Origin of the sequence: Paenibacillus sp. FSL K6-2524 (assembly GCF_038005525.1) — a bacterium.
Taxonomy (GTDB): domain Bacteria; phylum Bacillota; class Bacilli; order Paenibacillales; family Paenibacillaceae; genus Fontibacillus; species Fontibacillus anaericanus.
The window spans coordinates 975,172-1,205,857 of the sequence record NZ_JBBOSP010000001.1 but is presented as its reverse complement, the minus strand read 5'-3'; the positions used below and the strand labels follow the sequence as shown (position 1 = coordinate 1,205,857).

The following is a 230,686-nucleotide window of genomic DNA, read 5'->3' as shown; positions in this document are numbered from 1 at the left end:
GGCATTTCGGTCACCTTGCTCTCCAAAGCTTGAATCCCTTCGACTGTTGTTCTTCTAGGCATAGGGGCCTCTATATCAAGTGGCTCATCTTCTTTAGCTGGTTCCCCTCCGGGAGAATAAGCCCATGAGATGCTCTGCGCAATTATCTTACGAACACCAACAGCTAACGCCGCATCTACGAGATTACGCGTCCCTTCTTTCCGAATATTTGCATTATCTACAAAGTTACGAGCACTTAGGGCCGTCAGTTGATGAATAATAACTTCCGGTTGAATTCCCCTTATAATTTCAAATACTGCTTCACGGTCAAATATATCTACCGTTACTGGGAAGCCCCCCATATTCTTAATCACAGGAATATAATCCGGGTTTCGGATCAAGCCAGTGACTTCATGTCCGGCTTGGACTAACATAGTTACTAGTTCTCTTCCAACGATGCCGCTTGCTCCTGCGACTACGATTTTCATCCCGTTTTGGCCTCCATTTCAATCTCAGTTACTTTACGTACCCGATAATTAACCCCAATTACACCGGCAATAATTAATGCTGCACCAATGATATGATAAAACCTAAGCTGCTCGTTCATAAAGATAACTCCTGCCAATATGGAAATAAGGTTGCCCAGATTCACAAACATACTCATACTGGTGGCCTCAAGCTTAGATAACACGTAATTGGATAACAATGAAGAAACTAACGAAGACAATAACCCAATATACGCAATGGAAATGATAAACTGAGGATGGCTTAAAGGTTCAATGAATTCGTACATCGTCCCAGATATCACATGATTAGTAATCGATAATGCATTGAAGCTGACACATCCGAAGAGCATCATCACATAGCTCATTTGAAGTGCGGTAAATCCATCTCTTAGATACCTGGCAACTACACCATATAATGAAAGTAAAAATGCTGACAAGAGGAGCAGAAATATTCCTAAAGCACTCGTACCCTGTGCCGAAGCTCCGCCCATCACAATAATGTAGATCACCCCACCGACCGAGCACAACACAGACAGTTTCTGAATCCAAGTGGTTCTCTCTTTTAGAAAGAGTGCAGCAAGGATTAGAGTGAATACCGGCGATGAAGCTGAAATTATACCTCCGATAGAGGAAGTTGCATGCGTAAGACCAAAAGCTTGAACCCCGAAAAACGCTGTAGGATATACCAATCCGAGCGGCAACAAGCGTAGCCAATTGCGACCTTTCATATCTAACTTAATCCATCCTGCTAGTACAGGAATACCTAACGCTACAAACGAGATAGTAAATCGATAAGCAACGGTGTCGATGGGATCTGCGAAATTCAGGGCTATTTTCGTAAACAAGAAGGAGAAACCAATAATAAGTGCGTATAATAGAGCCAACAGATAGACCTTTTTGGGTCCCTTCATCTCTATTCCCACCTTTCTAATAACTTAGAGTTTGTCAAAGCTGGCCAGCTTGATGAACTCAAGCATAAGGTTTAAGCACTGACCTAACAATCTAAATATACACAAACTGTACCGATACAATTAATTATCAGGAGTGAAGCGCTATGAAGGAATATGCGAAAATAATGAACGATATCGAGCGAAGAATTGATGATGGAGAGATCCGCGGAGGTCAGAGGCTTCCGTCCATCCGCCAATTGGCCGAACATTACTCCTGCAGCAAAAGCACAATCATTCGTGCCTATTCCGAGCTAGAGAAACGCCATCTCGTCTATTCCATCCCACAAAGTGGATATTATGTAGTGCTGAAGAAGGTTGATTTGGAGCCTTCTGCTGGTCACTCTGTCATTGACTTTTCATCTGCAGCTCCTGACCCCAACCTATTCCCTTATTTAGATTTCCAGCATTGCCTTAACAAAGCCATCGATATGTATAGAAGTCATTTGTTTACCTACGGAACGCCACAAGGGCTTCCTTCGCTTCTTAATGTACTGAGTAAGCATCTCACTAACCACCAAGTATTCACTTCACCAGAGTATATTATGATTACTTCGGGTGTGCAGCAGGCACTAGCGATTCTATCAACGATGCCATTCCCAAGTGGCAAACGCACCGTACTTCTAGAGCAACCGAGTTATCATCTGATGATCCAATTACTTGGTAGTTATGGGATCCCAGCTAAAGGAATTGCTCGGTCAGAAAGCGGTATTGATCTAAATGAGTTGGAGCATCTATTCCGCACGGGGAATATCAAAATGTTCTATACGATTCCCCGTTTTCACAATCCCCTCGGAACGTCTTATTCTGAGAAAACCAAAAAAGCGATTGGCGAGTTAGCCAAGCGCTATGACGTATATGTCGTTGAAGACGATTATTTAGCTGACATGGAGACCGACACCAAATCCGATCCCATCTTTGCCTATGGTTCATCACATGTCATATATCTAAAAAGTTATGCGAAAATTTTATTTCCTGGCCTCAGGTTAGGTGTAGCAGTCCTACCTCCGGCTCTCCTAGACACCTTCAGTATGCATAAGCGCTTGTCCGATATTGATAGCTCCATGCTCTCGCAAGCCGCTTTGGAAATCTATATTCAGAGCGGAATGTTCGAACGTCGTAAGCAAAAAATAAAGACGACCTATTACAACCGAATGCAAAAGTTAAATCATGCGCTCGACACTTTCAATGATACCGATGATATCCATCACGCCCAGATTAGTTCAGGGGTCCACACTCATATTGTGTTACCAGAACAATTATACGTCCCTTCATTGATTAATAGATTAAGTAAAAAGGGAGTTATTTTAAAAGAGATAGAGCACTCCTATCTGCCTTCATTTGACCAGCAACAGTCCATGCTGAAGTTAAGTATAACAAAAGTGGTCGAGGATCAAATCGAGGAAGGTATTAGCGCACTTTTCGCAGAAATTAAGAAAGCACGTCGTTTGAGTTGATCTCAACAAAAAAGAGAGGGTCCTCCCCTCTCTTTGCTATATTTAAAAAGTCATATCACGCCCATGTCTTGCTAAATACTCTTCTTTCTCTTTATAATCTGGCATAATACTGCCGACACGTCTCCAAAATGATCGATCATGATTCATATGATGCAAATGACAAAGTTCATGGATGATCACATAATCAATAACTTCAATTGGTGCCATGGCTAGTCGATAATTAAAAGTTAGTTTCTTATCCGAGCTGCAACTTCCCCACTTGGTTCTAGACTCTACGATATCAATGGATTTGGGTTTTACTCTAAGTTCTATTTGATATTGAGTAACTCGTTCATTTATGATCTTCTTGCAGCTAGAGAAATAGAACTTCTTGAGTTTTATTTTAAGTTCTTCCTCATTCAAGTTCCCAATATCTATTAACTCATGAAGAGAATACTCTTTTCCAAGGTGAAGGAATTGGCCTTCGTCCTCATACTCTCTTGGCTGAGGAACCTTCCTAGCCTTCTCAATCGTTTGCAACTTCTCTAGTATCAATTTCCCATGCTGCTGTACAGCATTTATAATGATCTCTTCACTTGTGCCTTTAGGAGCTTTAACGGATATGATACCAAACGAATCTACCTGCAATGCAATCTTCTTTCTTTTCCCGTACTGGACATTAACCTCTATTATGTTATTTTCAAATTCAATTTTCATAAACACCATCGCTTCTACATGTTTTACTGAACCCCCATTCTATCATGATTTCGTTCAGACTTAGCAGGTATTTATTTGTTATCTTAAAAGGGACGTAGCACTCACATCACATCTATAATCTCAAAAAGAGCCTCATTAAACTTTTCCTTTTGGTCAAGCATCGTGATGTGGCCTGCATTTGGAATAGAATAAAATTGCTTGATGGGTGCTTCGACCGTAGAAAAATAATCTTGGGCTAGTCGATAAGGTGTCTGCCAGTCATCCTCGCCATGGATATAAAAAACAGGTGTTTCATATTTTGTACTGATTGCCGCTAAATCGAATGTTTGAATGAGATAATTCAAAATAGCAGACTGGCCCGTTTCAACCACACCAGAGCTTAGTAAATACCTTGTATCTCTTAACGTATAAAATGGGGAGCAAAATACGTTCCACACCAACTCTGCTGTAGGACCAGCAGCTAGCTTATACTTAACTTGCAGCTTGCGAAATTTTACCATCTTCTTTTTCATTTCATCATTGTAAATGGTACCCGGATATGGGCTTAGTGCAGTAAGCGCCTGATAATCCCTCTGATTTCCTGATCCTTTTATGTACTCTAGAGCTCTTTCATAACTAACATTTTCATTTCTGAACATATTAACGACCTGTCCGACGCCAATGTACCTTAACACCAAATGTGGATATTTCAACGTGAACAGGCTTCCCATTACAGAACCCCACGAGTGTCCCATAATGATAATTTTTTCTTTGTTGTATTTAGCTTTTAAGTATTCAACTATCTCATATGTATCTTGGATTACTTGATAAATCGTTGTTGTTGGGTTGACTTGTTTTGGATTATTTTTATAATAGGTTTTACCGCAGTTTCTCTGCTCCCAGTGTACAACAGTTACTTTATTCTCCCACGGTACCTGAAATTCCTGAGCAAACGGTAACATAGGAGATCCCGGGCCACCATGCAAAAACAACAGCACTGGGTTTTGAACATCTTCCCCTCGATGATGCAGATATTGCTGGATCCCTCCAATGGCTACAAATTCCCCATAGTCTACTCCATTTGCTGAAGTAATTTTTATTTCTTTCGCGCGTTTCTTTTTCAAAATGTACAGTGTGGAACAAAAACAAACCATGATAAGTACGAACACCGCCAAAACGCTCAATAAAATTTTCATATAACCTCCTCAGCCCTCTATCCCTTGTGACAAATAACCAGCAATTGAATCAACCATAATATTTAGGGCTTGTTCTTTGCTTTCTCCACCATTGTAGTTATCCTGTGAAGCAATAAACTGCAGACTATCCATCAAATAGGCAAGCACTTTGAAATCACAATGGGATTCACGAATTCTAAAGGCGGCTAGTGTCTGGCTAAAATAATCATTTGCCTTCGCTTGTTCCCATTCTTCAACAGAACTTGGGAGCTTGCGGAACAAATATTCCATATCCGATGGCTTTACATACAATGCGAGACTATCCGGTGCCAAATAAATTTCCTTTAGTACTCTTACGAGTCCTTCTTTGGCATTTCCCTTATCAAGCTGAACGGCTATTACTCTATCAAACAGTTTTTTCTCACTCTTTTTGATAACGGCATAGAGAAGTTCCTCTTTTGAATTGTAATAAGCATAAAAGGAACCTTTCGCTATATTTACAGCCCTTGCGATATCTTCAACAGTAACCCGTTTAACACCCTTTTGCTTAATTAGCTCGACTCCATTTATGTACATGGCCTCTATGTCAATAGTGATTGGGCCCTCACTCGATCAAATCCATCACATCACGTCGCATGCTTTGCGGCACTTCTTTAGTTGGTTTGCCCAAACGAACGAGCACCTGAATGGTACCTCCATCTGAAGCATAATCATGATGAATACTGTTGTAAGGTTCTTTCATCTCAGGGTATTCCTCCAGAGCCTGACTTAGTGGTTGCACAACAAATCCTAAACGGTGAGCTGTCAGTGTCAATTTACTATACAGCATGCCGCTTTGGATCTGACTAGAACGGCTATTATCCTTCGTAATAATCATGGCATAGGCGGGTGTATTATCCACCGATGTCTGGGCCGACTTAATAAACATATCCGCTGCAGCTTGCCCACTGTTCATCGATGGAAAAAGCGTAACCAAGCCCTGCATAAGATGCCGCATAAGCCCTGATGTCCCCTGCCCTTCGACAGAAAAGCCATACCGAAACTTATTCTTCTGGTATTCGTTAGCACGAAAGATGATTTCCGATTCCTTCATCACACGAGTCACGCCTGCTTCAATGGTTGCCGCCTTCATTGCATAACTGCCCAGTTTATCTACGTTTTCTTTGTCCTGAAAAATCTTTATCGCCATATTCATGTCCGTGGTGAGGTTGATCAGTTGATCTATCTGTTCAGAGGTTAACTTGGTCGATTGATAAGCCACTCGGTTTGTATCTGGCAAAAATATAGGGTCATAAAGGGGACTACTCAGAGGATTGTCTTTCGTCAGCGTGATTTTTGCAACGGGTGTAGTATTCATGCTCTCTAGCAGCTGTTGTTCGTCATAGTCACCTTGTGGAAATAGCTCCACTGTAGATTTATAACCTAATTCATCCCCGGCGATTTTGACATATTCCAAAAAGGTACCCTGCGTAACCATCATCTGCCGTGCAAATGGGTCTACCTCGTTAGTAAGACGGTCGCTGTCAGCGTATAAGTAAAATGCAAGCGGATTATCTCTGTCCAGCCTTATCTTCCACGGTTGCATGTTATGTCCGTTTGCAGCTAACAGACCGTGAGCTATAAGGCGAATTCTTGGATCTTCAAATTTTTGCGAGTACTTTTTTCCCCAGGGTTCTAGATATTTGGGCGACTGGAAAACCCCACTTATGATGAACAAGGATGCAACAGCAATGATTAATAAGAGACCTATACTCGAAATAATAATAGTCATTGTTTTCTTCCCCTTCTTCTTACTCATCTAAGACTACCTCCACTTTCAGTTTGAATTGACCTGATGATAAGTTGAAAAGCTGCTGATAACAATTCTTCCGGTTCCGTCCGGTGATAATTTTTAATATATTTTTCTTTTTTCTTTGCGATATTGAATACACCGATCATGCACGCCCATAATACTAGAGCAGTTTGTACAACATCCAATTCTCCACGGATAATCCCTTCCGCAATCCCCTTTTCCAGCGCTCCGGTCAGATGCCCCAATAGTTCTTCTCCAAGTGCATAACACTCTTCTTGTGATTGAACGGGAACCCCCTTTTGAAAGTCGAGTTCACCATTTTCATACTCCATAATGGCACTGAAATATTCTGGATGTTCCATGCTGAACCGATAAAGCGTCAAAGACATCTGTTCTAGTTCCGCAATCGCATGATTTGCATTTTCCTTTGGTGCGTCAGTCTTCAGCATAGCGATTAACAACTTATATCCCCTTGTCATAATTTCAAAATAGATCTGCTCTTTACTATTGAAGTAGACATACACTGTTCTCTTACTGAACTCCGCCTCTTTGGCTACATCATCCATCGTGGCATGATCATATCCCTTTGTGAAAAAGATTCTTTCTGCTGCATCTATGATATCGTTCCTGCGGATTTCCTTTTCCTTCTCCTTGCGATCATGGATTCCCAATCGTTACACCCCTCGGATTCACTATAGTGTTGCGAAGTAAACTCACAGTTTACTTTAATGTATGTTACGCCCCATAGTTTGTCAATATATTCCTTTATGAAGGCAAATAAAAAACAGATCCTCCTTCACTCAAGGTGGACCTGTCATATATTATGAATCATTTATCCGAGCTATTTACTCACACAATTTCTACCTTTTTTCTTCGCACGATATAAGGCGGTATCCGCCGCTTTCATGACGGCATCTGGATTTTTATACTTTTCACTTTTTTGGGAGACCCCGATACTTACGGTTATGTAAAGTTGTTTTGAAGATTTTGAACTTTTGGATCTACTCTTTGAGTTCTTTCTGGATCTACCTTTCCCCCGTAATGTGAAAGCCCGCTTTGATATTTTATCTCTTAGTTCTTCCAGATGAGGAAGTACATCATTTATACTTTTGCCTGGGAACAGAATCGTGAACTCCTCACCACCATAGCGGAAGGATTTCCCCCCACCCGTAACATCCTTTATAGTAGAAGCGACTAGCTTCAACACCTCATCCCCCGTATCATGACCATGGGTATCATTAAATTTCTTGAAATGATCAATGTCCAGCATCGCAATAACATAGTTCATGCCCAATTTCATCATATCTTGCTTAAGAGCCCTCCGGGATGGGAGACCTGTGAGTTCATCGGAAAAGGCCATGGAATACGAATCTTGAATGATTGAGGTGATAAGAATAATCCCAGAAATCCCGAAAAATATAGGATACAGTATGGGGTTATCGTTATGATGTAACACAAAAAACAGGGCAAATAATACACCTATAAAGGAAATATCCTGCGATGATCTATATGAAAATTGCCTAACGATAAGGATGATTAGAGCAGCTATAAAGGCTAAGATTGATACCTGAGATATGGAAGTTACGGTATGTAGATTCACTGGTACTATGTCTTTATTTATCAGGCTCAGGAACTCTCTTTGTCCTGGTTTGATAAGCCAATAGGAGAGTAGGACCTGAGATAGAATAAAGCCTATCCGAATAATCCCCCATAAACTTAAGATACCCCGTTCTTTAAAAAAGGAAAATATTGCAATGTTTATAGGAATCAACAAACAAATGATCGAATAGATATCAGCCACTTGCACTGATTTACCCATAGTCTCCGGCAAATATGTAATTGAAGCTAAACTTAAAGTAAGAATAAAGAGGATGAATAACTCTCTACTACGATTAAACTTCCAAGCGATGGCGCCGCCTATGAGAAATATGGCATAAGGAGAAAGTTCGATTATATCTAATTGTGGCTTTGACATGGTATTAGTCTTTGTAAAAAATATATAAGCTAGAACTATTAAAACAAAGGGTAATAAGATCAATAAAGCAGTTTTAATCATCGTCTTCAAGTTGCATAATCCCCTTCGTGCGTTTGTCATCTGTCCATTAATATTATCGGCTATAACGAGTCACTAGCTTATACTTCATGTTGGGGTTCACATAAAATCTACGTATTCTTGAATTTAATTCAACAGAAATAATCCCCATCTTGAGAAGGGGATTATCTGGCTCAACACCAACATCAGTGCTTGAAAAAAGTATAACGCAGATCAATAACCGCTCCGCGGACGGATTATCCTTACGATCGCTGTTGCCTCCGAATTTATTTGATTATATCGCTTATAGCGGTAAAAATTCGGAGGCAAAGCGTATTCTTCCGAAGTAGCTTTCCTTTGGAAAGCTTTTAGGCGACCGCTCCGCTTCTTCAGGACAATTCCGTCCTCTCCACTATGATCTACATATACTTCTTCAATTAACAAGCACTGATTACTGTTTAGAGCCGATTATCTTTTAGGATTATTCATTCATTCTTTATAATGCAAGTTCATAAACCCGTACTTCATGCAATCTATAACACAGTGGAAGTAATTCACTTTTTCTTTCGATAGGTGCTTCGAAATTGATATTTCTTATCCCGTAGATGTCCCCTACACTATCAAGATTAAGATACTTTTTAATCACATCATCTTCTTTTAAACCTTTGATATAGGCGTTTAAGTAGGCTTCTTTCATCACAAACCCTTGCTTTATGTACCATCTATTAGAAAGCTCATCATCTTGAGTCCACACCTCAATACGATTTATTCCGATTTGTAGCAGTCTCTCTTTAATAGACTCAAGCAACCTTGTTGCAACTCCCAAATGTCTATACTCTGGAAGAACTCCTAAATGCCATATTGTAGCGCCTATACCACCCTTTAAATAACAGACGTCACCTATAGATTCCTCATATTCAACATCAATGAATCCAACAATTGTTCCATTTTCTTCAGCAACGAGACAAATAGACGGTTTTTCATAAGTCTCTTTCTCTCTTCTAATATCGTCAAAATAAGAGCAATCCAAAAACGAAATAACTCTACATCTTACCCAACCTGTTTCATCCTGTTCCTCATAATCTCTAATTATCATTTTTTGCTCTCCTTAAATCAGGACGCTTATCCTCACTTATTTCTTCTTTTTCTTTTTTTCTTCAGCAAGTTTAATATTCTCGTCCACTCTGAATTTAACGATTTTACTTATTAATTCATAAGGTAGTGGCTTTTCTAACGGAAACTGCACTGACCCTTTTGCTCCCTTATATTCCGCTAGTTCTTCTCTAAAAGCATCAATTCCACTAGGGGTTGGATAAAATCCAATATGATTCTTGTAAGCAGCGAAATGCACCAGATTTCCATGCAACGCAAAAGTAGGCATTTGATAACTCATCTTTTCCTCTGCACCAGGTGCTGACTCTTTAATCACTTTTCTTAATGACTCAAGTATGGTCTGAACCTCAGGTGTAAACTTTCGAATGTACTCATCAATCGACTCACAGGTAACTTGGTTATCTTCCATGATTTTCTCCCCTCGTTATCTTCAATTATGATTCCATTTGCTCAATAAACTAACCAATTGTCTCGTTAGATATGGCGAAACGTCGCCTATTCCGGCTACTGTTTCTAGCAGTTCAAAGGTGTGTCCACCCCACGGACCTTGTGGATCAAATACTTGCCTGCCGATTCGCAATCCCGCTGGATCAATAAAACTACTTAACTGTTGTATTCCTTCATTTAGTAATTCGGTAGGTAGTGGTTTGTTCCTACGCCGGGACCATTCTACTAAGAAGGACATGCCCCGCAATATATCATATTCAAAAAATCTCGGAAAGCACGGCTTCAACCATTCCGTATCGATGATGTTGCCGCTTTGTTTGGAACATACTAAACGATGCTCGATTAAATAACGTGCGCCTTGATCCAAGAAATCGGCTTCCTGCACAGTAAATGCACGGTTCGTATAATACAGAATAGCCTCAAGCGGAGGTAATGTTGAAACGATAGAGCTCTTATTAGAATGAGTATAGGCATCCGGATCGCAGTTTAGTCCTCCATCCGACAGCTGATGTTGTAGGAACCATTCGCGAATCCACGGCAACTCTTTGTCCAAATCACAGCCATAGGCCATCAATATCATATAGAATACCGCAAGCTCACAATGACAACAATCCATCTTTATTTTATCAGTTTCACTTGTTGGATGATCGTCGGCGGATATGATAAATACCGGCCATGTTTGAGTTTCGAGTATCTTTTTTGCTTTGGCAATAGCGGACCCCGGAATTTGCTTCACTTCCCCCATCTCATAGAGAGCAGCCATATGCCACCAGGCGCCGTTCCACTTTCTGCGACTGTCTTCGCAATTTTCCATAGCTAAATCCGGAGTAGATTCAAGAAATCGTATAGACTCTTCGATTGCATGTTGAATATGATCCATGAAAATAACCCAGCCTTTAATAATATTTATTAACGTTCTGTTTCCCCTAAAACCAGCCTTTTTTACACTCTACACTATGACATAAATATTGGAATTATGATAGGAGATGTTCTATGGGAAATTCTCTATTATTCTAGCTCTTGATGTGCAGAATTTTCAGTTATAGTCCCGATAACTTATTGTTATAAAAAATAGGTACGACATGGGTTCACACCTCCAATTTAAGTGGTATAATCACTTTAATTTGTTGAATATATAGCAAAGTTTTTTTCAACAAGAGTGTAATAACAAACAGAAATCAGGTGATCAGATGTTCGAACTAAAATGGCTATGGCAAAACCTGCAGGGTGACAGAACGAGGTATATTCTGGCTCTTTGTCTCTCGGTGGTGGGCTCCGCGCTCATGATCGTGAATCCGTACATAGGTCAACGCATTGTCGATACGTTCATAGCCAACGACAACGCGGTGCAAAATTTAACACATGAGCGTGGGCTGCTCATTACGCTCTGCTTAGCCATGATTGGCTTTTCCCTACTTCGTACAGGGTTAGCCTACTTCACAACGATGCAGTACGAGCGTTCCTCCCAGAACATGCTCTATCGCGTCCGCATTTATCTGTTCAACAAGATTCAGGGGCAGGATATGCATTATTACGACCATAACCGTACCGGTGACCTGATGACCAAGATGACAGGTGATCTGGACATGGTGCGGCACTCCATGGCTTGGATCATCAAGACGATTATCGAATCACTTGCGATCTTCATCGCCGCTGTCATCTATTTCTTCACCATCGATGCGCAGTTGACGTTGTGGCTGCTGATTTTGGCACCCCCGATTTTTATCGTGGCTTATATCTTTGCGAAGCGGGTTCGCCCTATGTATACCGACCTGCGTGAGCGGCTATCGCAGCTCAACACCACAACGCAGGAGAACATCGCGGGAAACCGGGTTGTTAAGGCTTTCGCACGCGAGGAGTACGAGGTCGAGAAGTTCACGGATAAGAATATCAGTTATTCCAAAGCTAACAAGACAGCCGCACTCGTATGGCTCGATTACTTTCCTTACCTAGAGACCCTTGCGCAAGCCTTCAATGTAATCTTAATGCTGGTAGGTGGTCTGTTTGTCATGAACGGCCGGATCACCTTTGGTGAATTCGCTGCCTTCTCTTCGTTGATCTGGGCCATTTCCAACCCCATGCGCAACATCGGCATTATTATCAACGATATTCAACGCTTTTTCGCCAGCTTAACCAAGATTGTTGAAATTTACTACGCGCGTCCAAGTATCGTTAACGAGCATAACCCTGTAGACAAACGCCGTTATAAGGGCCGCATTGAGTTTGAGAATATCAGCTTCAAATACGACGGAGTCACGGTTCTGCACGATGTCAGCTTTACAGTGGAACCGGGTGAAACCGTCGCCATTATGGGTTCGACAGGTGCAGGCAAAACAACGCTCGTTAACCTGATTCCACGTTTCTATGATGTGTCTCACGGACGCGTGCTGGTCGATGGCACCGACGTACGTAAGCTGGAACTCGATGAGCTCCGTGGTAACATTGGCATTGCAACTCAGGATGTTCTGTTGTTCTCAGATACGATCGATGGAAACATCTCCTTTGGTAACCCTGAAATTCCTGAAGAGGAAACGAAAGAATATGCCCGGCTCGCTGCTGCGCACGACTTTATCACGAAAATGCCTGAAGGATATGACACGATTGTAGGGGAACGTGGTGTTGGCCTGTCTGGTGGGCAGAAGCAGCGTATCGCGCTTGCTCGCGCCTTGGCGGTGCACTGTCCGATCCTGATTCTGGACGACACCACCTCCGCCGTCGATCTGGAAACCGAGGAGCACATTCAGAAAAGTTTACGTGAACTTGACTATCCTTGTACCAAGATCATCATCGCTCAGCGCGTGTCCACTACTGCGGAGGCTGACCGTATCCTCATTCTCGAAGAAGGACGTCTCATCGAGGAAGGAACTCACGCTGAGTTACTAGCAAAGCGGGGTTATTATTACGAAGTGTTTAAGCTACAGAACGAGGGCATTGGAAGGCAGGTGACCGATCATGGCTAGAAATAAATTTGACATCGATGAAGATCTGGAGTCGCCATTTGATATTAAGCACTTTCGGCGCGCGTTAGTCTACATCAAGAGTCAGAAAAAACCGATGATTGTTGCGTTTGTGCTAAGCGCACTATCGGCAGCCATTGCGTTGTCAGCACCACTCATCATGCAACATGTTGTCGACGTGACTATCCCGGCGAAGGCGGCACTCCCCCTAGTAGGATGGTCAGGACTGATGCTGGTGACGATTGTAGTTAGTGTCTATCTGGCAACGATCCGCTCACGTATCATGACGAGCGTTGGTCAGGACATTATTTTTGATATCCGTACGGATCTGTTCAAGCATTTACAGGAACTTCCGTTCAAATATTATGATGATCGTCCACAGGGCAAAATTCTGATTAGGGTCGTTAACTATGTCAACTCGGTATCAGATGTGTTATCCAACGGTATTATCAACTTCATTCTTGAAATCGTGAATCTGATTTTTATTGCTGCTTTTATGTTTGCCGTAGATGTTCGGCTCTCGCTTGTTATTCTCGCGGGACTCCCCGTCTTCCTCGCCATCATGCTGATGATCAAAACCCGGCAACGGCGGGCATGGCAAGCGGTATCCAACAAGAGCTCCAATATGAACGCATATCTGCAAGAGAGTATTAGCGGCATCCGTGTGACGCAAATCTTCTCCCGAGAACAACGTAATGAAGGCATCTTTACTCGCCTATCTAGCAATTACCGTACAGAATGGATGCGTGCCTTGCGGTATAACGCCTTAATCCCGTTTAGCGTTGACAACTTGGCTACCATTGTCTCTGCCTCGATTTATCTGGTAGGACTACTGGCCCTTAACCCAAAAGATGTGACTTTTGGTGTCATTCTTGCGATGGGAGCCTACGCGTTTCGTTTCTGGCAGCCGATTCTGAACCTGTCGAATCTGTACAACAGCTTTATTAACGCCGTAGCTTACCTTGAACGTATTTTCGAAACGCTTGACGAACCGGTAACTGTTAGTGATGTGCCTGATGCGAAGGAACTACCTCCTATCCAGGGCAATGTGTCCTTTGATGAGGTTACCTTTGCTTATGACCCAGGTAACAACATTCTCGAGAACCTTTCCATCGACATTAAGGCGGGAGAAAGTATCGCTCTGGTAGGTCCAACAGGCGCAGGGAAAACAACAATTGTGAACCTGATCTCGCGCTTTTATAATGTGACCGATGGTATAATATCGATCGATGGCCACGACATCTCGCAGGTGACACTTAAATCTCTGCGTAGCCAAATGGGCATCATGCTCCAGGATAGCTTTATTTTCTCAGGTACGATTCTCGAAAATATTCGTTACGGTCGGCTTGATGCCACGGAAGAGGAAATTATCGCCGCCGCGAAGACCGTATGCGCCGACGACTTCATCCGTGAATTTGAACAGGGCTACCAAACAGAGGTCAACGAACGCGGCTCGAAGCTGTCACAGGGACAACGTCAGCTTATCTCGTTCGCACGGACGCTCTTGGCCGACCCGCGCATTCTCATCCTGGATGAAGCCACTTCGTCGATTGATGCCAAGACCGAGCGGCTACTTCAGCAAGGCCTGAACGAACTACTTAAAGGACGGACCTCATTCATCATCGCGCACCGTCTATCCACCGTCAAAAACTGTGATCGCATCATGTATGTGTCCGATAAAGGAATCGCGGAATGCGGATCTCACGACGAGCTAATGGCTCTTGGCGGCCTATATTACAGGTTATACTCGGCACAAAAGATGGAGATAGAAGATTAATATAGTAGACAATAAAAAAACACCTTTAAGTTGAAAATACGAGTGTTGTAAAACACTTGTATAACTTGGAGGTGTTTTTACATCGTGGCGTTCTTCGTTCAGCTACTTCTTATTCACGTAAGAAAAACCGTACTGATTCAATATGCCGCATAACGATTACCTCCTTGTATGTGTCTTATATATGAGTCGTGAGACATGCATATATAGGAAGTGAGTCGACATGTAAAGGAGTTGTGAAATTTCCAATACGGATAACCGGGACATAGGTAATTAGGTTTATAGTGTAAAAGGGTATATTTAATATTATAATGATAAAATTACACATCATAGAAAGATATCTTCTTTATTTACTAGGACTAGGAGTGGCACTATGGCAGAAGATTTGATGCTTTTACAGGAAAAAGTAACATTGCTTAGATCTGAGGGAAAATACAAGGAGACCATCGAGGCTTGTCATAATCTTCTTGAATGGGGTATGGCAGCAAATGATCATAAATCCGTGTTAGTCGCACATCTTAATAAAATAGCTTCTTATTATTGCATTGGCGATATTGAAGAGGCCTTCAACAATATTAGTACTTATAATGAACTTTGTAATATATATGGGGACGAAATAGATAAGTTAAACTTATACAATATTTTGTTTTTACTTTATGAATTTAATAAGGATTTCAACAAGGCAAAGGCGACACTCGAAGTAATTATTGATTTAGCAAAAAAGCTGAATAAGTATATCATTATCAGTAATGGATATAGCAATTACAGTCATATATACTATGCTGAAGAAAACTATGAAGCCGCTTTAGAAATGGCTCAAGAAGGACTTGATACGGCTAAATTGCTAGAACCAGCAAGTCCAATTTTAGAACTAAGAGTGAAATTAAACATAGCTAAAGCACTTATCGGGCTAGAGAACTTTGAGGCCTCGAAGTTGCTGATTGATGAGATGATTAATGATCCTATTCTAGATTCTTTTTTAAGAGAAAAATCCAATTGCTATGATCTACAAGGAAACTGGTACTCCAAACAAGCATTATATAGAGAAGCATTCGAATCTTATACAAAGGCTAAAGATCTTGTGGAAAGCTACAATGATGTCTATTTGCTAAAAACAATTCAAGCCGAAAGATGCAAATTATGTGACCTAATGAATGATGTACAGCTTGGATATTTAGTACAAAAAGAATACATATCAATCCTTAACCAAATTAGTAATAGAGAGTTGGAGCTAGTTGCTCTACGACTAAATATAAAGCACAGCATAACGGACATTGAGAAAAAGGCTAATACCGACTATCTAACCGGTTTATACAACCGGAAATATATTGAGCACATAGCAAATCAATGGTTAGAACAAGCATCTATAACAAACGACAATATAGTATGCATAGCTTTTGACATCGATAATTTCAAATCTATTAATGATACATATGGTCACCTATTTGGTGATGAAGTCATACAACAAGTGGGTAAATCTTTTTCTGAAAAATTCGGAGAACATGATTTAATCGGCCGCTATGGTGGAGATGAATTTATTATTATTTCAAAAAACATATCGCTTCAAGATGGAAAAATTAAGGCTGAACAAATAGAAGAATCCTTTAAATCCATTGAAATTATGAAGAACGGTCTCTCCATTTCGATAACAGCAAGTATTGGAGTTTCGGATAACTCAGGCGGAACTGTACTCACTTTTACAGACCTATTTCAAAAGGCTGATGTAGAACTTTATAAAGCTAAATTGCTTGGAAAAAATCAGATTAGCTGTAGGAGTTAGAGTTTCATCCCACTATCCCCAAAAGGAAAAAGAAAAAGAGAAAAGCGTAAGCTCTTCTCTTTTTTTATATCAATTGATTCTCATAATTTTTGGACATCAAGACTTTCAGGATCAATACAATACACTTGCACTTCTAGTGCATCTATAAGCCTTTTTAGATATATTCTTTCGCCATTATAAAGTTCTTTCATTTCCTTATGTTGTAACGAATCCATACTAATCAATATCGCTTTTTTAATACATGTATTTGTTCCGAATTCACTTGAATAACTATCCAAAAATTTGGATTTTGACAGAACTTGATAATACGTGGCTATCTCAAAAACACATCTTAACATGGTCTCCTTGTTTTCTTTCACTTTTAATTCGATCAAAAAAATACTTTCATCTGCTATTGAGATTATATCTATCTTAACGTCTGGAGAAGATAAATCGAATGAGGAAAGAATAAAAAAAGATGACTCCTGACGTATTCCAGGAGCCATCTTCTTTCGCCTTAGGCACTTTTTATTAAATGTCTACAACTCATTAAACTTGATGCGCCACACATTTACCAATTATTACCTAAACCCCTGATGACCGTGAAATTTGGACTCTTATCTTCGCCGTAAATCGCGCGAACCCCAGGGTTATTCACCTTTACATTCGTAAAGCTTGCTTGACCAACAACCGGCCCTTGTCCTTGCTCGGCGCTAGCAACAAGTTTGATCCCATAGCGGCTCGGGTTGTTGATGTTGACATTTTCTATGCGGATGTTCTGCATAGGGAGGTTTTCTGGCGATTTGGTCTGGAACATCAAGCCATAGTAAACTGAATTGTTAATGTCTATGTTCTTGACCAGAATGTTCTTGAGAGCTCTGTCTCCTCCGAAGAACCAAATAGCCCCAAAGTTTTGGTATTCGTTAATTTTGTCATCCGCACCCACACTGGTCCAGAAATCTCCTCCCGTTCGATCTAAGGTCACGCCGTCAAACACCGTGTCCTTGTCACCAAATCCTAACGTGTTGTATCCAAAGCTCAAACTGCTGATTGTAATTCCCGGATAAGTCAACGTATCCGCAGCATAGAGGTTTTGGAACAAGTTATCGGAACCTCCGTATGCCGCGAATGCTGCCGCTCGTCTTACGTTTGTTGCGGTCAGATTGGTGTACTTATTCCCTACATTGTAAGAGCCGCCAGCATCAATCGCGCTAAACAGGGCGAATGCATCGTCTCCGGCTCCTCTGGAATAATTGTTATCAATCACGTTATAGGACGATCCGTTTGTCATGTTAATACCGTCTGCAAAGGTATTTTTGATTCGATTGTTTTTAAAGGTATTGTTAGAAGAATTGACCCCCCAGTACAAGCAGATGAAATGCTCGACCCAAATATTCTGGACGGTTACATTCTTCATTCCGTTACCGTCGATAAATTTACCAGGTCCATCCGTTCTATAGATATAGTTCCCCCATGCTGACAAGTCTCGTATCGTTGAACCATCCGCCGTAGAGCTGATATTAAAGCCAATATCGGTATTGGTTTGATTTGTCGGAGCTACCAGCTTGGTATGCCATGGGCCGGCGCCAATAATCTCAGTCGCTCTTCCGTATAAGAAAATTTTGTTACTGAGCGTCCATTCACCGGCAGGAATGAAAATTCCTTTCTTCGTTGAGTCCTGTCTGAATTCGTTCAACGCCTGTTCAATCGATTTCGTTGCCGAAACCTCAACATATTTGCTCGGATCGGGATTGGAAGCAGGTGCTGCAACATTCTCTGTTTCAAGCATATCCAAATAGATCCACGGGACATCGCCGTTATCTTTTTGGATCTTTATCTTCGTTCCGGCAGGGAACACCTCGTCAAGTAGCAGTTGTGAGTCTTCATAGAGCCAATAAGCGGTTAACCCTGCTCCTGCCTGATTGTCATATCCCAGTCGGCCCAATGTGCTGGGGGTCGCATAGACATGAGAGAACTTGGATGTCACTGTAAAGGCACCCTTTTTCACACCGTTGGCATAGATACTAACAGTTCCCGACGTATTCTCGGCTACTGAGCTGCGAAGCACAAAGGCGTTGGCAGGTGAGGTTAGTGTATATTCTACATATTCACCCGTAGAATCAAGATATACAGCAGACCGGCCTGAAGCTTCGCCAGCATAATCACCCGGCTTGAAGTTTGGAGCTAGTATCGTTCCGTTCGTCTGGTTAGAAGTTGATTCCGCCTCAATAATTGTAAACGGCATATTAGCTCCACGCCCAATATAAACCCTGTTTGTGTTTATATTGTTTTCTTGTTTCGCCAGGATTTCGTTATCATCCGGAGTTACGGTAGCCGTCACTGTGTAGCTGCCGTTGGCAGCAGTCCATGTGCCCATAGTAACATTCGCCGATCCCCCAGCAGGTATCGCCCCGTTTAACGTACCATTTAATGAGAGAACCGTGTTTCCCTGACTGTTCTTAAGCGCAAGAGTAACGTTATGCGTGCCGCTCGTGGTAGCAATATTCCCCTGATTCTTTAGATTCACCGTATAGGTTACGGCATCTCCGGCACTAGGGTTGCCCGGGGACCAGATTGCTAATGGTACAAGATCAGCGCTCGGAACCTCACTTACAATCAAAGGGGTGGGATGAGTATAGCTGTTATTGGTCTTATCCAATTCCACAATGCCATTATTCTCATCAACTTTAGCGCTAACCGTATATGAAGCTGCGATTTTAGCGCCAATATTAACTGATACATTTTCGGAAGCGCCCTGGGCCAATTGGCCGACAGTAGTAGTTCCCGCCAAAACGTTATTTAAATAAAAGTTAACCGCTGTTGCAGGAGAAGGTGCCGTACCCATATTTCCAACCGTTGCCGATAAGGTAATAGGTGCGGTTTCATTAGGAGAAACCGGGGCCCAAGTGAGACCTGAAAACGTAAGGTCCGGATTAGGAGCAGGCGTTCCGAAGATCTGGAATTCTGCTATCTGGCCTGCTGAAGATCCGGAATTGCTCGTAAAGACGAGGCGTACTTCCGCTGCACTAGCCGTGAGCGGAATCGTCACTGTATTTCCTGTTGCAGGATTAAACGTATAAGACGTAGCCGGCACCAAATTGACGAAGCTTGAGGCGCTCTGCTCGCGACCTAACACCTGGATATTTTGCGTGCGGGTCCCCCATGAAGATGATGGATTCAGCTTGAGTACAATCGAGTTAATACTCGCATTCGCCCCAAGACTGACGGTTAAATTGTTCGGATATGCGTTGGATGCACCCTCCCAGTAGGTATTCGTGTTACCATCGTTGGCATTGATCGCAACAAAGGTATGAACAGTGGAAGATGCCGTAATCGGTTTATTCAGAGCCAGATTCGTTCCACCGACGACAACTTCACCAACACGTGTAACAGTATTACTGCGAGTGGACGAGTTACCTGCCACATCCTTGGCGATAACATAATACGTAACACTCGCACTCGGCGGCTGGTTATCGGTAAAGGTGAGCGTGGTGCCATTCAACGTGCCTTTTAGCTGATCGTTCGCATAAATTTCGTAGCTCTGCACGCCTACATTGTCCGTAGCGGCATTCCAAGTCAACAGGATCGTTCCCGTCGTAGGCTGCGCATACGCCAGGTTACTCGGTGCGGTAGGCGGTTCTATGTCTGCACCATTCGATTTGTTGAAATTGATCCAGTTGAAGTTAAATCCATTTCCACTCGCATAGACCTGAAGCGTTTGTAAGCCTGCGCTCAGCGGTACTTCCGCTGTAACCGTTTGCCAAGTTTGCCAGGCTCCTGTATTTGGTACGGAAGTCGTAGCCAACGTTGTCTGTCCCGAGCGAAGCTGGAGTTCTCCCGTATTTCCACTGCTGGCCACTCGATATTCAACGGTGTAAGTACCCGTCTCCGCGACATTTACGTAATAGTCCAGCCAATCACCTACGTCAATCCAACCAACGTTCAATCCTCCCCCTACATCGGATGTCTGCTGCGTTTGAACGCCATTCATAGCATCCCAATTTTCAGCTTCTATTTGTCCGGGGATCGGCTTGGCAGTAGGCGCAGCAGTTGTTCCATAGATCTCCACTTCGGACAGTTGGGCTGCCGCCCACCCCGTATTTGCAGTGAAAAGAACTCGCAAGATTTGCGTATGGGTCGATGGAAAGTTAATCGTTACGGTATTACCTAACGTTTGGTTAAACGTATATTCTGCAGTATCGACTATGGTTGAGAAATCTGTTCCATTTGTGCTGCCTTGGATGGACAAGGTTTGCGTTCTTGTCTCCCAATTAGTCGGAAGCTTCAGCACAACTTGATCAATAGTTTCAGAGTTTCCAAGATGAACCTGAATCCATTGCGGGAATGCATTGTTCGTACTTTCCCAATACGTTCCTTGATTCTGATCTTTAACGTTATTTGCCACGTATACATCACTATAGCCACTTGCAGTTACGTTCTTGCCGACTGCGAGGTTTGGACCACCTGCAGCAGAGACTTTAATGTTCGATCCAATACTAGAAAAGAAGGCCGAGAGAATAATGGCTACCGCTAACGAGCAAACGACAAACTTATTTCGCATCTTATTCCTTCCTCCTAACAGAGTAATGAAACAATTTCGGACATTACGACAAATACGATCATTCTTACTGTTTTTATTCTGTGACTTGCTACTCACTCTTCTGCAGCAGAACAATGATAACGCTTACAATAATCAATTGTTTATTAATTCCCTCCTTCCATGAGAGCTTGTTTTCCTGGTGTAATTTTATTTTAATGTTACATTTTGGAAATATTAAGGTGTGTTGCAACACTTAATATGTCAATTACTATGTATTTACATATTCTGTTTTTTTCCTTAACAGTAAGTGGCTCAATTAAAATAAACTAGAGGGAATATTACCCTCTAGTTTATTAGACTTATTAATCAATTTAACGGTATCGAATAAAACAAACGATTTCCATTGCTGTTGGTATACCAAATAATTTTGTTGCCACTAATGATGGGACTGCATTCTGATAATACAAAATCCTTGGTCTGAATGTCGCCGATGGCTTTCCCATTCCCATCAATCAGAACATATTTCAGGTCACCAGGATGATTATCTTTACCAAATTCCTGCCATAGCACCATCATCTTGTTGTCTGATATTTTCACCAATTTAGGTATGGAAGCGACTAGGTTCGTGCCTACATATTTAGCCAAGGTGATATGATTCACTGCAGTGCTTGTCTTTGGCAATACATTAAGAATGATATCCCTTTGATCTTTCTCCAAACCAACCATCTCATAAGACGTATACTCCTTGACAAGCGAATGGTCAATGGTATTCATTGCGACAATATAGTTGGCTGCAGACATTTCAAACCCGCCTATAGAAACTCCCGTGGTGTTCGCTCCGATTTTACCAGGGATATCAAACAAGTCTACCTCACTATAGCTGGTTCCGTTTGCTTTATTCAGCACAATCGAACGGGGATAGGCATCACCGTGATCAACCAGAACATGATTACTTCCATCAAACAATACATACTGATCAAAGGAATGACTTACATGATTCTCTTGGAATTTCCCCATATCGTTGGTTACGGTCATGGTTTTGGTATTTACGATAATGGTGAGCTGGGATTGATGATTTAATTTATCCTCCGTCGTGTATCTTGTACGTGAAGTGTGAAATACAAGCGTATCCCCAGCTTCAGCCATCCTACCTGCGCCTGCATCAAAAGGCTCTACTGTATAGCTCTCCCCACCCTTTATGGAGACACTATCGATTCTATTGAAGCTTTTATCATACCGGACGATACGAATTACTTCTTTCTTGTCATCCTCTTCTCGGTTGTCTTGTCCAAAAGCAATATAGTTATACTTCTCCCCACTGTAGAAACCACCAAACAGCGGTAGCTCGTAGGGAATACTCTTGTTTCCACTTAGTTCATACTGTTCATTATATGTTTCAATCGTAACATCCTCATTCGCCTCAATGACACTTACAGTCCCATCGTTATTATTCACAAGATATGAAGCAACTGTACTTTTCCATCTAGGAAAATAAGAAGATTCTTCGTTATTCTTGGCTTCAAAGGCCGTCTTAACACGGTAAGTGTGATCTGAGGTTTGGGAGAATAGTGATATTCGATTGGACTCATTGTCATATTCGATATCAAATGGAATCTTGCTCGCCAAATCTCTCAATTGAAAATAATTGTTTCCATCAATATTGTATGCCGTAATCAGCTGCAACTGCCCATTCACCAGAACTTTTGAGGTTGAGAGCGAGGCTGAATAATTTCTATTGCGACTATAATAGTTGCCGCCATCTGTTTCTTCAGGAGTATAGGCTTGCCCTGTTATGATCTCTATAGCGTTATTTTCTTTATTCCAAGATATATCAAATTGACTCGTAGTTCCTGTGAAATACTCCGCTAAATCACGCAGTCTAAAATAATTGTTATTCGAAATATTGAATCCATTAAGACTCTTCTGTTCTCCATTAAAATATGTACTGCTCTCTGTCACCTTAGCATTCACAGTATTGCTCGCATAGGTTGTAGAGCCCAGAACCGGTGTAATCAATAATAAAATAAGTAGCAAACTAAACATCTTTTTCATTCGTCGTTGCCTCCATCTGTTGTTAGTAATCGAAAAAAATCTTCGTATTTATCTAATGCTCCTTATATTTATCGGTAATTTGCCTTACTTCCTTAATTACTAGAGCTCTATATCCTTCGAGTAGCGACGGCCAAGACCCCTATCCGGCTTGCGGATAGGGGGGGGCTCAATGAACAGTTACTTTTTCATTTGGAATTTTGAGTTATCGGAATATTAGACTTAAACTCTTTTATTTCGAATGACCACTTACTATTAAATAACATCACTAAACTAAAAACGCTGATAACGATAATCCCAATTATAATTGAAAGGATGATGGTAACTTGTCGTTTCATTTCCCAAGAGCCCCCTTTTCAAATACGATGGCATCCTCATATGTTACGACTAATAGTCCTCTTTTAGAATACTGTATATTTCTATATCGATAATTCCTTTACCTGCCCATAGTGTTGCTTGTCTTAATGCTCCTTCTTTGATGAAGCCATTCTTCAGCAATACCTTCTTAGAAGTCTCATTTTGAGGCATTACTTCAGCCTGAATTCTGTTGACGTTGACATCCATGAACAAAAAATCGAGCAATATTTTTACCGCTTCAGTAGCTATACCTTGTCCCCAATTCGCTTCGACCAAAAAGTAGCCAATCGTCACTACGTTTACCTTTTGATTAAAGTCGACAGCTTCAATAATCCCTAGCAGCCGATTGGGTTCAGCGATTGAAAATATCCCCCACTTCACCCTAGACTTTTTATTATAATCTCTCGCAAAATGGCCGATCATATTTTTCACCGTATCTTTATTGTGTTTGGGTATAATGCCACAGTATTCAAATACTTTGTCATTATTATAGATTTCAAAAACCTCATCAAGATGAAGCTCTTCAATCTTCTTCAATACGAAATGTTCTGACGTAAGGATTGGAAATTGCTCAAAAACTGCTTCTAAGTTCATTCCGCCACCGCCCCCTATGTTCTTTTTTATCGGAATATCTCTAAACTCTAACTCCCTTAAGAATGAGTTATTTGTTATTAATTCTTTTACCCTCTCTATTGTATTAGATCGTTTGGGTACACCACCGTTTCTATTAAGCAATATCCATCTAAGACAAGCCAAAGCTTCAAAAACTTCAAGTTCTTTCTGCTCAATATCATTTTCTAATAGATAAGCTGAACGAAACACATGTGCATATCGCTCCGAAATGTATATTTTTTGTAGAGTAAGAGACCACGCAAAATCATATCTTGAATCCCCTAATTGTCCGTTCGTCCAATCGATTACGGTATATCGGTCATTTTCCTCTACTATGTTTCCCACATGGAAATCACCATGAATAATACGATCTTGCTGTATTTGAATGATTTGAACCAGAGAAATTAATGCACTATTTAAGTCATCGTGTTCCCTTACCCCAGGAAAAAAGTAATTAGTGAATTCGTACTTGGGAAGATGTATATCTCCGAGCTCTTCGACATGAATTTGATGTATTCTTGATAATATCTTCGCAATATCGATCACTTTCTTTTCATTCACTTGATGAACAGGCATTCCGTCAAAGGTTGTTAGCAACACCGTATCTTCGTTTGGATTTATCCCCCAGCCCACTGGCTTAGAGACTGATAATCCTCTTTCAGAAAGGGTATTCAATAAATGAAATTGAAAACGAACATCAGGTTTGGAACTCTTATTCCATACCTTCAATACAAAGCTCTCTTTATCTGAACTTATCTTCGTAACTTCAGCTTCAAAGCCATGATCCATTGAATGAGTGGTTAAGGTTTCTTCTTGATTTAATAAATCATCCATTTTTTCATTTTTTTCTACCCAGTCCACGATACCTATGGGGGTTCCCAGAAATCATCTTCCTTCCATACGGTTATTTATATTCTCTTCTTGATCGGTATGTATAAATCGACCTTACATTTCCCTTCCTTATCCTTCGCAGGGTCATTCATACAGAATTCGAGGCATGGTCTATCGTCAGCTTCATACTCGCTATTCGGCAACCAGAGGCTGAATACACTTTGATAGGCGAGAACAAATTTTTCTATTGTGTCGTAGTATTGATATAAAGCATACATTCCACCTTGTAGCGTTTTAAATTGTACATGCATCGTATGCTCGTGTTTCTCAAATTCACTTGGCACGGTAACACAAGCATCGTATCGACAAGCGTATTCCTCTACGAGATTCCCATCATCCAAGGAGATTCCAATAAAAAAATGAGGCTTCGAGGAAAGTCCCTGTTGGTATGCCCAACGACCTAACTTATCCCATGCAACATGGGTATCTAAATATCTCCCCACATGTCTTACATACGCCACTTCATATTCTGGAAGCTCTTTAATGGTTATCATATTCTCCCACGCTCTTTTCAAAAGTTGATTCTCTCTGTTTCTATTGTAATCATGAGGAGGAGATACCTCTCCTTGCTTATTGCTGAAGTGTGATGAGAAATTGCTATTCTTTCTGCCGCTATTTCTAACGTCACTTGGTGTTTTGCCATAGTACTTCTTAAAAAGGGCATTAAAGGTTGACACCGATTCGAAACCGCATTCATTCGATATTTGCAAAATGGGCATTGCGGTTTCCACCAACAAATACACAGCCTTTTGCACACGCACTTGATTTACAAATGCTACTGGAGTCACACCGACAATAGATGTAAATATTCTAGCAAAATGATATTTCGAAAAATTAGAAACGTCAGCCAATATATCAAGACTGAGTTTTTGATTACTATTTTCCTCTATGTATTTAATTACTCGATCCATTCTATCTTTATAGTCATTATTCATTTTTCACATTCCCCAATTACATTTTGAGTAAACTACCAAAATTATACACCGCATAAGGAACTCATGGGCGTTCACATAAAAATAATTCTGTTCTGGATTGTAACGGAACTAGGAGACGTTATTCATCATTAATTATGCATTGGAGATAAGGGCTACTGGTTCCTTTAGACTGATGTCTGAATGCGTCAATCGCTGACTATATGGTTCGGGCGTTAATTTTAATCATATATTCCAGCAGTTGGATAAAACTATCCAACATCCTACTATTCGCACGATAACATTCGCCTTTTACTATGGACATATCACTTTTCACGGATTATAATAACAAATGTCGCTTCAAAAAACGAACATTAAGTCAATTGTTGTCGACTAATATATGCATTTAACCGAACCGTAGTAGTTAAAGTGATTGGATACATGTTATGTACAAGATCGATATGATAAGTACGATGCAATAGTTCATTCAATTATAAATATAAAAACAGAAAATTCGAGGTGTGCATCTAAGTGAAAACACAAGCAGACAAGCAAGATAACGCTCAAGTGAAGCCCCAACATTTAACTGTCTTACCCGATGAGAAGATTTCATTCGCCAAATCCACCATCCTAGGTCTACAACATGTATTAGCCATGGACGTCTATGTAGTTCCTTTTCTTATTGCGATGTTAATTGGTTTAAGCCCCAATCAGTCAAGCGCATTGATTCAATCTACGTTTATTGCTGCTGGGCTTGCAACGATTGTACAAACATATTTCTGTATGAAACTACCTATGGCCCAAGGTCCTTCTTATGTTCCACTAGGTGCTATCGTCACGATTTATGCCGATAGTGGTGGTGGGGAATTAGGTTGGAGTTCGGTGTTAGGTGCCAGCTTAATTGGTGCGATCTTAGTTATTATCTTGGGCTATACTGGAATTTTCAATAAGATAGTTAAATCATTTATCCCACCTATTGTAGGGGGTACGATCATATTCATTGTAGGTCTTTCTCTATTGCCTGTTGCTATCAGAGACAATATTTATGGCGCCACTGACGCTACAATCAATCAAAACGTATTATTAGCCCTTATTTCAGGTGCTGTACTTATACTCTTCGTCATCCTAGGTTCTTTGTTCCATACTAAAGGATCGATATTCCGAATCACTTCCGTGATGATCGCATTAATTGTTGGATGTATGGCTGCAAATTTTATGGGCGTCTTAGATTTCTCAGCCGTTCAGAACGCCAAGTGGTTTAGCATGCCTCAGCTACCGTTTAAAGATTTTGGATTTTCATTCGACTTTTCTGCTATTATCACGATGGTCATTATATATATCGTACTGTTGGCCGAAACAACAGGTACTTGGTTTGCCATCAGCAACGTAATTGATAAACCGTTAACGGATAAAAATATAAACCGAGGTGTTATTGGAGAAGGGATCAGCTGTCTTATTGCTGCAATGCTTGGTTCAACTCCTGTTACAGGCTATTCAACTAATGCAGGTATTATTTCCATCACAGGTGTTGCAAGCCGCCGAGTCTTTCTTGCTGTAGGCGGATGGTTTGTCCTCTTCGGTTGTTCAAGTAAATTAGCCGCTTTAATATCTTCGATTCCAACAGCCGTAATCGGCGGCGTATTCGCCATCGTCTGCGGAATCATCGCCATTAACGGTCTGCAAGTGATGAAAGACGTAACCATTGGCGAGAAAGAAATGTATATCATTTCGATACCCATGATCTTAACGTTAGCGTTAGTGCTCATTCCTAAAGATTTCTTATACACTTTACCTACTTTCGTGCAATATTTATTGGGATCACCTATTCTAGTTGCTGCGCTGGCAGCGATATTATTGAATAAATTATTACCGAACGCAAAGTAAGTTATAAACGAAGGAATTAAATCAGAGGGTACTTCCCCCTTAAAGTCATAAGTAATCTAAACGGGGCTGACCTCAAAGGCTACAATTCATGTATCCTTTGGGGTCAGCCCCGTAGTTTATGGAATTTTATACAGCTACATTCACTTTGTCTACACGCTCAAGCACTGTTCGTAGTTAAGTAAGTGCTAATGAGGTCAACTGACGTAAGAAAAGCGCTGCGAAATGAGAAGAAGTATCCGCCGCATAATGCAAGTTATCCGTAAAACTGTTAGTTGAACCTTCCTCTTCCCCTGCAATATCGGAAACCGCCTTGATGCCTATAACCGGAATGCCGTATTGGTCAGCTGCCTGTACAATCGCCAGCCCTTCCATGTCAGACACCTTCACATCCGGAAAATCATGCTGAACCTGCTCGACTCGCTGATGGCTGCTCATAAAAGAATCCAGCGTCAGCACCAATCCGCGATCTATAGCATAGGAAAACTCGTGGCTGGCGATCGTTTGAATCACGATTTCCAACCACTTGGCTGCCATGGGATAAGCTGCCGGCATTTGAGGAACCTGTCCCTTCGCATAGCCAAAGCAGGTCGCGTCCACGTCACCATATTTAAACTCAGTTGCAACAACCACGTCGCCAACTTTCAGATTGTGATCAAAAGCTCCCGCTGATCCGATGTTAATAATCAACTCAGGACGATATCTTTCAATCAAGATAGTTGTGGCAACTGCGGCGTTTACCTTGCCAATGCCGCCTTCGACGAGTAGCAACTCCTGCCCATCCAATACAGCCTCTTCGATCACGACTTTGCCAATTTGCACTTTATTCAGCAGATCCGCCTTGGCACGCAGCGGACCTATCTCTTGCGCCATTGCGGCAATAACGGCAATCTTCATATAAATTCATAACTCCTTGCGTAAGTTGCTATTCTTATTGAAATCTTGCGATACCGTCTAATGCATTGTCATTCCGCCCGTCACATTGATCGCTTGGCCTGTCATGTAAGCAGCCAGCTTGCTCGCTAGAAACACTACAACACCCGCGACATCCTCCACTTCAGCCGTACGGCCAAGTGGAACTTGTGAACAGTCTTCTTCATAAATCTCCTCGGCTGTCATACCGCGGATGGCGCCGCCTTCAATACGTTCCCGATGCTTCATCGGCGTCTCAACGATTCCCGGGCAAACCGCATTAACCAGAATACCATCCTTGGCGAGTTCAACAGCCATCACTTTTGTAAGTCCAAGAACCGCATGCTTGGAAGCACAATACGCTCCCATCGCCCGATAGCCATTCTTGCCAGCCTGGGAAGCAATCTGAATGATGCGTCCCGGTTTTTGAGCATCGACCATGGCCTTGGCAAAATGTTTGGAGGTCAAATACAATCCAGTTGTATTGATGGAGAACACTTTTTCCCAATCAGACAGCTTGCTGTCGATCACATAATCCATCGTAGAGGTTCCAGCGCAGTTCACCACGATGTCAGGAACACCCGCCTTGTCAAACACAACCGACAGCCATCTTTCCACATCAGCCGACTGGGACAAGTCGAGTCGCGTTTCGATCAAATGTGTATGAACAAGCTGGTATTCCTGCTCAATGGTGATATCTGCAGAAATCACGTTAGCCCCTGCTATCAGCAGTTGTTCTACTACGCCTTTGCCGATTCCTGAACGACCTCCAGTCACGACAGCTAGCTGATTGGATAAATCTATGGTAATCATCGAAGCTACACAATACGCTCGAAGGCGTCGCGGCTAATACCTGCTTCTAGCACAATTCTGGCATATTCCTGTGCCGAAAACAGTGAATGATCTTTATAATTACCGCACTGCAAGGCCGTGACCGCAGGTACTTCCGTTGTCTCCAAGATACGCTTTAACGTTTTTTCAAGTGCAGAAGCAATTTCTTCCGGTTCATGCTCGTTCCACAAAATCATATAAAAACCAGTTCTACAGCCCATTGGGGAAATATCAATAACACCCGTAATTTCATCCCGCAAATAGGTGGCCAGTAAATGCTCCAAGGTATGTACCGCTGCCGTCGGCAACGCATCCTTATTCGGTTGCAGGAAACGCAAATCATACTTTTGCACCGTGCTGCCCTTCTCGTCATGTTCCAATCCCGCTACTCGAACATAAGGAGCCTTGACGATATTGTGATCCAGTTGAAAGCTTTCGATTTCTGCCATAATGAACATCTCTTTTCTGTTAGTTTATTGGGTAGTTACGGGCTGTTCCAACACAGCCAATTCTGTTACAAGACTAAGGAAATAGGCAACACCATTCTCCAATACGGCTTCATCAATTCGAAATTTAGGGTGATGAAGCGGATAAACGGCGTCCAATGCTTCATTTCTTGTCCCCACAAACACCATTGTCGCAGGCACAAGCGCCGAGATAAAGGCAAAATCCTCACCTGTCAACGATGGCTGGACAGTCGTGATGCGGTCTTTGCCAAGGTGATTCTCGATGGCGCTCGCCGCAAGACGAGTCGTTTGATAATCATTGAACAACGCCTGGGATGGTGGTTCCTCTGGCGGTAAGTCATCAGTCTCAAACCGGATGTGAAAATCTGCTCCATAAAGGGCAGTCACATGCTTTAATGTTTGAACCAGGTGCGCCTTGACCTCCTGCAACAAATTCACATCCAACGTTCGTAATGTCCCACCAAATTTCGCCTGCTGGGAGATCACATTATTGTTTCTTCCAGCGTTGAAATAGGTGACAGACATTAGTTTGGGTTGTAGCGGATCGGTTTTGCGTTCCAACAGCTGTTTCGCTGCAGTAATCGCCTGAATGGCCACGTTAATCGGATCATTTGCTTCCTCCGGCTTGGCCGCGTGTCCGCCGCTACCCAAGATTTCCACGTCAAAAGCTTCACCAGCCGCCATCAACGCGCCATAACCTATACCATATTGGCCTATTGGAATGGAAGGCGAGACATGAATGGCATAGACCTGATCGACATTCTGCAAAATACCTGTACGGATCAGTTCCCTTGCGCCACCGCCTACCTCCTCTGCGGCTTGAAACACGAAGAGGATTGTACCTTTGATCTGCTTGGCATGTTCGCCCAGAATCTTCAGAACGCCTAGCAAAATCGCAGTATGCGCGTCATGTCCGCAGGCATGCATGATGCCATCCTTGACTGATTTGAAGGCCAGATCATTGTCCTCTTGAATCGGAAGTGCATCAATATCAGCCCGCAGCAAGATAGTCGGCCCTTCTCTTGCGCCATCTAGATGGACAACAACACTTGTCGGTGTTGGCCGTGTAATCACCACAGGCAGGTTCATGTCTTCAATTTGTGCCACAATATACTGCGCAGTATCAAACTCCTTGAAAGATAATTCCGGATGCTGATGTAGATAGCGACGCCACTGAATCAACATATCGGTATGCTTCTTAATTTCCTCTGCAATACACCACTCGCTCATATGCTGTTCCTCCTATCTGTTGCTGTATGCCTGCAGATACTTGATTGGTTGCATTACTTTTGATAGTCCCATGCAGGAATTAAGCCGCCCTTATATTCATCCAGCATCGCCTTTGCAACATTGTCTTGCCGGTAAGCATTCACGATTTTTAGGTAGGTTTCATTGTCTTTGTCTTCCGATCTTGCTACAAAAATGTTGATATACGGTTTGATATTCTCGTCATTGGCATCGACTGGAATCGAATAGATCGCATCTGTGATTGGGCTCAGTCCATTATCAATCGCCATCCCGCTATTGGTAATACCAGCAGCAAGGTCAGGCAACAAGGAAGGTATCAGCGCAGGATCTGTTTCAATAATTTCCAGATTGAATTTATTCGCTGTAATGTCCTGTACGGTTGGCATATAGCCCTTGCTGGCATCCACCTCAATCAACCCGGCACGCTCCAGCACTTTCAGCGCTCGGCCCGCATTTGTCGCATTATTTGGAATAGCAATCTTGTCCCCGTCTTTGATCTGATTCACATCAGTAATTTTTTTGGAATATACGCTAAGCGGCGCTACCAACGCTTCACCAATTACGGCAAAGTCATATCCCTTGTCCGCTACTTCTTGTTCGAGAAAAGCATAATGTTGGAACAATGAGAAATCCAGTTCTTTATCCGCTAATGCCTGATTGGCAATAATTCCATCCGTAAATGAGACAAACGAAAGTTCAACTTCTACGCCTTCTGCCGCCAGATTTTCCTTCACAGCGTCCCAAATGACTTTTTGCGGTTCCCCTACAACCCCGATTTTTACAATCGAAGCTTCACCGTCCTTCTTGCCACCACATCCTGTCAAGATTACAGCAAATACTAACAATACGCTTACCCATAGTCTGAATTTCATATTCTCGTTTCCCCCTCAAGTTTGTTTAATAGTATGTAGTCTTTCGTAGAACACTTTTCCCCACCAATTCAATGATGCTTACAATAATCAACAAGGCAATGACCGAAATATAGGTCGCATCAAGCTGATTTCGCTGATAACCATACATAATCGCAAAGTTCCCAATACCACCGCCGCCAACTACCCCGACGATTGCGGACAACCCAATCAAGTTCACACTGGTAATGGTTGTGGCCCGCACAATAGCTGGAATACTCTCTTTCAAATAAACATGAATGATTAATTCATTCGCACTCATGCCCATCGCTTTTCCTGATTCTACTAATCCAGGATCGATCCCGCTCAGTGCAGATTCGATTTGACGGGAGAAGAAAGGGGTGATGCCAACCACCAGTGGGAAAATCGCACCTGTCGTGCCAATTGCCGTTCCTACCAGCAGTCGGGTTAACGGAATAAGCAAGGCAATCATAATGATAAATGGAATGGAACGCAGTACATTAATGACCTTATCCAGTAAGTAGTAGACCCATTTATTTGCCAGAATGCCATTGGGTTTGCAAACCAGCAGAACAATACCAAAAAACAAACCAAGTACAAACGAAATGCAACCTGCGATAGCAAACATTTGCAAAGTCTGAAGAACAGATTCATAAAAAACATCGGACAATTTAGACACATTCGGCAGCAATTTGTTGATCACTTGATCGAGCATCCCTGATCACCTCCACGGCAACATTTTTTTGATGTAAATAGATCAAGGTTTGATTAATGCTGGCTTGTTCGCCGCTCAGGACCGCGACAAGCCCACCGAGCAGCATATCATTTACAATCTCTATATCACTGGCAATAATATTAAAATCCACATAGAATCTTCTGGAAACCTCTGAAATCAGTGCTTCCGAGACTGTTGTTTTGGTATAGGTTAATTTCAGGATGACCTGGCCTTCCTCCAGTTGTACCAATGGAGAGTTCACACGAATCAACTCATCCACTTTGCTCAGATTAGACGTAGTTTCCAAAAAGGTCTTGGTTAACGGCTCTCTTGGATTGGAGAAGACAGAGAAAACATCGCCCTGCTCCAGAATCACACCTTGGTCAATAATCGCCACTTTGTTACAGATTTCCTTTACGACCCCCATCTCATGGGTAATCATAACGATCGTAATTCCCAATTTTCGGTTCAAGTCTTTTAAAAACTGCAAGATGGACTTGGTTGTTTGCGGATCAAGCGCACTGGTCGCTTCATCACACAACAATACCTTGGGATGATTGGCCAGAGCACGAGCAATCGCTACGCGCTGCTTCTGCCCGCCACTCAACTGCGACGGATAGGCATCGCGCTTGTCCCGAATGTCCACCAATTCAAGTAAATCCATAATACGTTCCTCTTTATGCTGTTTGCTTAATCCACTGTTTCGAAGTGCCAACGCAATGTTGCCGTAAACAGTGCGGGAAGGCATCAGATTGAATTGTTGAAAAATCATGCCCACCTGCCTACGGAAGCCTCGCAGTTCTTTGCCCGTTAGATTGCTAACAATCTGCTTATCGATGATCACTTCGCCGCTCGTCAGGCTCTCAATCCCATTAATACATCGAATCAAGGTAGATTTGCCAGCACCGCTGTAGCCAATAATGCCAAATATATCGCCCTTGTCCACCTCAAGGTTTACATCCTTCAATACTTCAATAGCAATTGTATCTTTATAGAAGCTTTTCGTTACCTGTTTCATTTGGATGAAGCTTTCTTCTCCTGACATTTCGCTGTTCCCCCCAAACTTATGCCTGTCTATGATGAAACATGGCGTATTTTAATCCATAGTTATTTGATAGAAATTATAGGCTTTAATATAGCATCGTTCATATAGCCTGTCAATGACCGTTTTTACGATGTTTGCATGCATTGTAGTGTCCTTGTTGGAACAGCTGCTATGTGCTGGCTTTACTACTGACTATGTGTTCATAGAGTTCTGGTTCATCTATTTTTCAGATATAGATTGGTTTGAGTCCTAATAGAACTGAAATAAATATGGCGAAATTTCAAAAATAATTGTGAAAAGATTCACATATGATATGATTAATGCTATACTTTTTCATGTCAAAAAGGATAGCGAGTAACCGGGGACGTAACCAAAGAAGAATGGAAGTTCGGAGAACTCGTGGCTCTCACACTCCTAAACCTCCCTATCTCCTATGTTACTTCCTCTTTTTTCGTCCATCCTAAAACTAACGAATTATAGTGGAGGGTTACCATGAAGAAGAAACTATCATCAGTCTTAGCTCTCGTTCTTTCAGCGACGCTTGTGATCGCAGGATGCGGCACTGGGAACAGCAACGAGGGCAGCAGCAACGACAGCGGTAACAGCAATGTAAAGAACACGGTCAATGAGCAAACAGAAACTGATTCTACATCGGGAGCTTCCCAAGCAAGTTATACTCCCATCGATCAACTGAAAGAACAATATGATGTCATTATTGTCGGTGCAGGTGGTGCTGGGATGACCACTGCGCTTGAAGCAAAGGCAAACGGCATGAACCCGGTTATTTTCGAAAAGATGCCGGTGGCGGGTGGAAATACATTAAAAGCATCATCAGGGATGAATGCTTCTGAAACGAAATTCCAAAAAGAGCAGGGCATAGAAGACAGTAATGATTCATTTTATGAAGAAACATTAGCAGGCGGTAAGGGCACAAACAACACAGAATTACTCCGTTACTTCGTTGATAATTCCGCTGATGCAATTGATTGGCTGGATTCCATCGGCATTAGATTGAACAATCTCACCATCACCGGAGGCATGAGCGAAAAGCGCACACATCGTCCTGAGGACGGCTCGGCGGTAGGTCAATACCTTGTAGACGGATTGCTGAAAAATGTACAAGAACAAGGAATTCCTCTTTTTGTAAATGCGAAAGTAACAGAAATTACACAAAATGATGGAAAAGTAAACGGCGTCAAAGTTGTATTCAACGAGACAGACGAAAAAAATATTACAGCTGATGCGGTTGTCGTAACCACTGGCGGTTTTGGCTCCAATATGGATCTGATTACCGAGTCTAGACCTGATTTAGAGGGCTATGTAACAACAAACCAAGAAGGCAGTACTGGTGACGGTATCAAGATGATTGAAGCACTTGGAGGTACAACGGTTGATATGGATCAAATCCAAGTTCACCCAACCGTACAACAAGAACAATCCTATCTGATCGGTGAATCCGTTCGCGGGGAAGGCGCTATCCTGATTAACAATGAAGGCGAGCGTTTCACCAACGAGTTGGATACACGTGATAATGTTACTGCAGCAATTAATGCACTTCCTGAAAAATCAGCTACGCTAGTCTTTGATTCCGGTGTGAAAAGTCGTGTAAAAGCGATTGAACAATATGAGAAAATGGGCTTTGTCATTTCGGCAGATACCATCGAGGCTTTAGCTGAAAAATTGGAGGTTCCGGCGGATAATCTGAAGGCGACACTGGATACATGGAACAGCAGCGTGAACAAAAAAGACGATGCCGAGTTCGGCAGAACAACAGGGATGGACAACGACTTGTCCACTGCAACGTACTATGCTATCAAAATCGCCCCAGGAATCCACTACACCATGGGTGGCGTAAACATCAACACGAATACAGAAGTTTTAAATAAAGACGGTGAGCCGATTACAGGCCTTTTTGCAGCGGGTGAAGTTGCAGGCGGCCTCCACGGACAAAACCGGATCGGCGGCAACTCTGTTGCCGAAATCATTATCTTCGGCCGTCAAGCGGGTATAAAATCTGCTGAATTCGTAAAAGCAAACAAATAAAGTATGGTAGCTAATAAACAACCGCTTGGACTAAAAATGGTCCAAGCGGTTGTTGTATTATGCGTAATACATAGCTATTTAGCTCATAACGTACTAAGCCGTAGTTCATAGAAGTACTGCACAATTGGATGCTTTAACTTCATCTTCTCGGACATATTTAGAATTCGTTTTTTTCCAACTCGTCTGTCCACCAATGCAAGAATATTCAATAAGATATCATTGCTCTCTAAGCTTTCCTCTATAGAAGTAGATAAAAACTTAGTAGCCACAACGATAAAATTTGATTTACTTAATGATGACTGTGCTGACAGAAGCTCTTTTGCATATTCAGATATTTTTCTACTTCTTGCAATTACTTTTAGGCGATCCTCCGGAACTACTCCCTTGGTATCTTTTCTGATCGCTTCAATTTCTTCAATGTTGATAGGAATTTGGATATCTGAATCATTCTTAATTTCCAGCTCCGTCTGATACCATCTGATTGAGGTCGTTCTATCACTCATATTGAGCATATTTTTTTTATCTACCGCAATATAACAAATCCCTGGTTTATCAGGTAAATAACGATAGCTAGAAGCGATGTATTCTACCCTTCCATATAACGCAGGACAGAGAAAACTCTCCAGTTGTTGCTTCAATTTGCTCCAGGACATGTAATTCCCCCTATGTTCTATATTTTAGTTACTTTATCTATACCGCATCGCGAAAACCTCCGCAAGCCCCAGTAGAGCGAGCGTTTGCCAACGGTGAATTCACCTGTTGTGATACGAATACAACATGGGCTATCCCAAGTCTTTATCAAAGACTCTAAGGATAGCCCATAACGTTTCCAACAATATATCTCAACAACCAACGCTATCAAACGAGTCTAAATCGTCTCAGTACTGAGCGTAAATCCTTCGATCACTGCATCTTCGTCGACCTCAATCAGGATGCATCGTCTCCCTTGATAATTCACCTGTTTCACATACTTTAAATCCTGCGGGCTTACCGAAATTGTGGCTACCTTTGTATCGATCTTAATCGATTTTGAAGTAAATTTCGGCATAACGCTGTTCGCCTTCATTTCATAGTTCTTATCATCGACGATTGTTTGGAATGCCCGTTCCACTTTTTCAGTCGTCAAGTTCTCTACGCCACTTACCGTCAGCACGCGCTCTACATCTTTATAATCGAGCTTCGGAGGTTCATCCTCATCTTCGTTGGTTTCGATTAACTGGTGGATTTCCTCGTACACCTGTGCGAGGGTAGCTACGTCGAGTTGTTCGCCCACTACTTCCTTCACGATCTCTTCGAAGATGGCTCTCTCTTCCAGTGCCGTTACGGACCTTTCGGCATTCAAGACCTGTCCGATAAAGTGCGGATCAGGAAAATTCGATTTTGCCGTACAATACAGAATGCGGTTCACATCGGAATAGTTGTCCGTCACGCTCGGGTAAAAGAAGCCTTGTTCCGGCGCGCTTAACTTGATAATCGGATCTACAATGATATTGTACTTAAATTCTCTCTCCACATAATCAAACAAGAGAGAATTCCGTGGCTTCTCCGTGGAATTCACGCTGCATAGAATGAATGGATTGGCGAACACTTCATTCTTCTCGCTCTCTTCGGCTTCATCGTTTCTGGCCTTGGTGGGCCGGAAATATTGTCCGCGAACGAATGTGACCACCGTATCCCGTTCATACTTGGTATCCGCCAACATTTTCTCCACCAACAGCAACATCAGGTCCTGCCATTCATCAGAATCACCTGTCACCAAAGCTTGGTGAAGCAGTACCTGCGTGGGTTCCTCCGCTTCCTCCTGAAACTTCAATTCGAACAACTTCTGATCTAATTCACCGGTCAGTAGCTTTTTAAAATTGGCCATGTACAGCTCCTGTTTTTCTCTGTCCACTAGTCCAAACGGCTGTCGCTCCCAATGATAGATCTCGTTACTTTCCTTCATAATATACACGTTGAGAATATCGTAAATATTCAGCAGATCGTGATCCAACTTAAATTGCTTGCGTATATGCGCGACTTCTTTCTTTATCATAATTCGTTAGACAACTCCTAGGAAGTAAATTGGCCTTATAAGTATAAACGATATAAAAGCCCTTCGCTAGAAGGGCTTTTGTGTTACTCCTCTTTACTATGTCAGATTCAATGCTCGGTACAGCATTGCGACAAACTCTGCACGTGTCACGGGTTCATTTGGATTAAATTTACCGTTATCACCTTGTACAATCCCCAGTTCTTCTAATGCAGCGATGTAAGCATAGCTCCAATGCGCCAAAGGCACGTCTTGGAAAGTACTTGTTCCACTTGGTTCTACCTTTAGGGCAAGCACCACAATTTTTGCCATCTGTGCGCGTGTCACAGGTTCATTTGGATTAAATCTACCATTTAATCCATCTATAATTCCTGCTTGTTGAAGTGACGCAATGGCTTCATAGTACGGATGGCTTGACGATACATCAGAAAAGGATACTGCCTCGTGTGTTGGTTCGAACTCGAAAGCACGCATGAATATCAGGGCCATATGTTGGCGCTGAATTGATTCATTCGGATGAAAAGAACCGTCTGGATACCCCGTAATAATACCTTGACTAGCTAATTCCTCAATCATTGCTTTTGCCCAATGTCCCGAAATATCATCAAAACTCACAACCGGAAGCTCTGGTTTCGGTCCACCTGGAGTTGGCTCAGGCCCCGGTGCTGGGGAAGTGTTTGCAATCCATTTTGCATACAATTTTATATTTTTTGTCACACGGTCCGTTAGAAGATCCCACTTTTGGGTCAGTGCAGCATCTTGATACCAGCCTCCAAATGTAAATCCTGCTTTGGTGGGGGTAGGTAGCTCTGCTAGCCTTGAATCATTCGCTACAGGTTGATTGACTATAACGTTCCCGCCATTGGTTTCAAAATATAACGTTGAATTTTGTGGTGGTGTTGGAATATAACCTCCTCCTCCATTACTTCCAGAGGAACTATTTCCAACCCACTTCGCATACAACGTCGTATTCGCTGTGACTAGATCCTTCGTGAAGATCCATTGATTTGTTAATGTCATCTCTTTATACCAACCACCAAATGTATAACCTGGTTTCGTTGGTGCACTCGGCTCGGTTATTGCTTCGTTGTATGATTTATTCTGAGTCGCTACGACACTTCCTCCATTTGATTCAAATGTCACTGTATAATGATTAACATCCCACATTGCATATAGCGTGACATTAGCTGCGCTTATATTGAATATCTCATTCGCTGCATAGCTTGTCCCATTTCCATCTGCTTCGGTATTCCAACTCTTAAATGTATACCCAGTTCTCACTAGATTTCCAGTATTATTAGCTACTGTTACACGATCACCAGTCTCATAGGTTTGACTATCTATGGGTACGATCCCTCCAGTAGCTCCATTTCCGTCATAGCTTACTCTATATTTAAAGATGCTGAATGTAATTGTAGTCGAGTTACCTGCGGCATCTGTAACAACAAGTTCATAGGAGCCTTCTGCGTCCACAGACGAGCCGCTTGCAAAAGAAATGCCATTCAATGTTGCGGTACCTTCATTAAAGGTAATGGTTCGTGAGGAATTATAGCTTTCTCCATCTGTTACACCGCTGATGATCGGAGCTGTCATATCCAGAATAATACTATCTTGAGCTGACCCAACCGTACCTGCATGATTAATAAATTGCACATAAACAGTCTTGTAACCATCTCCTGCTGGCAATGTAAATGTATATGTCTTGCTTGCAATATATGATTCATCAACTGACCATGAAAGATTGTCACTGGAGAACTTTACATACACGACATCCGTCACGCTTACCACGGGTGTGAGCGCAAGATTTACTTCACGCTCTGCTGTATAAGTATCTCCGTTATTAATAACGACAGTACCCGTTGGGACTACAGTATCTAGTGTAATGGTTGACTTGTATTCAGGAGATACATTTCCTGCTCCGTCTATAAGCTTAATAGTAATTGCTTTTTCCCCATCGATACTTCCCACATTAAGCTCAAAGCTATTTCTGTAAGGAATCGTCGTTGGCGCTGATCCATTGATTGTATATTGGATAGTAGTAATATCGGTTACACCTGTTGCTGGTGTCACTTCAACGAGTACATCCGAAAGATTCGTATAGGAATTGCCACCATTCACAACGACCGTACCTGTTGGCGCTGTTGTATCCAATATAATACTGTCTTGAATGACGGTAATATTGCCTGCTCGATCAATTAAACGTACATAAACCGTTTTATTTCCTTCTCCATCTGGTAACGTATAGCTTGTCGTTGAACGAAAGGCTTCTACACCCGACCAAGAACTATTGTTATTTGAAAATTGTACCCCTACTACATCTGTCACTCCACTATCTAACGATAGATTAAGCGTTACTTCAGGACTCGTTGTATACGCGTTTCCATTATTAATAACTACAGAGCCTGTTGGCGGTACCGTATCCAACGTTATGGTTCTTTGATATTCCGGTGATTCATTCCCTGCTCCATCAACAAGCTTAAAGTTCAATACTTTTTCTCCGTTAACAGTTCCTATACCTAGCATAAAGCTTGGTACATAAGGCATCTGTGTAAATGGAGTTCCATTAACCGAATATCGGATATGCGTAATATCATTTACACCCACATCAGGCGTTATTGAAACAGATACACCTACACTATTCGTATATTGATTGCCTTGATTTACAATTACCGTCCCTGTCGGAGGGGTTTTATCTATTCGGAATTGAATCGTTTTTGATTGGCTACCGGCTGTAACCGTTAGCGTGTATGAACCTTCAGCAGTAACCTGTGTTCCACTTGTAAATGGATTTCCATTCAAAGTTGCTGTGCCATTGTTAAATTGTGGCGTTACATTCGTGTTGTATAGACCGCCATCTTGAACTCCTGTTATCTGAATGTCGACAATTTCGGAGTATGTAATAATCAAATACGGACCCAGATTGCCGGGATGCACATTTGATTCGGTCATTTGTATAAAATGATCAACATATGCTATACCTTTTTCAGCGGCTTCTTGAGCTGTCATTCCTGAAAGAATAAAGGTTGCTCTAGGAGTAGCTTTCGTGAATTCTCCTGATATATAGCTAGTAAAATCAAAGGGAGCTAGCGTGGGTTTAAGTATTGGGACATTATTGGCTAATGTTCTTGATTGTGTAGACCCTGGACTTCGAGCTGGTGGTGACATCACAGCATCTTGAGTCCAGTTATGATTTGTGCTCGTAGAAACTTTCAGTGAGAAATCAGTTGTTCCTTGAAAAGTACCACCTGTTACAGGGATATACAGATTTGCAGTTTCAACTTCGTACCCTACAGGGATTGTTGGCAAATTAAACTTTAGTAATACTTGAACCTCTAAGGGAGCACCATATGATCCTTGATAGCCTACATCAAGATACCCGAGGTTTCCATCCTCATAAATCATTCCAGCATTAATACCCTCGTAAACGATTGTTGTATCCTCTGTTGCATAACTAGGTGACGAAATTATATTGGCAGAAGCTAAACTTTGATTATTAAGAAATACGATGAATGCAATACAAACTAGCACAACTAGCAAACTTGTAATCGAGATAATTCTCTTTCTCACCACGCACACTTCCTTCCAATACTAAGGGAATTATTGTCAAGCGGTTCCTCATCTACATTACTACGTCTTCCTACTCAGGATCATTTCACATAAATAGCGCCATATTCGGCTTTTTCTTAAACTACTATACGTAAAAATATCACCTCGTCATAGTGAGCGTTGTCATCAATTTTGTCATATGACAAAATGTATTTTTTTGTGAAATAATCCAGTACTCAGTATCAATTCATTACCTGAAAATCGGTCGACTTAGTGGCAAACTTATTTTGCTCAAGTACCTCCACTCCATCTCCCTAATGAAAAAGAGAAAAGCTTAAGCTTTCCTCTCACAAAATTCTCATAACTTTTGGAGATCCTGGCTTTGATGTTTCTAGCTACTACTCGATGTCTAATGAACCTCCAAGACTCACGTCTAGCATACGTAAAATACGGCCATTACTGTCATTAACACGATAAATCTTCGGATCGGATTTCTTTGCCTTAAAGCTGATCTTGAACTAATCATATTACACTCTCCTGTTTTTGTTTCGTAGTTTCATAGTTTCATAGTTTCATTGCATCTTGAAAATCATGCCCTTTTAGATCAAATAGAAGTATATTCTCTGTTGTAGTCACCTCCAATGAATCAATTTATATTGTCATTGCTACTCATCCAGAATTGAATAATAAAGGAAACATACCACTCCTATCTTTTTACTTTCAAGCAACTAAAGTTGTTGTTTTTGGCAAAGAAAAAAACGAAACCCGCAATAAGCGAGTTTCGTTCAATTTATCAAGATTCCACATGTGTTGAGTGTTTTTCAACAATAAGAGATATTGAAGATTAGTTAAATACTACTTACCCCAATATTGCTGGGCAATACGTTGTCCTTGTTTAATTTTCGCCCACTGTTCATCTTCCGTTAATTCATTGCCGCCATCACAGGACGCAAAACCGCATTGATGAGAAAGTAATAATCTATCTTTATCTATAATTTTCGATGCTTCATCAAGCATTCTAATTACACGTGCCTCATCATCAAGCGTATTGATTTTTGAAGACAACAATCCAAGTACAATTTCCGTTTCAGGCTTATCTTTGAAAACCGCAAGCGCCTCAAGTGAGCCTGCACGTTCATCATCCCATTCAAGGAAAAAACGATCGTATTTAAGCTGCTTCAAGAATAGATTAGCAATTTTGGCATATGAGCCACCACCCATATTACGGGAATCGTAGTTACCACGACAGTTATGAGTCCACATTTTCAAACCTAGGCTATGACCAAAATCAATTATTGTATTGTTAATGTCAATAAATTCTGTAGCTAGAGCCTGTACTTCCTCTTGATTGATATTCTGTCCAGTATATGGAGAGTTCGGGTTATCATCTGCAAATAGCTCCCATAAGCAATCGTCGAATTGAAGGATTTTCCCTCCAGCAGCAGCAAATTCCTCCACAAATTCTTTATATGCCTTAATAAGACCGTTTGCAAGCTCATGTCTATCCTTATAAACTGCATCTTTGCCACCAATGTTATCTGACCAAGATAACTCACCAAAAATATGTGATGGAGAAGGTACGCACAGCTTTGTTTCACGGTCGCCAGCAAGGGCCTGAAGTTTTTTATATACATGAATAAAGTGATGGTTCCTTCCACCTAATTCACCTGTAATGCGCAAACCAATATCTTTTCGAGTCTCATATTTTGAAGTTCCATCGGTATCTCTGAAAAAATATCCATGATCCGCTATATAGCGGTCAATCCCTTGGAAGCCCCAGACAAAGTCCAGATGCCACATAGATTTGGAATATTCTCCATCAGTAAGAATGGACAAACCATTATTAATTTCATTATCGACTACAGCCTGAATCGCATCAGATTCACACTGCTCATACCCTTGAAAACTTTGGTAAAATGGATAACTGATATCATCACGATGTTCAATTTGCTGTTTATATTCTAATAAATTCGACGGACGTAACAGGCTACCTACGATTTGAAATCTATTGCACATGAAAAATCCTCCTCATTTAACAAATCTCTTTCTGTGCTTTGATTCTAGCATGGAGGAAGACTATCTATGTAACACTTAAAAGTAATATCTGGTTATAGTTAAAAGTTATAACGAGCATCTAAGATTACCATCTAGCTATTATAGCTTTCTTATAGGCGAGCTATATATAAAAAAAACCGAACTTAGAAAAGTTCGGGTTTCATACTCTCAATACTAATATCGTACTTGTTAGCAATTACTATAACATTCCCTAGTACATCACCAAGTTCTTCTATTAACTCCTGCTTATTTTTAGCGTATGTTCCGACGGATTCATCTGGACGATCTCGACCAATTTCTAACGCTCTAATAGCACGTGCTACTTCTCCCGTTTAACGCATTTACGTCCAATTTATGTACCCCCTATTTTATTAAACGGAATTTATCTATAATTATTAGTAAATAGGATTTCGCAAATGGGGTTAATTTTATGAATAAAATAGCTATTTTTTGTGGATCTAGTAATGGATCATCTATAGCATACAAAGAAGGGGCAATAAAATTAGGTGAAGAATTAGTAAGACGTGGCATTACTTTAGTATACGGAGGGGCCAGTGTTGGCATCATGGGAACGGTAGCTGATACTGTGTTACAGGCGGGCGGTCAAGTCATTGGTGTGATTCCAAAGCTACTTGAGGAACGAGAAATATCACACAAAAACTTAACAAAATTAATTACTGTTGAGTCTATGCACGAACGAAAAAGCAAGATGATGGAGTTAGCAGATGGCTTTATTGCGCTTCCAGGTGGTCCCGGTACATTAGAAGAGTTTTTCGAAGTATTTACATGGAGCCAAATCGGTTTGCATCAAAAACCATGTGGTATATTAAATGTTAACCATTATTATGATCTGCTGCTTTCATTTTTCGACCATATGAATGAACAACAGTTTTTGCAAGATCAGTACCATCAAATGGTTTTAGTAGATCAGGAGCCAGCAGGATTATTAGAAAAGTTTGCAAGTTATGTCCCGCCTAAAGTAAAAACATATAGTAAGTAATTTATTAAATCTCTTCTCTCTCAAAGCCGCTAAACTAATTATTTGTAATGATATTATCCCCGGCAGATACCTTGTCGGGTTTTTCGTGATTCGGCGTTGCGTGAGGTATTGTCTGTGCTTCTTTAAGAAGGGAAACAGAGCGTTTATCGGAGCTGCTTACTTACGGCGATTGATCGTCGCACTCTGCCACGATCCTAGCTCTGGCTTTTATTAAAGGAAAAACCGAGTGAGATCCGGAAAATGTTACCAGGTATCTCGCTCGGTTCTTTTGACACTTTAAAGGGCTGTCTCTTTGATTTTTCATGCTCTTAATTCATGGATTTACCCTGACTTATCACGACACAAGATATTTTACGCTCTCTTAGACTTTGTAAAGCGTCCTTTGAAAATATAAGTTAACGTAATCAGGATATAAATTGCTAGGGTAATACTTGTGACGATTATAGAAGTTGTAAAGATAATTCCAATCAATATAGCACATAAAGTAATAATGGCTATCCATGTTGTATACGGAAAGAATTTTACTTTGTAGCCGCTTGTTTGTTCAGGCATATTTTCACGTGATTTCAGATGAGCAATCGCAATGATTAACCAGATAAATAAAACGGTATATCCTAAAGAACCCATTAAATAATCAAATGTTTTACTTCCTGCAAACAAAGAAATGATTACACCAATATATAAAAAAGAAGTACATATTAAAATTGCATAAACAGGAACTTTCTTTTTAGATAGACGGGAAAAGATTTGTGGTATAAGTCCATCCACAGCTTGTGTGTATAGAACGCGTGATGCACCATATAACCCTGAATTCATTGATGAAATAATTGCTAGTAAGATAACAGCGTTCATAATGTGATCTGCACCTGGAATTCCTATCATTTTAAATACCATTACAAACGGACTTTCGGCTACGCCGTTAACTTCATTCCATGGAATTAGACTTACAATGATGAGGAATGGAATGATATAGAAGGATATGATCCGGACTAATGTATTGCGAACGGCTTTGGGAACAACTTTTTCTGGATTTTTCGTTTCAGCCAACGTAACACCAATAATTTCTGTACCACCATAAGAGTAGATCACAACAAGCATCGCTGTAATAATTCCTGTTGATCCGTTGGGAAAGAAGCCACCGTGCTTTGTTAAGTTAGAAAAACCTACGGCTGTATGATTACCAAAGGTGACAAGTAATAGCAATAACCCAGCAATAATAAACACAACAATAACCGTGATTTTAATTAAAGCAAGCCAGTACTCTGTTTCAGCAAATACTTTTACTGACAATAAGTTAATGACTGTCACGATCACAGACACGGAAAGAGCGAGTATCCAAATTGGATATTCCGGTAACCAATATTGAATGAATATGGCTGCAACAACGGCTTCAGCTGCAATATTTAATACCCACATTTTCCAGTAAATCCAATCTAGAAAATAAGCGGGGTATTTTCCTAGAATCGATTCTACTAAATCTCTAAATGTTCTTGCGTGACTATTGCGAACAGCCATTTCTGCGAGACCTTGCATAACGAATAATAGAATAATTCCACCAATCAAATATGCAATAATAACGGATGGACCTGCCATATCAATGGCTGAACTACTTCCTTTAAATAATCCAGCTCCAATAGCACCACCTAAAGCCATCATCGTAATATGGCGAGAAGTCATTGTACGCTGCAATTTCTGATTGTCTTTCTCCATAACAATACCTCCAAAAAACATATTAAAATACTTACTATAAAATAGAGGCTTACTCCACCCTATTCTCATAGAAAAAAGGCATGTCGTCTCTTCCTTCATAATCAAATGAAGGAAGAGACGACATGCCTTATGCATACCGCGGTACCACTCTTGTTGGTTCATAATAAACCCAGCTTTAAGACCCTGTAACGAAGGTTACTCGTTAAAACATAGAGAATAGTTCAACTATTCTTTTTGTCTTACCACTCCTGGGCGAGTTCAGAGCATTATTGGACTGCGTCACACCACCCGCAGCTCTCTTTGCCAAATAATAGACTCTTACTACTCCCAATCATTGTGTTTGAAATGTTATATCCGAAATTTTCAATTAATAGAATGTACTATACGGATTTGCATTTAGATTGTCAATGATTAATAACACAAAAATATTATGACGCATTCATAAATGATATTAATCAACAACCTATTAATTAGTTTTTACTTACATCAGCTTAGCTGCTTCACTTTCCAAATCGGATATTTCCAGCAAAATATTGCAATAAGGCTTTAAACTGCTTTTATCACCAAATAGATGCGCTGCCGAAAAATCTTGTGGGATTAGTCGTTCCAATTCCAGAGAAAGTCTGGTAATCCGCTCATAAATGGAGGCCAGATCCGCTCTCGCGTTATCGTAAAAAAATTGAACCGCATACTGCCGATCCAAATATTGCTTGTAGTTGCACATCACATTGAGGTAAGGCTCAAAAGGGTCGTCCCAATTATAAGTCATAAGTGCATTCACAAATGCCTGATGTGCGGCAAGACCATTATATTGACCAAGCGTGAGATACTCTTCCACAATCAGCCGTTTGATCAGCTTCAAAGTTTCAGCAAAGATTTCCTCCTTGGACAGCCCCTCGCCTTTTCCCTCGATAATGAGGATTCGTCCCTTGCTGCCTTCTGCAAAAAATCCATCATGCCAATTCGATTTGCGGAAATAGCCAGTATCGTCAGGCTCCTCCTTATGATCCTCTTCTGAATACATAAAGGGATTGTATCCTAGCAGCACATCTCCATCTTGATCGTAACCGGAAATGACACAAGCATCGGAGCAATTGATTACGCCCTCAAGTGTAATAACAGGGATACCTTTATCAATACTGTCCATAATAAGCTTCTTGTCGATCGCATAAGTGCCCCGAACATGGGGAGTTACCCGATATCCGAGCATTCTAAAGATATGTTCAATGATGATCGGCGTATGTATGACATGATAATTGCCATGATTCCATAGTTCCGCTGTCGGCATGGAGAAAGAAGTGCGAAACGCGCTACCCGATACTGCACATACATCATCATAATTCAGGTTCTCGCCGATAGCGTTAAGCGTTGAAACGACACTGTTCACAAATTCGTTTTGACGCTTCGTATCCGTCCAGTCTACCTTCTGCAAATTAGGAATAATATTTCTCCGCATACTAAATCCTCCTGATATGCTGATCTGTATGGAAATTGGAGCGAATCGGAAGTTATTCAAACCGGAAATGGCAATCCGGGAGGGAGCACAGCGAAATAATCGCTTGAAAGCTTTTGAAAAAGCCTCCACCGTGTCATATCCATATTTAAAGGCAATTTCCGTTACCGTAACCCTGCCTCCTATCAATTCATCCGCTGCGCAGGACAGACGGCGAAACCGAACATATTCCATTACAGAATAGCCTGTTATAGCACTGAATAGATTTTGAAAAGAAGACGACGAGTACTTAATTGCTTTGCCGATCACCTCCGCAGAAAGTTCTTCCAGAAGATTGTTTTCAATATAATCCACAGCCTCTTGGATCTTCTCAATCCAGCTCATTGCCCCACCTCATCCTGATTCCATTATAAGCGAAATGTTAAATCGTTACTTGTCAGAATAGATGATTAATTGTCCATTTTTCAAGTCGTTCAATCATTATTACGTCAACGGCCTCGTCGGTCTGGATATTCTCAAAAGTAGTAACACAATTAACCTGGATCAGATGCAAATGTATCCATAAAATTCCAATCGCAACTAAAATAGGGACGTGAAAAAACCACGTCCCCAACCCTCTATCTAACAAAGCCACCGACTCCACATATGTGGAGTGCTTAAATTGGACAAACTTTGATGTGACAGTATTCGCTTAAACAGTAAAATAAATTATCTCAAGTTTAAATATCATCAAATTCGTAATAAAACACCTTTGATGGCTATTTTCTTATCCCTTCACTGCACCGGCTGTCATACCACTTATCATATAACGAATCAGTATGAAGTATAAAATAACAATAGGTACTGCTATAAAGACGGCGCCTGCTGCAAATCTTGAAAATTCAGTTTCGCCAAGGCTCATCAGACCTACCGCTACTGTATAGAGATTTTTTTCCTTTAATAATAGCTTTGGCAATATAAAGTCACTCCATGGGAAGGTAAAACTTGTAAGTGCGGTATAAACGATCATAGGCTGGGACAATGGCAGATGGATTTTTTGAAATATCTGAAAATTAGTTGCCCCGTCAATTTTAGCTGCTTCATCAATAGAGTAAGGAACCGTATCAAAAAAACCTTTTTGGGTTAAATAGCCCATCGGGGCGCTGGAACTGTAAATTAGGATGACACCCCATAAATTATTAATTAGTCCGAATTGTGTCATGATAATATATACAGCGATCATTCCCATAAAGGAAGGAAACATGCCAAGTATCAGAGTACCTTTCATGATCTTCTTCCTGCTCTTGAATTGGAACCTAGACATGGTATATGCCGTTAATATAACAAGAAAAGTACCAATCAAACTGCTGAATACCGCAATTTGCAACGTATTCATAAACCACTGGGGATAATTATACATGGCGGTATCCGTAAATAAGGTTTTAAAGGTATCCAGACTATATTCACTGGGGAAAAAGCCCTCATATGTGTAGATGGATCCTGATTTACTGAAAGATGCTAAAATCAACCAAAGACAAGGAAAGAGGAAAATCAATGAAACTACAATAAGTGTGGAATGTGTAATAACGCTATCTGCCGCATGAAGAAATTTGTTTTTTTTCATCGGAAAACATCCTCCTCTTTATAAGATGGCGATTTAACATAAACCAACAGTGAAATCAATGAGGTGATCAGGAATATGACTAAACTGATTGCCGCACCGATATTATAATAGTTGTTATTAATGGATAAATTAAAGAGCCAGTTAATTAGCAGGTCCGTATCACTAGCTAAGAAATAGCCATCCATATACAATCCGCCACGGAGGAAGAAAAAGATACCGAAATTATTAAAGTTTCCTATAAACTGACCAATCAATACCGGAGTCGTCGAAAACAAAACAAAAGGTAATACAATTTTTGTGAATTGCTTCCACCGTTTTGCACCGTCAATTCTAGCCGCCTCTAACTGGTCCATATCAAGGTTTGTTAATATACCTGTGGTTAATAGCATAATAGAGGGTACTGTAATCCATGCGTTGACCGATAAGCCAATAAGCCTTGCCATCCATTTAGCATCGATATCCAAAAAGCCAATGGCTTTATACCCCATATCTATTATCATTTGGTTAACAGGCCCGCCATAAGAAAACATAAAGCGGAAACCAAGCAAGGTAATAAATCCAGGCACTGCGTAGGCTAGGATAGGAAATGCCCTCCATATAATCGTACCTCTTACACACTTTTTATTAAGAAGCAGGGCGAGACCAAGTCCTGCAAAATAATTCAAAAAAGTAGAGGATACCGCCCAAAGCAGGTTCCAGTTAAGAATCTTTCCAAAGGTTGGCGCAAATTGTGAAAGGGTTGCAATCTGTATAAAATTGTTGAAACCCACCCAATCGACCAGTTTGGGAGGAACAATATTACCGCCATAATTCGTAAATGCAACCGCAATCATAAATACAATAGGCAATATACTGAATACAAATACACCTATAATCGGTAGAGACAGTGTTACCTTGTAGAATTTATCATCCAGTAACTTTCTCACATCTTCAGAGAAGGTTCTTGGCTTCCCTCCCTTCTCCACCACAACTTGAGTTTCATATGCATCTCGAACATTTGAAAGGTAGCAGCTAATAAATAGTATAATTGCCGCTATGAAAAGAATACCCATAAGCAGCATAACAACGGAGTTATCTCCTTCAATTCCAAACCATGCATCCTTTTCCTTAGTTCCTAATGTGAAAAAACCTACAAAGTCAGTAAAACCCCGAGATATCAAATAGAGAACTCCACAGGCAAGGATGGTAAGGTATAGCATACCCTTTCCAATTTGACCATACATTAACTGTCCCAGGCCCATAACACATATACTCGCTTTCACATTTTTGCCTGCATTTTTTTTAAAAAAAATTAGTTTCTCTATTTTTTGGCTAAACATATTCATATAGACACCTCTAATTAGAAAGTGTGTGGACGGCATCAAGGATTTGCTGATCTACAACCTTTAGCCCACTCTTTATCTTTTCTGTAGAAGTATATTTTTTATCGGATGTACGGAAGGCGTCTTTTGCCAAATCAGCAAAGAAGGTCTCTGTCGGTGACCACACCTGTACCATTTCAGTAACGGATGGCATGACTACAATATTATCTTCGTTTAAGTTATTAAATACAATTTCCGAGACTCCTCCCACTGCTTTAGCAGCATCGGAACGTGCAGGTATACTTCCAAGCAACTCCTGTCTCTTCATAATCATCTCATAACTTGTGGCAAATTCGACAAAAGCAAGGCTCGCATTAGGTGCTTTAGTATAAGCACTGATAGCATATCCATTTATACCGCCCATAGCCTTTTGAGGTATTAATTCTGGATTTTCTTCCGTTAAATCACCACTTGCAGGTAGCATAGGAAGTCCGGCTACAACCAGATTTTCTTCAGCTAATGCTTTGGCCTCCTCCTTACTCTTACCTTGCTTTTCATATTCCAATGTCAGTTCTTTAATAAATAAGGTATAAACATCCGGTGTTGTCATAGTAGCAAAATAAGTACCATCTGCAATTTTGCTATAGCCATTTACTGTTATGGAATCGTCTATGCACTCTTCATTCATTACAGAAGCAAGCTTTAACAACACATTTGCTCCAACCTCTGCATTACCAGCAGATAATCCCACTTCTTTTGGGTTAGTATTATGATCTCCAAAGATATAACCTCCATAGGAGAAAAGAAAACCGGAAGAAAAATATACATCAAATAATGACCGCATATAACCATATTTTCCAGTACCTGATTCAACGATTGACTTTGAATATTTATACAAATCATTCCAGTTTTCTACCATGTCCGGTACCTTATTCTTATTGTCATCCCAATTTGTTTCCCAGTCATTAGGAAGCATATCCTTACGATAAAATAACATGGAGGTCTGAACATTTACAGGAACACCCATATAATAGGATTTGCCATCTACCTCAGACTTATATGCATCCCATGCATTGTCTGGAATCAGGGAAAAGTACTCCAAAGACTCCGCAGGGATTGGATAAATATGTTTGCCCTTTACATATTTCATAATGGAATCATTCGCCTGATACAATACATCCGGTCCATACCCATAAGGTCCGTCATCTGCCAAATTACTGCGTTCATCCATATTGGCATCCACTGCAACAATTCCATACTCCTTATATTTTTCATTAAAAGCGTCAATTAATTGATTGAAGTATCCCTGTTGGATGGCAGTATCATTTTCAAGGACACGAAGTGTAACATTTCTTTCTAACTCTCCATTGTAAATTGATTTTAATGCACTTTCCTCAGCAGACGTATCCTTCTCATCCAAGGCGTCTGTTGATGTACAACCAGTCAATTGTCCAAAACTTAATAAAGCCACCAGTACAAGGCAAAGAAATCTCTTCATAATCATCCACTCCTCAATTTTGATAAATTACAAATCCATCCGTTAATAAGTTACATTCCAGCAATTTATTTTGAGCTAGTATTGTTCCAGTTTGGCTGATTCCTACTGTTTTTCCGGATTGATTCAGAATTAAATTAATTTCACTGTTTTCAAAGGTTCGAATGATATAGCATAGATTCTCATCATAGGAAATACGGATATCTCCCTTCTGGAATACAGGCTTTTGTTTTAATGACAACAGATTCTTTAGAATCTCCATAAATGGAATATCCCAGTGGGATTCCTCCCAATCAAAACACCTTCTATTATCCGGATCATATCCACCCTCAAGTGATAATTCCGTTCCATAATAAATACAAGGTGCCCCCATATACGTACACATGACAGCAATGGCTGAAAGTAAGCGGTCCTTATTCTTATTTACAGAGGTAAAAAAACGGTCCGTATCGTGGGAATCCAGAAGATTCAGCATCATAGCATTAACCTGCCCGCTATTTCTCATTAACAAATGATTTAACTTTTCAGCAAACCCCTGTGCGTTAACAGTCTGGAAAGCATAATAATCTAGGCAGGCTTTGGTAAAGGCATAGTTCATGATACTGTCATACTGATCTCCCTGTAAAAATGCATTGGCATCATGCCAATTTTCCCCGATAATTACACACTCTGGCTTAACTTTCTTAACTGCTTCTCTTAACTTTCTCCAAAAGTGATGAGAAACCTCATCAGATACATCCAAGCGCCAACCGTCAATATCATATTCCTTGATCCAGAAGAGAGCTATATCCAGTAGAAATTGTTGTACTTCGGGGTTACTGGTATTAAACTTCGGCATATATTCACAATAAGCAAATACCTCATAATTGATGTTTTCGGTATCAATTTTGTCGCCGTCAATCATAAACCAATTAAAATACTTTGATTCTTTTCCTTTTATAAGTACATCCTGGAATTGTGGCAGCAGATTACTACAGTGATTGAATACCGCATCCAATACAATCTTAATACCTCGGTTATGGGCCTCATTGACCAGTGTATAGAAATCCTCATTTGTTCCAAAATGCGAGTCAATTTTTTTATAATTGTATGTATCATATTTGTGGTTAGAAATTGACTCGAATACAGGAGTTAAGTAGATACCATTTACCCCAAGGTCTTTTAGATAATCTAACTTTTGTGTAATACCCGGAATATCTCCGCCTGTAAAGCTCTTGGGGTCTGGTACTCCGCCCCATTCCAAATTGATATAATCTGTATTTTTATCTACTAACCCTTGATTAAAGCGATCAATAAATATCTGATAAAATACTGCGCTCCGCGTCCATTCTACAACTTCATGAATATCATTTAGGTTTATATAGGGCATCTGAAAGCAATTATAATAGGACAATTTAAAATCATAGGTGGAAGTTAGTCCATCTTCTGAAAAATAGTAGCATTCCTGACCCTTCCAGATTCGAAACACATAGGTTAGTCTTACATCTTCCAACTCAAGCTCTATTTCGTAATATTTAAATAGATTATCCTTATATTTTTGTTCCATTACTGCAGTTTTTTGTTCCAGGTAGTACTTGTATTTACCACCATATACCACCTCAATTCGATCTATATCATCTTCTTTATCCATACGTAAACGTAATATTATTGCATTCTGATTTATGGGATAGCAGTATTTGGACTCAGGTATATGCAGTATTGCTTGTTTATTCATAGTATTCATTCCTTTGATGTGATTTTTATATATTCACAAAAATGCAAATAAAGTATATAACTAAGTCATGGATAAAAAAATTACAATTAGGGACATTGCTAAGCAAGCCGGTGTCTCAGTAGCCACAGTTTCATATGTTATTAACAACCGCACGGATCAACGGATCAGCGAAGAAACAAAGAGAAAGGTCATGCAAATAGTCAATCTGTTGGACTATACACCAAATTCCTCAGCGAGGTCCCTGTCTACGAGCAAAACTTATAGTATCGCTCTTTATATGATGACTGAGACTTCTCTGTTAAAACGTTCTGAGCAATTACTTTTGATTGAGACATTATCTGAGGCTTCGACTCATTACGGATATCATTTGATTATCCAAGACAATAAGGAAATTGATAAATTAAATCATGTGGATGCCATTTTATGTTTTGATACCACACTTGATTTTTTCCTTCGTATCGGGGATAAAAATCTTGTTCCTGTAATTGCCGTTGACTGCTTAATTGATATTCCCTGGTTTTTTCAAGTTTGCAGCGATTATAAGATTCTAAAGAAAAATGCTGATAAACATTTTGGAGTTGATAATTATTGCTATATATGTTTAACTCCAAACAATGAGCTATTAAAATCGTTTATCTGCAACACTTTCCGTGAAGTAAAGTTTGTAAAGGATTTAAAGGATTTTTCAGAGATTACTAATCAAAATTACGTATATAATCAGAATGCTCTGAATGATCTTATGGCAGAAAATGAAAATTCCTGCTATATTCCATATGACTTACGTTCGAAAATGGACAGGGTATATCATTGCATAGACTTAGCTATAAATCGCATTCCTGATATGGAACACACCCAATTTGTATAATCATTTTTGCAGAAGGCTGCCGTAAAAATATGTGGCAGCCTTTTTGCCTTTTGTAGAATATACGGCAGCTGTTTTCTTTTAATTTTTTTATTTTACCTTAAAGGTTAGTGTCAGTTCTTTCGTTTCCGGGTTATAGGTAAAGGTATACACTCCCGCCGCTTTTGCGATAATATTGTCACTGACACTGCCCTCAACAAATTCCAGTGAATTTTTGTCCTTAATATTACTGAATTTTACATACTCATTTCCTACATTTTCTGTGTCTCCGGTTTTGACTGTGGAAGTAAATAAAAATTCTTCTTTCTCTGCTAACTCAATTGTTAAAGCAGGCATTCCATCTATTTCTTTGAATCTGTATTTATCCTCATAAACATCATTCCAATTCGTTGTAATGGAACTCTTAATATAGTATGAGGTTGTAACATCTGCGATTGCGTCCTTTGGTTCACCGTTATATACCCACTCTATGGTGTCATAGGGGTTTGAATTAAATTTTTCTTTCGTTTCATCGGTGTAATTGCTATTCTCAGTATCATAGACATCAGCACCAGGATATGTTGTTAACTTAAGTGTATAGTTACCAGATTTAAGGGATTTAATATTCGCCCTTTTGGCTTCATTGGATTGATAATTACTGCCAGCGCCTGCAAAGTATTCAATTCCTTCCTGACTTGTCGTTGTTAAATAGCCAGCTCCCCTTTGGTTATACCATGAAGTATTAGTCGCTAACTGGAATTCGTCACCTTCATACAAATCGATACTAATGGAGTAAACGTTTTCAATAGCTTCCTTGGTTAGAATGTGACTGTCATCAATTACAGTTCCCCAGTTGGAGGTGACTAGTATCGGACTCTTACCACTTCCCACAACAGCAAAACTCCTTGTATCTTCTTTTTCTTCTAAAAAGCCTGCAAAGATTTTCGTATCAGCAGTCACTGGTGTGCTAAAGTCATATTTGTGGGTTAAAGAAGGTGTTCCATACCAGCCCATAAATATATAGTTATCTTTCTGCGGGGTATATTCTTTTGCTGATTCACTCTCCTTAACTTCTTCTTTCGATAATTCCGTATTTCCATCCATATCATAAAAAGTTACTGTATATAGAGTCTTCTCTATCGTTTCCTTTGAACTATCCGTGTTGTTTGATACACCAGGTTCCATAGTTGAGTCTGATTTTCCACAAGCAGTCAGTAAAAAAACACTTACGAAAATAGATAATAATACCATAAATATTGCTCTGCTTTTTCTCATAAATTTTACCCCCTACAAATTGATTAACCGGTTAAGCAAAAATTAAAATAAATAGCGTCTAAGCAAAAGACGCCTATTCATAGTCGCTTAACTGTTTAAGCAGATTTTACTATGCCCGTTGTTATATGTCAATCCAACAAATCCCCCGCTCACCCATTAGTGAGATGGACCTGATTTTCTCGCATTTTTTCTCAAGGAATTCCAGCTCCTTCAGACGGAACAATGTCTGATTCTCATCCATCAGCTTCGCGGTAACCCCCGCATTCAGGAATTGTTCTATAATCGCTCATCATGATCAGAACGAACATGGTGAAAGTATTACGACTGGGCATAAAGCTAGAAAAAGAAGTGCTCACATCTCCTGTAATATCCGTTCGTTAACAATAAGTGGTTCAGCCTTTTTAATTAAGACTGTCATAATTAACCCTCACACCCTTAAAAATTTGATTATCATTAACCCATTAAGCAAGAGCATAAGGTTTTTAGCGATTGCCTTATCGTCCTCAACCAAAAATATCCGTTTCATTTATTTTTACCATCCTTTACTTTACAGCTCCTATATCGTCCGTCAGCCGGTTTTTCAGCGTAAGCCGGAACAAGCCATGTATTTCCCATTTTTTTAGCTCCCTTAATCCGCCCGAAAGAGCAATGGTACACTACCATTCTGTCTGTGATTCCCCAATTTTTCGCTGCTTCTTTTGTCGTTATATAATCCACGCATAACATCTCCATAACTTTAATATATTTCTTCCGACGGAAATATACGAGCTGAGGTATAAAACAACGTCAAGACCACTGGCTTAGCCGGAGGTCTTGACGTGCAGGTATATTGTTTTGGTTTCAGCATGACTATCACTTCCTTTCTGATTTTTGCGCAAGAAAAAAGACGCTCATTGCTGAACGTCTAAATAAGAAAAAGGATTGCCATTTTCACAGTACCCCTTTAAATCTCAATTTTTATTTTCTTGTATCCCCACACTCTATATTAACTACTACTGAAACATTAATATAGTTTTTAATGACCTTATTTCTGATTTTATCACCTTCTCCAGTGAAGACGATATGTTTGAAAAAGTGCCTAAAACAAAGGATTTCTACGTATCGGCTGTTCATAATTAATAAACTCGTGCTAAAAAACAGTCATTCCCCCGATTTTTGACCCGACTTTTTTTGCCACGACTTTATTATAGTCTGAATAATGTCTTGATATAAAAACAGGGGAAAGGCTTGATGGATCTGGGTTTGCCCCGTTCTCCATTCATCCTTTCCCCGATTCTATCACGTCTTTATTCGATTTTTAGCACGAGTTTATTAGGAATAGCACGGCTTTATTGTGGGGTTACATCGGCTCGTTGTATCAACACAATAGTCTCCACATGCACAGTATGCGGGCAACCACCAACATTATTAGGGGTTCTGTTATAGTGGTGGGAAGTAGCGTGAAATAAGGATTTCTATACTTTCTTTAAGCTATCTTTCCTGCTGTTATGATAGTTTAACATCAGATTCACATCAATAAAGATTTAAATTTTCTAAAAAACAATGTATCAAATACGTTATTGTCGTTGACGGAGCTGTTGTTTAGTTTCCAAATTGTTAGTGACATATCCACGTGTCCTTAGTCCATTTACAACCTCAGAATAAATGTCATTGCCTCCAGGATCTTTTATCGTAACAATTAGTACAAATTCCTGACTAGGGACAATCAGTCCATTTCTCGGGTTCATATCAATACGAATTTTCCAGCCATCGCCTGATTGGATACCTTTATTGCTAATCTTTCTATAGTAGGATTTTATTGGGCTCCATTTAAAGCCGTTTTCGACTCTGGATTTTTCAAACTTTTCATCCCATGAGTTTTCTAATGGTACACAACCGGCAAATTTAATTTTGCCATCAGGCGCATATTTGTAAGTACCAAAACTCACATCAATATTGGTTCTACAATATTCACGACCATAACGTTGATCGAGTACAGGATTATAGGCAAGTGTCATTCCAATTTCCCCGAAACATTTCCCATCACGAATCAGCGAGTTTGGATAAGGAAAATCAAATAATTCAAGGTGCGTTCCTTGAGAAATCTTTTGTCGAAATACAAGTGTTATTTCATCTTCACTACATTGTAGAATATCCTTTGTATTTACGGACGGCATACCAAATCCATAATATTTAATGTTGTCTTGACTCTGTTCTAACAGTTCCCGTGAGGTCAATCTAGCAGAATGAATAATCATAGCTTTTGCTAACATCAGGTCTTTTTCAACCATTTCATCATATACAGAAGTAAACTTTTGAACTACTCTTGGATTAGAATAGCTGGTTCCTATCCCTTCAATTACTTCACCATTAACACCTAGTCCCTTCATACCAAGACCCGCGATACTAAATGTTGTATCTATGTTGCCTCCATAATCCACTACGTCAGGTTTTACTATGTAGTTAGCACCCGGACCTCTTCGGCTGAATGGGGATGGTTCATTGCCTTTTACAATGGAATTTTCTGAGTCAAATAACGCTAACGATCCTACTGTGATAGCTCTTACGGAATCAGCTGGAGAAATAATACGATCGCATTCCCCCATAGTGTTTTGTGGAGGCCATGTTCGTAAAGGGTTCTGATTTAGATTACCGCTTGAAACAAAAATTTGGACCTTATATTTATCTTGTATATAATCTAAGAAGATACCCAAATCAGACATAGCGCCTTGGCATATTAAACTTTCAATTCCAAGAGAAATGTTCCATACTTTTACCCTTGCAGAGTATTTGTTCATGGCATCTTCAATAATTTCCATCAACTCTTCTTCACCAACTGTGTCAGTTGGTCCAAAGTTTGTATCACTATTCGGTATGGCTACAACATCAATAAATTTGAAGCGTTTTGGATTACTCATTTCTATGTGATTCAATTTATTACCATACTGAATAGTAGACGCTATAAAGGTTGCATGACTGGGATTAAGGTAGGCTTCATTAACGTATTCCTCACGAGCAACAATGTACGGCGATAATAGAGCATTATTGGTACTTATCCCACCATCTATGATACCAATGATTATTTCACTGTCTGAATACTCATCCTCCAAGAACGCTTCCAAATCAGTTCCGACAAATTCATCTAATGGAAGTGAGTACTCTTGAAAAAAATCCACGGATTTCACGCCATTAATGGAAGCAATCTTTACAACGTCATCGTAAGAGGAGACATCCACCTTAATAAATTTTATCCCCTCTCCATAGCTAATGAATTCGTATTTGTCTGATAGCCCCATCACATTTAGTTTTTTTGTAATATATTCAACAATTTGACTATCATCGTATGCATCATCAAAGTCAAAGTACTTAATTTTTATCTTACTTTTAACATTAGCAAAGAGTCCTTGTTGTGAAAGTTGAACTAACTCCTTAGATATTTTTTCTTCTACAGTTATCGGTTTAATATCTAGAACTGCGGTCAGATTTGCACGAAACTTTTGAGATGGAGGATTTCGTATCAATTCAATTGTTTCATTGATACTTTTCTTTGTTACCTTGATATAGATTTCGTCCAAATCCTCACTACCAATAATCGGACAATTACGACAAAGATCACTAGGCTTGTGTGATTTTGCAATCGCTTCTGGTTTAACAACAATTTTTCCAACAGCAGGAATGTGTTCATTTTCAGTGAATACATCATTATAAAAATTCAAAATTTGATCAAATTTACTTATCATTTCTCCCTGCAAATTTGATGTTACCTCGCCGAAATATTTAACCTTTCCTCCACCTAGATTTTTTTGAGTATCAGATGCCTTTTGAAGAACCAACTTAATTGGTAAGTTTTTATCACTCATTATTCATCCTCCTCCGCAATTAGTTTAGATACAGATGTTTTCGATATATTTAGAATGTTTGCAATTACAGCATAGCTGAATACCTTATCACTACATTCACGTAAGAATCTCACCTTTTTCCTTTGAATTTCTCTTTCATCTTTATAATTTTGAGGAATGATTTTTTTATTTATAAATAGTTCATCATAAACGCTGGATTTTGAGAATTCATAACCGTATATAACAGAATTCCGCATTGCTTTTTTAACGATTTCCTCAACATCTGCTCCACTTAATCCAACAAAGGCAGCAGCCATTTCTCTTTTTTCCTTTATAGTGAACTGTTCGCTATTCGTAAATAAGCCTATCATTTTTTCGATTGCCTCTATATCCGGAAGTTCTATTTCCAATTTATAATCAAATCTTCTCCAAACTGCAGAATCAAGTAGGCTCTCGTGATTCGTTGCAGCTAACAGTAAGCTATCACTACTCATAGCATCTACATTCTGCAGTAAGCTGTTAACAACTCGTTTAAGTTCTCCTAATTCGTTACTATCATCACGAGCTTTCGCAATAGCATCAAATTCATCAAGGAATAAAACACATGGAGTTTTCTGCACAAATTCAAAAAGGGTGCGAATATTTTTTGCCGTTGTACCTAGGTATGACGAGATCAAGCTATCAAGCCGCGCGACAATCAATGGCAACTGTAATTCTTTCGCAATAAGATATGCACACTTCGTTTTTCCACATCCTGGGGGACCATAAAGCAACAAAGTGTTTGAAACCCCTAACCCAAGTGAGTTTAGAGTATCAGCATTTTTATAGCTTAAAATAAATGAATTTAGCTTTTCTAAATTTCCTTGGGATAATACAACTTCAATGTTATTTTCGTTTGGATAGATAACATCAGCTAAAGTAGTCCGAGATTCTCCATCAACGGGGATATTATTTTCTTTTATGGCACCCATTGCGGATAGGGTCGACTCCTGTTGCATGGTTAACAACTTGTTAAACTTATTTGCTGCACGGGCTTCATTATCTTCTTCTAGTTTAGCAACTAACTGCTTAGTATAATTCAGGACCTTGACTTGATCATGTTTCAAAGCTCCTTCAACAATCTTTCCTATTTCAATTGAATATTTCAACAAGATCCACCTCCTATTTCATTATACACGAACGATCTCCTTTTTAACAGAACGAATATACTTAAATTAGATATTTATTTCTATTTTTAATGAACGATATTGCATTTCAAGGGAACGAAAGTGTGTTCGCCTAGAGGTCTAGACAAGTCTGCATCGTCTCACCTCAAGATTTAACAGTCCCACACTTCTCATTTAGAAGCTGCGTCAATGACCTCAATTCCAGAACTCAGTTAAACACAATCACTTCAGTAGTTAGGCTCTGTTAGGCTCCCCCGAAGTGGCACAAACCACTCATATCCGAGCGCTTGGCAAGCACTCGGAGTTCTAAATAACTCTAACTCCTTTGATGATTGCTAAATTTATATAAGCCCTTTGATTGTTTTTCCAAGTGATTTTTTGAATACCCGCAACATTCCATTTATCATTAGAATAGGCTCGTTTTCGAAAAAAAAGTCAGCGATTAATTGTGGAAACCCGGAAAGGGCACATGCAAACTCTGCAGACAACATGTTATTCTCGACGATAGCACAGATACATTGTCACCCTGCCCGAAATGCTATGAAATCGAGTGACCTTAGGATAACATGTGAGCGTTCTAGTTCTGGATAAAGATAGCTCCGTAGCGCCTGCTGCAGAGTTTCTAAGTTACACTAAGAATGCATTCTTACCTATAGTTTTTTCGATCTTCGAGCTAATTACAAGCAATCATTCTTCTCTTCCTGTTTCAATATACGGTTATTTCTCATGAAAGAACTTCAACAGCACGCTGCCACGTTCAATCCAATATTTCTAAGCTTCCAGTCCCTCGTTAAGCTTCTGTAACCGTAATGCGGGTTCTTATTGAGCCCAGTACCAGTACCAGGAACATATGCACTTCTTTAGCTGTATAAAATACTTCATTGCCGGACTCCACCGTCAGAAATACTCCAGCAACCATCCCCCCTTAATCTTTCATTGTTCCTTCCTGTTTATAAGCTGATTTTCGTTAAGTAATCCCATGCTTCGTTCATAAAACGTGATGATAAAATCAAAAGGCAAGTATGCCTTAAAGACTTCCTGCGTCTTTCGACAATCAGCATATGTTATCTTTTCGCCTCTCTTACGTTCCTGGCTACCACATAGCCAATCTTTATATTGATTTCCCGAATGATGTTGGACTCAGGGAACTGCTTGATGATCTGCTCTGCAAGTCGCTTCAAGGACTTACTTGGTTCTGCATCTTGAATACCCAGTTGCTTTTTAAGATTGCGCATGCGAGTTATTTTGTCCTTCTCATCTTGCTTGCCATAAATTTGGCAAAGAGTTTCGATGGCAGCGCAAGGCGCCTCACAATCTTCACTCTTAGGGCAAACCCTGCATATCTCGTTTCCCAAGACGCCTTGGCACCTTTCAAGGAAAATAAAAAAGCACCCCGACTTTGGGTGCCCGCTTGTTACCATTCCCATTTTTCTCTATCTATTTCCCGTTGAATCAAGGCTGATTCTATATCGTCAGTCTTTAATAGCTGAGGATTTTTAATAAGATACTCTCTTGCCCATGGATTCAAGTTGTAAGGGAAACGAGCGCCCATATGACTTAAATTCGATGCTCTTTGAATGATTTTATATCCTGCTAATTCCCCAACCGTACCATCATTGTAAGCTAATAACTGTGTATTTGTCCCATTTACGAAGTAGTATAGTAATATTCTTTTCTCCATGGCATTTAACGAATGCAAACGTTCCTGATGTCTCTTAAGCCACCTTTTTGACCTGATAGATCTTATAACTTTTTTGTGAATAAAAGTAATTAAGTTTGCTACAGTAACAACCCCAGAAACAAGGAATGCCATTCCAATATACTGCTTATTTACATTGACAAACTGCAGCAAACCTAAATTATCTATGAGTGTTTTAGGTGAAAATAGTAATATAGCCGAACCTACGGCCACAATTATAAAAAACTTATTCGTATACTTCGCCACTCCTAAGATTTTAGTTATTATCGCTTCCATCCTTCCCCCTCCTAATATCATATTTCGATATAAGGAAGTATTTTCCTGCTACATAAAAAAGCCGCCTATTGGCGACCTGTAATCTCACTGTCTTCAGTTTGTAAATCTGTTAAACCTTTGGGAAACTTCTTTTTAAAAAAGGAAAAGTTATTAATCATCAAAAGAAACGGTATATAACAGCCAATTACACATGCTGTAAAACTAGACAACCAAGGTTCCTCGTTAATAGTTTTTCCAAGTACACGTATAATAAAATATAGGCTTGTCCCCATAATCACTGCCGCTATTAAAGGAATAATCCAGGTTACCAGAATCTTCTTCCAGACACTATTTTTTTTACTTGTATTAAAATAGTCTATATATCCTTTGAACTTAATTCCCTTCCTTAGCCCTCTAATTGTTCCATCTAATTTAACATCTGAGTTACTATTAGTATGCAATATTTCAATTATTACGCCATCTTTTCGGTCTAAAAAGTCAAATTCTAATATCACTTCGTTCTCTCTCGTCATATCTTTCTCTGCTGTAAATTTTGTAACCTTTCTCGATAACCCAGTAATATTGACGTCTAGAATATTTGTAGAAGCATCAAAAACTAATCTAAGATGATCTTCCTTAACTATTTTGTCTCCCATAATAGTCGAGGTTCCGCCATTCCAGATAATTATCTGTGACTTTTGTAAATTGTTTATCCTTTTTCCGGCTACTGTTACTTCAAATTCATCTGGCAAATTAAGGCCGATGTTTCCTATGATTTGGAGTTTGCTAACTTGATAATATAACTTAGATCTTGTTGTAAAAGCATATGTTGTAATTACCCCAATCAAGCCGCCAATAATAATACCTACAACCTCAGACAATAAAACTCCCCCCACCCCATTTAAGAAAAGAAATATGGCGTAATTTTACATTGTTAAGGTCCTTTTCGATAGTACTTTTGTCACGGTTTGTTTATATAAAACTAACTGCAAGTATTTAATAATTCGAATAAAAAATACTTGAAAGTACTCCATTTCATCACGAACGCCCTTACCTCTGATTCCGGAAATTCATCCAAAAGAACAATTTACGATACATCCGGTTCCATGATCTACGCCATACCTCAGCGACACTACTCATTAATCAGGGCGTACATACCAAGATCATTTCGGAACGACTTGGCCACGACAACATAACCACCACAATGAATATCTATGGACATGCTCTCTAATCTGCTGACCAGGCAGCAGCCGATAGCTTGGAATCTCTGTTTGCTCCACGCAAAGAAAGGAACGACAAAAAGACGCTCGCTAATTTGCTAAGAGCGTCTTATTTTATGTCGAATTAACACCATTTACAGGTGATTATTTAGATTTTTCACATCAAATTCACATCAACTGTTCAATCTAGCCACTGTACTAATCACTTCCATAATCCTGTATTACCTTTAAAAACCTTGATGTATGAGGGTTTGTATAGCTGTATTAATCTGTTCAAAACGAATAAACCCCTGCTAAAAAACAGCCCTCAAACCCGCATTCCACCGTTGCCCGTATAAATAAACTCTTGCTACAAAACACTCATTCCCCCAATTTTTCACCCGACTTTTTCTATCACAACTTTATTAAAATCTGAATAATGTCTTGATAAAAAAACAGGGGAAAGACTTAAAATTCGCATATCCCGCTCCCCCGCTCCCCAATCGCCCAAACCTCACGCCCAGCAAGACATCTCAGCCATTCTCTCGCCTTTTTCTTCTCCACGTCAAATAGCTAACAATCTGCCGTCAGAGCAGGAGAAACCATAGGTGAAATACTGGATATAGGAAGAAAATAATCAGAGGAAATGATCGATTAAAAAACCGAGGAAACACTTGAGATAAGATTAAAAGCTGGATGGAAAGATCCGATGAAAATCCCGGGAATGCAAGTGTGGTGCGGGACTCCTGAAGTTATGGAAGAAAAAAAAGAGAGAGAGAATACCCGAGAAAAAGGGATTAGTGGTGATAAGGCGAGGATGGGCTGAGTAAAAGAACGAGAAAAAAAGCCAAGCGAATAACGGCAGGAAATACCTGAGGTCATTCGGCTTGGCGGAATCACATGAATTTGGTTTTGCAATGTGCTACATTTAGCGATTCGATGGTTTTAACACGTCTTTATTTGATTTTTAGCACGGCTTTATTTGTAATATCACGAGTTTATTAATTCTTTACACAATCCCTCACCAACAACACTACATTCTCCACATGTGTCGTGCGGGGAATAGGAACACAATTCACCCCCTTCATTTTTCAACGGCTTTTTTGACGATTGCCCGCGCTTTTTGCCTTGAATGCTGTTCTGGAAGCCCGTTTTGTAAACAAAGGTCAGCTTGTACGGGTTAAGTTGCTCTGGATCGGCGTCCATACCGATAATGATCTTATCAACAATGCTTTCAAATACGGTGCGATCAAACGACGGCAGGAGTTCGTTCGTACGAAGCACTTTGCGAAAATGCTCCAGCCTCTTACTCGTATCGATTTCTTCTTGTGCAGATTGCTCCAACTGAGTCTTCTCTTCAAGTAATCCCGTCAAAGAGGCATCCAGTTCCGCATACTTCTGCTCGTAAGTCGGTCGGTCGATTTTTTCGTCCAGGCACAAGTCGATCAACTTACAGCGCTTCTGTTCCAACGCCTGAATGTCACTGTTCAGTTTGTTCAGCCTTCTTTGACTGTTCTGGTCGCTGAATACGGATTCCATGCGTTTAATCAGCTCATCAATAATGTCCGTATGATTGCGGCATACCAATTTGTACGATTCGACAAAAGCATCCTCAATAAGCTTTTCGTCCAAGCCCTTGCTGTGAGGGCAATACTTCTTTCCTTTTTTTGTTGAGGTGATGCACTGCCAAACAGCCTTTTCGTGTGGGGTTCCGCTATGCCAGCACCGCCGCGAGAAGCTCGTATGACAAAACGCGCATTCCAACATACTACTGAAAGCAAATTTTCTGCTATACTTGTCTCGTTTGCCTTTTGCGCCGCGGCGGCGGTTCTCGCCCCTTCGATGCAGAATAGCCTGTGCCTTATCAAATACTTCTTCACTGACAATCGGCTCGTGATGATTTTTTACATAAAACTGATCTTCCTCGCCGTAGTTCTCCAGTCTCCGCTTGGATATCGGATCGACGGTAAAGGTCTTCCCCTGCAATAGGTCGCCCTTGTACTTTTCATTCTTAATGATACCAAGGATGCTCGTGTCTTGCCATTCGATTCTTCCGTTCTTGGTTTTATGCCCCGCCTCAGTCAATTCCTTGGCGATAACGTAAGCACCCATTCCATCAACGTAACGCTGGAAAATATAACGTATGATCTCCGATTCTGCTTCGTTAATGGAAATCTTTTTCGTAGCCGGATCGTAATCGTATCCTAAGCAGCTTTGAAAGCCGACAAGCTCACCGCGTTTCATTTTCATCTTCAAACCCTTTTTGACGTTGGCGGAGATATTCTCGACTTCCTGTTGCGCTACGGAGCTTAAGATGACAAGCAGTAACTCGCCGTCCATCGTAAGCGTATTGATGTTCTCATCCTCGAAAAATACGGCAATGTTCTTTTCTTTCAGCATGCGAACGAATTTCAACGTATCGAGCGTGTTCCTAGCAAACCTCGATATGGACTTCGTAATAATCATATCAACTTTCCCGTCCATACAGTCGTTAATCATGCGCTGAAAGTCCTCGCGCTTCGTTACCTGTGTTCCTGTTACTGCTTCATCAGCATAAATATCGACAAGTACCCAATCGCTACGCTTGCTTACGAGATCAGTATAATAGGCGACTTGTGATTTGTAGCTGTTCAATTGTTCCTCGGTGTCCGTACTTACTCGGGCATACGGGGCTACGCGAAGAACATCCGATAACTTTCCGGCATTTCGATCAGATATCTTCCGGCTTGCTTTGATAACTTCTACTTCGAGTGCCATTGTTTCGCCTCCATTCTTATTAACTCGTCATCAGTATAATAAGAGCGGGAAGGACCGACAAATGTGCGAATCAAGAAGTCAGGTCCGAAATGATGCCATAATCCCGCATGGTTTTGTTCTTTATCAAATGAAATTCATGCTCAGTAATCAAGGAAAGCTCCAGCAACTGTCTCATCATCGCAATTTGCATACTATACCGGATCAGCTTTTGGTTCATAACTAACCTCCCGTTCGTTATGAAATGCCGAAAATCAGAGATGCGCACAGAATGAACGAAATACGCATCTCTGTTTCCGCCTCTGTTTTGGTTGCTTCACTTCCAATAATCCTATCCGGCGGACAGTGGTTAGCCGTCCTCATAGGCTCTACGCCTCCTCCAGGATCGCTGCAGGCCGCCCCCATTGCGATAACTGTGGCTGGACGGAAGTATCATTATCCCTACGCATGGGTCTTCGCCTTAAATGGCACCGCCATTTATTTATTTGCATGAGCAAAATCGCTCGCATTCCACCGGTTCTGTTAACAAAGCATGCAAAAACAAGAACCGGCAAAATGGTCGTGGCGCGCCTGCAAAGTGGCTATCCTTCTGGGACATGCGGGGAACGGACTGGATAAGATTGTATTTGATTATCAAAGAGCCGTTGAGAGGAACGAACATATTCCTCTACTATTCATTTCATTTTCAATACAAAATCGGACCCTTGAATTAGAAATTCACCAAGACAATAAGCGAAAGGGAAAGGGAAGAGTGCCGTAAGGAGAGGAAACGCAGCCATGTGTTATTATTCCGGATAATCCTGGCTTTGCTCTTCCAACTTGGGATGAAGCTAAAATTAGAAAATACGAGATTTGGGATCGGGAACGCCTCATTATCGACACGCCTCATCAAACGGTAGACGAAAGTTTGAGGCTGGTACTTGAACGGCTTAGCCTGAAGAGATAAATTGTGAGTATTCAAATCAGACGAAATCGATGATAAATATTTTGTTCTCAAGCGCAATAGACATTTACATTTTTTCCAAGTTCCGGCCATTATGCATTCTATAATCTGCATCAATCCTTATTACATTCAGTATGATTTGGCAAATACAATGGAGGAAATCCTTTCCTTTTGTCGAATTATTGAATAAGGAGGAGGCGATTAAAGGATGGATATAAACCACAATGATAATATCGTTTATAGACTCAGCAATTTGGCGTTGACTGACGAAGCTTTAAATGCGGTGGATCTATCTTTTCACCTTGTAAGAGTGCAAAAGGAATCTGATTCTTTTTATCAATCCTCAGGTATTCAACTTGCGCCAGATGTTATAAAGTGGGACAAGAAAAGTATCATTAAAACCTTGCAGGGGTTGAAGGAGGTTGACGATACCGGAAGTAAGGTTTTTCTAGTCGGGAACTATAACCATGAAATCAAGATAAATGACCGTATAGCTAGGTTCGAGCTATCTGAGAACCAGGGGCTTTTAGATAAAGTTAGAAAGCTGACTACAGCATTACGCACTCCCGATCCTGAGTATCTAGAAAAGCATACCAATTTTCAGTCGGTAAAGCTGACCTTAGGTGAGCAAGATGCGTATTTTTTTTATTACCGAGGGGTTAAGAAAAACAGCATGCGTTCATCAAAGAAATTGATGGTCTTCAAGAATGCTAATCAATTCGCCTTTGCCGAGGATACCATAGTCGATATAGGGGGAAACATCGACTTCTTTATTGTCGGAGATTTTATCTTGATTATAAATGTCCGGAATTTCGAGTTCGCTTTTGATTACCGAGATCATATTAATGAACAGCGAGATCGGAACTTGACTGAGATTATTTCAATGCCGTTCTTTGATGGTGAGGATTCGAACAAGGGGAAATTCGAGGAGTCCTGTAAAAAGTATATCCACTCACGGGGGCTAGCTCAAATTAAACGCGACACCTTAACGGCTATTCAGTCCAATTTTGAGGCTAGATGTACTGAACTGTCGCAAATCAAAGCGAACCTTCCTGCGGATCAAGCTGAGCAGGAACGGTATAAGAAGAAGTACAACACCATTTGGGAATTGTTCGAATACATTGATCTGGATAACCGTAAGATTATCTTTAAAGAGGATGCTTCTCCCAGGGCTTTATTACATTTCTTTGCTGATAAGATCGTAAAGTCATTCGTAACCGAAGACTTCAAGGTGGCGGTTGCTTACGAAGAATAATTCTTAGGAGGTATGTAAGTCCTCTTTGGGAGGGAGAGAAATATGTGGAGCAAGCGTGAACAGGTCATTTTATGGGCGACAGCCTACCTTCCCTTAGTCCTTATTATGATCTACAGATTTATCGACAGTAACGACTTCTTCAAGCAAACGAATTGGGCAACATGGTTGGCTAAGCATATGGATAAAACGGTCTTTGACGTAATTGTTATAGCGGGGATAATCGTCATATCACTGCTCATCTACCGCTTGGTTGCCATGCTGCTTTTCAGCGGTTATGATCGTCAATTACGGGCTAGGGAAATAGGTATGAATGTGTCAGTCAGAAAATATGAACGTTTAAGTGTGAATGACTATTCATTTTTCTTAATGACATTACTGCTACCCTTAGTCTCCATAGATCAAGCATCGGGAATAAATCTAATGGTCACCATTGCAATTGTACTGATCATCATAGCGATTTACGTGAAGACGGACTTTATTAGTGTATGTCCGGTGTTCTTCGTGTCTGGTCGACAAGTGTATAAGGCAATCATTTCGAATCAAAGTAGAGAAGCGGAAATCGCTGATCCGTCAATCCGCCAAGAGATTATTATCATAACTCGTGAGAGGTCCATGAATTTAAACAACAAGTTTCGGACTATTAAACTAATCAACAATATTTTTTATTTATCCATTAATAATAACGATGAAGATCCAGATGAATGGTAATTCCCTTTAGGGGCTCCCATTCATCTGGATCATAGTAAAGATATAGGCAATGGCTACATAACAATACCAATGCTTATTATATATTTCGAATGACTTGCTTTGTCATTGTCATGAAGGTGTTGCCTCCAAAGAGTTGGTCGTCACTCACTTTTAATCTCCCGCTCTTCAATATCAAACCCACCTTTAAGAATGAACTCCTGGAGCAAATTGTGTACTTTTATGTTGATCTTAAAGATTGGTATTTTTGAGTTTTCTAATTTCTCAATATAATCCTTTGCCTTAGCTTTTTCTACGGAAGCCTTCAAATCATCAAAACGACCGAACTCATTGATGCTTGCCTCAGTTACATTGGCAGACATCAGATTACGTAGCTTCCTTTCATCCAACCCTAAGAATCGTGAAATACGCCGGATTTGGTCATTCTTTGCTCTGAATTGATATTCAGTGACGTATTCCCTGAAAGTTTTACCACTTTCAAACTTGGCATTTCCGCTTTCTACGTCGTGAAGAAAGATATTTGCATATTTTTGTTCTTCCTGCGTCAATGTAGCGAATGACTTGTGCAAATCATCAAGTGTCTTCCGCATCTCTGCTTCATCTACATTATCTTGAGTAAGAATTTTTTGAAACTTTTCAAAACGCGAGTTCATATAATCTGAGTCGATTCTCCCTGTATCAATCTCCGTCAGGTAACCAACGATCTCGAAAGGAACATCGTCGCCGCCGCCACCACCGCCGCCGCCGAACAGTTCTTTATACCGCATAGCCAGAATCAAATAAGTATTTTCATCCAGTCTCATTTCGACTCGAGTCTTTGGCTTACCACTGCCATGGCTGAAGTTGTACTGTGACTGATTCCACTTAAAGCCTTGAATTTTTGCAGCTTCCAGATAGTCATTGAATGATTTGAAGAGAGAGGCAAATTTACCGCGCTCCGAAAGATCATCCGGAAGCTTTTCAAAGTTCAGAATCCCAGAACGAGCGAACAGTTCGCTGATATCATCAAACATTGAATTCAGCTTATTTAAGTTATACTCAAGCCGTTCTACAAATAATCCAATAGGCTTGTCGCCAGAATAGAGCTTCACAGCTTTTTCTATGTTTTGCTCCATTGTATGCGGATACCTGTAGTATCGTATCGTTCCAAAAGGCTTTTCCGGACCGAACAAACGATTGGTACGTGAAAATGCCTGTATGATATTTTCGTATTCAAGCATCTTATCCATGTATAGCGTGTTAATCCACTTGGAATCGAAGCCTGTAAGCATCTGGTTGACTACAATGAGAAGATCGAGCTGCATTTCGGGTGTTCTCTCAATAAATTGATATGGCTTTTTGTGAGCAAGTCTTGCAGCAATGTCCTTTTTCAGCTTGTCGTATCTCTTCAGACTAAATTCCTGTTTGTATCTGGCGTTATAATCCTCGATTATTTCAACAAGACCATCCTCTTTGAAAGCTACTCCGCCGTTATTGTCGATGCTCGGGTCAAACAAGCAAGTAGCCTTTAATGTGGGAATAGCATGTTTTATCATTCGATAATAACGGATCGCCTCTGGAATGCTACTTGTAGCAAAGATTGCATGAAACTTGCTATTATGGCTTAATGTCACCCAGTTATCTGCAATGTCACGAATAACCGTACTCCAATGTTCTTCCCTTTGATATTGGGAGTTTGGCAGATAGTCCTCAATACCCTTCACATACTTTCCATCATCACCAATATAGCCTGCCATTTTTATTTGAGAGGAATTCATATATTTATAAAAGACTTCGCTCTTATCAGGATCAGCTAGAGCTTCTTCAACGGTAGAGGCTTTTGCCCGCTCCAAAGCAACAGCCTGCCGAATATCCCTATCTCTGTAGGTCAACACTTTATAAGGATCAAATCCGAGAACATTCTTATCACGAATACCGTCGGCAATGCTGTACCTGTGCAACTCGTTACCGAAGATGGTTGAAGTGGTGTTCATTTTTTTTTGGTTTTCATCCTGAATCGGTGTTCCTGAAAATCCAAAGAAAACGGCAGACGGAAAAGAATCCTTTATATTTTGGAGCATATCTCCAAAGGTAGTGCGATGCGCCTCATCGACAATAATAACGATTCTCTTGGAGTTCATTATCTTAATATCATGAGCATTTAATCCGTCTTCTTCGTCCTTGATATTGCTCATTTTCTGAATAGATGTGACGATAAGCGTGTTGGCCGGGTTGTCGCTTTTGAGTTTTGAAATTAATATAATTGTATCTTCCGTTGCCTGAACGGACTCATTTTCATCTGCAAAACCGCGATACTCTTTTAAGGACTGAGTTCCGAGTTCAATTCTGTCCATTAGGAAGATGACTTTATCGGCATCTTTGGAGTTTGCAATCAATTGCGCCGACTTAAAGCTTGTCATCGTCTTGCCGGAGCCTGTGGTATGCCAAACATATCCGCCAAGCCTATCTCGACCGTCCCAGTTGGTTTTGGAAACTCGGTCAGAAATCGCATTTGCTGCATAGTATTGATAACTACGCATGACTTTCAATACGCCATCGGTGTCATCGGCAACAGTGTAAAAGCCGATAAGCCGGTGTGCCATCGGAATGGAAAGCAGTGAAGAAGCAATCGTTTTCCAATCTTTAATAGGCTCGTTATTAAAATCTGCCCAGCGAAAATAGAAATCTTTGTTGAACTTTCCGTCTATTCCGGGATTTGCGAAATAAACGGTTTCTGCCGGTTCCATAGCAACAAATATTTGAATCAGCGAAAATATTCCAGTGAAAATCCCTTCATCTGAATATTTTTCGATTTGATTATAAGCCTGGCTGACCGAAACGCCGCTGCGCTTCAGCTCGATATGTATAACCGGCATACCATTGATCAAGAGCATCAGGTCGCCACGTCGGTCATTTAATATTTTGGACTTGCTCTTATATTTGGGCTGTTGTGCGATCTGATAGCGGCTTTGTCCGGCAGCGATTTCACGGCGGTCGTAAACTTTAAGGCTGACTTCTTTTTCGAAGTGCAGCGTGTCATCGGGATTATCACGAATAATGGCTACAGTTCTTCCATTGATAAATCCGTTTAATTTTAAAGGCGTACGCAGTGTTGTGATTTGCTCCATAATCTGTTGCATCTCGCCGCTTGTCAAAGGATAATTATTCAAACGGTCAATCCCTCTATTGTTTTCAAAAAGAATATCCGCCCAGTTTTTTATCAAATCTTCTTCAGAGGGGTTCTTTAAAACTTTGGATTCCCAGCCTTTATGCGACAACACCTCAATCAAGGATTCCTCAAAATCAGATTCTTTGTTAAAGACCATTGTGCGTTCACATCTCCTACACAAACATTTTTTCGAGCATAGCTTTTTTTATATTTATTAATTTTTCTAGCTTAAGCCGATGAAGGGTGATAAGGTTTTCGAGATTTTCGAAAAATTTAGCGATTTTAATCTGCTCATCATATCCGGGAGCTTTTATTTCAATAGTACTGAATAATGGAAACTTTAAATTCCAAGTATCAGAGGTAAGACCTTGCGAGTTGATTGTAAATTTATGTTTCATTTCAGGCTTCTTAAACATATACGCAAAGAACAGAGAATAAACTCCTTCTCTTGGTATAACAACAGTATAAGCAGGGCTTAAAATGCCACTGTAAGGCGAATATCCACTTGCTCCTTGCCACATTCTCATTGAGTTATATGCGATGTCCCCAACCTCAACTCTTTTATAATTGGATTTATCATTACTCGAATTATTATACCTACCTAAGTCTGAAGCTTTAACAACACCCGAGTTCATAGTTACCGAAATTAATTCCCCTTCGCTTGAGCGTTGTGTTCTTTCATCAAAGTATTCTCCCAACCTGCATTGTTCCCAAACATCGGTAAATCCGGAAAAGCGAATCTCCGGAATGTTTGATCCATCCTTAGGAAACATTTTTTCGAGCATGGATTTTTTTATTATTACTAGCTTGTCATACTTACGCTGATGAAGAGTAATAAGTTTGTCAAGACGTGCGAAGAAGACCGTAATTCTCTCCTGCTCAAGCACAGAAGGTATGTGACACGAAACGTTAATAAATGAGTCCCAATATAGTCTTTTTCTGAAGTCGGTGACTCCATAAGAAAGATTGTTCATCTGAATAATCGATTCATCTCGGCGCAAACAATAATCCATAAACAGAGGGTAAAGCTCAGCACTAGGAATAGCAGTGATATATGCAGGGCTTACCATTCCTTCTGACTTTACGACTCCGACTGCCCCTTGCCACGCACGCATCATGTTTAGAACAAGATCACCGAAATACACATGTTTATATAGAGACTTATCTTCGCTTCTACGCACCTTTTTCCCTAGACTATTGCTGTCTAATTCTTCGTTTGAAATACCATGATGGATGGAAACGGAAAGGATCTGCAACGAATCGTCTCCTCGTTCGTTACGCTCCGTGTATATTTCTCCCAACTTCCGCTGTTCCCACGCACCGATAAATTCATTGAAACGAATATCTGGTTTTTCATCTTTTCCAGCCATAATTTCATTCACCTTTCAGTAGCTTTTGGAGCTCGCTGAGACCTTTCATATCGTACTCGTTGGCGACGAGTTCATCAATGAGTACCGAGAGAGTAGACTCCTTTTCTCTAATCTCCGTTTCAACCGCAAAGTAAGTGACAGCGTATTTCTCGGAAAGAGCTTTGACGTTGTCTACCAGAATAGAAATTACTGCATGGGGGAGCTGCTTAATACTCTCCGTAAGCGGAACAATCCATTTTTGTTCAAGCAATTCCAGCGCTTGCTCATCGGACAGCGATTCAATGACTTCCTTGGTTTTCATATGCAAGGCTACTGCATCCGCTTTTACCTGTGCTTTTAATTCCTTTTCTTCGGCCATAAGCTTACTTACTTTTATAATTTTCGCTTCAAAGGATTCTTCCGGGAAGTCAAAAACAGATTGAAGCTCCGCTATATAAGCATTTACTGCTTTTTTAGCATAGGTGCCATCATGGCTTGCTTCCATATTGGACCATACGATGCCGTTGTGTGTGCTGATAAAGGCAAGTTTATCTTCTTTCCTAGCAATTGCGGCATAGGCGTTAAGAGCCTTAATTTCCTGGGTATCGACATCAGCATAGATTTCTTTAAGTTTTTCACTGACTTCTTTTGCGATGAACGCATCACTGGAATCGGTTGTCACGCTTGAATCCTTTTCTTCTTCGGAAAGTGAGTCGAGTATTTCATCATATTCAGAGGAGATTTCGGCAAGGCGGCCCTCTTTTTGCATAACCGCTTCATATTCATCCGAAAGAAGTGTCCGCTGAACAAGTTCAAACGGAATAACATGACCGTTCCAACCATCCTGTACTTCTTCCTCTTTGCCATCCTTCTTCTTGATGACCATGTTGGGATCAACCTTCTTAACAGCGTTGAAACCCTCTGTCTGAATAACTTCAAGATCAACAGATGTTTTTGCCCATTCATCAGCAAGAAATTGATAGGCTTCATATTTGTTAATAAGCGGAATGGAGGCAAGTCGGGCAAAAATTTCAGTACACAATACAGCCTCTTCCTTTGAAATATTCAGGCTCGCCATATTGGTTATAAGCTCGCTTTTCATGAAATCTTCGAAGTCTCCGAAGGCATCCATGAAATTGGAAATAAAAGCTTTTACAGCGGGATGCTCGTTGACAGTCTGTTTAATATTGCCAACTGTCAATTCAGCGTAAGGACCAGCTTCATATATAAACAATGCCTCCTTTAATCCCGAAAAAGCACTCCAGTACGCGTCGAGTTTATCAGTTTCGCTCATGGGAATACCGCCGAACATAGAAGCATAGAGATCCCATTTCTCTGCGCCTTCGGAGGAATCAATGTATCTCGGAATATTCAAGTTATATTCATTCCGGCGAATTTCCTCACGGCTGACTTTTCTTGCGAATTTGTCAAGATTGGCTCTGGCCGTTACGGTATCAACGATCTTCTTAATATCAGACGCTCTGAGTTTATTGTTCTTGCTAGCTTTCATAAAGCCCTTGGATGCATCAACAAACAAAACGTCGGTATTCCCACGCTTTTGCTTCAACACCATGATGACTGTCGGAATACCCGTGCCAAAGAAAATATTGGCGGGGAGCCCGATGATAGCATCAATATGATTGCCTTCAATCAGATTTCTGCGAATCCCACCCTCTTCACCGCCGCGGAATAAAACACCATGAGGGAGAACGATCGTCATGATGCCATCCGGCTTAAGATGGAACAAGTCGTGGAGCAAGAAAGCATAATCGGCTTTTGATTTCGGAGCGACACCAAAACGTGCGTAGCGAGGATCTGTTTCCTTATTGCTCGGGTCCCAATGCTGAGAGTATGGAGGATTGGAAACAACCGCATCCACATAAAGTGGATTGTACGTTTCAATCGGGCTGGCTTCATCAAAGTACGGCCAATCATCTTCCAAAGTGTCACCATTGCGGGTTACGATATTATCCGGAAGGATGCCGCGCATAACTAAATTCATACGAGTCAGGTTGTATGTATTCTGTTTTAGTTCCTGTGCAAAGTATTTAATGTTGTCTTCATCATCAATATACTTTGCAACAGAACGACCGATGCTGATCAAAAGAGAGCCCGAACCGCTCGTCGGATCGTAAATGTTGATTTCCTCCCTGTCTTTCAAATGTGCTGCAACAATTTCAGACATAAGAAGGGATACTTCATACGGAGTGTAAAACTCGCCTGCCTTTTTTCCAGCATTGGCTGCAAACATGCTGATCAGATATTCATAGATGAAGCCAAGGACATCGTAGTCCTGTTTGCCGTTCATCGGAATATCCTTAATCATATGGATCAGATCGCTGATTGCTTTGGTTCGAGAAGCGGAGTTTTCACCAAGTTTGCTTAAACCGGCCTGCAAGGTATTAAATATACCCTCGAATACCATCTTATAAGAGGGATTAATTAGACGGTTAAATGCCGACAAGGCATCTGTGACATTAGACACATCGAAATCTTTGCCCATTTTGAGCCAAGTTGAGAACAAGTCCTTGTAGGCAATAAAATATCCGACACGTTCACGAACATACCTTACGGTTTCGACATCGTCTTCAACAAGCGTCTCGATGTCTTCCTGGGGAAAGCCTTCTTCTTTCAGAAGCTTTAACTCCCTGTCCGAAAGATACTTATAAAATATGAAACCTAAAATGTAATCTTTATATTCGTTGGCCTCGATTTTTGAGCGCATTTTATTAGCGGATTCCCATATTTTCGTAGCGAGTTGTTGCTTATTCATAATCTCTGTGTATCCTCTCTGCATAATTCTATGTATAATTTAAAAGCATATGTTGACTTCTGTTATTACTCAAGCTTTCTGAGGGAAGTTCTTGCCGCTTATTCCCTAAGCACGAAAGCATTCTTGAGGTGAGTGGGACACTAGGGGTGAGTCTGCTGCTACGGCTCTAAGACCAAACGTAGACACAAAACCAATGAATTCCCCTTACGTGTAACAGCAGACTCAAAAAAGCGGGGTCTGCTTATCCACGCCAACCGGCCAGTGATCATTCGGAGAAAAACCCTGTAACTCCATTCAAACTCAAGCGTACCACATAGAAGAGCACTTTCCTAGATGCCTCTAATTTACAATTCACAAGGATTCACGGCATTTCTGAGGATCAAAACTTGGTTCGAATATTACTTTGTAACACGGGAGTATGTCTAAACATATCTAATACCAAAAAGCAGGAAGCCTTTACTTGATTATTGCAAGAAGCTCTATCAGAAAAAAATCAATACACATCATAAACCTCTGAGGAGTTTTCAGACCTCAGAGGTTTATGATTCTTTCTGATTGTTAATTATCAGTCTAAGCGTAGGCTCAATCTCCTTAAGTTTAAGTGACCCTTTATCCATAGTACAAAGCATTTCAATAAACTCTCTCGGGACGCCACTCTCATTGATTATTTGCAGTTCATTTTTAAAATTATTCTGGAGTAACATCTTTATGCCTTTATTCAATAGAATAGGCTTAGGAACCGAAATTACATCATCTAAGGGTTCTTTTGATCTCATTTTGTGAATGGACATTTGCTTCATTAATGAAGTATATCTGCTCTGATCAATTATCCCTAATTCTTGAGCTCGATATAACATAGCCGCGATTGATACTTTCCAATATTTTTTCAACTCTATAAAATGAATCAACTTAGTAGAAGTAACTGTCTTTGCAAATGCCTCCGCAGGTAATAGAAAAGCTGATGCAAAGCGATTCGCCTGACGCTCAATAATCTTGAATTCCTCTCTTGAAAGTATATCCTGGTTGTGAATATGGTTGTGCATCAAGCGATGACCAATTTCATGAGCTGCATCAAATTGTCTTCTTGCAGCGGATTCCTTATCATTTCCCAAGAAAATATAAGGACGTCCCTTTCTGGATTGACAGAACGCATCTACCTTCAAGCTCTCCATATCAATTGAAAAAACAACAATACCGTTTCGTTCCATAAGATTAACTATATTATTGATAGGATTTTCTCCAAGTCCCCAAAACTGTCTGACATTCTCCGCAAGTAACTCTATTGAATCATCATCCCACTCAGTTTGATCAAATGAAGATAAATCGGGTAAGTTTAGTTCAGGAAATTCAATGTACTTTTGCAGATAATCATATATATATCCAGCAAGCCTTGATTTATTATATTGAATCTCCTTGTTTTTTTTCGTTGCTGCTGCAGATGCTCTAAAGAAAGTATTACCTATGATATGTTCTTCATAGGTTTTATAGAAAAAACTCTTGGGAAAATCCAACTCCCGAATAATCCCCATCATCGTACTGGATTTAGGCTCATTTTCCCCCAACTCATACTGAGAAATAGCTTGTTTAGAAAGGCCTACTCTAATCGCGAGTTCACCAATACTTAGCCCTCTTACTAAACGCGCCTCTTTGAGTCTAGCTGGGATAATTTTCTGCTCTTCATTAATCATATATCTTTCCTACTTTCATACTGACGGATCAAATTTCAACTTTAGAGGTATATCCTCATCAGTTTGATGTGCTGTATCTTTGAACGGTATTTTGATATCTTCACTGTCCTCATACACATTAATCGGCTTAACATTGTCTAAACCATTGCTAAGTACCCTACTCGTAGTATCCTCTAAAAATATCCAATCTGTATGATCAGGCAGTAAAGCGCCCTCTCTGATTGAACCATCATGAGGGTCATAAACAACAATTAGACCAAAAGGATAATTCTCCGCACCTAACGGGTGTATTGCCTTCTGGTATTGAATATCTATATCTGGAGAGTCCTCAGGTAATCCTTCTTCAATTAATCTGGGGATATTTGAAACAGAAAAATTCATTCTGTATGTACTAGCACTGTCAAACATGTCTTTCTTAGTGGATAATGGTAAGACAAGAACAGATATATTTCTCAGCTTTTCTCTTAAAACTATATAGGGATGGAATCCCGATTTCTTTTTTTCAATCTCAATTTGTAAGTGCGGATACTTCTTAATCGCATTAATTACTTCTGTGTTAACAAGGTCATAACGATTTTTGGGATTCGACGTATCTGTTTCGATATCTGAAAATAGCTCTAGGTATAGCTGATGTCTCTTAAATCCCGATTTAATTCCTTGACATATAACTGTCCTCTGCTCCAAGAGAAGCATACATTTTTGATATATATCTATACTCATAAATTGTCCCCCTCGTTAATGTCCTCACTACAAAGATATACCAAAACACAGTTTTTGTCTAGTTTCGTCCATTTCTATTCTAAAATCGTAAAGTTTAAAATCATATTTAAGTTAATCGTCAATTAAACTCAATACTACAATACCCGCCCTCACTTGATCGGAGTGCGAAAAATCGAGGGCCTTAATCAAATAGCCCCTCTCATTTTTGTAACACAGAGCAATCCACATGTGTTGTCCGAGAATGAGGACATGCATCACTCTTATCCGCTGCTGCCAGCTTTTTTAGTTTTTCATTCCGCTCCTGCCTAAACACCATACGATAATAGAAGGCTTCGTGTTCGGAGTCTGCGATACCCGGAAAGTCCTGGGAAGCGACATCGAGAACGTTGTGATCACCGCCATCAACGATTAGGAAAGACATCTTCCTTGCCAATTTGCAGAACAACAGCGTGAACAGAGGAAAAAGGATCAGGTGGAAAACACTGGCCGAGACGAACAGCGCAAACGAATCGCCGAAATGAGCATATTCCTGCAAAAACAGCCCACCGCCATTGCCAAATACAACGAACAATTGGTCAGACGACTGATTGAAAAGGTCACCGTCGTCTATGAAGGTAGGTTCGCCGTCGAATTTAAGTCCGGCGTGACGGTAGAGGTAGAGGCGTAGTATAGGAAACAAACAAGGCACTCTACTGGATTGGTGTAGGGTGCCTTGTTTGGAGATTCGTCATCGTTGTGCTTATTCAGAATCAGTAGAATTCTCTGAACCAGTATTCCAAAAGGCATCTCCTCGTGAAGACCTTCGCCGGGTAGTTTCAACGATGTGGTTAATGAGTCTATTTCGATCTTTCCACTTCATTGCTAGCTTTGCGGTATCCATACCGTTTTCTGCTATTACATCTTTTAGTTCTTCAATATTCAAAGCTTCAAGTGCTGTCATTAAAAAATCTGCACCTCGCTCAAGCAAAACAAACGGATTAACTTTAGCTGGTTCGCGCCGTTTACCCCTTTTTGGTTTAGTATCGGCAGTTTCATTATCGGAAGAATCCGTTGTAACTAAATTTGCTTCAAATATTAACCCCATGCGGTTTGCAAATTCATCATTATTAGTGATCTCATCTGCTATACAGGTACTGACTTTTTTCCAAAGTGCAAGAACATTCTTTCTGTCCATGCCTTATACCCCCTCGGTAAGTCTCATGAATTCTTCCGTAAACTCTACGAATGAGTTGTATTGTCCTTGGTATCCCCATTTCTGTCTAAGTGTGCTGTACGCTTGATATTCTGCAGCTTCTGCCATTTGAGCGCTCTCTGAAAAATATGCATCAAAGACCAAAGGATAATGTAACTTCGATCCTCCCATTGGTTTACCTGCATCGTTGCGCATTTTATCCAAGGTCCTTGCATGGATAGCAGCTTGCCCTCGTACTTTTGTAGCAACTATCCCAATTGGAATAATTTTGTCTTCAATTTCATCTGAAAACTCTGCCACTCGAGTAACGATCTGCGGAATACCATATGTCGACATGACATCCGGTATCGTCGGAATAATGTAGCCATCAGAGATGCGAAGACCATTAAGAGTGATGTATCCAAGATTTGGCGGGCAGTCGATTAGCACATAGTCATAATCGTCAATTATATCTTTAATACCTCTACGCAGAATATTAACCGGATTGCGTGTCTGGTATTTCCCAGCAGGCATTGTTATTAAGCGATCTTGCAAGTTAATTAAATTCAAACTAGAAGGTAACAAATCCACCGACTTTACTTCGCCGACATTTCCCACAGATTTTTGAAGGGTTTTTGAAAGATCAAAATTACTGCTATCGTCTATCGCATCTTCAAATAAAGTAGAGAGAGTATGCCCATCTTGGTTAAGGGCAAACCACTTTTCCTCTCCGATAAGCATTGTAGTGGCATTTGTCTGCGGATCTAAATCAATGACTAGTACGCGCTTATTGAAGGCTCCAGAGAGAGCCTGTGCTAGCCCAACTGTTGTCGTAGTCTTAGCCACGCCACCCTTGAGATTAATTAACGAAACTTGATTGATGTTGTTTTCTTGATATATCCAATCTACACTCTCACTGAAAAAACATTCTAGCCTGCTCTGTCGCCAATCAATGACATCAAATTCGCTCAGTATGCCGCCGATAAATCCACCCAGTCGACATGTTCCCGCGGGTAATAAAAATGGGATTTCAAAGCCACCGGATTCCAACCAGTAAACTCCAAAACCCCTTATCTACAAGGCTTTCACGCTCTCACTTCTCCACCTTAACCATCAACTACCGTCTCAACGTGTGGTCTTCCAAACAGCACTTGCTTATCCGAATCAAACAAATTGCGGTACACCACCTGTCCCCGACTTGAGGAAGCATCTACAACTTTGCCATCCCCCGCATAAATGCCAACGTGAGTTATATCCATAAACCTGCCATTACGCTCGTAGCTCCAAAATACAAGATCGCCGGGAGCCAGGCCTGCCACGCTTACTGTCAGGCCATTCTCTACGCTAAATCGGGCCTGTTCCGCAGCGGTACGCGGTAAGTTGATACCAAGCTGTTGATAAACCCATTGAACGAGATAGCTACAATCTATAAAGTCATCCTGGCCGGCCTTCGGCTGACTGTACGGATCGCCTAAACGAGTTAGCGCCAATTTGACGACTTCGCTGCCTAGTTCTCCTTCGGGCAAATGCTGCCCAACATTCACAAGCTGCCCCGGCGTCAAACCAACATCCGTTTCTTTACCGAGCATCGCAAACATGAGTGGACGAAACTCCCCAGACATCATTTCCTTCATGATGTCCATCTGTTCATTTGTAAAGTGAAAGGACTCAGCCTGTTGCTCTGCAGTTTTGCTCGTAACGGTAATATGCAAAATGCGTTCATAGCTAGTAGTCGTCTCTTCGCTGGTGCTCCCATCTTCATGCTTTACCGTAACGGTTTCCGTGTGTTCGATCGTTTCAATACGGGATTCAAGTTCATTCATATCCCAAAACACCGATTGGATGATACCGATCCTTGTTGCATCAAGTGTTGCTACATCCATTCCGTTTTCTGAGTCCATGACAGTCTTCACGGCAAAGACGGCGATAACATCCATCCAATTATCAATTCGCGTGTTGTCCGCGCTGCCGGTGTAATGCATCTCCACCCGGTCTACCTGACCGGCAGACTGCTGTATTTCTACCAGTCGGTCGGCAAATTCAACGTCCAGCTCTTGAACGATTCGGGAAAGCGGCTTTACATCGGCATCTGTATTTTCACCGGATACAAAGATGCTGAAAGGAGAGGAAATGACAGCAGCAATGGCCATTACAATGCACAACAATACAACAACCGTACTGCTGACCCCCAAAAGCGCTGCCACTCCTTTGACAAGCAAAGCGGCTGCTTTTACGACCATCTTAATGATCCGAAGATTTAATCGTGCGGCAGCTTGCGCCCTTTGAAGGGAGCGGCGGGCAGTTATCGCCATCTGTGCAGCCCGCTGCGGTGTCCTGGCACTATTGATTTTTCCTTCCGCTTGATGATCAGAACGGCTTTTAGCATGTCCTAGCCGTTGTCCCGTTTTTATAAATGGCGATAATGTCTTGAACTTCCGTTCTTTACGTTTGATCGTATAGTCTGCCCGCTTGGATATAGCGGAGGGGATTCGGGATGACGGTTGCCTGATATGCCGCTTCCTCAAGTTTTCGGACGTTAGCACTTTTGGGCGATTTCCGCGTACATTGGCAGTATGAGATGCCGCGGCGACAGATGCTCCTTTTTTCCCGGCTGGTTCTTGATGTCTGCTTCCTCGATGTAAGATTCCGTTAGGAACGCTATCTCTACGAGAAGGATGCAGAAGCCGGGCATTGACCCGGCTTCGTATAAAGCTTTGTTTTCCCGGTTGCTGGCTAGATGACAAGAGATATTTTCCATCAACCGGCTTACGAAGATGTAACCTGTGGGCAAGTCGTGATTTACTCATAACCGAAGGCTTATTATTAATGTCTACGGGGTTCTGTCTTGTGACCGTATCACCTACCTGTAGCTCCCGCTTTTTTTGAATGAGCCGAATCAATCTTTTGCCTACAACCAAACTCGTTCCAATTTTAACACGTATCGTTTTATCTATGGCCGACGCAGAATGGTGCTGCGCATATTCAACTGGAGTTTGTGAAGTCGTCTTTTCATTGTCTTTCTGCTGTTTCGTATGGGCACTTGAACGTTTTACACGATCCATCAGGTTTGGCAATCTGTCCAAACGTTTAATGTCTTTCACAACAGTCCTCGTTTTAATATCCTTCATCGTCCTATTCCACTCCCGTTGCTGATAGCCATTCAGCGAATTTGTTCGGTCAGCCGCTTGAAAATCCTCTCTTGGCTTCGGCAATAATCCGGATAACAAAGGTGAATCGCTTCAAAAAAATAAGGAGCGTAACTGCAATCGAATAATTCGTGAGGAGTGGAGTAACGTTCCCCGCCTGTTTCGGTCCAGCCATTCCACAGATTAAAAGCAAGCCTGCACACGCGAATAGAACTACCGGTTTGCCAAGGGGCCGCAAGACCTTCGGGCTTGATGCCGCCATTCGAATAATCAAACAAATCGCGGATATGAGTCCGGGTATCTCGGGAAATGCCTAATGTGTAGAATAGTGCCCGATGGTAGCCGTCGCTGCATTTCCTTTCATCCAGCAAACGATAGTAGAAATTTTCGTGTTCAGCATCTCGAAATCGAATCGGATTCATTGTTACCTGCCCCTCTCATAGAAAATGAGCGGCTGGTTATAACCAGCCGCTGTCTGAACATGGCCTTCTATACAACCGTTCATTTTGGCACGAAAACCGGACCCTTCAATGAAAAACTACATACTTTTGAGCAAGTGTTCCATTTGTCTCAAGCCTCTTTGGATAGATTTACGAACAGCCCGTTCATCGACATGCTCGGCTCTGGCAATCGCGACCTTGCTCATGCCTAGAAAAAAGTGAGCATAAATTCGTCTTGCAGATTTCTCCGGCAACTGGCACATGGCCTCATAAAGCTGCTGCCGGGAAAGCTTGCGCTCGTAAACTTCCTCCGATGAAAGTGAAAGAAAGAGAATATCCTGCTCAATACCGTCATTCCGATCAAGCGAGTAATAAGCCTGATGGCGATACGCGCGTAACCTGTATGCGTTTTCATCCAAGTCGAAGCGACGGATTTCTTGCGCAACTTCTTCATCCACATCTACCCACACATCCGTCTTAAAAAAGGGATACATATCCCGCAGGTTAATCCTTTTCATATTCGTCCCTCCATTTTGGTTTTTAGGCAAACCAAAACAGAGGGAGGAGAGCGACAGCCTAAGCTTCCTTTAAAGCGTTTATGAATAATCTCAAAAAAACAAAAAAGACTTTGCCACAGAGCATGCCAACGCTCCATTGCGGCTAAGTCTGAAAGTGTTCGTGTTAAAAACCGTAGAACAGGCACATAAAAAGATCGCGGCTTGATATTACAGACTACTGGGCTGGGGACACATAAATATCAGCTCCATCCTCACATGGCAACACCATGCGAGAAGAAAAGCCATCTGTTTATGTGGTGCTACCATCCAGAATAAAAAAGAGCGCCTCACGACTCTTCCTGATAAGGAAAAGAAGCGGCGCTCGATGCCTGATTATGAGAGAACGAGGAGGGACAAACAGACGATCCTGGTTATGTCGATCCAGAATCGGCTCGCACCAGCCCAAAACAAAAAAACAGGCTCTCCGAAACCGGATGGCCTGTTTGCCTCTCAACATACTGTTCCTGTCTTGTTCACGATACCATCTTATCATGAAAATCGTGCAAATGGGGTGCATAATTGGTGTATATTGGGTGCGATCCCATACTCTGTTCGGTGCATGTTCAGTGCAAAATGAGTGCAACAAAGTTGTTTTGAAAAAGAATTTCTAATCGGATTCCTTATCCTTCGGCTTGCGCCACTTCAACAAGTGCTCTATATGTTGGAGTAAGAAAGCCACTTCATCCTCTGGACAGAACTTTAATAATTGGTTTAACTGCTCCAACGGCTGTAAGCGAGGCGATTGGTCAAATGAAAACAATTGATGCAATTCGATCCTCAAGCCATTGGCGATCTTTTGTATATTTTCTAAGGATACATTTTTCAACCCGCGTTCGATTTGTCCGATATAATTGGGATGCAGATCCGCTCTTTCGGCAAGCTGCTCCTGCGTCAACCCCAGTTTCTCCCGTAATGCGCGAATACGTTGACCAAAAACTTCCCGTATTGATAACAACATGACCACCACCTTATGCTTTCAGCTTATAAGGTGGATTTTCACAAATGAACACACGATAAGTTCCCTATTTATAAAACCAATAGTGTCTGTTATAATGAATTCATCTACTTGGTTCTACTGGAGTTAGAAAAAAACGAACTCAGAAAGATTAGACCTACAGCTGAGGAGGCCCTTATAATAGAGGTTGGGGTTATATCTTGCATTTTCATTTTTTTTCTGTTCACCAAAAGAAGATGCGCAGTGGCATCTTCTTTTGGAATCCGATCCTTTACTTTTCATTAAACGGGTCATAATCCAATAATGCTGCACGGTTTTTAATTTTGCGGTATATCTTTTGCAATATTCGCTTCCGATGATAGAAAAATGCACGGCGCGATAATCCTAAACGATCCATGGCGGTTGAAAACGCCAGTTGATCTTGATATCGCAGTTGAACGAATCGTCTTTCCTCTGGGGTGAGAGCCGAGAAAGCGTATTCGATCAATCCGATTCTAGATTTAAGAAACGGTATTTCATGCTCGGTGATTTCCAACCGGTGAATGACTGTCCGAAGTAACGCGTCGTTGGGATGACCGTAACCATGGATCGCAACTTCATGCAATGCTTTGGTCAAGCCCGGAATATACTCGAGCTCTGTTTGAACGTACTCCAACTGTGCTTTCCAATCCACATAAGCCATTAACCAAGTCTCAACTTTTTCGTAAGGGGTTATCTGTTCGGTTGGCAACATATGTCATTCCCCCAATTCCCTATCCGGCTAATCAGACATAATTCACACTCCGTTTCTTTTCGACACATGTCGATCATCCTTTCATCCATCATTTCAGGGACAACCCAACGGTGAATGAGAAAAAAGAACTACGTTAAGTTTGTCCCCTTCGTAACACGACAGACGCTACTTGTCCATTGCACCATCCTTTAGTTGCTTCGCCACAAATCCCTCCTATTCATAGTGGGCAATTTTTCACTACTCCTACCCCACCTTATCCCTCATTGTACCCATTTCCGATGACATTCGGCAGGGTGATTTATTAATCACCCTTAGATATGCTATTTTTGTCGAATTGAATCGCATTTTGTCTCCTATATGAGCTTCGTGTTATTTATTGTCCGTAAAACCCATTAGACCAAGCCGTATTGCCTTATCTGCTGCTTCTTTGATCGATTTTGTACCGAGCTTTATCCTTATATGACGAACGTGGGTCTTCATCGTATTTGATGAAATACCCATCAACTGAATTAACTTAGGCTGGGAATGGCCTAAACTGATTAATTGAAGCACTTCTATTTCAGTCATGGTCAACTTACAACGAAGTTCTTGATGCTTCAACCGGGTGAGTTCCTCGCGCAGTACCTCCGATGCTTTCGGGTGTAAGGATGAACTGCGGTGATACGCTTCCCGAATTGCGATGACGATGTCTCGCATATCGGCATTGCTTATAAAGTTTACCGCCCCGACTGTAATTGCCTCGACGATCACTTCAGGATCTGTACTCAAGGCCGTGGCAATAATGGGAATATCTTTTTTTGCGAGAATGTCCTTTATAGCTTCTAGCCCATCCCGCCTCGACGGCTGGAGCGATGCATTCACCACAACAACATCCACATCCAGCTGTAAACCAGCTCGTACCGCCTCTTCTTTTGTGACGGAGATGTTAATGAGATGAATATCCATCGCTTTTTTGAGCAATCCTGCAAAGCGGCGGCACCATTCCTGGTCGCTATCCACTAGCACAACTCTAATATTCCCTTTACCAGCCATCATAGGCAATTTCGAATGATATTCTGCTTCGGATATCTTATTCCCCTCCAATTCTGCAAAAAACAAAAACACGACCCCATAGGCCGTGTTTGGCAAATTGGGTAACCCGGCGGTCATCACTTGAACAGTGAGAAGATCCGTGGCTTTGCGTCACTGCCTTTCGACAGTTTTGCCGTTTTCCATATTGAGTTGCCGTTCAACCGAAAATCCGATTTAAACTTAGGAACGATTTCATTTGGTTGACAGCACATAATCGCCCTTTCCCACTTTCTCAATCAAGGTGGAAATATCTACTCTTCACGTTCACGACGCGATATTTCTTAAATCGCGCGATCAGAGTATTTTTATTTAGATACAAAACTTTCATTTATCGGAGTCTTCTTCTTTTCGCTTCTTAGAATGAGTCTTATTTGTCTTTAAAATAACAAAAGAACAGATGATTAAACTAATATAAATGACACTAATCATCAAAAGTCCAAATACATTGGAATTCAAAATCGCCCCCCCCCCTCTAAATTAAAAAATTATTCGAAGGTGCATTTCACCACTTTACTCAGAGTAGTCATTCGAATTCCTTATGTTACTGGACAAGGCAACCCCACCCAACCGCTTCACATTGCATCTCCCATCTTTCACATGAATGGATAACTATTCATCATCTGGTCGATCCCATTTTTTAGAGTACGCTTTACTTGTTGCCCAGATGGTGATCCATATAATAAATGCGGCTACTCCAAAAACCGCGATATAAACGAGCAACATACTGACACCTCCAGAGAAGATTGATTAATACCATCGGTTTGACTGCAATTTGATAAATAGATACACCATAATTCCCAGTACAATAGCGGTTATAATAAAGCTGAAGATCAAAAGGACATCACAACCTTGTTTGCTGAAATAAAGGATACGATTGTTGGAACACTTTTTTATTATCCGCCCGACAATCATGGCAACCGTTTGATTTCCGATATTGTCCAGAAACCGTTTTTGTCGAAAGAATATGAATAGCCTTTGAGATACACGTGACCTTCTGACAAGTCAAACAAAAAACTTTATTCTTTAAATTGTTCATTGTCTTCTCCTCTCGCTTACATGTACGGTCTGAGTCATCCTCATTGTGTAATAAAATCAGCTTCAGTATATCCAAGAGAAAGGAACAATGGTTTCTGAAGTGTATCATTATCCAACAATATGGAAATACTTCGGGCTTTGAGTTTTTGGAAACGACGAACAAGGGAATCGACGAGTGCTCTTTCAATTTCGGAGTTTTGGTCATTCCCTTCGACTGTAATTCGGTAAAGTAGTCCTTGCTGATCCCGAATGTTCCCGATAATGACTCCAATTATTCGGTTATTCTTCTGCTCAACCACGATCAAATCGCTATCCCAATAAAGTTGTTTAGCGAAGACGGTTATCGTTTTTTCCAAGAAGACGGCCGAAAGGTTGTTTTCAAGCAAGGTCGAAACTTCCATATAATCCTGTAGTTGAAACGTACGAACAACCATATCAAACAGCTCCTTGTTTCATCTTAAAGTGGATCACTATATGCAAAAAAACCAATTCTTCTCCCCTGATACAAAATGTTTCGTTTTGGAATGTGTAGTTGTTTCGCCTTTTCCAAAGCAAATACGACGCTCTCGCAATAACCTGTACAAGATCCCAATTCATGACGAATGCCGGTCGTTTGCTTCAAAAGAATGATCGAGAACCCCTCTCCCTTTTGCTGAATATGAATTTGACTCATTTCATACACTTCCGATCTGAACCTTGCTGTTCATGAATCCTGGTATCGAGTGTGTTAATCACGCTCATTAACTGGTTATTAAACATGTTTTTGGTCATGAAAAGCAGATCACATAAAAGAGGATCTTGCACTGAATAAACGACGCGAGTTCCAGCCTTCATTCCTATTACGAGATGCTTTGCTTTTAAAACACCTAAATGTTGGGATACTGTTGAACCTTGACTTTGTAAACGCGATTGAAGCTCATTGACACCTTTCGGTCCTTCACAAAGTAACTCCAAAATCTGCAATCGCATCGGATGAGCCATAATCTTAAAAACATTTACTCTGTATTGCTGAAGTGCAAGTTGCATTGCCATTCACCTCATTTCGTCTTTGGGGCGATTTCAAGTGAGAATAGGCTATGTCCTTGCTGGATCTGGCTTTAAGCTGGTGATCAATTCTTTTTGAGATTCCTTGCTTGATAACGCTGCGCATTCACGGAAAGCGAATTGTTTACAACCTAGACATTTATTCAAATCCAGTTGCAATAGCGCAAAGTTAAGTGCCTCACCGGTATGTCCAAAAAAATGTTCAGCCCCAATCAACGTATACAACCCTGTTCTCATCAATACATCCAAAGGCTGAGCTTGAATTCCGGATACAAGAATAATCCCGCCAAACTTCTCGAAATGTTTCACCAAACTGGACAGATTCGATTCACCTGTCGTATCCATAAAAGGTACTTTTCCCATGCGCAGCAGCAATACTTTCGGCCTAAGATGAATTGTATCCATAATGGACTTTTCAAACATGTTCGCGGCGCCGAAAAAGAGAGGGCCTTCGATGGTATAGATCCCGATTTGTGGACAATCGTGGCCTTCGGTTACCATATAAGCTTTCACTTTTTCATGTTTAGCTGTTGGGTCAGGCAATACCTTGGAAACCAATAACCCGTCACTCATTCGTTTCACAAACAGTATAACAGCCAAAATTAATCCGACTTCAACGGCAGTCGTTAAATTCGTAAAGACCGTTAGCAAAAAGGTAATAAGGAGGACAACGGAATCGCTCGTTTTGGTTTTCAAGACGTGAGCGAATTCTTTTCGTTCGCTCATGTTCCAAGCAACGAGCATCAGAATCGGTGCCATACTAGCAAGTGGGATCTCCGATGCGTAAGGTGCAAACAAAATGAGCACCAGCAGCACAACAATGCCATGTATTATACCCGACAGAGGTGAGACCGCACCGTTTTTGATATTGGTTGCTGTTCGTGCAATGGCTCCTGTCGCTGGAATGCCTCCAAAAAGAGGGGTTACCATATTGGCGACGCCTTGCCCAATCAATTCCCGATTGCTGTTATGACGACTGCCGGTCATGCCGTCGGCAACAACCGCCGATAATAAAGATTCGATGCCGCCCAACATGGCAATAATAAAGGCGGGGCGAATCAAATTTTCAATGCGGTCCCAGGTTAGATCAGGGAAATGAAAATGGGGTAGGGTGCTTGGAATAGCTCCAAATGACGATCCAATCGTTGCAACTTCCCCATTAAAGGATACGGTCGCCACTATAGTGGATACGACGAGCCCTACCAAGGAACCAGGGACCTTCGGTAAAAATTTCGGTGTTAGGAGGATAACTGCCAAACAGACGACCGCTGTGATAACACTGTAGAAATTCGTAGTTGCGAGATGCATTACAATTTCCTTCATATTGGGCAGAAAATTCTCATGTTTCTCGATACCGCTCAAACCTAAAAAGTTGGCAATTTGTCCGCTGAAGATTATGACGGCAATTCCAGCGGTAAATCCGATGGTTACAGGGCGAGGAATAAATTTTATCAACGCACCGAGTTTAAATAGCCCCATGAGAACAAGAATAATTCCCGCCAAAAATCCTGCAAGCAATAAATTTTCGTATCCATATTCCATGACGATCGCGAAAAGGATCGGAATAAATGCACCGGTCGGTCCGCCAATTTGAAATTTAGAACCCCCAAACAATGAAATACAGATACCGGCAACGATGGTGGTATAAATGCCATATTCCGGTTTTACACCAGCCGCAATAGCAAACGCCATCCCTAATGGAATGGCGATAATACCAACAATGAGGCCTGAAATGAGATCCTTGCGGAATGCGGCTGCATGGTATCCTTCAAATCTTCCCGTCCATTTCATCCGAACTACCTTCTCTTCTTCATATATTTGATTATTTGAATATATGTGAAATGTTACTCCTGTCATCGAATAATGTCAATCGTAATAATCTCGTAATAATCTCGTGTCGCTCCGCATGTTTCCGGCTGCAAAACAAAAAAACAAGGTGATCCTTGATGTTGCTCATGGATACCCTTGTTTTTCAGTTCAAGATTCATTTCGAATGACCTCAAGTAATGAAATGGCATCAACGAGATGATTATCGAAGATCTGCTTTGTGACTGCGAGCAGATCTTTAATCAACGGGTCACGTAACGAATAAATGACAGAAGTACCATCTTTTAAGCCCGTCACCACATTTTTATTTCGCAATACTGCCAACTGCTGAGACACGGCTGAACCCTCTGAGCCTAAAATACTCTGTATCTCATTTACGTTTTTATCTCCTTCACTCAGAACCTCCAGGATTCGAATCCGCATGGGATGCGCCAGCGCCTTAAAAAAGTCGGCTTTAAACTGTTGGATATTTTGATTCATGGCTAACGCCTCCTTAATCACTATACTTTTGAATATATGAATATCATAACACAACTTCACCCAAAAACATTCTGGAAAGAAGGGCATACCGAGGCATGGATTGTGATTTGGTTGCAACTCCTATATAATACACATTATATTCAAGTATCTGATTATTTGATTAAAAGAACATAAGGAGTGGGTGCGAATGCCGGGCTCTACGAGTAAGGACTCATCAAGTCAAGTTTCGTCATCCTCTCGCGAATTAACTACACCTTTCATGCAGATAAGCAGACAAACCGTCATAACAATGGGGATTCATGCGTTACATGAGATCGGGTCCAATTCCATTTGTAACGTTTGTATCGCCAATGGAGGTTCCTGTTGTCAAGGGTGCCGACATCTTGTCAAAGGTATTGGATGCCAAAAACGAAATACAAGTTGTACGGCATGGTTATGCGGGTTTTTAAAATTCTTTTTGTATGAAACTGGTCTACTACGAGAATGGAATGACTTTTGGGAGCAAGTCCCGGGACAAGATTACCGTGAGGACTTTACGCCAGAGGTCTTTTATGTGACAAAGTCGTTACACCTTCCGGATCTTCGCAATTTGAGTGAGGCTCTTGCTACCGATCTTCATGAGTTGGCTAAATCTCACATTGTGAGCGGGTTTATCCTAACCCTACGGGAAAAAATCGATAAACAGATTGATCAACTCCATGAGTGTCAGCATAATCGGAAAAAGAAAACCAAATTAAAACGGAATATAAAAATGTTATCCAGTCCTTTCCAGCGTTTTCAAAAAGAACTGCATGAATATCGACAAAAATTTCCGATTTCGTAGTAATTTCAATCAGAATGAAGGGTGGGAATATTGGTGTTTCATTCGCGTATTACAGCCATTGGAACGTATGTACCCCAACGAAAACTGACAAATGATGATTTGGAAAACATGGTGGATACCAGTCATGAATGGATCGTACAGCGGACAGGCATTCATGAACGACGTATTGCTGAGCCAGACGAATTTACCAGCGATCTCTGTATAAGTGCAGTCAGGAATCTCGTCTTTCGGTATAACAAGACGATCGAGGATGTGGATTTTATTATTGTTTGCACCACTACACCAGATTTTCCTTTTCCTGCAGTATCCTGCTTAATTCAAGCCCATTTTCAAATTCAAAACGCTGGTGCGATTGATATTAGTGCCGCTTGCGCTGGATTTTCTTATGGACTCATCATGGCTCATTGCTTGGTTGCTTCTGGACTGCATAGGAAGGTTCTGGTCATTGCCGGTGAAACGTTGTCCAAAATTACAGATTATTCGGATCGTACAACCTGCGTCTTGTTTGGCGATGCCGCCGGTGCCGTTTTGGTGGAACGAGATGACCAGTTTGAGGGATTCGTCAGTCATCATGTTGGCTCCGATGGCAAAGGGGGAGCCTATATTTATCGGACAGGGCTTGCCAATAGACTTTGCGAGCAGAAGTTGTGCGACAACAATTGCAATGTCCAAAACGGAAGGGAAGTATTCCGTTGGGTGATGCGAACCATTCCCGATTCGATTCATCAATTGATTAACAAAAGTAATCAGACTATAAATGATGTGGACTGGTTTATTCCCCATAGCGCGAATATGCGACTGATTGAGCCGCTTTGTGAGAAACTGGAGTTCCCTTTAGAACGTACGTTGCATAGTCTAACTCACTTCGGTAATACATCGTCTTCAACGATCCCCCTTTCACTCGATTTAGGGATTCGGAGTGGGAAAATCCGTGCGGGAGATAAAGCCTTACTGTATGGGTTTGGGGCTGGACTCGTGCATGCGGGAGTCCTCGTAAGGTTACAGCTTGATCCTGTCGTTAACGAACCTCTTCCGTTATAAATAACGATTATAAGTAGCGGGGGCTGTCCCAAAAGTAAGTTTTCTTGATCGGTGAGACAGCTCAAATGATGAATATTCGGTAAAAATGAAGAAATGGCGATGCCAGGGGGACTATCCCTGCATCGCCATTTCTGGCTTTTGGTCCATTGCCGCCATCTTGAGCAAATTATGAGCGAGCGAAAGCCACCCGACCTCTAGGCTCACCTTTGGCAGGCCTCGAAGCAGAAAGCGCCGGAATCCCCGATTGTTCTTCATTTGTCCGAATACACTCTCCGGTTCAATCATTCTCCGAACCGACAGTGCGTATCCTTCCTCGCTTCTCAGTTTCTCGCGGGCTTGCTGCTTATAACGCAGGTACTGCATACTCACACTGATTTCCCGATTCCCTTTGGCTTTCGTACAAGCTTCTTTGAGCGGGCAACCTTCACAGCTCTCACTTCGATAATGTCGCTTTCGTATTTCATATCCGCTTTCCGTCTTTTCCTTGCTTTCATAGCGAAACAGCAACTTGCGTCCTGCCGCACACGTCCATGTGTCTTCGAACCCGTCATACTGCCAGTTGTCCAGTTTGCTGATATCTTGCTGCCACTTCTTCGAATTTTCCTTATGATACGTGCTGTATTTTACCAGTGGTTCTAGTTGTTCGCTCTCCAAGTAAGCGTAGTTTTCTTCTCCGCCGTATCCCGCATCTGCAATGATGGTTTTCGGTAGCTTTCCCAGCGCTGCTTTGACTTTCTCCAAGTGTGGCTTTAGGCAGCGTGTGTCGGTCGGCCGTTGGTGCAAGCTGTAACCGATAATGAACTGGTTTTCCGTTCCGATCTGCACATTGTAGCCCGGCTTGAGCTGGCCATTACGCATGTGATCTTCTTTCATTCGCATGAAAGTGGCGTCATGATCGGTTTTGCTAAAGCTATTCCGATCCCCGAGAATTTCTTGCTGGGTCTCGTATCTTTGCAAACGCGGCAACAAGTCTTTACGAAGTGCACGCACCGCTTTTTTTAGTGGCTTGTCTTTCGGTCGGGATTGTAGTTTTGCTTCCAATTGCTGAACGGCGGTTTCTAGTTTTTCGCTGGTCAATACAGATGCCTCGCCAAGTTCATCGAGGTCTTGCCCAGCCTGTTCATTCTCTTCTTGCTTCTCCGCCGCTTCGATCGTTGCAAACAAGGTCTGTACTTTCTCTTGCAGCTTTGCCTTCTGTTTCACGACCGCCTTGCCCCAAACAAACGTGTACCGATTGGCGTTCGCTTCAATCTTGGTGCCGTCGACAAAGTAGTGCTCGAGCTTCACATACTTTTCGTTAGCAAGAAATTGGAGTACGCCAGTGAAGACAGTCTCCAATACGTCCTTCATCCGCTCGGAGCGAAAGCGATTAATGGTACGAAAATCCGGGCGTTGTCTACCGGAAATCCACATGAACATGACGTTCTCGCGGACGGCTTTGGCTATTTGACGGGAGGAGTAGATCCGTTGTGTGTAGGCGTAAATGATGACTTTAGTGAGCATTTTGGGATGGTAGCTGTCTCGTCCTCCGCCTGGATAAGCAGCGGTGAAAATCCGTTCATCTAACCGATTGACCGCCTCGTTGACAACACGAACGAGGTGATGTGGGGGAATGTCGTCCTCTAAGTCCATTGGCAGATAAAGTTGGTCCATGGTATATTGAATGTACAAAGAAACCTCTCCTTTTGGTATGTGGTTGGGTGGTACCTCCATTTTACCAAGGAAAGGTTTCTTTTTGTTTTACAAATTGAAGAAAGGGGCGTCCCTAATCATCTTCGATGACTTTTGGGACAGCCCCTTTGTTTTAGTGGGAATAAATCTTGCGAAGGGAGGGAACAGATAAGTTAAATATTCAAAAATTCAAATATTTATTGGAGGCCGTTGTTGTGTCATTGAAGAAGTCCCGCAGCCTGCTCTGTTTGGTCGTATGGATGTGTTTGATGTCCAGCACAGGATGTCGTTCATTGAACCAGCCTGTTTTCAGCGAAAAGATAAAGCAGGAAATGAATCCTGTGCAAGCGATTCGTCTTTTGGAAGAAGGAAATCAACGATTTGTTACGGGGCATTTAGCAGAAAAACATGTGATTCGAAATCGGAAGCAGCTTATCTCCGAACAAAAACCGGTCGCTGTCATCATTAGCTGCTCCGATTCACGAGTAGCACCGGAAATTGTGTTCGATCAATTACTGGGGGATCTCTTTGTGATTCGCGTTGCTGGAAATATCGTGAATGATGATGTCATAGGAAGTGTCCAATATGCAGTGGATCATTTACACGTTCCGCTGGTGTTAGTTCTAGGGCATGAGAACTGCGGCGCGGTTATTGAAGCATTACAAAGAAGGAAGCATCCAGCTTATTTAGAATCCATTGTTAATAAGATTGAACCGGCTGCTGAAAAGGCGATATCCGCTGGCATAGCCGAAAAGAACATCATTGACTGGGCTGTAACTGAAAATGTCAAAATGGTTGAGGATGAACTACTTGAATATCCGGCATTAAACGAGAAGTTGGTGAATGGCGGTTTAAAAATAATCGGTGGCGAGTACCATTTGGAGTCAGGGAAGGTGACTTGGCTTAGATAAAATGGTGATACATATTCATCAAATAAGGTGTGTTTGAGGCGCTTGATGCCGTTATGCCGTGGGATCAGGTCGTCGCATCCGTCGAAGAAGCTAAACGACTGGCGCGGCCCGTAAATTACGACTATTTGGACTTGCTGGAAAAGATCCGGAAATACACGCCAACGCTGTTAAAATCGTTGGAGTTTCGGTCAACCAAGTCGGCAGAGCCGCTAACGAAGGCGGTCGATATCATCCGGGATATGAATGAGACCGGAAAGCGAAAGGTTCCGGAAGGCGCACCGCTGAACTTCGTTTCGAACCGCTGGCAAAAGCATGTTTATGACGATGACGGAACGATCAACCGGCATTACTACGAATTGGCTGTCCTGACAGAGCTGCGGAATTACGTTCGTTCCGGGGATGTATCCATAATCGGAAGCCGTCAGCATAAGGACTTCGAGGAATACCTTGTACCGAAATCTGATTGGAATGGTATCGATCCTAACGCTACAAAACTTGCCGTTAGCTTGTCCGCAAAGGAATATCTTGAAGAACGGACTGAATCACTTCTTCAAAGATTAAACTGGGTTTCGGACCACATCGACGAGCTGGACGGCGTTAATTTGGAGAACGGAAAATTGCACATCGAGCGATTGGAGAAAGATGTTTCCGATGAATCCCGGAATTTCAGCCTTTCCCTCTATGAGCTGCTTCCAAGAATCAAGCTAACGGATCTACTCATGGAAGTAGCCAACTGGACGCATTTCCATGAACAGTTTATTCACGCTTCCAGTAACCGCGCTCCGAACGAGGAAGAAACGACAATCCTTATGGCTACCCTTATGGCAATGGGAACGAACATTGGGCTTACAAAGATGGCTGAAGCCACGCCGAGCATTTCATATCGGCAAATGGCCAATGCAGCGCAATGGCGGCTGTACGAAGATGCAATGAATAAAGCGCAGGCTGTTCTTGTTAATTTTCATCATAAGCTGGCGCTGCCCTTATATTGGGGGAACGGCACGACATCATCATCTGATGGAATGCGCGTCCAGATCGGAGTTTCGTCGCTTCACGCAGATGCGAATCCCCACTACGGAACCGGAAAAAGGAGCTACGATTTATCGGTTCGTGAGCGACCAATTTTCCACGTTCTACATGAAAGTCATCAATACGAACGCTCGGGATGCCGTGCACGTCATCGACGGTTTGCTCCACCATGAAACGGACTTGACCATCGAGGAGCACTATACGGATACAGCCGGATACACCGATCAAGTCTTTGGTTTAACACATTTGCTTGGATTTCGTTTTGCGCCTCGCTTACGCGACTTGGCTGATTCTAAGCTCTACGCTATTGGGAAACCTTCCGATTTTCCTAAATTGGAGAAGCTGCTGCGCGGCAAGATTAATACAAAGATCATTCATGAAAACTACGATGATGTTCTCCGGCTGGCTCATTCCATCCGGGAAGGAACCGTTTCAGCATCACTCATTATGGGGAAAATCGGTTCCTATGCAAGACAAAACAGTTTGGCTACCGCGCTGCGAGAAATGGGGCGTATCGAGAAAACGATCTTCATCCTGGATTACCTTTCCAGTGAGGTGCTGCGGCGAAAAATCCATCGGGGGTTGAACAAAGGCGAAGCCATGAACGCATTGGCCAGAGCGATATTCTTCGGCAAACATGGCGAACTGCGAGAGCGTGCGCTACAAGACCAGCTCCAACGGGCAAGTGCGTTAAACATTATCATCAATGCAATTAGTGTTTGGAATACCGTCTATCTCCAGCTAGCAACAGAACACCGCAAAAAGCAAGGAAAGCTTCAGGAAGAACTACTAAACCACATTTCTCCCCTTGGATGGGAGCACATCAATTTCTTAGGCGAATACAAATTCAATTTTAGGCAGAATAAGTCTCTCAATTCATTACGACCGCTGAAACAACAGGAAGTTGAATGACCGGTGATCCGGGCTTAGAGTAAGAAAAAACGCTAAGCCGGTCACATCCGAAGGCTTAGCGTATATTTTCGTTAAAATGTTGGCGGGACCCCTTCCTTTCGTAAGGGGGGTCCGAGGGGCTGTCTAGCCCCCCGGCTGTACTTTACAAAACAAGCTGCCGGCCACTGGCTTTTAATTGCATCATGGAATCATATAACGTACTAATTTCTTCGTGCGCATCTTCCCAATCGTCCGCAATGGCCCATGTAATGGCCGCGCCGTCAAAGGAAATGACCACATTCGTTTTATAATTGCTCTCGTCCCGAAACGTAGCGTCGTAAGTATAGGACGGCACCTCCCCCGGCTCCTGCTTGATGTCGCTTTCCTCGAAATCGAACAAATTCCATTCCTGAAACGCCTTGCAAAAAAACACGTAATCCGGATACGTCACCGTTTGCATCGCTGCCCATTCCCTTCCTATTTGGATATGGGGGCCAAGGCCCCCGATTATCGGGTTGCCTTGGCTGCTATTCCTCGCCGTCCATGAAGCTGATGCCCTGCATATAGTCTGCGGCGCGCTGCGCCTTCCCTGCGGCCAGTACAATCATGCGTTGATCGTCTTTGAGCGCCCGCAGCCAGCCGTTAATATAGGCCGCGCTGTTTTCAATGGTCGTATTGTCGATGCCGCAGACGCCGCACATCATGGCCGCGCCGATCGCGGCTATCAATTCTTCTTTGCTGTAATTCTCGTCACCGAATGCGGCCAGCTCCGTAATGCCGGACCGGTTCAGCCTCTTGGTATGGCCGGTCGAATGCACCAGTTCATGAAACAAGGTACAGTAATATTCCTCGGGCTGCTTGTAATCCACCATCGGCGGAACGTTGATCATGTCATCCCCCGGCCGGTAGAACCCCCGGCCCGGCGCGAAATGAATAGGCGGCCGGTCTGCATAGCCGGTTACAAGACGTTCGGCTTCCTCAATAGGGTCATGCTCATACGCCTGTTCGCTGTTCCGTTTGCTTTCCAGTCCTTCGCATTGGGTTGCAATATTGAACACCTTGTAATAGCGCAAAAGCGGTATTTTCTCCGTCTCGCCGGTTTCCTCGTCCTTCTTCTCCAGCCACTTCCAGAAAACCACGATTTCGCCTTTTGCCCCCTTCTTGACGGTGCCGCCCGCCTAGGTGATCTGCTTGAATGTGGCATATTCCCCGGCATCCAGCAGCAGCGCGTTAATGCCCCGATACGGCTTTTGCGTCAAGCAGTTCACCGCCGCGCCGCTTCTCCATGGTCTGCGCCACGGCACGACGCCGCTTTCGAGCAGCTTGACAATGCGTTCCGTCACCATTTCGTAAATTTTTTGGCTCATGATTTGCCCTCTCCTTTATATGTGGTAGAATAGAGGGGCGAAGGGGTCCAATTCTTTGCTCTGGTCCGATTGCTCCCTAAAGCAAACGGGCCTTTTAATATTCGGAAGATAATAAAAACGTGGTCGTGCTGCGGTCGCGTTCCGTAATAATCCAGAATTTCACGCCTGCCGCCGTGTGATAAACCGACAGCAGCCGTTCCCCGATTTGCAGCGCCTCGTCATTAGCGGCCCGATCCTCGTCACAGACATCGCCCCAATCGCCGCCAATATGCCGGGTCAGCGCGGATATGCGTTCATCCTCGCTGACAACTTCTAGCGCGCCCGGCGTGGTGTACACCTGCCCGAGCGGAAATAACCCTCGAAAAACATGAACCCTCATCCCTCTCACTCTCCCTCTTTCAAAGCCCGGTTGTATTTGTTTAGCAGCTCGTCCAATTCTTGTGATTTCAAATACACTTCTTTCTCCATCGCGCCTACCTGTTTCGCAAGCGTGTTCAATTCCGCGCGTACCGCTTCGATTTTTTCGCGCAGCTCGTTTACTCCACGTATGTCCTCACCTCCTATCACGCCGCCAATATCGGCTAAAATCGCAGCGGCTGCGGCCGCATTCCCTTAGCTAAACCACCAAGTTTTTCCCTTGGCCCTGAAACCCCATCCTGGTCCCGCTTGCCGGTCGAGCCAGCGCGGAGCGTCTTCGTTCAAGGTTTGCAGCGTAGGGGCTTCCTTCGTGCTTCCTGGTCTTACGTATGGAGTTTTCAAGGAACAGGTAGATCCTGTATACCGCAGCCGTCGCAGATTTTAGAGCATAGCCGGTTCCTGGCTGGCAAGGGTTTGCCCGTCAGGGATAGTCAAAATTTTTTGAGCGCTCTTCTCAAAAAAATTTGGCTACCCTTGCCAGCCACGGTTCGGATATGCTCTCATGCGACGATTACCGGCTGCGGTGTACAGGATTTGGGCCTTGAAAAATGGAAGGAGCAAGGCCGAACGCGAAAGAATACCCTGCGCTGCCAGGCCGTTCTTGCTTCCTGGAACTCGCTTGCAAAGCTTTTGGCTTCTCCGATCTGCCCGAATCGCTTTAGGCACGATGATGAAATGGAGCGACAGCGAAATGGAATCATGGTGCCGCCCTGCCCCGTAGAGCCATGATGGGTGCGGCAGCGTAAGTGAGAGCGCCCATCATGGCTCGAGCGTTACCCGCAGAACGCTTTGGCATCCCTGCGAGGGCCGTTAAAAATCCCAATGGAACCCGGGCGTCTTTCCAGGGTCGCTTGGGATTTAGGGCCGGTGAACCGGGGGAACTGTATTCCTTCATTCGGATTTTGATGATTTTGGATCCAATGGCCACAAAAAAACGTTCGACGGCTGCAGAAGATCCATTCCGCAAAAAAGCCGAACGATCCGGTTCATGTCAAACGTGAACCGCATAAAGCTGCGGAACAAAAAAAGAGCCACAGCGCAAGGCCGAAGCTCAAAAAAGGGTAGAATAACCGGAAATGACAAACCGCCCCCCTTGGTGCGGCATTGGACGCAAAGCCTCCCATAGCGGTATGCCGGTGACCGTTAGCAAACCCTATGCGTCTACTTCAAGTCACCGGCCTTCCGGAGCGAGCTGCGATCCGTTGGCGCACGATCTATTCGTCGAAGCGTTGAACGGCCTTGTCTGGACCATCCGGATTAGTTTGATTTAGAAGGAGGCTGCGAATCTCGCCCCTCTTGTTCCCGGCGTTTGCTAAGCGTAGTAGATCATGGCCCATAAGGTAAGACGATATAACCAACAAAGCCAGAATAAACGACAGCCATACCGCCATAACCCCACAGCTCCCAGTACCAAGCTATCGGTTCCTCTTCTACTTCTATCAAAAACCGAACGCGGCCGGAGCAAAGTCCGGTAGAAGTCCCAAACATTCAGGTGTGTGAGAAAATGAAGGCGCCTTCTAATCCCAAGATGCGGAAAGTATAACACCAAAAGAACAGAATGAACCTCCGAATCCTTCCCTCCTATGATAGGGGATACCGCATCACCTAACACGGCGCACCGGGAGGCAGTAAAAACGTGGTCGCGCTGCTATCGCGTTCGGTAATAATCCAGAACGTGACGCCGGATGCCGTGTGTAGACCGACACCATCCGCGCAGAGGATTTTTTGTTACTTCTTTGATCTTGGTATGATTCCTAAATTTAAGGGAAGGAATGTATATAGATTCCAATCAAGCTTTGGAGGCATTTTAAATTTTAAGACCAAAGAAACGATGTATTCGAATTTGTTAGGGGACTATTCGTTATGCAAAATAAAACAGGTGCCGCCATTGGTACAATCCCGTTATTTTCAATCATCGCCTTAGCGGTAGGGTTAATGAACCATGTCATGGTCATTCCCTCCTTGTTGCAAGAGGCGAAAAGAGACGCATGGTTAAGTGTTTTGGCCGTGATTTTACCGTATATAATCTGGACGCTGCTTCTTTACTACATCATGAAGAAGACCAATCAGCAATCGATTGTGACCTGGTTGCACGAAAATTATGGAACGATGGTTAGCATCGCATTTCGAGCCTTTTTCATTGCCTACCTTTTAATGATTATCGTTTTAACAGTAAAGGATACAACCGTTTGGACGCATGCTTCCTACTTGCCAAGAACACCACAACTGGTTTTATCCGCTTCGTTGGTTCTTTTATGTTGTGTTGCCGCTCAATCAGGAATTCGATCAATCGCGATTACATCGGGCATTTTGCTGCCATTCGTGGTGGTATTTGGGGACTTCGTCATGAGCGCCAATCTTCCCAAGAAAAATTACTCCTTATTGACACCCGTCATGGAACATGGAGTGGAGCCCGTCCTCAAAGGATGTATGTATGTAGGAGGCGGACTTGTAGAATTAATTATAATTCTGCTATTTCAACATCGAATGAAATCGAACATTCGTCCATGGTCGTTATGTTTATTGGCCATCTTCTTGGTTATATTGGTATTTGGACCCGTTACGGGTGCAATCGCCGAATTTGGACCTTTTGAAGCAGCCAAACTGCGATACCCGGCTTATGAAGAATGGCGTCTCGTACAGGTTGGAAAATATATTCGTCATGTCGATTTCTTATCTATTTATCAGTGGCTATCAGGAGCCTTTGTCCGAATTTCCATCGCGCTCCTTTTACTTATTGATTTATTGCCAGCAAGTCAGAATAAGAACATGAGGCTTATTTGGCTAACGATACTCGGTATCGTCATGGTCTTCCTTGTTGAACTGCCCATTAGCGACATGCAGTATGCCAGTTTCTTGAAACATGTCTATTTACCTTTGTCATTAGGATTGGTTGTAGGCGTATCGCTTTTGTTGTTTATAGCTGTACTCGTGAAAAATAAAACGGGGGTGAGTCGACAATGAAATTTCGCCGGTTTTGGAAATCCCTATTGAAGAATGGAACAAAGAATACGCCGTCTTTAGAACGATCTGTCGCCATGCCCCAAAAGGACGAATGGTCACCAGAGGGGTTTCGCTCATTATTTCGTCATTGTGCGGATGTGAAGATGGATAAGTATGACTTCGGTGATGCTGAAGCTTTGCAAACGGTACACCTTATCTATTGCGAAGGTTTGGCGGATATACAGCAAATCAACGAATACGTGCTTCCGAGATTGGAAAGTATGTTGCATCATTCGAAACCCGGCATGGAGTTCGATAAAAGGCTGGAATTAACCCCAACCGATCAGACCGGGGATATGATAACACGCGTGTTTTCAGGTCAACTCCTTATTTATTTTTCAAAAAGGAATACTGTCTATGCATTGGATATTGCTTCTCCCCCTCATCGAAGCCCTTCGGAATCAAACACAGAAATATCCATAAAAGGGCCGAAAGACGGCTTCGTGGAAGAAGTAACAACCAACGTGGCCTTGATACGAAAACGCCTTCGCACCAATTCTCTTTGCTATGAACAATTTACAGTTGGAAAAAGGAGCAATAGCAAAGTCGCTTTGCTCTACATCGAAGATATCATTCAGCCTGACATTGTTAAGGAGGCGAAAAACCGGTTACAGCATATTGACATAGATGCCTTATTGGGAAGCAGCCAATTGGAAAAAATCATTTCCGATAATTCGGTTAGCTTATTTCCTTTGCTGGATTATTCCGGTCGCCCCGATTATGTGGCAGACTGTCTCATACACGGACGATTCGCCATTATTGTCGATGGGGCCCCTCATGCCGTTATTGGACCAGCCAATTTAACACTGTTATTAAAGTCACCTGAAGACGCCTATTTCCCGTTTTATTATGCTTCTTTGGGAATGTTTTTGCGTCTAACGGGTCTTGTAGTGTCATTGCTTCTGCCGGGTTTTTGGATTGCACTTTCATCTTATAATATAGAACAAATACCGTATCCGTTTGTAGCAACGATCGCGCTGTCAAGAATAGGGCTACCTATGAATGGGGCCATTGAGGCTTTTTTAATGATCTGGATGTTAGAGCTCTTCCGAGAAGCCGGAGAGAGACTGCCGAAAGCGGTTGGCCAAACGGTAGCCGTTGTTGGAGGAATTGTGGTTGGGGATGCAGCGATTCGTGCCGGTCTTGCCTCAACGACTTTACTTGTCGTAGCGGCCATAACCGTAGTTTCAAGTTTTACATTGGTCAATCAATCGCTTGTGGGTTCGGTTAGCATCATCCGATTTTTTGTATTGATTTGTTCGTCGGTGCTGGGCATGTACGGATTTATTTTGTCTACGATTGCGGTTGTTTTGTATCTTTCGCGGTTGGAGTCCTTTGGCGTACCCTACCTTGCTCCCTTATCTCCCCTAACCTGGAGGGACTTTATTGCGGCGGTTATCCGAAAACCGTGGAGCAAAATAAATCGCCGGCCTGAAATATTACATACGAAAGATTCCACGAGGAAAGGTGATTCCTAATGGCGAAATGGAAAAAACTCACTTCCCTTTTTTTGATATTCCCACTTCTTCTAACTGGCTGTTGGGATATGAAGGATATTCAAGATGTTAATTATTTAACGAGTATCGGGATCGATTATGCCAACGATCAATATACCGTTTATGGGCAATTGCTGGACTTCTCGAGCGTTGCCAAAATGGAATCCGGGAAGCCAATCCAGCCAATTCCCGTGTGGGTCGGCCAAGGCAAGGGGGAAACGACAATTAGTGCCGTTAATGATTTGTACCGCACATCGCAGATGCGCATTTTTTTCGGTCAAATTATCGCCGTTGTTGTAAGTGAAAACGTATTGAGAAAGGGATTAAAGGAGATCGATGAACTGCGGCACCGCTATTATGAAATGCGCTACACGCCATGGTTTTTTGGCACTACAGAGCCTCTAGACCAAGTTTTTGCGGTAACTCCTTTTTTTAGTCTATCACCGCTTATGTCATTGCTTCATCAACCGCAGGAGAATTACAAACAGGAATCAGTCATTTCCCCGTTAACCACTAGGGAGTTCGTGTCCGATATCCACGAACCTGGGAAGACGACCCTTTTGCCTTCTTTAGCAATTTCCGATCGGCATTGGAAAAAAGATAGAAGTCGGCATTCGATGCTTGAAATGGATGGCGTTTTCATTTTCCAGGACGGAAAATATCAAGGACGGCTAGGCATTGAAAGTATTCCTGGACTTCGTTGGGTGAACCCCAACACCCAACGCAGCCCTTTAATTATTCGAAGTAGTGGAAAGCCTCAGGTTGCATTGTCGCTCGAAAATCCAAAGATCAAAATTATTCCGCAAGTCCAGGGAAAGGGCGTTACGTATACGGTCGATGTAAAACTTTCGGGAAATGTGAGTGAGATTATCCAACCGATGTCTGAACAGCTTATGGAAGAAAAAGCGGCAGAACAAGTCAGAAAAGAAATCCAAAAAACCTTTGAGAATGGGCTTGAAATCCATTCCGATCTTTTACAACTGGAACATGCGTTGTACCGACAGCAAAATAAAGATTGGAAAAGGAGCTATTCCGAAGGTGGTTTCAACTTAACAACGGAATCCCTGCAAGAGATTAAGGTTTCGGTAAAATTGAATAATGCAGGGAAACTAAAAGCACCCTGAATGGCAAACACGGACCAAATACCGAAGACAATTGGCATTGAGGAACTGTCCTTCAGAAGTCTCAGAAAAAATAGCGAAGGAAGTTCCCCCAGTCAGGTGTAAATGTTCGACCAATTGGAAAGAATAGGAGTATCCCTAGCTATGAAGAAAGAATCGGTTACTCCAAACCACACAATATTAACGCATATAAGGAGTCAATGCAAAATGAGTTGGAGTCAAAAATGGTTATGTATATTGATTCGAATTCGTATCGCTTTAAACTGGATTATTGCGATATTCTTCGCGTTCTGTTTTGCTATAACCGGAAGAATGTATATGTCAAGCTTTCCGGTTTCCTATGTCTTTGTTATATTTACCTGTGTAGTTGAAGCAACCGTAATTTTACCTTATTTTCTCGAATCCATCAAAAATGCAGAATTTAACAAAGAAGGCGAATGAAGTTAACGGTACGGGGTAGTTCGTATCAATGGTGCCTCGATCAGGAAGTCCAGCTCAAGTTAAATAATGAGTACGTCGGAGTAATTTGACATTAGTATTACCCAAGCGTATATAAAATGTTGGCGCGAACAACAACCGCGTTCAGCTCAATAATTTAAGGTTAAATCAGCCACGTGGGATTCCACATGGCTGTTTTTGTTAAAATCCTTTATTTGCGGTTCTTCTTGCTCAATTTGGTGTACACGGGGCATAACTTGGTCGATAATATTCTGTGTCTGTTGTGCCGCATTTGTAAATAACGTCTTTGCTTCTTGATTTTGAGTACCTAATGCAAAAGTTTCAAAACTGGCTTGAGCACTTTTCATGGAAGCTACTGCTGTTTTTAATTGAGACGCTACGGTCATTCCATTTCACCCCCCCGTATACTTACTTAATATAACGAAATGGAGTAAAATTCATACAACTTTTGCGTCTTTCCTTTCGACCTTCTAAGCACTTACTTCTTGATTTAACCCGGATGCTTTTAGGACGGAGCGAAACGGAGTGGAATCATGCTTCGCCTGCTCGTTAGAACATGACGGTTAATGGAGCGCCAGCGGAAACGCCTGGACTTTCTTGGCTTGCCAAATGAATCGCAACACCTCTTCCTTCGTCATACCCATGTTACGGGCTTCAATCATTAGGTTGATCCAATCTTCAACAAGAACTTTATGGGGTCCCGCCAACATTTTAACGAAAATATACGCTCAGATCGGCTTAGCGTTTTTTCTTACTCTAGGCCCGCCTACAGTCACACTGGACCATCGGTCATTCAACTTCCTGTTCTTTCAGCAGTCGAAATCAATTGAGAGACGTGTTCTGCCTAAAATTGAATTGTATTCGCCTAAGAAATTGATATGCTCCCATCCGAGGGGAGAAATGTGGTTTAAAGTTAGTTCTTCCTGAAGTGAATATTACGGTGTGGCAGAGCCACTTGGTTAATTAGTGAGAGCCATGATGTTAACGTAATAGAGCCATCAAGTTAATAAGGAGAGCCATCAGAATATGAGGGCTCTCCCATTTACAATTCAACTATAGTCTCCGTTCGCTTAATGCTGCTACCGCCGCACACCCCGCCGCCTCCGAATCTGTCTGCCTGGAGTTTTGTTTTTGTTCAGTTCACTAAAGAACTTAATAACTTTATTTTCTTTCGCCAACAGATAATTTGCATATCGCCGCCCTTCGTGTTACGATTCTTATATCGACATATTTGCAGGTCTATAAAAGGAGGTTCACGTTCCATGTGCCCCCGTACCAAAGAACAAAATGAGCTGATACGTATGCAGCGCAGAGAACAGATCCTGGACGCCGCCGCGCACGCCTACTTCCGCACGGGTAGCAGCTCTGATATTCGCGACGTCGCCCGCGAGGCCAAACTCGGTTACGGCACGGTATACCATTATTACCCCAACCGGCATTTATTAATCGAAGATGTGCTGGGCAGCGGCTTCGAGCGATGCGAGCAAGCCCTGGCAGAATGGGCAAACATCTGCGGCGGCAGCCCAGATGACAAGCAGCTTTTGACGTATTGCAAAGCGCTGCTCCGGCTGTGGCAGTCGGATGCCCGCGCATATCTCGTCTACAAAATGGCGGCGGAACATTATGCAGGCTTGCCTGAGAAGGATCGGCCCCCCGCCAAGAGACGATTCATGGAACGGCTGTACGTTCCACTCCAATCGATCGCCCAGCACGAAGACGACAGCGTCGACCATATGCTTGCCGTGCTGGTCGGCTGCTGCGGGCTGCACTACTATGCGGGCACTTCCGACGAGCTGGACGTCGATCGAATCGCCCATCTCGCGATGCATGCTATCACGAAGGAGTCCTGATACAAACATGATCATCCTAAAAAGCAAGCATGAAATTGAGGCTATCCGCAAGGCATGCCAAGTGGTAGCCGAATGCCATCGCACGATCGCCCCGCTCATCAAACCGGGCATCACGACGAACGAGATTGAGCGCATATTCGAGGACATTATTTTGAAGCACGGCGCCAGGCCATACGAGAAGGGCTACAAGGGTTATCCATATGCGACCTGTGCCTCCGTCAACGACGTGATTGCGCATGGCTTTCCTAGCGATAAGCCACTTGAGGAAGGCGATATCGTGACGATCGACACGGTCGCGGAGCTCGACGGATGGCTCGGCGATTCGGCCTGGAGTTATGCGGTCGGGAAGATCTCGCCGACGGCCGAGAAGCTGATGCGCGTCACGAAGGAATGCCTTGACCTCGGCATCGCGCAGGCGAAGCCCGGCAATCGGCTCGGCGACGTGACGAGCGTGATCCAGCGGCATGCAGAATCGCACGGCTTCGGCGTCGTGCGCGACCTTCTCGCCCATGGCATCGGCCGGGACTTGCATGAGGAGCCGACTTATATGCATGTCGGCAAGCCCGGCAAAGGCCTCCGCATCAAGGAAGGTATGGTGTTCACGATCGAGCCCATGATCACTGAAGGCACCTACCACATGACAATCGATCCGGACGGCTGGACCGCGCGGACGCTGGACCGCAAGCTCACCGCCCAATACGAGCATACGATCGCCATCACGGCTGAAGGTCCACAAATCCTGACCGCGCAATAGAATAATTAGAGGCCAACCACGAGATGGGCGACTTCTTTTTTGCGCATTCGGATAGCATCTTTCTTCATCCGAAACATGCGTTGATCCCCTCACTTATAGAGCTCAAAGGCATTTTCCGGATATGGCTGGCTCCGATATTAAGGTAATCTATAGCTCGTTCCCATCTTCAAGCCGAAGTAGGTTCGCGGACAGCGTATCCTCAAGGATCGTGATGAGGATGCTCGCCTGGGCGCGATCATATGCCAGTACGACGAATTCATCTCCGGCGAACCGCGCGACAAAATCGGAAACGCGGGCTGACTCGGACAATAACCGGGCCAGATGACGCAATGCAAGGTCTCACACAATAATGGTCATGGGTGTCGTTTAATCGAGCAATTTTGTCCTTTATTTCGATCGCGGTTCCATTGCGTTATTGTTATTCTGCCCGCTAGTTTAGTCCCATACTGGCTCTCGCGATTAACGTAGTGGCTCTATTATATTAACAGGGTAGCTCTCATTCAATAACTCAATGGCTCTAGGGCACCGAAATATTCACTGATGCTTTCCTTGCTTTTTGCGATGTTCTGTTGCTTGCTGGAAAAAACCTGTATTCGGAACTCAATTGCATTGATGATAATGTTCAATGCGCTGGCTTGCAGAAGAAAAGAAGAAAGGGTAGACCATCGGATGTTTAACAATTCCGAGGTGTCTACCCTTTTTCTATCTTAACGGGTTACAGGTTCGAAAGCGTCAAAGCTTTGTAATTCGTAAAGATGTCTTTTTGCCACTGTCCATGCATTGGGTTTTAGTTTAGGGGGATTTAATTGCATTCTTACCGTACTTAACGAAGTCAGTGCACCATCAATGTGGGAGACTCCCTTGTCGCGTTGTTCAATGAATTTCTCAAATAATAGGGGACTACGACTCTCCATGTATTGCCTATAACAGTCCATACTTTCTCCCAACTCTTTGAAGCCTGTAGAAAAGTATACTTTGATATGCCCCAACGATGCTTTTATATCGTCTGGCAGGGTGGAGGGCACCTTTAGTTTAGCGAAGGCTAGGGAAGTCCTACCAAATGTTTGACTTGCCGATACAACAATTTTATGCAGATTTTTCACACCCAATTTCCCATCAAATTCCCCATTCAGTTCATTCAACGGTTCCATACCGGAGTCAAGAAGGTCATGGAGCTTCCTTTCAAAAGCCAAAAACACCTGCTGGTTTGAATCGTTTAGGTTTTCAGCGAAGGCATAAGAAGGTACGCAAATAATGAAAGCAGCGCAGAGCAAGAAGGCTGTGTATTTATTTAGCAAATACTGCATCGTGGAAACCTTTCTTTTGAAAACCAAATAGCCGAAAATTTATCCAGAAAATCCACAAGTTTTACTATATTGACCTCGTCCCTTCTATAGTTAGTTGATAATTATTGGCAAGGCATTTACCGTTCTGGGATAAAATCCTCATCCCTCCCGCCAGAGAGTTGTAAAATGAAATTCCCTGGGTGCTGCAACATAATTCACTTATTCGCATTTTTTTCTCTGGTGTAGATTGTGTAATTACAAATAAATTATACGGTTTTTGTATTTCGAACCGAATAAATGTGGTGGAATCTCTCCATCATAAGGAGAATTAAGAGATGTTTGGGGAGGCTAACGTAAGTGAAGAAAGTATTAATGACCATACTGGTGTTTGGATTGCTCTCCGCAGGTAATATTCAAGCTTTTGCTTTACCTAAGGCTGATTTGTTTGAGATCAAAGAAGGCAAGGCTATTCTTGAATTTGAGAATTCCGCTGTGATTCAAGATGAGGTAAAGTTATGGCTTCGATCCATCACTGGCTTTACGAATAGAACAAACATTTTGGAATTCCAAAATGGTTATTGCCTTCGAATTCCGATATCCCCTATGCAAGTGAAAAATAAATGGATTGATGCGTCGATTCAAGACGTTTTCTTAATGTTGGATCCTACCCACAAACCCGTTCTTCTTATTTTTGATGTTAATTGGCCGAAACGATATTTCGTGGATTTTTCTCATGATATCCGCCCCTTTTTGAAAAAGTTAGGTATATGGGAAACTGTGAAATCTTCGTTTCCACCACCTACAAAAACACCAAAATGATACCATAATACAAGGAGAATAGTGGCACATTTACGCTTGTATTTTTGCATGAAACAAATTAACGACTATGCAGCGCATATCAAACGGAATGGTCTCCTTATTCGAATGACCGCTATCGGACAGGGCTTGCCAATAGACTCGGCGAGCAGAAGTTGTGCGACAACAATTGCATTGTCCAAAACGGAAGGGAAGTATTCCGTTGGGTGATGCGAACCATTCCCGATTCGATTCATCAATTGATTAACAAAAGTAATCAGACTATAAATGATGTGGACTGGTTTATTCCCCATAGCGCGAATATGCGACTGATTGAGCCGCTTTGTGAGAAACTGGAGTTCCTAAAATTATTCAAATATTAATTGGAGGCCGTTGTTGTGTCAGTGAAGAAGTCCCGCAACCTGCTCTGTTTGATCGTATGGATGAGTTTGCTGTCGGGCACAGGATGTCACCCATTGAATCAGCCTACTTTCGGCGAAGAGATAAAGCAGGAAATGAACCCTGCACAAGCAATTCGACTTTTAGTAGAAGGAAATCAACGATTTGTTACGGGGCATTTAGCAGAAAAAGATGTGATTCAAGATCGGAATCAGCTTATCTCCGAAAAAAAACCAATTGCTGTCATCATTAGCTGCTCCGATTCACGGGCAGCACCAGAGATTGTGTTTGATCAATCACTGGGAGCTCTCTTTGTGATTCGAGTTGCAGGAAATATCGTGAATGATGATGTCATAGGAAGTGTCCAATATGCAGTGGATCATTTTAACGTTCCACTGGTGTTAGTTTTAGGGCATGAGAACTGCGGCGCGGTTATTGAAGCATTAAATAGAAGGAAACATCCTGCTTATTTACAATCTATTGTCAATAAGATTGAACCAGCGGCTGAAAAGGCGATATCCGCTGGATTAGCCAAAGAAGACTTGATTGATCGGGCTGTCATTGAAAATGTCAAATTGGTCGAGGAAGAATTACATGAACATTCAGCACTTAACGAGAAGTTAGCGAATGGCGATTTGAAAATAATCGGAGGTGAGTATCACCTGGCCTCAGGAAAAGTGACCTGGCTTAAATAGGGATTGCTGAATGGTTCTTCAGGAAATTCCCGGCGATGCGACGGCGAGACAGCAACGTGAAAATAAGGCAAAAAAGAACACGGAGCCTGAGCTCTAGGTTCATCACCAGCAGTTGCAGGATAATCACCGATTCGCTTGTCTAGACGAAGCGTGCGCGAATACAGCCAAGCCCATATTTGCGCTTGCCTTCTCCAAACTTGCCTTCAATCGCGTTTCGTTTGCCGGTGTCCTGCTTGAGGATGCTTTTCCTCGCTTGTCGACCCGTTCTTGGGCTTGCGTCCCAGTGCCGGGCCGCATAGCCGAATGCCCTTCTCCTTGCGGAATTGACAGTTCTCACGCGTGCGGTAGAGTAGATTTGTTCCGCTTGAAAGACAGCCGGGTAAGCAGCCCATGCGCTCACGGTAATTCCCCAGTACGTCAATCAGCGTCGTGCTCTCGTTGAAGTTGTCCCATGTTTTGTTACACTCACAACTGAAAAAGTATGAAGCCATTTCGCAAAACTGATTCCCTTTAATTACATTTACTTTGTGGATTGTGTCAGCTTCGCTGGTATTCCGCCATATAAGCCACCGAGGAACGGGCGACAGCTAGAACCGCTCATTGATTTCCTCGTATTCCTTCACTCGCCGGTAAAACGTTGTCTTTCTCATACCGATCTGACGCATAGCCTCCGTCGCGGTGGGAGTCGAACAATGTTTCGTTATCCAAGCATACGATGTCCGCGCTTTTGGCGCGGCACCTTTTCGTTGAAATCGTTCAGGGTCATAAAATAGTTTAGCCCCTTCCCTACTATACTACTCCTCGATACAAACCCTACTATCTCTTCGCAAATGTGCGAAGATCGTCGGCATCTCTTTACAAACCTCATTCGAATGGCGTCATAAGATCCTGCATGCCTTATCTCAGATGAAAACTCAGACGCTTGAAGGCATCGTGGAGGCGGACGAGACGTACGTTCTATATTCAGAAAAGGGAAAGCGTACGCTTCCGCGTAAACCCCGCAAACGCGGAGGCGCCGCAAAGAAACGCGGGATATCGGATGAACAAGCACCACGCACTCCACATGCCTTAAGTGTACCCAAAAGATGCCAGCTTTCTAATCCCTCGCGCTTTCGAGTCGTCTTAGTTTCTCAGTATCCCGGGCTGGAGATGAACCGAAGAAGCGGGAGTACTCTCGATTAAACTGTGAGGGACTCTGATAGCCAACTTGATATGCGGCACTGGCTACTGCATAGCCCTCAAATGCAATGAGGTTTCTAGCCTCCAAAAGCCTTAATTGCTTTTGAAATTGAATAGGACTTAAACCCGTTGCACGTTTAAACTGACGGTGAAAGGTGTTTATAGCCATACCAGATTTTAATGCCATCTCACCGATGTCTATTGGCCTCATAAAATTATCGCGAATCCATTTTACAATATGAGAAATCTTTGAGAAATTACTTTCCCGCAGACCAAGTTGCCTCAGGTACCATCCTTGTGGTCCCATCAGAACGCGATAAAGGATTTCGCGTTCATAAGCCGGTGCAAGAGCTGGAATATCTCTTGATGTATTCGTTAATCGTAATAAGCGCAGCCATGCCTCCATAAATTCAATGTCTATTTCACAAGCTGCGAAATGCTGAGAAGCAGTTGGTATTAGATTTTCAGGAAGATCTCTTAATAAACTCTGAAGAACATTCTGATTCAACTCAAGACCAAGGGACATGTAAGGACGGCCATCACGGTCTGGATGTACACTCGCCGTTGCGGGAACATGTACCGGTAACACGTAATACGAGGGCCCTTCCAGGGTAGTGCTACTCCCCCCGATTGAAAGAATCTTTGTTCCTTGAACCGTAAAACCAATCATCGGCTCGTAGAGCGCTGCGAGTTGATGTGCGGGAATGTCTCCCTTAATCATGCTTAGCCCCGGTACTCCGGTTTCAATTGGTCGAGTGCCTGCACTTCTCATTAGATCAATAATTTCATCTAAAACTTTATTCATACACTTATTTTATCACATGACTTTTTATGCCTCAACACAACTCTGAAATGGATCGGCATTTTTAGGATCTTCTTATAATAAAAAAAGGGAATAATCCGAGTTTCTCGAAATCATACATGGTGGTTTTAGGCAATTAAAAGGCATTATTAAATCTATATTATTTCAGCAGAAACGACTAAAATAAAAACTAGATCGAACACAAGAAGGGAAGGATCTTATGAAAATTGCAATCGTAACAGGCGGAAGCAATGGCATTGGGAAAGCGACGGCTCTTGAGTTTGGCAAGCGCGGAATTAGCGTCATTCTCACATACAATTCCTATAAGGACCGGGCAGAAGCTGTCGTCAAGGAAATTGAGAAGAATAAAGGAGTTCGGGCTGTAGCACTGAAGTTGGACCTGACTCAAATATCAACATTCGAAGGTTTCGTTCTAGAAGTAAAAAAGAGCCTCCAAGAAATTTGGGACAGAACGACTTTTGATTACTTAGTTAATAATGGCGGTGTTGGTGGGCCAATGATGTTCACTGAGATGAGCGAAGAGTACTTCGACAAAATGCTTAATACGAACTTTAAAGGACCGGTTTTTTTAACACAACACCTCGTCCAATTCATGGATGATGCTGGAGCCATCGTAAATACCACAAGTTCATCCAAGAACCAATCATTCCCAGGATACTCCGCCTACGGCTCGTTAAAAGCAGCATTCTCAACTTGGACTCGCTATATCGCCAAAGAACTTGCACCTCGCAAAATTCGGGTCAACGCAGTTTCTCCCGGTCCTACGCACAGCAATTTTGGCGATGGAGCATTCGATAAACATCCTGAATTCATCAAGCCGTTGGCTGAGCAATCTGTATTTGGCAGAATCGGCCAACCCGAAGATTCTGCGAAGGTCATTGTGAACTTATTGTCCGATGATTTCAGCTGGGTTACAGCCCAAGACATTGAAGTGTCTGGCGGACATTTGCTTTAAGAGTGTGAGGACGACATGAGAGTCGGAATCTTGAAGAAACGACGGATGCTAAACATTGATAGACACCTAACCGGCTCTCACACGTTTTTAAAAATCGGGAAGAAAGAAGATTATATTTCAAACTATAATGACCAAAGAAAAAGACGTGAGAGCTTTGTAAGCCTTCCGGCCGCAATGGCTCAAGTGTTGCAAGGACGCATGCGCGGACGCTCTGTCGTGGCAATGTCCTGATCCGAGTGAACGAAGCTACATTTCGATGAACGAGGAACGTTACCTCAATAAAACAACGACTGCCAAGATGTTATGTTCTCGTCCTCGATATCCTACCTATATCGGGTCGGTCCCAACACGCCAGTTGAGGAATCGGTTGGCACAATGGTGGGATGGGTTCAAATGGGTAACGGTCGGTTCCTCGGCCTGACCGAAGCAACACCGGATGATCCGACGGGCTGCTTCTACTGCTATCTACAACCTTTATTTTTGGCGTCACAGTAGCGTTTCAACAAACCTTACATTATAATACGAAAGGCCACCTTCCCTTTAACTCTTGAAGGTGGCCTTTCATGCCGATTTATTGCTGATTCCCATGTTTTTAAATTTACCTCGTAAAAACAGAATACCGGGTTAACATAAAGAGTGGTTTTCCGCCGTGACTTTTTTATGCGTTACTTCCGATTTCCATCTTGGATTGGAAAATAGCAATCAAAATCCCGATCACGGCCAGTACGTTGAAAACAATTCCAATCGAGAAAATGGCTACGAATCCAGAAAATAAAAGTACCGCAGCAGACGTAAGGTGGCTTGGAACATATTGTACACGTACTGAATAAATCCCGATGATTACACCAATAGCGATCAGCACCCAATATGCGGGTGCAGGGATTGCCGTAATCGTAATCGTTTTTCGTCTTGCAGAAACAGATTAAGGAACACGACGAGAGAGAGAGAGAGAATGAACAACCCGTTAAATGCGGGATGGGGCCTTTTCTCTCCTTTTTAGTTTGAATGGAAATAAAGGATGAGAGCAAAACAAGAATACAGGACGCCATCGTAAACAGCCACATCATGAACCCTTCCTTTTGTTACAATGTTAAGTATAGCATAAGATAAACCTGTCCCTGGTTTTAAATAAAGCCTGACATGTGACGATGGACATCACCATGCCGTGTATGAACGAAAGATGGTTATTCTGTAGACATGGCAACTGCTTTTGTTTCATGAACAGTACCATATGGATGCTCAGGCGGTGCATAGATCACGTAAACTTTAAGTGGTATATTTCCCGTATTGGTTACATTGTGCCATTTCCCTGCAGGTATCATAATGGCATAGTCATCATAGGCCATTGCTCGAAAATCTAAATTATCTTTGCTATTACCCATTTGAACAAGTCCCTGACCTTCTTCAATACGTATGAATTGATCCGTTGTCGGATGGACTTCTAAACCGATGTCATCTCCAACATTAATACTCATTAGGGTCACTTGAAAGTGTTTCCCTGTCCATAAAGCGGTGCGGAAAGTATTGTTTTGCTTCGTAGCTTGATCAATATTCACTACAAATGGACTTGATCCATAATCCTTTAATTTGATGTTTCTATAATAAGGATTCCGGTTGGTATTGTTCCAATTGTAATAATGGCGATTCCCATTGTTACTCCAATTGTTATTAATCCAGTAGTCATGCAAAGGATAATGCCATTGATGGGGATAGCATGAATTACGGTACATATTCATTCTCCTCTTAATGGTTTCATTTTTTATCCTATGCACTTGCCTATCTATAGGTTTGGAAAATGGGTAAGTGCCTATGATTTAGGTTGTATCAGTATAGACCCCGATTCGGAATGTCAACATTACCCGCCTCTCGCCTTCGCTGTCATGGTGGCTGTTTGGCTGCTGGACCTTAGCGGCAATAAGTGAAATCGTTGGTGTTTCTTATTCAAGTGGTATGTGCCGCAGGCTCGTCATCGCTCTGAGACTTGTGGGAAATCCGCGGATCGTTATCCTCGACGAGCCGATCACTAGGCTTGACCCGATTCGCCGCATCGAGGTTTGGAAGATTGTCCAGGGGCTTGCCGCTGGGAGGTACGACGATATTTCTCACCACGCAGTATTTGGAGGAGCTGAGCAGTTTGCCGACCAAATTTCCATTCTGCACGAGGGCAGGATTATCGCGAGCGGCGCGCTCTTGGAGCTGAAAAGCTGTTCCCGCAAGCAAAGATAGAGTAAGTTGAAAAACATCCGTCGTTAGAGGAGATTTCTTGCAATCGTCAGCAAGAAAGAGGTAATGTAAATGGAGGCGGTAAGAAACACTTTTTAGCGATATGGGCGTTATGCCTGGGCTCTCCAAGCGCCTGGTCTTGTTCGTTGTGTCTGGCGTCTATAGAACCTGTCTTGAAACGAGTGAACAGTCTGGCGGTCATGTCGAAGACAGCGACATTCCACGCGAGCATGCGGCATTGTTTCAGAAATACAAGCTCGTGATCGTGCGGCAAATCTTATTCGCCAAAGGCATTGTCCTTCATATGATCGTCAAGCCCGCGTTCTGATCCCCCGATGAAGTCTCATGGGAGATGCCGGATGCGACCTTATCGATCGAATCCGTAAAAAATCGGGCCTTTTGGCCATGCGGTCAAGGAGCGCTCCCCATCCCGCAAGGCAACAGACCCGGTCGCCAAGGCAATCCCATGATGCAACGGATCTAACCCCAGTTGCTTTTCATCTCCTGAATTCGCTTCTCCTGTTCTTCAGGCGTTAAATCTTCTATATGCGTTGCGATCCACCATAGGTTGCCGTAAGGATCCTTAACCCCGCCGTACCGTTCTCCGGCATGCTTCATATCGGTTGGAACCATGATCGACTTAGCCCCATGTTGAATTGCATTCTTATAAATGCTGTCACAATCAGGAACATATATGTAGATCGATGTGGGAAAAGATCCGTATTCTTTCATCGGCTCGCCCGCCATAATGATCGAATCCCCGACGATAACCTCAGCGTGCATCACCGAACCATCAGGTCTATCAAGCTTATATTTCAGTTTCCCGTCGAATACTACCTCTATGAATGCGATCAATTGTTCTACATGTTCCACCATCAAATAAGGGTTGACCGTTTTCATTCCTTCGGGTTGATACTTTACCTTGTTCAATCCAACCACCTCCATTAATTTCTGTTAGCAGGACTGTGCGTATCCAGTTTATTTTACCAAGGGCGACTTTAACTTTCAATTATTGGAAAAACGGTCGAGCTCGACGCCAAGGTGAACGGTCGTCACACGTTCGCCTCGGCATACGCGGCCAGAAAGTCCAAGGTTGAGCCCATGCGTAAAAATCACAGACTGCATCTCGGCCCGTTCCTGCCTGGCCTGAGAACGGAACCTTAAAAAAAGCCGAACAATCGGGGTCTATTGTTTCTCTCTGGCCTCATATTCCTTTACACGCCGGTAAAAAGTTGGCTTCGTTAGTCCGGATTGCTTCATGGCCGCCGTCGCCGTCATCCGACCTGCCCTCCATTCCTCATAAGCCCGGAGGAACTTTTCGTCAACTTGCTGCCGAGGTCTGCCGAACGTGACACCACTTGCCCGCGCAACTTCAATCCCTTCCGCCTGCCGCTGCCGGTTCTTCTTCCGCTCCTGTTCAGCTACGTAAGCTAACATGCTTAAAAATTGATCTTCCAGCAGCTTACCAATGTCACCCATCGTTTTGAACTTGCGGCTGTCAAACAAGGCTTCATTCTCCAGGCACACGATGTCCGCGTTTATTTCACGGGTAATGTGTTTCCACTCCGATATGATTCCGTCGTAAGCGCGCCCCAAGCGATCTAGCGCATCCGTATGTCTTCTACACCCAGCTCCCGAAACTTGACAAGCTGCCGTTCCGGATTTTGGTCTTTGGCCGATACCCGACCGTATGCCAGCTTCAAACGATCCACTCCCCCAAAAATCACGTTTCAAAAATCACCGAATTAATTTGATACGTTCCTAAAGCTATTTTAGTACATTTTGAAACACAGAAACAGGGGGGATTTACCGTGTTTCAAAAAGCATGCTATTCGAGACTTTGGTTTTCTATTTCCCTAGACGAAGCAGTTCTGTGTGATATTAGCAAGCTTTCGGTTTTACTTCGGGTGACACATGCCAGTATGAACTAAGAGAAAGAAAATCTGCTAAGTCTGTCTAAACAGAAGGCTTAGAGTATATTTTCGTTAAAATGTTGGCGAGCCCCCTAAATAAGGTGTGTTTGAAAAATGGTGAACAATTTCTTATTTGCCTTTATTATTCCTTTGAATATTTGGAACTTGGTTGCGGTTTATGTCAGCTTCGCTGGTACTACCCCAAGACGACACGCAAGGTGGCGCGTTCCGATTCCAATGGTATTGATTTGAAATGCATGATGAAAGCATGCTGCAATTGTGAAATGGATTGATGATGCGCCTTCAAAAGTGGTCGGTTCCCGCAAATTCCGTTAAGAATCCAATGGAACCCGGACGCTTTTGCCGGGATCGCTTGGGGCTTAAGGATTATGGTAAAATGTAAGGGACACCAAACAACTGTTAAAGGGAATGGACTTATGACCAATAAAAGGTCCCTGTTAGAGATATTGATTGCAGAAGATAACGAAGTACAAGTTCAAATCTTATTACTCCAGCTAAAGTCGTTCGGTTGTCCGATAAAAGTCGTAGGCAACGGTCTTCAGCGGTAGAGGCAGCACTTGAGAAGGATTACGATATCATTTTTATGGATATCCGAATGCCAGAAATGGACGGTGTGGAGGCCACAAAACAGATTTCACAAAATTGTTCGAACCGAAAAAAAACCTATATTGCGGCTACTACCGCGTTCGATCATTTCCACGATAGATTTTTGGAAGCAGGAATCGATGAGGTGCTATTAAAACCTTTTACTTCGGAACGATTAGGTGAGGTCCTCGCAAAAGTGGTCGCCCGCAAAGAGTCGGAAACAGAGGAAATGTTGTAAAGGAAATTTGTCCTTTATTTTCTACGATAGTCGATAAATAAACCGCAGTTTGCCTATACGGCACTGCGGTTTTGATTTCGTAAATTTGGTATGGTGGCTCCTATTGAAGTAAGCGGCTGATATCGTTAATCAGCCGCTTACCTCTTATTATTGCCGCTCGCCGGGCTTCGTCGTCATCAAGTTATACAATTTCGTGTGCCGCGGGAACTTGTCGGTAAATGGCACGAGGGAACTCCCTACCTTCATCAATCCATTACCGGCGTCTACATTCGTGATGTAGGAGAGTTGAAGATCCGAAATATTCAGCAGTTCGGCAAGTTCCATTCGGTCGGTGCTGGCTTGGTTCAGCATGACGATAAACTCGCTGTTTGCGAGCATGGTGCGGGCCGTGTGGCTTTGCAGCAGATCGTCCACATTTTGTGTAATGCCCGTGCAAAAAGCGCCATACTTTCGGACGCGCTTCCAAAGCGTGAACAGAAAGTTGGCGCTGTATTCGTGCTGGAACAGAAGGTAGATCTCATCGATAAAGATAAACGTATTCTTGCCTCTTGCACGATTTTGCGTAATCCGATTCAAGATATTGTCGAGTACGACCAGCATGCCAATAGGGAGAAGCTGCTTCCCCAGGTCAAGAATATCGTAGCAAATGAGCCGATTGTGGACGTTGACGTTGGTCGATTGGGCAAACGTATTCAGACTGCCGGAAGTAAACAATTCAATGGCCAGTGCGATGTCCTGCGCCTCCGTTTCTGCTTGCTTGAGCAGTTCTGCACGGAAATCCTGTAATGTCGGAGGCTGTCCCTTATAATTGCTCTGTAAATACTTGCGGTACACAGAAGCGGTGCAGCGGTCGATGAGCGACTTCTCCTTCGCGCCAAGCTGTTGTCCACCTATCAACTGCTCGCACAGCGACAGGATGAACTCCGATTTTAGAATGATCGGATTGGCTCCGTCGCCATAATCCCGGTTCATATCCATCGCATTGATATGGTTCGGCGAAGTCGCTGAAATATGAATCGTCTCGCCGCCCAGCGCATTTACCAGAGCAGAATACTCCCGCTCCGGGTCGATCAGGATAATATCGTCGTCGCTCGCCAGTATCTGGTTGACGATTTCTCGCTTCGCAGTGAAGCTCTTACCGGAACCGGATACACCGAGGATGAAACTATTTCCGTTGAGCAATTGCTTTCGATTGGCGACAATCATATTTTTACTGATGACGTTCTGCCCGTAATAAATACCGTCCGTGTGCATGATCTCCTGCGCTCGAAACGGGATAAAGACAGCCGTACTTTCGGTTGTGAGCGTCCGCAAAGCATGAACCTTTCGCAGCCCATACGGCAGCACCGTATTCAAACCGTCCATTTGCTGATAGGAGAGCGTGGAAAACTGGCACAGATGCTTGCGGGCCGTCGTGAGCAATGTTTCCGTGTCGCTATCAAGTTGTTCTTTGCTGTCCGCGACATGCACCATTGTAAGTAGTCCGAACATCATCCGCTGGTCGCGCGTGGTCAGGTCGCTAAGAAATTCCTTGCTCTCCTTGCGCTGCTGCTCCATATCGTAGGGGACGACGGCGGAAAAGTTGTTGTTGCGATTTTGTCGCCGCTGCCAATTCGTGATGTTCGTCTCCACGCCGAGCAGTCGATTTTCTACTTCGCGGACTGCTTCATCGGTCGGAATCGGGATGACATCGAGCGACAGCAGCAAGTTGCGGTTCAAGTCGCACAGTTCAGCTACCATACTGTCCTTGATGTAGCTGGCGTAATCGCGCAGAAAGATGACCCGACCGTAGTATTTGCCCATCCGAAAATGATCTTTGGCAAACTCGAAGGTGTCCGGGCAAATGTAATCCTTGAAATCGTGTCCTTTGCGCATCATCTCCTGCATGTCGAAGCTAAAATCTGCTTCCTCGCCAATCCGAAAGAAGTCATGCAAAATGCGTAGGCGGTCAGTCGCATCAAGTTCGGCACATTTCGAGCCGAGGCGGGAGAAATGTGCGGTCAACTCCGTACCGACCCGCGCGAAGTAATGGCGGGCTTCATCCACGTTCTTTTTCACAACGGAAATGGTGATGTATTTTTCTTGAATCGTCCCATTGGTGTTACCGTCCGTCGCTTTGCCCAGCAACATGTCGTTGTACTCCTGCCGATACGCATCCAGCTCGTCGTGTTGGAGCGGAATGAAAACGGAACGTTCCACATCTGCCTGGTTAAGCCGCCGATTGTGGATCGTAATCTTCGTCGTCGCGCCGCTGTCAAACGAATTAAGCAATTCGGAGTAAGAAAGGAACATCGTTTCCTTGTCCTCTCGCGATGCGACAGCGTAGTTGATGTCCGCGAAACGGAACGACTTCGAGAATTTGTTTCCGACAGCAAAAACCCCGTCCGGCCAGATGGCGCGGATCGGGATCGCTTGTTGTACGCTTTTGGGAATGGCAGACCGTTCCTTGTCCTGTTTCATGGTGCGCCTGAGCGTCTTAATCATTGCGCTTCATCCTTTCTTGCTCGCGCTTGTGCAGGCTTCCTTTCAGCGCTTCGTAGTACATATTGGTCGAGCGGAAAAGGAGCCGTCTTGGCATCAGAAACTCCGACTTCACATACGCCCACAATAATTGCTCTGCCGTCATACCGTGATAACGGATAAATCCAAGCGCGGCGCAGGGAGCCGCTCCCAATATGCATATCCAACTAAGCGTTTCCAGCTCGAAGTGACTGCGCAATCCGAAGTACAACCCAATTGCCGCAGCGACCGCCAGAACAGAAAAAAAGAACTGCCGCAAGGACAGTCCGAAGAACAAGCTTTCCGTATAATCCCGGATTTCCCGGTTGATTTTCACTTCCACTTTTATCCCTCCCCGATGAGCAGTTTACGCCTCAGGCTCCTTGCGTTCAGATTCGATTGGTGTGTCGTCATCAAATGGCACAGGATTGCTCAATAGTTCCACAGCAAGCTGAAAACCATCCTTCATCCCTTGTAAATATAACCACTCATTCATAATCGCTTGCATAAAATGGTGCTTGTCCTCCCAAAGATCAAATTCAGGCATGCGCTCCATATCCATACCAGCAAACAAGACTTGAAATGCTTTCTTTTCTTCAGCACGAACACGCTTTAGATCGGAATGATGTTCGATTCGTGCAGAAACGTAGTCCAATCGACCTTGAATAGCTGTTCGAAACCACATTGGAATTTCCATTGCCTGCTTCCCCCCAAATTCTTTCACCTTACCTTCTGCTTCCGCTTTGCTTTCATGTGATGATAGCGGGCTACTAACTGATCGATCTTTTGACTTTGCTCCTGAAACACTTGATTGCAGGATAAAGAAATGGATTGCTTCATTAACTCTTCACCAAGCGAATTCAGCTTTCGCCGCTCCTTTTCCAACTCTCTTAACAATTCGTTCATTCATCCTTCCTCCCGTTTTTATGGTGAGCGCCAACATTTTTGAATGAAACATGGTGTATGTTAGAAGACTACCTCAATGGTAAGTTTTAATCTCATTTATGTCAATTGTGTACTCCTCCATAATGGGAGTTATAAACTCAACCCCTGTAAAGAGGTGACGCTTGATGATTGGTTACGATAAAAAGAAGGTGGGGCAACGCATTCGGAAGCAACGAGAGGCTTTGGAAATTTCTCGTGAACAGTTGGCTGAACGAGTTGGACGGGTTCCACGATTTTGCGCCGATATTGAACGAGGTAAAGCCGGGATGTCCATTGAAACGATGTTCAGCATTTGCAATTTGCTCAAGCTTTCTCCTAACGAATTGCTCCTGGGTCAAGAGGAGAGCGCCACACCTTACGATGAAACGGCATTGATTATGGCTGCACTCAATCAATGCACAGAGAAGCAGCGCAAGGATGCTCTGGCGCTATTGAAGCTTTTTTTGACCGCAATCCGCTAACTCCCATCATTCACAAGGTGATTACAGTCCCATCATTTCGCGCACGATGCGATCTGCCATCTTCACCGTGCCGACGAGAACGAGCATATTGAAAATGAGCTCCCCGATATACGTCCACACCATCGTAACCGCGCCTGCATTAGTATCGACGGCTGGAGGAGCGGTAGCAAAGGCGGAGTAGATGATACACGCCAGTACAATAATCGCACCTTCCAGACAAGCTGCCGCGTATCCTTTCAGGAACGACTTGCCGATATTTTGGCTTGGTTCCCCGGCAAAGGTGGACAGCGGAACGGGGGCAATTGCCGTATACAAATAGATCCGGAAAAAGCGCCCGTACACTAAAAGAATCATCACAAAGGATAGCACCGTAATAAACAGACTGCCGAGAATGGTGACGATCCACAGCGGAATGCTTTGCCAGAAGCCAACGTCCTCAATTGCTTGCGTTACCGTATCTGGCAAGGCCATCGCCTCTGACGTTCCGAACCCAGAGCGTCCCATCATCGTCGAGATCATCCCCTGTACAATCGTAAAGAGAGCCATCATCAATTCCAGCCCATAGGTTACGACCGCTTTGGCCAGCACAAAGCGGATGAACAGCTTGACAGCCATCTCCGGCTTTTTCACTTCCGCAAAACTGCCGGTCGTCTTCACAACGCCAATCACAAAAAATAAGACCAGGAGTGCCAGTCCTGTAGCCTGCAACGCGCCGTGAATATCAATAATCACACGCCATACGCCACCACCCTTGAAATCTGCAGGCGATTGGGTAACAAGGCTCCAGGTTTCGGTCATTTTATCGTTCCAGGTATCCAAGGCATTTTCGAGATTGTCGATAACCCAACTGTTTTTTGCCATATTCTCACCCTTTCCGTAGAAGGGGGAACAGACGAATCACCCGTCCCCCCTTATGCAAAGCTTCAAGCTCATCCGGCAATCAGGGTAAGAATTTCCTTCGTAAACGTAATAATGACCCCTCCGGCGAGCGTCAGAAACCCGTTTGCGCGCTGGGACGGGTCATGCGACTTTAGAGACAACCCAATCTGAACAATACCAAAACCGAGTATAATCATGCCGATCGCACGGATTAAGCCGAATATGAAGGTGGATAAGTTGTTGATTGTCGTCATCGGATCTCCCTCCGCATAAGCGGTGGGGATGAATATGGTTCCTGTTAAAATCAGCATGACGTACAGGGCCAGCAGCCGTTTCATTTTGAATTTCAATTTCATCATTCCCCTCGTAAAAATAGCGACTCTACTTCTTCTTCCGACAGAAGCTCGTAATCCCCGTTTTCATGAAGCAATACGGATCGCCAATCCAAAGCGTGTTCCGTGCCGCCATGTTGGTAAGGAAGACCGCTGCCATCCGTCGTGAGCGAGACATGGGGATGCCTGAGCAAATCATATTTGTCATCCCGAACAGGATGTTCGCCGCGGATAAAGAGCAAGGCATAGCGGTTGTCGAGCAGCCGAACTTCGTCGGGCGTTAGCAGTTCACGACCTGACTGCTGATAGTTGATTGAATAGCTGCCGTTGCGTCCCTTGCTCTGGCCGTAAGTGTTGGTGTCAATCGTCTCCTTGCCGAGCAGCTCGGAGACGTATTTGTGGGTGGACTGTTCGTTACCACCCAGGTACAAAAATTCATCGCAGTTGCCCACAATCGATTCCCATGAGTCCTTGTACAGCGCCTTGAGCTGCGCTAAATTTTGCAAGATGATGGAGACGGAAATTTCCCGGCTGCGCATCGTGGAGAGCAGCTTGTCAAATTCGTCGGGGAGCGCCACATTGGCGAACTCGTCCATGACAAAGTGAACATGAATCGGGAGACGTCCGCCATGCCGATAGTCCGCCTCGTACATCAGGCATTGAAAAAGCTGCGTGTACAACATGCCTACAATGAAGTTGAAACTACTGTCGTTATCGGGAATGACGGCAAACATCGCCGTATTCTTCTCTCCCATAACGGGCAATTCCATTTCATCGACCATACTCATCCCCGCAATCGTATGCAAATTGAACTTCTCCAACCGAACGCCGAGACCAATCAATATTGATTTAGCCGTTTTCCCTGCCGCTAACTTAAAAATGTTGTACTGCTTGACGGCCAAATGCTCCGGTTCGCGCATGCCCAGCCTTTCGAACAACTCGTCGAGCGGGCTTTGGTACGTTTCGTCCTCCTCCCGCACCTCCGCAGCAGCGATCATTTCCATGACCATTGGGAAATTTTGCTCCTCGGGCGGTGCTTCATATAGAAGGTACAGCACGAGCGCTTCCAGCAAAGCGGTCTCGGAACGCTCCCAAAAGGGGTCGTTTGTATTGCTGCCCTTTGGTGTCGTATTGCGAATTAGATTGGTGACCAGCTTGAGAACATCCTTGTCGTCTTGCAAATAAGCAAAGGGGTTGTAGCCATGCGAACGGTGTGGATTGATGAGGTCCAGCACCTTGATGTCATAGCCTTTGGACTTGAGCAAATGCCCGGTATCACGCAGAATCTCGCCCTTTGGATCGAGCACGACAAAGGACGTATACGCCTGCATGATGTTCGGCTTGGCGTAAAACCGTGTTTTTCCAGACCCGGAACCGCCCACGACAAGAACATTGACATTCCGGCGATGCTTGCGGCCGTCCAAGCCGATCTGCACTCGCTGTGTCAAAATTTTGTTTTGCTCCGGCTGCTTGCTACGGTATTTTGCATGAATCTGTCTGGCTTTGCCCCATCTCGCGCTGCCGTGCTCTTCGCGCCGCCGATAGTTGCGCGGCGACGCCAAATAGATCCCGACCGAAACGGCGTAAATGAGCGTAAACAAAAACAAGCTTCGCGGCGTATCATCGACCCATTGAATCTGAAAGGGATGATAGATTGCTTCACTGAGATACAGCAGAAGTGCGGGTAATCCCTTGGACAAAGCAGGGGCGGCAAGCAGCGCCGCCCACACGACCGGAATAAAAAAAACCGCAAAGAGTAAAAGATTACTCCTTGCGGTTTCAGCGCGCCGCATGATGACTCCGGCGCTTTATCTTTTGATAGGGAGCGTCAATCGCCTTCAGCAGTAAATCGTCAACAGGATCGGTCGGCCGCTGCTGGCCGATCAGGTCGTTACGTAGCGCATTCAAGGCGTTGATGACAATGCCATGCTCATAATGATCCATTCTCAGAATACGTTCTTCCTCTCTCATCGCCCTTCCTCCCAAGAAAAAATGAGGGGTAGCTCCATGCGCCACTAACGGGCCGAATCGCTTCGACTTGGTTGCTGCTGACGCTGCCCGGCCAGCATACGGTGCATACGACGGGAAATGTCGTGCGCCGCATCCTTCATTAACGTCAGCTCGGCGCGAATTTGCTGCGGCTCCATATCCTTGAGCCGCTCGGACACCCGACCGAAGCGAAAGGAAGCCGTCTCGACGCCAAACTTTTTGCAAAGCATATACGCGGCGCAGTAAGCTTGAAAATTATATTCAGAACGGCTGTAGTTGTTATGGCCGCGATCTATCTCCGCATGCACCAGTTCCTGTGCGAGTGCTCGAAAAATATCACCGGCCCCAAGTCCACGACGTACCACGATGCTTCGCGTATCCGGCTGATACAACGCGTGTACTTCCGCAGGCAGGGCATCTCCAATCGTAATCGGCACAGGTGAGCGGTCCATCAACGCCTTTATGCGTGTGCGATCATCCGGGTAGGCTGGCGGCTCCTTTTTCTGCGCGGTTGTTTGAGCAGCGTCGAACATCTTCTTGGGGTTGTAGCTGATCCCGGTGCTCCCATCCTCCCGCTTGTATTCCTCACCTGGCTCCAAGATGTAAAAGCCGGTTTCCTTGCGACGGATATATACGCCTTGTTCCTTCCAGCTATCAAAATCGGCAATGCGGGTGGCATCCGGGCGCTGAGTCAGAATAAGCAGCGCATTAGCGACGCTGTAGAGATCAAACCGGCTTTGGACATCCAGATAATGCTGAAATTGTTCGCCGTTTTGAGCAATGGCGGCTGTGGTAGCGTCAATCGTCTCATACGTCCAATGACGCAGCTCCTGCTTTTTTTGCGCCCACGCTTCTTTGTCGAACGGCTGCTCACGCTGAGCGGAGGTAGTCGTGACTTGGGGCTGGAATAACTCGTCCAGTTCGCTCATTTCGATTTTCCTCGCTTTCGACTCCCGGTTGTCGGGACGGACGCTTTACTGCTGGACGCCGCCTTCCCGCGATCTCTGCGCTTAGGCAACGACGGCTCCTGCACCTGCTGCCGCCGTCTGGTTTCTGCCGCCCGGTTTTCCTCCCGAATTTCACGCAGCAATTGGCGGACGGACACTTTTTCCTTCGGCTTTTCAGGGTCAATCGTAACCCTTTCGTATGCCGCGCTGCGCTCGGAGGTAGGCGCGGACGGAGAGGATGGTTCCGTTGTCCTCTCCTCCTGTGTCGGCGGGAGGGGAAGCGGACGCTCCGGTTCCGTTCGCTCGACCTCCCACGCCTCGGACGCCGGATGATCGGTTCCCTGCTGCTCGTTTACCGGCTGCACCTCCTCCGCCGGCTTGGGCTTTCCCAACAGATCGTCCAAAAAATCGTCGCTCACTGCCGCTCCCTCATTTAAAGCTGGCGAATCGTTGGCTCCTTCTTCGGGTGTCCCGGCATGTTGCTCCGGTGGTTGTGCCGCCCCTTCACGCTCGACCGACTGCTTCTCGTTGCGGGATTTCACAATCTCCTGCTTGATGCTGGCTGTATCTACGGTCGCCAGCTTGAAGCGTTCAACGATTCGGTTGATTTTGGACGCATCCTCGGCCCGCACCATGACGTCGCAAAGCCCGTCCACATTTTTCTTGTCACGCAGCGCGCAATAGAGGACACCATACCGCTTCGCTTCTTTGCAAAACGTCGGCAAGTCTTCATTTCGTACTGCAAACACCTTCAGCTCCTTGCCGCTGCGCAGCAAGCTTTCCAGACGAATGCGGCCTCTTGTTCGTTTTTGCCCTTGCAGGGCGGCGAACAAGTAAACGGCCAGATGCTTCGCGCCTTCGCCGGAAATTTTCGCCATGACTTCAATGCCACGAAGACTCATGCTGACGACCTGATCGGCCGCCTCGGTTCCGCTGCTCATGGACATTGGCCTCCCTTCGTGTCGATTGGTCTTTCACGTTATGTTGCAGCTTGTTTGCCAGTTCGTCGGATCGGGCAAGAATGCCCGTACAAAGCCTCACCTCCTTTCGGAGCTTCGCAAGCTGACGGGAAAGCTCGACAATTTGCGACTTGTACGATTCGATTTGCTCGGGAAGTTGACAGCGGCGAAGTCGGTTGTACAGCATTTTGCGAGAGCCGTATCCTTGTACCAACTCCGCTTGCAGTCCATCGTGATAAGCTGTCAATTGCGCCTTGCTGGAGATCCGTTGACGACATAGCAGCTTGGTTTGCTCCGTGATGGCCGCCAGATGTCGTAAGTCTTCACGTAATAAAAAAGACGTCCGTTTGAGGGACGCTCGGGAATGGGGCAGAATCCCCATCTTGAATAAGTAACGCAGATACAAGGCTTGCAGGCCGCTAAATCTCCGTCTGACGTGTACGGTGCTGCGAACAATGACGGCTCGCCTGCGCCGCGGCAACGGCATGGGTGGTTGATGCTGCGGTAGCTGGTTTTGCAGAATACGCTCTTTTATCGCATGCTCCGTGTAATCGTCGCCAAGACTGCGCAATCGAACAAACCGCTCTTTACTCAGCGGGCGTACCGCCAAATGCTTGACGTTCGACTTCATTTCATAGCCCTGCTTTTGAAGGATCGCGAAGAATTGCGTCATCGTCATGGCAGCGGCGATAGCGGCGTCGATGTCCTCGCGAAGCAAGCCGCGCCAGGTCGGCTTGCTTTCCTGTTCCGCTCGCCACTCACCGTAATGCTTGGCCTTGCCCGGTTCCGGCTGCTCGATGACCGATAAGGCATGCTCCTGGCACAGTCGGTCAGACGTTTGCCGCATGAGAGCATAAGAGGCTTTGTTATCGTAATAGCGTTTACCATCCAGAAACGATACCGAGTTTAAGACGAAGTGATTATGCAGATGCTCCTTGTCCAAATGGGTCGATACCACGAGTTCAAAGCGCTCTCCCCACAGCTCCTGCGCCAGCTTGACGCCAATCGCATGTGCCGCCTCCGGCGTCGTTTCGCCCGGTGCAAACGCCTGATACCCGTGAAAAGCCACAATGCCATCGGTCTTTTGAAATTGTCGTTTGGTTCGCTGCATTTGCTCGTAAGCGGTAAGCGGATCGCAATTGATCCCGCTCACGTAAAGCTGTTTTTCCGTTTTAGCATCCGCGCTGGTATAAGCGAGCACCTGCTGCAAGCCCTCATTCTCGCCGCGCCTTTCATCGGTCTTTTCAGGATTAGTCGCGTAATCCAGCACACGCTTGAGACGGTCGGTAACATCCCATATTGCGGTTGTCGCCATGTGCGCTGTCCCCTTTACAGTGGATGTGCGTTAGGATTTCCTGGCGGCTCGGTTCTCGGTTCCGGTGCTGTCACGGCCTGTTGAATCAGTTGGACAGCGCGACGCAAGTGGTCTGCTTCCTGCTGAAAAGCCGCCTGATCCAAATGACCTGTCGCATGGGCCTTCGCTGCGAGTTGGTTAAGGTTGTTGCCGATAGCGTGCAGCTCACGCAGCATTGCGAAATAGTCTGGTGGCGGCATCGCCTTCGGGACATAGCCATTAATCAGGGATCGAATATAACCTTCCTGTGAAAGTCCGGATTTTTTCGCACTCGCTTGGAGTCTTGCGTTTTCATCATTGTTCACCCATGCCTGAATACGAATCGCTCGTCTTCTCATCATTTTCACTTCTTTCTTCAAAGGAAATGGTCCGAATGAAAATGCTGAATGGCTTCTGCCGTTTCTGAAAAATTCCGGTCATTGTTGAAACCTATATTCTTGATAAAACAACGTGCTGTTGAGATAGGGGTATTAGGGGCTTGCCCCTAACAAGCGAATTTGGGAGACCAAATTCAGTGCTTGCTACAACACGAGACATTCGTCTCGCGTCGCCCTTCAAGATTCCTGCCGGGAAAAAGGGGGAGGGCATCGAAACGACAAAAGACGCCGATCGCTCAGCGTCTTCATTCTATAGGCCATAAATTCTTTCATTTTTTGAAACCACAAATTTAAGTATCCGTATAAGAAATATCACAATGCTTTATCTCAGGGAGGATGTTCACCATGAAAATGAAAGGCATCTTAGCAACAACACACCTTGATGCACACGGAACAAGGTTAGCTAAAGAAGCATTGGAAGATATGGCTGCACAGATAAATAGTGACAGTGTTCCTGGAGTTGGTTCAGAGCATGATATTTTGATTCCCCCTCAAGGTAAAGTGATTTCTGCTAGCGTCGTAAGGATGCGTGATGGAGAGTACGCCCTTGAGGGAGAGCAAGAAATTATTAGCCCCTCTCGATTGAGCAGAGTAATCTTACCAAAAGGCGATATCGGGTATATAGACAGATACGATGATCGTCGGCCATTTAAGGATAAGTATGAAGAAACTCCCGAACAGAACGAAATAAGTGTAGATATGGTGAATTTCGACTCGGAAAAATCAGCTCAAGAATTCATTACAACAATAGAACAGATCGAAAATCAAAAAGCAGCATTATTGATTCGAAAAAGTTTGATTCCCGATCCAGAAATTATTTTTAGGCTTTCAGATGAAGCAATTAAATGGTTTCTGGCGACCAAGGCGGCTAAATTATTAGGAAATCGAATTTCAGATGATATCGCCGAAGATTTACATAGGTTATATAAAAATATACGTGATGCTTCTATTAACTACGCAGCACTCTGTCTACCTAAAAACCGACCAATAACACATGTGGTCGTAATATCTGGGAAGCCCACAGTAGAATGTGTCATTCGTACTACTGATCCAGTTGTATTTGCCGAAGCGGTAGAAACAAATAAACTAATTGAAGTGATCGATTCCGCAGATGAATACCACAAAAAGTTCAAGGCTCAGAAAATTCAATTTGTATATAGTGAAGATAAGAAAGCTTGGGCATTTAATTATTTATTGACTATTGAAGGTAGTGTCGTTGGATCTGAAATTGCAACAAAGAAAAGGAATAAAGTAATTCAAATGAATCGCAATAAATTAAAAAGGTAATTCCGGGTATTTTGTCTCACCTAGTAGGTATAGAACCATGTAAGACAATAATCAATATTACCGAATTCTTTCCTTCCGTCGAGCGAGACAGTTCATCAATTCCTCATTTACATCCTTACCGTTTTTAGGCGGTTCATCGGAAATAGAAAGGACAGGAGAGAGCAACTGTCTAATAGCTGCCGCCGACAATCGTCCCGGTTCATCATTATCCAAATGTAAGACCAGTCGATCAACTTGCGGGTAGGTCTGCAAATATTGGGTAAGTGCAGCCGGCGCAATATGTTCTTCCTTTCTTTCTTTAGGGGCATATATCCCAGCCAGCGATAACTGATGCGACTGTCGCCAGTCCTTCCCGGAGATAGCCGCAAGGGTGCAGTACGATAACAAGTCAATCGCGCTTTCAAACAAATGCAGCTCGGGACTGCTGTCCTCTGCCGGTATAGCGAACGAATACCGCTTATCGCTACCTGGCGCTTCACCCATATAGCGAGTGTTGGTCGTCCCGCGAATCGCTGCATAGCGCGGAGTGCCTTGCTGATCAAAACCAACAAAAATCGCGTTATGATGCATTCGGCTTTCGTACAGGCGTCCCGAGTTAAGACAAAAATCGATTATGTCGCGGGAAATGCCACGTTTGCAAAGATATGTGATGGCGCGATTCGAAGTCTCATACGGTTCGGGAAGCTCCAGCCGCGCATTTGAAGAAGCCTGCTGAATGGCTGCCACAGCCGTAGTTATAGGGACGGGCGAAATACCTTCAATTTGCAATACCGCATCGGGAAACGTTAGGCCACGCACTTTAATGAGATAATCCAGTGCCGAACGCCCGCCGATCCCTCGCGACCACCAGAACCATTTGCCATTGGAGATTTTAAGGCTATCATGGGTTCGGGTCGAGTAGGCGCTACGTGAGCAACGAACCAGTTCGTATGGCTCGAAACATTGCAAATAGGTGAGCAGGTCCAATTGCTTTGCGCGTTCGATTTGTTCCTTGCTTACATAGCTCATTGCTGTAGTTCCTCTCAGAAAAATCATCGTTCCATACTCCGCTTTTTGGGATACCGATAAGCTCTGTCTTTCTTCAATTCCTTAGCGCCATTCTTTTTCATGAATGCGTCTAAATCGCCTTCATAAACGTGACTGGTCACCCCATGCGAATCACGGATATAATAATACGTGTCGCCAAATATGTTCTTCCCTTTGGAGACCAGTTCCAATTCCGGCACGGTTTTTCCCTCCTCAGTCAGGCTGGTTCCGTAACAAAAAGGCGGTAGGATCGGGCAAAAGCATCCGCCGCCGCTTGGGATGGCATACAACATATGCGTTCCTCCCGAAATGCGAAAAGGACCCCAAAGCCGGAGTCCATTTCGTCATGTGATTGATAACTTTAACTGGTAGGGCCTGTCTTCGATCTGTGAAATGCCTCACGTCTACTACATAATTTCCCAAACAACAAAAAAGCCTGCCGCGCGATGAAGCGTAGGCAAGCTTTCTAATCAATATTGGGATGACTTTACTGATCCCTGTCCGGTTCGCGCCGTTTATCCGGTTCAAAATCAATCCCGCTGATGGCATGGTCGTACAAGAATACCTTAATCCCACTCATGTCGTTGGTGCTGTAATAAGCAGAAAGCAACTCGTTAAACCGCTCCATATTCTTTTCCGTAATGGTCAACATTCCGTTCCCGTTTTCTACGAGCAGTTTGTTGGCAATAAGAAGGGACGTCCGCTTGTTTCCGTCCCAAAACATTTGCCGTCGCGCCCCCCACAGAAAAGTCGTAATTGCTCGTTCCGTTGTGGTCATATCGGCCGCCAGCAAACTCGATAATTCCTGTTCGATCTCACTTTGTACCGGAAGCGGCGGAACATAGTCTGTACCGGAAATCCCGACATTGCCCGTTCGCAAGACGCCCCATTCCAGCGCCTCGTTCCTGGCGACAAATTCGTTAAGCTTGCAAATAAGGGGCAGTGCGATCGGTTCGTCAATCGCGTTCACCAAATAACGCCAAGCATCCCTCATATTGAGGACGGCTTGTATATCGTCAAGAGTTACGCCAGGAACATTGACCCCGTTCAAAATCGTTTGGGTTTGTGGAAACGTGATGTTGCGGTTTTCCATTTTCATTCCGCAATATATATTTTCATCCCATTTCTTTTTAGCGAGAAACAAACTTTGTTGTTTGGTCAGCGCATATTTATCCAAAAAAGGTTTCATTTCGTATCCCTCCAACTATTGTCATTATAGCTGGTTTCGGGGGCAAAATCACGTTCGGGTAATAACGAATGAGAAACGCCTATTTTCAACGTTCTCCCATTTGCTAAAGCGCGCCGAAACATACATGAGCAAGGGGGAGAACGTGAGCGTATCAGCCGGTCAGCGCTCACGAATGACAGCCTTTCGCTCCTGCAGCTCGGGTTCTTCATCCGACACGCTGTCCGCCACCTCGTTTTCCCGTTTGTCCATGTTCAGCAGGGCATTCAATTCTGCAAGCCGCGCAGACTTGGTTTGCAGTTCCTGTTCTTGTTTGAACGGAGCTTCGATCTGCTCCTTCGCCGTTACCATCTGCTGCTTGAGGGTAGATAACTGCTCATGGTAATAGGCCAGCTTCCCAGGCAAGTCCGATAACGCATTGTTGATCCGCGTAATGTTGCCGCCTGCGTCCGGCCCTAACGTTACCGTATGGCCCAATGCGCCGCGAAGCGTCACTTTGTACTCCTTCATGAAGCTATCAAAGGATAGCCATAAGGAAAAGCCCATGTAACTGCCTGCTTCCTGCGGATCGGGAGTGGTCAAGCCCTTGCAGGCTTCCAGCAGGGCTGCGCCCGCCGAAGCACGTTCCGAGTACGTGTAGTCTTTGATGGTCATACCGGGAAAACGGGAATCATCGTTGTTATCTTTTTCGGACGTTTGGGCGCGCATGAACAAGGCCACATCCTGCTCGTACCCAGTAATGCGTTCCTCCGTTGACTTGATTTGCTGCGGCAACATTTTGAGCAGCCGATCCTCCAACGCATATCGCTGGCTCAAGTGGTTGGCTTTAAGCAGCTTGAGTTTGAAGACCTGGATGTCGAGATCCATTTTCTCCTTGATGTACGGATTTCCCGTCGCAAGCGCTTTAACCTCGGCATAGGACAAAGCCGTTTCGTCAATATCCTCGGCAGATCGTACCGGAGACTTGCTGGTCATGATTTGTGAAATGAAACGTTGCTTGTTCTCCAGCGTTTGATAGAGGTAGGCGTCGAACGTGTTCTCCGTCACGTAGCGAAAAATATGAACCTCGGGGTTTTGGTTGCCTTGCCGAATAATCCGCCCGCTGCGCTGCTCCAGGTCGCGCGGACGCCACGGACAGTCTAGGTCATGAAGCGCGATCAACTTGGTCTGAACATTCGTCCCTGCGCCCATCTTGAACGTCGATCCAAGCAGTATGCGAATCTGTCCCGTCCGCACCTTGGCAAACAGTTCCCTTTTCTTTACCTCCGTGTTGGCGTCGTGAATGAAGGCGATGTCCTCAGCCGGAATGCCTTTTACTGTCAGTTTGCGCCGCAGCTCGTCGTACACATTAAAGGTTCCGTCCTGCTTAGGAATTGAAAGGTCGCAAAAGACCAGCTGCGCGAGCCGCTGCTCCTGGCTGTCGGCCCATTGCCGATAGACGTTATCCGCGCAGGCGCTTACTTTACTGCCTTCGTCATCGGGTAGCATGGCGTTTGCAAGCCGTTGATCGAGGGCCAGCTTGCGTCCGTCGTTGGTAATCTTGAGCATGTTGTCTTCGTGCGGCTCTACTCGCTTCGCTCGCACCAGTTCGGCGCGGCTGGCGAGATCCGCGACCATCTCACGCTGAAAATCGCTCGGCGGAACAGCGACGTTGTGGAAGTGGGCTTTGGGAACCGGAAGCTGGAGCATATCCGCTGTCTGAATGTCCGCCACTTCCTTAAAGACGTTCATCAGCTCCGGCAAATTATAAAAACGGGCAAACCGCGTTTTCGCGCGATAGCCCGTTCCTTCCGGTGCCAATTCGATGGCGGTAACTGTTTCGCCGAATGTTGAAGCCCACGAATCAAAGTGCTGCAAGCCTTGCCCGCGGAGCCGCTTGTATTGCAAGTAGCGCTGCATCGTGTACATTTCGGTGATGGAATTGGAGATCGGCGTACCCGTGGCAAAAATAATGCCCCGTCCTTCGGTCAATTCATCCAAATAGCGGCACTTGGCAAACATGTCCGATGACTTTTGCGCCTCCGTCTGTGACAGCCCGGCGACGTTGCGCATCTTGGTGTATAGAAACAAGTTTTTGTAGGAATCCGCCTCATCCACGAACAGCCGGTCAATGCCGAGTTCTTCAAAAGTGACCACATCATCCTTACGGCTTGTGTCGTTCAGCTTCTCCAGCTTGACCTGCAGCGTCTTCTTGGTCTTTTCCAACTGCTTGATGGCATACCGTTCGCCTTTTGCTTCTTTGAGTTCCCGAATGCCACTTGTAATTTCGGATATTTGCTCGTAAAGCTGCTGCCGCTGGCGCTCCGCCGAGATCGGAATTTTTTCAAATTGCGAGTGGCCGATAATAATCGCGTCGTAATCACCTGTGGCAATCCGTGCGCAGAACGTCTTCCGGTTCTTCGTTTCAAAATCTTTTTTGGTAGCGACCAGCACATTCGCGGATGGATAGAGCTGTAAAAACTCCGCCGCCCACTGCTCGGTCAGATGATTGGGTACGACCAGCATGCTCTTGTTGCACAGTCCCAAATGCTTGCTTTCCATCGCCGCGGCAGTCATCGCAAAGGTCTTGCCTGCACCAACGCAATGGGCGAACAAGGAATTGCCGCCGTAGAGCGTTCGGGCAACCGCATTGACCTGATGTTGCCGCAACCGAATTTCTGGGTTCATCCCGGTGAAGCGAATATGACTTCCATCATATTCGCGTGGACGGATGGAATTGAACCGATCATTGTATAGTCGCGTGAGCCGTTCTCGACGCTGCGGATCTTGCCATATCCAGTCCCGAAACGCTTCCTTCATGGCTTCCTGCTTTTGCTGTGCGATAGCCGTTTCCTGCTTGTTCAGCACTCGCTTTTCCACGCCATTTTCGATGGCCGTATCGAAAATCCGCACATCCCGCAGATTCAAAGTGTCCTCCAGAATCTTGTACGCATTGATGCGATTCGTACCGTAGGTGACATTTGCTTTAATATTGTTACTGCGATCATCGCTTTTGCCTTTGACGTTCCAGGCTGCTGTATAACCGGAATACATCACGTTGATGGATGCTTGGTACATATACGGCGTATCCACCAGTTCGAAAATGAATGCCCGAATGACTTCCGGCGGCAGCCAGGTTGCGCCCAGTCGCACATCAATCTCGGAAGCGTCCAAGTCCTTCGGCTGCACGGCTTCCAGCGCGCTAACATTTTCAACGTACCGCTCGGCGTCATAGGCCGCAAACTGTTTGGCTGCGCGCAGCTTTTCACGCACATTGCCCGATAGATACGCATCCGCTGTTTCGTATATCGGTTGTCCTTCTTCGTCCAGATTTTCAGCATTCGGGAAGATCACGCCGCGAAGCTCCTCCACAAGCCGTTCCTGCACGAGTCCGGTCAACTCTGCCATATACGGCAGATCGACGCGAGCTTTCGTGCCGATGGAAACCGCCAGCGCCTCCGAAGCCGTATCCACCTGTTTGATGTTGGCGCGTTGCCGAATGGTACGCTTTGTGAACATATCCGCCTTACGCAGCAACCGTCCTTCCTCATCGATGACTTCCAACGAACAGAGAAGGAAGTACGAGCTGTCATCCGAAAAGGCAAGGCTATTGGCGCGACTGTTAATCAGGCCGTATTGCGCTGTGAACCGTTCATATTGCGTATCCAGCTTGCGCTGCTGCTCCCTTATCGCTTCGTCGCTGTAATCCTCGGTTTGGTATTCGATCAGTTCGCGTACCGTGTCCCGAAGCTGAATCATGCCCTTGATACGGCCCGCTGCAGTTGCTGATGTTTCAACCGACCGCATCCGACTGTTTTCCCGAAAATAGATGCGGCCATCCACCAGCGCAAAGCTGAAATTACGAACGGACGGGTCGGCAGGCAAGGAGACTTCCTCCTCCTCCGGCTGTTCCTCCCGTTCCAACTCGACCCACTCCGCATGGATGTTCGCCAACGCCTCACGCAGCAGCTCGTCCAAAGGAGCGTCCGGGTAGGGACGACAGGTCGTTTCCTGTTGATTGCCATACATCCGATCATCGTAGGCCATCGTACCGAGAACCATTTCGGGGCGGGCCGCAAAGTAGCTATTCACCGGCACATCCTCTGCCGTAACGCCGAGTGAAAGCCATTCCTCGGTTTGCTCGCTGACGGCCACCATACGGTCTCGTTTTTGCAAAAACAAAATGTCGGCGGTCACCTCTGTTCCGGTATTCGCCAGGAACGCATTGCTAGGCAGACGCACCGCGCCGAGCAGCGCGGCCCGTTCCGCGATGTATTTTCTGACGGTTGGGTTTTGTTTGTCCATCGTTCCCTTCGACGTAATGAAAGCGACAATTCCGCCTGGACGAACCTTATCCAGCGTCTTCGCAAAAAAGTAGTCGTGAATCAGAAACTTGTGCTTATCGTATTTTGTGTCGGTCACGCCGTAGTTGCCGAACGGGACGTTACCAATCGCGAGGTCAAAAAAACTGTCCGGCAAGTTGGTCTGCTCGTAGCCGCTGACAGCAATCGAAACTTGCGGGTAAAGCTGCCGCGCGATGCGCCCGGTGATGCTGTCCAACTCCACGCCAAACAGCCGAGCGTCCTGAAATGACTCCGGCAATAGACCGAAAAAATTGCCGATGCCGCAAGACGGCTCCAAAATATTACCGCTGCGAAAGCCCATCCCCTCCAGGCATTTGTACATCTCCTTGATGACGGTTGGAGAGGTGTAGTGCGCATTCAGCGTGGAGGCGCGGGCGGATGCATATTCCTCCGGGTCCAGCAAATCTCGCAGCTCCGCATATTCAGTTCCCCATTGGGGATTCCCATCATCAAACGCTTGCGGAATCCCGCCCCAGCCCACATAACGGGCAAGCACGGCCTGCTCGTCCGCAGCCGCCTGACGGTTATCCTTCTCCAGTTGCTCGAGCAGCCGAATCGCTTCCACATTCCATTTGTACTTGGTTTTCGCGCCGCCATGTCCCAATTCGTTGTCGGTAATTCTGTAGTTGAAGGTCGGAGCAGAATTACGCCGGATTTCCGGCGTGGTAGCCGAAGGAGCAACGGGAGGCATCCTGTCCCCTACTGCTTGTGCTGCTTGTGCCGCTTGCTCCGGATCGTCGACCGGTTCCGTATCCCATTCCGCTTGTTCCGTATCCAATTCCTGCTGGCCGGAAATCAGATGATCGTTCAGTGGATTCTCGCGCAGCATGCGCTCAAAATCCCGGCGATTCATTTCCTGCATGAATAACGGAAATTGAACGTTCTGCAGTACAACCTTACGCGGTTCCAGTTGCGCAATTTCGTATTCATCCGCCCCGATAAAGACTTTACTGCCTTCGGCATACGCATAGTTCGCTCGAACCCGGTTGGGCGTTTGCGGCGATTCATCCGGCTGCAATTCGGATAACGGTTGAAGGTGTTCTGTTGTTTCCGATGTTCGTTGCCTGCGCTGCTCCTCCTGCTGCTCGGCATAGGCAGGCAATCGTTCTTCTTCCTGGCGGTATAGATAGCGGCCCGCTGACAGCAACTCACCGATACGCTTCTGCACCTTGATCCACGGCAACACTACTATAACGTCCGGGTTCATAATAGAACCTCGTGTCAGCGTAATCCCCTTGCTATCGTGATTTTCATGAATATCGGTGCCGATCAGGGCAGGGAGGCGTCCACCTGTGCCATATTCCCGTTTTAGAAAATCAGCGTTCTCCTGCGTCGATAACGACTGCCCAAAAAATAGCGCGATGCGAAGTTTTCCGTTCTCAAAGCCACTTCCACCTTGCAGAACAGCGTCGATGGCTCCTTGAGGAAGTGTAAAAGCAGAGGCTTTTTCGTCCTCCGCTTGCTCCATCCATAATGTCTGTTGCTGAATAGAAGGCACCGATGTACGAGCAGGATCAAACTCGTTAAGGATCATCATGCTGGCGATATGCCCGGCAATCACCGACCAATCGTAAAAGCTCTGCGCCGTCCGCAGCTCCGCCGATCCCGTCCAAAGATGCAGTACGTTTGCATACGGCTCAAACCCGGCCTTAGTGTCATCATCTAGCGTTAACTCCGTAACTCCCGAAGGGAACAGACTGCGTATATATAACGTTCGTTCGCGGCTCTCCTCATGTGCGTCGAAAAAGGCTTCGATAGCCGCCTTGCTTTCCGTAAGCGGCGCGGCGCGAAGCATATCGTTGATGATCGCCCGGTCATGAAAAAACGGAAGACTTCTGTCCTCCGTTTCCCGGTCGTACCATTTTAGTGATAGATCAGTTCCGTGAGAATCAGTTCCTCGGCCTGTTGCTTCAGACTGTTCATGTGTCCCGTCCAGCCCATCGGATCGGTCGCCTTGTCCGGGGCTGGATGCTGCCGGAGCAGATCCTGCATCGTCAGATCGATCTGCTCCCTCGCTGTCCGGTCGATGTCCGCCAGATACTGGTTCAACTGCTCCGACAGCATCAGATGAGCGTAGGTTCCTTTCCGTTGATCCTTGAGAAACGTCTTGCGCAACATCCCATATTTCCCGATGCGTATCGGTTCGAGCATCGTCAGATCTGGTAGCAGGTAATCCCCGCTCGGCGTGTAGGTCAGTTCCATGCTCCATCATCCTTTCGCGTGTTTTAGCTTCATTGTGAGGCAAGGATTCTGGCCTTGCAATGGTACGGTTTGCCTGATGCTCTTTTTTCTGCTGTTCATCGCGGCGCATCGCCCGAACGGTGGATTCAATCTCGCGCAGCATCGTTTCCGCTACATCGCTGATCGCCGCACCCAAATGAGAAAGCGAAGGAAGTGTATTGAAATAACCAACACCGGAAAGATCGTCAACACTGATGTAATGGGAGGGTTCCACACCGCAGCGTGTCAGCGCCATAAAGGTGACCGCGTGCTGTGTAGCTTCCCTAAACAGCAGTTCTACATGCGGCTCATCCAGTTCTTCCAACAGGCTGTTGTCGCGTTCGACCAACAGCATCCGCACGTAATCAGCGCTGTGGTCCTCCACCGCGTTCCGGGCAGCGGACAGCAACACTTCAACCAGGTCCATCCCCGGCCCCCGTTCACTGCCAAACGCATTTTCCAGCGTTTCGATGACGGCTTCCGTATCCGGCTCCTCCATGCGCCATAGGGAGACGGGTTGTCTGCTTCGGCTCTGCGTATCCGATACGTCGAAGACATGACGTAGCCCCAAATGACTGCCCCGATCTTCGATTAGTGCGATGCCCTTAGCGCCGCGCTTGACCCACCTGTTCAACCGCTTGTTCCAAATCTCTATGGACGCGCAGGCTGTAGCATCTGGACGCTGCGCGTAGATCAAAAGTTGATCCTGAAACGGATACTTGTAGTTCCAGGCCGCCGTCCGCAGAAAATCGGCCAAGCGCTCGGGATGATCCGAAATCACATGGGCCGTACTAGCGGCAAGCTCAGCAATTCGCTGTAACTTTGCTGTCAACGGTCACACCTCCTCATATGAAGGTAATTTGGTTCGTCAGCCGAATGCCTTCCTCGGAATATCGGGGCGAGAGCCGGATAAGTCCATTTTGCTGAAGCCGATGCAGATTGCGACGAACGGCAGAAGAGGAAAACCCCACCTCTGCCGCAAGCCGTCTGGACGATAGCAATACAGTGCCGTTTCGTCCGCCTGCACGATCCAGCAAATAACAGTACAACAGCTTCGCCGTAGGCGGAACCATTACACTGGCCAGCAGCCGATAACGGGTGAGATCATTCATAGAAGTGCCTCCTCCTATCGTTCCGGCCCCGGCTTCTTCTTAGGCGCTGTGGGCGTTGATGAATACTGCCGATGCTGCTCGGCCAGGCGCTCGGGACGGGCATAACAATACACGTAAAAGTTATAATCTCCGGCAAAGGGAAAGCAGCGCAAATAGTAACGATGTTCCTGTGTTTGCATGCAGAAACCATACACATCCTTACTCCATCCGCCTTGAATACGCGCCTCCGGGTGCTGACTGCAAAATCTGAGCATCTCTCTGCGGCTCTTGAGTACACCTTGATCCCCAATGGCTTGCATCACTTTTCCAAGTTCCGCTTCAAAATCCGGAGTTTGCAAAGTGGACCGACGGGTAAACCAGGTCATCCAAAACTCCTCGCCTGAGCGCCCGAAATCGCCGCGCAGATGGCCGATACAGCAGCGTTCCATATTCGCATCGGCAGAACCAGAATAAAAATAGGCCGCATCCTCGGGTGCGGCGCTTTGTAGCTTCTCAAACATATCCGTTCCTCCCGGCTGGTGAATTTAATGCGTTCCTCCTGTTCCGAAATCATCGTAGCTGGACAAATCGGCATGGTAAAACACAACATCACCATCCAATAGCGAGAACGATGCCCCATAAGGATCGACGAAGCTGCGTTGATAACCCTCCATCTGCCATTGATTATTAAGCGGTGCATTTTTGTACTGCAAATGCGGGTGGCCGATGTCCTTATTGCGAATGGTTTCGATGTTGAGATTGACCACGATATAGCCGTCACGCAGGAAAATCGGCGCATTGTCGTCCAGCCGGTGGGTGCGTCCATACTCGGCCAGATTCATGCCTACTGGTACTGCATAGGGAGCAGCGGGAAGGCTATACTCGCCAAACCAGCGCTGCACCGAGGCATTGGCCCGCGCAGTATCCATGCCGGACGGCACCTGCATGCTGCCGATAAACGTCCGAAGCTGCGGAGGCAGCAGCATGCCGTCGTAGCCACCCACATAAATACGCTTTTGCGCTGCGTCCTTCAAAGCCTGCTGTACATACGACGCCTGACTGCCAGACGAACCATTCAGACCCCACTGCGACCTGGCCGTATTCGTTAGCTCTTGCTGCGACACATTGCGCAGTCGGGTATCCAGCGTCACAAGCCGCTGCTCGGTATCCTCCGCAGAGCCGATCCGAATAAAACGCTTGTTTCCCGAATGATAGTACAAGTCCACCTGTTGCCGGTCCTGGCCCTTCTTGTCTACGAAATAATAGGTAGGCGTAATCTTAATACCATCGCCCGCGCCGAACATATTCCCGTTCGATTTGACTTCAAATTTGAAGTGATAGCCCGTTTTGACAGCGACGTTCTTCTTCCCACTCTCCGGGTGACTGCCCGGCCGGATTGGCAGCACGTAAGGGGCCGTATTGCCGCGCGCCGCACCGTCGATCCCTTTTGTGCCAACCCAATAGCTATTTCCGGTCGGCGTCGCGCTGCCTGTCGCCGTTCTGAATACCGTTTCCCACTGGTAGTCGGCAATATCGGTAATACGGAAGTCGAACAGACGGCCTATAACCTCGACCGCCACAACTTGTGTCGCCACATGATGGGTCAAGTCCAGATTGGCATTGCTTTGTGATGTGAATGAAGCCGGACTGTTTTCAGCAAACGTGCGGAATAGCACATCATAGTTTCCCTCATCCACCCAAACGGGCATGTAAAAAGTAGTCGTTAGCTGGCCGACAGGAATCGAAGTCCAAGTGTCCTTCGGAACTAAGGTTGCGTGGTCGGCCTTGTATACATCGAACGGGAACCTCACCTGCTTGTCGCGCACATATTTGGCATAGTCCCGGTTGCCGTAGCCCTTGATGTCCTTGTGTGCGCCGCTGGTTGGAATGGTAACAGTGAACGGTCTATCCAAAATAAGCGCGGCTCGTCCGGCTGTCGGCGTTGTCTTCTGGTTATGCGCCTGATCGTCGGATACGGATGCCTGATTGACAACGGGCGTATGCACCGTCACCGGGTTGATGCCATTGATCGGGTAGCTCTTGTTGTCACCGCCGCCAATACCTTTAATGAGTGCGTAATAGATTGTACCTGTGCTGGGTTGACTGGCTTTATTCGTTTTCCCAGCGTCAATGACATATACCGAGCCGTACAGTACATTCTGACCGATCACGCTAGGAGCCGGAATCATTCCGGGCGCTGGAGCCGTTTCCTCGACTGTCCGATTGTCCATCACCGTACTGCCGTTAAACACGAGCGAATCGTTTTTCACCTTGATTTTGCCGATGGCGTTTTCCGCATTGGACCTCCAATCCTCGTTCGGAATGGAAGGACGGCTGGAACCGCCGGATATTGTCTGACCGGAAAGCGTCACATTCGAATAAACCGGGTCGGTCACATGTGCGCTAAGCGTTGCATCGTGCGCAGCGGATACCGTTGGAGGCGAATAGCCGCTCGGCTGGAGCGTTACCGTTCCAGAAGGCAACGCGTAATTGGCGACCATCGCCTTTTGCAGACCGTACACTTCGAGGTTTTGAATCGTCCAGAAGCTGTACTTGCGTTCAATCGTGTAATCCTTCGAGACCGTCTGCGTCGCGGAACGCGGAACATAGATCGTAGTCGAGTTGCCTTTGTCATCCGGTGGGCCGGCCTGTGTCTCCGTCCACGTGAGGGTATACGTTTTGCTCACCCGAATGGGGTATTGCTTTGTACCCTTCGTTTCCGTGAATGCATGGCGGTACAAGTACGATTTGGCTAACACATTTGCGTATAGGCTCTCAGAAGTTGGAATGCCTTGTAGTACATCAAATCGTTCCGTGCCGCGCGTATCTGCTTTGATGATGGCGGAAGCGCCTGCGTCCATCGCTTCGGCTTGCTGGCTCGCGCCGGGTAACGAGGTATCGCCGTCGCCACTGTCGCCCTTGCGAACGGTGTGATCCGACGTGGAATCTCCGCTGTTACCATTAGCATCTTTCACGACGACGGTGATTTTGACGGTTACACTAGAGCCAGAGTTGAACGGGATTTTGATCGGTAGTGTTTTACTTGCCGTCAATCCACTGAGCGAGCCGGACTTATCGCTCGGCGTAACGAACGTCGCGTTCTCTATTTTGGTGATCTCATACGACTTGAGCGGCGTTGACGACATTGCCTCAAATATAAAATCCCCATTCACTGTCGTAATCGAAGCATCGACGTTGTCTGGCGCGTCGATACGGGATGTCACCGTGATCGGGGAGGGGATTTTATAGATGCCGACGAAGTTAGAGCCACCAGAGCCGACCAGGATGGAGCGTTCCCGCAGCTTCGCGTCTCCTTTTTCCTGAATGAACAGCTTCTCATCAGGCTTATTATTGTTTGTTATATAGGACCGAATGATTTCATACGTCTGGCCTCCCGAAGTAAGTTGTTGTTCGAAAGTATGATTCGCCTCATCTCCAGTCTCGTAGATGCCTTTATCGACTTCCTTGAGCTTCGTACCATCCTCCTTCTGATAGATCGCTTTTACCGGGTTATTTTCAGCGTATTCGGCGATGGCGTCCGTTCCGCCGAGCGCTACCGTAAAGCTTCGCGTTCGCACCTTCGGGTTCGTCTCAGGGCTTTCCTGCAACCAGTTTTTTTGCGATAAGTCCTTCTTTGGCGATAAGTAGGAACGGACGATGCTGTACGTTTTCCCATTCTCCTCAATGGTCGCAGAAAACTCGTGGTTGATTGTTTCGCCGACTTTGTAGTCGCCCTTATGGAAGGTGACATCCGGCTGCTGAATGACCTTTCCGCTTACCGTTTTCGCAACAATATCGACTGGAAAATTAGCGCTGCGATAGGGGACGTGAATCCCGAAGTAATCATCGAGATCATCCGGGTGCGCCCAGGGTTCAGCGTTTTTAATTTCGTTTAGCGTGTAAAATGGGCCTTTGCGCACATTTCCGTTGCCATCGACGGATACCATGATCGCGTACAAATACAGGTCGTCGTTGTCCTTGATATCGCCCATGCCCGCCTGCCACATGCCGTCAGTTACTAAATCTTCACTGACTTCGTAATAGGTCGTGAGTGGTTCTCCAGGAATTGGGGGGTTCGGATTTTGTGCAACTTGACGCACCTGTTGATTGACAAAGGATGCATGGCTGCCGTTACGTGGATCACCGCACTGTTTGGATGATGTATTCGTGCAGAGTTGGTCACGACGCACCGTCCAACCTACTGTTCTGTAGCGAATGGCCGACGTTGCAGCCGTGCTAGTGATTTCAAATTTAATCTTACCTTCATCTACTCGAACTGCCGGTGTCGCGGCATTCGTAAGAAACGGAAAGCATGACAATAAAAAAGAGCATGCCAGCAGCATACTCAACGCGATTCGTATGAATTTAGGTTTCCGCATCTAATTCGAGTCCGCCTTTCTAATGATATGATTGCGGAACAAACTTGCATTCGGATCGACCTTCAACGTACTCCCCCAATCACCACCTACATTAGTGGATAGTGAAATATCGGCGTAGCCTTCATACCAAACACCTTTCTCAAACGTTTGTTTCTTCGGGAACCATTCATCGTAGAGCAAATTATTGCTTTCTTTGAACGAGACGAACTTAACCCTGAACTTGGATCGCACAAAGTTATTTCCAAACCCATCTTTATAAATCATGGATGGCTCAGGATCAAGATAGCCTTCAATTTGGACATGGTTCTCTTTGACCCATTCTACGTAGCGGCGAATATATTTCAGTTCGGCATTGGAGCTTTGCACTTTAGTTGCAAACACCGCCTGCACCCACACATCATCAATCGTGTTAAAATCCACGTTCAGCCAAAGCGCACCGAATGTTTTCAGTCTTCCCATCCAAATATCCACGTTCTTCTTGTTGAATTCCGGCTTCGTCGAGAAGAGGACGGATGCAGCTTTGCTGTCTGTTGGATGCGAAAATGGATAGCCCATCTCGTACATTTCGTTCGGAACGTCCGCAAGAATGTATGGATAATCGCTCGCGTTCTTCGGCAAGTCGGTCATGCGAATCAAACGCCCCCATTGGTCGGTCTGCGCCGCGCTATCTTCGCTAGTCTTGATAAACACGGTATCTGTCAGATTGTCCCAATCCACCTTCGCACCTAACACCTCGCTGACGAAACGGAGCGGCACAAACGTCCGACCGCCGCTCAAGATGGCTTTCGTATCCAAAGTGACCGCTTTTCCATCTACCTGCACAACGTTTTGGTTAATTGTCAGAACGATTGCTTGATCGTCTCTCGTAATCGGAACGGTCTGCGTTTCCGATTCCCAGCCGACTTTGGCTCCGAGAGATTCGGCGACAAAGCGCACCGGGACGAGCGTTCGCCCGTTCTCATCAATAACCGACTGTGCATCAGGAAACCAGATTTTTTTTCCATCCATGACGACGCTGACAAAGGTTGGCGGTTTACTGGCCGCGCTTGCCGTCAAACTGAATATACTTCCGAAAAGTATCACAATGAGCAAGGATACTAACCTTCTTTTCAATTGCCTCACTCCCTAAAGAAAATGTGTAGGGCTGGAAAAACTTGCTGTTGCCTACATCATAGTGCCGATTCTGTTGTCTGTCCACTATCCGGCAGGTCCTTGCAAAAAGACGGTCCCTGTCCTCCGCAGGATATAGGGGCTGTTCGTTACTTCTTACACACAGCCCTTCTTCTCCGAACAACAAAGATGATGACAAGAATCAGCAGCAAGCCCCCGTAGACGTAAGATGGGCGCAAACCTAAAGAACCTTCATGAAGCGGGGCGCCAGTCTCGGCCATCTGAATCACGGTATCCGATGGCGTAGTCGCCCAATGGCTTTGACCGTCCTCCCTGGATACCTCAAAAGGCAATTCCTTCTGTTCCACACTGCTGTCCAGCGTGGTCTTGACCTCCGCCATGTAAGAACCGGGAGATAGCTGTCTGCTCAGCTCGGCCCTGTACTGTGCGACTGTGCCTGCGTAGATGGAGTCAACAGTTGAATCCCGTTCAAACAAAAGCTCGCTGGCATCGTCCTGCCGTTTGACTCGCACCACGATCTCCGGTTCGGACAAGCTTCCGCCTTCATTGACCAGCAAAATCATCAAGCTCGCTTTTCCGTTGTCTAGCGTGTACACGGCTGCGTGCGGGACAGCCTCAGGAGGCTTCGCTTCGTCCAACTTGTAGTTAAGTATGACCTGTAATCCGATTTTGTGCTCTGCCGACTCCCTCGTGCTTTTATGATCGTCGTAGACGCCGATGACGGACACGTACTGGCCAGGCTTCACACTTTCGGGGATCTGCATTTTCATTGTAAAGCTTTGCGTCTCGCCAGCCTTAAGGGTAATACCGCGATCCGGCGTTGTGTACCACGCAGCCGAGCCGATATCGGGGTCACCCGGCAAGGTGAAATCAAATTCCTTACCGCCGCCCAGCGCGGGCATGGCATCTGCCACATAGAGGAACGCTGTTATTTCCTCATCAGTGGGGTTCGTGACATGAACCGTGTACTCGCGTTTTTCGCCGGGAAAAATCTCCTCGACATAAGCGCTAAGCTCCGGATTGATCAGGTCGGTATTCCCGCTGATGACCAGTTGCTGCCCATCCATAGGGTTTGTAAATCCGGCAGCAATCCAAAAAACGATTGCCGCCAGCAGCAGTCGAAACCACATGTTTGATGAACTCCTTTGCTTATATTCCGCTTGCCATCGTCCACCTGAGCGTACAAGCATATGTCCCGGCTAGAAAGCCTAGCCGGGACAATAGAGGGGCATATATCCCTTGCGCGCGGCTGCTTGCTCGCTGGCAAACGTCTCTTCGGCCGGATAGGTGTAACCGCAGGAACTGCGGTAATACACCTTCATACTACCTTTCTTGGCCCCAATGATCGTTGGACGCTTCACGATGCGGCTCCCGCCAAGCGCATAGCTGTTGTACACCTTCGCACCCATCGGGATACCTTGTACAAAAGCCAAAACGCTCACATCATCCACCGTATTGTTCCAGTCCTCATCGGAGATCAACGGCAAGGTAAACGTGTAGGACTGGCCGCTTCGAGAGACGGTTTCGTTATATCGGATGATCTGGTATGCCAGCTCGTCCTGTATGGCCCGGACAATCGTGCTTCGTCGTACCTGCTCGAACAGCGCAGCATCCTGCAAAAGCGGAATCGTTGTCTGCTGCCAGATGTCCTGCCGCAAGCCTTCATGCCAGCTTCGGTTGGCTTCATCGTAGGCCAGCACCTGCTGGTCGAGCGTAAAGGACAGGCTGTTACCTGCTGAATCGGCATACGCATATGGCTTCTTCGTTCCCCAGGCCGATTTCATGACGGTTTTTCCGTCAGTCCCCGTCCATTCTTGCTCGGAATAGACGTAAAAGCCGTCGTATCCGACGATCACGATAGCCGGAATGTAACGATGCAAAACACCCTGCGTCACCGGATCATCAATAACACCGAAACCCGCGTCCAGCGTCCGGTAGAAGGCCGCTATCGCTTCTTCCTTGTTCAGCGCGACGCGTTTGGCCGAGCCGTATTGCGCTTCCTGCTGCTGGCTCGCGTTTACAACGAGCATGCTCGCTGCATCGTCTACCGCCGCATCCAGCGCAGCGTCATATTGCAGCTCCGTCAGCATCGTCCTCCGTAGCGTATCCGTCTCGTATCGATTGACCGTCGCGAAGGGTAGAAAGATCAACGCGCCGACGATGGCCCACTCAATCCATTTCATTGCGCACCACCCCGCCATACGGAATCACGATTTTTTCATTCGGGCTGATGGTATTGTTCAGAAAATCGAAGAACAACGTACCTGACGTCCGGTTTGTATTGCGCACAATCACCGAGAAGCTGTCGCCTGCCCGCATCCTGTAACGGCGGCTCGGGTCATCCTTTGCTGCCCGGTTATCGGGGAACAGCACCGGCAGGATCTGCGCATTGAAAAACGCATCATACTGTACTTCGTAGCTGTCCTTAAAGGTTTCGGGCCGTGTCGGATCGTCGTAAACCGGCACGTACTTCTTGCTGTCATGCTCCATCTGAACATCAAAGGTGTTGCCGGTCGCAGCAAGTGCGGTCACGAAATCGTTGTACATCGTTGGCGTGATTCCGCCTTTATCCCGAACCGCATCGACGAAGGCCGTCGTCGCGCGCAAGGCGACCAGCTCCGAAATATCGTCCTGCTGGTCAAAGGCAGCAGAGAGCGGGTAGAGATAGAGCAGCAACACAGAGATCAGTACGGCGAAAATTTTGATCAAACTGTTCATGGCAGGCTCCTGAGTAGCAGGCGCTGCAAGTGACCGGAAGCGTCCCGTTCATAGGCGGGATGATAACGCCCCGTGAGACGTATTCCTGCCGACGAAAGCTGCTCCCGTTCCAATGGCGGCGCAAACCGAACGCCGTCTACCACCACTTCTGCATCTCCTTCATCCAAGCGAGCGATGGCCTGCAACACTTCTGCACCGGATACCGAACCGTCGCCTGAGATCGGCGTATAGGTCTGGTGCAAGCTACGATCCTGCGCTTGCCCGTTCACATAAGCAAGCCTATTTAGAGAAGCGCCGTTCTGAAACAATATCAGACCGCTGCTTGCAGCCATGAGGAAAACGAGCAAGGCTGCGCTCATCTCCAGCATCGTTCTTGGCGCATGGTCCATGCATTACACCTCCTTCATGACGAAAGCGTCCGGCTTAAACCCGGACGCTTTCGTTTGCCTCATTCCGCCTTATTGCTGCTGGAATACGATCCCGCGAATGACGTTGCTGCTGTCCAGCACCAGATGAGCGCGAAATTTACCGCTCGGATTCACGTAGTTGATGTCCGCCTCGTCTACAGTCTGGCTGATCTGGCCGGGGGCGGCTCCTTCCACCATCCCATAGGTGACGCTATCCAGCGGAACTCCGGTATTAATGATCTTGCCGTACCATTGGCCCGTCGGATTTTTGCCGGTTACGATTTGAATTCCGAATTGATCCTGATCGCGGAACTTGCGCAGCGCGTTGACCACCTGGCTGCCCGAAAGTGTCGTATTGTCGTACACCGTGAACGCAGTTTGCGAAAGCTCTGTCTGAATGTTGCTGAAATTGCTTTGCGCCGCCTTGGTCGAATCCTGAGCGGAAATAAACAGCACGACTGCGAGGGTAATGAGCGCTATGGCGAGGAAGATACCTGCCGCCATGACCAGCGCTTTTTGGGCATTGGACATATTCGATTCTCTCCTTTGAAATGGGGAATAAGAAACGCCTTCCCGTTAGTAAGGGAAAGCGTTCGTACCGACTACTGGATACGTTGAAGCTGATCGTAGTAGGTGGTCATCTGCTGCAGGCTGACAACGACCAACGGGATGACCAGATACCCGAATATCAGCGTCATTAAGGGGGCAAACCCAATCCAGCGGCCCCAGCCTGCCTTTTGTTCAATTAACTGCTCATACTCCTGCTTGCGTTGCTCCCGCGCAAACGCCTGCTCCGCTTCGAGATCATCGAATGCCTGTCGGATGGTCAAATGCTGTGATGCCATCTCCAGCTTCTCCACGATCCGAACAAACGGCAGAAACGGTGCATCTTCCTTGAGCTGCGCAAGCGCATGCTCCTCGCCCTGCTCAAAGTGAAGCAGGCAGGCTTGCAGCGGTTCCCTAAACACCTGCGCAAACTGTTCCATCCATAGCAGAAGCTGTTCAACCGACATCCGATCCATCCCGGCGAGTATGGCAATGACGGCTTGCAACTGATCCACCTCATGCTTCATCTCCATCTGCCGCATACGCCGCTGGAACAGACGGATGCCAACCGGCAGCGCGTACCCGCTCCACCCTGCGGCTAAAGCTAGGAACGCTTCCCACCACGCCAGATAAGGTTGATTCAGCTTTTCCAGCTTGCCCAGAATGCGCCGCGCGGTTGCTCGAAGCTGATCCTCCTTGATCTGTGCAGCCGGGTCCTTGCGCAGCAGGTTGATGACGCTATTTTCGCTTCGCGGCCTCACCTCCTTTAATTGATCGAGCATCCTGCGATCCAGCGCGGCGGCTTCCCGCGCCTTCGTTTCCTCCTGCGGGGACAACTGCCCGAAAAGTGTTCCCGGCTTCACAGGTGCATACAGCACCTGATGCCGCTCTGCTGTATGCAATGACAAGAACAAGCCAAGCACCGCCAAAAATGCTGCGACCCCGGTCACAATCCGCTGCACGTAAAACCATTCGAGACGCAAGGGAGAAGCCGTATCCTTGAGTAGCCGGGTCATTCGTTCTGCCTCGCGCGAGCCGGGAACCGGCCCCAGCCGATGTGCCAGCCAGCGCATCCACGGCCATCCAAAAGCCCGTTTCTCCCATCTTTTTCGGCTGGTGGGTTTTGCGGTCGTATCCAACTCCGACAGGTTGCGCAGCAACGCGTAGCATAGCCACACGACGACAAGCAGGCAGAGTTTGACGGCCCAACCGAAAGCGCTGGCGTAGAAGCTATCCATTGCCGGAAAATAGTGGCTGGCCCAGGCTTCAATCGGGCGGGTAAACAGCAGTGGCAGCAGCGCAATAACGGTCAGCCCCTGTAATAAGAAACTGAGACGCTCGCGGCGCAGCAACTCCAGATTCAATTCGACGGACAGCTTTTCCAGCCCCTTGAGGTAGACAGAGCCGGTTTCGGTTTGCTGGTCGCCGTGCTCCTTGATGAGATAGGACAATCCGGCAAAGCCCTGCAAATAGCGATTCGGGGCAAGCTCCACATATTGTGCCAGTTTTTCCTCGGCGTCGCTGTCCGTCAGCAGGTCATATAGTTCCTGCCCATGCAGCGCCATTTCATACGGCGCGCTGTCCGCCGACTCGTAAATGGCTTCCTCCACCATCCCGTGACGATGATAGTGATGGCGCACATCGCTAAGGAAAAGACGAAGTTGGCGTAGTAATCGCATTTCGAGCCGATGGACACCCATATCCGAAAGGATGCCGTGGCCGACCCAAAGACCAATGCCGAGCATCGCCAGCGTGAAGGGATCGCGCACTGCCAAGACAAGTGGAACAGCGGCAAGCAGCAGGACAAGCCACATCAGCAGCACCGATTTCATCGTTTCCAGCCGCAGCTTCCATTCGTCTCCGAGCCGCAGGATAACTAGCCGCCTGCGAAGATGCTGCAAGTACACACGTAAAACGGGAACTTGTTCGCAAACGCTGTATATCTGCTGCATGAAGCTATAAACCGCCTGCTTGCGAGGGGCTTGTCCCGGCTTGCGCAGCGCTTCGTAGCGTCGGACTGCCGCCACCTCCGAATCACGACGGGACAGCCAGAGAAACGCTGCAACAGCGGCAAGAAAGAGCACGGTCGCAATACCGAGCAGAGGAGAAAGCCATTCCCGCATCATGTTTCATCCCCCCAATAGGATGCCAGAAACGCATAGAAGACGGCCTGATCGGGGCCGCTCAGGTATTCCGCAATTTCGCGGCGACTTGGCTCGGACAGGGGATGAACGGCAACGTAACGGCCGTCACGGTATTCGATGAGATTTCGGGCCGTGTACAGCGGGCGATCTGTCGAACGCCTGAAAAATTCGAGCGCCGTTTCCATAAAGGCTGCCATTCGCTCGTCCTTTGTCATTTTCCCGCGAAAGGCTTCGGGATACGCCGTCTCTTGCGGAACTGGGACGCATTCGGTGATGCGCTCAATGTAGCGCCGTCCGTCTAGGTCGCGGCGAAGGTGAATATCGAAATTGACGACGCTGACGACTTGCTGCTCTGCCACGCGCTCGTTCGTAAATACCTTTGTTTTCAATAAGGAATTGCGTAGGGACAGCACAAGGTCGCGGAATGTTTTGGCATGATGCGTGAATAAGGTGAACAGTGATGCCACCTGTGCCATCTGAACCATCCATGCGGCAACCGGATCGGTCGCCACCTCGCCCAAGATATTGACCGAGCCATCGGTTTTCTTCTGGATGTCCAGTCCTTGCTGACCGGAGATCGTCTCGGTTTCACGCAGGCTGACGATGTTGCGTTCCGGGTAGATTTTGCGTAGTTGAAGCTCAAAGCTCATTTCCTGTACCCGGATGGGCAGCACTTCTGGAATATGGCGTACCATCGCCATAAGCAGCGTTGTTTTGCCGCTACCCTGTGCGCCGGTAATCGCGGTGATCCGTGCCCCCGATACCAAGTAATGAATGAGGCCAATCGGCAGCTCGGCTCCTTCATCCTGAATCAACTGCTCCAGCGTGGCGTTTTGCACATCGAATTTGCGCACAAAAAAAGCCCACGATTCACTGAACCGAGGGCGCAGCACGACAACGCGGGAGCCGTCTGCCATTTCATTGACCTTAAACCCGTTTGCTTCTGACAACTGGCCGGGAAAATTGTGCTTGTAGATGATCTGGCAAACACGCCGCAGTTCTTGCTCGGAACCGAAGGACGAGAAGCTCAGGTGGATGGACTTTCCCTTGTAAAACAGCCATACGCTGTCGTGTGATCGGGGTAACGATTGAAGCTGGGCATTCTCCTCCAGCGACCACTCGCCCTCCCACATGAGCGGCGGCAGACCGGATACGCCCCCGGATACGCCGTCCACACGCATGTCACGCAGCTCATCCACAACGCCAAAACCTTTGTAATACTGATAAATCCGTTGGACGACAAGCTGGAGCTTATCGTCCGTCGTCAAACGCGGCGCTTCACGGGCATAGACGATACGAATATCCTCCGCCGTAATCCGGTACGTTTCAAGCTGGCCTTCCTCGCTAAGTCTTTGCTGATCCCACTCATAGGTTTGAATGAGCCGGTCGAGCGCATGAAGTCCAGCTTCCCTTTTATAAGAGTGAAGCAAAATGTCAAACTGGTCTTGCGCGGAGAGGGATTCCGGCTGATGAAAAGGCAGCAGGAGATTCAAATGCGCGTCATCCAGTTCATAGCGCTGCGTGAGCAGGTCGGCAATGATCTCCTTGACGTATGCCTTGTCCCGCAAGTCCCCGGAGGTGCAGCCCCGCAGCGCCTTTTTCAGCTCCGCCCGTTTGCTTTTTCGGCGGCGGTATTCTTCCTCCGACAGTCCAAAGTCAGCCAGGTTGCTGCTGGTTAGCTCATGAAGCGCCGTTTTCACGAAAGTTGTCATTGCTTCCAGCGTATATACCGCTGTGTCGTCTTTACGTTCCGGCAATCGTCGGCTCAGACGCAAATATAAGAAGAAGATCGCAAGCAACAAGATGGCGATCAGGATGAAAGCATTGAGCATCGACGTCATGGCGCTTCGCCCTCCTTTCCGCCGAAAAGAAGCGGATCTGCGCCTGCGCTGTCGATCACAGCCTGCGCCAATCGGCGCACCTGCTGCACAAAAAGATGATTTTCATGACTGCTTGCGATCCTCCGGTTGCGAAACCAAAAGGGGGTCGCTTCGCCGTGCTGTACCGCATCCATCCAACCTGTATGATGCACAACAGGGTAAACAGACTTTCCAATGCGGAATTGGCGCATGAGATTTTTAACGGTAAGCGTCGAATAAGGGTCGTATTGTCCGAACACGAACAACGTTCTTCGACTCTGCAGCATTGCTGCCTCTGCCGATTGAAAAAATCGCTCTAACAGCAGACGGTTTTGCGGCAGGCAGACCACCCACACGTCAGCTTGCTGCCGCAGTAATTCGTTCCAAGCCGCCCCGCTGCCGCTCCCGCCATCCAACAGCACCACATCGTAAGCGCGACGGGCAACAGCCAGCAGCGATGTGAGCCATTCCTTAGCCGTTTCGATAAACACGTCCTCCTGCTTGATGGAGCCGGGTAAAATGTCCAGACGATCCCGCAGCAAAGGAAGGGCATAGTCCCTGAGCATGACAGGCTCCAGCTTGCGGTTTTTCAGCAGACGCATGAGCGCATCAACTCCCGCATCCGGGGTATGCCTACCCTCTCTTTCGGCAGGTCGATAATAGGCGCGTTCGACAGCCGCATAGCCGCTTTGCAAATGCCCGAGCATCAGCAGTTGCGCCGAATACTCCAAGCCCATGCATGTCGCCGCAGCAATCAGATTGGTCGTAGTCCCGGCCTGACCGGATACAGGACTCCAAAATACAACGGTAATTCCCATTTGCGTTCTCCTTTCTACCACACTCGCACTTTCTTCCGAGTGATTGACCATGCCCGCCGCGCGGCCTTGCGGTCGCAACCGGTGAGCTGCTCAAGCATCGTCAGCAGCATCTCTCGAAACGCCCCCGTCAACCCTCGAAGGTCGATGCGGCCATGGTGCTGATTATCCAGATCGACGGCAGTATCGCGCTCATCCAAAGGAAAACGAAACACGGTTTCCTCCAATTGGATGTGCCGAAGCCGCATTTCGGCTCGCCACGCTGCCAACTTTCCCGGTATGGCAGGAGAGAGCAACTCAAAAAACGAGACGGGCGATTCCGTGTTTTGCAGGCCGAGACGGAGCATCAGCTCCTCGTTTTTTCCCAGCGATAACCGCTTGCCATCCCAGCACCACACCCGTTTGTCAAACTGGGACAGGTTATGACGGAAAACAAATTCTGTATGGTCCGTGTCCAACAGCATGATGTCGTATGTCGGCGTCGTCTCCGCCTGTGCCAATCCTCGTTCAAGCTGCTCGGGCGTAAGATAGCCGTAGGCCACATCCATGCCTTCAAATTCCTGTATGGCGCTGTTGGCATAAGCATGTGGCAGATAACCCCGAATTGACTGCGTGACTGTGGAATCTACCACCAGCACTTTATTCCCCAGCGCCACTAGCAAACGGCCCAGCACCAATAAGGCATGCGTTTTGTCTGCTACGCCGATAAAAATGATTTTTTTCATATCCGCACTCCTCATTGATTGAAGATGTTCTCCCACTGATCCCCGTTTGCGGGGGGAGCCTCGGTCGCCGGAGGCGTACCCGAAGGCAGCGAAGTGGAACCCGCAGGAGAAGATGGCTGCTGACTTGTTTCTGATGACGAAGAATTTGTCCCGGAGTCATTCGTTGCAGACTGCGAGCTATTCGTCGAAATTGCTGATTCTCCTAACTGCGGTGTGTTGGCTGGCTGCGCTTCGCTCATGGCATTGCCCTGCCGCATCGTCGTCCGTTCGTTTTGCAACTGCTGCTGCACGGTTACGCTACCGCTAGTGACACGGAGCTTGTCCGATTCACTGACAGCCTTCAAATTACCATCCAGCGTTTGACGCAGTGTGCGGGCAAGTTCGAATTTTGCGGTTTCGAGCAGATTGGGATCGACCGCCATCAGGTCCAATACCTTCTGATTGGCCGGATAGTTGACCACAGCAGCGTCCTGGAGGCCCGGCTCGATATATGGGAGAGCATACAGCCGCGCTCCTTGCAAATAAGCATCAATAATGGCGCTGGACGTTTGGAGGATGTCCATCTCATTCAGTTCCAACCACACGACCGTACCAGTCAACTCCTGTACCTTCTTTTTAGATAAGAGAACAAAGTCCTCGCCGGTTGGAAAGCCGATGCGAACGTCTATAAATTGGTTAGGCTTGAGGTTAGAGGGAAGCTGAATGACCTGAAACTCCTGTAAACGCAAATCCTTCGGAATGGACTGTCCCTCATACAACAGAGAGGATAGCAGCGGCGTTCCCGACGCAAGCTCGATCTTGGCGTTTTTGCCGATAATGCTTTCCCGGTCGGTGATGACACCCGGCGGAGCCAAACTGACCGGTATCGGAACGGACTTGAGGTCATCCGCTTTGATCGCAACACCTGCCGGTATCGTTTTTGCAGTCATCCAAACATTTCGGCTGTTTTGCTGTTCCTCATTTTTCAACTGCTGAATCTGCCGCTCATACTCCTCTTTCATCTGTTGCTGCTTTTGCTGCTGGTCGGTGTGCTGCATCAGCATATATAGGGCTGCTGCAATCAGCAACGCTAAGCTGACCGCGATGGTTCCCATGACCAGCACCTTACGGTGTCGATACGTCCATGACATTGTTCGTGATCTCCTTTCATTTATTGAAAAAAGTCTGTGCTTCTCTTAACGCGCTTCGCCGCGTGGGCGCGGCTTTAATGGGGCTTTCTCCGCTTGTCGTTGTGCCAGCTTCTCGGCTGCCCATGTGGGCGTATGCTCCGGCTTCAGAAAACCCATCAGATCTTCCCGGTTATAGCGGTATTCGTCACCGGAATAAAGCGTTTCCGCATAGACCGCTCGTCCACGCGAATTCCCCGAGACTCCAAACCCTCCCGTTACCCAAACAAGTTGGTTGTCTGATGTGCGAAACTCCGGCCGCAGCCATTCCTGACGGATCACAACAATTCTGCCACTAAGATCATCCTCGCTTCTGATGGGCAGGCATTGAACCGGTTGAATGGGGGGCATCGGCTCTGTGATCGCAGATCGCTCGGTCTGGAGTTTCTCGATCTCCCAATGCAATAGCTTGGTAAACTCCCGCATCGCTTCCATATAATCCGCAAATCCCTCTGCACCATAAAACTGATCGATACCGAACAAATTGTTCTGCGAACAGTAGCAAACCAGATAGGGCTTCTCGGTATTCGCCATGTCGATGCCTAAAATAACCTCGACCCTGCCAATGGGCAGCGCCTGATAAACCTCATAGTCGCCTGCCATGCGTTTCTCCCGCTCCATCTTCAGCCCTCCCGATTCGTTTTGTAGTCACGCTTCTTTTGTTCGCATTCGGCTTCTCGGGCCTGCCTGCGAAGCCGTTGTTCTTCCTCCTCGGATGGCCTGCTACGCGCAAAACCCGGCTTTTCTTTCATCAGGCGTTCGTACTGACGCCGTTTTCCTTTCGTAAAATCCATTGATTATCTCCTCCCCGAAAATGGGCATAAAAAAAGCTCTCCGTCAGGGGAGAGGGCGCATGAACAGGGACAGCATCGGTCGAATTACCGTTCGTGCTCCCGCTGTCGCTTTTTATACCAGCCTTCCAGTAATTGCACGATCAGGTCTTCTTTTTGCTTTTCGGAAAAATCTCGTGGAAAAAAGCGGTCGATCCGCTCCCGCTGAATGCTCATTTTTTCTTTCTGATTCGGCTTTTCCTCCGTAAGAATCGAAAAGATGACATCTACGTTAAGCCGTCCATCCTGACTCAGCTTTTTCATACGCTGCGCCTGCGCCTGCGAAGGGGTGCAATCCTCGGCTTGCATGGTGTCGAACAGAGCTTGCTGTTCTTTCTCGGCCAAGTAAGATAATTCAACGGCAGGATTAAAAGCAATACGTTTCTCGTCCACCATTTCGAGAATTGAGGGAGCGAGTTCGGTTAACCGGACGTATCTAAATATTTGATTTTTACTTTCCCCCATTTGCTCTGCCAGCATCTCGCTAGACTTCTTTGCGGGAGACTTGTTCCCAACTTGGGAACGAGTTAAATCAGTACGCTGCCCTTGCCTGTTCATTGCTTCCAATTTCAATTTATAAGCAAAAGCCTTTTCACTAGGTGAGATATATTCCCGTTGCAGATTACTATCCACCATGATAATAGTCGCCTGATCGTCATCCAACTCGCGAACGAGACAAGGAATTTTCTCCATGCCAGCCAGTTCGCTTGCCTTCTTGCGACGATGGCCGGATACCATTTCGTACCCACCGCCAACCTTTGGCCGAACCAGACCGGGAACAAGGACACCGTACTGCTTAACACTATCTGCCATCTCTAGCATCGCTTCATCTGCTCTTACCTTAAAGGGATGACCGGGAAAATCGCTAATGTCAGCCAATGGAATATCCATTACCTTTTCACGCCGCGAATCAGTGCGGCTTTCCTCTGTCGAGAACAGATCATCGACTTTGGTCAGCTTTATGCTGGCGAGCCGATCTTCTTTCGCTGCCAATATCCTGCACCTCCTTCGTTAAAGAAGCGTAGGCTTTGGCAACATGCCCGTTTGGATCGTGAGCATAAATGCTTTTGCCCTTGGCGCTTGTTTCAGCCGCGCGAATGGACAGGGGGATTTCGGTAGTGAATACACGCAGCTTGTCTCCGTAATCCCGGCGCAACACGAAAGAAATATCTTTGGCGAAATTGGTTCGGTTGTCTACCATCGTGAGCAGCACACCGTCCACAGCCAGCTTCGGATTAATTTGACGCCGAACGCGGGCAACCGTCTGCAAAAGCTGCGTCATGCCTTTGGCGGGCAGATAGTGCGCCTGTACCGGGATGATGACGCTATCCGCCGCTGCCAATGCGTTGATCGTCATCATGCCCAAGCTGGGCATGCAGTCGATCAGGACATAATCGTAATCTGCCTTTACGGCGTCGATGTACGAACGCATAATCGTTTCCCTGCTCATCGTATTGACGAGCGCTACTTCAACAGCCGACAATTCGATGTTTCCCGGCATCAGGTCGATACCTTCGTGATGATGCAGAATACCTTCCCTCGGTTCATACGGTTCCTCTGTCATGCTTTTCACCAGCATCGTAGCCAGTGATACAGAAAGACTGTCCGGTTCGTGAAAGCCAAGAGAGTCCGTCAGATTGCCTTGCGCATCTGCATCCAACAGCAGAACCTTCTTGCCGTCCGCCGCCAAACCAATGCCGAGGTTGACCGCTGTTGTCGTTTTGCCTACGCCACCTTTCTGATTGGCGAGGGCGATTACTTTGGACATGTTCTTTATCCCCTTTCATGCAAAAAAGCCGACTGCGCTGAACATTCAAGTTCAGACAATCGGCTTTCCTGAAAAGTATCTATATGAAAAGAGAACACCCCCGAAGTTACAGGGGCGTTCCCTTGGACATTCTTATACTATTCACAGTTAAAATGATTCATTTTTTAAAATAATATTAAATTTGATAGGACGGGTTACAACATCCTCAATCTTCAAAAGAAATGAAAACATTAATGTTGCCTCAATTTTCCCCAATTCGGATTCATAATACATGTGTCCGTTAAAATTGAATCTTTCCATATTTTCAATATGACGTTCAATATTCCCTAAAAGAATGATATATTCATTTAAAAGATAATTGGATTTTTTAATCACAACACGACATTCCTCTAACAACTGTTTTACCTCTTCTATTGTCCTATCCCGATCCTTGTTCCCTTGGCTTACACAGTAAAACAATCCTAAAAATTTCTCATTATAGTCTCCATGTTCTGTCTCCGGTATAAAAAAGCAATAGTTATAGTCGAGGCTTTTATACTTAAATTCAGAACTAAATTCTCGTAGTTCCTTCGTTGATTGATAAATTAGACCTGTGTAACCACTACTCTCCAAAAAATCGGTAAAAAACTGAGGCAAGATATACTCTTCGATCACAGTAGATCCTTCTTTTTTAGGAAAAGTAAGGACTTGGAATAAAACACTATCACCTAGGAGTTTATCTGCGTTTTGTTTTGAAAAAGTAAATGTGTAGTTGTTGTATTGAACTTGTGAACCCTGCAGAATCATGCGTCCAATAATTTGATTTAATGTAAGATCAATGGAGTTAGTGATATTATACATGCCTTTTCCCAAACTATAAAAATAACTGTAAATAGGGAAATACAGGGAATAATTTAAAGAGTCATATGGAAGACTGATCTCAGCTATGGTTGTAGGAAGCGACTTGGCCAAATATAGCATCGGCCTTCGAGCCGCACTAAACCTTTGGCTCGATATCAAATGCCGTTTAGAAAATGGAATATGAAACAGCTCATAAATATTATTAGGGTCATAATCGCCAGTAGGTCTTGCCCTGAAGAGCAAGTCAGTAAATTGCGCAGAGTTATTCGATGAATAACCCGTAGAATTCTCCCTAATGAACGAAAAAAATTTATTCTCTGCATCAGGAGATTTTGCTACTACCGCTTGATAAATATCAATTAAACTATCGAATAATTGTTCGACGTAAGTCTCCTTTGTCTGAAAATCCTTTCGTACTTCCTCACAGAACGCTACATATAGTGGGTCACATACCGTCATACTGCGGAATCCACAATCACATTCAGTAATCGGTTGCAAAGTACGGAAATGCTCCATAAATGAGTTTTTATAATGTACTAATCTCTCAACGAAGGTATCAATATTATAAGACGCTCTCTTGAGTTTTTTTTGATACGAATTATCAAAAAAACAAAGAATACAAGACATGATAGATTATTCATCTCCTCGCTATAATTCATCTTGTCCGATATGCCTTGACATTAAGACCCTTAGTTCAATTATTGGATATGTATTGATAGTATGGAGCATCCACCTATTAATCTCAACCATAAGCAATAAAAAGAACGCCCACCCAGGGACGCTCTTTAAACTTTACTACATATCTACCCACCCGACGTCCAAATCCAAGTCCAAAACGACCGAAACCTCGATTTTGTCCTTGAGCAGCTTATTTTTGAAGTCGTTGCCATCCGCCGTGAACGTCATAAATCGCGCAAAGTGTTGAAAACAAAGGATTTCTACGTATCGATTCGTTGTATTCCTATTACGCACTCCACATGTGTTGTATGCGGGAACATATCCACTGGCTGTACCTCTACCGTTCTGTACCCGCCATCCTCTAACACTCGCAAATCCCTAGCCAGGGTGGCTGGATTACAAGACACATACACAACACGCTCTGGCTTCATTTCCAGAATCGTCTCCAAGAGACGTGGGTCGCAGCCTTTGCGAGGTGGGTCGACGACGATGACATCGGCTTCGATGCCTTGCTCTTTCCAGCGAGGGATGACGTCCTCGGATGCTCCCACTTCAAATGTTACATGCTGCATGTTGTTGAGCTCCGCATTCGCACGAGCATCTTCGATCGCTTCTTTGACAATCTCGACACCGTACACTTGCTTGGCATGCTGCCCTAAGAATAAAGAGATCGTACCGATTCCACAATAAGCATCGATCACAGTCTCTGCTCCAGTTAGCCCAGCATACTCTACGGTTTTCCCGTATAACACTTCCGTCTGAACCGGATTCACTTGATAGAAAGAACGAGCCGAGATAGCGAATTTAACGTCACCAATGTAGTCGTAGATCACGTCTTTTCCCCAAAGAACGCGGGTAACATCTCCAAAAATAACGTTAGTTTGTCGCGTATTCACGTTCTGGCAGACGCTCACAACCGCAGGAACCTCTTCCTGAATTGCATTGATCCACTCATTCTCACGCGGAATTTTATTCCCGTTGGTGACGAGGACGAGCATCATCTCCCCCGTACGGAACCCAACCTTGACGACGACGTGACGCAATAGGCCTTGTCCTGTTTCTTCATCGTAGGCGGTAATGCCAACGCGGCGACCGATAGCCTTGACCCTAGCAACCACATCATCGTTGCTCTCATGCTGAATAAGACAAGTCTCCATATCTATGATGCGATGGCTACCTCGGGCATAAAATCCACCGACCAAACCACCTTCGGTAACGCCAATAGGCACCTGCGCCTTATTACGATAACGCCAAGGCTCAGACATACCCAGCGTTGGAAGAACGACGATACCACGATTGGAGCTCCCTTCGTCAGTCACATTCAGTTTACCGATCCGCTCCAATGCATCCACAACATGCTGCCGTTTCCAGGCAAGCTGACCTTCATAGCTCAAATGTTGAAGCTGGCAACCGCCACACTTATCATAGATTAAACAAGGTGCAGCGACTCGGTCGGGGCTCGCTTCTACCACTTCTAGCAACTTAGCGTATCCATATTGCTTCTTTGTCTTAAGAACTTTTACCCGGACTTGCTCCCCTGGTAAAGCTCCTCCCTGAACAAAAAGCGTATATCCATCTACTCGGCCTACTCCTTCGCCGTCATGGTTCATACCAATGATCTCAATAACCACTTCATCATTCTTCGCGACCGGTAAGCCGGCAATCTGCGTTTCGGCAGGAGTATTCATGCTTCTCCCTGCTCTCCCACCCCTTTTGCCCCCGCGGCTTGTTTGTCCTCCGCTATTTGAGCCCTTTCCGCTTCCTGTCCGTTCGTTCCGGTGACTTGTCATGACGAATGCTTCACTTCTTTCCTAAAAAATTATATACAAACATCTTACGATACTTGTCCACTTATATCCGCACAAATCCCCCGCCGATATAGGCAGGGGATTATTGATCCTAATCAAATTCCATTACTTTAATGCATTTTATACATCTATTATCCGCTAGTTTCCAATGACCAATATTTTAACTGCATAACCTACACTTAATCAGTCCAAGGTAACTCTTAATTTCATAATATGGGCGATATAACTGTATTTTTTGCATCTATTTCACTGGTTTCACTGAATTCTAGAAGAATAACTGTACTTTATACATCTAAACCTCTTCGCTACTTAGCTTAGCCACTAGTTCTTCTCTTCTTCACTTAAGCAAAAATCCGTAGGTGCTGTGGCAGAATCTCGAAGACTCCAGGTAGCTCACCGCCCAATTCCCCATCAAGGTTAAGCAATACATGGCCTGGTGAGGTTACCTCCATTCGCTTCGTCTTCAGATAGATAACGTGGGGATCATTGAAATGATCACCGCGTAGTGCCATCGATACGAGTCGGATAAACTCTGCTAGGTTACATTTCTTAACCGCAATAACATCAAGCAATCCGTCATCGATCCGTGCTTCTGGAGCTAGCTTTTCAAAGCCACCAACCGAATTACTGTTCGCAATCAGGAAGAGCATAAATTCGCCTTCCAATACTTCATAACCATCAGCGTTAATAATTAATTTCGTTGGTGACAGACTCGCCATCTTCTCGATGCCTTTCATGTAATAAGCAAGTTGGCCAATCAATGTCTTAAGACGGCTAGGTACCTCATAGGTCAATTCCGTCAAAGAACCTCCACCCGCGATATTGATAAAATAACGATCGTTTGCCTTACCGATATCAATCGGCCTCGTCTTATTCTCAATTACTAAATCGCAGTAATCCTCCCAACGCTTCGGAATACCCATAGCTCTGGCGAAATCGTTCGTTGTTCCTAGTGGGAACACGCCGAGCGGCGGCAAATTGCTCTTTCCCGCCATACCGTTAACAACTTCATTTAACGTACCGTCTCCGCCCGCAGCTATAACAATATCATAGCCCCTGCTGACAGCGTCAGCAGCCGCAAGTGTTGCGTCACCTTCACCTGTCGTTGCATGACAGGTCGTCTCAATACCAGCCCTGTCAAGCCGCTCCAGTACGTCTGGGAGCAACCGCCGCATTTCCTCCCGTCCAGAGGTTGGATTATAGATCAACCTAGCTTTTTTCATTCCATGAACGCCACCCGTTTTTCATAATTTCATTGACCTCATTATATTTAATATTTGATGTAATATCCAGCGGGACAATAAATGGTGCGGTAGCAATGCTTCCCCTGAATAAATATATTGTAATCCACTAAGGCGCGAAGGTATCGCCGTCTTTGTGAAATAACCAGCACTTAAAAATAGCGGTGCAATAATAACCTCACAACCATGATTCTCCTGCCAGTATATCACTTTACTCCGTACACTGTCGGGATTAAGTAGTGCATAATCTGAATAAGCCAATCCACTAAGCTCTGCCACTCGTGTAGAAAGCGAAGAAATTCCCTGCTCCCAACGCTGTAAGAAACCATCATGTTTACTACCATGACCAACTAGAAGCAGTACCTCTTGTGCGGGATTACGAGATAGAAACTTAACCTTATCCCAGATCATCTCAGCAATTACTGGGTCATCATCTATAGGCTCACCAAACAACACGCGGGCGGAGAGACGAAAATGTTGCAAATCAGTCTCCTTCTCCGGCGTGTTCTTCATGCCGAACGCATAAGCAATCTCATCAATATGTGTGCTCCCTGAAGATACAAACAGGGGAATAACGATGAGGTCTGTAACGCCCTGTGATTCCAATCGATCGATTCCATCCTGAATAAGACGTCCTTCCACAATTTCAAGAAAGGAAGTCTCAATCGGTATGCCCCCCGGTAATTCTGCCACAGCTTCAGCTACAGCAGAATCGACCGAGGTAACCCACTCTATGTCAGGAGAGCCATGACTAATCACTAGTACTCCTGGAATAGACATCTTATTCTCCGTTATAGCCGACCCACGATTCGCCATCGCTTCCAACGACTCACTGTTCGTCACCGGCTTCATAACTTAACGATCCAAGCGGTCTAAGGCCATCTTGTATCCGTCGTTGCCATAGTTGAGGCAGCGCTTCACCCGAGAGATCGTTGCTGTACTAGCCCCGGTCTCTGCTTCTATCTGATTGTACGTATTCCCTTTGCCAAGCATACGGGCTACTTCCAACCTTTGAGAGAGCGATTGAATTTCATTTACCGTGCATAGATCGTCGAAAAATACATAACATTCCTCGATGTCTTTCAAAGTAAGAATCGCTTCAAATAATTGATCAATACTCTTATCATTTAATTTCTTGAGTTGCACTGAATAATCATCCCCTACCGTTACTGTGAACACACCTTCATTGTACCCGAGTAACGTCCTCCTTTTCAAGCATTAACGGTTTCACGCATTACAGAAAGAACGTTAAAATCCGCATTTGCCCATAAAAGTCGGGACATTCGTCCATACGCCATAAGCTCCGGGCACATACAGTATAGTAATCAAATGCCTATATCAAGGAAAAGGAATGTGATCCTATGCCACATTATAATACTCCCCGGCGAAGTGCAACGCCCTCCTCATACCCATACTCGCAATATTACCCGGGAATCAATCCGTATGAATCAGATCTGTCACTCACGGCGGAATCTTCAGCTCTTACACCCTATACCTCGCCATCTGTCGGGGGAAATACCTTCGGTGGAGCCGCTGCAGGAGCGGGAATTGCGAAAACAGCTACTGGTGGTTTATCCATCCCCAATCTCGGCGATATAAAAGGTATCGTTGACCGACTTGGTGGTATCGAAGGAATCTTGGCCACGATGGGTAAAGTACAGAAAATGATGCAAACCTTTCAGCAATTCGCTCCTATGGCCAAAATGGTCGCAGGCCTCCTACCAGGTGGCAAGGGTGGGAAACTAAAAGGTGCAGGTGCTGATGGGATCGATGAATTCAAACCTGGCCGCCGTAGAAAAAAAGGCAAAAAAGGAAGTGCTCGCCGCCGCTCAAGCTCCGGCTCCGCAGCCAGTCGCACCAAATCAAAGAAACGCCGCCGTTAAAACGGGGGCGTCTTCTTTCATTCTTAGCTTACTTAAACCAGCCGCGCTTCTTGAACCATAGAATCATCCAAGCTCCTAATAATGCCATTATTAGGAGCACCGTTGCATAACCGTAACGCCAACCAAGCTCTGGCATATTCTGAAAATTCATACCGTAGATACCCGCAATTAAAGTAAGGGGCATAAATACCGTGGTAATTACAGTTAACGTCTTCATGATACCATTCATGCGATTAGAGTTGAGCGATATGTAAGAATCTCGCAGATCAGCAGTCATTTCTCGATCGCTCTCGATCATCTCAGACAGTTTAAGCAAATGATCGTAAATATCAGCGAAATAAGCACGATGTTCCTTCTCCCCCTGAATATGTTGGGAATTGAGAATCCGATACATCATATCCCGCATCGGTACGATGGTTCTTCGTAATTTGAGCAACCTTCCCCGCAAATCAAACACTTGATTCATCAGCACTTCAACCGACTCAGAAGCCCCTTTTTTCTCCAAGTCATCCAGCTCGTCCTCAATCGAATATACACTAGGGAAATACTGATCAACTAATTTGTCGATCACCATATAGGCCGCAGCAAACGGGTCACGCGCCCAGTTCTTTCGGTCATGGGACCGTTTCTCCATGGCCTCCCAGACCTCATCAATTTCTGTTAAAGAATGATGGTGAAAAGATACCAAGTATGTACTACCGATAAATAGATTGACCTCTACCGTTGCTAGCTTATCTGGATCTAAAGCATGTAGCACCAAAAACTGATATTCTTCGTAATAATCCACTTTAGGTCTCTGCAATACCATAAGGCAATCCTCGATTGCGAGTGGATGGAATTGAAAAAAAGTGCTAAGTTGTTCAGATTCCTCTGGTGTTGGCTCATTGAAGTCAATCCAACTCCATTTGTATTTAGCTGAATTTTTTATTTGCTCAAGTGCGATGTCTGACTCTACTTTATGATCATGCGTAACCCCTAATATCCGAATCAATTTCGTGCCCCCTATATTCCAGCAAACATTATATCTATCTAGATAAGTTGATTAATCATTGTGATTATAGGCTCCGAGAGCGAAAAGTTCTTACGATCGCTGTTGTACCCATTACCCCATTTTATCTAGACGAACCAAAAAAAGCCAATCCTCATTGAATTGGCCTTCTTACTTCTGCTAGAACAATAGTGTGTAGATGAGTCCGGCAAGTATGAACACGATCGGAATTGTTATCACCCATGCGATCACAATTCTGCCGGCGAGAGACCATTTTACAGCCGAGAAACGCTTCGCTGAGCCTACACCTAGTATTGAAGAAGTAATTGCGTGTGTTGTACTTACTGGTAATTGAATCAGTGTTGCGCCAAAAATAACCGATGCCGCAGAAATATCTGCCGCAAATCCATTAATGGGTTCGATCTTAAATATCTTTGTTCCCATGGTCTTAATAATCTTCCAACCACCGATAGAAGTACCCAGCGCCATAGCAGTTGCAGCCGATATTTTAACCCAAAGAGGAACATCCATATTATCCTGATACTTCGCAGTTACCAAAGCAAAGGTAATAATCCCCATCGCTTTCTGTGCGTCGTTCGTTCCGTGCGTAAATGATTGCAATGCTGCCGTCATAATCTGCATGGTACGAAAACCTTTATTTACGGAATGCGGGCTACGCTTAGCAAAAATCCACTTCAATATCATCATAACAATATATCCGATGGCAAAAGCAAGCAGCGGAGAAAGGAGTAATCCTTGTATAATTGTTGTAAATCCACTCCAGTTCAACTTGTCAGGACCAGCTCCAACATACACTGCCCCAGCCAAAGCCCCTATCAAAGCGTGCGATGAGGAAGATGGAATCCCAAACCACCACGTGGCCAGATTCCAAATAATTGCCGCGATTAGCGTCGCAATCAGAACCTGCAGCCCGTTGTCCAGATCGGCAGGGTTCGCAACACTGCCCCCGATCGTCTTCGCAACACCAGTAAACATCATTGCACCAAGAAAGTTCATTACTGCCGCCATCATAATTGCTGTACGGGGTTTCAATGCCCGTGTTGAAACAGCCGTTGCGATTGCGTTAGCCGTATCATGAAATCCATTAATAAAATCAAAAGCGAGCGCCAGCACGATAACAATTAATATAATTAGTATACTCGTGTCCATATCTATTTTTGCACAGATGAATTTCTCTCTCTATATTTTATCCGCGCAATTCCAACCTCCCGAATATCGATTGTAACCGAAGTTATTATTAAGAATTGCGCATGATAATGGATTCCAACATATTCGCAACATGCTCACATGCATCCGTTGTCATCTCAAGACGCTCATAAATTTCTTTTTTCTTAATTAATTCAATAGGATCTGTTACTTTTGCAAACAATTCCTTAATACAAATGCGTAGCAACTCATCTCCTTGATTCTCTAGATCATTGAGGCGAATCGTATGCTCACGGATAGCAAGTAGCTTCTTCTGAGACAGCAAATGAATTGCCTTTTGAATTTCATACGCAGAGATGCGCAAAATTTCAGCAAATTTAATAATATGCTCATCCGGTTCATTAAGGTGATACATAAAGAAACGGGATGTAGTTGCCTCCAGGCCATCAATCACATCATCCAACGTCGTAGTCAGATTCATGATGTCATCTCGTTCGATTGGCGTAATAAACGTTTTGTTTAGTTCGACGATAATCGTATGAGTATGCTCATCACAAGCAGACTCAAATTCTTTCATCTTCTTGGCAAACTCTTCCACGTTTTTAAACTCTAATACCTGCTGGGCAAAATAATCTGCTGAATGCACGATTGTATCAGCCATGTTCTCCAACGTTTGAAAAAAGATATCCTTCTTTTTCACTCGCATTTGAAATCTCCTATTCCTATAGTATGTTTGTTTATTTACACTACGCTAACATAACCTTGATTATCTTAACACAACTCCATATCTCTAGGGAATCCTGTCGCAAACATGTCACGTTAGTCTACCTATATATCCCAATAATCGGAGCAATTAACCGTATAAATAAATAATATATCCCATATATTCCTTGTATTTCATTTACTGAACTTCGATATGACTGCTAAAATCCGGACTATTCGGTACAATGTTGAAAAATGTCGTTCCAGGATAGAAGGGAACTTCTATATTATCTTTTACAAAACGAATAACATCATTCGACTTACGGATCCAACTTCCCTCAATAACTTTGCCATGTTGGAACAACAGTGCCTCTCCACCCAGTTCAAGATCGACACTAAGCCTTCCTACATCATCAAGTACCTTATGATCTGCTCCCATAACAACCACATTCGTTGTCGTTATCCCTTCACCTGTATCCAGATCCTTATGTAGTTCACCATTTACGAATCGATTGTACAGCTTAGTCTCGGGATCGTATTCGTAGGCAACTCGGTAATTCTCTAAGAGGAATTTGATCTCTACCTTATTTGCGGGATTTCCTTGCCCGGGATCATCTTCTTCGCGGAATGTATAACTAGGAACCTCAGTATCTTCAACTGCATAATTCCGCTTAGCGGCGCCTTCCATCAGTTTCTCCAAATTAGAGTACAAATTATGCGGGGCCTTACGGGTCTTGTCACGCCAGAAATAAGCGCCCGCATTCGAAATTTCATCTAGATCATCTTTATGCTGTCTTTGCAGAATTGCATATGCATCATTACTCGCACCAGCATGAACAAGGACTCCGTGATAACTCTCACCTAAATCGATCATGTAAGGCCGAATACTGCGTATAGGTCCAATCCGTGTGACTTCCTCTTTCCCCTGGTAGATAGCGATTAATCGGGTGACTCCACCTTCCGCCAATACTTCATATACGATATCCGCTCCACCAAGACCCGATTGTGGGCGGGCAGCTGGTGCATTATTAATCATGACTGCTATTGGACGACGAACTACCGGTTCCTCTAGCGGAAGTCCGGTCAGTGGGGCTATGTAGGCTGGCTTTGCTGGGGTTGGTATCAGCTCCTCTTGTATATCCTCCGTTGCAAGTGGAGTCGAAGTATCAGGTACCTCTTCCTTCGGCGATCCGCATGCGGGAATGACGAGGAGACAAAGAAACAGGATCAGGGGAACAGCATGTTTAGTAAAATTCAATATTATAATTCCTCCATAATTCCATATTTTTCTTTCAGTATACGACAAAAAACACCCTTTCGGAAAGACAAGGATGTTGTGGAGTTTACATTATCATTACAAAACTCGTGATATCTAATCAGATATCATTATCTCTTCCGCCGAATATCCAACAATTCAAGCTTAGGCTACCATACTGGTAGTCTTGGAATAGCTTACGGGCAGTGCGGTCAGTATCCCCCGCCCCCATAGCATATAGGAGTGGAACCAAATGCTCATTAGCATAAGCAGGCACAGCTTCACGAATGTGAGGGGCTCTCTTCTCGTATTGCATTAGAGAGCGCAAATCCCAGTTCACCAGTTGCTCTCCAATCCAATCATCGAATTCCACAGCCCAAGTCGCTGGACGTGCGTTCACCTCACCGAGTAGTCGTAAGTTATGAACCAAACCGCCGCTCCCTATGATCAACACATTTTGTTCTCTAAGCCCGGACAACATCTTCCCTATCGCATATTGTTCTTCGGGCGAACGTTTGGAATCTACAGATAGTGACACCACCGGTACGTCCCCGTCTGGATACATAGCTCTAAGTACAACCCAAGCCCCATGATCAAGCCCTCTTCCTGAGGACATAGCATAAGGTAAATTGTTACTCTTAAAGATAGAGCTAATCTCTTTACTTAATTCGGGGTCACCTTGGACAGGATAGTTAATATCGTACATTTCATCAGGAAATCCGTAGAAATCATGTAGTGTCTCATGACTAGCATCCTCTGTGACATATTGTACTGGAGAATCCCAATGTGCTGAGAAAATCACAACTGCGCGCGGTTTCCTCAGGATCTCTTGTCCCAATTGTCCTAGAAATGTAGTGTACGTATTGTTTTCGATAGCCAGGGTCGGAGATCCATGTGCAATAAAAAGTGCAGGCTGAGTCATCTGAGCAAACCTCCCTAAGCCAAATTGGTTATACTCCCATTGTATCCCGATAGGAAGCGATTTACCAGATGTAGTATACGGAAGATCTGCGTTATGATCATGATTTTTTGTCAGATCATCCAATTCTGCCAATCACTCTGGATGGATTCTAGACCCCCTAGCCAATTCTTCGTCTTCTGCAATAATTGATTCTGGTGTTCGCCATTCGAGTACGTATGATTTCCTTGAAAGATAATCTCCTTATCACAACGGCCCTCTGAACGAGTCCAGAATACTTTTTGATACAAGAAGCCGTAATCTACAGGAATATCGTCATCGGAAGAACCATGAACGACCAGTACGTCTCCGGCAAATTTTATCGCCTCTTGAAATGGTTGATAAGTACCTAACGAATCGAAGAAAGTAGGGGTGAAACTATATCCAAGATAGTCAGCGCTACCATGTTTAACAGATGCGTCATACACTTTGCGGCCGGTTATTTTAACGATATCATTAAATGGATACCCAACAGCGGACCATAGAACCAAATTTTTCACGCGTCGGTCTCGTACTGCTGTCAGAATTGCAATCGCTCCTCCGAGACTATGACCGATTAAAGTTACACGGGTTGGGTCAATATCGCCGACACTAAGACCATAATCCAGAACAGCCCGAGTCTGAGCGATCAAGGAATCTATGCCTTCTCTTCCGTAATCACCACTGCTCTCGCCGCATCCTATATAATCAAATCTAACAACCAGGAATCCCTCGGCAGCAAGCTCACGCGCTGTCTTCAAGAAGAGTCGATCCACACCTATCCGATTGCCTACAAAGCCATGACATATAACTACAAGCGGAACACGATCCTTGCATCGTCCTTCCTGCTTAACATTTTGCGATGGATAATGGATACTTGCTACAATTTCCTCATTCCCATGATGAATAACAATTTGACGTTCCATCCCATTTGCCTCCCCCACTCCCGCGATGCAGGACACTATATAATATTAATCCGATAAGTTTAATGTGAATTATAGAACTTATCTTAACATCGCAGTAGGGGAAGTGTCAATCAGTTCATGTTAGGTACGCCAATACATTCATATTAATCATATGACTCAAGAAAATACGACTGTGTCGTTTCTCTTCCTTCCCATTGTTTCATAAATTGTGAATTACTCCATTGCACTGTGCCCGAGGGATGCCCTACTTCATCTTCAAACTCCAAAGAATCTTCCTCTGATACAACTTCCTCCAGACTGCCTCTAGAATGACTATTCAGCAAATAGCGCCGGGTGAGTTCCGATTCATTGTTCATCACGATGTTTAGCCTCCACTCATCAGGTTATAAATACCTTATTTAGTCTTAGAGATATTGGCTCATTTTATTCTCAGGGTTATTATGTATGGAGGGAATTCTTGCGAAGTTGGCGAAGCATGCAGTATACTACTTCAGAAAATCTGTAATCCATCTTTACTTAATAGGGGTTTTAGATCAGAACATCACCAATCAGTCCAGAAGGGGAGAAAGTTCTTGAACATACGAGAAATGAAGGACGAAACAAAGAAATTAACACAACAAATGAATCCAGCTAACAAGAAATATTTTAACGAGGTGGTAAGGTATATTAGTTCCGACTCCACTACATTAACGGAAACCAAAAGCGCAGAAATTTTACGGGGATTAGCCAAACAAATCGTCAATAATCAGCAGAAGGGTATTTCGGCCCAAGATGCCTTCGGAAACGACGCTTCTGTTTATAGTAATCAGCTTGTCGAGGACGTGTTAATGCGGAAGCCACGCACTCTGAAGGATAAGATTAAATACTACACCATGATTCCATGGGTGGCGCTAACTTGGGTATTCTTTATTTATATGATTACAGGATTTATGGGTAAATGGTTTGGAGGAGCGCTCGAGTATACGCAGATTAATACGTCCTTTCTTTTACTTGTTGCTGTAATATCGATCATTTTAATCGAAGCCGTTACACGTTTCCTTGGATCAGTGCCGGCAGAGGATGAGAAAGAGAAGAACTTATCTGCTCGGAAATTTGATCTTAAAGCCTTAGGAATATATATTGGTGTGGCAGTTCTTCTAGTTGCAGTTGGCCTTATGCTTGATCAAGTCATGCCATCCTTCACTGTTTCCCCTTGGGATAGCCTCATCGTATTTATCATCGGAGTTCTCGGGCATATTCTCATCTTTGCTCGCCGAGGCAAATAGCAAAAAGCCTATACGATGTTAATGGGACTGACCCCTTAACGTGAGACAAATTAAAACACCTTCAAGAGAATTCAACCATGTCGTAAGATATGGAGACAAACTTGGAGGTGTTTTTGCGTTGGCAACAAGAGTTAGCTACCCTGTAGAAGTAAAAATGAAAGCAATTGAAATGAGATTGGCTTGCATTCCGGTAAAAGAAGTTATGGAACAACTCAACATACGAAATAAGACACAAGTGAAAACTTGGATGCGGTGGTATCGCAGTGGTGAATGGAATCGGCTAGAGCAACCCGTGGGCAAACAATACAGCTACGGCAAAGGACCCGAGTATGCATCAGAACTGGAGAAACTAAAAGCTGAGAATCGGTTTTTGAAACAACAATTAGATGTACTAAAAAAGTACAAGGAGATGCAAAGGAGGTGTCACCAAAGATTGTAGTGGAATGGATCGAGTCTATCCGAGGAGAAGTGAGCGTTACCCAAGCTTGTGAATGGTTAGGGCTCCCTCGTACAACGTACTACCGTTGGAAATCAGCGTATGACACCGAGTGCAAAGATCACGTGGTAGAGAAGGTCCGGGAACTCTGTATGCAACATAAATTTCGCTATGGATACCGAAAAGTAACCGCGTTGCTTCGACTGGAACAAACAATCAATCATAAACGTGTACAACGGATTATGCAGCATGAAGGGTTGCAGTGTCGAGTTAGGATAAAGAAACGTAAACCAACGGGACAGCCCGCGTATCTAGCAGAACATCTGTTAAAGCGTGAATTTCAAGCCCATTTACCGATGAAAAAACTTGTCACGGACATTACATATTTACCCTTCGGCGGAAAAACATTGTACCTGTCGAGTATCTTAGACTTGTTTAACGGTGAGATTGTGGCTTACAGTATAGCCGACAAGCAAAACATCGCGTTTGTATTGGATACGTTAAACCAACTGCCTCCTCTACCAGGTACGATGCTCCATAGCGATCAAGGTAGCGTTTATACATCGGAGGCTTATCAGGCGGCCGTAAAAGGAAAAGGCATTACCATGAGCATGTCCCGTAAAGGAACGCCCGCTGATAATGCCACCATCGAATCGTTTCATTCCACGCTAAAGTCTGAAACGTTTTACCTCGAAGGGCTCACTTGTACAACGACGGCAATCGTTGAACAAACCGTTCGAGACTACATTATTTACTATAACTCAGTTCGTATTCAAACAAAACTAAAAAACCAGTCACCGATTGATTTTCGGCGACTGGCAGTTTAAACTTGCAAGGTGTTTTGATCCCTGTCTCACAAACGGGGGTCAGTCCCCTAACATGTCGTATGGGCTTTTTTTGTGCTTATTCGGTTTCTATTCCGAACTTCACTTTAGAATAATCTATCGGAGTTGGTGCTTTCACCTTATCAACTACAATAACCCCGTCGTATTGCTGGTTTGGAATAAATCTCATTACATTAGGCCGAACCTCTTCCGCAGTTAAACCGTCTTCAGAAGCGTAGATATGCCTGAACATCCAAGCATTATCATCATTCTTCACCTTGTGCTGGGTAAAATCAATGAAGGTATTGGTATATCCGCTCTGCATAACCAACTGTTCAAGACTCCCCTTCGTCGCTGGCTGAATAGTAAATGGTTTGTATGAAGAAATCGTGACAGACTCACCTTGGTTCATGTATAACCCGATCACATACATTTTGTCCTGTAGCTTCTGATGGAGCAACTGCCCCATACTTGTAAAACTATATATCCAGTTGCCATCTTCCTTAACCCGAATGCCCGAGGTATTCTTGGCAAGATGATCGTTATGTGCCCACAGAATGACTTTTTTCCCCGGATATAGTGTCTTCATCACCCAGTCTAGATTATCCGCCATCAGTTGGTCGCGTGAGGAGTATGCATTCGTCACGTCATCAAGTCCGCTTTTCAAAAATTCAACATGATCACTTAAAGATTTCAGGTAGATATCACAGATAAGTGGTTGATCAGGATAAATGGCTGCCAACTTTTCTGTTAGCTCTACTCTATGCTCCTCAATAAACTTGATCACTTCTTGATATTGAGGCTCATACGTATCGATCACCTTTTGCATTTCCGTTCTGTAAGCCGGATCCTTACTACCCATCCCATATTTGTTAAGGACTTCGTAAAAGTCAGTCATCGCTTGGAGTTCAAACTGCAAAAAGTTCTTCCCTTTATCAAGGTCAAGCTTAGCGATTCCCCCGGCAATAAATTGGGTCAAATAGGAACTTGTAAACTGCATGTCATATCCCGCCAAGTAAAGTGGCTTATCGCCCTTTCCTTGTTGCTTGATATAATCGAATAGCTCCAGTGTTTCTTCTGAATGCCAGATAGGAAAGATCGATGAGGTCATCATGGCCTCGGGGCTGAGAGAGTCCCTATTCTCATAAACAGCAGCCGCATCTCCCATCCCTGATTCAAATGCAATAACGTCAAATCCTAGCTCTTCATGTAAATATTTAATCAAGCGTGTCTTGATCTCACTATATTCCGCTACACGATGGAAGTTCTCCCCTAAACTCACAACGGTCTTATCTTTGAGCAATGGCTTGAGAAAACTTAGGTCTGAGAAATCGTCCGACTTCAATGACTTGATTTCGTGAGCATTATTTTTAAGCCAATTTCCCTGGCTCTGATCCACAGCGGCAAATGAATTAGCCGGGGCAAGCAATAACGAGAAACTTGCTACCACAGTCATCATAAACATGCTTATTCGCTTATAGCTTTTCATACTCTTCATACTTTTCATAATCGCATTAACTCCTTATTCTACTTGTTTCTATTAAACTAGGCTGTACATCGCGAATAGTGATATTAATAAATTAGATGAGGCATGAAACAAACAACCTGGAATGATGGAGCCCCAGCCTTTTTCTGACTGATCCATCCCAATACCCAACCAATACCACCAGTTAGTAAAACAACCCCGATCATTCTCATTTCAAATCTACCGCTAATGGAAGACAGCATGATCGCATGTAATGAGCCAAATAAAATCGCTTGCGTAAGATTAGCTATGTTAAAGCCAAATCTCGAACAAAGCCTTTTGTTGATGAATCCACGAAATAATATTTCTTCTGAGAGTCCTGTTTGTAGGAAAGAGTAAATCAATGCGGGTATTATTGCTGAGGCACCTTGTGCTGCAAATTGAGAAGTTGCTAATTCAGTCGAGTTGGATAGCATAGGCAAAAGGTATATTATCGTAAAACAACCTACGACAACAAAGCAGACATATAACCATAGAAGCTCCGCTTTGTTGCGTATAATAGGCCTTGTCAGTCCTAGCCAAACAAAGAAATTTTCTTGTTTCCTACTCGTAAACAACCAAAAGATAAAGGGTATAAATGAAAAGAGCAGCACTTGAATCACTGCACTAATCAATAGTGAGACAGTATTCATACTTGTTCTTTACGGTTTAGTAATAATACCGTTGCGTATATAATGAGCGCGATAAAGATCAGTTCTATTGCAACGGTGCGCAAATCGATTAAAAGTAGGCTACGATCGATCTTAAGCTGACCACCACCTGTCACATACGACAGCTCAACTTCCGTTCCACGCGATATAACTAGGCCCGTCGCACCATTGGTTTCCCCCAGTAACTTTACTTCTAACCAGTTGAGAGCGCTCTGAATGGCGAAGAAACTGATAATCCCGATCCATCCGCCAAGTCTTCCTTTGATTGATGCACTAAGCGTACTCGCTAACATGATCGTTACGAAAAGGAAGGTATATGCCCAGAACAATTGAAACAGTACGACTAGCACATCTGGTACAGAACCTAATAGATCAGCTATCTGATCCGCACTTAAAATACGTTCAAAATAATTGTAAATAACAATATGCAGTACCGAAATAGCAAGAAGTACAATGAACGTGATCCATCCTAGAACCAGAACGGAGAAGATAATATGACTGGAACGTTGCGGCAATAATCTCCGACTATAGGCTTTAATATTCTTTCTGTATGTTATTGCTACTAGAATGACGCTAAACGTTCCCACGAACGAATATAACACAATAGTTAATGCGAGAATGATTTTGGGGTCCCAGCCCCTGATGTTACCCATAATCGATATAATCAGTTGCAGTGCGATTAAGATAGCACCCACACTTAGAAAAGTAGTGGCATTGCGTTTCAAGTCGTATTTAAGCAGCTTCATCATTCTGCAAACACCTCTTTGAACATGTCATCTACACTTTTACCGTGTTTGATACGAATATTCTCAACTTCATCCTGCATGACAACTTGGCCATCACGGATAAAGATCACTTCATCAAAGATACGTTCAATGTCTCTGACTAGATGAGTTGATATCAGCATACTGCTGTCTTCGCTATAGAACTCTACGATGGCATCAAGAATTTTTGTGCGTGCCACAGGATCGACTCCGCCAATAGGCTCATCAAGCAAATACAACTTAGCGTTGCGGGATAGAGCAAGCGTTAATTGTAGTCTCTCGTTCATTCCCTTGGATAGTGAACTGATCCGATCCCTGGTGCTCAAGTTCATGAAATCAAGCATCTTCCGTGCCTTAGCCTCATCGAAATCGGCATAGAAGTCGCGGGAGAATTCGAGGGCATCACTTACTTTCATCCATGATTCAGTTAGTGGACGATCAGGCATGAAGGAGACGATAGCCTTCGTACTAAGTCCCACTGGAATGCCCGCTACCGAAGCTGTCCCTTGCGAGGGGCGAATCAGCCCCGCAGCGATTTTCATTAATGTTGTTTTTCCGCTTCCGTTTGTTCCGAGTAGGCCAACTATTTTACCTGCACCTATGTCGAATGTAACGTCGCGTAACGCTTTTTTGGAACCATAGGATTTAGAAATTCCTTGAAACTGCAATAAGCTTTCTTCCATTTCCATTCTCCTTATCATTTGGAGTAACTCATCCAAGTAGTATTTAGCTCTTATTCTCCGCTTCGACTGCTTCAGCCACGATGACTGCAATATCCTGATTGGAAAAACCGAGCTCTTGCATGCCATGAATAAAGCTATCCAGCAGATCTCCTGCCATTTCTTTTTTTATGGTCATAATTTTCGCTTCCTCACTTGTCACATATCTTCCTAACCCGCGTCTTGTCTCGACTACATCTTCCCGTTCCAGTTCTTGAAACGTTCGTTGTATCGTGTTTGGATTAATTTGCAATTCTGCTGCAAGCTCGCGAACGGAGGGGATTTTATCTCCAGCCTTTAATTTACCGGTTACAATCTCTCTCTTGATCCTATTCATAATCTGCAAATAAATCGGTAAGTTATTATCGAATTCCATACTCACAATGTGAATTGCTCCTTTCCGCCGTTATGCCTGTTTTAGAGCATAGCTCTATGCGACATCCCGTTTTTTAAACGTAACAAAGCTTGCTCCAAGAAACAATACCATATATACAGCAATTACTATAAGTGAGAAATTCATCGTCATCCCTTTAAATGGCGCACCACCGTTACTGTATACCGACAGGTCCGCATTTGTAAAAATTATATATTTAACCACGGCGTATTTAGATAGCAACATCGTAACCAAACCCTCAAGTAGAACTATAAACATGCCTACTCCGATCGTTGCACCTGTTGATTTTGTTAGCACACCCACCATAAATGTGATCGTAACATACACGAGCGTGTATATTAGACTGTATAGGCCTCCCGTAAAGACATCGTTCCAGCCTATCTCAGATCCACTAAAGCCAAATGCAATTCCTCCGGTGATCATAGCAACAATTCCTGTGCAAAGAAATAGAGATAATGTATACAGCACTGCTGTCACATACTTCGAAGCAAGAATTTTATTCCTACTTTGGGAGCGTATGAGTAGCAGCTTGATCGTCCCTAGACTGTACTCCTTGGTCACGATCCCCGCTGAGGCAATAATAGCCAAGAAGGTGATAAACTGTCCCATGCCACTGTGAGACATGGCATTTTGAATAAAGTCCAAGGTAGATACAAATTTTCCTTCTGAACCCATTCCCCCTGTCGACTCATATACTTTAGCTAAATAACCGAACAATCCTACATAACCGATCAAGACCGCATAAGGGATAAAGAAACTCCGTTTCTTCGACAATTTCAACCATTCGTTAACAACCAGATTTCCAAAACTACGCAATGCGGTTCCCCTCCGTCCATTTCAAGAATTCATCTTCTAGTGACTCGCGGTTCTCCTGAATCCGATAAATCGCTATCCCTTCCGTACCTAAAGCATTCACCACACGTGGGATATAGCTATCACGGACTGCCACTCTAACTTCATTCATTTCCAGAACGCAATCCAGAACTTGTATCTCCTCCATACGTTCCAGTCTTTCTTTAGCCCGCAATGCGTCATCTACACGGAAAGTAACATTCACCTTTTCAGCCGCATCAACCGGCATACTGAGTGATCTCATCGTGACTAGCTTACCTTCTTGGATGACAACAACTCGGCTACACATCTGTTCCATCTCCGACAACAAATGGCTCGAGACTAGAATCGCTATTCCTTCTTGGCTGGCGATTTGCTTCAAGTAGTCCCGCATTTCCCTTATACCTGCGGGATCCAATCCATTAGTTGGTTCGTCTAATATTAAGATCGAAGGTTCATGTAGCAAGGCTTGTGCAATCCCTAGACGTTGCCGCATCCCAAGCGAGTAGGCCTTAACTTTCTTATTCATCGCTTCCTCTAATCCAACAAGCTTCGTCACCGCGTGAATTCGTTCCTCTGTTATCCCCTTCGTCATCCGTTGGTATTGCTTCAAGTTGTCATAGCCGGTCATATAGGGGTAAAACTCGGGATTCTCAATAATTCCACCAATATGGGAGATCGCTTCGGAAAAATTACTTCGAATACTTTGCCCTTTGACGAGCACATCCCCTTCTGTCATCCCAATCAAACCAACAATCATACGAATTGTAGTTGTTTTACCTGCCCCATTCGGGCCGAGTAATCCCACAACTTCCCCTTGCCGCATATCAAATGAAAGTTGATCTACGATCACATGCTTTCCGATCTTCTTGGTTACCTTGTTCACTGAAAGAACGACTTCATGCTTCTCTTGCTTAAGTCCGTTCATAACGCACCTCTTTTGTATTAGTGTTATAGTTGAATAGTACACTAGTAACATGACATTGTAAAGAGCTTTTTTTGGGAAAATAATACTTTCGGGGTGCCTAAATTCAAACTCTGCAGATCATTATAAAAAGATGCTCACTCAATTAACTGAGGAGCACCTTAACATATCCATTCATAAAACTATGATTTTCGAATTCTTCTACGCTTAAATCAACAAGTTAAACAAATTTATATCATGATTTAGCTCTTTGTATTCGATACCACTTTTATCCATCCTGCTAATTAGCCCGTCATAGTCAGCTTTGTCACTCAGCTCGATACCAACCAACGCCGGGCCGTTCTCCTTATTATGTTTCTTCGTATATTCAAACCGCGCAATATCGTCTTTGGGACCCAGTACTTGCTCCAGAAATTCACGGAGAGCACCGCTGCGCTGCGGAAAGTTAACAACGAAATAATGCTTCAATCCCTCATAAATGAGCGAGCGCTCTTTCATTTCCTGCATCCGATCGATATCGTTATTCCCACCGCTTATAATACACACAACCGTTTTCCCACGGATTTGATCTCGATACATATCTAGCGCAGACACAGGTAGCGCACCTGCAGGCTCAACCACAATTGCACTATCGTTATACAACTCAAGTATAGTCGTACAAGCTTTACCCTCCGGCACTTGAACAATATCATCAATTAAATCAGTACAGATCTTATAGTTCAGATCTCCTACACGTTTAACAGCTGCACCGTCAACGAATTTATCTATGCTCTCAAGCGTGACCACCTTGCCTTGCTTTAAGGCTTCAGTCATGGATGCCGCACCTGATGGTTCTACTCCGATTAATTTCGTTGTAGGACTTACCGTTTTAATATATGTACCTACCCCAGAGACCAATCCTCCGCCGCCAATCGTAACAAAGATATAGTCAGCAGGTGCATCAAGAACCTCCATAATCTCCATTCCGATCGTTCCGTTACCAGCTACGATCTTCTGATCGTCAAACGGATGAATGAAGGTTCTTCCTCCTTCAGTACAAGCCTTCATAGCTTCAGCATAAGCGTCATCATAAGTGTCACCTGTAAGAATAATCTCCACATGTGAGCCACCAAAACGTTTCACCTGCTTCACCTTTTGGTTTGGTGTCGTACTCGGCATATAGATTTGTCCTTGAATACTAAGTGCATTGCATGAAAATGCTACACCCTGAGCGTGATTACCTGCACTTGCGCATACAATTCCCTTCTTCATATCTTCCGGTCCAAGACTACGAATCCTATTATAGGCTCCTCTTATTTTGAAGGAACGTACGATCTGTAGATCCTCACGCTTTAAGTACACATTACATTCATATTTTGCCGATAAAGTAGGATCTAATTGCAGCGGAGTGCGTCTAACAACTTCCTTAAGAACATGATGTGCTCGTACGATATCTTCCATTCCCACCACTTGCCGTTCTCCCTTGCTCATCTCTTTCTCCTCGATTCGTATGCTTTATATAATTAATTATAAGTGCTATGTCTTAATCTAACGCCCGCACTACAAAAGGTTTCAACTTCTTCTCAATGACCGCACGCTGCGACTCAAGCTGCTCCGGTAGATCAAGTCTCCCACCTAAATCCTTTATTCTCTGATCACATTGAAATCCAGGAAGGTCTGTTGCGATCTGAAAAAGAATATTCCCAGGTTCACGGAAATACATAGCCTTGTAGAATTGTCGATCGACAATTTTGGCAGACTGCATTTCACTAGTTCCAATAAGAGAACCCCATGCTTCCAGTTCCGCGTAATCCTTGGCTCTCCAAGCGATATGATGCACCGTTCCTGCACCACCTTCACCTACTGGGATATTCTCAGCATTCAAATCTATCACATTGCCGAGCTCGCCGTCTGCCTTAAAGCGGATTAAGCCCTCTTCTGCAGCAATCTTGCGAAGTCCAAGTAAGTTCACAAGCACCCGTTCCGTACTTTTACTATTAGAGCTGAATAGAAGCGCACCAGCAAATCCTTTTATCGCAAACTCCACCGGCACTGAACTTAATGACCACCAGCTATTAGGTCCCTGCTCTCGCTCTACTAATTCAATAATTAGTCCAGAATTATCGGTAAAAGTAATATATTTTTCATCAAAACGAGTTGCTTCCATCACTTCAATTTGAAAATGCTTAAGTCTTTTTCGCCAAAAAATCAGGCTATCCTTCGGGACAGCATACACAGTAATACCGACTTGTCCGCCTCCAAGCGTCCCTTGACGGGCATCTTCTTGTGGAAAAAAACTAATGATTGTCCCTGGACTTCCGGATTCATTACCAAAATATAAATGGTGTATCTCCGGGGCATCGAAATTAACACTCTGCTTCACGAGTCTCAGTCCGAGAACCCCCGCATAAAAATCGACTGTAGCCTGCACGTCGTTGACAAATGCGGTTATATGATGAATTCCCGTTGTTACTGGCACGGTCTTTCCCCCTGAACTTTGATAATCGTTACTTGTCGTCCTATTACATTCCCTATTCACCAATCCCAATCCGGGCATCTTGTCCAAAAGAGAACTGTACCCCCTATTATAATGGAAATCACCGTGGAATTTAAAGCGCTAAAGTTCTATATTCGATTTATTCAAACCTTCATCTACAAATTGCATCTAAGTTGTGACACTATAACAATCAGGGCGCCTCTCCAGTTAAAGCCCGAAAGCTCAAATGGAGTGACGCCCTAATTGGTTTAATCTTTCTTTGGAATAAGCCGTTCGTCTGTCTTACCTTCATGATGATTGTCATAAACCAATTCTGTTAGTTCCCACTCCGTCGTTCCGAGCACCAGATCAGCAGGGAATTCCTCGCCCCTTTTTAGACATTCCTCGTGCCCTACTTCGTTAGTATATACGCCATCCACATCCACGATTTCACGGGATATTGGAGACATTTCTTTATCCTTTTTACTCATTACATGACGCCTCCCAAATTCAGAGAATGGGTGAGAATAACTCTCCATTAACATACGTCAAAATAACCTCTGTTATCCTTGGGAAGCGTCTTGGTTATACTTCCATTTTCTTCACTGGACGTAATACAGCATAACCATAACCTTCTGGAAAATGCCGCTGGTAATCTTGTTTCTGCTCTTCATCCCAGACATATCCAAGTGTCCTTGGATCAAAGTTCCAAGCTAGTTCCTCCACGGCCTGCATAACGGGCCAATTATCCTGTAAATAATGATACGGAGGATGATAGAACACGATATACTCCGAATCAGGAATTAGCTTATGCTGCATACCCTCAGGTATATCTCCAATATCATCCATTGGCACGGGAATTCCGTATAAATATCCCTTTCTCCCCTTCTCATAAAACCAACCTGCAGTTTGTCCAAGCTGGCCCAACAATGTGCGGCTAGACATGCTCTCTAATGTACCGGAAATCTCATCACAATTATGATCGTTCCCCCAAAAATCACCATAGTTATCGGTATCAATATCCCATAGACCGATAAATTTGTGGGCTGGAATAAACTCCATTTTAACCTCAACTGGTTGCACTCTAGAATTATCCATCGTATCTTGCTCCTTCATTGAATAATGATAAGGAGAGAACACTTCAGTCCTGACTTTAAGCTGAATTGGATGCTTAGACCTACGATAAACATTTGGTGAAACTCCAAACGCTTTGACGAAAGCACGTGTCATAGCTTCTTGGGAGGAGAAGCCATACATCACAGCTACATCCAAAATTCGTTCATTCGTGTCGCGGAGCTCCATAGCAACACGGCTGATACGCCGCATCCAGACATAATCCCTTAATGTCATTCCCGTGACGAGATGGAATTGCTTGGTGCAGTAATACGGTGAATAACCTAACTGCTGTGACATTTCTAGTAAAGTTGGTGTCTCACCTAAATTATCGTCTACCCAATCAATCATCAACTGCACCATCTCATTCCATTCGTACATTGTAGCTGTCACTCCTCTCATCACAAATCGTAGCATACGAGCAAATATACACTTTTGATCTCACTTGCATAATGAATACAACAGTGATTCAAGAATACCCTGACATCGATAAATACTTATCAGGAAATTCTCCAGCTAATAGATAAATATCCTTCTCGGAAAAGAGTTTAACTGGAATTTCTCCATCTGATTCGATACTTGAAGCTAGTACGTGAAGAATCAGCTTCAATTAGCTGGAGTTTTTCCAGTTAGATAGCTGAAAATGGTACCACTCACAAACTTAACAGGAGATTTTCTAGCTAAATAAATAACAGCATCATCTGGGAGTCTAAACACTCTTACAGGTAGCTCTAAATAGAAAAAGACCTTCACAACTACGACTATCGTAGAAATGAAGGTCCTCAAATGTGTACTCTATACTAAGGCTTTAGCCGCAATATCACTTCGATTGTGCTTGCCTTCGAATGTAATGCCTTCAGCTATAGCATAAGCGTTCTTGCGTGCGGCAGCAATGTCTTGTCCTATACCCACAACGCCAAGAACGCGTCCACCGTCAGTAACCCATTCGTCGTCTGCATTCTTTGCCGTACCGGCATGGAATACAAGCGCATCCTTCGCTTTCTCAAGTCCTGAGATCTGTAATCCTGTCGGATAGGAAGCGGGATATCCACCGGAAGCGAGCACTACGCATACAGCTGCTTCATCGCTCCACTCAATCTCGACCTGATCCAGTGTGCCGTTTACAGCAGCCAAGAAAATTTCCAACAAGTCGCTCTTCAAGCGCGGTAGAACAACCTGTGTCTCAGGGTCGCCAAACCGAGCATTAAACTCGATTGTCTTGGGCTTACCATCAGGTGAGATCATCAGACCTGCGAATAGAATACCACGGAAATGACGTCCTTCCGTAACCATTGCTTTGGCTGTCGGCTTGATAATTGTTTCGATAGCTTCTTCAATAATGCTATCTGCAATGTGAGGTAGCGGGGAGTAGGTTCCCATACCACCTGTATTTGGACCTTGATCCGCATCATAGACCTGCTTGTGATCCTGCGCAGCTGCCATCGGACGAACCGTCTCTCCATCAACAAAGGCCAGAATAGACATCTCTTGACCTGCTAGGAACTCCTCGATAACGACCTGGGCACCGGATTCACCAAAAACCTTATTCACCATGATATCTTTTAAGGCAGATTCGGCTTGCTCGGAGGTAAATGCAACCGTAACACCCTTACCAGCAGCCAGCCCATCCGCTTTGATAACTATCGGCAGAGGTTGGCTCTGTAAATATTTCAGCGCCGTCTCATATTGATCAAACTTCTCGTAAGCCGCTGTTGGAATATCGTATTTCTTCAGCAAATCCTTCATGAACGTCTTACTTCCTTCAATATACGCCGCATTCTTGCGCGGTCCAAATACCGGAATATCCTTAGCCTCAAAAGCATCTACAATTCCATCCACAAGTGGATCATCAGGACCAACGACAACAAGCCCAACTTTCTTCTCCTGTGCGAAAGCTGTCAGTCGGTCAAACTCGTTCACCTGAATAGGTACAATCTCCGCAATTTCGCCAATTCCAGCATTACCTGGCGCACAATAAATTACTCCTGCATTCGGACTTTTGGCTAATGCCCAGCAAATTGCATGTTCGCGGCCTCCGCCACCAATCACTAAAATATCCATTGTTTCCCCCTTTGCTACCTAGCAAGAAACGGCAGGACGTCTGCAAGAATGATGAGCGGAGACATGATTCACACACGTCCCCACTCACCTACTTATTAACGGTCCTGCCGCCCTATTATAGTTGAACTAATCATTGTGATTATAGGCTCCGTGAGCGAAAAGTTCTTACGATCGCTGTTGTCCCCAAATTTCTTGATTGAATTATTATAAAGGTTGAAATTCGGGGACAAAGGCGAACGAAGCTTATCCTTCCGATGTAGCTTTCCTAAGGAAAGCTTTTAGCTTCTTTAGAATCATTTCGCTCTCTCCGCAATATCATCATTCTTTATTTCATCAAATATAGCCGGTTATAACTTAGTGTTTGAAATGTCTTACGCCAGTAAATACCATGGCAATTCCATATTTATTCGCCATTTGAATCGATTCTTCGTCTTTAACCGATCCTCCTGGTTGAATGATAGCCGTTACACCAGCTTTTGCAGCAGCTTCTACTGTATCTCCCATAGGGAAGAACGCATCGGAAGCGAGTGCACTGCCTTGTACCTTGTCGCCCGCTTGTTCGATTGCAATTTTTGCCGATCCAACTCGGTTCATTTGTCCTGCACCTACACCAATTGTCATATCATCTTTAGCTAATACGATCGCATTAGACTTCACATGCTTAACAACTTTCCAACCGAAGAGTAGTTGTTTCAGTTCTTCCTCTGTTGGCTTACGGTCAGTTACAACTTTCAAATCTGCTTCAGTCACCGAGTGAGTATCACTCTCTTGGATTACCATACCTCCGTCGATGGAAGTTACAACGAATTGACTCTTCCGATCGCCACCAAGTTCCAAACCACCTAATTTCAATAGGCGAATGTTTTTCTTCTTCGTAAGGATATCAAGCGCTTCTTGCGTAAAGCCTGGGGCAAGGATGATCTCAAGGAAGATATCCTTAAGTAGATTTGCCGTATCTTCGTCGATGATGCGGTTAGCCGCTACAATTCCGCCGAAGATCGACACTGGATCTGCTTGGTATGCTTTTTCATAGGCTTCATAAATGCTCTTGCCTACACCTACACCGCAAGGATTCATATGTTTCACTGCTACTACGGCTGGTTCTTCAAATTCTTTGACAATCTGCAGAGCCGCATTCGCATCGTTAATATTATTATAGGACAATTCTTTGCCGTGCAATTGCTCAGCCGTTGTTAGTGTGTCTGCACCCGCAAGCGGTTTGCGATAGAATGCCGCCTTTTGATGTGGATTCTCACCATAGCGAAGATCTTGAAGCTTCTCGTAAGTAACTGTGAAGCGCTCCGGAAGTGGATCACCATTCACATTGCTTAAATAATCAGAAATCAAAGCATCATAAGCCGCCGTGTGGCGGAAAACTTTGGCCGCAAGCCGTTTACGTGTTTCAAGGGTCGTGTCGCCTTCACTACGAATCTCTTCGAGAACCTTACTATAGTCGTCAGAATCAACAACTACACTAACAAAGGCATGGTTCTTAGCGGCGGAACGAAGCATAGTTGGTCCACCAATATCGATATTCTCAATGGCGTCTTCATAAGCCACATCCGGTTTAGCAATCGTCTCTTGGAACGGATATAGATTAACGACTACTAGATCGATATAATCAAGACCAAGTTCCTTCATTTGGGCCTGATGTTCTGCGCTATCACGCACAGCCAGGAGTCCGCTATGAACAGCAGGATGTAGCGTCTTTACACGACCATCCAAAATTTCGGGAAATCCTGTCACATCAGAAATACCGATGACAGGTACCCCTTCCTTCGACAACAGGTTTTTCGTTCCCCCTGTCGAAATAATCTCCACACCCAATTGCGACAGCTCACGGCAAAAATCCACGATACCTGTTTTATCTGATACACTTACTAGCGCTCTTTTGATACTCACGAATTGGCTCCTCCTTTATAATGGCAACTGACTTGGACGCTCTAGCGACAAGTTAATTTAATAACCCGATATTTCTCGGGAAATATCGAAATCATGTCACGCATCCACTTCGAAAAATACTTATTTCGCATTCATTGTCATACCCATAGTGCATTTCAGCATATTGGCGCATATTCGAATGTCAGATCCCGTGCTCTACTGTAATCTTTCGACCCGATATATGGACACGTCCCTTAGCGAACCATGACACAACCTTAGGATATAATTCTGACTCCGCTGTATGAATCTTGTCTTCAAGTGACTGAATACTGTCATCCTCGTCGATGTGAACCACTTGCTGAGCAATTACAGCACCGCTGTCCATCCCACCATCCACCAAATGAACCGTAACTCCAGTTACTTTGACACCATAATTCCAAGCTTGACCAATCGCGTTGACTCCAGGAAACGACGGCAATAATGAAGGATGAATATTAATCATTCGGCCAGCATAAAGATCGACCAAAACTGGAGTAAGCAGCAGCATATATCCAGCAAGCACAATGAGATCAATACCTCTATTGGCAAGTTCCACAGCAATCTCCGTTTCGTATTCTCCCCGGGAAGCGTACGCCTTCGGATCGAATAACAAACAGTCTATACCTGCTTTGCGTGCACGTTCCACCACAGGAGCCTGTGCCTTATTACAGACAAGAAGGGCGATTTCCGCCCCAAGCTTGCCATCATTCGCCCAGTCCACTAGATTCTGAAAGTTACTTCCTTGGCCGGAGGCAAATACAGCAATCCGGTACGGGGACGTCATTATATTTCAACTCCTGCAAATGTCACTTCCCGATTTCCTTCGGTTACCCGTCCTATGACATAAGGGGTTTCTCCCGCAGCACGAAGAGCTTCTAGCGAAGACTTGGCTTGATCTTCACCAACTACGATGACCATCCCTATGCCCATATTGAATGTAGTAAACATGTCACGGTTGCTAACATTACCCTTCTCCTGCAACAGCGAGAATATCGGCAAAATTGGCCATGTTCCATAATCAATATTTACGTTCACACCATCCGGCAGCATCCGTGGAATGTTCTCAATAAATCCACCGCCCGTAATATGCGCCATCCCTTTTACTTTTACCTGCTCTAGTAAGGAAAGTACGGGCTTCACATATAATTTAGTTGGTGTGAGCAATACTTCACCAAGCACCTCGTTACCAAGTTCAGGCAACTTATCATGAAGATCATAGCCAGCATCTTCTAGCAATGTTTTGCGTACAAGTGAGAAACCATTACTGTGGACTCCACTTGAAGCCAAACCGATTACGGTATCTCCTGGTGCAATCATGCTGCCGTTAATGATTTTACTCTTATCGACAACACCAACAGTAAATCCGGCGATATCGTATTCACCTTCTGCATACATACCAGGCATTTCTGCTGTCTCGCCGCCAATTAGTGCGCAGCCTGATTCCGAGCAACCATCAGCAATACCTGATACGATTGCTTCAATCTTAGTAGGAATTACTTTATCGCAAGCAAGATAATCTAGGAAGAAAAGTGGCTCTGCACCTTGCACAATGATGTCGTTGACACACATAGCTACAGCATCGACACCAATCGTGTCATGTTTGTCCATAGCGAAAGCAATTTTCAGCTTCGTACCTACGCCGTCTGTTCCTGATACAAGCACAGGTTCCTCGTATTTATCCTTATTCAATCCGAACAAGGCGCCAAAACCGCCCAAATCAGTCATTACTTCTGGACGCAATGTCCGCTTAACGTGACTCTTCATCCGTTCTACCGCTTCATTACCCGCCGCGATATCTACTCCGGCATTTTTATATGCTTCAGACACGTAAGGACACTCTCCTTAAGGTTAATTTCTTAATCCTATGAACTACTTAGCTATTAACAACTACAGCCGAATTTCTCTTCACCGTCAAAATCAGTCCGTGTAGGGTAGTCGTTATCGAAGCAAGCCATACAAAGTCCACCTTTGTACTCACTTCTGCTGTCGCCACCAACCGCTTGAATTAGGCCTTCGGGACTTAGGAATTGCAGTGAGTCTGCGTTGATCTCTCGGCAGATTTCTTCAATCGTCTTATAGGAGGCGATCAAGTCTCCCCTATCAGGTGTATCGATCCCATAGAAGCAAGGATTCTTGAAAGGTGGTGATGTAATACGAACGTGGACTTCTGTTGCACCAACTTCACGCAAAAGATTAACGATACGCCGAGAAGTCGTACCACGAACGATAGAGTCATCGATCATGACAACACGTTTACCTTCCACCACACGGCGAACGGCACTCAGTTTCATCTTCACACCCTGCTCACGCAGTTCTTGGCTTGGTTGAATGAAAGTACGTCCCGTGTATTTATTCTTGATCAATCCTAGCTCATAAGGAATGCCTGTCTGCTCAGCATAACCTATCGCAGCAGATATACTAGAATCAGGAACACCGGTCACAATGTCTGCATCCACGAATGATTCCTGTGCCATGATCTTCCCCATCCGTTTGCGGGAAGAATGCAGGTTAGAACCATTCAAATCACTATCAGGACGGGAGAAGTATATGTACTCCATTGCACATAGTGCCTTCCGCTGCGGAGTGGCAAAACGCTCCTCACGTAGACCGTCCTTATCCAGCACAAGCATTTCACCAGGTTGAATATCTCGAACCATTTCAGCTCCAACAACTTCAAATGCACATGTCTCCGAAGAGAATAAGTACGCATCACCCAGACGTCCCATAGTTAGTGGACGTAGACCGTGTGGATCACTAGCAACGATCAACTTATCATTCGTAAGCAGTAAGAAGGCAAATCCACCAACCAATTGGCCAAGTGCATCCTTTGCCGCTTCGACGAAATCTTTCGAAGACCGCGCGATCAAATGCGCAATAACTTCCGTATCACTTGTCGTTTGAAAGATCGATCCGCTTTGCTCCAATTCATGCCGAATCTTCGGTGCATTGACGATATTGCCGTTCGTTGCCACCGCCAGATCACCATCGCGGTACTTGAAGATAAGTGGTTGAGCGTTCGCCAGTCGACTGTCTCCGCTAGTTGAATAACGGACATGCCCGATAGAACGATCACCTTTTAATGACAGCAACTTATCTCGATCAAATACTTCCTTAACGAGTCCCATACCACGGTGATAATTAAAATCTTCACCATCCGAAACGCATAGGCCTGCGCTTTCTTCCCCCCGGTGCTGCAATGCATGCAGTCCGTAATAGGATAAGGAGGCAGCTTCGGGATGATTAAACACCCCGAACACGCCACACTCTTCCTTTAAGGTATCAAATATATCGTCTTTCCCTGTACCTTCGTTATAATAATCTCCCGTCCAAAGACCTTGCGGTATTATGAGTTCATCAGACATGGAATTACATCCTCCCAGACCTGCTTCAATCCCTTCACCGGTCTGCTTAGAACGGAGTTACCGCCCAAGATAATCTCAAGGTTTTGACCTTCAACCTTGCCGATATTCTTCACAGGTACACCACGTGATGAGATGAACTGTTCCAATTCAGCTGCTTTTTCAGGTGAAGACGATAGCAGAATACGGGACTGTGATTCACTAAACAATGTGATATCAGGACGAAGATTACTTTCAAACGAAACTTTTGCTCCAAGTCCTCCACTAATACAAGATTCAGCAAGCGCAACAGCAAGACCACCTTCAGACAAATCATGCGCCGAGCGCACTAGCCCTTGCTGGATAGCCGCAAGAACCGTGTCTAGCAAGTTCTTCTCGGTATTTAATTCAAGCTGCGGTGGACGTCCCTCAGTCACACCGTGTACGATCGCTTGGAATTCACTACCTCCAAGCTCAGCGAAAGTATCACCTAGCAATAGAATCGCATCACCCTCGGATTTGAATCCTTGTGTCGTAATATGATCTGTATCGTGAATTAGCCCTACCATACCAACCACTGGGGTCGGATAGATTGCGCCTTTCGTATTCTCATTGTATAGACTGACATTACCGCCGATGACCGGTGTATCTAGTTCACGGCAAGCTTCCGCCATACCATCTACTGCTTTTTCCATTTGCCAGAAGATTTCTGGTTTCTCTGGATTACCAAAATTCAGATTATCCGTAATCGCAAGTGGCTCCGCACCAGAGCAGACGATATTACGTGCCGCTTCGCTGACTGCGATCTTTCCACCAACTTCAGGATCGAGATACACAAACCGTCCGTTACAGTCGGTTGTCATCGCAAGTGCCTTCCGTGTTCCCCGAATGGTCACAACAGCCGCATCCGAACCCGGGCGAACCGCTGTGCTCGTACGAACCATATAATCATATTGGTTATATACCCAAGCTTTACTCGAGACAGATGGAGAAGATAACACTTTATCCAGTGCCTCACCTAGATCCGTAACCTCGTCGTAACGCAATGTATCCACATTGGCATTTTGCTCATAATAAGCTGGAACCGCAGATGGTTTGTCATAGATCGGACATTCATCTACAAGCGCCGTCACTGGCATATCACCTACTAATTCACCATGATGGAACAACTTTAGCATGCCATCATCAGTTACCTTACCTACTTTGGCACAAATAACGCCCCACCGATCAAAAATCTCCTGAGCTTGCGCCTCATCCTTCGGTTCTACAACGAATAACATCCGTTCTTGGGATTCGGAAAGCATCATTTCATAAGCAGTCATTCCGTCTTCACGTTGCGGTACTTGATCTAGGTAAAGTTCTAGACCATTCCCCGCCTTACTTGCCATCTCAGCACTGGAACAGGTAAGACCAGCAGCACCCATATCCTGAATACCCAGTACGATACCGGAATCAATCAACTCTAGACAAGATTCCATAACCAGTTTCTCCATGAAAGGGTCGCCTACTTGTACGGCCGTCCGTCTAGCTTCTGATTCATCCGTCAATTCTTCCGATGCAAATGTTGCCCCGTGAATACCATCTCTACCTGTTGGTGGTCCAACATAGAACACTGGGTTCCCTACACCTTTAGCTACACCGCGCTGAATTTTATCATGATCAATCAGACCCACACACATCGCGTTAACTAGTGGATTACCATCATAGCTATCATCGAATACGACTTCGCCACCCACCGTTGGAATGCCAATACAGTTACCATATCCAGCGATCCCTGATACGACATGTTCGAATAGGTATTTGACACGCCCACTTTCCAGCTTACCGAAACGCAAGGAATTAAGTACAGCGATAGGTCTTGCACCCATTGAGAAAATATCACGAATAATTCCGCCCACACCCGTTGCCGCACCTTGGTAAGGCTCGACTGCCGAAGGGTGATTATGACTTTCAATTTTGAATACAACCGCCTGATTGTCACCAATATCAACGATACCCGCACCTTCACCAGGTCCCATTAGGACGCGAGGTCCAGTGACCGGAAAACGACGAAGCAATGGTTTGGAGTTCTTATACGCACAGTGCTCAGACCACATTACGCTGAAGACACCAATTTCTGTATAGTTGGGACGACGCCCAAGAAAGCCACAGATCAGCTCGTACTCATTATCCGAGACACCCATTTGCTTATATATTTGCTGTTCTGCAATTTGCTCTGCATTCGGTTCCTTAGCGGATACTTGCTGACTCATGTTGATCCCTCCAAGCCTTTAATATCGAAATAAACATCCCTTTTCCATCTTCAGAACCTAGTAGACTGTCCACCGCGCGCTCTGGATGTGGCATCATGCCAACTACGTTGCCACGCTCATTGGAAATGCCTGCAATATCATCTAACGAACCATTCGGATTCCCTACATAGCGGAAAATAATTTGCTTGTTCTCTTCCAGTTTCGCAAGTGTTGCTTCATCACAATAATAGTTCCCTTCACCATGGGCGATCGGAATCTTGATCTCTTGACCCTTTTCATACTGCGATGTAAATGGATTCTCATTGTTCTCAACCCGGAGTATCGTATCGTGACAACGGAACTTCAACGACATATTGCGACGCAATGTACCCGGAAGCAGTCCTGCTTCAGTAAGAATCTGGAATCCATTGCAAATACCAAGAACATACTTACCTTGTTCTGCTGCCTTTGCTACCTCAGCCATAACCGGAGCAAACCGAGAAATGGCACCACACCGGAGATAATCACCATAAGAGAAACCACCAGGAACAAGAATACAATCGTATGCTGATAGGTCTGTTGCCGTATGCCATACGTAATCGACAGGTTCATTCAAAGTATCTTCTACCGCTTTATAGCAGTCGATGTCACAGTTTGAACCAGGAAATACAAGCACTGCGAATTTCATGAATCAAACCTCCAATTCAAAGCGGTAATCTTCTACAACTGTGTTAGCTAGTAACTTCTCGCACATGTCTTTAACACGGGCTTCAGCTTCATTCAGATCATTGGTATCCAGTTTGATTTCCATATATTTACCAATCCGAACACTTTGCGCTTCTGTATAACCCATAGAATGAAGAGCCCCTTGTACAGCAACCCCTTGTGGATCAAGTACACTTTGCTTAATAGTTACATAAACCGTCGCTTTAATCATATTCCTCGTATTCCTCCTAGTATTGGAATTTGCAGTATAAAATTGATGATCATGAAAGTAAATTATGATAGCTCTTGCTTCGTAAGGCGCTTGAATATGTCTCGGTAACGCCGAGTCGTCTCTTCCACTACGGCTAGCGGAAGGGGATCAGGCTTGCTGTTCTTGTCCCAATCTGAGCCTAACAGATAGGTGCGGACAGGCTCTTTGTCCATACTGTCGATTTCTATGTCGAGCGCATAATTTTCTCTAGCCCAGAAGCGTGAAGCATCCGGTGTGAAAATTTCGTCAATCAGAATCAGTTTGCCATCCACCAGGCCAAATTCCAGCTTACAGTCGGCAAGAATGATGTTGCGTTCCTCGCAGTAATCCCGAGCGAATTTGTACATCTCAAGGCTACGGCTGCGAAGTTGCTCCGCAAGGTCGTTTCCGACCATATCCACCATCGCTTCGAACGAAATGTCCTCATCATGACCTACATCGTTCTTAGCAGCAGGTGTAAAGATCGGTTCACGTAGTTTGTCGTTTTTACGGAGACCTTTCGGCAGATTAATGCCATTAATTTCACCATTCTGTACATATTGACGCCAACCGCCACCTGTTACATAACCCCGTACAACACATTCAATATCGATACGCTGCGCTTTACGAGTGACCATTACCCGGTTCTTGAGTATCGGCTTATGTTCTTCATTAATGACAGAACCAAGCTGTTCAATATCTGTATGAATCACATGATTCTCAATTAAATCCTTCGTCTTCTCGAACCAGAAGCTGCTCAGTTGATTCAGCACATTACCCTTATCAGGCACTGCTGGATCCAGTACATAATCAAATGCAGAGATACGATCTGTAACAACGATCAAATAATAATCTCCCAAATCATACAGTTCCCGGACCTTGCCTTTATACAGCAAAGGGGCGTTCACAATATCTTCTGCCGTGGAAATTGCCGGTGATGACATGTTTACTGTTCTCCTTTTGACGTCCTAGGACCCTGCTATGGGGTCCCACGCCTCATCGATTCATGTATTCTTGAACTATTCAGTCAAGCCTAGCTTGCGGAATATCGTATCCACATGTTTCAAATGCCATGAAGGATTGAAGGCATCTTCAATCTCTTCCTTACTAAGTACCGCTGTGATTTCTGGCGTCTCTTCCACAATGTCACGGAACTGCCGCCTTGTCTCCCAGGCCTGCATAGCGCGTGGTTGCACCGTATCATAAGCTTGCTCACGGCTGAATCCTTTGTCGATCAACTTCGTCAACACACGGCCAGAGAAAGGTACTCCGAATGTACGACCCATGTTACGTTCCATGTTCTCAGGGAACACGGTTAGATTCTTCACAATGTTACCAAAGCGATTCAACATGTAGTTGAGCAGCATGGTCGCATCCGGTAGAATGATACGCTCTACAGAGGAGTGTGAAATATCGCGCTCATGCCATAGTGTCACGTTCTCATAAGCGGATACCATATGACCACGAATGACGCGTGACAATCCAGAAATGTTCTCACTACCGATTGGATTACGTTTATGCGGCATAGCGGATGATCCCTTTTGCCCTTTAGCGAATGCTTCTTCTACCTCACGGAATTCACTCTTCTGCAAAGCACGAACTTCCGTTGCGAACTTATCAAGTGACGTAGCAACCAGAGCAAGCGAAGCCATGTACTCTGCGTGACGGTCACGCTGTAATGTCTGGGTTGAGATCGGCGCTGCTGTTGTACCTAGTTTCTTGCAGACAAATTCTTCAACGAATGGATCGATATTCGCATAAGTACCCACCGCACCAGAAATTTTACCAAACTGTACGCCATCCGCCGCCCGGCGGAAACGCTCTAGATTCCGTTTCATCTCCTCGTGCCACAGTGCCATCTTAAGACCAAAAGTTGTTGGCTCAGCATGAACACCATGCGTACGGCCCATCATTGGTGTGTTCTTATAAGCTATAGCTTTATTGCGCAGGATCTCGATGAAATTAATGATGTCTTGCTCCAAAATATCATTGGCTTGCTTAAGTAAATAACCGAGCGCTGTATCAACTACATCAGTTGAAGTCAGACCGTAATGTACCCATTTGCGTTCAGCACCAAGGCTCTCAGACACAGAACGAGTAAAAGCGATCACATCGTGACGAGTCTCCTGCTCGATTTCGTAAATACGATCAATATCAAAAGACGCATTTTTTCTAAGCAGCGCCACATCATCTTTCGGAATGACGCCGAGCTCAGCCCACGCCTCGCAAGCGCATATTTCCACTTCTAGCCAAGCCTTAAATTTATTCTCTTCTGTCCATATGGCTCTCATTTCCGGTCTGCTATAACGTTCGATCATGAATGTTGATTCCTCCAAATTTTAGTTTGCTGTATCCAGTCTAAACCGTCCTGCACATGACTACATAGTAAATTGATATGTCCCATCTTTCTTTTGGGGGCTGAACCATTCTTCCCATATAGATGAAGCTTCGGTACAACCTTGGAGTTTGCCCAAGTCAAATCTTCCTCTGTTAAAGCCTTAGCTACTGCATCCATATGCTCACCAAGCACATTGACCATTACCACAGGGGATAGAAGACTTGTCTTACCCAATGGTAAGTTGCAGATTGAACGAACATGTTGCTCGAACTGCGACGTCGTGCATGCCTCCATTGTATAGTGTCCTGAGTTATGAGGACGTGGTGCAAGCTCATTGACGTACAATTCTCCACCCTCTGTCAGGAACATCTCCACAGCGAGGAGTCCAACAGCCTCCATCGATTCCGCTATCCGAGCCGCTAGTTGCTCCGCTTGACGAAGCACTGACTCTTCCACTCTTGCTGGAACAATGGAGATATGTAGGATGTTATCCACATGAATGTTCTCGGCTACCGGGAACGTCATAACTTCCCCGCGTGGACTGCGAGCAGCAATAACTGACAACTCTTTTACGAAAGGGATAAATTGTTCCAGTACAAGCTCTGTTCCCGCTCGGCTCAATTCGCTATATGCAGGGCCAATCTCAGCTTCCGATTTGATGACCCATTGACCCTTACCATCATATCCACCAGTTACTGTCTTCAATACACTTGGAATACCAAGGCGCGATACCGCTTCCCGTAGTTCCATCTCACTACTAATTTCCGCGTAAGGTGCCACCTTCACTCCCGCCGCTTCCACAGCTGCCTTCTCCCGAAGTCGATGCTGTGTCGTGTAGAGCAACTTACTTCCTTGTGGTACATACGATAATCGTTCTAACAATTCAGCTACCTCTACATCAACATTCTCAAACTCATACGTGATCACATCTGAACGTTCCGCCAGTAGACGGGCTGCTTTCTTATCATCGTATCCAGCGACAATTTGCTCTGTTAGTTGACCACAGGGACACTCTGGTGTCGGATCAAGCGTAACAAAATGGTAGCCGAGATTGCTACCTGCAAGAGCCATCATTCGTCCTAATTGTCCCCCACCTAGCACGCCGATTCTCGATCCCGGCCCGATGATGGGTTGTTGATTGTTATCGCCACTAATTGTCCCGCTCATTGCATAATCTCTCCCAATTCAGAACTGCTAGCTAGTACCTCTTCACGAATACGATCACGACGCACTTGCAATCTTTCCGATAGCTGAGAATCAAAAGCACCTAGCATTTGTGCCGCAAGCAAACCGGCATTAATAGCTCCCGCTTTACCAATTGCAACCGTAGCTACTGGAATACCTCCAGGCATCTGTACGATCGAAAGCAGCGAGTCAAGCCCATTCAGCGCTGCCGATTTGACCGGTACGCCGATCACAGGTAGTAAAGTCTTTGCCGCTACCATGCCTGGTAAATGCGCCGCGCCACCTGCACCCGCGATAATTACCTTAAGCCCCCGTGATGCCGCATTCTCCGCAAATTCAAACATCAAATCAGGCGTACGGTGAGCGGAAACAACTTGCTTTTCATAAGGAACTTGGAGTTCCTCCAGTATGGCACATGCATGGGACATCGTATCCCAGTCCGATTTACTACCCATGATCACTGCTACCTGTGCTGACATGACTCAACCCACTTTCTAATATTTATGAACAAACTTATCAATCCAGCGAAGCGATGACTATTCCTTTAACGCTAAAAAAAGTCCGGCACTCTCTGGAAAATAGCTAGTATTTTCAGAAATTCCGGACATCAAAGTGAATACGAATAGGGATGTAAGAACAATCCCTACCCATGACAATAACAAAGAAGGTCTCCTGATGGAGTGACCCTTCTGTCACGTATTCACTCGTAGTCCGAAAATTTACGGTTTTCAGGTAGATACTTCCGGGCCATATTCCCGGTGATATACGAGGACTATTCTTTTCGGTGGCTAATCCACCATTCCTTTATTAGTTTAACAATCCTGCACAGGCTATGTCAACTTAAAACCCGAACATTATGACACTTGAAAATAATAATGTTCGCTTTTTGACGAATGCATTCCTCATGGCTACCACGAATCAATCAAAAAAAGGAATGCCCCTAAAGGCACTCCTTCTATTCATAGTTTATTTAATAACCAATACTGGAATTCGAGCATGCTGAACAACATTATGGCTGACACTACCGAGCACAAATTCACGGATGCCACCAAGACCACGACTTCCGATGATAATGAGATCGTTATCGTGTTTCTTTGCATAATCGAGAATCACTTCTGCAGGAGCACCCTGTGCCAACTCTACATCCGCACTCACTCCTACTTCTTCCAAGCGGATTCTTGCATCCTCCGCTGTTCTTTCAGCTAATTCATAGAAGTCTTGATTTATGGAAGTTGGCACTGGTGCAAAGCCATCTGCAATATAAAAACGCGGAAAATCGTAAACATGCACAACCGTAAGCTTCGCACCAGGCGTCAGCTTCACCAGTTCAATCGCTTTGTCTAACGCTTTCGTCCCGGCTTTAGAACCATCGTACGCTGCTAGAATGTTAGTAAATAACATAGAAAAGCACCTCCATGGAATTAGAATAAAAAATACCCGTAAAGCACAGCATTTAGAAGTAAAAGTAATGGAACACCCACCCGAAAGCTGACATGCTTGGTCTTATGACGTTTGAGATTCATAGCCATTAGCACACCAAGTGCTCCACCAATGGTAGCAAGTAGGAATAAGGTACGTTCAGGGACGCGTTCGCGTCTTCGCTGGGCACGGCGTTTGTCATCCGACATAACTAGATAGGCTACCCCGTTAATAAATATAAACCAAATCAATAATCCCGTAACCATATCGGCCCCCCTTTTTTCTTACTCTATCGGTATAAGTTCCAACTCTTACTCATATATAGTATACCACGCCTATTTCTATAATTAAAAAAAACTCCCCTTCAGGGGAGCTTAAGCAGTGTCTCACTATGATTCGTTCTTCGAAATTTGATTCAAACTTGGGGGAAGATCGGCCTGTTTCTTCGGCTTAACCTCGATCGTCTCCTCAAGGATGCTGGATTTATTCTGCTGGTTTTCGGTCTTCCGCGCTTTATGATGCGGCACGTTCATCACCTCCCAGCTTTATCATCCCGTCGTATTCTTTATTTTATACGGTAAATTTACTTGCCCTTCTTCTCCATAGCGGCTTTAAGTAAATCTCCTAGGTTAGATCCAATTGACTCCTGTTTCTTCGCAAACTGGTTTACTAGCTTCTGTTGCTCTCGCTTGTTTACATGCTTCGAATCCTGATTCATTGTCTCCGTAATACCACATCCAAGACATTGTACATAAGGACCTGCCTTGCCTTCTTTCATCTCCATCTTCTTATGACACTGAGGACAACGACGATTAGATAGTCGCTTCTCACCCGAACGGCGGTAGCCACAGTCCTCACTTGGACAAGTTAACACGAGACCACGTGCCGTCTTCTTCTCTAGTAACCTTGTACCACAATCTGGGCAATGGCTATTTGATACATTGTGTGGCTTATAGGTTGCTTCACTATTTTTAACACCGTTGATCAGACTCTGTGCCATATCTCGAATGCCTAGAAGGAATGGCTCCGGCTTGCCTTGTCCACGAGCGATGCGCTCCAGTTCAGCCTCCCAACGTGCCGTTAGTTCTGGTGTCCGTAAATCTGCGGGGGCAAGCTGAATCAGTTGCTTCCCTTTTCCTGTCGGATGTAGAGAATTACCTTGACGCTCTATCGTATCTGAATTGACTAGCTTCTCAATGATATCCGCACGCGTAGCCGGGGTTCCCAGTCCGTGTTTCTCCATCTGTGTCAGCAGCGCAGCTTCCGTATATCGCTTCGGCGGCAACGTCCGTCCCGTCTGTACTAGGCACTTCTTAACAGTAACAGCCTCGCCTTCACGCAGCTCAGGAAGCGTCGTACCCCGTTCCTCCGTATCGTCACCGTCTTCATCCTCATCCATGGCTTGCCCGTCGTAGACAACACGCCAACCGCTATCCTTCATTGTCGTTCCTTTAGCATGAAGGTTCTCCCCGGCAATATCTACAGTAACAGCGACATTGTCGAAACGAGCAGGAGGATAGAACAAACTGATAAATCGCCGAACGATCAGATCATATAACTTTCGTTCTTCTGAACTAAGCGCATTTAATAATACCGTCTGCTCTGTAGGGATAATCGCATGGTGATCGGTCACCTTACTATCATCCACAATTCGTTTACTAAGCGTCAGCGGCTTACGTAGCAAGGGTCTCGCTAACGGAGCGTAGGGACCAACGGCTACACTATTTAGCCGTTCCTTTAGTGTATCGCCCATATCGGAAGTGAGATAACGCGAATCAGTTCGCGGATAAGTAACCAATTTATGCTGCTCATACAGTCGTTGCAGTACATTAGATGTCTGTTTCGCCGAGAATCCCAGCATACGGTTGGCATCCCGCTGTAATTCCGTTAAATCATAGGCCAAAGGATGAGGAACTGTCTTCTCACTCTTTTTAAGCTTAATGATTTTACCTGAACGTCCATCCAACTTACTCTGCAACCGCGTTACTTCCTCCGGGTTAAATATGCGCGAGTCACCGTTATTTCCCCGCCATGTCACTTGGAAAGATCCCAGATCAGCACGGAGCGTACTATATCCTTCTGAAACGAAAGAAATAATCTCATTCTCACGCTGCATGATCATCCCCAGACTCGGAGTTTGCACACGGCCAGCAGACAACGGTGCACCAAATTTGCAGGTCAGCGCACGTGTAACATTCAGACCAATCATCCAATCCGCTTCCGCACGGCAACGAGCCGATTGATATAAACGCTCAAACTGGGCCCCCGGTTTCAGTGAGGAGAATCCTTCTTTAATCGCTTTATCCGTCTGTGAGGAAATCCATAGTCGCTGGAATGGCTTATTCCATTTGACCATATCCATGATCCATCTCGCCAGCAACTCACCTTCCCGAGCTGCATCTGTAGCAACGATAAGTTCACCCACATCCTGCCGCCGCATCAATTGCTGAACAATCTTATACTGATGACTGGACTCCTTCAGCACCTTCAGCTTCATTTTTCCAGGTAGAATTGGTAAATCCTCTATCGCCCAAGTACCAAATTTCCCATCATAATCCTCGGGTTCGGCAAGTCCAACCAAATGACCCAATGCCCATGTAACTACATATTTGGGTCCTTCAAAATATCCCTTATGTTTATCTCGGCTTCCCATCACCCGCGCGATTTCCCGCGCAACGGATGGCTTTTCCGCTAATACTAACGTTTTCATGAGTTAATGTAACACTCCTTTCTACCCCACATTATAACATGAGGATCAGGAGTTAACTTTTTATTGAAGTTGTAATAGCAAAGTTGTTGGTCGAAGTAGACGTTGATGTGGAAGAAAAATTGACAACCTCTACAACTATCGTAACTCCAACTATTAGTGCTGAATTTATCGTTAGGTTCGCTGCGCTTAAAGTACTCGTTGCTCCTCTTTGAAGTACATTATTCTGAAAAAGGTTATAGTAACCATTACTAGATGCAACAACAAGTCCCCCAGCAGCGACAGAACCACCACTGTCATTAGTGAAGCTTGTTGCAGGTATAACAGTTGTACCTCCGATGATGTTACCAAGAACTACGGCTGCCGTATAACGATTTACCGTAGGAACCGTAGTAGTACTCGTTGAAGTATTCACATTTCCAGTGATAGTACTCGTTGCGGTTAAATGCATTTTAATTACTGGCATCCAAGTCTCCCTCCTATCATTTCTATGAAAACTAATATATTCTATGAAATTCATTGCTTTGTGGTTTGTATTATTTATTCATCTAACGAAACACCAAAAAGGTTCCAGGGAAGGAGAACCTTCTCACTAGAACCTCTTTGATAACTTTATAAATAGGATCGTTAAGTCCTAGTCAGCCCTTCCCCATACTTCTTCCATAGAGCTCCTTCATAATCTTCTTGCCAGTAGGAGTCTGAGCGAGCCCGCCCATAGCCGTCTCTCTATGCTTTTCGGGCATCGCACTTCCAACCTCAAGCATTACACCGATCACTTCATCTGATGGAATGACGCTTCTCACACCAGCTAGCGCCATATCTGCAGCCGCCATCGCAGTAACCGCACCGAAGCCATTTCTGACGATACAAGGGATTTCTACTAGTCCGCCAACCGGATCACATATGAGGCCAAGTGAGTTTTTCAGTGCCAGTCCCACAGCGTGCACAGCTTGCTCAGGTGTACCACCACGAAGCTCGACTAAAGCTCCTGCCGCCATACCGATAGCAGAACCAACCTCGGCTTGACATCCACCTTCTGCACCAGATACGAACGAATTATTAGCGATAACATAACCGATAGCACCAGCACTGAATAGACCCTGCACCATGTGCTCGTCACTCCAGCCAAATCTCTCTTGTGAGCTTACGAACACACCTGGAATGATGCCACAGGAACCTGCCGTAGGAGTAGCAATGATACGTCCCATAGATGCATTAACCTCAGAGACGGCTAATGCATAGGCCATCGCAGTACATGTCTCTGTTCCTAAGGAAACTACACCGTTCTGGATGTATGTATGAACTCGTTTGGCATCTCCACCTGTCAAACCACTGCGAGGTTTTGAATCGTCTTCTATCCCTTTGGTCACTGCTTCCTTCATTACTTCATAATATGCGGTCATTTGTTCAATCACTTGTGCTGCGGTCGTTCCTGTCTCTGCTGCTTGCTCCGTAATCATTAATTGCCCTATCGTAACTGATTCCTCTACGCATAGTTGTATCATTTGCTCCAAACTAGAGAACCTCATGATTTTCCCCTTTAGCAGTAAGATTTATAACGCGTATCTTGTAAACGTCAGGTAATTTAGATATCTGATCGATAAAATCAGTACTTAATACCTCATCACTTTCAATAACAGTTAATGCATCACCACTTCTAGACTTTCGGTCAACCTCCATGTAGCCAATATTGGCATCGGCATGTTTGAAGATATCTGTCATTTCAGCTAAAATACCTCGCCGGTCAGCATGAAAGATTAACAACGTTGGATATACCGCCGTAAATTTAACATCGAAATCATCAATACTAACGATTTCAATGTTGCCTCCTCCTATGGAGCAACCTGTTACAGTAACCTTCTGCTCACCCCGCTGAAGAATTAACGTAGCCGTATTCGGATGTACCCCAGCCTTCTGCGCCGTACGAAGTTCTACTTTTAAGCCAGCCAGCTCACTTTGAACTAAAGCATCCTTAATTCGCATATCATCTGTATCGTAATTAAGTAAACCTGCAATAATAGCTAGATCGGTACCATGACCTTGATACGTTGTAGCAAAAGAACCATAAAAAATAATTTCGGCTTGTTCCGGCTGTGCTCCAAGTACATGCCTGGCCGTTCTTCCTAACCTGACAGCTCCAGCGGTATGAGAACTTGAAGGCCCCACCATGCTTGGCCCAATTATTGAAAATACATCTTTAAACCGCATGCTTGAACACCCCTGACTTATTCTTTGCTCAGTCACTCCATAAGATGCGCAGAGACAATTTCATCATCGCGAAAATGTATGTAGTTATATAGATCAATTACAATATTATCATCTTTGCTTGTATATCCAACCATTCTTTTGCAGAGCCTCAACTAAACAGTTTGAAGAATCTGCAACTAACTGCTATAATCATTTTTAATACCAGGTACTAACACTTGATACTAATTCATAATATAACGATAAAGGAGTGATTTCAATTGTCGACATTATCCAAAGCCCGTATTACTGCCATTGGCACTTATGTTCCAGAAGCTATTATGACCAATGAAGATTTGGAACGATTAGTTGATACGAACGATGAATGGATCATCCAACGAACAGGCATCCGGACACGACATATCGCAGCAAGCGATGAATTCACTTCCCATCTCTGCATTCGTGCTGCGGAGAAGCTAAGAGATACCTACTCTGTTTCACTCGACGATGTTGATATGATTATCGCTACGACTACTACACCTGACTTTGCATTTCCATCCGTATCTTGCCTTGTCCAAGATCATTTGGGAATACAAGAGACCGGGGCGATCGACCTGAACGCCACTTGTGCTGGGTTCTCATATGCCCTGCATGTGGCGAATGGTCTGATTACCTCCGGTCTGCATAAGAAGATATTGGTCGTAGCTGGAGAAACCATGTCAAAAATAACCGACTATCGTGATCGAAGCACCTGCATTCTATTCGGTGACGGGGCAGGAGCAGCTCTCGTTGAATATGATCCTAACCCTGATCCTGATCATGCAGGCTTTGAATCTTTTACTATGGGGACGCAAGGTAGTGGCGGCATCCATGTATACCGTTCCGGATTATCCTCACAGTTAAACCAAACACCACTCGAAGGTGATGGGCGAATTGTGCAAAATGGACGCGAGGTATTCAAATGGGCTGTGCGAACCGTTACTGCGGGTATCAATGTTCTGCTTGATCAGGCCAACTTGGAACGCGATCAAATCGATTGGTTCGTGCCACATAGCGCTAACCTCCGCATGATCGAGTCCATTTGTGAGAAGGCCGAATTCCCTCTCTCCAAAACACTGCAAAGCGTAACAGAAATGGGCAACACTTCTTCCGCCTCCATTCCCCTCGCTTTACAGACTGGGATCGACCATCAACAATTGAAATATGGTGATCGAATCATGATATATGGTTTCGGTAGCGGCTTGACCCACGCAGGTCTGATTATCCGCTGGGACGTTCCCGACCTTAAGAACATTTAATGGTGGGCTGAATTGAAACTAACTTAAGAATCCACCTTTTGAATCTTCGCTGGATTGTTGATTTTGTACGGTACGGGATATTTCGTAAGCTTCTTGGCGACGATTTTAGCCTCAAAGGTAATTTTGTCGCCGATGGCTAATTCATTCTTTTTGAGCGTAGCACTGTGACTGGACCAAGCTTCACCGATTTCTGTCTCAGGCTCAATAATAGTTACCGCTTCATAGATGACCACTTCATCATCATTATCGGAGAAATGATTAGGCACTGTTGTAAATTCCTTAACGATAGCGCTCAGTTTAACCTTTTCTTCAGGAAGCTGAAGTTTTTGTTTCTTTTCCTTTTTCACTTTACTCTTCGGAGGTTTTGAGGCCTCAGATATATCGACTATAAGTTCTTTGGCTTTGGGTTGTTCAGCCTTAAGTTCAGCTGCTTCAGGTGTATCTACCTTAGTTGGTTCAATCTGAGGCTCTTCTTCATCTGCCGATACCGAAGGCTTCGAACCGTAATTAGCTGCCTGCATCTCCTTCAAATATGAAGGGTGAATGCAGTGCTGCTGTTTATTATCGAATTCAATAACCGCAGTTACATTGTCGACAAAACCAACTATAGTACAGGCCAAATTCATACCATTTCCCTTGTAGAAAAATGCTTTCATTTTTGCAGCCTTATCTGATAAAAGACCCCATTCTTTGCATTTTTCGATTATTTCTGCCTCGTTCTCGAAGGCGTTATATGTGCTAGGTTGGATAATGAATGTATACGTCATAAATTTCTCCGCCTTTCTTTTACTTTAATTATGACCAATTTTGCCCACAAATTAAGCCTCAAGTTTAAATTCAGGTTCAAGCTTTAACTCCAACATAAACAAAAACATAAACATAAACAAAAACATAAACTTTAACTATAATTAACAACATACCTGTCCAACATAGAAACATAAATCTAGCTCGTCCGAGGCTTCAATTTTATACTCAGCTGGAACCTAACTGGAAAAACTCCCGCTAATTTAGCCATATGGTCCTTTTAGCTCCAACTAGTTGGAATAACTCCAGTTAATCTAACGAAAAATCACCATGCTAGTAAAATTCCCTAGATTTAACTGGAGAAATTCCAGTTAGACAAACTCTTATGAATTAAACAACAAATTACATGGAGGTTTTCCCTCTATAGTTTTTTTAAATCGAGTTTTTTATGTTTTGTCGTATTCTCGAGATGCAAATAGGTAGACAGGTGGGTCCATCTTATCATTTTCCCATGTCAATTCGTGACATTGACGCTTATTCCTCCTCAAGCTATCCTCCGATAGGTATCATCCATACATCATAATCATTTATAATCGTATTAACCTACATTATAAAGGAGACTGAATCCTATGCCCATCCTTAGACGGCTTATTACCGAAGCGGATTTTCAAGAAGCCATGGATCGGCGTCTTCTTGTCCGCGTATTTCGCGATAATCATTTAATTGAATCGGGAAGCGCTCTGATTCGCTTTACCGATGAAACTATCATCACACAATCAAGCGTCAGTGATCTAACCTACCATTCCAGACGTGATTGTCAGTTCTTTGAGATTAGAAAATAACTCTTCAATTAGAGCAGGACCATGCTTACGAGGTAAGTTTTGTTCGAAGTATATTCGTGGGTGTATTGCTCACAAATCTTTTAGGAGGCAAACCATGGACCTTATTGTTTCAAAAAAGTGGTTGTTAGCACGTATGTATGAGCCTGATCTTGTCATTGTAGATTGTCGTTTTGAGCTAGGTCGTCCTACTGCAGGACAGGAAGCCTTTGCACAATCACATATTCCTGGAGCAATCTACCTCGATCTGGAGGTCGATCTTTCATCACCAGTTAACACGCATGGCGGCCGGCATCCCCTGCCTGATCCAGATGTACTTGCCAAACGCCTCAGCCAAGCTGGAATCAGCAACAATTCTCGGATCGTAGCCTACGACGATCAAGGAGGTATGTATGCTTCTCGATTGTGGTGGCTGCTTCGTTGGCTCGGTCATGACTCCGTATACGTCATGGACGAAGGATTTTCTAGTTGGAAGGATGGCGGCTATCCCCTCACAGATGCTCAACCTATCAATATTCCAGCCTCCTTCGTTCCCAATCTTCGCCATGATATGCTTGCTGACATGAATGAAGTTAAGCAATCTCTCAGTAACCCCGGCGTACTATTGGTCGATTCTCGGGATGCATCGCGCTATGCCGGTGAGCAAGAACCTATTGACGCCAAGGCAGGCCACATTCCCGGAGCCATCAATAGCTTCTGGAAGCAGGTCTTAGATGATAGTGGAGCCTGGAAGAGTGATCAACTATTAAGTAGCCAATTTTCTCGACTTACAGAGGCTATGGACAAAGGACAAGAAGCGATCATCTACTGTGGCTCAGGTGTAAGTGCCTGTCCAAATGTGCTTGCCCTGCATCGATTGGGATATTCCAAAGTTCGTTTGTACGCGGGAAGTTGGAGTGATTGGGTTAGTTATGAGGAGAATCCGGTGGCTATTAGCAAGGAATAAGATTCGCGAGGGATTTGAATAAGTAGTTCTATGGACTGAACTGGGAAATTAATAAGATGCCTTTTGGTCCATTTGGTGTTTTATTGCAAACAATTTGCAAACAAGAACAAGGAGAAAGCAGTTACCGGATAGATGTGAGAACAGTTACAGAGCTATTTGTGCATAGGTGATCGCTGTTGAAATATTGTATATATAACAGAATACTCTTCTCAGGAAGAATGAAATACCTTCTTAAGAGCAGCGTTCTTCCAATCTAAAATCAAAGAAAGGAAATATTTGATGTCTGAATTAGTAAAATCCGACTTGATAATTAAAGTCGGATTTTACTAACTATAAAACTTGAATCATTAATTCTATATGATGCTTCATTGAAAGCTTTTTAGGATATCCTAGTTGGTGAAAGACACCATCAATTAAATTCTCGCGATATTCTCTTGCCCCTATTGTTTCTGGGGTGTTGGAATATTGGTTTAGAAATGTAACAAGTTTCCTTAGAGCTTGAAAATATTTACCTTGAACATTTGAAGTTCCTAATTTATCATCAGAAACAAAATGGCGAACCCAAATTTCTTGGCCATTAGGCTCCTTTAGATAAGTTAAATGTAAAGCTACAGCATGAGCTGGCCCACCTCCTCCAGTACCAACTCCAACGATCTGAAAATCCCCAAACCCATAAAAATCAGGTTTATAGGTACTAAACAAATCAGAGAAGTACTCATCAGGAACATAATCTGCATTCCTAGATAGACGATTAAAGGAATCTTTTATGATGACCCTCTTTTTTCCTCTAAAAGCATTTAAATAAGAACTGCTTACTTTACCATCCATAAAAATATGATAATCAATTCTTTTAGTTACTTGAGTTAAATTATCCCGGATACGAGAGTTACTCACGTGAATAAATGCAAAGGAAAATTCTACGTATGTATCCATTGCTTGTTGAATTTCCAAAAGAGTCGTAGTGTCATTTATATAGTAGCCCAACGTTACTAAATGTTTATTCTCAAAGTCTTCTAGTAAAGGGCGATATATATCATACCCTTCGTTATATAACTCTCCACTTTGTGGATTAATAATAAAAACAAATGGAATGCCTGAGTTATTAATGACAGGGAGCATTCTTCTTGTCGTTGAGTTTAAATTAACAGGCTCAAATATTGGCACTACATTTTGACTTTCTTGTATCAATGAAACTAACTCAGATATTGCAAAAAGTTCATTTTGCTTACCCCGAAGAAAGGGAAAATACATAGATAAATCCTCCAGTTAATCACCTTAGTATATTACGAAATTGCAAAATTTCCGTTCTTTTTAAGGAACCTCTTTCGAGAAGAAAACTTAATGATTTCGGCCATATAAATGTATTTTCAAGGTTTATGTGGGATCTGAGTTTGAGTTGTTTTACCATTAAATCATGTGCTTCCAAAGGGTTAAGTGACTTAAATAACTTGAAACATTCATCAAAGATATATGCATCAGTAACTTGTGGAACAAATCCATATGCCTCGCGGATTGCTGCTTCATATTCGTATCTTCTTAAAGTCAAGAACATTGATTCTGGATTTAATTGTTCTATGAATTCTTCCGCTTCCCTATAAACTTTAAGAGTTCCTCTTTTGTTCAGAAACATAACTCCGACATGTTCGGGTAATTCAGGCAAAATTGTATCTATGTTTCTTTCATATGAAACAACCACTGTTTGTTTAAACAATTGATGATATGAATTAATCTGATTAGTCAATCGGCGATTAGTATCTATTTCAGTTTTTATTTCATATGCGATAGAAGTCCCGTTTAACCATAACAAATCAGCGACACAATTCCCGCTTTTGACTTCTGTCAATATGCCATCTTTCATCTTTTTACGACTTTCTTTCTTAATTTTACCATATAGTTCCGATTTGTAAATATATTCACACCTATAGTGTTTCAATAATATGCGATAGGCCTCGTCAAACAGCATTCTATAATCTCCATTGCAGCTTGCCTCTTGTACAAAACCAAATGATTTAGAAAGTTCATTCAAGAGGTCTTCATGCTTGGAGGAGAGGATCTGCCGAAGAAATGTAGTAGAATATATCCTAGCCAACTCACTAAAAGACGACACAAATGTTCCCCCCCATACATGTAATAATATAACATTATTTCAAGAAAAATATTATGACGGTAGAAAGTCTGCCGCCACTTTTTTAAAAAAATGAAAGAATTTCATTAGTATAGCTCATGATTTATTAATCATAACATATTTTTATTTTAATCTGAGTATTCTTTTCATCAAGTTGACTGTAATGACTGCTTACTGGTTTTCAAAGTGAAAAATTGGCTTAAAAGATCAGTTTCCTTTATATAAATGGTCAAAAAGGCTAGTATGATTCGGTTAAAAACCCCTTCTTTTAACCCTTTCTACTAGTCTAGCAAGATAAAAATAACCTCCTTCTAAAGATATAAATTCGCTATTAGCGAATTTATATCTTTACTTTACTAGATTGACATGCTATATTTGCTTCACAGCAACTTTGAATGCTAGTAACATTCATCAGGTCATCTCCCCCAAAATGGAGTTTAACAAAACTCGCGGAATGCTAAAAGCATTCTACCTTTAAAGGCCGCACCCGGGCTCTGACCAGTCCACCATGCCGAGCTATATGCGCACAGCGGTTCAGCACAACGCGCGCTAGGAGATTGCGCGCGTTGCGAAATAATTAGGTAGGTGTCTCGCTTGCACCACTTCTTCTAGGGAGGGAACTAAGAAACTATACCCCCTTAGTTCCGGAAGGAGACTGCACATGCAGAAAAAAATGCTGTTCAAGCGAAACGCCCCTCTGGCCTACAATAGAAAAGGAGTAAAGAACAAACACCATAAATGGTTAAGGCGTAATATTTTTAAATTCCTGTTTAAGTTTTTGGAATCTATTTATATTATTGCTAAAATCATTGCTGTTATTTATTCCATTTTCAAAAAGTAATTTTGGCTGTGAGAACGGGAAACCTACCTAATATATTTTTAATGAAAGGATGATTTAAATGATTGGGGATGTACTGAAAAGAACTCGGGCTATTTACGGCTATAAAGCTACCGAGATGAGTTCTATGCTAGGCATCTCAAACAGCTATCTATCAGAAATTGAAAATAATAAGAAGCAACCCTCTCTCGAAATTCTACAAAACTACTCTAAAATTTTAGGAATAAAGCTTTCTTCTTTAATCCTTCTAGCGGAAGATTTTGAAGAGGCATCTAAGAACAATAAGAGCCAAGAGTTCATAAAAAATATGATGCTCCGTTTAGTCAACTTCATGTCAAAAAGTGAGGGATTGAGTGATGAAGAACCAACTGAAGAAACATGACATTACTCAATGTGCCCTATATAAATGCAGAAGCAAAAGTAGATTAGCGAAAATTTTACAAATAGATTCTGAGGAATTTAATGACCTAGACAAAATAGTGAACTACTCTTCTTTTTTAAAAGACAAGAAAGATGGAGAACAGAGAAAGATTACCTCACCTAACAAAAAGTTAAAAACCGTTCAGAGAAGAATATTAAGGCTTCTAACTCGAATAGAGCGTCCACCTTGGGTAATATCCAGTCAACGCGGAAAGAGTTATATCGATAATGGTAAGTATCATCAACAATCAACGTACCTTATTAGCATGGATATTAGAAAGTTCTATGAAAACTGCTCACGTGAATATATTTATCAATTCTTCAAAAATTCACTACATACATCATCTGACGTTGCAGAGATACTGACTACAATAGTTACTCTTGAAAACAAATTACCTACAGGAAGTCCAACAAGCCAAATCATTGCATATTATGCCTACCAAAAAATGTTTAATGAAATTCATGATATCGCCGAACAATATGGATGTATTTTTACACTATATGTTGATGATATGACTTTCTCCAGTAACCTTCCATTTAACACCAGTCAACTTAAAAATAAAATTGATATTGAGCTTAGAAGATATTCTCACAAACCAAAATACAGTAAGATTAAGTATTTCTCTAAAAAGAAACATAAAATAGTTACTGGTGTATCTATAACTCCTGATAATAAACTAAGTGTTACCAACAATCTTCGAATAAAAATTTATACTGCAGCTGTGAATCAACTACGTAAAAGTGAGACATTTTCTGACAGCACACCCTCCGAACTAAAAACACTTATGGGACAATTACAGGCTGCCCAAAGTGTTGATCCCAGTATATTTCCTGAAATCCGTCGTTTAGTAGATAGGAAGACAAAAAATATCACTATTTAATTATCCTATACATAAAATGAAGTCGGAACTTGTATGAACGTGTGCTGACTCTTGCGCTTATTCCCGTGTATTCCGCGTTTGCATAAGTGCTTACTTTATGGCTTGTTTTATTCGGCAGGTCTGCTTCCTCTCTCGGTGTGGTGTATTCCACAATGTGGCATTCTCTGGTTCGGGAGTAATGCGACTAAGCGGACGGTATGGTTAGCGTGCTTCCTCCTGACCAATGGCGCTCATAAATACACGAATGGTACGTGCTGCCTGTATCCCTCTTACTTTCCAAGCTCTGAAAGCGGGCACTCTGAAAGCAGTTTCTGACGGTAATGACAGCTGGAGCGATTGGATTTCGTACAGCGAGAATCCAGTGGCGGCGGGGGAAGAATAAGAACCGAGAGGCCGCGCCCGACGCGGGCTTGGGGGCTGTGACAGGTTGCCGGTAGGCAAACTGTTGCAGCCCTCTTTGGGCTTTTCTGTCAACAACCTGCAAACTAGAACAAGTGCAATATAGAGTTTACATTTTTCAACACATAAGTTACAATCATTCCCAATCAATAACTGGAAAGGATCTCTCGCTGTAATGGTGGTAGGTGCGGTATATGGTTTTGCTTATATGAAGTGGATTTGAACCTGATGGTGACAGATGAGAGCAAATATTGTTTAAAACTAAGCGTATTTCTACAGAGGGGAGATCTAATTACTATGAATGTAGCCGTCAAGTTGATGCGAAAATTCAAACACCACGATACCCAGAATAAGCTGAAAGTCTATCAGGACAAAGCAGAGCTCATCAGGAAAAGAAATTTGGAAGCATGGGACGATGGGCAGCTTCAAGTGGAATCCCGCCGGCTGCAAAAAGAAGCAAAATCGGGTACACCTTTGGATGAGCTGCTTGTCGATGCTTATGCGTTAGTCTGCGAGGCAGCGAAGAGAAAGCTCGGATTACAGCCTTACGATGTCCAGATCATGGCTGCCATCGCTCTGCACGAGAGATTTTTGATCGAGCAGCATACCGGTGAAGGAAAAACGCTCTCTGCTGTTATGCCTGCTTATCTAAATGCGCTGACCGGCGAAGGCGTTCATGTGCTGACTTTTAACGATTATTTGGCAAATCGAGATGCGGAGTGGATGGGCCCGATCTATCGTTTCCTCGGGTTAACGGTAGACTCGGTTCAAGCGGATATGAGCCTGTTCGAAAAACGGGAAGCGTACGCCAAGGATATAACCTATGTTACGGCTAAAGAGGCGGGATTCGATTATTTGCGCGATATGATCGCACTAAACGAAGTCGATACCGTGCATCGTCCTTTCCACTACGTCATCGTCGACGAAGCGGATTCACTGCTTCTCGACGAAGCGCGGGTTCCGCTAGTCATCGCCGGCGAACCGGGCTCATTCGGCAACGACGGTAACGACGGCATTCGTTTCGCAGAAGTGGCTCGGCAGCTCGCGCAAGTAGAGTATTACGACTTCGACGAGTTCCAGCGGAACGTTTATTTGAATGAAGCGGGCTCTGCGAAAGCGGAATCCTTGCTGGGATGCGGTAATTTGTACGAAATCCATCATAGTCATTTGTTAGTGTCGTTAAATTGCGCGCTGCATGCGGAATTGTTATTGAAAAAAGACGTCGATTACATCGTCCGGGACGGTAATATCGAGCTGATTGACGAATATACCGGCCGTGTGGCGGAGAACAGGCATTTGCCGGAGGCGCTACAAGCCGCGCTTGCGGCCAAAGAAGGGCTGCAGCCCTTAGCCGGCGGGAAAATTCTCGGTACGATTACCCTTCAACACTTCCTTAGCTTATATCCGAAGATTTGCGGAATGACGGCTACCGCGCACGCTTCCGCAATGGATTTCGAAGATATTTATAGGCTGCAGGTCGTGCAAATTCCACCGAACCGGCCCAACATACGGATCGACCATCCGCACCGGATTTATACCCATAAAGAAGCCAAACTTAAGGCGCTTGTACAAGAAATCTCGTCCGTCCATAGGGCGGGACGTCCGATTCTCATTGGTACGTCAAGCGTCGGAGAGTCTAACATACTAGCGGAGGCGCTAGAGGTTGCCGACGTACCTTGCCATGTTCTAAATGCGACAAACGACGCAAAAGAAGCCGAGATCATCGCCAAAGCGGGAGAAATCGGCGCCGTGACGGTGTCTACGAATATGGCGGGACGCGGCGTCGACATTCGGCTCGGCGGCGGCAACCCTACGCAAGCAGAAGTTGTCGCCAAGCTGGGCGGGTTATACGTGATTGGTACGCATGTGAACGAAAGCGTGCGGATCGACGACCAACTGCGCGGGCGTTCTGGTCGCCAAGGCGACCCGGGAGCTTCTGTATTTTTCGTAAGCTTGGAGGACGAGTTGTTGCTTCGGTTCGGCATCAATAAATCGATTCGCAATCTTAAGCAGGATGAGGCTCTCGAAGATTCGGTGCTCCGCAGCAAAATCGCGCAAATTCAGCGTGTTATTATGGGCCAAAACTTCGATATCCGCCAAGAACTGAACTATTATTCGGATATGGTGGAGGATCAGAGGCGAATTCTATACGAGGAGCGGCTCGGAATTTTGAAAGGCGAGACGCCGATGAGCCCTTCGGAGCAGCGGGTACGGCTTTTTTATATCGACAAGTTCTGGGCTGACCATCTGGCATACGTTTCTTACATTCGCGAAGGTATCCACTTGGAGAGCCTTGCTAGCCGCAATCCGATCGACGAATTTCATGCGCAAGTCACCCAAGCATACGAGCAAATTCTGGCTAAAATTAATAGTGAGTCGGCGAATATGCTTGTAAGGCTCGGAGGTTCGAATGATCCGGCGAAGTGGGAAAAGTTCGGTCTGAAGAGCCCTACTTCCACTCGGACTTATATTATCAACGATCAATACATCCAGAATAAGCGCAACTCATGGACCACAACGACCGTATTGGCTTATTACATTCGCAATATTTTGAGGCCGATATTCAAGCTGCCAAAATTTTGACGCAGCGTAGCTTTTTCAAGGCTAATCGCGTTACTATTGAAGATTCAAAAGATTATTTTCAGGCACTTTTATGTCATTTTGGATTAATAAATAAGAATTAGTATTGCAGTTCGAAACATTAAAGAGCCCGCGTCGAACGCGAGCTCTTAGTATATGACCGATTCTATTAAGTATCAATACCACTGTTCATTGTTATACTTTCAGCAAGCTTGTATGCGATCTGTTCGCTATCCTCTTCTCTGTAGACATACTCGTGATAATGGGGACCACGAATGTCTTTCCATCCCTTTTCGATAGCCTTTTGATAATACTGTTTGGCACGATCGTTCTCACCAATCAAATAAAACAAACAAGCTGAGTTCCAATACAGAGCAGCATCGCCATTCCAGTCCCAACCTTTATCCAGAGCTGCCGCATAGCTCCATGCGGCCCGGGCGTAATCTTTGTTTACACCATATCTACTATCCCCGCGCATATAGTGATTTCCGTTGACAAGTAGGTTATTTAAGGAATAGTTCCATCCAAAAAGAACGGGAAAATCAGCAAGTAGTTTGAACCCCACAGACATGGCAGTTCTTTGCGAACCTATGTTGTTGGACCAACACTGCCACCCGACTCTAGTTATGCCCCTCTGTTTTGCCAATAAAAGTGTTCCTAACAAAGTTTTTCGGGCCCAACCTTCGCCACGATACCTTTCTTCGGTCTGAATGCCTACCTCACATTCACTTCCAACTACCCAATCCGTAAGGCACCAGCTAATAATGGTCAGTCCCTCATTAGTGCTCTGTATAGCAACACATCCGAAGCCCCTGTTCTCAAATGCTTCTAAAGAGGACCAACCCCCTTGAATTTCACTGATTACCTCATCCAGCCCAATTAAATCTTGACGTTTTAATAAGCTAGCATCTACCGGAACAATATGATCATTGAGAGTGTGTGGGGTATTATTCATATCGAAAGTAAGAGTCATTCGTCCACTTCGGAGTGGTAACAATGTTCTCGTCACTAGTTCAAGAGCCTCTACCCAAGCATCATCATTTGATGGGTAGAACATCACGTAGTCTAACTCTCCCCTAGATGTGAGACTTGGTAATAGTTCTGTAGAGAGAAGTTCGTTGACCTCTATGAAGAACAGAATATTCTTTGGACTACCTCCTAGGAAAAAGCCTTGAGGGTTCATTAATAACGCTGTCAGACCATCATTGGACAAGAAAACTCGTCCCGATATAAGACCTGAAATGACTCCCTTTATCGATAAATGGTGTTTCAAGTCATCAAACAATCCTGCTGCCTTACCGAAGCTTTCACTAGTAAGTTCTTTTCCGCGAATCAAATGATTTGAATATTTCATATCCGTTTGCCTCCCATAAGCTAATGAGAGGTTTATCCACTATAAATATAAACCTCTCATACGCTCTTTGATTTGTTTGTCCTTATCCAAACATCATCACTCCTTTATACGTAGTTGAGGATCATACTCTAAGATTCAAATTATTTATCCCCTATTTGATTATGGATAAATAATACAGATCAGACAAGGTAGAGTTTAACTATAGACATCTATTGGAAATTTCAAATTTTATGTATGTTCCATCCACGAAGCACGACCTTCGAATCCATTCCCTGCGAAGGGGGACTACGAAGAACCGAACTGTGAATTATAGATATTTCATTAAGATTTCATTAAGATTTGAAGATTTAAAAAATGATAGGATAATAAAAGACATACGTTAAATATCCAAAATATAACAAAAAGGCAGGTTGAGTAACAATCATGAACAAGATCATGTTATTTACTATTAATCGTACAAAATGGCTGACTGTTGCGCTCGTTTCGTTGCTGTTGCTGACCATCTGCTCTCCTTTTAGTGTGACGGCCGAATCTCCGCAGCCGCAAGTAAGCCAAGCAGGATCTACTAATCCTGCCCAACCTATGAACCAGCAAGCCTATTCGGATGTACCCGTTACAGCATGGTACGCAGAGGCAGTTAACACTTGGATTATGCTAGGAATTCTTAATCCAAAGCAAGGAGATAAGCTGAGTCCCCAGCTTAATATGACACGCGGAGATTTTGCTAAGTTTTTAGCGATCTCACTAGATCTGTCCCCTTCCAAAAGCGCCTCAACGTTTAAAGATATGCCTGTTGACGGCGAATTAACCGGGTATGTTGCTGCCCTCCATGATGCGGGGCTGGCAAAAGGTTACCAAGACGGCACGTTCCGTCCGAACTTAAAGATTACAAGGGCTGAGGTTGCGAGCTTGATTGTTACAGCCAAGAAGCTGAAGCCAGAGCCGCAAGTAGGTAGCGGATTCCGTGATGTTCCGCAGAAAAGCTGGTATGCTGGCGCAATAGGCGCCTTGACGAAAGCAGGTATTGCATCCGGGAAATCGAAGGTTAACTTCACTCCAAACGCAAACATTGTGCTGGCCGAAGGGATAACTCTGCTTTATCGCTCCTTCTACACTCCGTCTATCATTCAAGACATTGGCAATGACGGCACAATTAAGATCGATGGCAAGAACTATCGCGCGGGCACATCGGTACAAGGCATTTTTCAAGCATCGAACAAAGCTGCTTTGCACAATGCAGCGATTAAGTTTACCTATTCGGGGGATATGATAAAGTCAGTTGAAGGGCTGATTATCGGCTATAAAGACTCATTAACAGAAACGAATGCACCTATAATATTTGATGCCAAGGGCAACACCGTCAATGGAACCGTAATTGTGAACTCAAATCAGGTCGCGTTGGCTCACTTGGAAGTTAAAGAAGATTTAAATTTGACCCCGGCAGTTCAGTCGGACTTCTTTGCCTACAATGTACTCATTCAAGGTAAAACAGTTTTCCTGAAAGATAACGGCCGTCCGAAATCACAGATCACAAATATATGGTTCGAGCATAGCGATCTCGGCCAATTATATTTGTTTAATAGCACACTATTGAAAAAGGTTGATGACAGTGCGGATAAGATATCCCAATCAGGCTTCAAGTCAAAGGGGGAAGTTTCCAGCTTAGAGAATAACATATACTTGAAAAAGGTTGGTATCCGTGCGGACCTACCGTCCCCATCAGACTTCAAATCAAAGGGAGAAGTCCGCATTTCGGCAGCTACCTCCACCACAGAAGACATCCAGCAACTTTATGTTGCTTACTTTAACCGCCCCGCCGACTCCGCGGGCCTTCAATTTTGGCAAGGCACCATTGATGCTGATAAGGGTACTGTCGTTGTTACAGGCTCCTTCGCGGGTATGCCGGAATATGAAGCAAAATTCTCAGGGACTAGTAACAGCCAAATCGTTGACCAAATATACTTGAATTTATTTGGAAGACCCGCAGATTCAACAAGTCTTGCATTTTGGGCAGGATCAATTGACGCAGCAGCCACTGGTATAAACTCCGGAATCGCTGTCAATTCGGGCGCTGATTTGGGCCCCTTGCAACTTACCTTTGAAAACATTAACGCCACGGTTACGGCGGCGGCGAATACCGAACTCAGCGCTGATACGTCCTCTACGCTTAATACACTCACCCTTCAGCCTGGCGTTAGCGTGCAATCCTCAAGTCAAACGCCAATCGATACGCTGATCATCGGTAATTCGGATACGGTAGGCCCTACGTCAGCTGGCAGCACCTCCTTCACCGGTTCAGCGAACATTGGGCAGACGATTGTAACCGGCAATGCCGGAAACGTTAACCTGAATGTGCAGGGTACGATCGGAAGTCTTCAGATAACTGGAAACAATCCTCGGCTTGATCTAGGAGATGCCACTTCTATCGCTAATTTGATAGTTCCATCGGGAGTAACCCCTGCATCGTTTTTCGTGAATGGCAATGACTTTTCTAGAGTGAAGGCTGTCAACGGGCAATCAACGGCACCTATACCAACACCAAACACGAACTCGAGCCCAAGCCAAGGTCCGAATCCTAGTCCTAGCCCGAGCCAAGGTCCGAACCCTAGTCCTAGCCCGAGCCAAGGTCCGAACCCTAGTCCTAGCCCAAGCCAAGGTCCGAACCCTAGTCCTAGCCCAAGTCAAGGTCCGAACCCGACTCCTAGCCCAAGTCAAGGTCCGAACCCGACTCCTAGCCCAAGCCAAGAACCGAACCCGACTCCTAGCCCAAGCCAAGGTCCGAACCCGAACCCGAGCCCGAGCCAAGGTCCGAACCCGAGCGCTGGCACCTAATCTGACGATTAATGTCGTGAACGGCACGGACTCACAAACGACATCCTCTTACCTAGTGTTACGAATACGTAGACACACATCTTCGATTACAATTGCAAGCGGGTTTTAAAGGTTATGGCAGGGTATCGATAAGTGAGCTGTGCCACCTAAGTGAACATTTCCTTGTACTCCACAAAGTACTTCAAAAGAAGTCCCTCTGGACAATTGGCAGCTGAAGCGATTCGATTTCGTATGAAGAGAATCCGGTGGCTACCAAAGATGAGGGGCAAGCTTACACTCGTATGCTTCACTAAGCATTGTAGACATACAAAGCAGGCCGAGTTCAGCCCTCCTCTTTCGAGTGGCTGAACTCGGCCTGCTTATTTGTTCTGATAATTGTCATTCATAAATACTCACCTTAGGAACGTCTCTCTCCCTTGTTGGATTAAAAAACGATACTGATTTTGCCGAAATACGAACCTTCTGCCAGATGTCTGAGGGCCTCCACTGCTTGCGAGAACGGAAACTCTTTATCGACAATTGGACGAAGACGATGGTGTTCGATCGCAACATTCATATTCTCGAACATCGCTCGGCTGCCTACGTTAATGGCCTGAAGCCTTGCTCTCCTGAGGATGGCCGGGACAATAGCTAAACCTTCAACACTGGCCCCGGATAGAATGCCGACGATACTAATCTGACCGCCTACCTTTAAGGCAGAGATGGAACGATTAAGTGTTTCCCCGCCTCCAAGATCGACGATATGATCAGCACCCCGCCCTTGCGTGTACTCCAATACGGCTTTGTCCCACTCCAACTTTCGCTTATAATTGATGCCGTGATCGGCGCCTAACGCTTTCGCACGTGCAAGCTTATCATCGCTACTTGAGGTTACAATGACTTGTGCTCCTTGAAGCTTAGCGAATTGCAGAGCGAACAAGGAGACGCCGCCGGTACCTTGAACGACAACTGTATCTCCTGCTTTCACCTTGCCCTCTTCCACGATCGCATGCCAGGCCGTTACTCCGGCGCAAGGCAGAGTAGCTGCTTCGATATCGGTCAAATGTTGGGGTACGCGTACCAGCCCTTCCTCAGGCAACACGACATACTCCGCTAGCAACCCTTCGAGCGGACTACCTAACGAGGATACCCAATTCTCTGGCGTAGCTTCGCCGGACTTCCAGTTTTGGGTAAAGATCGCACTCACGCGTTCCCCTATTCGGAACTTCCCAGCTTGTTCCCCTAAGGATACAATCTCGCCTACTCCATCGGATAGCGGAACCAGCGGCTCTTTCAGTTCTGGGTTATAAAATCCGTTTATGACTCCTATATCACGTGAGTTTAGCGATACCGCCTTCATTCGAATAAGCACTTCACCACGGGCGGGAGTTGGAATCTGGCGATCCACTTCTACAATGTGATCCAGTCCAAAACCGCCCTGAATAACGTAAGCTTTCATTGTGCATCTCTCCTTATTTGGTGTATAGACACACAATAATTCATATAATAAGATGTAGCTAGACGGCACTTTTAGGTCGGTTACGAACCCAAAGGTGCGTAAGGAGGAAGGATGCTTATGAAACCATCGGACATATCCCTGAAGGTTTGCAGCTATAGTCATGTGTTGGAAATAATATCTGATAAATGGACGGCACTTGTCATCTACTCCTTAGAGAACGGCACCATCCGATACGGAGAAATTAAGAGGCGCATCGAGGGTATATCGCAGAAAATGCTAACGCAAACTTTGAAGCAACTGGAACGGGACGGATTGGTCAGTCGGAAAGTTACCCCATCGGTACCGCCGATCGTAGAGTATACGCTAACCCCGCTTGGGGAAACGTTGATTCCCTACATGAAAATGTTAAAGGAGTGGGCTTCTGAACATTACTCCGCGGTGAGAAAGGCTAGAGAAGAATATGACCTCGGTGGGACGGAAACCATCGTGCGTTAATCAGTACTTTTCGAGTAAAATGTTAGAATCATTGAAGTGAGTTGTCTAAAAAAAATAATACCGAGCAAAGTGATGGTGATATCCTTTGCTCGGTATTATTTTTTTGTAGCATATGGATTAACGGAATTCTTATGTATGCTTCATCAACGAACTGTTGTACATTTGCGAATCCATTCCCGAGCACCAAAAGCGATCACCCTGTTCTGAATCTTTGGTGTCGTGATCGTACAGCATTTGAGCAATTCGGGTAACGCATACATTTCAAGTGCAGCCTTTGCTGCTTCCATATAGCCCTTATAGGTCGGTGTGCTCCCGCCAATTACGATAACATCTGGGTTATACAGGTGCACCAAGTTAGTTAAAGCATATCCAAAGTACTGCCCTGCTTGACTTACAAGTTTAGCAGCTTGCTCATCGCCTGTTTCTAGGTGTTCGCGAAGTGTAGCATCATCCATTTCCGCTTGATTCACAATGGCATAACCACTTGCGAGCGTATCGAGCAGTACCGCTTGCCCATCTACGTTAAGGATCATATAACCCAGTTCTCCGCTCCATCCCTTCGCGCCAAGCAGTAATTCACCTGAGGCCACAACACCTGGCCGCGATAAAAGCATCGGCCATGATGACGACAACCGTTTCGTTGTTGGTAAAATGAGCGGCCTCAGCCATCGTAGCTGCCTTCACATCATTGATAAATGCTACGGGAATGCTTGCTGGTGTTGCGAACATATCCGCTGTAACTCCGTTTAACGCAGGCAAGACATGGCTTAACTCTACTTTATCGCTACCAACGACTAATCCTGGCATACCCATGCCGATGCCACTTGGAGTATAGGGCAATTTGTTCACAAAGGCCTCTACCTCCTGCTGGAGTTGAAGCAAGGAACATTCCTTTCCCGTAGAAACCGTATGCTCCAGATAGCCACTTGCTGTCTCCGCCATCATATACATCTGCCCACCGTCAATTTCAATACCTACATATGTGTTCATATCAGTTGTCCCTCCTATTGTTCATAGTTTCCTTCAATAATGAGTAAAAGCATAAGTCACATTTCCCTTACATACTCTTCGGGCGATTTGCCAATCATCGCTTTAAAATCTTTGATGAAGTGGGCTTGATCGTAATAACCCATATCCTGCGCCAATTTAGGCCAATTTGAAACTGCACCTTTTTCCATGAGTTCTACTACCTCTTGAAGCCGATACCGCTTGATGACCCATTTCGGGCTAACGCCAACATAACGGTTGAACAGACGCTGCAAGGTCCGTTTGTTCATATCAAACTCTTGCACGATATCCTCCACCTTGGTAATCTGGCGATTATCGATGGTGAATTGCACGATCCGATTGATCAATTCAACGTTGTCATCCTGCTCTGGAATGCGATCCAGTAGAAATTGTTCTGCAAGTTGTACCATCTCTTCCTCTGTCTCTATAGCAAAAATTTGTTGTTCTATGTCCTGCACATCTATTCCGAAAACATCTTTAAAACCTAGCACCTTGCCAGTAAGAAGAGATATCGACTGTTTCCAAAAAGGATGAAAGCCTCCTGGTTTGAATTTGATCCCCAGCGTCATCCCCTCTTCCTTTAAAAGGCGCGTGTAGGTTGTTGTAGGGACACCGTAAATTCCGGTAAATATCTCATTATTCTCATATTCAAACGCTAAATTTACGTTGGGATAAGATAAGACAGTTTGGCGAAAAGGAGCTTGTCCTGTTAAGTCCCATCGTACCACCCAATAATGCTCTATTAATTGAGCCAAACTATCAGCAGGTTCGTATCTCATAAGCGAAAATTTTTGCATGCCTGCTTCTGCTTTCAGAATCCCCTTATCAGATCGTTGATCATTCGGTTTCACGAACCTACCTCCAGACGGAGCCGCTATTGTCGCGTTTTTACAATACGTTCCATGTTGTCTATTCTATACTGAGACTAGCAGTTCGAAGCTGTTTAGGCAATTTAATATATTGATCGAACGGAGGATAATTTATGGATCTTAAGTATGAAATTTATATCGGAGCAACACCTGAGGATGTTTGGCAAGTCTTTGTATCACCCGAAGGCACAAAAGCCATATTCTATGGTTGCATTCTTGACTCAACCTTCGAAATTGGTGCACCTTATGCCTACATTGGACCTGGTGCCGATGGAGATGAAACCGTACATGTCTACGGTAATGTTCTAGCCTTCGAGCAGAATCGACTCATGAGCTACACAGAACATCCTGGACCGTCGTATAGAGAAAATCATGCAGAACTCGAAACAAGGGTTACACTCTCACTAGAGATAGTAGGAAATTGTACGAAGCTTACGTTAGTTAACGATCAATGGCCCGACAATCATCCCTCATACGAAAATACAAAGTCATCTTGGCCGATGATTCTGAGCAATGCCAAGACCTATGTGGAAACGGGAAAGACATTAGACTTTGGCTGGTAAAATAATAAGTTTGTTTTATGGTGACTATACCTATTTAACAGTATCAAGGGGAAGCCTAGACGGCTTCCCCTTGCTTTATTATCTTTGTCCTCACCCTGTTATTTTGTATTCAAGGCGAGGAGAATATAATCTTCCCGAACTTCCTCAATTGTATAAAGTCCTATACTCTCGAGTGAAATCGCTATATCTGTAATGTCCTTCGTTGTCGCTTTCAGACTTTCCGCCGTGGGCTTAAGCAAAATTTTAATGCTACTATCCTTTTCTTCGATTACGAGTGATTTCAATTTGTTTTTTAGAATCCTTACCAAACGATCATAGTCTACTTTATATTCTACGGTAATGCCTTGATAAGTCACTTCCACATCTAGGGGCTCCGGTTTTAAAAAGATCACTATCCCCGACGTATCTACCTGCCCAACCTTGGGATTCAACACCTTATACTCGGCTAAATCTGAAACTGAATAGTCCATTCCATTATTCATGCTTGCTACCGGATTAAGACGGATATACGAGCTGTCAGACCCGAAGATCATCAGCGAGTCATCTACTACCAGATCGATCGCTTGTTCGGGTGCTTTTCCGGCAAACATGAGTAGTGGACTGTGGACACGTCTGGACCAGGAATTCTCATCATGGTTACCCAAAATATCCATCTGAAAAAATAAATCTTGGCCGTATTCAAATCCCTTCGATTTCAGAATATCTACCAACGGCTCGATAAGCATTCCTTCGGCATACCCCATATCCAACCAAATCTTCACATTTGGCTTTTCTTTTTCCTTCGCCAGTTCTTCAAACAGTCTCCCCTTAGCTACCCAGGTGGAAGCTGATACCGCTCCAATCGAGGAGAACGTCTCTGGGTGATGGTAACCCATCCATAACGCCTGTACACCACCGAAGGATGATCCCATGATCATTCGATTGTCCCTATCAGGAATGGTTCTGTAAGTTCCATCCACATAAGGAATGACAGTTTCAATGAAATAACGGGTAAATTCCTCTGCACTCTTGCCATCAGACGGAATGGACTCATCGAGAAAAGGAACATATTCCTCTCCCCTTTTGGCGCCATCGCTTGCATCAACTCCGATCACGATAACTTTCTCCATTCTTCCATCAGTAATGAGCTGATCTATGACTCTCTCCACTTTCCACTCTTTTTGAAAAGAACTGGTATTCGTTTCGAATACATTACGCCCATCGTTCATGTACACAACGGGGTAACGCTCGTTGTCGGTTTCGTAACCGGGAGGGAGGTAAACAAAAATACGCCGTTTCTCAAGTTCATCGATATGTACACTCCCTTGCCCCACAATCTTGCCAGTTGGATTCTCGGTTGCTTGTACGGTCACACTTGTCTTGGGCTCAAATGATGTTGGAGAGGTAGTGATTGAATCTTCTTTGTCCTGGCAACCTACCAGGGTTAGCATACATATTACAATAAATCCCCAAAAGCATGATCTTTGTGAGCCATATTGGTTCATCTAATCCCTCCTGACTAGTAGTTCAAACGTTTCCACAACTATTAATATATACGGTTTAATTTGTACCGGCTAGGATTATTTAACATATGACCCACACAAAAATGGCCAGTAACACCCTTCTTGCGAATGGTTACCGACCTGAAATCAGCAAAATCATTTTCAATTATACAAATACCATCGTCCCAAACCTAGAAGAAACATGAAAGTTGACCTTACCTGTCGGGCTCCACGCCTGGTATTCACGCGTACCCTCCAAGTCTTCATCAATTCGATAGAAGTTTACCTTCCAGCTTAATTCTTCATGAAGTGGATGAATGAAATTTGATGCTGGAATGCTAATATAGGTGGTTAAATACCCCTCCCTAGTCGAGTCGACAGACGTAAGAAGATCTTGGAAGCACCATGCTTTGTTCAAACCTTTAACCGCATCTAAGCCATCATTCTCAATTAGAGCATCAAACACCACATTATTGGGGCTGACTTCCAACTCCAAATAACGTGTTCCCTTGCCTTCCTGGTCGATAAAGAACTCAACGACATCCTGTTCGTACAGTGGGTCATCTCTTTCCGTAAAATCAGATACAATGTTACTGTCCTTACTTAAGAATCGTACATACAAATAGTCTTTGTTCCAGCAAGCTCTCACTTCGGTAGATTCTTTCGGCGGTAAACCTGTGACTGTGTCGCTTAATTCGAGCACATCGCAGCTATCCCAGTCAATGGAGCTCCATCCTGATTGCACTTGTTTACAATGATATACATAATCTTCTTTAACGATTGTGGTTTGCAATCTCTCACCTCATTTTACATATTCCATTTAGTCGGTATGTATCTAGTACCCTGTAATAATACACTTTTAATAAGTGTTTGTTCAATTATATTAATAAGTGAGTGAAAATAAGTCATTCCAAATCAAGTTATAAATTGGAGAGAATTTGCATGCTTAGCACCGGAAAAAACAACCTAAAATATCCCTAATTTTCTATGTTTATATATACACATCCCTCCTATCTCAACCGATAAAATGGGTAGTTTGATTATCCAGGGAAAGGAAGATCAATATTGAAGAATTTTTGGAGCAAGGGATGTAAAACGCTTATAGCACTTATTCTTCTGTGTCAAACAATAGGAATGTGGAACACGGCGGTTGCATCAGCAGATAGCAACTCTTTTGGGGCTTCTCCTTTTGTTAGAACTATAGCTGGTAAGAATGTTTCTTACGCATTGGATAAAGCGGGCCAGCTATGGTCATGGGGAATGAATAAGTCTCGTGAATACTCGCTTTTACCACAACACGAAGATCAACTGTCCTCTCTTCGTATAGCTGATATTGCAGGAGATTCGAGAACTCTTACTGTCCTCACCGTTCAAGGAGAAGTCTGGCTGCGGAACAGCCAAGGAACAAACAAGCTGGATCTTCAAGATATAACAAATATCTACGCACACGCCAATTATGCTTATGCCATCCAGAAAAACGGCAATGTATGGAGATGGGAGGATGATCAGGAGGGTAAGACTACGGCCCCGTCACTCATCGATGGGCTCCCCTCACCTGTTGTCAAAATTGCAGCTTCTTATGCATTACTTTCCGATGGTACTGTATACGACATTTCATACATGAATTCGGCCGAAAAGACAGGGCTTACGGGTATAAAAGATATCATACAGGGTGCCGAGGGTTGTAACCTCGCCCTGAAGAACGATGGTACCGTCATCGGATGGGGATACCACTGGCAACCAGATGGTTCATGGATTCTGACCTATGGCGGTGGTGATTACACTAATTATAACAATCCAGTTACCATCAAAGGGTTAAGCGGAATAAGTCAAATCGCCGGTGGAGAGAATCACTTTGCGGCATTGACAGAAAGCGGAAAGGTTTATGTATGGGGGCAAAACACTAAAAATCAGCTTGCTTCCAAAGAGAATCAGTCTTCAGTTCCCACTGAAGTCAGCGGACTGCCACTGATCTCAAGTCTTTTTGGCGGTTCTGAAGCGTTACATAACATTGTTATCGATCAGCAAGGCAAACTATGGACGTGGGGAAACAACAAGTACGGTGAACTTGGTATCGCTAGCAAGGTTGATGACGAGATGATCCCGCTGAGAGTGGCTGAACCACCTTCCGTTCAGTCAGCGATAGGTCTATATAACATGTCTATGGACGGCCTCGCTAGCAATGAAATTCAGACTTGGGCGACCGATGGCAAAGGTGGTTTCCTCGCTCTAACGGAATCCCAGACGCTCTTTTCAAACGATCACGGAAACTCATGGCAGAAGGCGGCACCTCCAACCAAAACGAGCCTTTCCACCTTATATTATGCGAAAGATCGTTATTTTTTGATGCCGGTGAACAGGACTGACCCTGCATACTGGACTATAAACGGAACGGATTGGCAGGAGGTTTCACAGCTGCCCGAGTCGATCAGCAGGGGGCAAGTGAAATGGGTTAATGGAGACTATGTTTTGATCGGAGAAGCTTCATTAGGGGCCGGAACCGTAGTCTATATCTCCAAAGACGGAGTGAATTGGACGCTGAGTGCCAAAGTGGATGGACAATTTTCCCAAGTATATTGGAACGGAAGTCTCTATGTCGGACTCGGCAGTGGATATAAATATTACGGTAAGACAACTAAACGCAATCAGCTTGTTTATGATGCGAAAGAAGGAACAAAAGTAGAACTGATCGTCTACACCTCATCCGACCTCATCAATTGGAAACAACAATCCGGTATTATCGACAAAAGTCTTAATTATAGGTTTGTGCTTAACGGCGTCCCCGAGACTTCTGGCTTTCCTATCTCACAGAATTCAAACGGTAAGTTTACGTTCGATGGTTCCAGTCGTAAGTTCAGCTCGGCAGACGGGATTACTTTTATATCCGAACCTCAGCCAACATCCTTAACCACGAATAAGATTGAAATGTTTAGCGGTCCATTCTCCGTAAAGGGGCGCCAACTGATCTTCGGAACCAAGTGGCGAGGCGAGGGGATTATGCTATCCTCTTCAGATAGCGGGAAAACATGGAAAAAGCAAGCTGTTAAGGGAATTCCCTTCGGCATGGAAGTTGTATGGACGGGCAAGCAGTTCGTGGGCTTCGCAAGCGAAAGTGGTCTTATTGCGGTATCCGTTAACGGAATTGATTGGTCAATGAAACGAGGACCTTATCCATATGCCAATATTGATGGCATAGCTAAGATCAACGGAACATACTCGGCCGTTGGCTCAGAATTTCAGGAGTCCGTCGCCTCCGTACTTCGCAGTAAGAACGGTATCAATTGGAACTCCACCTGGCTCGGAGACCGTTACAGTTCCAGTACACCATGGATGACATCGATTACTGCTTATGGAGCGAAGTTTATAGCGGTAGGCAGTAATCGTGTCTGGACCTCAAAGGACGGATCTTCTTGGTCGCAAACGAATTCTTTCGATTCATCAGTACGACTACAGCAAGTAACGACCGACGGCAGCCGTCTCTATGCCATTGGCAGCAAAGGAATTTCTTCCTTCCTGAGCGTTTCAGCGGATGGTAAGAGTTGGAGTAATGTCTTGAATAAAGGAGCTGAGTTCCAAGGCATCGCCATTCAAGGTAAAAAGATTGCTATTAGTGGTTATCAAGGAAAAAACGCCGTTCTCTACTCTACGGCTGACGGTGGACGTAATTGGTCGACAATGTCTATTCCTACCAAGGGAGATTCTTTCCTCAACCCAATAACTGTTCAGTGGGTTAACAATAGCTTCGTAGCCATCGGGGACTTTATTTATAACTCGACGGATGGGATACATTGGACTCGCGATAGCAGTCCACTCGCTACACTCATCGAAGCGGAACCGCGGAGTTACGGCTACGGGCATATGACTTGGTCAGGTTCCTCCAGTTGGTACGTTGCTTCCGGCAATGTCTTTGCAGTGGCAGACAAGAATGGACAATGGTCGGTGTACCATACCGGATATAACGCAGAAAATTCCGTGCGTGGTGTTATTCCTTTCGGAACAGGCGTGCTTGCTTATGGAAAAGAAGGGTTACTACTTCGAATCACTCCGAACTGACGGGATGATCTAAATCTTCCAGATTTAATGATATGCACAATTATTCTTGCGATAATAACTCCATTTCCATAATAGAATGCGATATGAGCCCATGTATATTCCATTGAGGATACATGGGCTCTGCTCATTTCTTCGTAATCCAACTTTGATCTGCATTCACGAAGATGTCAAACCAAAGCTAGATTCAAGATTCCTGCATCAACAATTCATCCGTTCGCAGACATTGATAGCCCTTCATCTGGATATCTTCAAGTACTTCCTCCAATCCTTCAATCATAAGGAAAGGAGCCTCCTCTTCCGCTCCCCATGTGTCTCCACTATCATGCAGCAGTATAATGGAACCAGGCTTTATCCGTTTCAAAAGTTTCTCTTTCAACGGCTGCGCCCTACTCTGCACTTTCCAATCTCCACCCATTACAGACCAGAGCACAATGCGGTAAGATTTGCGTAGAGAGAACAAATCTCCCATATTCAGAATTCCCCAGGGAGGACGGTAAAATGTCGGGCGTTCTCCGGTAATCCTCTCGATGATATCCGCCGAACGCTGGACATGCTGTTGCCTGATATGGCGCGGACTCATGATCCAATTCG

The 230,686-nt window shown here is 44.4% G+C and carries 209 protein-coding genes, 9 pseudogenes, 2 riboswitches and 1 other annotated feature (2 of these 221 running past the window's edge); of the genes and pseudogenes, 48 read left to right on the top strand and 170 right to left on the bottom strand.

The features are described 5' to 3' along the window. Together NST85_RS05305 and NST85_RS05300 are read right to left on the bottom strand one after the other, a co-directional pair. Nucleotides 1–467, bottom strand: partial view of an NAD-dependent epimerase/dehydratase family protein gene (locus NST85_RS05305; RefSeq protein ID WP_127192937.1) — the 5' portion only. Its footprint begins 385 nt before the window's first position; 467 of the gene's 852 nt are visible here — the first part of the coding sequence; its start codon is at nucleotides 465–467; the stop codon falls past the left edge of the window. Continuing rightward, nucleotides 464–1,396 (bottom strand): DMT family transporter, encoded by a 933-nt coding sequence (locus NST85_RS05300; protein WP_341188751.1) that lies wholly within the window; start codon nucleotides 1,394–1,396, stop codon nucleotides 464–466. The genes NST85_RS05305 and NST85_RS05300 overlap by 4 nt, the downstream gene beginning before the upstream one ends. A gap of 143 nt (nucleotides 1,397–1,539) precedes the next feature. Here NST85_RS05300 and NST85_RS05295 point away from each other — a divergent pair, with 143 nt between their 5' ends. Further along, the gene (locus NST85_RS05295) at nucleotides 1,540–2,889 is read left to right on the top strand and encodes an aminotransferase-like domain-containing protein (RefSeq protein ID WP_341188750.1); all 1,350 of its coding nucleotides are present in this window, start codon (nucleotides 1,540–1,542) and stop codon (nucleotides 2,887–2,889) included. Between the two features lie 42 nt (nucleotides 2,890–2,931). Here NST85_RS05295 and NST85_RS05290 read toward each other — a convergent pair whose 3' ends face one another. From NST85_RS05290 to NST85_RS05250, 9 genes are all read right to left on the bottom strand, one after another. After that, complete coding sequence (locus NST85_RS05290; protein WP_341188749.1) at nucleotides 2,932–3,585, bottom strand: M48 family metallopeptidase; 654 nt, start codon at nucleotides 3,583–3,585, stop codon at nucleotides 2,932–2,934. Between the two features lie 101 nt (nucleotides 3,586–3,686). Further along, on the bottom strand, nucleotides 3,687–4,760 hold the full coding sequence (locus NST85_RS05285) for an alpha/beta fold hydrolase (protein WP_341188748.1): 1,074 nt from the start codon (nucleotides 4,758–4,760) through the stop codon (nucleotides 3,687–3,689). Between the two features lie 9 nt (nucleotides 4,761–4,769). Beyond that, nucleotides 4,770–5,315 carry a TetR/AcrR family transcriptional regulator gene (locus NST85_RS05280; protein ID WP_341188747.1) on the bottom strand — a complete coding sequence of 182 codons (546 nt, stop codon included), beginning with the start codon at nucleotides 5,313–5,315 and terminating at the stop codon, nucleotides 4,770–4,772. A gap of 28 nt (nucleotides 5,316–5,343) precedes the next feature. Next, on the bottom strand, nucleotides 5,344–6,537 hold the full coding sequence (locus NST85_RS05275; protein ID WP_341188746.1) for an Acg family FMN-binding oxidoreductase: 1,194 nt from the start codon (nucleotides 6,535–6,537) through the stop codon (nucleotides 5,344–5,346). Next, nucleotides 6,534–7,202 carry a TetR/AcrR family transcriptional regulator gene (locus NST85_RS05270; RefSeq protein ID WP_341188745.1) on the bottom strand — a complete coding sequence of 223 codons (669 nt, stop codon included), beginning with the start codon at nucleotides 7,200–7,202 and terminating at the stop codon, nucleotides 6,534–6,536. The genes NST85_RS05275 and NST85_RS05270 overlap by 4 nt, the downstream gene beginning before the upstream one ends. A gap of 170 nt (nucleotides 7,203–7,372) precedes the next feature. Then, nucleotides 7,373–8,506 carry a GGDEF domain-containing protein gene (locus tag NST85_RS05265; protein WP_341188744.1) on the bottom strand — a complete coding sequence of 378 codons (1,134 nt, stop codon included), beginning with the start codon at nucleotides 8,504–8,506 and terminating at the stop codon, nucleotides 7,373–7,375. 553 nt (nucleotides 8,507–9,059) lie between these two features. Continuing rightward, nucleotides 9,060–9,659 (bottom strand): GNAT family N-acetyltransferase, encoded by a 600-nt coding sequence (locus NST85_RS05260; RefSeq protein ID WP_341188743.1) that lies wholly within the window; start codon nucleotides 9,657–9,659, stop codon nucleotides 9,060–9,062. Between the two features lie 36 nt (nucleotides 9,660–9,695). Then, nucleotides 9,696–10,085 carry an iron chaperone gene (locus NST85_RS05255; protein ID WP_341188742.1) on the bottom strand — a complete coding sequence of 130 codons (390 nt, stop codon included), beginning with the start codon at nucleotides 10,083–10,085 and terminating at the stop codon, nucleotides 9,696–9,698. Nucleotides 10,086–10,106: 21 nt separating this feature from the next. Next, a complete protein-coding gene (locus tag NST85_RS05250) occupies nucleotides 10,107–11,003 on the bottom strand; it encodes a hypothetical protein (protein WP_341188741.1) in 897 nt (298 codons plus the stop codon). A gap of 310 nt (nucleotides 11,004–11,313) precedes the next feature. Here NST85_RS05250 and NST85_RS05245 point away from each other — a divergent pair, with 310 nt between their 5' ends. From NST85_RS05245 to NST85_RS05235, 3 genes are all read left to right on the top strand, one after another. Beyond that, entirely contained in the window at nucleotides 11,314–13,083 is a 1,770-nt protein-coding gene (locus NST85_RS05245; protein ID WP_341188740.1) for an ABC transporter ATP-binding protein, read from the top strand. Next, complete coding sequence (locus NST85_RS05240) at nucleotides 13,076–14,857, top strand: ABC transporter ATP-binding protein (RefSeq protein ID WP_307401410.1); 1,782 nt, start codon at nucleotides 13,076–13,078, stop codon at nucleotides 14,855–14,857. The genes NST85_RS05245 and NST85_RS05240 overlap by 8 nt, the downstream gene beginning before the upstream one ends. 370 nt (nucleotides 14,858–15,227) lie before the next feature. Continuing rightward, the gene (locus tag NST85_RS05235; RefSeq protein ID WP_341188739.1) at nucleotides 15,228–16,634 is read left to right on the top strand and encodes a tetratricopeptide repeat-containing diguanylate cyclase; all 1,407 of its coding nucleotides are present in this window, start codon (nucleotides 15,228–15,230) and stop codon (nucleotides 16,632–16,634) included. 80 nt (nucleotides 16,635–16,714) lie between these two features. Here the strand turns inward: NST85_RS05235 and NST85_RS05230 are convergent, their stop codons facing one another. The 6 genes and pseudogenes from NST85_RS05230 to NST85_RS05205 form a co-directional block, all read right to left on the bottom strand. Next, the gene (locus NST85_RS05230) at nucleotides 16,715–17,119 is read right to left on the bottom strand and encodes a hypothetical protein (protein ID WP_341188738.1); all 405 of its coding nucleotides are present in this window, start codon (nucleotides 17,117–17,119) and stop codon (nucleotides 16,715–16,717) included. A 65-nt stretch (nucleotides 17,120–17,184) separates the two neighbouring features. After that, nucleotides 17,185–21,174 (bottom strand): carbohydrate-binding protein, encoded by a 3,990-nt coding sequence (locus NST85_RS05225; protein ID WP_341188737.1) that lies wholly within the window; start codon nucleotides 21,172–21,174, stop codon nucleotides 17,185–17,187. Between the two features lie 345 nt (nucleotides 21,175–21,519). Further along, entirely contained in the window at nucleotides 21,520–23,205 is a 1,686-nt protein-coding gene (locus NST85_RS05220; RefSeq protein WP_341188736.1) for a hypothetical protein, read from the bottom strand. Nucleotides 23,206–23,589: 384 nt separating this feature from the next. Further along, entirely contained in the window at nucleotides 23,590–24,153 is a 564-nt protein-coding gene (locus NST85_RS05215) for a GNAT family N-acetyltransferase (RefSeq protein ID WP_341191073.1), read from the bottom strand. A gap of 222 nt (nucleotides 24,154–24,375) precedes the next feature. After that, nucleotides 24,376–24,960: pseudogene (locus tag NST85_RS05210) on the bottom strand (aminoglycoside phosphotransferase family protein); the annotation flags it as partial. Nucleotides 24,961–25,079: 119 nt separating this feature from the next. Further along, a complete protein-coding gene (locus NST85_RS05205) occupies nucleotides 25,080–25,997 on the bottom strand; it encodes an AraC family transcriptional regulator (RefSeq protein ID WP_341188735.1) in 918 nt (305 codons plus the stop codon). 507 nt (nucleotides 25,998–26,504) lie between these two features. Between NST85_RS05205 and NST85_RS05200 the strand changes: the two genes are divergently transcribed. Beyond that, nucleotides 26,505–27,857, top strand: coding sequence for a uracil-xanthine permease family protein (locus NST85_RS05200; protein ID WP_341188734.1), 1,353 nt, complete (start codon nucleotides 26,505–26,507; stop codon nucleotides 27,855–27,857). Between the two features lie 174 nt (nucleotides 27,858–28,031). Here the strand turns inward: NST85_RS05200 and NST85_RS05195 are convergent, their stop codons facing one another. From NST85_RS05195 to NST85_RS05165, 7 genes are read right to left on the bottom strand one after another with little or no spacing between them, the layout of a single operon-like run. Beyond that, the gene (locus NST85_RS05195; protein ID WP_341188733.1) at nucleotides 28,032–28,751 is read right to left on the bottom strand and encodes a 5'-methylthioadenosine/adenosylhomocysteine nucleosidase; all 720 of its coding nucleotides are present in this window, start codon (nucleotides 28,749–28,751) and stop codon (nucleotides 28,032–28,034) included. Nucleotides 28,752–28,808: 57 nt separating this feature from the next. Beyond that, on the bottom strand, nucleotides 28,809–29,579 hold the full coding sequence (locus NST85_RS05190) for an SDR family NAD(P)-dependent oxidoreductase (protein WP_341188732.1): 771 nt from the start codon (nucleotides 29,577–29,579) through the stop codon (nucleotides 28,809–28,811). Nucleotides 29,580–29,584: 5 nt separating this feature from the next. Further along, the gene (locus NST85_RS05185) at nucleotides 29,585–30,046 is read right to left on the bottom strand and encodes an S-ribosylhomocysteine lyase (protein WP_307401388.1); all 462 of its coding nucleotides are present in this window, start codon (nucleotides 30,044–30,046) and stop codon (nucleotides 29,585–29,587) included. Nucleotides 30,047–30,070: 24 nt separating this feature from the next. Next, a complete protein-coding gene (locus NST85_RS05180; RefSeq protein ID WP_341188731.1) occupies nucleotides 30,071–31,294 on the bottom strand; it encodes a M20 metallopeptidase family protein in 1,224 nt (407 codons plus the stop codon). A 53-nt stretch (nucleotides 31,295–31,347) separates the two neighbouring features. After that, nucleotides 31,348–32,184: a MetQ/NlpA family ABC transporter substrate-binding protein gene (locus NST85_RS05175; RefSeq protein ID WP_127192959.1), complete on the bottom strand. Its 837-nt coding sequence runs from the start codon at nucleotides 32,182–32,184 to the stop codon at nucleotides 31,348–31,350. A gap of 25 nt (nucleotides 32,185–32,209) precedes the next feature. Further along, nucleotides 32,210–32,896: a methionine ABC transporter permease gene (locus NST85_RS05170; RefSeq protein WP_307401382.1), complete on the bottom strand. Its 687-nt coding sequence runs from the start codon at nucleotides 32,894–32,896 to the stop codon at nucleotides 32,210–32,212. After that, a complete protein-coding gene (locus NST85_RS05165) occupies nucleotides 32,853–33,941 on the bottom strand; it encodes a methionine ABC transporter ATP-binding protein (RefSeq protein WP_127192961.1) in 1,089 nt (362 codons plus the stop codon). Before NST85_RS05165 ends, NST85_RS05170 begins: the two co-directional genes overlap by 44 nt. Nucleotides 33,942–34,433: 492 nt before the next feature. Here NST85_RS05165 and NST85_RS05160 point away from each other — a divergent pair, with 492 nt between their 5' ends. Continuing rightward, complete coding sequence (locus NST85_RS05160; protein ID WP_341188730.1) at nucleotides 34,434–35,984, top strand: flavocytochrome c; 1,551 nt, start codon at nucleotides 34,434–34,436, stop codon at nucleotides 35,982–35,984. Nucleotides 35,985–36,067: 83 nt separating this feature from the next. Here NST85_RS05160 and NST85_RS05155 read toward each other — a convergent pair whose 3' ends face one another. The 5 genes and pseudogenes from NST85_RS05155 to NST85_RS05135 form a co-directional block, all read right to left on the bottom strand. Then, nucleotides 36,068–36,637 (bottom strand): SF0329 family protein, encoded by a 570-nt coding sequence (locus NST85_RS05155; protein WP_341188729.1) that lies wholly within the window; start codon nucleotides 36,635–36,637, stop codon nucleotides 36,068–36,070. A gap of 215 nt (nucleotides 36,638–36,852) precedes the next feature. After that, nucleotides 36,853–38,019, bottom strand: coding sequence for a DUF4317 domain-containing protein (locus tag NST85_RS05150; RefSeq protein WP_127192963.1), 1,167 nt, complete (start codon nucleotides 38,017–38,019; stop codon nucleotides 36,853–36,855). A gap of 96 nt (nucleotides 38,020–38,115) precedes the next feature. Beyond that, nucleotides 38,116–41,583 (bottom strand): InlB B-repeat-containing protein, encoded by a 3,468-nt coding sequence (locus NST85_RS05145; RefSeq protein WP_341188728.1) that lies wholly within the window; start codon nucleotides 41,581–41,583, stop codon nucleotides 38,116–38,118. Between the two features lie 834 nt (nucleotides 41,584–42,417). Next, entirely contained in the window at nucleotides 42,418–43,578 is a 1,161-nt protein-coding gene (locus NST85_RS05140) for a cobalamin-independent methionine synthase II family protein (RefSeq protein WP_341188727.1), read from the bottom strand. A 182-nt stretch (nucleotides 43,579–43,760) separates the two neighbouring features. Continuing rightward, nucleotides 43,761–43,949: pseudogene (locus NST85_RS05135) on the bottom strand (MazG nucleotide pyrophosphohydrolase domain-containing protein); the annotation flags it as partial. A 98-nt stretch (nucleotides 43,950–44,047) separates the two neighbouring features. Here NST85_RS05135 and NST85_RS05130 point away from each other — a divergent pair. Further along, nucleotides 44,048–44,617, top strand: coding sequence for an LOG family protein (locus NST85_RS05130; protein WP_341188726.1), 570 nt, complete (start codon nucleotides 44,048–44,050; stop codon nucleotides 44,615–44,617). A 351-nt stretch (nucleotides 44,618–44,968) separates the two neighbouring features. Here the strand turns inward: NST85_RS05130 and NST85_RS05125 are convergent, their stop codons facing one another. The 6 genes from NST85_RS05125 to NST85_RS05100 all read right to left on the bottom strand — a co-directional run bounded on the left by NST85_RS05125 (nucleotide 44,969) and on the right by NST85_RS05100 (nucleotide 53,893). Continuing rightward, a complete protein-coding gene (locus NST85_RS05125; protein WP_127192966.1) occupies nucleotides 44,969–46,327 on the bottom strand; it encodes an amino acid permease in 1,359 nt (452 codons plus the stop codon). Between the two features lie 110 nt (nucleotides 46,328–46,437). Further along, nucleotides 46,438–46,671, bottom strand: a binding site (T-box leader). 137 nt (nucleotides 46,672–46,808) lie between these two features. Then, entirely contained in the window at nucleotides 46,809–48,164 is a 1,356-nt protein-coding gene (locus tag NST85_RS05120) for a helix-turn-helix domain-containing protein (RefSeq protein ID WP_341188725.1), read from the bottom strand. 382 nt (nucleotides 48,165–48,546) lie between these two features. Continuing rightward, nucleotides 48,547–49,383, bottom strand: coding sequence for a sugar ABC transporter permease (locus NST85_RS05115; protein WP_127192968.1), 837 nt, complete (start codon nucleotides 49,381–49,383; stop codon nucleotides 48,547–48,549). Beyond that, nucleotides 49,380–50,708: a carbohydrate ABC transporter permease gene (locus NST85_RS05110; protein WP_211350116.1), complete on the bottom strand. Its 1,329-nt coding sequence runs from the start codon at nucleotides 50,706–50,708 to the stop codon at nucleotides 49,380–49,382. Before NST85_RS05110 ends, NST85_RS05115 begins: the two co-directional genes overlap by 4 nt. Nucleotides 50,709–50,718: 10 nt before the next feature. Continuing rightward, a complete protein-coding gene (locus NST85_RS05105) occupies nucleotides 50,719–52,182 on the bottom strand; it encodes a sugar ABC transporter substrate-binding protein (protein WP_341188724.1) in 1,464 nt (487 codons plus the stop codon). A gap of 13 nt (nucleotides 52,183–52,195) precedes the next feature. Beyond that, entirely contained in the window at nucleotides 52,196–53,893 is a 1,698-nt protein-coding gene (locus NST85_RS05100; RefSeq protein ID WP_341188723.1) for a glycoside hydrolase family 13 protein, read from the bottom strand. A 67-nt stretch (nucleotides 53,894–53,960) separates the two neighbouring features. Between NST85_RS05100 and NST85_RS05095 the strand changes: the two genes are divergently transcribed. Next, nucleotides 53,961–54,758 (top strand): LacI family DNA-binding transcriptional regulator, encoded by a 798-nt coding sequence (locus tag NST85_RS05095; protein WP_341188722.1) that lies wholly within the window; start codon nucleotides 53,961–53,963, stop codon nucleotides 54,756–54,758. 87 nt (nucleotides 54,759–54,845) lie between these two features. Here NST85_RS05095 and NST85_RS05090 read toward each other — a convergent pair whose 3' ends face one another. From NST85_RS05090 to NST85_RS05050, 8 genes are all read right to left on the bottom strand, one after another. Beyond that, nucleotides 54,846–56,009 carry an InlB B-repeat-containing protein gene (locus NST85_RS05090; RefSeq protein ID WP_341188721.1) on the bottom strand — a complete coding sequence of 388 codons (1,164 nt, stop codon included), beginning with the start codon at nucleotides 56,007–56,009 and terminating at the stop codon, nucleotides 54,846–54,848. Between the two features lie 522 nt (nucleotides 56,010–56,531). Next, nucleotides 56,532–56,726: a DNA-binding protein gene (locus NST85_RS05080; RefSeq protein ID WP_307401320.1), complete on the bottom strand. Its 195-nt coding sequence runs from the start codon at nucleotides 56,724–56,726 to the stop codon at nucleotides 56,532–56,534. Nucleotides 56,727–57,565: 839 nt separating this feature from the next. Beyond that, nucleotides 57,566–59,848, bottom strand: a complete 2,283-nt coding sequence (locus tag NST85_RS05075) for a S8 family peptidase (protein ID WP_341188720.1) — start codon at nucleotides 59,846–59,848, stop codon at nucleotides 57,566–57,568. After that, nucleotides 59,848–60,975, bottom strand: a complete 1,128-nt coding sequence (locus NST85_RS05070) for an AAA family ATPase (RefSeq protein WP_341188719.1) — start codon at nucleotides 60,973–60,975, stop codon at nucleotides 59,848–59,850. Before NST85_RS05070 ends, NST85_RS05075 begins: the two co-directional genes overlap by 1 nt. An 808-nt stretch (nucleotides 60,976–61,783) precedes the next feature. Next, entirely contained in the window at nucleotides 61,784–61,912 is a 129-nt protein-coding gene (locus NST85_RS05065) for a hypothetical protein (protein WP_341188718.1), read from the bottom strand. Nucleotides 61,913–62,057: 145 nt separating this feature from the next. Continuing rightward, on the bottom strand, nucleotides 62,058–62,348 hold the full coding sequence (locus tag NST85_RS05060; RefSeq protein ID WP_341188717.1) for a hypothetical protein: 291 nt from the start codon (nucleotides 62,346–62,348) through the stop codon (nucleotides 62,058–62,060). A gap of 59 nt (nucleotides 62,349–62,407) precedes the next feature. Next, the gene (locus NST85_RS05055; RefSeq protein WP_341188716.1) at nucleotides 62,408–62,968 is read right to left on the bottom strand and encodes a superinfection exclusion B family protein; all 561 of its coding nucleotides are present in this window, start codon (nucleotides 62,966–62,968) and stop codon (nucleotides 62,408–62,410) included. Nucleotides 62,969–63,033: 65 nt separating this feature from the next. Further along, entirely contained in the window at nucleotides 63,034–63,828 is a 795-nt protein-coding gene (locus tag NST85_RS05050) for a hypothetical protein (protein WP_341188715.1), read from the bottom strand. Between the two features lie 179 nt (nucleotides 63,829–64,007). Between NST85_RS05050 and NST85_RS29270 the strand changes: the two are divergent. Continuing rightward, a pseudogene (locus NST85_RS29270) lies at nucleotides 64,008–64,295 on the top strand (site-specific integrase); the annotation flags it as partial. An 841-nt stretch (nucleotides 64,296–65,136) separates the two neighbouring features. On the opposite strand, the gene NST85_RS05040 reads toward NST85_RS29270, so the two are convergent. The 3 genes from NST85_RS05040 to NST85_RS05030 form a co-directional block, all read right to left on the bottom strand. Further along, entirely contained in the window at nucleotides 65,137–66,903 is a 1,767-nt protein-coding gene (locus NST85_RS05040; RefSeq protein WP_341188714.1) for a recombinase family protein, read from the bottom strand. Between the two features lie 70 nt (nucleotides 66,904–66,973). Continuing rightward, the gene (locus NST85_RS05035; RefSeq protein ID WP_036684766.1) at nucleotides 66,974–67,120 is read right to left on the bottom strand and encodes an SHOCT domain-containing protein; all 147 of its coding nucleotides are present in this window, start codon (nucleotides 67,118–67,120) and stop codon (nucleotides 66,974–66,976) included. A 17-nt stretch (nucleotides 67,121–67,137) separates the two neighbouring features. Beyond that, nucleotides 67,138–67,263: a hypothetical protein gene (locus NST85_RS05030; protein ID WP_341188713.1), complete on the bottom strand. Its 126-nt coding sequence runs from the start codon at nucleotides 67,261–67,263 to the stop codon at nucleotides 67,138–67,140. Nucleotides 67,264–67,432: 169 nt separating this feature from the next. On the opposite strand from NST85_RS05030, the gene NST85_RS05025 reads away from it, so the two are divergent. The 3 genes from NST85_RS05025 to NST85_RS05015 all read left to right on the top strand — a co-directional run bounded on the left by NST85_RS05025 (nucleotide 67,433) and on the right by NST85_RS05015 (nucleotide 69,806). Further along, complete coding sequence (locus NST85_RS05025; RefSeq protein ID WP_341188712.1) at nucleotides 67,433–67,660, top strand: hypothetical protein; 228 nt, start codon at nucleotides 67,433–67,435, stop codon at nucleotides 67,658–67,660. Nucleotides 67,661–68,051: 391 nt separating this feature from the next. Next, nucleotides 68,052–69,098 carry a Kiwa anti-phage protein KwaB-like domain-containing protein gene (locus tag NST85_RS05020; protein ID WP_341188711.1) on the top strand — a complete coding sequence of 349 codons (1,047 nt, stop codon included), beginning with the start codon at nucleotides 68,052–68,054 and terminating at the stop codon, nucleotides 69,096–69,098. Nucleotides 69,099–69,140: 42 nt separating this feature from the next. Next, nucleotides 69,141–69,806 carry a hypothetical protein gene (locus tag NST85_RS05015; RefSeq protein WP_341188710.1) on the top strand — a complete coding sequence of 222 codons (666 nt, stop codon included), beginning with the start codon at nucleotides 69,141–69,143 and terminating at the stop codon, nucleotides 69,804–69,806. A 140-nt stretch (nucleotides 69,807–69,946) separates the two neighbouring features. On the opposite strand, the gene NST85_RS05010 is transcribed toward NST85_RS05015, so the two are convergent. The 19 genes from NST85_RS05010 to NST85_RS04920 all read right to left on the bottom strand — a co-directional run bounded on the left by NST85_RS05010 (nucleotide 69,947) and on the right by NST85_RS04920 (nucleotide 91,940). Continuing rightward, the gene (locus tag NST85_RS05010; protein ID WP_341188709.1) at nucleotides 69,947–73,108 is read right to left on the bottom strand and encodes a type I restriction endonuclease subunit R, EcoR124 family; all 3,162 of its coding nucleotides are present in this window, start codon (nucleotides 73,106–73,108) and stop codon (nucleotides 69,947–69,949) included. Between the two features lie 16 nt (nucleotides 73,109–73,124). Further along, a complete protein-coding gene (locus NST85_RS05005) occupies nucleotides 73,125–74,321 on the bottom strand; it encodes a restriction endonuclease subunit S (protein ID WP_341188708.1) in 1,197 nt (398 codons plus the stop codon). A gap of 4 nt (nucleotides 74,322–74,325) precedes the next feature. Then, entirely contained in the window at nucleotides 74,326–77,073 is a 2,748-nt protein-coding gene (locus tag NST85_RS05000; RefSeq protein ID WP_341188707.1) for a type I restriction-modification system subunit M, read from the bottom strand. A 539-nt stretch (nucleotides 77,074–77,612) separates the two neighbouring features. Next, on the bottom strand, nucleotides 77,613–78,761 hold the full coding sequence (locus tag NST85_RS04995) for a helix-turn-helix domain-containing protein (protein ID WP_341188706.1): 1,149 nt from the start codon (nucleotides 78,759–78,761) through the stop codon (nucleotides 77,613–77,615). A 15-nt stretch (nucleotides 78,762–78,776) separates the two neighbouring features. Then, the gene (locus NST85_RS04990) at nucleotides 78,777–79,481 is read right to left on the bottom strand and encodes a hypothetical protein (RefSeq protein WP_341188705.1); all 705 of its coding nucleotides are present in this window, start codon (nucleotides 79,479–79,481) and stop codon (nucleotides 78,777–78,779) included. Nucleotides 79,482–79,680: 199 nt separating this feature from the next. Beyond that, entirely contained in the window at nucleotides 79,681–80,160 is a 480-nt protein-coding gene (locus tag NST85_RS04985) for a hypothetical protein (protein WP_341188704.1), read from the bottom strand. 60 nt (nucleotides 80,161–80,220) lie between these two features. Further along, nucleotides 80,221–80,655, bottom strand: coding sequence for a hypothetical protein (locus NST85_RS04980; RefSeq protein WP_341188703.1), 435 nt, complete (start codon nucleotides 80,653–80,655; stop codon nucleotides 80,221–80,223). 3 nt (nucleotides 80,656–80,658) lie between these two features. After that, a complete protein-coding gene (locus NST85_RS04975) occupies nucleotides 80,659–81,702 on the bottom strand; it encodes a ParA family protein (RefSeq protein ID WP_341188702.1) in 1,044 nt (347 codons plus the stop codon). 56 nt (nucleotides 81,703–81,758) lie between these two features. Continuing rightward, complete coding sequence (locus tag NST85_RS04970; RefSeq protein WP_341188701.1) at nucleotides 81,759–83,864, bottom strand: C40 family peptidase; 2,106 nt, start codon at nucleotides 83,862–83,864, stop codon at nucleotides 81,759–81,761. Beyond that, nucleotides 83,813–84,220: a DUF6075 family protein gene (locus NST85_RS04965; protein ID WP_036684745.1), complete on the bottom strand. Its 408-nt coding sequence runs from the start codon at nucleotides 84,218–84,220 to the stop codon at nucleotides 83,813–83,815. The genes NST85_RS04970 and NST85_RS04965 overlap by 52 nt, the downstream gene beginning before the upstream one ends. 116 nt (nucleotides 84,221–84,336) lie before the next feature. Beyond that, nucleotides 84,337–84,756 carry a sigma factor-like helix-turn-helix DNA-binding protein gene (locus NST85_RS04960; protein WP_036684744.1) on the bottom strand — a complete coding sequence of 140 codons (420 nt, stop codon included), beginning with the start codon at nucleotides 84,754–84,756 and terminating at the stop codon, nucleotides 84,337–84,339. A 646-nt stretch (nucleotides 84,757–85,402) separates the two neighbouring features. Beyond that, nucleotides 85,403–85,753, bottom strand: a complete 351-nt coding sequence (locus NST85_RS04955) for a helix-turn-helix domain-containing protein (RefSeq protein WP_036684741.1) — start codon at nucleotides 85,751–85,753, stop codon at nucleotides 85,403–85,405. A 268-nt stretch (nucleotides 85,754–86,021) separates the two neighbouring features. Beyond that, the gene (locus tag NST85_RS04950) at nucleotides 86,022–86,483 is read right to left on the bottom strand and encodes a hypothetical protein (RefSeq protein ID WP_341188700.1); all 462 of its coding nucleotides are present in this window, start codon (nucleotides 86,481–86,483) and stop codon (nucleotides 86,022–86,024) included. Nucleotides 86,484–86,852: 369 nt separating this feature from the next. After that, a complete protein-coding gene (locus NST85_RS04945; protein ID WP_341191071.1) occupies nucleotides 86,853–87,632 on the bottom strand; it encodes a helix-turn-helix transcriptional regulator in 780 nt (259 codons plus the stop codon). After that, a riboswitch (cyclic di-GMP riboswitch) is annotated at nucleotides 87,613–87,699 on the bottom strand. Its footprint overlaps the gene before it by 20 nt. A 931-nt stretch (nucleotides 87,700–88,630) precedes the next feature. Next, complete coding sequence (locus NST85_RS04940) at nucleotides 88,631–89,023, bottom strand: GNAT family N-acetyltransferase (protein ID WP_036684727.1); 393 nt, start codon at nucleotides 89,021–89,023, stop codon at nucleotides 88,631–88,633. Between the two features lie 23 nt (nucleotides 89,024–89,046). Further along, the gene (locus NST85_RS04935; RefSeq protein ID WP_036684725.1) at nucleotides 89,047–89,262 is read right to left on the bottom strand and encodes a hypothetical protein; all 216 of its coding nucleotides are present in this window, start codon (nucleotides 89,260–89,262) and stop codon (nucleotides 89,047–89,049) included. Beyond that, nucleotides 89,259–89,615: an ArsR/SmtB family transcription factor gene (locus NST85_RS04930; RefSeq protein WP_036684724.1), complete on the bottom strand. Its 357-nt coding sequence runs from the start codon at nucleotides 89,613–89,615 to the stop codon at nucleotides 89,259–89,261. Before NST85_RS04930 ends, NST85_RS04935 begins: the two co-directional genes overlap by 4 nt. A gap of 48 nt (nucleotides 89,616–89,663) precedes the next feature. Then, nucleotides 89,664–91,424 (bottom strand): SulP family inorganic anion transporter, encoded by a 1,761-nt coding sequence (locus NST85_RS04925; protein ID WP_341188699.1) that lies wholly within the window; start codon nucleotides 91,422–91,424, stop codon nucleotides 89,664–89,666. A 186-nt stretch (nucleotides 91,425–91,610) separates the two neighbouring features. Continuing rightward, nucleotides 91,611–91,940: an ArsR/SmtB family transcription factor gene (locus NST85_RS04920; protein WP_036684721.1), complete on the bottom strand. Its 330-nt coding sequence runs from the start codon at nucleotides 91,938–91,940 to the stop codon at nucleotides 91,611–91,613. Nucleotides 91,941–92,127: 187 nt separating this feature from the next. Here NST85_RS04920 and NST85_RS04915 point away from each other — a divergent pair, with 187 nt between their 5' ends. Both NST85_RS04915 and NST85_RS04910 read left to right on the top strand, forming a co-directional pair. Next, the gene (locus tag NST85_RS04915) at nucleotides 92,128–92,763 is read left to right on the top strand and encodes a hypothetical protein (RefSeq protein ID WP_341188698.1); all 636 of its coding nucleotides are present in this window, start codon (nucleotides 92,128–92,130) and stop codon (nucleotides 92,761–92,763) included. Nucleotides 92,764–92,793: 30 nt separating this feature from the next. After that, complete coding sequence (locus NST85_RS04910; protein ID WP_341188697.1) at nucleotides 92,794–93,804, top strand: ketoacyl-ACP synthase III; 1,011 nt, start codon at nucleotides 92,794–92,796, stop codon at nucleotides 93,802–93,804. Between the two features lie 111 nt (nucleotides 93,805–93,915). Here NST85_RS04910 and NST85_RS04905 read toward each other — a convergent pair whose 3' ends face one another. Then, nucleotides 93,916–95,475 carry an IS1182 family transposase gene (locus tag NST85_RS04905; RefSeq protein WP_341188696.1) on the bottom strand — a complete coding sequence of 520 codons (1,560 nt, stop codon included), beginning with the start codon at nucleotides 95,473–95,475 and terminating at the stop codon, nucleotides 93,916–93,918. Nucleotides 95,476–95,690: 215 nt separating this feature from the next. On the opposite strand from NST85_RS04905, the gene NST85_RS04900 reads away from it, so the two are divergent. Both NST85_RS04900 and NST85_RS04895 read left to right on the top strand, forming a co-directional pair. Then, the gene (locus tag NST85_RS04900; protein WP_341188695.1) at nucleotides 95,691–96,386 is read left to right on the top strand and encodes a carbonic anhydrase; all 696 of its coding nucleotides are present in this window, start codon (nucleotides 95,691–95,693) and stop codon (nucleotides 96,384–96,386) included. Between the two features lie 32 nt (nucleotides 96,387–96,418). Next, nucleotides 96,419–98,327: pseudogene (locus NST85_RS04895) on the top strand (Tn3 family transposase); the annotation flags it as partial. Between the two features lie 142 nt (nucleotides 98,328–98,469). Here NST85_RS04895 and NST85_RS04890 read toward each other — a convergent pair. The 5 genes and pseudogenes from NST85_RS04890 to NST85_RS04870 form a co-directional block, all read right to left on the bottom strand. Then, nucleotides 98,470–98,766, bottom strand: a complete 297-nt coding sequence (locus NST85_RS04890; RefSeq protein WP_341188694.1) for a hypothetical protein — start codon at nucleotides 98,764–98,766, stop codon at nucleotides 98,470–98,472. A 67-nt stretch (nucleotides 98,767–98,833) separates the two neighbouring features. Beyond that, complete coding sequence (locus tag NST85_RS04885; protein WP_327196843.1) at nucleotides 98,834–99,364, bottom strand: zincin-like metallopeptidase domain-containing protein; 531 nt, start codon at nucleotides 99,362–99,364, stop codon at nucleotides 98,834–98,836. Between the two features lie 6 nt (nucleotides 99,365–99,370). Next, nucleotides 99,371–99,673, bottom strand: a pseudogene (locus NST85_RS04880) (ArdC-like ssDNA-binding domain-containing protein); the annotation flags it as partial. A gap of 94 nt (nucleotides 99,674–99,767) precedes the next feature. After that, entirely contained in the window at nucleotides 99,768–100,052 is a 285-nt protein-coding gene (locus NST85_RS04875) for a hypothetical protein (protein WP_036684716.1), read from the bottom strand. Between the two features lie 5 nt (nucleotides 100,053–100,057). Further along, nucleotides 100,058–100,240, bottom strand: coding sequence for an aspartyl-phosphate phosphatase Spo0E family protein (locus tag NST85_RS04870; protein WP_036684714.1), 183 nt, complete (start codon nucleotides 100,238–100,240; stop codon nucleotides 100,058–100,060). Nucleotides 100,241–100,851: 611 nt separating this feature from the next. Between NST85_RS04870 and NST85_RS04865 the strand changes: the two genes are divergently transcribed. Then, a complete protein-coding gene (locus tag NST85_RS04865) occupies nucleotides 100,852–101,091 on the top strand; it encodes a hypothetical protein (RefSeq protein ID WP_036684712.1) in 240 nt (79 codons plus the stop codon). Nucleotides 101,092–101,416: 325 nt separating this feature from the next. Here the strand turns inward: NST85_RS04865 and NST85_RS04860 are convergent, their stop codons facing one another. Then, entirely contained in the window at nucleotides 101,417–101,578 is a 162-nt protein-coding gene (locus NST85_RS04860; protein WP_155986584.1) for a hypothetical protein, read from the bottom strand. Nucleotides 101,579–101,953: 375 nt separating this feature from the next. Here NST85_RS04860 and NST85_RS04855 point away from each other — a divergent pair, with 375 nt between their 5' ends. The 4 genes from NST85_RS04855 to NST85_RS04840 all read left to right on the top strand — a co-directional run bounded on the left by NST85_RS04855 (nucleotide 101,954) and on the right by NST85_RS04840 (nucleotide 106,151). Further along, nucleotides 101,954–103,054 (top strand): GerAB/ArcD/ProY family transporter, encoded by a 1,101-nt coding sequence (locus NST85_RS04855; protein WP_341188693.1) that lies wholly within the window; start codon nucleotides 101,954–101,956, stop codon nucleotides 103,052–103,054. Continuing rightward, nucleotides 103,051–104,571: a spore germination protein gene (locus NST85_RS04850; RefSeq protein WP_341188692.1), complete on the top strand. Its 1,521-nt coding sequence runs from the start codon at nucleotides 103,051–103,053 to the stop codon at nucleotides 104,569–104,571. The genes NST85_RS04855 and NST85_RS04850 overlap by 4 nt, the downstream gene beginning before the upstream one ends. Then, on the top strand, nucleotides 104,571–105,713 hold the full coding sequence (locus NST85_RS04845; protein WP_341188691.1) for a Ger(x)C family spore germination protein: 1,143 nt from the start codon (nucleotides 104,571–104,573) through the stop codon (nucleotides 105,711–105,713). The genes NST85_RS04850 and NST85_RS04845 overlap by 1 nt, the downstream gene beginning before the upstream one ends. Before the next feature lie 204 nt (nucleotides 105,714–105,917). Further along, complete coding sequence (locus NST85_RS04840; RefSeq protein WP_341188690.1) at nucleotides 105,918–106,151, top strand: hypothetical protein; 234 nt, start codon at nucleotides 105,918–105,920, stop codon at nucleotides 106,149–106,151. A 200-nt stretch (nucleotides 106,152–106,351) separates the two neighbouring features. Here the strand turns inward: NST85_RS04840 and NST85_RS04835 are convergent. Continuing rightward, a pseudogene (locus NST85_RS04835) lies at nucleotides 106,352–106,555 on the bottom strand (DUF1657 domain-containing protein); the annotation flags it as partial. A gap of 177 nt (nucleotides 106,556–106,732) precedes the next feature. Next, nucleotides 106,733–106,879 (bottom strand): anti-repressor SinI family protein, encoded by a 147-nt coding sequence (locus NST85_RS04830; protein WP_341188689.1) that lies wholly within the window; start codon nucleotides 106,877–106,879, stop codon nucleotides 106,733–106,735. Between the two features lie 552 nt (nucleotides 106,880–107,431). Here NST85_RS04830 and NST85_RS04825 point away from each other — a divergent pair. Both NST85_RS04825 and map read left to right on the top strand, forming a co-directional pair. Continuing rightward, entirely contained in the window at nucleotides 107,432–108,019 is a 588-nt protein-coding gene (locus tag NST85_RS04825; protein ID WP_036684703.1) for a TetR/AcrR family transcriptional regulator, read from the top strand. Between the two features lie 7 nt (nucleotides 108,020–108,026). Next, complete coding sequence (gene map / locus NST85_RS04820; RefSeq protein ID WP_341188688.1) at nucleotides 108,027–108,773, top strand: type I methionyl aminopeptidase; 747 nt, start codon at nucleotides 108,027–108,029, stop codon at nucleotides 108,771–108,773. A gap of 147 nt (nucleotides 108,774–108,920) precedes the next feature. On the opposite strand, the gene NST85_RS29265 is transcribed toward map, so the two are convergent. Then, nucleotides 108,921–109,103 (bottom strand): diguanylate cyclase domain-containing protein, encoded by a 183-nt coding sequence (locus tag NST85_RS29265; RefSeq protein WP_445671145.1) that lies wholly within the window; start codon nucleotides 109,101–109,103, stop codon nucleotides 108,921–108,923. Nucleotides 109,104–109,480: 377 nt separating this feature from the next. Then, nucleotides 109,481–110,080 (bottom strand): hypothetical protein, encoded by a 600-nt coding sequence (locus NST85_RS04815; RefSeq protein ID WP_036684699.1) that lies wholly within the window; start codon nucleotides 110,078–110,080, stop codon nucleotides 109,481–109,483. A 336-nt stretch (nucleotides 110,081–110,416) separates the two neighbouring features. Here NST85_RS04815 and NST85_RS04810 point away from each other — a divergent pair, with 336 nt between their 5' ends. Next, nucleotides 110,417–110,878: a hypothetical protein gene (locus tag NST85_RS04810; RefSeq protein WP_051491350.1), complete on the top strand. Its 462-nt coding sequence runs from the start codon at nucleotides 110,417–110,419 to the stop codon at nucleotides 110,876–110,878. Nucleotides 110,879–110,943: 65 nt separating this feature from the next. On the opposite strand, the gene NST85_RS04805 is transcribed toward NST85_RS04810, so the two are convergent. Continuing rightward, nucleotides 110,944–111,168, bottom strand: coding sequence for a hypothetical protein (locus tag NST85_RS04805; RefSeq protein ID WP_341191188.1), 225 nt, complete (start codon nucleotides 111,166–111,168; stop codon nucleotides 110,944–110,946). Between NST85_RS04805 and NST85_RS04800 the strand changes: the two genes are divergently transcribed. After that, nucleotides 111,148–111,237: a hypothetical protein gene (locus NST85_RS04800; protein ID WP_341191070.1), complete on the top strand. Its 90-nt coding sequence runs from the start codon at nucleotides 111,148–111,150 to the stop codon at nucleotides 111,235–111,237. The genes NST85_RS04805 and NST85_RS04800 overlap by 21 nt on opposite strands. Nucleotides 111,238–111,252: 15 nt before the next feature. Beyond that, nucleotides 111,253–111,948 carry a carbonic anhydrase gene (locus NST85_RS04795; protein ID WP_051491349.1) on the top strand — a complete coding sequence of 232 codons (696 nt, stop codon included), beginning with the start codon at nucleotides 111,253–111,255 and terminating at the stop codon, nucleotides 111,946–111,948. On the opposite strand, the pseudogene NST85_RS04790 reads toward NST85_RS04795, so the two are convergent. Beyond that, nucleotides 111,941–112,403 (bottom strand): annotated as a pseudogene (locus NST85_RS04790) (transposase); the annotation flags it as partial. The gene NST85_RS04795 and the pseudogene NST85_RS04790 overlap by 8 nt on opposite strands. Nucleotides 112,404–112,767: 364 nt before the next feature. On the opposite strand from NST85_RS04790, the pseudogene NST85_RS04785 reads away from it, so the two are divergent. Next, nucleotides 112,768–112,995, top strand: a pseudogene (locus tag NST85_RS04785) (IS1595 family transposase); the annotation flags it as partial. 49 nt (nucleotides 112,996–113,044) lie between these two features. On the opposite strand, the gene NST85_RS04780 reads toward NST85_RS04785, so the two are convergent. After that, nucleotides 113,045–113,932 carry an AraC family transcriptional regulator gene (locus tag NST85_RS04780; RefSeq protein WP_036684696.1) on the bottom strand — a complete coding sequence of 296 codons (888 nt, stop codon included), beginning with the start codon at nucleotides 113,930–113,932 and terminating at the stop codon, nucleotides 113,045–113,047. Nucleotides 113,933–114,149: 217 nt separating this feature from the next. Here NST85_RS04780 and NST85_RS04775 point away from each other — a divergent pair, with 217 nt between their 5' ends. Both NST85_RS04775 and NST85_RS04770 read left to right on the top strand, forming a co-directional pair. Beyond that, complete coding sequence (locus NST85_RS04775) at nucleotides 114,150–114,905, top strand: SDR family NAD(P)-dependent oxidoreductase (RefSeq protein WP_036684694.1); 756 nt, start codon at nucleotides 114,150–114,152, stop codon at nucleotides 114,903–114,905. A gap of 15 nt (nucleotides 114,906–114,920) precedes the next feature. Continuing rightward, nucleotides 114,921–115,136: a hypothetical protein gene (locus NST85_RS04770; RefSeq protein ID WP_036684693.1), complete on the top strand. Its 216-nt coding sequence runs from the start codon at nucleotides 114,921–114,923 to the stop codon at nucleotides 115,134–115,136. A 427-nt stretch (nucleotides 115,137–115,563) separates the two neighbouring features. Here the strand turns inward: NST85_RS04770 and NST85_RS04765 are convergent, their stop codons facing one another. Both NST85_RS04765 and NST85_RS04760 read right to left on the bottom strand, forming a co-directional pair. Next, nucleotides 115,564–115,767 (bottom strand): hypothetical protein, encoded by a 204-nt coding sequence (locus NST85_RS04765; protein WP_155986581.1) that lies wholly within the window; start codon nucleotides 115,765–115,767, stop codon nucleotides 115,564–115,566. Nucleotides 115,768–116,089: 322 nt separating this feature from the next. Further along, complete coding sequence (locus NST85_RS04760) at nucleotides 116,090–116,635, bottom strand: cupin domain-containing protein (RefSeq protein ID WP_036684691.1); 546 nt, start codon at nucleotides 116,633–116,635, stop codon at nucleotides 116,090–116,092. A gap of 205 nt (nucleotides 116,636–116,840) precedes the next feature. Here NST85_RS04760 and NST85_RS04755 point away from each other — a divergent pair. Continuing rightward, nucleotides 116,841–117,200, top strand: a pseudogene (locus tag NST85_RS04755) (ABC transporter ATP-binding protein); the annotation flags it as partial. 31 nt (nucleotides 117,201–117,231) lie between these two features. Continuing rightward, entirely contained in the window at nucleotides 117,232–117,456 is a 225-nt protein-coding gene (locus NST85_RS04750) for a hypothetical protein (RefSeq protein ID WP_036684687.1), read from the top strand. Nucleotides 117,457–117,608: 152 nt separating this feature from the next. Here NST85_RS04750 and NST85_RS04745 read toward each other — a convergent pair whose 3' ends face one another. Both NST85_RS04745 and NST85_RS04740 read right to left on the bottom strand, forming a co-directional pair. Beyond that, the gene (locus NST85_RS04745) at nucleotides 117,609–118,058 is read right to left on the bottom strand and encodes a VOC family protein (RefSeq protein ID WP_081394568.1); all 450 of its coding nucleotides are present in this window, start codon (nucleotides 118,056–118,058) and stop codon (nucleotides 117,609–117,611) included. A gap of 255 nt (nucleotides 118,059–118,313) precedes the next feature. Continuing rightward, complete coding sequence (locus NST85_RS04740) at nucleotides 118,314–118,862, bottom strand: recombinase family protein (RefSeq protein ID WP_341188687.1); 549 nt, start codon at nucleotides 118,860–118,862, stop codon at nucleotides 118,314–118,316. Between the two features lie 708 nt (nucleotides 118,863–119,570). Between NST85_RS04740 and NST85_RS04735 the strand changes: the two genes are divergently transcribed. Next, nucleotides 119,571–119,885, top strand: coding sequence for a response regulator (locus NST85_RS04735; protein ID WP_341188686.1), 315 nt, complete (start codon nucleotides 119,571–119,573; stop codon nucleotides 119,883–119,885). 147 nt (nucleotides 119,886–120,032) lie between these two features. On the opposite strand, the gene NST85_RS04730 is transcribed toward NST85_RS04735, so the two are convergent. From NST85_RS04730 to NST85_RS04715, 4 genes are read right to left on the bottom strand one after another with little or no spacing between them, the layout of a single operon-like run. Beyond that, nucleotides 120,033–122,369 (bottom strand): VirB4-like conjugal transfer ATPase, CD1110 family, encoded by a 2,337-nt coding sequence (locus NST85_RS04730; protein WP_036684674.1) that lies wholly within the window; start codon nucleotides 122,367–122,369, stop codon nucleotides 120,033–120,035. Further along, nucleotides 122,362–122,727 carry a PrgI family protein gene (locus NST85_RS04725; protein ID WP_036684672.1) on the bottom strand — a complete coding sequence of 122 codons (366 nt, stop codon included), beginning with the start codon at nucleotides 122,725–122,727 and terminating at the stop codon, nucleotides 122,362–122,364. The genes NST85_RS04730 and NST85_RS04725 overlap by 8 nt, the downstream gene beginning before the upstream one ends. Before the next feature lie 24 nt (nucleotides 122,728–122,751). Then, entirely contained in the window at nucleotides 122,752–123,081 is a 330-nt protein-coding gene (locus NST85_RS04720; protein WP_036684682.1) for a hypothetical protein, read from the bottom strand. A 23-nt stretch (nucleotides 123,082–123,104) separates the two neighbouring features. Further along, nucleotides 123,105–123,290 carry a hypothetical protein gene (locus NST85_RS04715; protein ID WP_036684670.1) on the bottom strand — a complete coding sequence of 62 codons (186 nt, stop codon included), beginning with the start codon at nucleotides 123,288–123,290 and terminating at the stop codon, nucleotides 123,105–123,107. Nucleotides 123,291–123,454: 164 nt separating this feature from the next. On the opposite strand from NST85_RS04715, the gene NST85_RS04710 reads away from it, so the two are divergent. Beyond that, on the top strand, nucleotides 123,455–123,790 hold the full coding sequence (locus tag NST85_RS04710) for a helix-turn-helix domain-containing protein (protein WP_036684668.1): 336 nt from the start codon (nucleotides 123,455–123,457) through the stop codon (nucleotides 123,788–123,790). Nucleotides 123,791–123,811: 21 nt separating this feature from the next. On the opposite strand, the gene NST85_RS04705 is transcribed toward NST85_RS04710, so the two are convergent. From NST85_RS04705 to NST85_RS04670, 8 genes are all read right to left on the bottom strand, one after another. Then, nucleotides 123,812–124,651 carry a hypothetical protein gene (locus NST85_RS04705; protein ID WP_341188685.1) on the bottom strand — a complete coding sequence of 280 codons (840 nt, stop codon included), beginning with the start codon at nucleotides 124,649–124,651 and terminating at the stop codon, nucleotides 123,812–123,814. Nucleotides 124,652–124,719: 68 nt separating this feature from the next. Beyond that, entirely contained in the window at nucleotides 124,720–124,923 is a 204-nt protein-coding gene (locus NST85_RS04700; protein WP_445671144.1) for a hypothetical protein, read from the bottom strand. 101 nt (nucleotides 124,924–125,024) lie between these two features. After that, nucleotides 125,025–126,794: a VirD4-like conjugal transfer protein, CD1115 family gene (locus NST85_RS04695; RefSeq protein ID WP_341188684.1), complete on the bottom strand. Its 1,770-nt coding sequence runs from the start codon at nucleotides 126,792–126,794 to the stop codon at nucleotides 125,025–125,027. Continuing rightward, the gene (locus NST85_RS04690) at nucleotides 126,781–126,972 is read right to left on the bottom strand and encodes a hypothetical protein (protein WP_036684661.1); all 192 of its coding nucleotides are present in this window, start codon (nucleotides 126,970–126,972) and stop codon (nucleotides 126,781–126,783) included. The genes NST85_RS04695 and NST85_RS04690 overlap by 14 nt, the downstream gene beginning before the upstream one ends. A gap of 44 nt (nucleotides 126,973–127,016) precedes the next feature. Further along, the gene (locus tag NST85_RS04685; protein WP_341188683.1) at nucleotides 127,017–127,919 is read right to left on the bottom strand and encodes a hypothetical protein; all 903 of its coding nucleotides are present in this window, start codon (nucleotides 127,917–127,919) and stop codon (nucleotides 127,017–127,019) included. Continuing rightward, a complete protein-coding gene (locus tag NST85_RS04680; RefSeq protein WP_036684658.1) occupies nucleotides 127,916–128,878 on the bottom strand; it encodes a PcfB family protein in 963 nt (320 codons plus the stop codon). The genes NST85_RS04685 and NST85_RS04680 overlap by 4 nt, the downstream gene beginning before the upstream one ends. Then, a complete protein-coding gene (locus NST85_RS04675; RefSeq protein ID WP_036684656.1) occupies nucleotides 128,820–130,211 on the bottom strand; it encodes a relaxase/mobilization nuclease domain-containing protein in 1,392 nt (463 codons plus the stop codon). Before NST85_RS04675 ends, NST85_RS04680 begins: the two co-directional genes overlap by 59 nt. Before the next feature lie 14 nt (nucleotides 130,212–130,225). Continuing rightward, nucleotides 130,226–130,609: a plasmid mobilization protein gene (locus tag NST85_RS04670; protein WP_235219508.1), complete on the bottom strand. Its 384-nt coding sequence runs from the start codon at nucleotides 130,607–130,609 to the stop codon at nucleotides 130,226–130,228. Nucleotides 130,610–130,972: 363 nt separating this feature from the next. Here NST85_RS04670 and NST85_RS04665 point away from each other — a divergent pair, with 363 nt between their 5' ends. Continuing rightward, nucleotides 130,973–131,914: a hypothetical protein gene (locus tag NST85_RS04665; protein ID WP_341188682.1), complete on the top strand. Its 942-nt coding sequence runs from the start codon at nucleotides 130,973–130,975 to the stop codon at nucleotides 131,912–131,914. Between the two features lie 57 nt (nucleotides 131,915–131,971). Here NST85_RS04665 and NST85_RS04660 read toward each other — a convergent pair whose 3' ends face one another. The 27 genes from NST85_RS04660 to NST85_RS04520 form a co-directional block, all read right to left on the bottom strand. Then, the gene (locus NST85_RS04660; RefSeq protein WP_341188681.1) at nucleotides 131,972–132,712 is read right to left on the bottom strand and encodes a DUF3991 and TOPRIM domain-containing protein; all 741 of its coding nucleotides are present in this window, start codon (nucleotides 132,710–132,712) and stop codon (nucleotides 131,972–131,974) included. 233 nt (nucleotides 132,713–132,945) lie between these two features. Next, nucleotides 132,946–133,233 (bottom strand): hypothetical protein, encoded by a 288-nt coding sequence (locus NST85_RS04655; RefSeq protein ID WP_341188680.1) that lies wholly within the window; start codon nucleotides 133,231–133,233, stop codon nucleotides 132,946–132,948. Between the two features lie 194 nt (nucleotides 133,234–133,427). Beyond that, a complete protein-coding gene (locus NST85_RS04650) occupies nucleotides 133,428–134,129 on the bottom strand; it encodes a Fic family protein (RefSeq protein ID WP_341188679.1) in 702 nt (233 codons plus the stop codon). Nucleotides 134,130–134,288: 159 nt separating this feature from the next. Beyond that, nucleotides 134,289–141,521 carry a DEAD/DEAH box helicase family protein gene (locus NST85_RS29260; RefSeq protein ID WP_445671143.1) on the bottom strand — a complete coding sequence of 2,411 codons (7,233 nt, stop codon included), beginning with the start codon at nucleotides 141,519–141,521 and terminating at the stop codon, nucleotides 134,289–134,291. A 13-nt stretch (nucleotides 141,522–141,534) separates the two neighbouring features. Further along, nucleotides 141,535–141,762 (bottom strand): helix-turn-helix domain-containing protein, encoded by a 228-nt coding sequence (locus tag NST85_RS04630; protein WP_341188677.1) that lies wholly within the window; start codon nucleotides 141,760–141,762, stop codon nucleotides 141,535–141,537. Nucleotides 141,763–141,815: 53 nt separating this feature from the next. Beyond that, entirely contained in the window at nucleotides 141,816–142,301 is a 486-nt protein-coding gene (locus NST85_RS04625; protein ID WP_341188676.1) for a hypothetical protein, read from the bottom strand. Nucleotides 142,302–142,325: 24 nt separating this feature from the next. Beyond that, nucleotides 142,326–146,159, bottom strand: coding sequence for a DUF5704 domain-containing protein (locus NST85_RS04620; protein ID WP_341188675.1), 3,834 nt, complete (start codon nucleotides 146,157–146,159; stop codon nucleotides 142,326–142,328). Next, on the bottom strand, nucleotides 146,160–147,242 hold the full coding sequence (locus tag NST85_RS04615; protein ID WP_341191067.1) for a copper amine oxidase N-terminal domain-containing protein: 1,083 nt from the start codon (nucleotides 147,240–147,242) through the stop codon (nucleotides 146,160–146,162). Nucleotides 147,243–147,418: 176 nt separating this feature from the next. Further along, nucleotides 147,419–148,420 carry a hypothetical protein gene (locus NST85_RS04610; RefSeq protein WP_341188674.1) on the bottom strand — a complete coding sequence of 334 codons (1,002 nt, stop codon included), beginning with the start codon at nucleotides 148,418–148,420 and terminating at the stop codon, nucleotides 147,419–147,421. Nucleotides 148,421–148,498: 78 nt separating this feature from the next. Beyond that, complete coding sequence (locus NST85_RS04605; RefSeq protein WP_341188673.1) at nucleotides 148,499–149,473, bottom strand: hypothetical protein; 975 nt, start codon at nucleotides 149,471–149,473, stop codon at nucleotides 148,499–148,501. Next, nucleotides 149,460–150,008: a hypothetical protein gene (locus NST85_RS04600; protein ID WP_341188672.1), complete on the bottom strand. Its 549-nt coding sequence runs from the start codon at nucleotides 150,006–150,008 to the stop codon at nucleotides 149,460–149,462. Before NST85_RS04600 ends, NST85_RS04605 begins: the two co-directional genes overlap by 14 nt. After that, nucleotides 150,005–150,397 (bottom strand): hypothetical protein, encoded by a 393-nt coding sequence (locus NST85_RS04595; protein ID WP_341188671.1) that lies wholly within the window; start codon nucleotides 150,395–150,397, stop codon nucleotides 150,005–150,007. Before NST85_RS04595 ends, NST85_RS04600 begins: the two co-directional genes overlap by 4 nt. 69 nt (nucleotides 150,398–150,466) lie before the next feature. Then, the gene (locus tag NST85_RS04590; RefSeq protein WP_341188670.1) at nucleotides 150,467–150,946 is read right to left on the bottom strand and encodes an ABC transporter permease; all 480 of its coding nucleotides are present in this window, start codon (nucleotides 150,944–150,946) and stop codon (nucleotides 150,467–150,469) included. Nucleotides 150,947–151,017: 71 nt separating this feature from the next. Further along, the gene (locus NST85_RS04585) at nucleotides 151,018–153,087 is read right to left on the bottom strand and encodes a hypothetical protein (RefSeq protein WP_341188669.1); all 2,070 of its coding nucleotides are present in this window, start codon (nucleotides 153,085–153,087) and stop codon (nucleotides 151,018–151,020) included. After that, complete coding sequence (locus NST85_RS04580; RefSeq protein WP_341188668.1) at nucleotides 153,084–154,946, bottom strand: pilus assembly protein CpaF; 1,863 nt, start codon at nucleotides 154,944–154,946, stop codon at nucleotides 153,084–153,086. The genes NST85_RS04585 and NST85_RS04580 overlap by 4 nt, the downstream gene beginning before the upstream one ends. After that, complete coding sequence (locus tag NST85_RS04575) at nucleotides 154,943–155,782, bottom strand: hypothetical protein (protein WP_341188667.1); 840 nt, start codon at nucleotides 155,780–155,782, stop codon at nucleotides 154,943–154,945. The genes NST85_RS04580 and NST85_RS04575 overlap by 4 nt, the downstream gene beginning before the upstream one ends. A 14-nt stretch (nucleotides 155,783–155,796) precedes the next feature. Beyond that, nucleotides 155,797–156,504, bottom strand: coding sequence for a hypothetical protein (locus NST85_RS04570; RefSeq protein ID WP_341188666.1), 708 nt, complete (start codon nucleotides 156,502–156,504; stop codon nucleotides 155,797–155,799). Nucleotides 156,505–156,515: 11 nt separating this feature from the next. Continuing rightward, nucleotides 156,516–157,634: an SAF domain-containing protein gene (locus NST85_RS04565; RefSeq protein ID WP_341188665.1), complete on the bottom strand. Its 1,119-nt coding sequence runs from the start codon at nucleotides 157,632–157,634 to the stop codon at nucleotides 156,516–156,518. A 45-nt stretch (nucleotides 157,635–157,679) separates the two neighbouring features. Further along, a complete protein-coding gene (locus NST85_RS04560) occupies nucleotides 157,680–158,291 on the bottom strand; it encodes a hypothetical protein (protein WP_341188664.1) in 612 nt (203 codons plus the stop codon). A 2-nt stretch (nucleotides 158,292–158,293) separates the two neighbouring features. Then, complete coding sequence (locus NST85_RS04555; protein ID WP_341188663.1) at nucleotides 158,294–158,464, bottom strand: hypothetical protein; 171 nt, start codon at nucleotides 158,462–158,464, stop codon at nucleotides 158,294–158,296. Between the two features lie 84 nt (nucleotides 158,465–158,548). Next, entirely contained in the window at nucleotides 158,549–159,493 is a 945-nt protein-coding gene (locus NST85_RS04550) for a ParB/RepB/Spo0J family partition protein (protein WP_341188662.1), read from the bottom strand. Next, on the bottom strand, nucleotides 159,441–160,268 hold the full coding sequence (locus NST85_RS04545; protein ID WP_341188661.1) for a ParA family protein: 828 nt from the start codon (nucleotides 160,266–160,268) through the stop codon (nucleotides 159,441–159,443). Before NST85_RS04545 ends, NST85_RS04550 begins: the two co-directional genes overlap by 53 nt. Nucleotides 160,269–160,415: 147 nt before the next feature. Next, the gene (locus NST85_RS04540; protein WP_341188660.1) at nucleotides 160,416–161,735 is read right to left on the bottom strand and encodes a hypothetical protein; all 1,320 of its coding nucleotides are present in this window, start codon (nucleotides 161,733–161,735) and stop codon (nucleotides 160,416–160,418) included. A 311-nt stretch (nucleotides 161,736–162,046) separates the two neighbouring features. Continuing rightward, the gene (gene rlmD, locus NST85_RS04535; protein WP_341188659.1) at nucleotides 162,047–163,474 is read right to left on the bottom strand and encodes a 23S rRNA (uracil(1939)-C(5))-methyltransferase RlmD; all 1,428 of its coding nucleotides are present in this window, start codon (nucleotides 163,472–163,474) and stop codon (nucleotides 162,047–162,049) included. A gap of 461 nt (nucleotides 163,475–163,935) precedes the next feature. Next, nucleotides 163,936–164,817: a diacylglycerol kinase gene (locus NST85_RS04530; protein ID WP_341188658.1), complete on the bottom strand. Its 882-nt coding sequence runs from the start codon at nucleotides 164,815–164,817 to the stop codon at nucleotides 163,936–163,938. Between the two features lie 21 nt (nucleotides 164,818–164,838). Further along, a complete protein-coding gene (locus tag NST85_RS04525) occupies nucleotides 164,839–165,615 on the bottom strand; it encodes a sirohydrochlorin chelatase (protein ID WP_127193024.1) in 777 nt (258 codons plus the stop codon). A 75-nt stretch (nucleotides 165,616–165,690) separates the two neighbouring features. Beyond that, complete coding sequence (locus NST85_RS04520) at nucleotides 165,691–165,981, bottom strand: YerC/YecD family TrpR-related protein (protein ID WP_127192975.1); 291 nt, start codon at nucleotides 165,979–165,981, stop codon at nucleotides 165,691–165,693. Nucleotides 165,982–166,196: 215 nt separating this feature from the next. Between NST85_RS04520 and NST85_RS04515 the strand changes: the two genes are divergently transcribed. Beyond that, nucleotides 166,197–166,718: a hypothetical protein gene (locus tag NST85_RS04515; RefSeq protein WP_127192976.1), complete on the top strand. Its 522-nt coding sequence runs from the start codon at nucleotides 166,197–166,199 to the stop codon at nucleotides 166,716–166,718. A 28-nt stretch (nucleotides 166,719–166,746) separates the two neighbouring features. On the opposite strand, the gene corA is transcribed toward NST85_RS04515, so the two are convergent. From corA to NST85_RS04480, 7 genes are all read right to left on the bottom strand, one after another. Then, on the bottom strand, nucleotides 166,747–167,709 hold the full coding sequence (gene corA / locus NST85_RS04510) for a magnesium/cobalt transporter CorA (RefSeq protein WP_127192977.1): 963 nt from the start codon (nucleotides 167,707–167,709) through the stop codon (nucleotides 166,747–166,749). A 177-nt stretch (nucleotides 167,710–167,886) separates the two neighbouring features. After that, nucleotides 167,887–168,876 (bottom strand): inorganic phosphate transporter, encoded by a 990-nt coding sequence (locus NST85_RS04505; protein ID WP_307401305.1) that lies wholly within the window; start codon nucleotides 168,874–168,876, stop codon nucleotides 167,887–167,889. A gap of 88 nt (nucleotides 168,877–168,964) precedes the next feature. Next, nucleotides 168,965–169,579 (bottom strand): DUF47 domain-containing protein, encoded by a 615-nt coding sequence (locus NST85_RS04500; RefSeq protein WP_127192979.1) that lies wholly within the window; start codon nucleotides 169,577–169,579, stop codon nucleotides 168,965–168,967. 195 nt (nucleotides 169,580–169,774) lie between these two features. Next, nucleotides 169,775–170,833: a DUF3048 domain-containing protein gene (locus NST85_RS04495; RefSeq protein ID WP_127192980.1), complete on the bottom strand. Its 1,059-nt coding sequence runs from the start codon at nucleotides 170,831–170,833 to the stop codon at nucleotides 169,775–169,777. A gap of 118 nt (nucleotides 170,834–170,951) precedes the next feature. Continuing rightward, the gene (locus tag NST85_RS04490; RefSeq protein ID WP_307401524.1) at nucleotides 170,952–171,752 is read right to left on the bottom strand and encodes a dioxygenase family protein; all 801 of its coding nucleotides are present in this window, start codon (nucleotides 171,750–171,752) and stop codon (nucleotides 170,952–170,954) included. A gap of 110 nt (nucleotides 171,753–171,862) precedes the next feature. Then, nucleotides 171,863–172,693, bottom strand: a complete 831-nt coding sequence (locus NST85_RS04485) for an alpha/beta hydrolase (RefSeq protein WP_341188657.1) — start codon at nucleotides 172,691–172,693, stop codon at nucleotides 171,863–171,865. A 143-nt stretch (nucleotides 172,694–172,836) separates the two neighbouring features. Then, on the bottom strand, nucleotides 172,837–173,052 hold the full coding sequence (locus tag NST85_RS04480; RefSeq protein ID WP_127192984.1) for a hypothetical protein: 216 nt from the start codon (nucleotides 173,050–173,052) through the stop codon (nucleotides 172,837–172,839). A 213-nt stretch (nucleotides 173,053–173,265) separates the two neighbouring features. On the opposite strand from NST85_RS04480, the gene NST85_RS04475 reads away from it, so the two are divergent. Together NST85_RS04475 and NST85_RS04470 are read left to right on the top strand one after the other, a co-directional pair. Beyond that, on the top strand, nucleotides 173,266–173,958 hold the full coding sequence (locus NST85_RS04475) for a DUF1129 family protein (RefSeq protein WP_341188656.1): 693 nt from the start codon (nucleotides 173,266–173,268) through the stop codon (nucleotides 173,956–173,958). Nucleotides 173,959–174,076: 118 nt separating this feature from the next. After that, nucleotides 174,077–175,221, top strand: a protein-coding gene (locus NST85_RS04470) for an IS3 family transposase (protein ID WP_127195319.1) whose coding sequence is annotated in 2 segments (ribosomal slippage) — nucleotides 174,077–174,371 and nucleotides 174,371–175,221 — 1,146 coding nt in all. Because the reading frame shifts where the segments join, the coding sequence is not laid out codon by codon here. Between the two features lie 76 nt (nucleotides 175,222–175,297). Here NST85_RS04470 and NST85_RS04465 read toward each other — a convergent pair. From NST85_RS04465 to sdaAB, 30 genes are all read right to left on the bottom strand, one after another. Continuing rightward, nucleotides 175,298–176,725, bottom strand: coding sequence for an erythromycin esterase family protein (locus NST85_RS04465; protein ID WP_341188655.1), 1,428 nt, complete (start codon nucleotides 176,723–176,725; stop codon nucleotides 175,298–175,300). Nucleotides 176,726–176,790: 65 nt separating this feature from the next. After that, the gene (locus NST85_RS04460) at nucleotides 176,791–177,375 is read right to left on the bottom strand and encodes a CPBP family intramembrane glutamic endopeptidase (RefSeq protein WP_341188654.1); all 585 of its coding nucleotides are present in this window, start codon (nucleotides 177,373–177,375) and stop codon (nucleotides 176,791–176,793) included. Beyond that, nucleotides 177,372–178,142 (bottom strand): hypothetical protein, encoded by a 771-nt coding sequence (locus NST85_RS04455; protein WP_341188653.1) that lies wholly within the window; start codon nucleotides 178,140–178,142, stop codon nucleotides 177,372–177,374. The genes NST85_RS04460 and NST85_RS04455 overlap by 4 nt, the downstream gene beginning before the upstream one ends. Then, nucleotides 178,139–178,840 (bottom strand): ABC transporter ATP-binding protein, encoded by a 702-nt coding sequence (locus tag NST85_RS04450; RefSeq protein ID WP_127192988.1) that lies wholly within the window; start codon nucleotides 178,838–178,840, stop codon nucleotides 178,139–178,141. The genes NST85_RS04455 and NST85_RS04450 overlap by 4 nt, the downstream gene beginning before the upstream one ends. A gap of 43 nt (nucleotides 178,841–178,883) precedes the next feature. Further along, nucleotides 178,884–179,258 (bottom strand): GntR family transcriptional regulator, encoded by a 375-nt coding sequence (locus tag NST85_RS04445; protein WP_341188652.1) that lies wholly within the window; start codon nucleotides 179,256–179,258, stop codon nucleotides 178,884–178,886. 48 nt (nucleotides 179,259–179,306) lie between these two features. After that, nucleotides 179,307–180,086 (bottom strand): ABC transporter permease, encoded by a 780-nt coding sequence (locus NST85_RS04440; protein WP_341188651.1) that lies wholly within the window; start codon nucleotides 180,084–180,086, stop codon nucleotides 179,307–179,309. Further along, complete coding sequence (locus NST85_RS04435) at nucleotides 180,079–181,029, bottom strand: ABC transporter ATP-binding protein (protein ID WP_341188650.1); 951 nt, start codon at nucleotides 181,027–181,029, stop codon at nucleotides 180,079–180,081. Before NST85_RS04435 ends, NST85_RS04440 begins: the two co-directional genes overlap by 8 nt. 204 nt (nucleotides 181,030–181,233) lie before the next feature. After that, complete coding sequence (gene ilvA, locus NST85_RS04430; protein ID WP_341188649.1) at nucleotides 181,234–182,496, bottom strand: threonine ammonia-lyase IlvA; 1,263 nt, start codon at nucleotides 182,494–182,496, stop codon at nucleotides 181,234–181,236. A gap of 52 nt (nucleotides 182,497–182,548) precedes the next feature. After that, complete coding sequence (locus NST85_RS04425; protein ID WP_341188648.1) at nucleotides 182,549–183,484, bottom strand: VOC family protein; 936 nt, start codon at nucleotides 183,482–183,484, stop codon at nucleotides 182,549–182,551. Nucleotides 183,485–183,750: 266 nt separating this feature from the next. After that, a complete protein-coding gene (locus NST85_RS04420) occupies nucleotides 183,751–183,972 on the bottom strand; it encodes a hypothetical protein (protein ID WP_127192993.1) in 222 nt (73 codons plus the stop codon). A gap of 94 nt (nucleotides 183,973–184,066) precedes the next feature. Continuing rightward, nucleotides 184,067–184,975 (bottom strand): AraC family transcriptional regulator, encoded by a 909-nt coding sequence (locus NST85_RS04415; RefSeq protein ID WP_127192994.1) that lies wholly within the window; start codon nucleotides 184,973–184,975, stop codon nucleotides 184,067–184,069. A gap of 414 nt (nucleotides 184,976–185,389) precedes the next feature. Then, complete coding sequence (gene purD, locus NST85_RS04410) at nucleotides 185,390–186,655, bottom strand: phosphoribosylamine--glycine ligase (protein WP_341188647.1); 1,266 nt, start codon at nucleotides 186,653–186,655, stop codon at nucleotides 185,390–185,392. 354 nt (nucleotides 186,656–187,009) lie between these two features. Next, nucleotides 187,010–188,557, bottom strand: a complete 1,548-nt coding sequence (gene purH / locus NST85_RS04405) for a bifunctional phosphoribosylaminoimidazolecarboxamide formyltransferase/IMP cyclohydrolase (RefSeq protein WP_127192996.1) — start codon at nucleotides 188,555–188,557, stop codon at nucleotides 187,010–187,012. Nucleotides 188,558–188,738: 181 nt separating this feature from the next. Further along, a complete protein-coding gene (purN, locus tag NST85_RS04400; RefSeq protein ID WP_341188646.1) occupies nucleotides 188,739–189,359 on the bottom strand; it encodes a phosphoribosylglycinamide formyltransferase in 621 nt (206 codons plus the stop codon). Then, nucleotides 189,359–190,402, bottom strand: coding sequence for a phosphoribosylformylglycinamidine cyclo-ligase (purM, locus tag NST85_RS04395; protein WP_341188645.1), 1,044 nt, complete (start codon nucleotides 190,400–190,402; stop codon nucleotides 189,359–189,361). Before purM ends, purN begins: the two co-directional genes overlap by 1 nt. Before the next feature lie 53 nt (nucleotides 190,403–190,455). Beyond that, nucleotides 190,456–191,937, bottom strand: coding sequence for an amidophosphoribosyltransferase (gene purF / locus NST85_RS04390; protein WP_341188644.1), 1,482 nt, complete (start codon nucleotides 191,935–191,937; stop codon nucleotides 190,456–190,458). Beyond that, nucleotides 191,919–194,165, bottom strand: coding sequence for a phosphoribosylformylglycinamidine synthase subunit PurL (gene purL / locus NST85_RS04385; RefSeq protein ID WP_341188643.1), 2,247 nt, complete (start codon nucleotides 194,163–194,165; stop codon nucleotides 191,919–191,921). Before purL ends, purF begins: the two co-directional genes overlap by 19 nt. Continuing rightward, nucleotides 194,143–194,832, bottom strand: coding sequence for a phosphoribosylformylglycinamidine synthase subunit PurQ (gene purQ / locus NST85_RS04380; RefSeq protein WP_341188642.1), 690 nt, complete (start codon nucleotides 194,830–194,832; stop codon nucleotides 194,143–194,145). Before purQ ends, purL begins: the two co-directional genes overlap by 23 nt. Before the next feature lie 3 nt (nucleotides 194,833–194,835). Next, nucleotides 194,836–195,081 carry a phosphoribosylformylglycinamidine synthase subunit PurS gene (purS, locus tag NST85_RS04375; protein WP_341188641.1) on the bottom strand — a complete coding sequence of 82 codons (246 nt, stop codon included), beginning with the start codon at nucleotides 195,079–195,081 and terminating at the stop codon, nucleotides 194,836–194,838. A 62-nt stretch (nucleotides 195,082–195,143) separates the two neighbouring features. Further along, entirely contained in the window at nucleotides 195,144–196,043 is a 900-nt protein-coding gene (locus NST85_RS04370; protein WP_127193003.1) for a phosphoribosylaminoimidazolesuccinocarboxamide synthase, read from the bottom strand. A gap of 75 nt (nucleotides 196,044–196,118) precedes the next feature. Continuing rightward, nucleotides 196,119–197,417, bottom strand: coding sequence for an adenylosuccinate lyase (gene purB, locus NST85_RS04365; RefSeq protein ID WP_341188640.1), 1,299 nt, complete (start codon nucleotides 197,415–197,417; stop codon nucleotides 196,119–196,121). Then, nucleotides 197,414–198,604 (bottom strand): 5-(carboxyamino)imidazole ribonucleotide synthase, encoded by a 1,191-nt coding sequence (gene purK / locus NST85_RS04360; protein WP_341188639.1) that lies wholly within the window; start codon nucleotides 198,602–198,604, stop codon nucleotides 197,414–197,416. Before purK ends, purB begins: the two co-directional genes overlap by 4 nt. Next, nucleotides 198,601–199,101 (bottom strand): 5-(carboxyamino)imidazole ribonucleotide mutase, encoded by a 501-nt coding sequence (purE, locus tag NST85_RS04355; RefSeq protein ID WP_127193006.1) that lies wholly within the window; start codon nucleotides 199,099–199,101, stop codon nucleotides 198,601–198,603. Before purE ends, purK begins: the two co-directional genes overlap by 4 nt. Nucleotides 199,102–199,309: 208 nt before the next feature. Then, nucleotides 199,310–199,411, bottom strand: a riboswitch (purine riboswitch). 177 nt (nucleotides 199,412–199,588) lie between these two features. Next, nucleotides 199,589–200,023 (bottom strand): universal stress protein, encoded by a 435-nt coding sequence (locus NST85_RS04350; RefSeq protein WP_127194261.1) that lies wholly within the window; start codon nucleotides 200,021–200,023, stop codon nucleotides 199,589–199,591. A 20-nt stretch (nucleotides 200,024–200,043) separates the two neighbouring features. Then, nucleotides 200,044–200,307, bottom strand: a complete 264-nt coding sequence (locus tag NST85_RS04345) for a DUF1294 domain-containing protein (protein WP_127194262.1) — start codon at nucleotides 200,305–200,307, stop codon at nucleotides 200,044–200,046. A gap of 123 nt (nucleotides 200,308–200,430) precedes the next feature. Continuing rightward, the gene (locus tag NST85_RS04340; protein WP_170220272.1) at nucleotides 200,431–200,568 is read right to left on the bottom strand and encodes a hypothetical protein; all 138 of its coding nucleotides are present in this window, start codon (nucleotides 200,566–200,568) and stop codon (nucleotides 200,431–200,433) included. 56 nt (nucleotides 200,569–200,624) lie between these two features. Next, entirely contained in the window at nucleotides 200,625–202,751 is a 2,127-nt protein-coding gene (locus NST85_RS04335; protein ID WP_341188638.1) for a DNA topoisomerase III, read from the bottom strand. A gap of 52 nt (nucleotides 202,752–202,803) precedes the next feature. After that, complete coding sequence (locus NST85_RS04330) at nucleotides 202,804–203,214, bottom strand: DUF4183 domain-containing protein (protein ID WP_341188637.1); 411 nt, start codon at nucleotides 203,212–203,214, stop codon at nucleotides 202,804–202,806. 172 nt (nucleotides 203,215–203,386) lie between these two features. After that, nucleotides 203,387–204,277, bottom strand: a complete 891-nt coding sequence (gene sdaAA, locus NST85_RS04325) for an L-serine ammonia-lyase, iron-sulfur-dependent, subunit alpha (RefSeq protein WP_127194264.1) — start codon at nucleotides 204,275–204,277, stop codon at nucleotides 203,387–203,389. Beyond that, entirely contained in the window at nucleotides 204,264–204,956 is a 693-nt protein-coding gene (sdaAB, locus tag NST85_RS04320; RefSeq protein ID WP_127194265.1) for an L-serine ammonia-lyase, iron-sulfur-dependent subunit beta, read from the bottom strand. The genes sdaAA and sdaAB overlap by 14 nt, the downstream gene beginning before the upstream one ends. A 257-nt stretch (nucleotides 204,957–205,213) precedes the next feature. On the opposite strand from sdaAB, the gene NST85_RS04315 reads away from it, so the two are divergent. Continuing rightward, complete coding sequence (locus tag NST85_RS04315; RefSeq protein WP_341188636.1) at nucleotides 205,214–206,230, top strand: ketoacyl-ACP synthase III; 1,017 nt, start codon at nucleotides 205,214–205,216, stop codon at nucleotides 206,228–206,230. 23 nt (nucleotides 206,231–206,253) lie between these two features. Here the strand turns inward: NST85_RS04315 and NST85_RS04310 are convergent, their stop codons facing one another. Next, entirely contained in the window at nucleotides 206,254–206,997 is a 744-nt protein-coding gene (locus NST85_RS04310) for a hypothetical protein (RefSeq protein WP_341188635.1), read from the bottom strand. 606 nt (nucleotides 206,998–207,603) lie between these two features. Here NST85_RS04310 and NST85_RS04305 point away from each other — a divergent pair. Together NST85_RS04305 and NST85_RS04300 are read left to right on the top strand one after the other, a co-directional pair. Continuing rightward, nucleotides 207,604–207,816 (top strand): hypothetical protein, encoded by a 213-nt coding sequence (locus NST85_RS04305; protein WP_127194268.1) that lies wholly within the window; start codon nucleotides 207,604–207,606, stop codon nucleotides 207,814–207,816. 94 nt (nucleotides 207,817–207,910) lie between these two features. After that, on the top strand, nucleotides 207,911–208,759 hold the full coding sequence (locus NST85_RS04300; RefSeq protein WP_341188634.1) for a sulfurtransferase: 849 nt from the start codon (nucleotides 207,911–207,913) through the stop codon (nucleotides 208,757–208,759). Between the two features lie 330 nt (nucleotides 208,760–209,089). Here the strand turns inward: NST85_RS04300 and NST85_RS04295 are convergent, their stop codons facing one another. Then, on the bottom strand, nucleotides 209,090–210,010 hold the full coding sequence (locus NST85_RS04295) for a sce7725 family protein (protein ID WP_341188633.1): 921 nt from the start codon (nucleotides 210,008–210,010) through the stop codon (nucleotides 209,090–209,092). 19 nt (nucleotides 210,011–210,029) lie between these two features. After that, nucleotides 210,030–210,785 carry a sce7726 family protein gene (locus NST85_RS04290; protein WP_341188632.1) on the bottom strand — a complete coding sequence of 252 codons (756 nt, stop codon included), beginning with the start codon at nucleotides 210,783–210,785 and terminating at the stop codon, nucleotides 210,030–210,032. 998 nt (nucleotides 210,786–211,783) lie between these two features. Between NST85_RS04290 and NST85_RS04285 the strand changes: the two genes are divergently transcribed. The 4 genes from NST85_RS04285 to NST85_RS04270 all read left to right on the top strand — a co-directional run bounded on the left by NST85_RS04285 (nucleotide 211,784) and on the right by NST85_RS04270 (nucleotide 216,005). Then, nucleotides 211,784–212,104 (top strand): helix-turn-helix domain-containing protein, encoded by a 321-nt coding sequence (locus NST85_RS04285; RefSeq protein WP_341188631.1) that lies wholly within the window; start codon nucleotides 211,784–211,786, stop codon nucleotides 212,102–212,104. Next, nucleotides 212,079–213,023 (top strand): reverse transcriptase family protein, encoded by a 945-nt coding sequence (locus NST85_RS04280; RefSeq protein ID WP_341188630.1) that lies wholly within the window; start codon nucleotides 212,079–212,081, stop codon nucleotides 213,021–213,023. The genes NST85_RS04285 and NST85_RS04280 overlap by 26 nt, the downstream gene beginning before the upstream one ends. 223 nt (nucleotides 213,024–213,246) lie before the next feature. Continuing rightward, nucleotides 213,247–213,405 (top strand): hypothetical protein, encoded by a 159-nt coding sequence (locus NST85_RS04275; protein ID WP_341188629.1) that lies wholly within the window; start codon nucleotides 213,247–213,249, stop codon nucleotides 213,403–213,405. Between the two features lie 314 nt (nucleotides 213,406–213,719). After that, nucleotides 213,720–216,005, top strand: coding sequence for a preprotein translocase subunit SecA (locus NST85_RS04270; RefSeq protein WP_341188628.1), 2,286 nt, complete (start codon nucleotides 213,720–213,722; stop codon nucleotides 216,003–216,005). 166 nt (nucleotides 216,006–216,171) lie between these two features. Here NST85_RS04270 and NST85_RS04265 read toward each other — a convergent pair whose 3' ends face one another. Next, a complete protein-coding gene (locus tag NST85_RS04265) occupies nucleotides 216,172–217,356 on the bottom strand; it encodes a GNAT family N-acetyltransferase (RefSeq protein ID WP_341188627.1) in 1,185 nt (394 codons plus the stop codon). A 423-nt stretch (nucleotides 217,357–217,779) separates the two neighbouring features. Between NST85_RS04265 and NST85_RS04260 the strand changes: the two genes are divergently transcribed. Further along, a complete protein-coding gene (locus NST85_RS04260) occupies nucleotides 217,780–220,188 on the top strand; it encodes an S-layer homology domain-containing protein (protein WP_341188626.1) in 2,409 nt (802 codons plus the stop codon). Between the two features lie 424 nt (nucleotides 220,189–220,612). On the opposite strand, the gene NST85_RS04255 is transcribed toward NST85_RS04260, so the two are convergent. Next, nucleotides 220,613–221,626 carry a zinc-dependent alcohol dehydrogenase family protein gene (locus NST85_RS04255; RefSeq protein WP_127194274.1) on the bottom strand — a complete coding sequence of 338 codons (1,014 nt, stop codon included), beginning with the start codon at nucleotides 221,624–221,626 and terminating at the stop codon, nucleotides 220,613–220,615. Between the two features lie 117 nt (nucleotides 221,627–221,743). Here NST85_RS04255 and NST85_RS04250 point away from each other — a divergent pair, with 117 nt between their 5' ends. Next, nucleotides 221,744–222,121 carry a winged helix-turn-helix transcriptional regulator gene (locus tag NST85_RS04250; RefSeq protein WP_341188625.1) on the top strand — a complete coding sequence of 126 codons (378 nt, stop codon included), beginning with the start codon at nucleotides 221,744–221,746 and terminating at the stop codon, nucleotides 222,119–222,121. Nucleotides 222,122–222,264: 143 nt separating this feature from the next. Here NST85_RS04250 and NST85_RS04245 read toward each other — a convergent pair whose 3' ends face one another. From NST85_RS04245 to NST85_RS04235, 3 genes are read right to left on the bottom strand one after another with little or no spacing between them, the layout of a single operon-like run. Next, a complete protein-coding gene (locus tag NST85_RS04245) occupies nucleotides 222,265–222,735 on the bottom strand; it encodes an ROK family protein (protein ID WP_341188624.1) in 471 nt (156 codons plus the stop codon). Continuing rightward, the gene (locus NST85_RS04240; protein ID WP_341188623.1) at nucleotides 222,698–223,111 is read right to left on the bottom strand and encodes an ROK family protein; all 414 of its coding nucleotides are present in this window, start codon (nucleotides 223,109–223,111) and stop codon (nucleotides 222,698–222,700) included. The genes NST85_RS04245 and NST85_RS04240 overlap by 38 nt, the downstream gene beginning before the upstream one ends. 56 nt (nucleotides 223,112–223,167) lie before the next feature. Next, nucleotides 223,168–223,980 carry a helix-turn-helix domain-containing protein gene (locus NST85_RS04235; protein ID WP_341188622.1) on the bottom strand — a complete coding sequence of 271 codons (813 nt, stop codon included), beginning with the start codon at nucleotides 223,978–223,980 and terminating at the stop codon, nucleotides 223,168–223,170. Nucleotides 223,981–224,111: 131 nt separating this feature from the next. On the opposite strand from NST85_RS04235, the gene NST85_RS04230 reads away from it, so the two are divergent. Continuing rightward, nucleotides 224,112–224,561, top strand: a complete 450-nt coding sequence (locus NST85_RS04230; protein ID WP_127194277.1) for an SRPBCC family protein — start codon at nucleotides 224,112–224,114, stop codon at nucleotides 224,559–224,561. Between the two features lie 98 nt (nucleotides 224,562–224,659). On the opposite strand, the gene NST85_RS04225 is transcribed toward NST85_RS04230, so the two are convergent. Next, nucleotides 224,660–226,045, bottom strand: a complete 1,386-nt coding sequence (locus NST85_RS04225; protein WP_341188621.1) for an alpha/beta hydrolase — start codon at nucleotides 226,043–226,045, stop codon at nucleotides 224,660–224,662. 163 nt (nucleotides 226,046–226,208) lie between these two features. Further along, complete coding sequence (locus NST85_RS04220) at nucleotides 226,209–226,835, bottom strand: carbohydrate-binding family 9-like protein (protein WP_341188620.1); 627 nt, start codon at nucleotides 226,833–226,835, stop codon at nucleotides 226,209–226,211. Nucleotides 226,836–227,107: 272 nt separating this feature from the next. On the opposite strand from NST85_RS04220, the gene NST85_RS04215 reads away from it, so the two are divergent. Then, nucleotides 227,108–230,095, top strand: coding sequence for a hypothetical protein (locus tag NST85_RS04215; RefSeq protein WP_341188619.1), 2,988 nt, complete (start codon nucleotides 227,108–227,110; stop codon nucleotides 230,093–230,095). 184 nt (nucleotides 230,096–230,279) lie between these two features. Here NST85_RS04215 and NST85_RS04210 read toward each other — a convergent pair whose 3' ends face one another. Next, a protein-coding gene (locus NST85_RS04210; protein ID WP_341188618.1) for a polysaccharide deacetylase family protein crosses the window boundary here: on the bottom strand, nucleotides 230,280–230,686 show its 3' portion. The gene runs 307 nt beyond the window's last position; the window shows 407 of its 714 coding nt (coding positions 308–714); its start codon lies beyond the right edge, outside the window; the stop codon is at nucleotides 230,280–230,282.

What these genes read in the sequence shown, in the direction of transcription:
- NST85_RS05300 (WP_341188751.1), bottom strand. Translation starts at nt 1,396, where the DNA reads ATGAAGGGACCCAAAAAGGTCTATCTGTTGGCTCTATTATACGCACTT.
- NST85_RS05295 (WP_341188750.1), top strand. Translation starts at nt 1,540, where the DNA reads ATGAAGGAATATGCGAAAATAATGAACGATATCGAGCGAAGAATTGAT.
- NST85_RS05290 (WP_341188749.1), bottom strand. Translation starts at nt 3,585, where the DNA reads ATGAAAATTGAATTTGAAAATAACATAATAGAGGTTAATGTCCAGTAC.
- NST85_RS05285 (WP_341188748.1), bottom strand. Translation starts at nt 4,760, where the DNA reads ATGAAAATTTTATTGAGCGTTTTGGCGGTGTTCGTACTTATCATGGTT.
- NST85_RS05280 (WP_341188747.1), bottom strand. Translation starts at nt 5,315, where the DNA reads ATGTACATAAATGGAGTCGAGCTAATTAAGCAAAAGGGTGTTAAACGG.
- NST85_RS05275 (WP_341188746.1), bottom strand. Translation starts at nt 6,537, where the DNA reads ATGAGTAAGAAGAAGGGGAAGAAAACAATGACTATTATTATTTCGAGT.
- NST85_RS05265 (WP_341188744.1), bottom strand. Translation starts at nt 8,506, where the DNA reads ATGTCAAAGCCACAATTAGATATAATCGAACTTTCTCCTTATGCCATA.
- NST85_RS05260 (WP_341188743.1), bottom strand. Translation starts at nt 9,659, where the DNA reads ATGATAATTAGAGATTATGAGGAACAGGATGAAACAGGTTGGGTAAGA.
- NST85_RS05255 (WP_341188742.1), bottom strand. Translation starts at nt 10,085, where the DNA reads ATGGAAGATAACCAAGTTACCTGTGAGTCGATTGATGAGTACATTCGA.
- NST85_RS05250 (WP_341188741.1), bottom strand. Translation starts at nt 11,003, where the DNA reads ATGGATCATATTCAACATGCAATCGAAGAGTCTATACGATTTCTTGAA.
- NST85_RS05245 (WP_341188740.1), top strand. Translation starts at nt 11,314, where the DNA reads ATGTTCGAACTAAAATGGCTATGGCAAAACCTGCAGGGTGACAGAACG.
- NST85_RS05240 (WP_307401410.1), top strand. Translation starts at nt 13,076, where the DNA reads ATGGCTAGAAATAAATTTGACATCGATGAAGATCTGGAGTCGCCATTT.
- NST85_RS05235 (WP_341188739.1), top strand. Translation starts at nt 15,228, where the DNA reads ATGGCAGAAGATTTGATGCTTTTACAGGAAAAAGTAACATTGCTTAGA.
- NST85_RS05230 (WP_341188738.1), bottom strand. Translation starts at nt 17,119, where the DNA reads ATGGCTCCTGGAATACGTCAGGAGTCATCTTTTTTTATTCTTTCCTCA.
- NST85_RS05225 (WP_341188737.1), bottom strand. Translation starts at nt 21,174, where the DNA reads ATGCGAAATAAGTTTGTCGTTTGCTCGTTAGCGGTAGCCATTATTCTC.
- NST85_RS05220 (WP_341188736.1), bottom strand. Translation starts at nt 23,205, where the DNA reads ATGAAAAAGATGTTTAGTTTGCTACTTATTTTATTATTGATTACACCG.
- NST85_RS05215 (WP_341191073.1), bottom strand. Translation starts at nt 24,153, where the DNA reads ATGAACTTAGAAGCAGTTTTTGAGCAATTTCCAATCCTTACGTCAGAA.
- NST85_RS05205 (WP_341188735.1), bottom strand. Translation starts at nt 25,997, where the DNA reads ATGAATAATGACTATAAAGATAGAATGGATCGAGTAATTAAATACATA.
- NST85_RS05195 (WP_341188733.1), bottom strand. Translation starts at nt 28,751, where the DNA reads ATGAAGATTGCCGTTATTGCCGCAATGGCGCAAGAGATAGGTCCGCTG.
- NST85_RS05190 (WP_341188732.1), bottom strand. Translation starts at nt 29,579, where the DNA reads ATGATTACCATAGATTTATCCAATCAGCTAGCTGTCGTGACTGGAGGT.
- NST85_RS05185 (WP_307401388.1), bottom strand. Translation starts at nt 30,046, where the DNA reads ATGGCAGAAATCGAAAGCTTTCAACTGGATCACAATATCGTCAAGGCT.
- NST85_RS05180 (WP_341188731.1), bottom strand. Translation starts at nt 31,294, where the DNA reads ATGAGCGAGTGGTGTATTGCAGAGGAAATTAAGAAGCATACCGATATG.
- NST85_RS05175 (WP_127192959.1), bottom strand. Translation starts at nt 32,184, where the DNA reads ATGAAATTCAGACTATGGGTAAGCGTATTGTTAGTATTTGCTGTAATC.
- NST85_RS05170 (WP_307401382.1), bottom strand. Translation starts at nt 32,896, where the DNA reads ATGCTCGATCAAGTGATCAACAAATTGCTGCCGAATGTGTCTAAATTG.
- NST85_RS05165 (WP_127192961.1), bottom strand. Translation starts at nt 33,941, where the DNA reads ATGTCAGGAGAAGAAAGCTTCATCCAAATGAAACAGGTAACGAAAAGC.
- NST85_RS05160 (WP_341188730.1), top strand. Translation starts at nt 34,434, where the DNA reads ATGAAGAAGAAACTATCATCAGTCTTAGCTCTCGTTCTTTCAGCGACG.
- NST85_RS05155 (WP_341188729.1), bottom strand. Translation starts at nt 36,637, where the DNA reads ATGTCCTGGAGCAAATTGAAGCAACAACTGGAGAGTTTTCTCTGTCCT.
- NST85_RS05150 (WP_127192963.1), bottom strand. Translation starts at nt 38,019, where the DNA reads ATGATAAAGAAAGAAGTCGCGCATATACGCAAGCAATTTAAGTTGGAT.
- NST85_RS05140 (WP_341188727.1), bottom strand. Translation starts at nt 43,578, where the DNA reads ATGTGCAATAGATTTCAAATCGTAGGTAGCCTGTTACGTCCGTCGAAT.
- NST85_RS05130 (WP_341188726.1), top strand. Translation starts at nt 44,048, where the DNA reads ATGAATAAAATAGCTATTTTTTGTGGATCTAGTAATGGATCATCTATA.
- NST85_RS05125 (WP_127192966.1), bottom strand. Translation starts at nt 46,327, where the DNA reads ATGGAGAAAGACAATCAGAAATTGCAGCGTACAATGACTTCTCGCCAT.
- NST85_RS05120 (WP_341188725.1), bottom strand. Translation starts at nt 48,164, where the DNA reads ATGAGCTGGATTGAGAAGATCCAAGAGGCTGTGGATTATATTGAAAAC.
- NST85_RS05115 (WP_127192968.1), bottom strand. Translation starts at nt 49,383, where the DNA reads ATGAAAAAAAACAAATTTCTTCATGCGGCAGATAGCGTTATTACACAT.
- NST85_RS05110 (WP_211350116.1), bottom strand. Translation starts at nt 50,708, where the DNA reads ATGAATATGTTTAGCCAAAAAATAGAGAAACTAATTTTTTTTAAAAAA.
- NST85_RS05105 (WP_341188724.1), bottom strand. Translation starts at nt 52,182, where the DNA reads ATGAAGAGATTTCTTTGCCTTGTACTGGTGGCTTTATTAAGTTTTGGA.
- NST85_RS05100 (WP_341188723.1), bottom strand. Translation starts at nt 53,893, where the DNA reads ATGAATAAACAAGCAATACTGCATATACCTGAGTCCAAATACTGCTAT.
- NST85_RS05095 (WP_341188722.1), top strand. Translation starts at nt 53,961, where the DNA reads ATGGATAAAAAAATTACAATTAGGGACATTGCTAAGCAAGCCGGTGTC.
- NST85_RS05090 (WP_341188721.1), bottom strand. Translation starts at nt 56,009, where the DNA reads ATGAGAAAAAGCAGAGCAATATTTATGGTATTATTATCTATTTTCGTA.
- NST85_RS05075 (WP_341188720.1), bottom strand. Translation starts at nt 59,848, where the DNA reads ATGAGTGATAAAAACTTACCAATTAAGTTGGTTCTTCAAAAGGCATCT.
- NST85_RS05065 (WP_341188718.1), bottom strand. Translation starts at nt 61,912, where the DNA reads ATGGTTGCTGGAGTATTTCTGACGGTGGAGTCCGGCAATGAAGTATTT.
- NST85_RS05055 (WP_341188716.1), bottom strand. Translation starts at nt 62,968, where the DNA reads ATGGAAGCGATAATAACTAAAATCTTAGGAGTGGCGAAGTATACGAAT.
- NST85_RS05040 (WP_341188714.1), bottom strand. Translation starts at nt 66,903, where the DNA reads ATGGCACTCGAAGTAGAAGTTATCAAAGCAAGCCGGAAGATATCTGAT.
- NST85_RS05035 (WP_036684766.1), bottom strand. Translation starts at nt 67,120, where the DNA reads ATGAACCAAAAGCTGATCCGGTATAGTATGCAAATTGCGATGATGAGA.
- NST85_RS05030 (WP_341188713.1), bottom strand. Translation starts at nt 67,263, where the DNA reads ATGAGGACGGCTAACCACTGTCCGCCGGATAGGATTATTGGAAGTGAA.
- NST85_RS05025 (WP_341188712.1), top strand. Translation starts at nt 67,433, where the DNA reads ATGCAAAAACAAGAACCGGCAAAATGGTCGTGGCGCGCCTGCAAAGTG.
- NST85_RS05020 (WP_341188711.1), top strand. Translation starts at nt 68,052, where the DNA reads ATGGATATAAACCACAATGATAATATCGTTTATAGACTCAGCAATTTG.
- NST85_RS05015 (WP_341188710.1), top strand. Translation starts at nt 69,141, where the DNA reads ATGTGGAGCAAGCGTGAACAGGTCATTTTATGGGCGACAGCCTACCTT.
- NST85_RS05010 (WP_341188709.1), bottom strand. Translation starts at nt 73,108, where the DNA reads ATGGTCTTTAACAAAGAATCTGATTTTGAGGAATCCTTGATTGAGGTG.
- NST85_RS05005 (WP_341188708.1), bottom strand. Translation starts at nt 74,321, where the DNA reads ATGGCTGGAAAAGATGAAAAACCAGATATTCGTTTCAATGAATTTATC.
- NST85_RS05000 (WP_341188707.1), bottom strand. Translation starts at nt 77,073, where the DNA reads ATGAATAAGCAACAACTCGCTACGAAAATATGGGAATCCGCTAATAAA.
- NST85_RS04995 (WP_341188706.1), bottom strand. Translation starts at nt 78,761, where the DNA reads ATGATTAATGAAGAGCAGAAAATTATCCCAGCTAGACTCAAAGAGGCG.
- NST85_RS04990 (WP_341188705.1), bottom strand. Translation starts at nt 79,481, where the DNA reads ATGAGTATAGATATATATCAAAAATGTATGCTTCTCTTGGAGCAGAGG.
- NST85_RS04980 (WP_341188703.1), bottom strand. Translation starts at nt 80,655, where the DNA reads ATGGACAGAAAGAATGTTCTTGCACTTTGGAAAAAAGTCAGTACCTGT.
- NST85_RS04965 (WP_036684745.1), bottom strand. Translation starts at nt 84,220, where the DNA reads ATGAATCCGATTCGATTTCGAGATGCTGAACACGAAAATTTCTACTAT.
- NST85_RS04960 (WP_036684744.1), bottom strand. Translation starts at nt 84,756, where the DNA reads ATGAAAAGGATTAACCTGCGGGATATGTATCCCTTTTTTAAGACGGAT.
- NST85_RS04955 (WP_036684741.1), bottom strand. Translation starts at nt 85,753, where the DNA reads ATGTTGTTATCAATACGGGAAGTTTTTGGTCAACGTATTCGCGCATTA.
- NST85_RS04950 (WP_341188700.1), bottom strand. Translation starts at nt 86,483, where the DNA reads ATGTTGCCAACCGAACAGATAACCCCTTACGAAAAAGTTGAGACTTGG.
- NST85_RS04945 (WP_341191071.1), bottom strand. Translation starts at nt 87,632, where the DNA reads ATGACCGCCGGGTTACCCAATTTGCCAAACACGGCCTATGGGGTCGTG.
- NST85_RS04940 (WP_036684727.1), bottom strand. Translation starts at nt 89,023, where the DNA reads ATGGTTGTTCGTACGTTTCAACTACAGGATTATATGGAAGTTTCGACC.
- NST85_RS04935 (WP_036684725.1), bottom strand. Translation starts at nt 89,262, where the DNA reads ATGAGTCAAATTCATATTCAGCAAAAGGGAGAGGGGTTCTCGATCATT.
- NST85_RS04930 (WP_036684724.1), bottom strand. Translation starts at nt 89,615, where the DNA reads ATGCAACTTGCACTTCAGCAATACAGAGTAAATGTTTTTAAGATTATG.
- NST85_RS04925 (WP_341188699.1), bottom strand. Translation starts at nt 91,424, where the DNA reads ATGAAATGGACGGGAAGATTTGAAGGATACCATGCAGCCGCATTCCGC.
- NST85_RS04920 (WP_036684721.1), bottom strand. Translation starts at nt 91,940, where the DNA reads ATGAATCAAAATATCCAACAGTTTAAAGCCGACTTTTTTAAGGCGCTG.
- NST85_RS04915 (WP_341188698.1), top strand. Translation starts at nt 92,128, where the DNA reads ATGCCGGGCTCTACGAGTAAGGACTCATCAAGTCAAGTTTCGTCATCC.
- NST85_RS04890 (WP_341188694.1), bottom strand. Translation starts at nt 98,766, where the DNA reads ATGCAAACGGTGACGTATCCGGATTACGTGTTTTTTTGCAAGGCGTTT.
- NST85_RS04875 (WP_036684716.1), bottom strand. Translation starts at nt 100,052, where the DNA reads ATGAGGGTTCATGTTTTTCGAGGGTTATTTCCGCTCGGGCAGGTGTAC.
- NST85_RS04865 (WP_036684712.1), top strand. Translation starts at nt 100,852, where the DNA reads ATGGCTCGAGCGTTACCCGCAGAACGCTTTGGCATCCCTGCGAGGGCC.
- NST85_RS04860 (WP_155986584.1), bottom strand. Translation starts at nt 101,578, where the DNA reads ATGTTTGGGACTTCTACCGGACTTTGCTCCGGCCGCGTTCGGTTTTTG.
- NST85_RS04855 (WP_341188693.1), top strand. Translation starts at nt 101,954, where the DNA reads ATGCAAAATAAAACAGGTGCCGCCATTGGTACAATCCCGTTATTTTCA.
- NST85_RS04850 (WP_341188692.1), top strand. Translation starts at nt 103,051, where the DNA reads ATGAAATTTCGCCGGTTTTGGAAATCCCTATTGAAGAATGGAACAAAG.
- NST85_RS04845 (WP_341188691.1), top strand. Translation starts at nt 104,571, where the DNA reads ATGGCGAAATGGAAAAAACTCACTTCCCTTTTTTTGATATTCCCACTT.
- NST85_RS04840 (WP_341188690.1), top strand. Translation starts at nt 105,918, where the DNA reads ATGAGTTGGAGTCAAAAATGGTTATGTATATTGATTCGAATTCGTATC.
- NST85_RS04830 (WP_341188689.1), bottom strand. Translation starts at nt 106,879, where the DNA reads ATGTTGGCGGGACCCCATAAAGTTCTTGTTGAAGATTGGATCAACCTA.
- NST85_RS04825 (WP_036684703.1), top strand. Translation starts at nt 107,432, where the DNA reads ATGTGCCCCCGTACCAAAGAACAAAATGAGCTGATACGTATGCAGCGC.
- map (WP_341188688.1), top strand. Translation starts at nt 108,027, where the DNA reads ATGATCATCCTAAAAAGCAAGCATGAAATTGAGGCTATCCGCAAGGCA.
- NST85_RS04815 (WP_036684699.1), bottom strand. Translation starts at nt 110,080, where the DNA reads ATGCAGTATTTGCTAAATAAATACACAGCCTTCTTGCTCTGCGCTGCT.
- NST85_RS04805 (WP_341191188.1), bottom strand. Translation starts at nt 111,168, where the DNA reads ATGGGGAATAAACCAGTCCACATCATTTATAGTCTGATTACTTTTGTT.
- NST85_RS04780 (WP_036684696.1), bottom strand. Translation starts at nt 113,932, where the DNA reads ATGAATAAAGTTTTAGATGAAATTATTGATCTAATGAGAAGTGCAGGC.
- NST85_RS04775 (WP_036684694.1), top strand. Translation starts at nt 114,150, where the DNA reads ATGAAAATTGCAATCGTAACAGGCGGAAGCAATGGCATTGGGAAAGCG.
- NST85_RS04770 (WP_036684693.1), top strand. Translation starts at nt 114,921, where the DNA reads ATGAGAGTCGGAATCTTGAAGAAACGACGGATGCTAAACATTGATAGA.
- NST85_RS04760 (WP_036684691.1), bottom strand. Translation starts at nt 116,635, where the DNA reads ATGTACCGTAATTCATGCTATCCCCATCAATGGCATTATCCTTTGCAT.
- NST85_RS04750 (WP_036684687.1), top strand. Translation starts at nt 117,232, where the DNA reads ATGGGCGTTATGCCTGGGCTCTCCAAGCGCCTGGTCTTGTTCGTTGTG.
- NST85_RS04730 (WP_036684674.1), bottom strand. Translation starts at nt 122,369, where the DNA reads ATGATTAAGACGCTCAGGCGCACCATGAAACAGGACAAGGAACGGTCT.
- NST85_RS04720 (WP_036684682.1), bottom strand. Translation starts at nt 123,081, where the DNA reads ATGGAAATTCCAATGTGGTTTCGAACAGCTATTCAAGGTCGATTGGAC.
- NST85_RS04715 (WP_036684670.1), bottom strand. Translation starts at nt 123,290, where the DNA reads ATGAACGAATTGTTAAGAGAGTTGGAAAAGGAGCGGCGAAAGCTGAAT.
- NST85_RS04710 (WP_036684668.1), top strand. Translation starts at nt 123,455, where the DNA reads ATGATTGGTTACGATAAAAAGAAGGTGGGGCAACGCATTCGGAAGCAA.
- NST85_RS04705 (WP_341188685.1), bottom strand. Translation starts at nt 124,651, where the DNA reads ATGGCAAAAAACAGTTGGGTTATCGACAATCTCGAAAATGCCTTGGAT.
- NST85_RS04700 (WP_445671144.1), bottom strand. Translation starts at nt 124,923, where the DNA reads ATGACGACAATCAACAACTTATCCACCTTCATATTCGGCTTAATCCGT.
- NST85_RS04695 (WP_341188684.1), bottom strand. Translation starts at nt 126,794, where the DNA reads ATGCGGCGCGCTGAAACCGCAAGGAGTAATCTTTTACTCTTTGCGGTT.
- NST85_RS04690 (WP_036684661.1), bottom strand. Translation starts at nt 126,972, where the DNA reads ATGAGAGAGGAAGAACGTATTCTGAGAATGGATCATTATGAGCATGGC.
- NST85_RS04685 (WP_341188683.1), bottom strand. Translation starts at nt 127,919, where the DNA reads ATGAGCGAACTGGACGAGTTATTCCAGCCCCAAGTCACGACTACCTCC.
- NST85_RS04680 (WP_036684658.1), bottom strand. Translation starts at nt 128,878, where the DNA reads ATGAGCAGCGGAACCGAGGCGGCCGATCAGGTCGTCAGCATGAGTCTT.
- NST85_RS04675 (WP_036684656.1), bottom strand. Translation starts at nt 130,211, where the DNA reads ATGGCGACAACCGCAATATGGGATGTTACCGACCGTCTCAAGCGTGTG.
- NST85_RS04665 (WP_341188682.1), top strand. Translation starts at nt 130,973, where the DNA reads ATGAAAATGAAAGGCATCTTAGCAACAACACACCTTGATGCACACGGA.
- NST85_RS04655 (WP_341188680.1), bottom strand. Translation starts at nt 133,233, where the DNA reads ATGTTGTATGCCATCCCAAGCGGCGGCGGATGCTTTTGCCCGATCCTA.
- NST85_RS04650 (WP_341188679.1), bottom strand. Translation starts at nt 134,129, where the DNA reads ATGAAACCTTTTTTGGATAAATATGCGCTGACCAAACAACAAAGTTTG.
- NST85_RS04630 (WP_341188677.1), bottom strand. Translation starts at nt 141,762, where the DNA reads ATGGTTCCGCCTACGGCGAAGCTGTTGTACTGTTATTTGCTGGATCGT.
- NST85_RS04625 (WP_341188676.1), bottom strand. Translation starts at nt 142,301, where the DNA reads ATGTTTGAGAAGCTACAAAGCGCCGCACCCGAGGATGCGGCCTATTTT.
- NST85_RS04620 (WP_341188675.1), bottom strand. Translation starts at nt 146,159, where the DNA reads ATGCGGAAACCTAAATTCATACGAATCGCGTTGAGTATGCTGCTGGCA.
- NST85_RS04610 (WP_341188674.1), bottom strand. Translation starts at nt 148,420, where the DNA reads ATGTGGTTTCGACTGCTGCTGGCGGCAATCGTTTTTTGGATTGCTGCC.
- NST85_RS04605 (WP_341188673.1), bottom strand. Translation starts at nt 149,473, where the DNA reads ATGAAATGGATTGAGTGGGCCATCGTCGGCGCGTTGATCTTTCTACCC.
- NST85_RS04600 (WP_341188672.1), bottom strand. Translation starts at nt 150,008, where the DNA reads ATGAACAGTTTGATCAAAATTTTCGCCGTACTGATCTCTGTGTTGCTG.
- NST85_RS04595 (WP_341188671.1), bottom strand. Translation starts at nt 150,397, where the DNA reads ATGGACCATGCGCCAAGAACGATGCTGGAGATGAGCGCAGCCTTGCTC.
- NST85_RS04590 (WP_341188670.1), bottom strand. Translation starts at nt 150,946, where the DNA reads ATGTCCAATGCCCAAAAAGCGCTGGTCATGGCGGCAGGTATCTTCCTC.
- NST85_RS04585 (WP_341188669.1), bottom strand. Translation starts at nt 153,087, where the DNA reads ATGATGCGGGAATGGCTTTCTCCTCTGCTCGGTATTGCGACCGTGCTC.
- NST85_RS04580 (WP_341188668.1), bottom strand. Translation starts at nt 154,946, where the DNA reads ATGACGTCGATGCTCAATGCTTTCATCCTGATCGCCATCTTGTTGCTT.
- NST85_RS04575 (WP_341188667.1), bottom strand. Translation starts at nt 155,782, where the DNA reads ATGGGAATTACCGTTGTATTTTGGAGTCCTGTATCCGGTCAGGCCGGG.
- NST85_RS04570 (WP_341188666.1), bottom strand. Translation starts at nt 156,504, where the DNA reads ATGAAAAAAATCATTTTTATCGGCGTAGCAGACAAAACGCATGCCTTA.
- NST85_RS04565 (WP_341188665.1), bottom strand. Translation starts at nt 157,634, where the DNA reads ATGTCATGGACGTATCGACACCGTAAGGTGCTGGTCATGGGAACCATC.
- NST85_RS04560 (WP_341188664.1), bottom strand. Translation starts at nt 158,291, where the DNA reads ATGGAGCGGGAGAAACGCATGGCAGGCGACTATGAGGTTTATCAGGCG.
- NST85_RS04555 (WP_341188663.1), bottom strand. Translation starts at nt 158,464, where the DNA reads ATGGATTTTACGAAAGGAAAACGGCGTCAGTACGAACGCCTGATGAAA.
- NST85_RS04545 (WP_341188661.1), bottom strand. Translation starts at nt 160,268, where the DNA reads ATGTCCAAAGTAATCGCCCTCGCCAATCAGAAAGGTGGCGTAGGCAAA.
- NST85_RS04540 (WP_341188660.1), bottom strand. Translation starts at nt 161,735, where the DNA reads ATGTCTTGTATTCTTTGTTTTTTTGATAATTCGTATCAAAAAAAACTC.
- rlmD (WP_341188659.1), bottom strand. Translation starts at nt 163,474, where the DNA reads ATGAATACTCCTGCCGAAACGCAGATTGCCGGCTTACCGGTCGCGAAG.
- NST85_RS04530 (WP_341188658.1), bottom strand. Translation starts at nt 164,817, where the DNA reads ATGAAAAAAGCTAGGTTGATCTATAATCCAACCTCTGGACGGGAGGAA.
- NST85_RS04525 (WP_127193024.1), bottom strand. Translation starts at nt 165,615, where the DNA reads ATGTCTATTCCAGGAGTACTAGTGATTAGTCATGGCTCTCCTGACATA.
- NST85_RS04515 (WP_127192976.1), top strand. Translation starts at nt 166,197, where the DNA reads ATGCCACATTATAATACTCCCCGGCGAAGTGCAACGCCCTCCTCATAC.
- NST85_RS04505 (WP_307401305.1), bottom strand. Translation starts at nt 168,876, where the DNA reads ATGGACACGAGTATACTAATTATATTAATTGTTATCGTGCTGGCGCTC.
- NST85_RS04500 (WP_127192979.1), bottom strand. Translation starts at nt 169,579, where the DNA reads ATGCGAGTGAAAAAGAAGGATATCTTTTTTCAAACGTTGGAGAACATG.
- NST85_RS04490 (WP_307401524.1), bottom strand. Translation starts at nt 171,752, where the DNA reads ATGACTCAGCCTGCACTTTTTATTGCACATGGATCTCCGACCCTGGCT.
- NST85_RS04485 (WP_341188657.1), bottom strand. Translation starts at nt 172,693, where the DNA reads ATGGAACGTCAAATTGTTATTCATCATGGGAATGAGGAAATTGTAGCA.
- NST85_RS04465 (WP_341188655.1), bottom strand. Translation starts at nt 176,725, where the DNA reads ATGAAAAGTATGAAGAGTATGAAAAGCTATAAGCGAATAAGCATGTTT.
- NST85_RS04460 (WP_341188654.1), bottom strand. Translation starts at nt 177,375, where the DNA reads ATGAATACTGTCTCACTATTGATTAGTGCAGTGATTCAAGTGCTGCTC.
- NST85_RS04455 (WP_341188653.1), bottom strand. Translation starts at nt 178,142, where the DNA reads ATGATGAAGCTGCTTAAATACGACTTGAAACGCAATGCCACTACTTTT.
- NST85_RS04450 (WP_127192988.1), bottom strand. Translation starts at nt 178,840, where the DNA reads ATGGAAGAAAGCTTATTGCAGTTTCAAGGAATTTCTAAATCCTATGGT.
- NST85_RS04435 (WP_341188650.1), bottom strand. Translation starts at nt 181,029, where the DNA reads ATGAACGGACTTAAGCAAGAGAAGCATGAAGTCGTTCTTTCAGTGAAC.
- ilvA (WP_341188649.1), bottom strand. Translation starts at nt 182,496, where the DNA reads ATGAGCAAGGGAGAACGGCAAGTGGTGGGAATGGAAGATATCGTACGA.
- NST85_RS04420 (WP_127192993.1), bottom strand. Translation starts at nt 183,972, where the DNA reads ATGAGTAAAAAGGATAAAGAAATGTCTCCAATATCCCGTGAAATCGTG.
- NST85_RS04415 (WP_127192994.1), bottom strand. Translation starts at nt 184,975, where the DNA reads ATGTACGAATGGAATGAGATGGTGCAGTTGATGATTGATTGGGTAGAC.
- purD (WP_341188647.1), bottom strand. Translation starts at nt 186,655, where the DNA reads ATGGATATTTTAGTGATTGGTGGCGGAGGCCGCGAACATGCAATTTGC.
- purN (WP_341188646.1), bottom strand. Translation starts at nt 189,359, where the DNA reads ATGACGTCCCCGTACCGGATTGCTGTATTTGCCTCCGGCCAAGGAAGT.
- purF (WP_341188644.1), bottom strand. Translation starts at nt 191,937, where the DNA reads ATGTCTGATGAACTCATAATACCGCAAGGTCTTTGGACGGGAGATTAT.
- purL (WP_341188643.1), bottom strand. Translation starts at nt 194,165, where the DNA reads ATGAGTCAGCAAGTATCCGCTAAGGAACCGAATGCAGAGCAAATTGCA.
- purQ (WP_341188642.1), bottom strand. Translation starts at nt 194,832, where the DNA reads ATGAAATTCGCAGTGCTTGTATTTCCTGGTTCAAACTGTGACATCGAC.
- purS (WP_341188641.1), bottom strand. Translation starts at nt 195,081, where the DNA reads ATGATTAAAGCGACGGTTTATGTAACTATTAAGCAAAGTGTACTTGAT.
- NST85_RS04370 (WP_127193003.1), bottom strand. Translation starts at nt 196,043, where the DNA reads ATGTCATCACCGGCAATTTCCACGGCAGAAGATATTGTGAACGCCCCT.
- purB (WP_341188640.1), bottom strand. Translation starts at nt 197,417, where the DNA reads ATGATCGAACGTTATAGCAGACCGGAAATGAGAGCCATATGGACAGAA.
- purK (WP_341188639.1), bottom strand. Translation starts at nt 198,604, where the DNA reads ATGAGCGGGACAATTAGTGGCGATAACAATCAACAACCCATCATCGGG.
- purE (WP_127193006.1), bottom strand. Translation starts at nt 199,101, where the DNA reads ATGTCAGCACAGGTAGCAGTGATCATGGGTAGTAAATCGGACTGGGAT.
- NST85_RS04350 (WP_127194261.1), bottom strand. Translation starts at nt 200,023, where the DNA reads ATGTTATTTACTAACATTCTAGCAGCGTACGATGGTTCTAAAGCCGGG.
- NST85_RS04345 (WP_127194262.1), bottom strand. Translation starts at nt 200,307, where the DNA reads ATGGTTACGGGATTATTGATTTGGTTTATATTTATTAACGGGGTAGCC.
- NST85_RS04335 (WP_341188638.1), bottom strand. Translation starts at nt 202,751, where the DNA reads ATGAAAACGTTAGTATTAGCGGAAAAGCCATCCGTTGCGCGGGAAATC.
- NST85_RS04330 (WP_341188637.1), bottom strand. Translation starts at nt 203,214, where the DNA reads ATGCCAGTAATTAAAATGCATTTAACCGCAACGAGTACTATCACTGGA.
- sdaAA (WP_127194264.1), bottom strand. Translation starts at nt 204,277, where the DNA reads ATGAGGTTCTCTAGTTTGGAGCAAATGATACAACTATGCGTAGAGGAA.
- sdaAB (WP_127194265.1), bottom strand. Translation starts at nt 204,956, where the DNA reads ATGCGGTTTAAAGATGTATTTTCAATAATTGGGCCAAGCATGGTGGGG.
- NST85_RS04310 (WP_341188635.1), bottom strand. Translation starts at nt 206,997, where the DNA reads ATGACGTATACATTCATTATCCAACCTAGCACATATAACGCCTTCGAG.
- NST85_RS04305 (WP_127194268.1), top strand. Translation starts at nt 207,604, where the DNA reads ATGCCCATCCTTAGACGGCTTATTACCGAAGCGGATTTTCAAGAAGCC.
- NST85_RS04300 (WP_341188634.1), top strand. Translation starts at nt 207,911, where the DNA reads ATGGACCTTATTGTTTCAAAAAAGTGGTTGTTAGCACGTATGTATGAG.
- NST85_RS04295 (WP_341188633.1), bottom strand. Translation starts at nt 210,010, where the DNA reads ATGTATTTTCCCTTTCTTCGGGGTAAGCAAAATGAACTTTTTGCAATA.
- NST85_RS04285 (WP_341188631.1), top strand. Translation starts at nt 211,784, where the DNA reads ATGATTGGGGATGTACTGAAAAGAACTCGGGCTATTTACGGCTATAAA.
- NST85_RS04280 (WP_341188630.1), top strand. Translation starts at nt 212,079, where the DNA reads ATGAAGAACCAACTGAAGAAACATGACATTACTCAATGTGCCCTATAT.
- NST85_RS04275 (WP_341188629.1), top strand. Translation starts at nt 213,247, where the DNA reads ATGGCGCTCATAAATACACGAATGGTACGTGCTGCCTGTATCCCTCTT.
- NST85_RS04270 (WP_341188628.1), top strand. Translation starts at nt 213,720, where the DNA reads ATGAATGTAGCCGTCAAGTTGATGCGAAAATTCAAACACCACGATACC.
- NST85_RS04265 (WP_341188627.1), bottom strand. Translation starts at nt 217,356, where the DNA reads ATGAAATATTCAAATCATTTGATTCGCGGAAAAGAACTTACTAGTGAA.
- NST85_RS04260 (WP_341188626.1), top strand. Translation starts at nt 217,780, where the DNA reads ATGAACAAGATCATGTTATTTACTATTAATCGTACAAAATGGCTGACT.
- NST85_RS04255 (WP_127194274.1), bottom strand. Translation starts at nt 221,626, where the DNA reads ATGAAAGCTTACGTTATTCAGGGCGGTTTTGGACTGGATCACATTGTA.
- NST85_RS04250 (WP_341188625.1), top strand. Translation starts at nt 221,744, where the DNA reads ATGAAACCATCGGACATATCCCTGAAGGTTTGCAGCTATAGTCATGTG.
- NST85_RS04245 (WP_341188624.1), bottom strand. Translation starts at nt 222,735, where the DNA reads ATGCTTTTATCGCGGCCAGGTGTTGTGGCCTCAGGTGAATTACTGCTT.
- NST85_RS04240 (WP_341188623.1), bottom strand. Translation starts at nt 223,111, where the DNA reads ATGAACACATATGTAGGTATTGAAATTGACGGTGGGCAGATGTATATG.
- NST85_RS04230 (WP_127194277.1), top strand. Translation starts at nt 224,112, where the DNA reads ATGGATCTTAAGTATGAAATTTATATCGGAGCAACACCTGAGGATGTT.
- NST85_RS04225 (WP_341188621.1), bottom strand. Translation starts at nt 226,045, where the DNA reads ATGAACCAATATGGCTCACAAAGATCATGCTTTTGGGGATTTATTGTA.